The sequence below is a fragment of the Dermacoccus sp. PAMC28757 genome (assembly GCF_014302635.1).
Taxonomy (GTDB): Bacteria; Actinomycetota; Actinomycetes; order Actinomycetales; family Dermatophilaceae; genus Dermacoccus; species Dermacoccus abyssi.
Map to the genome: position 1 here is coordinate 2,562,898 of NZ_CP060292.1, position 230,686 is coordinate 2,793,583.

General features: G+C 68.3%; 198 protein-coding genes, 7 tRNA genes, 2 pseudogenes and 3 riboswitches (2 of these 210 running past the window's edge). Of the genes and pseudogenes, 53 read left to right on the plus strand and 154 right to left on the minus strand.

Annotated elements, in window-relative coordinates; genetic code table 11:
- The 10 genes from H7F30_RS12220 to H7F30_RS12265 all read left to right on the plus strand — a co-directional run.
- Positions 1 to 914, plus strand: the 3' portion of a protein-coding gene (locus H7F30_RS12220) for a phage portal protein (protein WP_187035414.1). It extends 418 nt beyond the left edge of the window; only the last 914 of its 1,332 coding nucleotides appear in the window; the start codon falls outside the window, past its left edge; the stop codon is at positions 912 to 914.
- Positions 911 to 1,447, plus strand: coding sequence for a hypothetical protein (locus H7F30_RS12225; protein WP_187035417.1), 537 nt, complete (start codon positions 911 to 913; stop codon positions 1,445 to 1,447). The genes H7F30_RS12220 and H7F30_RS12225 overlap by 4 nt, the downstream gene beginning before the upstream one ends.
- Positions 1,444 to 1,944, plus strand: coding sequence for a hypothetical protein (locus H7F30_RS12230; protein ID WP_222617805.1), 501 nt, complete (start codon positions 1,444 to 1,446; stop codon positions 1,942 to 1,944). The genes H7F30_RS12225 and H7F30_RS12230 overlap by 4 nt, the downstream gene beginning before the upstream one ends.
- 11 nt (positions 1,945 to 1,955) lie before the next feature.
- Positions 1,956 to 2,144, plus strand: a complete 189-nt coding sequence (locus H7F30_RS12235) for a hypothetical protein (RefSeq protein WP_115296109.1) — start codon at positions 1,956 to 1,958, stop codon at positions 2,142 to 2,144.
- A gap of 121 nt (positions 2,145 to 2,265) precedes the next feature.
- Positions 2,266 to 3,138, plus strand: a complete 873-nt coding sequence (locus tag H7F30_RS12240; RefSeq protein ID WP_187035419.1) for a phage major capsid protein — start codon at positions 2,266 to 2,268, stop codon at positions 3,136 to 3,138.
- On the plus strand, positions 3,138 to 3,443 hold the full coding sequence (locus tag H7F30_RS12245) for a hypothetical protein (protein WP_187035421.1): 306 nt from the start codon (positions 3,138 to 3,140) through the stop codon (positions 3,441 to 3,443). Before H7F30_RS12240 ends, H7F30_RS12245 begins: the two co-directional genes overlap by 1 nt.
- Positions 3,440 to 3,763 (plus strand): hypothetical protein, encoded by a 324-nt coding sequence (locus H7F30_RS12250; RefSeq protein ID WP_129663050.1) that lies wholly within the window; start codon positions 3,440 to 3,442, stop codon positions 3,761 to 3,763. Before H7F30_RS12245 ends, H7F30_RS12250 begins: the two co-directional genes overlap by 4 nt.
- Before the next feature lie 515 nt (positions 3,764 to 4,278).
- The gene (locus H7F30_RS12255) at positions 4,279 to 5,127 is read left to right on the plus strand and encodes an alpha/beta fold hydrolase (protein WP_187035423.1); all 849 of its coding nucleotides are present in this window, start codon (positions 4,279 to 4,281) and stop codon (positions 5,125 to 5,127) included.
- 44 nt (positions 5,128 to 5,171) lie between these two features.
- The gene (locus H7F30_RS12260) at positions 5,172 to 5,645 is read left to right on the plus strand and encodes an SRPBCC family protein (protein ID WP_187035425.1); all 474 of its coding nucleotides are present in this window, start codon (positions 5,172 to 5,174) and stop codon (positions 5,643 to 5,645) included.
- A complete protein-coding gene (locus H7F30_RS12265) occupies positions 5,642 to 6,445 on the plus strand; it encodes an alpha/beta hydrolase (RefSeq protein WP_187035427.1) in 804 nt (267 codons plus the stop codon). Before H7F30_RS12260 ends, H7F30_RS12265 begins: the two co-directional genes overlap by 4 nt.
- Before the next feature lie 9 nt (positions 6,446 to 6,454).
- On the opposite strand, the gene H7F30_RS12270 is transcribed toward H7F30_RS12265, so the two are convergent.
- The 21 genes from H7F30_RS12270 to mraZ form a co-directional block, all read right to left on the minus strand.
- A complete protein-coding gene (locus H7F30_RS12270; protein ID WP_187035429.1) occupies positions 6,455 to 8,581 on the minus strand; it encodes a S9 family peptidase in 2,127 nt (708 codons plus the stop codon).
- Between the two features lie 23 nt (positions 8,582 to 8,604).
- Entirely contained in the window at positions 8,605 to 12,153 is a 3,549-nt protein-coding gene (gene dnaE, locus H7F30_RS12275; protein WP_047311448.1) for a DNA polymerase III subunit alpha, read from the minus strand.
- 127 nt (positions 12,154 to 12,280) lie between these two features.
- Positions 12,281 to 13,210: an RluA family pseudouridine synthase gene (locus H7F30_RS12280; RefSeq protein ID WP_187035432.1), complete on the minus strand. Its 930-nt coding sequence runs from the start codon at positions 13,208 to 13,210 to the stop codon at positions 12,281 to 12,283.
- Positions 13,207 to 13,806, minus strand: coding sequence for a signal peptidase II (lspA, locus tag H7F30_RS12285; protein WP_222617806.1), 600 nt, complete (start codon positions 13,804 to 13,806; stop codon positions 13,207 to 13,209). Before lspA ends, H7F30_RS12280 begins: the two co-directional genes overlap by 4 nt.
- Positions 13,779 to 14,201 (minus strand): TraR/DksA family transcriptional regulator, encoded by a 423-nt coding sequence (locus H7F30_RS12290; protein ID WP_047311446.1) that lies wholly within the window; start codon positions 14,199 to 14,201, stop codon positions 13,779 to 13,781. The genes lspA and H7F30_RS12290 overlap by 28 nt, the downstream gene beginning before the upstream one ends.
- A 239-nt stretch (positions 14,202 to 14,440) precedes the next feature.
- Positions 14,441 to 15,565, minus strand: coding sequence for a DivIVA domain-containing protein (locus H7F30_RS12295; protein WP_187035436.1), 1,125 nt, complete (start codon positions 15,563 to 15,565; stop codon positions 14,441 to 14,443).
- A 94-nt stretch (positions 15,566 to 15,659) separates the two neighbouring features.
- Positions 15,660 to 15,938, minus strand: a complete 279-nt coding sequence (locus H7F30_RS12300) for a YggT family protein (protein ID WP_118913123.1) — start codon at positions 15,936 to 15,938, stop codon at positions 15,660 to 15,662.
- Positions 15,939 to 16,041: 103 nt separating this feature from the next.
- Positions 16,042 to 16,545 carry a cell division protein SepF gene (locus H7F30_RS12305; protein WP_047311443.1) on the minus strand — a complete coding sequence of 168 codons (504 nt, stop codon included), beginning with the start codon at positions 16,543 to 16,545 and terminating at the stop codon, positions 16,042 to 16,044.
- A gap of 72 nt (positions 16,546 to 16,617) precedes the next feature.
- Positions 16,618 to 17,343: a YggS family pyridoxal phosphate-dependent enzyme gene (locus H7F30_RS12310; protein ID WP_187035438.1), complete on the minus strand. Its 726-nt coding sequence runs from the start codon at positions 17,341 to 17,343 to the stop codon at positions 16,618 to 16,620.
- Positions 17,340 to 18,080 carry a peptidoglycan editing factor PgeF gene (gene pgeF / locus H7F30_RS12315; protein WP_187035440.1) on the minus strand — a complete coding sequence of 247 codons (741 nt, stop codon included), beginning with the start codon at positions 18,078 to 18,080 and terminating at the stop codon, positions 17,340 to 17,342. The genes H7F30_RS12310 and pgeF overlap by 4 nt, the downstream gene beginning before the upstream one ends.
- Before the next feature lie 15 nt (positions 18,081 to 18,095).
- Positions 18,096 to 19,427 carry a cell division protein FtsZ gene (gene ftsZ, locus H7F30_RS12320; RefSeq protein WP_187035442.1) on the minus strand — a complete coding sequence of 444 codons (1,332 nt, stop codon included), beginning with the start codon at positions 19,425 to 19,427 and terminating at the stop codon, positions 18,096 to 18,098.
- 232 nt (positions 19,428 to 19,659) lie between these two features.
- Complete coding sequence (murC, locus tag H7F30_RS12325; protein WP_255464826.1) at positions 19,660 to 21,102, minus strand: UDP-N-acetylmuramate--L-alanine ligase; 1,443 nt, start codon at positions 21,100 to 21,102, stop codon at positions 19,660 to 19,662.
- Complete coding sequence (gene murG / locus H7F30_RS12330; RefSeq protein WP_187035444.1) at positions 21,099 to 22,202, minus strand: undecaprenyldiphospho-muramoylpentapeptide beta-N-acetylglucosaminyltransferase; 1,104 nt, start codon at positions 22,200 to 22,202, stop codon at positions 21,099 to 21,101. The genes murC and murG overlap by 4 nt, the downstream gene beginning before the upstream one ends.
- Complete coding sequence (gene ftsW / locus H7F30_RS12335; protein WP_187035446.1) at positions 22,199 to 23,464, minus strand: putative lipid II flippase FtsW; 1,266 nt, start codon at positions 23,462 to 23,464, stop codon at positions 22,199 to 22,201. Before ftsW ends, murG begins: the two co-directional genes overlap by 4 nt.
- The gene (murD, locus tag H7F30_RS12340) at positions 23,461 to 24,966 is read right to left on the minus strand and encodes a UDP-N-acetylmuramoyl-L-alanine--D-glutamate ligase (RefSeq protein WP_370562557.1); all 1,506 of its coding nucleotides are present in this window, start codon (positions 24,964 to 24,966) and stop codon (positions 23,461 to 23,463) included. The genes ftsW and murD overlap by 4 nt, the downstream gene beginning before the upstream one ends.
- Complete coding sequence (gene mraY / locus H7F30_RS12345) at positions 24,963 to 26,051, minus strand: phospho-N-acetylmuramoyl-pentapeptide-transferase (protein ID WP_187035450.1); 1,089 nt, start codon at positions 26,049 to 26,051, stop codon at positions 24,963 to 24,965. The genes murD and mraY overlap by 4 nt, the downstream gene beginning before the upstream one ends.
- A complete protein-coding gene (gene murF, locus H7F30_RS12350) occupies positions 26,048 to 27,460 on the minus strand; it encodes a UDP-N-acetylmuramoyl-tripeptide--D-alanyl-D-alanine ligase (RefSeq protein WP_187035452.1) in 1,413 nt (470 codons plus the stop codon). The genes mraY and murF overlap by 4 nt, the downstream gene beginning before the upstream one ends.
- Entirely contained in the window at positions 27,457 to 29,268 is a 1,812-nt protein-coding gene (locus H7F30_RS12355) for a penicillin-binding protein 2 (RefSeq protein ID WP_255465019.1), read from the minus strand. Before H7F30_RS12355 ends, murF begins: the two co-directional genes overlap by 4 nt.
- A gap of 82 nt (positions 29,269 to 29,350) precedes the next feature.
- A complete protein-coding gene (locus tag H7F30_RS12360; protein WP_052946946.1) occupies positions 29,351 to 30,055 on the minus strand; it encodes a hypothetical protein in 705 nt (234 codons plus the stop codon).
- The gene (gene rsmH / locus H7F30_RS12365) at positions 30,052 to 31,023 is read right to left on the minus strand and encodes a 16S rRNA (cytosine(1402)-N(4))-methyltransferase RsmH (protein WP_255464828.1); all 972 of its coding nucleotides are present in this window, start codon (positions 31,021 to 31,023) and stop codon (positions 30,052 to 30,054) included. The genes H7F30_RS12360 and rsmH overlap by 4 nt, the downstream gene beginning before the upstream one ends.
- Before the next feature lie 152 nt (positions 31,024 to 31,175).
- Complete coding sequence (gene mraZ / locus H7F30_RS12370) at positions 31,176 to 31,607, minus strand: division/cell wall cluster transcriptional repressor MraZ (protein ID WP_118913114.1); 432 nt, start codon at positions 31,605 to 31,607, stop codon at positions 31,176 to 31,178.
- A gap of 417 nt (positions 31,608 to 32,024) precedes the next feature.
- Between mraZ and H7F30_RS12375 the strand changes: the two genes are divergently transcribed.
- From H7F30_RS12375 to H7F30_RS12385, 3 genes are read left to right on the plus strand one after another with little or no spacing between them, the layout of a single operon-like run.
- Positions 32,025 to 33,026 (plus strand): MoxR family ATPase, encoded by a 1,002-nt coding sequence (locus tag H7F30_RS12375; RefSeq protein WP_187035456.1) that lies wholly within the window; start codon positions 32,025 to 32,027, stop codon positions 33,024 to 33,026.
- A gap of 41 nt (positions 33,027 to 33,067) precedes the next feature.
- Complete coding sequence (locus H7F30_RS12380; RefSeq protein ID WP_187035458.1) at positions 33,068 to 34,147, plus strand: DUF58 domain-containing protein; 1,080 nt, start codon at positions 33,068 to 33,070, stop codon at positions 34,145 to 34,147.
- Positions 34,144 to 36,384: a DUF3488 and transglutaminase-like domain-containing protein gene (locus H7F30_RS12385; protein WP_187035460.1), complete on the plus strand. Its 2,241-nt coding sequence runs from the start codon at positions 34,144 to 34,146 to the stop codon at positions 36,382 to 36,384. The genes H7F30_RS12380 and H7F30_RS12385 overlap by 4 nt, the downstream gene beginning before the upstream one ends.
- Before the next feature lie 200 nt (positions 36,385 to 36,584).
- Here H7F30_RS12385 and H7F30_RS12390 read toward each other — a convergent pair whose 3' ends face one another.
- From H7F30_RS12390 to H7F30_RS12470, 17 genes are all read right to left on the minus strand, one after another.
- Positions 36,585 to 38,252: an RNA polymerase sigma factor gene (locus H7F30_RS12390; protein WP_187038047.1), complete on the minus strand. Its 1,668-nt coding sequence runs from the start codon at positions 38,250 to 38,252 to the stop codon at positions 36,585 to 36,587.
- 258 nt (positions 38,253 to 38,510) lie between these two features.
- A complete protein-coding gene (locus H7F30_RS12395) occupies positions 38,511 to 38,867 on the minus strand; it encodes a universal stress protein (RefSeq protein WP_047311427.1) in 357 nt (118 codons plus the stop codon).
- Between the two features lie 65 nt (positions 38,868 to 38,932).
- The gene (locus tag H7F30_RS12400; RefSeq protein WP_052946945.1) at positions 38,933 to 40,111 is read right to left on the minus strand and encodes a homoserine O-acetyltransferase; all 1,179 of its coding nucleotides are present in this window, start codon (positions 40,109 to 40,111) and stop codon (positions 38,933 to 38,935) included.
- Positions 40,112 to 40,147: 36 nt separating this feature from the next.
- Positions 40,148 to 40,257, minus strand: a riboswitch (SAM riboswitch).
- Positions 40,258 to 40,370: 113 nt separating this feature from the next.
- The gene (locus H7F30_RS12405; protein ID WP_129663007.1) at positions 40,371 to 41,357 is read right to left on the minus strand and encodes a DUF4192 family protein; all 987 of its coding nucleotides are present in this window, start codon (positions 41,355 to 41,357) and stop codon (positions 40,371 to 40,373) included.
- 71 nt (positions 41,358 to 41,428) lie between these two features.
- Positions 41,429 to 41,812 (minus strand): YkvA family protein, encoded by a 384-nt coding sequence (locus H7F30_RS12410; protein ID WP_047311425.1) that lies wholly within the window; start codon positions 41,810 to 41,812, stop codon positions 41,429 to 41,431.
- A gap of 102 nt (positions 41,813 to 41,914) precedes the next feature.
- Positions 41,915 to 42,607 (minus strand): EcsC family protein, encoded by a 693-nt coding sequence (locus H7F30_RS12415; RefSeq protein WP_129663006.1) that lies wholly within the window; start codon positions 42,605 to 42,607, stop codon positions 41,915 to 41,917.
- 59 nt (positions 42,608 to 42,666) lie between these two features.
- Positions 42,667 to 43,668, minus strand: a complete 1,002-nt coding sequence (locus H7F30_RS12420; protein ID WP_129663004.1) for a PAC2 family protein — start codon at positions 43,666 to 43,668, stop codon at positions 42,667 to 42,669.
- 95 nt (positions 43,669 to 43,763) lie between these two features.
- Positions 43,764 to 44,201, minus strand: coding sequence for an HIT family protein (locus H7F30_RS12425; RefSeq protein ID WP_187035462.1), 438 nt, complete (start codon positions 44,199 to 44,201; stop codon positions 43,764 to 43,766).
- 19 nt (positions 44,202 to 44,220) lie between these two features.
- Entirely contained in the window at positions 44,221 to 48,063 is a 3,843-nt protein-coding gene (gene hrpA, locus H7F30_RS12430; RefSeq protein WP_255464829.1) for an ATP-dependent RNA helicase HrpA, read from the minus strand.
- Positions 48,064 to 48,150: 87 nt separating this feature from the next.
- Positions 48,151 to 49,335, minus strand: a complete 1,185-nt coding sequence (locus H7F30_RS12435; RefSeq protein ID WP_187035466.1) for a DUF4185 domain-containing protein — start codon at positions 49,333 to 49,335, stop codon at positions 48,151 to 48,153.
- A 32-nt stretch (positions 49,336 to 49,367) separates the two neighbouring features.
- A complete protein-coding gene (locus H7F30_RS12440) occupies positions 49,368 to 50,621 on the minus strand; it encodes a DUF445 domain-containing protein (protein ID WP_255464830.1) in 1,254 nt (417 codons plus the stop codon).
- A 23-nt stretch (positions 50,622 to 50,644) separates the two neighbouring features.
- Positions 50,645 to 51,955, minus strand: a complete 1,311-nt coding sequence (locus H7F30_RS12445; RefSeq protein ID WP_222617807.1) for an McrC family protein — start codon at positions 51,953 to 51,955, stop codon at positions 50,645 to 50,647.
- 8 nt (positions 51,956 to 51,963) lie between these two features.
- Positions 51,964 to 54,801: an McrB family protein gene (locus tag H7F30_RS12450; RefSeq protein WP_222617808.1), complete on the minus strand. Its 2,838-nt coding sequence runs from the start codon at positions 54,799 to 54,801 to the stop codon at positions 51,964 to 51,966.
- Positions 54,802 to 54,997: 196 nt separating this feature from the next.
- The gene (gene serA / locus H7F30_RS12455; protein ID WP_129662992.1) at positions 54,998 to 56,194 is read right to left on the minus strand and encodes a phosphoglycerate dehydrogenase; all 1,197 of its coding nucleotides are present in this window, start codon (positions 56,192 to 56,194) and stop codon (positions 54,998 to 55,000) included.
- A gap of 170 nt (positions 56,195 to 56,364) precedes the next feature.
- Positions 56,365 to 59,286 (minus strand): vitamin B12-dependent ribonucleotide reductase, encoded by a 2,922-nt coding sequence (locus tag H7F30_RS12460; RefSeq protein ID WP_129662990.1) that lies wholly within the window; start codon positions 59,284 to 59,286, stop codon positions 56,365 to 56,367.
- Positions 59,287 to 59,359: 73 nt separating this feature from the next.
- The gene (nrdR, locus tag H7F30_RS12465; RefSeq protein ID WP_047311683.1) at positions 59,360 to 59,821 is read right to left on the minus strand and encodes a transcriptional regulator NrdR; all 462 of its coding nucleotides are present in this window, start codon (positions 59,819 to 59,821) and stop codon (positions 59,360 to 59,362) included.
- Positions 59,822 to 60,068: 247 nt separating this feature from the next.
- On the minus strand, positions 60,069 to 60,482 hold the full coding sequence (locus H7F30_RS12470) for a LysM peptidoglycan-binding domain-containing protein (RefSeq protein ID WP_187035470.1): 414 nt from the start codon (positions 60,480 to 60,482) through the stop codon (positions 60,069 to 60,071).
- Positions 60,483 to 60,748: 266 nt separating this feature from the next.
- On the opposite strand from H7F30_RS12470, the gene lexA reads away from it, so the two are divergent.
- Complete coding sequence (gene lexA, locus H7F30_RS12475; protein WP_047311416.1) at positions 60,749 to 61,468, plus strand: transcriptional repressor LexA; 720 nt, start codon at positions 60,749 to 60,751, stop codon at positions 61,466 to 61,468.
- 13 nt (positions 61,469 to 61,481) lie between these two features.
- Here lexA and H7F30_RS12480 read toward each other — a convergent pair whose 3' ends face one another.
- Positions 61,482 to 62,321 (minus strand): Sir2 family NAD-dependent protein deacetylase, encoded by an 840-nt coding sequence (locus H7F30_RS12480; RefSeq protein ID WP_187035472.1) that lies wholly within the window; start codon positions 62,319 to 62,321, stop codon positions 61,482 to 61,484.
- 67 nt (positions 62,322 to 62,388) lie between these two features.
- Here H7F30_RS12480 and H7F30_RS12485 point away from each other — a divergent pair, with 67 nt between their 5' ends.
- Complete coding sequence (locus tag H7F30_RS12485; RefSeq protein ID WP_129662984.1) at positions 62,389 to 63,306, plus strand: LysR family transcriptional regulator; 918 nt, start codon at positions 62,389 to 62,391, stop codon at positions 63,304 to 63,306.
- Positions 63,307 to 63,355: 49 nt separating this feature from the next.
- Here H7F30_RS12485 and H7F30_RS12490 read toward each other — a convergent pair whose 3' ends face one another.
- From H7F30_RS12490 to hflX, 9 genes are all read right to left on the minus strand, one after another.
- On the minus strand, positions 63,356 to 65,734 hold the full coding sequence (locus H7F30_RS12490; RefSeq protein ID WP_187035474.1) for a ComEC/Rec2 family competence protein: 2,379 nt from the start codon (positions 65,732 to 65,734) through the stop codon (positions 63,356 to 63,358).
- Positions 65,731 to 66,597, minus strand: coding sequence for a ComEA family DNA-binding protein (locus H7F30_RS12495; RefSeq protein ID WP_255464832.1), 867 nt, complete (start codon positions 66,595 to 66,597; stop codon positions 65,731 to 65,733). The genes H7F30_RS12490 and H7F30_RS12495 overlap by 4 nt, the downstream gene beginning before the upstream one ends.
- A gap of 156 nt (positions 66,598 to 66,753) precedes the next feature.
- Positions 66,754 to 67,680: a DegV family protein gene (locus H7F30_RS12500; protein ID WP_187035476.1), complete on the minus strand. Its 927-nt coding sequence runs from the start codon at positions 67,678 to 67,680 to the stop codon at positions 66,754 to 66,756.
- A 29-nt stretch (positions 67,681 to 67,709) separates the two neighbouring features.
- On the minus strand, positions 67,710 to 70,574 hold the full coding sequence (gene leuS, locus H7F30_RS12505) for a leucine--tRNA ligase (RefSeq protein WP_187035478.1): 2,865 nt from the start codon (positions 70,572 to 70,574) through the stop codon (positions 67,710 to 67,712).
- Positions 70,575 to 70,803: 229 nt separating this feature from the next.
- On the minus strand, positions 70,804 to 71,064 hold the full coding sequence (gene rpsT / locus H7F30_RS12510; RefSeq protein WP_047311410.1) for a 30S ribosomal protein S20: 261 nt from the start codon (positions 71,062 to 71,064) through the stop codon (positions 70,804 to 70,806).
- A 204-nt stretch (positions 71,065 to 71,268) separates the two neighbouring features.
- Positions 71,269 to 72,249: a DNA polymerase III subunit delta gene (holA, locus tag H7F30_RS12515; protein WP_187035480.1), complete on the minus strand. Its 981-nt coding sequence runs from the start codon at positions 72,247 to 72,249 to the stop codon at positions 71,269 to 71,271.
- 115 nt (positions 72,250 to 72,364) lie between these two features.
- Positions 72,365 to 74,740 carry an ATP-dependent DNA helicase gene (locus tag H7F30_RS12520; RefSeq protein WP_187035481.1) on the minus strand — a complete coding sequence of 792 codons (2,376 nt, stop codon included), beginning with the start codon at positions 74,738 to 74,740 and terminating at the stop codon, positions 72,365 to 72,367.
- 119 nt (positions 74,741 to 74,859) lie between these two features.
- A complete protein-coding gene (locus H7F30_RS12525) occupies positions 74,860 to 77,592 on the minus strand; it encodes a glucosidase (protein WP_187035483.1) in 2,733 nt (910 codons plus the stop codon).
- Between the two features lie 52 nt (positions 77,593 to 77,644).
- Positions 77,645 to 79,129, minus strand: a complete 1,485-nt coding sequence (gene hflX, locus H7F30_RS12530) for a GTPase HflX (RefSeq protein WP_129662970.1) — start codon at positions 79,127 to 79,129, stop codon at positions 77,645 to 77,647.
- A 175-nt stretch (positions 79,130 to 79,304) separates the two neighbouring features.
- On the opposite strand from hflX, the gene H7F30_RS12535 reads away from it, so the two are divergent.
- Positions 79,305 to 79,979 carry a class I SAM-dependent methyltransferase gene (locus H7F30_RS12535; protein WP_129662968.1) on the plus strand — a complete coding sequence of 225 codons (675 nt, stop codon included), beginning with the start codon at positions 79,305 to 79,307 and terminating at the stop codon, positions 79,977 to 79,979.
- 101 nt (positions 79,980 to 80,080) lie between these two features.
- Here H7F30_RS12535 and dapF read toward each other — a convergent pair whose 3' ends face one another.
- From dapF to H7F30_RS12550, 3 genes are read right to left on the minus strand one after another with little or no spacing between them, the layout of a single operon-like run.
- On the minus strand, positions 80,081 to 80,944 hold the full coding sequence (gene dapF / locus H7F30_RS12540) for a diaminopimelate epimerase (RefSeq protein ID WP_129662966.1): 864 nt from the start codon (positions 80,942 to 80,944) through the stop codon (positions 80,081 to 80,083).
- 12 nt (positions 80,945 to 80,956) lie between these two features.
- Positions 80,957 to 81,937 carry a tRNA (adenosine(37)-N6)-dimethylallyltransferase MiaA gene (gene miaA / locus H7F30_RS12545; protein ID WP_240730087.1) on the minus strand — a complete coding sequence of 327 codons (981 nt, stop codon included), beginning with the start codon at positions 81,935 to 81,937 and terminating at the stop codon, positions 80,957 to 80,959.
- A gap of 55 nt (positions 81,938 to 81,992) precedes the next feature.
- Entirely contained in the window at positions 81,993 to 83,252 is a 1,260-nt protein-coding gene (locus H7F30_RS12550; protein ID WP_129662964.1) for an MFS transporter, read from the minus strand.
- A gap of 64 nt (positions 83,253 to 83,316) precedes the next feature.
- On the opposite strand from H7F30_RS12550, the gene H7F30_RS12555 reads away from it, so the two are divergent.
- The gene (locus H7F30_RS12555) at positions 83,317 to 84,225 is read left to right on the plus strand and encodes a LysR family transcriptional regulator (protein ID WP_165357832.1); all 909 of its coding nucleotides are present in this window, start codon (positions 83,317 to 83,319) and stop codon (positions 84,223 to 84,225) included.
- Between the two features lie 29 nt (positions 84,226 to 84,254).
- On the opposite strand, the gene miaB is transcribed toward H7F30_RS12555, so the two are convergent.
- From miaB to H7F30_RS12575, 4 genes are all read right to left on the minus strand, one after another.
- Positions 84,255 to 85,787 (minus strand): tRNA (N6-isopentenyl adenosine(37)-C2)-methylthiotransferase MiaB, encoded by a 1,533-nt coding sequence (miaB, locus tag H7F30_RS12560; protein WP_129662960.1) that lies wholly within the window; start codon positions 85,785 to 85,787, stop codon positions 84,255 to 84,257.
- Between the two features lie 12 nt (positions 85,788 to 85,799).
- Complete coding sequence (locus H7F30_RS12565) at positions 85,800 to 86,621, minus strand: regulatory protein RecX (RefSeq protein WP_129662958.1); 822 nt, start codon at positions 86,619 to 86,621, stop codon at positions 85,800 to 85,802.
- Positions 86,622 to 86,673: 52 nt separating this feature from the next.
- Positions 86,674 to 87,726 carry a recombinase RecA gene (gene recA / locus H7F30_RS12570; RefSeq protein ID WP_370448511.1) on the minus strand — a complete coding sequence of 351 codons (1,053 nt, stop codon included), beginning with the start codon at positions 87,724 to 87,726 and terminating at the stop codon, positions 86,674 to 86,676.
- A 284-nt stretch (positions 87,727 to 88,010) separates the two neighbouring features.
- A complete protein-coding gene (locus H7F30_RS12575) occupies positions 88,011 to 88,268 on the minus strand; it encodes a DUF3046 domain-containing protein (RefSeq protein ID WP_319803854.1) in 258 nt (85 codons plus the stop codon).
- Positions 88,269 to 88,355: 87 nt separating this feature from the next.
- Between H7F30_RS12575 and H7F30_RS12580 the strand changes: the two genes are divergently transcribed.
- From H7F30_RS12580 to H7F30_RS12590, 3 genes are all read left to right on the plus strand, one after another.
- Complete coding sequence (locus tag H7F30_RS12580; protein ID WP_129662952.1) at positions 88,356 to 89,246, plus strand: SDR family NAD(P)-dependent oxidoreductase; 891 nt, start codon at positions 88,356 to 88,358, stop codon at positions 89,244 to 89,246.
- Positions 89,243 to 89,794, plus strand: coding sequence for a carboxymuconolactone decarboxylase family protein (locus H7F30_RS12585; RefSeq protein ID WP_129663232.1), 552 nt, complete (start codon positions 89,243 to 89,245; stop codon positions 89,792 to 89,794). The genes H7F30_RS12580 and H7F30_RS12585 overlap by 4 nt, the downstream gene beginning before the upstream one ends.
- A gap of 82 nt (positions 89,795 to 89,876) precedes the next feature.
- Complete coding sequence (locus H7F30_RS12590) at positions 89,877 to 94,826, plus strand: DEAD/DEAH box helicase (RefSeq protein ID WP_129662950.1); 4,950 nt, start codon at positions 89,877 to 89,879, stop codon at positions 94,824 to 94,826.
- A 76-nt stretch (positions 94,827 to 94,902) separates the two neighbouring features.
- Here the strand turns inward: H7F30_RS12590 and H7F30_RS12595 are convergent, their stop codons facing one another.
- The 4 genes from H7F30_RS12595 to rimO all read right to left on the minus strand — a co-directional run bounded on the left by H7F30_RS12595 (position 94,903) and on the right by rimO (position 97,906).
- A complete protein-coding gene (locus H7F30_RS12595) occupies positions 94,903 to 95,196 on the minus strand; it encodes a helix-turn-helix domain-containing protein (protein WP_047311399.1) in 294 nt (97 codons plus the stop codon).
- A gap of 90 nt (positions 95,197 to 95,286) precedes the next feature.
- The gene (locus H7F30_RS12600; RefSeq protein WP_129662948.1) at positions 95,287 to 95,814 is read right to left on the minus strand and encodes a CinA family protein; all 528 of its coding nucleotides are present in this window, start codon (positions 95,812 to 95,814) and stop codon (positions 95,287 to 95,289) included.
- Positions 95,811 to 96,434, minus strand: coding sequence for a CDP-diacylglycerol--glycerol-3-phosphate 3-phosphatidyltransferase (gene pgsA, locus H7F30_RS12605; RefSeq protein ID WP_129662946.1), 624 nt, complete (start codon positions 96,432 to 96,434; stop codon positions 95,811 to 95,813). Before pgsA ends, H7F30_RS12600 begins: the two co-directional genes overlap by 4 nt.
- Positions 96,435 to 96,439: 5 nt before the next feature.
- A complete protein-coding gene (gene rimO / locus H7F30_RS12610) occupies positions 96,440 to 97,906 on the minus strand; it encodes a 30S ribosomal protein S12 methylthiotransferase RimO (RefSeq protein ID WP_129662944.1) in 1,467 nt (488 codons plus the stop codon).
- 69 nt (positions 97,907 to 97,975) lie between these two features.
- Here rimO and H7F30_RS12615 point away from each other — a divergent pair, with 69 nt between their 5' ends.
- A complete protein-coding gene (locus H7F30_RS12615; protein WP_187035485.1) occupies positions 97,976 to 99,580 on the plus strand; it encodes a MauE/DoxX family redox-associated membrane protein in 1,605 nt (534 codons plus the stop codon).
- A gap of 117 nt (positions 99,581 to 99,697) precedes the next feature.
- Here the strand turns inward: H7F30_RS12615 and H7F30_RS12620 are convergent, their stop codons facing one another.
- On the minus strand, positions 99,698 to 102,442 hold the full coding sequence (locus H7F30_RS12620) for a DNA translocase FtsK (protein WP_187038052.1): 2,745 nt from the start codon (positions 102,440 to 102,442) through the stop codon (positions 99,698 to 99,700).
- Between the two features lie 389 nt (positions 102,443 to 102,831).
- Positions 102,832 to 102,944: riboswitch (SAM riboswitch) on the plus strand.
- A 45-nt stretch (positions 102,945 to 102,989) separates the two neighbouring features.
- Between H7F30_RS12620 and H7F30_RS12625 the strand changes: the two genes are divergently transcribed.
- A complete protein-coding gene (locus H7F30_RS12625) occupies positions 102,990 to 104,378 on the plus strand; it encodes an aminotransferase class V-fold PLP-dependent enzyme (protein ID WP_187035487.1) in 1,389 nt (462 codons plus the stop codon).
- Between the two features lie 405 nt (positions 104,379 to 104,783).
- On the opposite strand, the gene H7F30_RS12630 is transcribed toward H7F30_RS12625, so the two are convergent.
- Positions 104,784 to 106,466: a ribonuclease J gene (locus tag H7F30_RS12630; protein WP_187035488.1), complete on the minus strand. Its 1,683-nt coding sequence runs from the start codon at positions 106,464 to 106,466 to the stop codon at positions 104,784 to 104,786.
- Entirely contained in the window at positions 106,463 to 107,350 is an 888-nt protein-coding gene (gene dapA, locus H7F30_RS12635; RefSeq protein ID WP_187035490.1) for a 4-hydroxy-tetrahydrodipicolinate synthase, read from the minus strand. Before dapA ends, H7F30_RS12630 begins: the two co-directional genes overlap by 4 nt.
- Before the next feature lie 110 nt (positions 107,351 to 107,460).
- On the opposite strand from dapA, the gene H7F30_RS12640 reads away from it, so the two are divergent.
- The 4 genes from H7F30_RS12640 to H7F30_RS12655 are packed head-to-tail and all read left to right on the plus strand — an operon-like array spanning position 107,461 to position 109,952.
- Positions 107,461 to 108,255: a thymidylate synthase gene (locus H7F30_RS12640; protein ID WP_118913073.1), complete on the plus strand. Its 795-nt coding sequence runs from the start codon at positions 107,461 to 107,463 to the stop codon at positions 108,253 to 108,255.
- 55 nt (positions 108,256 to 108,310) lie between these two features.
- Positions 108,311 to 108,793: a dihydrofolate reductase gene (locus H7F30_RS12645; RefSeq protein WP_047311386.1), complete on the plus strand. Its 483-nt coding sequence runs from the start codon at positions 108,311 to 108,313 to the stop codon at positions 108,791 to 108,793.
- Complete coding sequence (locus H7F30_RS12650) at positions 108,790 to 109,650, plus strand: AzlC family ABC transporter permease (RefSeq protein WP_187035492.1); 861 nt, start codon at positions 108,790 to 108,792, stop codon at positions 109,648 to 109,650. The genes H7F30_RS12645 and H7F30_RS12650 overlap by 4 nt, the downstream gene beginning before the upstream one ends.
- Positions 109,647 to 109,952, plus strand: a complete 306-nt coding sequence (locus H7F30_RS12655; protein WP_187035494.1) for an AzlD domain-containing protein — start codon at positions 109,647 to 109,649, stop codon at positions 109,950 to 109,952. The genes H7F30_RS12650 and H7F30_RS12655 overlap by 4 nt, the downstream gene beginning before the upstream one ends.
- 128 nt (positions 109,953 to 110,080) lie before the next feature.
- On the opposite strand, the gene H7F30_RS12660 is transcribed toward H7F30_RS12655, so the two are convergent.
- Together H7F30_RS12660 and H7F30_RS12665 are read right to left on the minus strand one after the other, a co-directional pair.
- The gene (locus H7F30_RS12660) at positions 110,081 to 111,244 is read right to left on the minus strand and encodes an acyl-CoA desaturase (protein ID WP_187035496.1); all 1,164 of its coding nucleotides are present in this window, start codon (positions 111,242 to 111,244) and stop codon (positions 110,081 to 110,083) included.
- Between the two features lie 88 nt (positions 111,245 to 111,332).
- Positions 111,333 to 112,499, minus strand: a complete 1,167-nt coding sequence (locus H7F30_RS12665; RefSeq protein ID WP_187035498.1) for a ferredoxin reductase — start codon at positions 112,497 to 112,499, stop codon at positions 111,333 to 111,335.
- 85 nt (positions 112,500 to 112,584) lie between these two features.
- Between H7F30_RS12665 and H7F30_RS12670 the strand changes: the two genes are divergently transcribed.
- The 3 genes from H7F30_RS12670 to H7F30_RS12680 all read left to right on the plus strand — a co-directional run bounded on the left by H7F30_RS12670 (position 112,585) and on the right by H7F30_RS12680 (position 115,273).
- A complete protein-coding gene (locus tag H7F30_RS12670) occupies positions 112,585 to 113,751 on the plus strand; it encodes a CdaR family transcriptional regulator (protein WP_187035500.1) in 1,167 nt (388 codons plus the stop codon).
- Positions 113,748 to 114,485 (plus strand): hemolysin III family protein, encoded by a 738-nt coding sequence (locus tag H7F30_RS12675; RefSeq protein ID WP_231579548.1) that lies wholly within the window; start codon positions 113,748 to 113,750, stop codon positions 114,483 to 114,485. Before H7F30_RS12670 ends, H7F30_RS12675 begins: the two co-directional genes overlap by 4 nt.
- 392 nt (positions 114,486 to 114,877) lie before the next feature.
- On the plus strand, positions 114,878 to 115,273 hold the full coding sequence (locus H7F30_RS12680) for a hypothetical protein (RefSeq protein WP_187035501.1): 396 nt from the start codon (positions 114,878 to 114,880) through the stop codon (positions 115,271 to 115,273).
- A gap of 50 nt (positions 115,274 to 115,323) precedes the next feature.
- On the opposite strand, the gene H7F30_RS12685 is transcribed toward H7F30_RS12680, so the two are convergent.
- The 18 genes from H7F30_RS12685 to H7F30_RS12770 all read right to left on the minus strand — a co-directional run bounded on the left by H7F30_RS12685 (position 115,324) and on the right by H7F30_RS12770 (position 135,527).
- Positions 115,324 to 115,968, minus strand: a complete 645-nt coding sequence (locus tag H7F30_RS12685; RefSeq protein WP_047311381.1) for a DedA family protein — start codon at positions 115,966 to 115,968, stop codon at positions 115,324 to 115,326.
- A gap of 116 nt (positions 115,969 to 116,084) precedes the next feature.
- On the minus strand, positions 116,085 to 116,552 hold the full coding sequence (locus H7F30_RS12690; protein WP_187035503.1) for an SRPBCC family protein: 468 nt from the start codon (positions 116,550 to 116,552) through the stop codon (positions 116,085 to 116,087).
- 43 nt (positions 116,553 to 116,595) lie between these two features.
- On the minus strand, positions 116,596 to 117,342 hold the full coding sequence (gene dapB, locus H7F30_RS12695) for a 4-hydroxy-tetrahydrodipicolinate reductase (protein WP_187035504.1): 747 nt from the start codon (positions 117,340 to 117,342) through the stop codon (positions 116,596 to 116,598).
- 9 nt (positions 117,343 to 117,351) lie between these two features.
- Positions 117,352 to 119,133, minus strand: coding sequence for an alkaline phosphatase D family protein (locus tag H7F30_RS12700; protein ID WP_255464845.1), 1,782 nt, complete (start codon positions 119,131 to 119,133; stop codon positions 117,352 to 117,354).
- Positions 119,133 to 120,239, minus strand: coding sequence for a YihY/virulence factor BrkB family protein (locus H7F30_RS12705; protein WP_187035506.1), 1,107 nt, complete (start codon positions 120,237 to 120,239; stop codon positions 119,133 to 119,135). Before H7F30_RS12705 ends, H7F30_RS12700 begins: the two co-directional genes overlap by 1 nt.
- A 134-nt stretch (positions 120,240 to 120,373) precedes the next feature.
- Entirely contained in the window at positions 120,374 to 122,824 is a 2,451-nt protein-coding gene (locus H7F30_RS12710; RefSeq protein ID WP_187035508.1) for a polyribonucleotide nucleotidyltransferase, read from the minus strand.
- Positions 122,825 to 122,992: 168 nt separating this feature from the next.
- Entirely contained in the window at positions 122,993 to 123,262 is a 270-nt protein-coding gene (rpsO, locus tag H7F30_RS12715) for a 30S ribosomal protein S15 (protein WP_047311375.1), read from the minus strand.
- Positions 123,263 to 123,378: 116 nt separating this feature from the next.
- The gene (locus H7F30_RS12720; RefSeq protein ID WP_187035510.1) at positions 123,379 to 124,272 is read right to left on the minus strand and encodes an ECF transporter S component; all 894 of its coding nucleotides are present in this window, start codon (positions 124,270 to 124,272) and stop codon (positions 123,379 to 123,381) included.
- Entirely contained in the window at positions 124,269 to 125,981 is a 1,713-nt protein-coding gene (locus H7F30_RS12725) for an ABC transporter ATP-binding protein (protein WP_255464846.1), read from the minus strand. The genes H7F30_RS12720 and H7F30_RS12725 overlap by 4 nt, the downstream gene beginning before the upstream one ends.
- Positions 125,978 to 127,165: an energy-coupling factor transporter transmembrane component T gene (locus tag H7F30_RS12730; RefSeq protein WP_187035512.1), complete on the minus strand. Its 1,188-nt coding sequence runs from the start codon at positions 127,163 to 127,165 to the stop codon at positions 125,978 to 125,980. Before H7F30_RS12730 ends, H7F30_RS12725 begins: the two co-directional genes overlap by 4 nt.
- Complete coding sequence (locus H7F30_RS12735; protein WP_187035514.1) at positions 127,162 to 127,494, minus strand: hypothetical protein; 333 nt, start codon at positions 127,492 to 127,494, stop codon at positions 127,162 to 127,164. Before H7F30_RS12735 ends, H7F30_RS12730 begins: the two co-directional genes overlap by 4 nt.
- Positions 127,451 to 128,266, minus strand: coding sequence for a hypothetical protein (locus H7F30_RS12740; protein WP_187035516.1), 816 nt, complete (start codon positions 128,264 to 128,266; stop codon positions 127,451 to 127,453). The genes H7F30_RS12735 and H7F30_RS12740 overlap by 44 nt, the downstream gene beginning before the upstream one ends.
- Positions 128,244 to 129,644, minus strand: a complete 1,401-nt coding sequence (locus tag H7F30_RS12745; protein ID WP_187035518.1) for a prenyltransferase/squalene oxidase repeat-containing protein — start codon at positions 129,642 to 129,644, stop codon at positions 128,244 to 128,246. Before H7F30_RS12745 ends, H7F30_RS12740 begins: the two co-directional genes overlap by 23 nt.
- Positions 129,645 to 129,743: 99 nt before the next feature.
- Positions 129,744 to 129,885: riboswitch (cobalamin riboswitch) on the minus strand.
- A gap of 19 nt (positions 129,886 to 129,904) precedes the next feature.
- Entirely contained in the window at positions 129,905 to 131,860 is a 1,956-nt protein-coding gene (locus H7F30_RS12750) for a penicillin-binding transpeptidase domain-containing protein (RefSeq protein WP_187035520.1), read from the minus strand.
- A 122-nt stretch (positions 131,861 to 131,982) separates the two neighbouring features.
- Complete coding sequence (locus H7F30_RS12755) at positions 131,983 to 132,552, minus strand: hypothetical protein (RefSeq protein ID WP_187035521.1); 570 nt, start codon at positions 132,550 to 132,552, stop codon at positions 131,983 to 131,985.
- Entirely contained in the window at positions 132,552 to 133,394 is an 843-nt protein-coding gene (gene mreC / locus H7F30_RS12760; protein ID WP_187035523.1) for a rod shape-determining protein MreC, read from the minus strand. The genes H7F30_RS12755 and mreC overlap by 1 nt, the downstream gene beginning before the upstream one ends.
- Complete coding sequence (locus H7F30_RS12765) at positions 133,391 to 134,416, minus strand: rod shape-determining protein (protein WP_118913053.1); 1,026 nt, start codon at positions 134,414 to 134,416, stop codon at positions 133,391 to 133,393. Before H7F30_RS12765 ends, mreC begins: the two co-directional genes overlap by 4 nt.
- Positions 134,417 to 134,492: 76 nt before the next feature.
- Positions 134,493 to 135,527 carry a putative sugar O-methyltransferase gene (locus H7F30_RS12770; protein WP_187035525.1) on the minus strand — a complete coding sequence of 345 codons (1,035 nt, stop codon included), beginning with the start codon at positions 135,525 to 135,527 and terminating at the stop codon, positions 134,493 to 134,495.
- A gap of 305 nt (positions 135,528 to 135,832) precedes the next feature.
- Here H7F30_RS12770 and H7F30_RS12775 point away from each other — a divergent pair, with 305 nt between their 5' ends.
- Entirely contained in the window at positions 135,833 to 136,351 is a 519-nt protein-coding gene (locus H7F30_RS12775) for a DUF2087 domain-containing protein (RefSeq protein WP_187035526.1), read from the plus strand.
- A 66-nt stretch (positions 136,352 to 136,417) separates the two neighbouring features.
- On the opposite strand, the gene ndk is transcribed toward H7F30_RS12775, so the two are convergent.
- Genes ndk through ileS form a run of 5 tightly spaced genes read right to left on the minus strand, consistent with a single transcriptional unit; the run spans position 136,418 to position 142,944 of the window.
- Positions 136,418 to 136,846, minus strand: coding sequence for a nucleoside-diphosphate kinase (ndk, locus tag H7F30_RS12780; protein ID WP_118913050.1), 429 nt, complete (start codon positions 136,844 to 136,846; stop codon positions 136,418 to 136,420).
- A 47-nt stretch (positions 136,847 to 136,893) separates the two neighbouring features.
- Entirely contained in the window at positions 136,894 to 137,760 is an 867-nt protein-coding gene (locus H7F30_RS12785) for an undecaprenyl-diphosphate phosphatase (protein WP_187035528.1), read from the minus strand.
- Positions 137,757 to 138,167 carry a DUF4233 domain-containing protein gene (locus H7F30_RS12790; protein WP_187035531.1) on the minus strand — a complete coding sequence of 137 codons (411 nt, stop codon included), beginning with the start codon at positions 138,165 to 138,167 and terminating at the stop codon, positions 137,757 to 137,759. Before H7F30_RS12790 ends, H7F30_RS12785 begins: the two co-directional genes overlap by 4 nt.
- The gene (locus H7F30_RS12795) at positions 138,164 to 139,567 is read right to left on the minus strand and encodes a folylpolyglutamate synthase/dihydrofolate synthase family protein (protein ID WP_047311369.1); all 1,404 of its coding nucleotides are present in this window, start codon (positions 139,565 to 139,567) and stop codon (positions 138,164 to 138,166) included. The genes H7F30_RS12790 and H7F30_RS12795 overlap by 4 nt, the downstream gene beginning before the upstream one ends.
- Positions 139,564 to 142,944 carry an isoleucine--tRNA ligase gene (ileS, locus tag H7F30_RS12800; RefSeq protein WP_187035533.1) on the minus strand — a complete coding sequence of 1,127 codons (3,381 nt, stop codon included), beginning with the start codon at positions 142,942 to 142,944 and terminating at the stop codon, positions 139,564 to 139,566. Before ileS ends, H7F30_RS12795 begins: the two co-directional genes overlap by 4 nt.
- A gap of 329 nt (positions 142,945 to 143,273) precedes the next feature.
- On the opposite strand from ileS, the gene H7F30_RS12805 reads away from it, so the two are divergent.
- Positions 143,274 to 144,551 carry an alpha-hydroxy acid oxidase gene (locus tag H7F30_RS12805; RefSeq protein WP_187035535.1) on the plus strand — a complete coding sequence of 426 codons (1,278 nt, stop codon included), beginning with the start codon at positions 143,274 to 143,276 and terminating at the stop codon, positions 144,549 to 144,551.
- A gap of 711 nt (positions 144,552 to 145,262) precedes the next feature.
- Positions 145,263 to 145,973 carry an SDR family oxidoreductase gene (locus H7F30_RS12810; protein ID WP_187035537.1) on the plus strand — a complete coding sequence of 237 codons (711 nt, stop codon included), beginning with the start codon at positions 145,263 to 145,265 and terminating at the stop codon, positions 145,971 to 145,973.
- Positions 145,974 to 145,992: 19 nt separating this feature from the next.
- Here the strand turns inward: H7F30_RS12810 and H7F30_RS12815 are convergent, their stop codons facing one another.
- From H7F30_RS12815 to H7F30_RS14970, 3 genes and pseudogenes are all read right to left on the minus strand, one after another.
- On the minus strand, positions 145,993 to 146,409 hold the full coding sequence (locus tag H7F30_RS12815) for a hypothetical protein (protein WP_187035539.1): 417 nt from the start codon (positions 146,407 to 146,409) through the stop codon (positions 145,993 to 145,995).
- Between the two features lie 3 nt (positions 146,410 to 146,412).
- Positions 146,413 to 146,547 carry a hypothetical protein gene (locus tag H7F30_RS14965; RefSeq protein ID WP_255464848.1) on the minus strand — a complete coding sequence of 45 codons (135 nt, stop codon included), beginning with the start codon at positions 146,545 to 146,547 and terminating at the stop codon, positions 146,413 to 146,415.
- Between the two features lie 58 nt (positions 146,548 to 146,605).
- A pseudogene (locus tag H7F30_RS14970) lies at positions 146,606 to 146,812 on the minus strand (ATP-binding protein); the annotation flags it as partial.
- 136 nt (positions 146,813 to 146,948) lie between these two features.
- On the opposite strand from H7F30_RS14970, the pseudogene H7F30_RS12820 reads away from it, so the two are divergent.
- Positions 146,949 to 147,173, plus strand: a pseudogene (locus H7F30_RS12820) (ethanolamine utilization protein); the annotation flags it as partial.
- A gap of 165 nt (positions 147,174 to 147,338) precedes the next feature.
- Here the strand turns inward: H7F30_RS12820 and H7F30_RS12825 are convergent.
- The 3 genes from H7F30_RS12825 to H7F30_RS12835 form a co-directional block, all read right to left on the minus strand.
- Positions 147,339 to 148,469 (minus strand): FAD-binding oxidoreductase, encoded by a 1,131-nt coding sequence (locus H7F30_RS12825; protein ID WP_187035543.1) that lies wholly within the window; start codon positions 148,467 to 148,469, stop codon positions 147,339 to 147,341.
- 451 nt (positions 148,470 to 148,920) lie between these two features.
- A complete protein-coding gene (locus tag H7F30_RS12830) occupies positions 148,921 to 149,187 on the minus strand; it encodes a DUF2500 family protein (protein ID WP_187035545.1) in 267 nt (88 codons plus the stop codon).
- A 159-nt stretch (positions 149,188 to 149,346) separates the two neighbouring features.
- A complete protein-coding gene (locus H7F30_RS12835; protein WP_187035547.1) occupies positions 149,347 to 149,934 on the minus strand; it encodes a T6SS immunity protein Tdi1 domain-containing protein in 588 nt (195 codons plus the stop codon).
- Positions 149,935 to 150,098: 164 nt separating this feature from the next.
- Here H7F30_RS12835 and valS point away from each other — a divergent pair, with 164 nt between their 5' ends.
- A complete protein-coding gene (valS, locus tag H7F30_RS12840; protein WP_187035550.1) occupies positions 150,099 to 152,780 on the plus strand; it encodes a valine--tRNA ligase in 2,682 nt (893 codons plus the stop codon).
- A gap of 90 nt (positions 152,781 to 152,870) precedes the next feature.
- Here valS and clpX read toward each other — a convergent pair whose 3' ends face one another.
- From clpX to H7F30_RS12870, 6 genes are all read right to left on the minus strand, one after another.
- Entirely contained in the window at positions 152,871 to 154,109 is a 1,239-nt protein-coding gene (gene clpX / locus H7F30_RS12845; RefSeq protein WP_129662879.1) for an ATP-dependent Clp protease ATP-binding subunit ClpX, read from the minus strand.
- 233 nt (positions 154,110 to 154,342) lie between these two features.
- Positions 154,343 to 155,005 carry an ATP-dependent Clp protease proteolytic subunit gene (locus H7F30_RS12850; protein WP_118914032.1) on the minus strand — a complete coding sequence of 221 codons (663 nt, stop codon included), beginning with the start codon at positions 155,003 to 155,005 and terminating at the stop codon, positions 154,343 to 154,345.
- Between the two features lie 32 nt (positions 155,006 to 155,037).
- Positions 155,038 to 155,625, minus strand: coding sequence for an ATP-dependent Clp protease proteolytic subunit (locus tag H7F30_RS12855; protein ID WP_129663224.1), 588 nt, complete (start codon positions 155,623 to 155,625; stop codon positions 155,038 to 155,040).
- A gap of 284 nt (positions 155,626 to 155,909) precedes the next feature.
- Positions 155,910 to 157,433 carry a trigger factor gene (gene tig / locus H7F30_RS12860; protein WP_187035552.1) on the minus strand — a complete coding sequence of 508 codons (1,524 nt, stop codon included), beginning with the start codon at positions 157,431 to 157,433 and terminating at the stop codon, positions 155,910 to 155,912.
- 128 nt (positions 157,434 to 157,561) lie between these two features.
- Positions 157,562 to 157,635 (minus strand) — tRNA-Pro (locus H7F30_RS12865).
- A gap of 114 nt (positions 157,636 to 157,749) precedes the next feature.
- Positions 157,750 to 157,823 (minus strand) — tRNA-Gly (locus H7F30_RS12870).
- 186 nt (positions 157,824 to 158,009) lie between these two features.
- On the opposite strand from H7F30_RS12870, the gene H7F30_RS12875 reads away from it, so the two are divergent.
- Positions 158,010 to 158,201: an antitoxin gene (locus H7F30_RS12875; RefSeq protein ID WP_047311360.1), complete on the plus strand. Its 192-nt coding sequence runs from the start codon at positions 158,010 to 158,012 to the stop codon at positions 158,199 to 158,201.
- 124 nt (positions 158,202 to 158,325) lie between these two features.
- Here the strand turns inward: H7F30_RS12875 and H7F30_RS12880 are convergent, their stop codons facing one another.
- Together H7F30_RS12880 and H7F30_RS12885 are read right to left on the minus strand one after the other, a co-directional pair.
- Positions 158,326 to 159,456: a PP2C family protein-serine/threonine phosphatase gene (locus H7F30_RS12880; RefSeq protein ID WP_187035554.1), complete on the minus strand. Its 1,131-nt coding sequence runs from the start codon at positions 159,454 to 159,456 to the stop codon at positions 158,326 to 158,328.
- 108 nt (positions 159,457 to 159,564) lie between these two features.
- Positions 159,565 to 160,029: a ribose-5-phosphate isomerase gene (locus tag H7F30_RS12885; protein ID WP_047311655.1), complete on the minus strand. Its 465-nt coding sequence runs from the start codon at positions 160,027 to 160,029 to the stop codon at positions 159,565 to 159,567.
- Positions 160,030 to 160,244: 215 nt separating this feature from the next.
- Between H7F30_RS12885 and pepN the strand changes: the two genes are divergently transcribed.
- Positions 160,245 to 162,815, plus strand: coding sequence for an aminopeptidase N (gene pepN, locus H7F30_RS12890; protein ID WP_187035557.1), 2,571 nt, complete (start codon positions 160,245 to 160,247; stop codon positions 162,813 to 162,815).
- Positions 162,816 to 162,890: 75 nt separating this feature from the next.
- Here the strand turns inward: pepN and malQ are convergent, their stop codons facing one another.
- Positions 162,891 to 165,074, minus strand: coding sequence for a 4-alpha-glucanotransferase (malQ, locus tag H7F30_RS12895; RefSeq protein WP_187035559.1), 2,184 nt, complete (start codon positions 165,072 to 165,074; stop codon positions 162,891 to 162,893).
- A 64-nt stretch (positions 165,075 to 165,138) separates the two neighbouring features.
- Between malQ and H7F30_RS12900 the strand changes: the two genes are divergently transcribed.
- From H7F30_RS12900 to H7F30_RS12910, 3 genes are all read left to right on the plus strand, one after another.
- Complete coding sequence (locus tag H7F30_RS12900) at positions 165,139 to 166,092, plus strand: mechanosensitive ion channel family protein (protein ID WP_187035561.1); 954 nt, start codon at positions 165,139 to 165,141, stop codon at positions 166,090 to 166,092.
- Positions 166,093 to 166,118: 26 nt separating this feature from the next.
- On the plus strand, positions 166,119 to 166,523 hold the full coding sequence (locus H7F30_RS12905; protein WP_118914045.1) for a globin: 405 nt from the start codon (positions 166,119 to 166,121) through the stop codon (positions 166,521 to 166,523).
- 68 nt (positions 166,524 to 166,591) lie between these two features.
- Positions 166,592 to 168,325, plus strand: a complete 1,734-nt coding sequence (locus H7F30_RS12910) for a glycoside hydrolase family 13 protein (RefSeq protein WP_187035563.1) — start codon at positions 166,592 to 166,594, stop codon at positions 168,323 to 168,325.
- Between the two features lie 100 nt (positions 168,326 to 168,425).
- On the opposite strand, the gene H7F30_RS12915 is transcribed toward H7F30_RS12910, so the two are convergent.
- Genes H7F30_RS12915 through H7F30_RS12925 form a run of 3 tightly spaced genes read right to left on the minus strand, consistent with a single transcriptional unit; the run spans position 168,426 to position 170,613 of the window.
- Positions 168,426 to 169,472, minus strand: coding sequence for a Gfo/Idh/MocA family protein (locus H7F30_RS12915; RefSeq protein ID WP_129662862.1), 1,047 nt, complete (start codon positions 169,470 to 169,472; stop codon positions 168,426 to 168,428).
- Positions 169,473 to 169,492: 20 nt separating this feature from the next.
- Complete coding sequence (locus H7F30_RS12920; RefSeq protein WP_129662860.1) at positions 169,493 to 170,146, minus strand: hypothetical protein; 654 nt, start codon at positions 170,144 to 170,146, stop codon at positions 169,493 to 169,495.
- On the minus strand, positions 170,143 to 170,613 hold the full coding sequence (locus H7F30_RS12925; RefSeq protein WP_187035565.1) for a thioesterase family protein: 471 nt from the start codon (positions 170,611 to 170,613) through the stop codon (positions 170,143 to 170,145). Before H7F30_RS12925 ends, H7F30_RS12920 begins: the two co-directional genes overlap by 4 nt.
- 91 nt (positions 170,614 to 170,704) lie before the next feature.
- On the opposite strand from H7F30_RS12925, the gene H7F30_RS12930 reads away from it, so the two are divergent.
- Together H7F30_RS12930 and H7F30_RS12935 are read left to right on the plus strand one after the other, a co-directional pair.
- Complete coding sequence (locus H7F30_RS12930; RefSeq protein ID WP_370562596.1) at positions 170,705 to 171,679, plus strand: acyl-CoA thioesterase; 975 nt, start codon at positions 170,705 to 170,707, stop codon at positions 171,677 to 171,679.
- A 76-nt stretch (positions 171,680 to 171,755) separates the two neighbouring features.
- Positions 171,756 to 172,355, plus strand: a complete 600-nt coding sequence (locus tag H7F30_RS12935; protein WP_187035567.1) for a GNAT family N-acetyltransferase — start codon at positions 171,756 to 171,758, stop codon at positions 172,353 to 172,355.
- A gap of 1 nt (position 172,356) precedes the next feature.
- Here the strand turns inward: H7F30_RS12935 and H7F30_RS12940 are convergent, their stop codons facing one another.
- From H7F30_RS12940 to efeU, 8 genes are all read right to left on the minus strand, one after another.
- Positions 172,357 to 173,079 (minus strand): siderophore-interacting protein, encoded by a 723-nt coding sequence (locus tag H7F30_RS12940; protein ID WP_187035568.1) that lies wholly within the window; start codon positions 173,077 to 173,079, stop codon positions 172,357 to 172,359.
- A gap of 376 nt (positions 173,080 to 173,455) precedes the next feature.
- Positions 173,456 to 175,138 carry an energy-dependent translational throttle protein EttA gene (ettA, locus tag H7F30_RS12945; protein WP_187035570.1) on the minus strand — a complete coding sequence of 561 codons (1,683 nt, stop codon included), beginning with the start codon at positions 175,136 to 175,138 and terminating at the stop codon, positions 173,456 to 173,458.
- Between the two features lie 122 nt (positions 175,139 to 175,260).
- Positions 175,261 to 175,833: a single-stranded DNA-binding protein gene (ssb, locus tag H7F30_RS12950; RefSeq protein WP_187035572.1), complete on the minus strand. Its 573-nt coding sequence runs from the start codon at positions 175,831 to 175,833 to the stop codon at positions 175,261 to 175,263.
- Positions 175,834 to 175,996: 163 nt separating this feature from the next.
- Complete coding sequence (locus H7F30_RS12955) at positions 175,997 to 177,670, minus strand: GTPase family protein (RefSeq protein ID WP_187035574.1); 1,674 nt, start codon at positions 177,668 to 177,670, stop codon at positions 175,997 to 175,999.
- Positions 177,667 to 179,382 carry a dynamin family protein gene (locus tag H7F30_RS12960; RefSeq protein ID WP_255464853.1) on the minus strand — a complete coding sequence of 572 codons (1,716 nt, stop codon included), beginning with the start codon at positions 179,380 to 179,382 and terminating at the stop codon, positions 177,667 to 177,669. The genes H7F30_RS12955 and H7F30_RS12960 overlap by 4 nt, the downstream gene beginning before the upstream one ends.
- A 46-nt stretch (positions 179,383 to 179,428) precedes the next feature.
- Entirely contained in the window at positions 179,429 to 180,691 is a 1,263-nt protein-coding gene (gene efeB, locus H7F30_RS12965; RefSeq protein ID WP_187035576.1) for an iron uptake transporter deferrochelatase/peroxidase subunit, read from the minus strand.
- 79 nt (positions 180,692 to 180,770) lie between these two features.
- A complete protein-coding gene (gene efeO, locus H7F30_RS12970; RefSeq protein ID WP_187035578.1) occupies positions 180,771 to 181,958 on the minus strand; it encodes an iron uptake system protein EfeO in 1,188 nt (395 codons plus the stop codon).
- On the minus strand, positions 181,955 to 182,824 hold the full coding sequence (gene efeU, locus H7F30_RS12975; RefSeq protein ID WP_187035580.1) for an iron uptake transporter permease EfeU: 870 nt from the start codon (positions 182,822 to 182,824) through the stop codon (positions 181,955 to 181,957). The genes efeO and efeU overlap by 4 nt, the downstream gene beginning before the upstream one ends.
- Before the next feature lie 609 nt (positions 182,825 to 183,433).
- Here efeU and H7F30_RS12980 point away from each other — a divergent pair.
- Together H7F30_RS12980 and H7F30_RS12985 are read left to right on the plus strand one after the other, a co-directional pair.
- Positions 183,434 to 183,682: a hypothetical protein gene (locus H7F30_RS12980; RefSeq protein ID WP_187035582.1), complete on the plus strand. Its 249-nt coding sequence runs from the start codon at positions 183,434 to 183,436 to the stop codon at positions 183,680 to 183,682.
- Positions 183,679 to 183,873 carry a hypothetical protein gene (locus tag H7F30_RS12985; protein WP_187035584.1) on the plus strand — a complete coding sequence of 65 codons (195 nt, stop codon included), beginning with the start codon at positions 183,679 to 183,681 and terminating at the stop codon, positions 183,871 to 183,873. The genes H7F30_RS12980 and H7F30_RS12985 overlap by 4 nt, the downstream gene beginning before the upstream one ends.
- A 451-nt stretch (positions 183,874 to 184,324) precedes the next feature.
- On the opposite strand, the gene H7F30_RS12990 is transcribed toward H7F30_RS12985, so the two are convergent.
- The 5 genes from H7F30_RS12990 to H7F30_RS13010 form a co-directional block, all read right to left on the minus strand.
- The gene (locus H7F30_RS12990; RefSeq protein WP_187035585.1) at positions 184,325 to 184,861 is read right to left on the minus strand and encodes a hypothetical protein; all 537 of its coding nucleotides are present in this window, start codon (positions 184,859 to 184,861) and stop codon (positions 184,325 to 184,327) included.
- A 2-nt stretch (positions 184,862 to 184,863) separates the two neighbouring features.
- Entirely contained in the window at positions 184,864 to 185,469 is a 606-nt protein-coding gene (locus H7F30_RS12995) for a hypothetical protein (RefSeq protein ID WP_187035587.1), read from the minus strand.
- A gap of 561 nt (positions 185,470 to 186,030) precedes the next feature.
- The gene (locus tag H7F30_RS13000) at positions 186,031 to 186,525 is read right to left on the minus strand and encodes a hypothetical protein (protein WP_187035589.1); all 495 of its coding nucleotides are present in this window, start codon (positions 186,523 to 186,525) and stop codon (positions 186,031 to 186,033) included.
- 360 nt (positions 186,526 to 186,885) lie between these two features.
- The gene (locus H7F30_RS13005) at positions 186,886 to 187,200 is read right to left on the minus strand and encodes a hypothetical protein (RefSeq protein WP_187035592.1); all 315 of its coding nucleotides are present in this window, start codon (positions 187,198 to 187,200) and stop codon (positions 186,886 to 186,888) included.
- Positions 187,197 to 187,412, minus strand: coding sequence for an AlpA family transcriptional regulator (locus H7F30_RS13010; RefSeq protein ID WP_187035594.1), 216 nt, complete (start codon positions 187,410 to 187,412; stop codon positions 187,197 to 187,199). Before H7F30_RS13010 ends, H7F30_RS13005 begins: the two co-directional genes overlap by 4 nt.
- A gap of 189 nt (positions 187,413 to 187,601) precedes the next feature.
- On the opposite strand from H7F30_RS13010, the gene H7F30_RS13015 reads away from it, so the two are divergent.
- A complete protein-coding gene (locus H7F30_RS13015) occupies positions 187,602 to 188,834 on the plus strand; it encodes a site-specific integrase (RefSeq protein WP_187035603.1) in 1,233 nt (410 codons plus the stop codon).
- A 71-nt stretch (positions 188,835 to 188,905) separates the two neighbouring features.
- Here the strand turns inward: H7F30_RS13015 and H7F30_RS13020 are convergent.
- The 4 genes from H7F30_RS13020 to H7F30_RS13035 all read right to left on the minus strand — a co-directional run bounded on the left by H7F30_RS13020 (position 188,906) and on the right by H7F30_RS13035 (position 191,531).
- Positions 188,906 to 188,979: transfer RNA gene (locus H7F30_RS13020), tRNA-Arg, on the minus strand.
- 79 nt (positions 188,980 to 189,058) lie between these two features.
- Positions 189,059 to 189,134: transfer RNA gene (locus H7F30_RS13025), tRNA-His, on the minus strand.
- A gap of 90 nt (positions 189,135 to 189,224) precedes the next feature.
- Positions 189,225 to 189,854 (minus strand): oligoribonuclease, encoded by a 630-nt coding sequence (orn, locus tag H7F30_RS13030; RefSeq protein ID WP_047311346.1) that lies wholly within the window; start codon positions 189,852 to 189,854, stop codon positions 189,225 to 189,227.
- Between the two features lie 81 nt (positions 189,855 to 189,935).
- Positions 189,936 to 191,531, minus strand: coding sequence for a YihY/virulence factor BrkB family protein (locus H7F30_RS13035; protein WP_187035605.1), 1,596 nt, complete (start codon positions 191,529 to 191,531; stop codon positions 189,936 to 189,938).
- A 211-nt stretch (positions 191,532 to 191,742) separates the two neighbouring features.
- Between H7F30_RS13035 and H7F30_RS13040 the strand changes: the two genes are divergently transcribed.
- Positions 191,743 to 191,815 (plus strand) — tRNA-Lys (locus tag H7F30_RS13040).
- A 180-nt stretch (positions 191,816 to 191,995) separates the two neighbouring features.
- A tRNA-Lys gene (locus H7F30_RS13045) sits at positions 191,996 to 192,068 on the plus strand.
- A 123-nt stretch (positions 192,069 to 192,191) separates the two neighbouring features.
- Here H7F30_RS13045 and H7F30_RS13050 read toward each other — a convergent pair.
- The gene (locus H7F30_RS13050) at positions 192,192 to 192,452 is read right to left on the minus strand and encodes a DUF3618 domain-containing protein (protein WP_047311345.1); all 261 of its coding nucleotides are present in this window, start codon (positions 192,450 to 192,452) and stop codon (positions 192,192 to 192,194) included.
- An 87-nt stretch (positions 192,453 to 192,539) separates the two neighbouring features.
- Here H7F30_RS13050 and bcp point away from each other — a divergent pair, with 87 nt between their 5' ends.
- The 4 genes from bcp to H7F30_RS13070 all read left to right on the plus strand — a co-directional run bounded on the left by bcp (position 192,540) and on the right by H7F30_RS13070 (position 195,315).
- Positions 192,540 to 193,010 carry a thioredoxin-dependent thiol peroxidase gene (gene bcp, locus H7F30_RS13055; protein ID WP_129662835.1) on the plus strand — a complete coding sequence of 157 codons (471 nt, stop codon included), beginning with the start codon at positions 192,540 to 192,542 and terminating at the stop codon, positions 193,008 to 193,010.
- 65 nt (positions 193,011 to 193,075) lie between these two features.
- Positions 193,076 to 193,157: transfer RNA gene (locus H7F30_RS13060), tRNA-Leu, on the plus strand.
- A 176-nt stretch (positions 193,158 to 193,333) separates the two neighbouring features.
- Positions 193,334 to 194,275 carry a hypothetical protein gene (locus tag H7F30_RS13065; RefSeq protein WP_187035607.1) on the plus strand — a complete coding sequence of 314 codons (942 nt, stop codon included), beginning with the start codon at positions 193,334 to 193,336 and terminating at the stop codon, positions 194,273 to 194,275.
- Between the two features lie 134 nt (positions 194,276 to 194,409).
- Positions 194,410 to 195,315 (plus strand): hypothetical protein, encoded by a 906-nt coding sequence (locus H7F30_RS13070; RefSeq protein ID WP_187035609.1) that lies wholly within the window; start codon positions 194,410 to 194,412, stop codon positions 195,313 to 195,315.
- A gap of 6 nt (positions 195,316 to 195,321) precedes the next feature.
- Here the strand turns inward: H7F30_RS13070 and rdgB are convergent, their stop codons facing one another.
- The 7 genes from rdgB to H7F30_RS13105 form a co-directional block, all read right to left on the minus strand.
- Positions 195,322 to 195,930 carry an RdgB/HAM1 family non-canonical purine NTP pyrophosphatase gene (gene rdgB, locus H7F30_RS13075; protein ID WP_187035611.1) on the minus strand — a complete coding sequence of 203 codons (609 nt, stop codon included), beginning with the start codon at positions 195,928 to 195,930 and terminating at the stop codon, positions 195,322 to 195,324.
- Positions 195,927 to 196,688, minus strand: a complete 762-nt coding sequence (rph, locus tag H7F30_RS13080) for a ribonuclease PH (protein WP_047311340.1) — start codon at positions 196,686 to 196,688, stop codon at positions 195,927 to 195,929. The genes rdgB and rph overlap by 4 nt, the downstream gene beginning before the upstream one ends.
- A gap of 58 nt (positions 196,689 to 196,746) precedes the next feature.
- Positions 196,747 to 197,778, minus strand: a complete 1,032-nt coding sequence (locus H7F30_RS13085; protein WP_187035613.1) for a S66 peptidase family protein — start codon at positions 197,776 to 197,778, stop codon at positions 196,747 to 196,749.
- A 53-nt stretch (positions 197,779 to 197,831) separates the two neighbouring features.
- The gene (locus tag H7F30_RS13090; protein ID WP_187035615.1) at positions 197,832 to 198,194 is read right to left on the minus strand and encodes a gamma-glutamylcyclotransferase; all 363 of its coding nucleotides are present in this window, start codon (positions 198,192 to 198,194) and stop codon (positions 197,832 to 197,834) included.
- Entirely contained in the window at positions 198,191 to 198,964 is a 774-nt protein-coding gene (locus H7F30_RS13095) for an MBL fold metallo-hydrolase (protein ID WP_187035617.1), read from the minus strand. The genes H7F30_RS13090 and H7F30_RS13095 overlap by 4 nt, the downstream gene beginning before the upstream one ends.
- A complete protein-coding gene (gene murI, locus H7F30_RS13100) occupies positions 198,961 to 199,758 on the minus strand; it encodes a glutamate racemase (protein WP_047311336.1) in 798 nt (265 codons plus the stop codon). The genes H7F30_RS13095 and murI overlap by 4 nt, the downstream gene beginning before the upstream one ends.
- 127 nt (positions 199,759 to 199,885) lie before the next feature.
- Positions 199,886 to 200,674, minus strand: coding sequence for a fumarylacetoacetate hydrolase family protein (locus H7F30_RS13105; RefSeq protein ID WP_047311335.1), 789 nt, complete (start codon positions 200,672 to 200,674; stop codon positions 199,886 to 199,888).
- 126 nt (positions 200,675 to 200,800) lie between these two features.
- Here H7F30_RS13105 and H7F30_RS13110 point away from each other — a divergent pair, with 126 nt between their 5' ends.
- Complete coding sequence (locus tag H7F30_RS13110; protein ID WP_187035619.1) at positions 200,801 to 201,691, plus strand: 3-methyladenine DNA glycosylase; 891 nt, start codon at positions 200,801 to 200,803, stop codon at positions 201,689 to 201,691.
- An 11-nt stretch (positions 201,692 to 201,702) separates the two neighbouring features.
- Here H7F30_RS13110 and H7F30_RS13115 read toward each other — a convergent pair whose 3' ends face one another.
- The 3 genes from H7F30_RS13115 to H7F30_RS13125 form a co-directional block, all read right to left on the minus strand.
- Positions 201,703 to 202,548, minus strand: a complete 846-nt coding sequence (locus H7F30_RS13115; protein WP_129662815.1) for an HAD family hydrolase — start codon at positions 202,546 to 202,548, stop codon at positions 201,703 to 201,705.
- A 5-nt stretch (positions 202,549 to 202,553) separates the two neighbouring features.
- Complete coding sequence (locus H7F30_RS13120; RefSeq protein WP_187035621.1) at positions 202,554 to 203,648, minus strand: branched-chain amino acid aminotransferase; 1,095 nt, start codon at positions 203,646 to 203,648, stop codon at positions 202,554 to 202,556.
- Positions 203,649 to 203,798: 150 nt separating this feature from the next.
- On the minus strand, positions 203,799 to 204,833 hold the full coding sequence (locus tag H7F30_RS13125) for a 3-isopropylmalate dehydrogenase (RefSeq protein WP_187035623.1): 1,035 nt from the start codon (positions 204,831 to 204,833) through the stop codon (positions 203,799 to 203,801).
- 158 nt (positions 204,834 to 204,991) lie between these two features.
- Here H7F30_RS13125 and H7F30_RS13130 point away from each other — a divergent pair, with 158 nt between their 5' ends.
- Complete coding sequence (locus H7F30_RS13130) at positions 204,992 to 206,947, plus strand: acyltransferase family protein (protein ID WP_187035625.1); 1,956 nt, start codon at positions 204,992 to 204,994, stop codon at positions 206,945 to 206,947.
- Positions 206,948 to 207,031: 84 nt separating this feature from the next.
- Here H7F30_RS13130 and ilvD read toward each other — a convergent pair whose 3' ends face one another.
- The 21 genes from ilvD to H7F30_RS13235 form a co-directional block, all read right to left on the minus strand.
- Positions 207,032 to 208,870 carry a dihydroxy-acid dehydratase gene (gene ilvD / locus H7F30_RS13135; RefSeq protein ID WP_187035627.1) on the minus strand — a complete coding sequence of 613 codons (1,839 nt, stop codon included), beginning with the start codon at positions 208,868 to 208,870 and terminating at the stop codon, positions 207,032 to 207,034.
- Positions 208,871 to 209,118: 248 nt separating this feature from the next.
- Positions 209,119 to 210,153, minus strand: a complete 1,035-nt coding sequence (gene ilvC / locus H7F30_RS13140) for a ketol-acid reductoisomerase (protein WP_047311330.1) — start codon at positions 210,151 to 210,153, stop codon at positions 209,119 to 209,121.
- Between the two features lie 104 nt (positions 210,154 to 210,257).
- Positions 210,258 to 210,770: an acetolactate synthase small subunit gene (ilvN, locus tag H7F30_RS13145; protein ID WP_047311329.1), complete on the minus strand. Its 513-nt coding sequence runs from the start codon at positions 210,768 to 210,770 to the stop codon at positions 210,258 to 210,260.
- The gene (locus H7F30_RS13150; protein ID WP_047311328.1) at positions 210,767 to 212,620 is read right to left on the minus strand and encodes an acetolactate synthase large subunit; all 1,854 of its coding nucleotides are present in this window, start codon (positions 212,618 to 212,620) and stop codon (positions 210,767 to 210,769) included. The genes ilvN and H7F30_RS13150 overlap by 4 nt, the downstream gene beginning before the upstream one ends.
- 239 nt (positions 212,621 to 212,859) lie before the next feature.
- The gene (locus H7F30_RS13155) at positions 212,860 to 213,387 is read right to left on the minus strand and encodes a histidine phosphatase family protein (RefSeq protein ID WP_187035629.1); all 528 of its coding nucleotides are present in this window, start codon (positions 213,385 to 213,387) and stop codon (positions 212,860 to 212,862) included.
- 81 nt (positions 213,388 to 213,468) lie between these two features.
- A complete protein-coding gene (locus H7F30_RS13160) occupies positions 213,469 to 214,203 on the minus strand; it encodes a class F sortase (protein ID WP_187035631.1) in 735 nt (244 codons plus the stop codon).
- A 97-nt stretch (positions 214,204 to 214,300) separates the two neighbouring features.
- The gene (locus H7F30_RS13165; protein ID WP_187035632.1) at positions 214,301 to 214,972 is read right to left on the minus strand and encodes a hypothetical protein; all 672 of its coding nucleotides are present in this window, start codon (positions 214,970 to 214,972) and stop codon (positions 214,301 to 214,303) included.
- 154 nt (positions 214,973 to 215,126) lie between these two features.
- Positions 215,127 to 215,732: a class F sortase gene (locus H7F30_RS13170; protein WP_129662797.1), complete on the minus strand. Its 606-nt coding sequence runs from the start codon at positions 215,730 to 215,732 to the stop codon at positions 215,127 to 215,129.
- Between the two features lie 2 nt (positions 215,733 to 215,734).
- On the minus strand, positions 215,735 to 217,246 hold the full coding sequence (gatB, locus tag H7F30_RS13175; protein ID WP_187035634.1) for an Asp-tRNA(Asn)/Glu-tRNA(Gln) amidotransferase subunit GatB: 1,512 nt from the start codon (positions 217,244 to 217,246) through the stop codon (positions 215,735 to 215,737).
- Positions 217,246 to 218,754, minus strand: a complete 1,509-nt coding sequence (gatA, locus tag H7F30_RS13180) for an Asp-tRNA(Asn)/Glu-tRNA(Gln) amidotransferase subunit GatA (protein WP_187035636.1) — start codon at positions 218,752 to 218,754, stop codon at positions 217,246 to 217,248. Before gatA ends, gatB begins: the two co-directional genes overlap by 1 nt.
- Positions 218,755 to 218,776: 22 nt before the next feature.
- Positions 218,777 to 219,073 carry an Asp-tRNA(Asn)/Glu-tRNA(Gln) amidotransferase subunit GatC gene (gene gatC / locus H7F30_RS13185; RefSeq protein ID WP_047311323.1) on the minus strand — a complete coding sequence of 99 codons (297 nt, stop codon included), beginning with the start codon at positions 219,071 to 219,073 and terminating at the stop codon, positions 218,777 to 218,779.
- Between the two features lie 102 nt (positions 219,074 to 219,175).
- On the minus strand, positions 219,176 to 219,412 hold the full coding sequence (locus H7F30_RS13190; protein ID WP_047311322.1) for a glutaredoxin domain-containing protein: 237 nt from the start codon (positions 219,410 to 219,412) through the stop codon (positions 219,176 to 219,178).
- Positions 219,409 to 221,628, minus strand: a complete 2,220-nt coding sequence (ligA, locus tag H7F30_RS13195; protein WP_187035638.1) for an NAD-dependent DNA ligase LigA — start codon at positions 221,626 to 221,628, stop codon at positions 219,409 to 219,411. Before ligA ends, H7F30_RS13190 begins: the two co-directional genes overlap by 4 nt.
- Before the next feature lie 54 nt (positions 221,629 to 221,682).
- Complete coding sequence (locus H7F30_RS13200; protein ID WP_187038062.1) at positions 221,683 to 222,732, minus strand: methionine synthase; 1,050 nt, start codon at positions 222,730 to 222,732, stop codon at positions 221,683 to 221,685.
- Positions 222,733 to 222,734: 2 nt separating this feature from the next.
- Positions 222,735 to 223,817, minus strand: coding sequence for a tRNA 2-thiouridine(34) synthase MnmA (mnmA, locus tag H7F30_RS13205; protein WP_047311319.1), 1,083 nt, complete (start codon positions 223,815 to 223,817; stop codon positions 222,735 to 222,737).
- On the minus strand, positions 223,817 to 224,959 hold the full coding sequence (locus H7F30_RS13210) for a cysteine desulfurase family protein (protein WP_370563199.1): 1,143 nt from the start codon (positions 224,957 to 224,959) through the stop codon (positions 223,817 to 223,819). Before H7F30_RS13210 ends, mnmA begins: the two co-directional genes overlap by 1 nt.
- 167 nt (positions 224,960 to 225,126) lie before the next feature.
- Positions 225,127 to 226,083 (minus strand): electron transfer flavoprotein subunit alpha/FixB family protein, encoded by a 957-nt coding sequence (locus H7F30_RS13215; protein WP_187035642.1) that lies wholly within the window; start codon positions 226,081 to 226,083, stop codon positions 225,127 to 225,129.
- Positions 226,084 to 226,116: 33 nt separating this feature from the next.
- Complete coding sequence (locus tag H7F30_RS13220; protein WP_118914117.1) at positions 226,117 to 226,896, minus strand: electron transfer flavoprotein subunit beta/FixA family protein; 780 nt, start codon at positions 226,894 to 226,896, stop codon at positions 226,117 to 226,119.
- A 113-nt stretch (positions 226,897 to 227,009) separates the two neighbouring features.
- The gene (locus tag H7F30_RS13225) at positions 227,010 to 227,537 is read right to left on the minus strand and encodes a hypothetical protein (protein ID WP_187035644.1); all 528 of its coding nucleotides are present in this window, start codon (positions 227,535 to 227,537) and stop codon (positions 227,010 to 227,012) included.
- Between the two features lie 5 nt (positions 227,538 to 227,542).
- Positions 227,543 to 228,331: an enoyl-CoA hydratase/isomerase family protein gene (locus H7F30_RS13230; protein ID WP_187035646.1), complete on the minus strand. Its 789-nt coding sequence runs from the start codon at positions 228,329 to 228,331 to the stop codon at positions 227,543 to 227,545.
- A 4-nt stretch (positions 228,332 to 228,335) separates the two neighbouring features.
- Positions 228,336 to 228,863 carry a hypothetical protein gene (locus tag H7F30_RS13235; protein WP_047311314.1) on the minus strand — a complete coding sequence of 176 codons (528 nt, stop codon included), beginning with the start codon at positions 228,861 to 228,863 and terminating at the stop codon, positions 228,336 to 228,338.
- Positions 228,864 to 228,896: 33 nt separating this feature from the next.
- Between H7F30_RS13235 and glgX the strand changes: the two genes are divergently transcribed.
- Positions 228,897 to 230,686 carry the 5' portion of a glycogen debranching protein GlgX gene (gene glgX, locus H7F30_RS13240; protein WP_187035647.1) on the plus strand. The gene runs 337 nt beyond the window's last position, so 1,790 of the gene's 2,127 nt are visible here — the first part of the coding sequence; the start codon lies at positions 228,897 to 228,899; the stop codon falls past the right edge of the window.

Consider the following 230,686-nt stretch of genomic DNA (forward strand, 5'->3'; position numbering starts at 1 on the left):
CGTCGCGTGAAGTGACGGCTGCACTCAAGCGGTGGATCGACGGCAGCACGGCGCGGGCGGTCCTGTATGAGCGGGACGCGATCACGGTGCTCGAGCATCCCGGCACGATGGTTGACGCGGCTGCGATGCCTTCGACGGGCTGGACGGTGACGGAGAGGATCCCGAACCCGCTCGGCGTCGTCCCGGTCGTCCCGGTCGTGAACCGTGGGCGTCTGCTCGACGTTGACGGCGTGTCGGAGATGGCGGACATCCTTGACCTGACCGACGCGCTGAACAAGATCAACCTTGACATGCTCGTCACGTCGGAGTTCTACGCTCGCCCGCGCCGTTGGGCGACCGGCCTCGAGGTTGTCGAGGACGAGGACGGTAACCCGGTGAAGCCGTTTTCCGCCGCTCTCGATGACGTGTGGCAGTCGGAGGCAGCAGACACGAAGTTCGGGCAGTTCGACGCGGCTCGTCTCGACGGGTACGCCGACGCGGCCGCGCTCATCACGCAGCAGATCGGCGCTCTCACGGGCCTGCCGCCGCACTACTTGGGCCTGCACGGCGATCAGCCTGCGTCGGCGGATGCGATCCGTTCGGCTGAGGCGTCCCTCGTTGCTCGCGCGTACGCGCTGCACCGCACGTTCGGTACGGCGTGGGCGGCGGTCGCTCGTCTCATGCTCGCCGTCCGTGACGGCGTGGACCCTCGCACGCTGGACGTCGAACCGATGTGGGCGAACCCGGAGACCCGCACGCCCGCGCAGGCAGCGGACGCGGCCGCGAAGCTCGTCGGCGTCGGCGTGCCGCTGTCGGTCGTCCTGGCAGACACGCTCGGTTTCTCGCCCGAGCAGGTCGAGCGCGTTCGCTCCGCCCGTCGTGGTGACGCTCTCGACGCGGCAGCGGTCGATCTCGGGAAGCTGGCCGCGTCGTGACGTACCGCGAGCAGATTCGGGCGCTGGGCGACCAGGCCGCTGAGCAGGTCACGGCGATCTTCATGTCGTGGCAGGAGGAGCTGATCTCCACCGAGGAAGCCGTCGACCTGTTGGCCGCGTTCATCGCGGGCGCGAACTCGAGGGCGGTCGCCCTGGCCGACCTGGCTCTCGCTGCGACGCTCATGCAGCAGATGGGCGTGCCGGTGGCGACGTTGGGGCTCGTCCCTGACGCGGGGGATGCCGACCGGCTGCACAAGGCGGCACGAACGATCCTCGCCGTCCCTGACGTCACCCTCGAGCGCGTGCAGCGCCTCGCCAGGGCTGAACCGCTCGACGCCGCGTCGACGGCGTTCAGTGAGGGAGTCAAGAGGTCGCCGCACGTCACTGGGTGGGTGCGTTCGGTGTCCGGCTCCGGGTGCGAACTGTGCACATGGTGGGCGCGTGACGGGCAGGTGTGGCCCGCCGATCATCCGATGCCGACACACAAGGGCTGCACGTGCAGCCAAGTACCAGTTGAGAAGGAGACAGCATGACCGAGGAACTGACCATCGAGAACGACACCAACGAGCGGGACGTCCACAATGTGGACACTGCGGGTGACGAGGAGGGTACGCAGAATGCGCGTACCCTCAAGGGTGTCACTACTACCGACACCCTTGAGGACGAGCGCGGCGACGTCGACGGATCGGATGATCCCTCCGGCGATGAGACGTTCCCCCGCGAGTACGTCGAGAAGCTGCGCAAGGAGAACGCCGACGCTCGCGTGAAGGCGAAGCGCGCCGACGACCTGGCCGCACGGCTGCACACGGCCCTGGTGGCTGCCACGGGCCGTCTCGCGGACCCGTCCGACCTCGAGTTCGACGATGCCCACCTTGACGACGCCGACGCGCTGAACGCGGCCGTCGACGAACTTCTCGCCCGCAAGCCGCACCTTGCGTCACGTCGCCCGGTTGGCTCAATCGGGCAGGGTGCGACGGCTCCCGCCGATAGCGTCAGCCTGGCCGGGATCCTCCGGCACAACGCACAGTGAGAGGAACGGGCATGTCAAGTTACGAGAACATCTACGAGATTCTGAACGGCGGCGCCAGCAAGGGGTACATCGGCTTCGAACTCGACAAGCTCACGGTTGATCAGCGGATCGCCGCAGCCAACGTCGTGGCACTGGCCGCGATTGCTGAGGAGCTGGACAAGATCGCAGAACACGGTATCGGACAGTCCGAGCGCCGGTAGTTGAGAACGGTTCTCATATTGTGAGATAGTGAGGGGGACGGGCCTGGCGCTCGTCCCCTTCACTATTGGGCCTGGCGTCCAGCGTGATCGAAACCCGATTCTCACGTACAGGAGCCCCATCATGGCTGAATCCACCACCAACGCACCCGAGCTCACCCGCGAGCAGGTGCAGACCGTCCTCGTCAAGCCCCTCGAGGCCGCGTCTATCTTCCTCGCTGCCGGCCCGCGTATCTTCGACTCGGCCTCGCCCGTTCGCATCCCGAAGCTCGGTGGCCCCGTCTCGCCCGACTGGATCGGGGAGAACGAGCAGATCACCGAGAAGGACGTCGACTTCGACGAGGTGCAGCTGCTCCCCTCGACCATGAAGTCGGTCAAGGTCATCACGCGCTACTCGAACGAGCTGGCCCGTCAGTCCGTCGTCTCCCTCGACGCGACGCTGCGCGACCGCCTCGTCACCGACGTCGCCTCGAAGCTGGACACGCAGTTCCTCTCCGCCTCCGGTGACGGCGTGACGACCCCCAAGGGTCTGTTCGCTTACAGCGGCGTGCAGAACGTCGCCGTCGGCGGGAAGATCACCCTCGACGCGCTGCTCGACGCCTGGGGCAAGGCACTGAGCGCGAACGTCAACATGGCCGCGCTCAAGTGGGTAATGACGCCCCGCGAGTTCGTCACCCTTCGCAAGCTCAAGGACGGCGACGGCCGCTACATGCTGACGCCGGACCCGACGCAAGACGGCGTGTTCCGTCTGTTCGGTGCCCCGGTCGTCGTCTCCGGTCGCGTGCCGGACACGGGCGGTTCGTCGTCCACGGGCCGCGCTGCGCTCGTCGACTTCTCCCAGATCGCGGTTGCCCGCGACGTTGCGCCGTCCGTGAAGATCCTCACCGAGCGCTACGCCGACTACGACCAGCAGGCGATCCGCGTTGTCGCCCGCTACGACGCGGCACCGCTGAACCCGCAGGCCATCGTCACGCTCACGGGCATCACCCCGGCCTGATGGTCACCGGCCAGGACGTAGCCGACTTCCTCGGCCAGGGCGACGACGAACAGTTCGTCGCCCTGGCGGGGCAGTCCGTCACGATCATTACCGCGATGGCGCGCGCCTACACGCGGGGAAACGGCTTCGGCAACGGGATGCCCGAGGATGACCTCGCGGCCGTCATCACCACGGCGACCGCTCGTCTCGTCGCTAACCCGGAGCAGTTGCGCGTCACCATCGGCGGCGTGCAAACGGACGGCTTCCAGGGTTGGACGCTGGCCGAACTGTTCGTCCTCAACCGCTACCGGCGGCGCATCCGATGATCTTTCACACGAAGGTCAGCGCCACGCTCGAGGGTGGCTTCATCGAGGACGAGTACCACAACGAGATCCCGGTTCCGGGCGAGACGATCACGTTCCGGGCCGAGTTGCGCCCCCTCACGGGAGACGAGAAAGACTCGGCCGAGCGTGACCTCATCGTCACCCGGTTCCGACTGTTCTACCCGCGCACGATCACGCTCACGGCCCTATGCACGGTGAACGTGAACGGGCAGGAGTACAAGATTGTCGGTCAGCCCGAGCCGCACAGTATCGGTGGCCGCGTCCATCATTACGAGGTGCTGCTCGAGCGCATCACCGGCTAGCTCTGGCGTGTCCACGACTGGACAAGCTGACCAGTCGAGCACCCCCAGCGTGGGGAGATTCCCCACGCTGGCGCGGGCATCAGCCATCGAGTCGATGACCTAAGTACTACTTAGGGCGTCACGCGCACCAATTCCGGGGACTCAGGCGGGGACTCAGAATCTCCGCAAACCCCCTTCCCTCACCGACCGCACCCAACGGTAAAAGCCCGGAAAGCCGGGGAACTCAGCCGCAACCGTACAGTGCAAACCGCTAAGTAAAGTCCGAGATGTACTACGACATCTGATTCCGCGTAGTGGAGGTTGAGGGCCAGGAGAGCCCGGCGAGCGCCAGCGAGCCGGACACTCCTGGCCCTCGGCCGTAACGGTGCGGGATCAGATGTCGTCAAAAGACATCGCCATCCGCCCCGAAGATCCCTTGGGAAGCCCCCATTCTGTAGACGTTCGGCGTCACATACGCCGCGCAACGTCTACAGAACCCGCCCAAGACGGCTCGGAGCCGTGCCACTCTGGGCTCCATGTCTTCTTCTCGGGTGACGAGTTTCCGTAACCACGCTCTGACGTTCGACGTCGTCGACGAGGGGCCGCTGGACGGCGAGATCGTCGTGCTGCTTCACGGATTTCCCGAGCGGGCGTCGTCGTGGCGAGGAGTGACGGCGCGCCTCAACGAGGCCGGCTATCGGACGATTGCTCCCGATCAGCGGGGCTACTCCCCCGGCGCTCGCCCGCGGCGGCGTCGTGACTACGCGATGCCGCGGCTCGCACAGGATGTCGTGGCGCTCATCGACACGCTCGGCGCACCCGTCCACCTCGTCGGTCACGACTGGGGCTCCGCGGTGGCCTGGACGGTGACCGCGCACCATCCCGACAGGATCCGCACCCTCACGGCGATCTCCGTCCCCCACCCCGAAGCGTTCCTGCGCGCCATGCGCGGGCGTCAGCTCGCGCGCTCCTGGTACATGGGAGCCTTCCAGCTCCCGAAGGTCCCCGAGCTCCTCGCACGTCGGGCGGGAGGCGTCATGGACCGGGCGATGCGCGCGTGTGGCATGACGCCCGACGAGGTTGCCCGCTTCCGCACCGAGATCGTCGACGACGGCGCGTTGCCCGGCGGTCTCGGGTGGTACCGCGGATTGCCTTCCTCCAGTCAGAGCTGCCCAGCGGTCCGGGTTCCCACGACGATGGTGTGGAGCACCGGCGACGACTTCATCGACGAGGCGGGCGTTCGAGCCTGCGGCAACCACGTCGAGGCACCGTACGAGCTCGTCGTCCTCGAAGGGGCGAATCACTGGCTCCCGAGCCAGTGCCCGGCAGCGGTTGCCGACGTCATCTTGCGCCGAGCCGAAGGAACTCCTACTAGCCCGCGGTAACCGATCCGAGGCGAGCGTTCTTGGCGTCGCGCTACGGTGGCCTCATGGCTGAGAATCTTGAATCCGATGTGATCATCGATGCTCCTGTGGAGCGTGTCTGGGAGGTCGTCAGCGACCTACGCCGGATGCCGCAGTGGTCGCCCCAGTGCCGCAAGGTCATCGCGCGCGGACCGATTCGTCAGGGTACCTTCATGCTCAACGTCAACCGTGACGGCAAGCTGTGGTGGCCCACTCGGTCCAAGGTCACCGACTTCAGCCACCAGCAGCGTGTCGCCTTCCGCGTGCTCGACAACAACACGGAGTGGAGCTTCACGCTCGTTCCCGATGGTGAGCGCACCCGCCTCGTCGAGCGACGTGACGTTCCCACTCGCGGCACCACCCAGATCTCGCGCGTCCTCATCGACAAGGTGCTCGGCGGCGAAGCCGACTTCGAGGCCAACCTCGTCGCCGGAATGAACGCCACGCTCAAGCGCATCAAGGCGAGTGTCGAAACGTCGAAGGCCGGTCCGAGCGCATGAACGACGGTGCGCGCCTGTACGACATCGGCGAACTGCGTCGCCGAGCGCGGGCGCGTGCCGCCCAACGGGTGGGGCAAGCCTTCGACGGGCAGATCGCGGACGACTCGGTCGCCGGCGTCCGGGTTCGTCGCTACCTGCCCAGTACCATCCACGCCTCCGCGACGACGTTCTTCTTCCTCCACGGCGGCTACGGCCTCTTCGGGGACGTCGAGCTTCAGGACGGGTACTGCCGCCTGCTAGCGATGCGGTTGGCCCACGGGGTCATCGCCATCGATTACCCCCTCGCCCCCGAGAACACGTTTGCTCACGCCATCGCGGCCGTGCAGGCGGTACTGAGGGAAGAGAACACCGGTGTGAGCGTTCTGGCGGGCGATTCGGCCGGTGGCGCACTCGCTGTCGCCACAGCGCGGGCCGGTGAGGAATGGCCCGAGTGCGTCGACGGTCTGCTGCTCACCAACCCCAACCTCGACCTCACGCTCGGCTCGCTCGCTCCGAACGCGCCGGCCGGACCCGACGCCGGCCTCATGAGCCACGCGTTCGCCCAATGGCTGGGCGACGAACACGCAGGGCTTCGCCTCGACCAGGACGCTCGTCGGTTGCCACGCACCCTCGTCGCGGTCGGCACGGATGACAGCCTCGCTCCCGAAGCGAGAACCCTGCACGCCGCCTGCACGCGAGCCCGCGTGCCGTCCCGGCTCCTCGAGTTCGAGGCCGTGGGTCACGGTCTCGTGAGCGAAAGGCACCTCGTCGAGCGCATCGCGGACGAAGCCCGCGTGTTCTTCCGCCTTCCGGCGAGCTGACGCCCCGCGTCAGCCGCCGTACACGATCTGCGTCGCGCCGAGGCGATCGAGCAGGTAGGCCGTTTCGAACGCGGCTTCCTTCCACGACTCGTACCGGCCGCTCACACCGCCGTGGCCGGCCACCATCTCCGTCTTGAGCAGGATCGGACGCTCGCTCTGGTTACTCGTCACGGTGCGACGTAGCTGCTGCACCCACTTGGCCGGTTCGACGAAGAACACGCGCGTGTCGTTGAGGCTCGTCGTGGCGAGCACGGCCGGGTAGCGCTCGGCACGCACGTTCTCGTACGGCGCGTACGACTTCATGTACGCGTACACCTCGGCGTCGGCGAGCGGGTTGCCCCACTCCTCCCACTCCCCCTGCGTCAACGGCATCGACGGATCGAGCGTCGTCGTCAGGGCATCGACGAACGGCACCTGCGTGACGACCGCGCAGAACAGCTCCGGCGCCTCGTTGATCACCGCGCCGATGAGCAGACCACCGGCGGAACCCCCCTCTGCAGCGAGGCGATCCGGCGAAGCCCAACCCGTGTCGACGAGGTGACGCCCACACGCGACGAAGTCATCGAACGTGTTCTTCTTGTGCTCCAACCGGCCGTCGAGGTACCAGGAACGGCCCATCTCACCACCGCCACGCACGTGGGCGATGGCGAAGACGACACCACGCTGCAGGAGGCTGAGACGTAGCACCGAGAAGTACGGATCGATCGACGACTCGTAGGAGCCGTAGCCGTAGAGGAGCACAGGGTTGGTGCCGTCGGCCTCGACGTCCTTGTGCGCCACGAGCGAGATCGGCACCTGTGCCCCGTCCGGGGCCGTGGCCCACAGACGGTGCTGCTGATAGTCGGACGGCTCGTGGCCACCGAGCACCTCACGGCGCTTGAGCAGCGTGACCTCGTCGGTCGTCGTGTCCCAGTCGTAGACCGAGCGCGGCTCGACGAACGACTCGGTGGCCACCATGAGCGTCGTCGCCTCGTAGGTGGGGTTGGCGCCGACGCCCACGGACATCAGCTCGCCGGAGAACGGCAGGTCACGTAGGACGCCGAAACCGTCGCCCTGCTTGGGCAGCAGCTTGACCGTGGCGAGGCCACCGGAACGCAGCCCGACGAGCACGAAGTCGCGGAACGCGGAGACGCCCATGAGGCGCTCGCCCTCTCTTCCTTCGAGGAGCAGCTGCCAGTGCTCGATTCCCGGCGTCGCGAGGGGCGCCCAGGAGACGTCGTAGTCGACGCGGTCGCGATTGTGCACGATGTAGAGGCGCTGACCGTCGATCTCGATGTCGTAGTCGAGCCCCGGAGTGCGCGGCTGAACGACGCGCAGACCTGCCTCGACGTCCTGCAGGTCGAGCAGGTGGAATTCCGCGGTGTCCTTCGAACCGAGCGACAGGACGAGCCACCGGTCGTCGTGCGTTCCCCCGATGCCGAGCCAGTACGAGGCGTCCTCCTCGGTGAACAGGAGCGTGTCCGCGCTCGGGTCCTCACCGACGACGTGGTGCCACACCTGGAAGGGCCGCCACGCCTCGTCGACGCGCGTGTAGTAATACGACTCACCGTCGGCCGCCCAGACGAGGCCGTAGCCGACCCCGGTGACGCTCTCCTCGAGAACCTCACCCGTGGAGATCGTGCGCACGCTGATCTTGTAGCGCTCGTCGCCCTCGAAGTCCATGAGCGCCGCGAGACGGTTCTGGTCGGGGCTGAGAGCCAGGCCACCGACCGAGTAGAAGTCCTTGCCCTCCGCTTCGACGTTGCCGTCGAGGAGCACCTGCTCACCCGGAAGCGACGCCTCGGGCGTCGGCACAGGACGGCTGTCGCCTTCGCGGTACGGTGCTCGGCAACTGATGCCGTACTGCTGGCCCTCCACCGTGCGGGCGTAGTACCACCAGTCCTTGTCACGCACCGGGATCGACAGATCCGTCTCCTTGGTACGCCCCTTGATCTCGGCGAAGATCCGGTCGCGCAACTCCTGCTGCGGCGCGAGGACGGCGTCGGTGTAGCCGTTCTCCGCGTTGAGGTGCGCGATGACCTCGGGGTCGGACTTGTCGCGCAACCACTCGTAGTCGTCGACGAAGACGTCGCCGTGGTGGATGCGCTCGTGCGGCACCCGCTTCGCCTGGGGTGCGCTGGGGCCGTTCGTCGTCATGTTTCCTTCTCTTCGTCGTCGGCTCAGCCGAGGCAGGCGGGGCCCAGCAGCGCCTTGAGGTCGCCGAACAGGGCCGGGGTGGCGTTGACGCGCAGACTGTCATCGAGCTTGACCGTGAGCGTGCGACCGGGCCGGGTGAGGCGCAGGTGCACCTCCGTGATGCCGGGGTGCTCGCCGAGTACCTCCTTGAGCCGCTCGGCGAGGCCCTGCGTGGCGCGGGCATAGGGCAAGTGGAGGGTCACCGGGCCGCGTGGGCCGTCCGTGAGCTCCGGCAGCGTGAGTTCCATCGCGTTGAGCGCGACCGACTCGTCACGACGGTTGACGCGGCCCTTGACGGCGCACACGACGTCCTGACTGAGCATCGTGGAGACCGTGGCATAGGTCGAGGGGAAGAACAGGCACTCGATGGCTCCGTCCATGTCCTCGACCGTGGCGATGGCCCACAGGTCGCCCTTCTTCGTGCGCTTGACCTGCAGACCCGTGATGAGACCGGCAATCGTCACCATGGCCCCGTCGGGCAGCGAGTCCTCACCGAGGAGCTTTGCGACGGACGTGTCCGAGAACTGCGACAGCGCAGCCTCGATGCCGAACAACGGGTGGTCGGAGACGTACAGGCCGAGCATCTCGCGCTCGAAGGCGAGCTTCGTCTGCTTGTCCCACTCGATCGGTGGGATCTGCGGCAGGGCCGCGAACTCGATGCCCGGCGCGTCGTCACCGAAGCCGGCGAACAGCGAATCCTGGCCGTGTTCCTCCTTGCGCTTCTCCTCGATGAGGGCGTCGACGTACGACTCGTGAATCTGCACGAGGCCCTGACGCGGGTGGCCGAGGTCGTCGAAGGCGCCGGCCTTGACGAGCGACTCGACGGTGCGCTTGTTGAGGACCGTCGCCGGGCACTTGCGCAAGAAGTCCTCGAAGGAGGTGAAGCGTCCCTTTTCCTCACGCGTCGCGACGATGGCGGAGACGACGTTCGAACCGACGTTGCGGATCGCCTCGAGACCGAAGCGGATGTCCTCGCCCACAGCGGCGAAGTTACCGATCGACTCGTTGACGTCGGGCGGCAGCACCTTGATGCCCATGTGTCGGCACTCGTTGAGGTACAGCGCCGACTTGTCCTTGTCGTCGCGCACGCTCGTCAGGAGCGCGGCCATGTACTCGGCCGGGTAGTTGGCCTTGAGGTAGCCGGTCCAGTACGACACGAGCCCGTAGGCGGCCGTGTGCGCCTTGTTGAACGCGTAGTCGGAGAACGGCAGGAGGATACTCCACAGCGTCTGCACCGACTCCACGGAGAAGCCGTTGTCGAGCATGCCCTTCTCGAAGTTGACGTACTCGGCGTCGAGCACTTCCTTCTTCTTCTTACCCATGGCTCGACGCAGCAGGTCGGCGTTGCCGAGGGTGTAACCGGCCAGCTTCTGGGCGATCTCCATGACCTGCTCCTGATAGATGATCAGGCCGTAGGTCATGTTGAGGATCGGCTCGAGGGCGTCCGTCAGCTCGGGGTGGATGTAGTCGATCGGCTGGCGCCCGTTCTTGCGCAGCGCGAAGTTGGTGTGGGCATTGGCGCCCATCGGGCCCGGACGATAGAGCGCGAGAGCAGCGGAGATGTCTTCGAAGTTGTCCGGCTGCATGAGACGCAGCAGCTGGCGCATGCCGCCGCCGTCGAGCTGGAAGACACCGAGCGTGTCACCCCGCGCCAACAGGTCGTACGTGCGCGCGTCCGTCATGTCCTTGCTCAGCGCGTCGAGGTCGACCTCCTCGTCGCGGTTGGCCTGGATGTTCTTCAGGGCGTCGTCGAGGATCGTGAGGTTTCGCAGACCGAGGAAGTCCATCTTGACCAGGCCGAGCGTCTCGCAGCTCGGGTAGTCGAACTGCGTGATGACGGCCCCGTCCTGGAGGCGCCGCATGATCGGGATGACGTCCATGAGCGGCTCGCTCGACATGATGACGCCGGCCGCGTGCACGCCCCACTGACGCTTCAGCCCTTCGAGGCCGACACCGGCGTCGAAGATGTTCTTGAACATCGGGTCGGACTCGATGAGCGCGCGGAACTCGCCGCCCTCGGCGTAGCGGGCGTGCTCGGTGTCGTACATCTTCGCGAGCGGCACGCCCTTACCCATGACGTCGGCGGGCATCGCCTTCGTCATCTGCTCACCGACGGTGAACGGGAAGTCCATGACGCGCGAGGCGTCCTTGACGGCCTGCTTCGCCTTGATCGTGCCGTACGTGACGATGTACGAGACGCGGTCGTCTCCGTACTTGTCGACGACGTAACGGATCACCTCGGAGCGCCGGCGCTCGTCGAAGTCGACGTCGAAGTCGGGCATCGACTTTCGCTCGGGGTTGAGGAAGCGCTCGAAGATCAGACCGTGCGGGATCGGGTCGAGGTCGGTGATGCCCATGGCGTAGGCGCACATCGAACCTGCACCCGAACCACGCCCCGGCCCCACGCGGATGCCGTTGTCCTTGGCCCAGTTGATGAAGTCGGCGACGACGAGGAAGTAGCCCGGGTAGCCCTTGCCGACGATGACGTCCTGCTCGTAGCGAGCCTGCTTGATCGCGTAGTCCGGCACCCCTTCGGGGAAGCGCCGCTTGAGGCCGCTCTCGACCTCCTTGATGAACCACGACGTCTCGTCCTCCCCCTCGGGGCACGGGAAGCGCGGCATGTAGCGGCCTTCGCCCTCGGTGAAGGAGACTTCGCACTGCTCGGCGATGAGCAGCGTGTTGTCGCACGCGTCCGGGTGGTCGCGGAAGAGGTGACGCATCTCGTCGGCCGACTTGAGGTAGAACTCGTGCGAGCCGAACTTGAAGCGGTTGGGGTCGGTCAGACGCGAACCGGAGTTGATGCACAGCAGCGCATCGTGGTGAACCGCGTCCTCCTTGTTCGTGTAGTGCAGGTCGTTCGTCGCGAGCAGCGGTAGGCCCAGGTCCTTCGCCAGCTTGAGCAGGTCGCTGCGCACCCGACGTTCGATGTCGACGTCGAGGTCGTGCTCCATGAGCTCGCAGTAGAAGTTGCCCTCGCCGAAGATGTCACGGAACTCGGCGGCCGCCTCGACGGCCTTGTCGTACTGCCCGAGGCGCAGGCGGGTCTGGATCTCGCCCGAGGGGCAGCCCGTCGTGCCGATGAGACCCTTGCCGTACTGCTGCAGCAACTCACGGTCGAGGCGCGGGTACTTCGAGTAGACCTGATCGAGTGAGGCCTGCGAACCCATGCGGAACAGATTGTGCATGCCGTCGTTGTTCTTCGCCAGCAACGTCATGTGCGTGTAGAGACCACGGTTCGAGACGTCGTCGGCCTCCTGGCCGCGCTCGCCCCAGGTCGTACGCGTGCGGTCGGTGCGGTGCGTGCCCGGCGTGAGGTAGGCCTCGAGCCCGATGATGGGCTTCACGTCGTACTTGCGCGACTTCGACCAGAACTCGTAGGCACCGAAGAGGTACCCGTGGTCGGTGGTGGCGATCGCCGGCATGCCGAATTCCTGGGCACGGGCGAACATGTCATCGATACGGGCTGCACCGTCGAGCATCGAGTACTCGGTGTGGTTGTGCAGGTGGACGAAGCTGCGCGACTGACTGGACATCGGGGACGAGTCTACGACCGGCCACCGACAACCGCCTGTGCGCTGAGCGCCGCGTTCGCTCACGGCGGATCGACCACGAGCGCACGACCCTCGTGGCGACCCCCGCGAACACGGGCAAGTGCGTTGTTCAGGTCCTGATGAGGTCGAGCGCGCGCGCCAGATCCTCGGGGTACGGCGAGGTGAACGTCACGTGCTCACCGCTGCCTGGGTGCTCGAAACCGAGCTCGACGGCGTGCAGCCACTGGCGGTCCAGACGCAGGGTCTTGGCGAGCTTGGGGTCGCTGCCGTACAGCGGGTCGCCGACGCACGGGTGGTGCATCGCGGAGAAGTGCACGCGAATCTGGTGCGTGCGCCCCGTCTCGAGGTGCACCTCGAGCAGCGACGCCGAGCGGAAGGCCTCGAGAAGCTCGTAGTGGGTGACCGAAGCTCGGCCGGAGTTCATCACGGCAAACTTGTAGTCGTGGCCGGGGTGACGCCCGATCGGCGCGCTGATCGTGCCCTCGATCGGGTCCGGGAGCCCCTGAACGAGGGTGTGGTAGGTCTTGTCGACCGTGCGGTCGCGGAACGCCTGCTTGAGCAGCGTGTAGGCGCGCCCACTCTTGGCCACGACCATGAGGCCGCTCGTGCCCACGTCGAGGCGCTGGACGATGCCCTGACGCTCGGGCGCACCGGACGTCGAGATGCGGTAACCGGCGGCGGCGAGACCGCCCACGACGTCGGGGCCGTCCCAACCGACGCTCGGGTGGGCTGCGACGCCCGCAGGCTTGTCGACGACGACGATCTCAGAGTCGTCGTGGACGATGCGCATACCGGGGATCGCCTCGACGCGGGGCTTGGCCTCGCGAGGGCCGGTGCGCTCGGGCATCGTCACCTCGAGCCAGGAGCCGGCGCTCACACGCTCGGACTTGGCGACGACCTTGCCGTCGACGCTCACGGCGCCCTCGGCAGCCAGCTCCGCCGCCCGAGTCCGCGAGAACCCGAGCAGCCGGGCGATGGCCGCATCGACGCGTTCACCCTCGAGACCCTCGGGGACCGGAAGTGCCTTGACCTCGCTCATGCTGCGTCCTCGTTCCCGTCGTTCTCGGTTTCGCCCTCTCGGTCACGGTCACGGATGCCGTCCAGGCCGACGCCGCGGAACGTCAGCACGACGACGAGGGCCGCAGCCGTGCAGATCGCGATGTCGGCCACGTTGAAGATCGGCCAGTTCGGCAGCTGGAGGAAGTCGACGACGTACCCCTTGCCCCCGCCCGGCGGACGGAAGAAGCGGTCGGTGAGGTTGCCCACCGCTCCCCCGACGATGAGACCGAATGCGAGAGCCCAGCCCGTGCTGCGCAGCTTGCGCGCCGTGACGAGCACCGCGATGACGACGGCTACCGCGATCGCGGTGATGAAGATCGTCGAGTTCGTGCCGAGGCTGAAGGCAGCCCCCGGGTTGTGCGTGAGCTGGAATCGCAGGAACGACCCGATCACTTCACGCGGGCGCCCGTCGGCCAAGGCATCGAGCGCCCACGCCTTCGTCGCCTGGTCGATGCCGTAGGCCGTGGCTGCCGCCAGGCCGAGGACGGCGAGGTGCCTCGTGGACGCCCGGCGGGGCGTTCGAGGGTGGTCGGGTGTGGTCGCGGAACTCAGCGACGCTCCTGCTTCTGCTTGCATGACAGGCATAGGGTCGCACGCGGGAAGGCTTGAAGTCGAAGTTTGCCGATCGCACCGCCGCACGATTCGCACACGCCGTAGGTGCCGTCGTCGATGCGGGCCAGGGCCTTCTCGTTCTGTTCGAGCACCTCGGCGGACTTGCGGGCCAGCGAGATTTCGTGCTCGCGCTCGAAGTTCGCGTTACCCACGTCGGCCTCGTCATCGCCGGCGCCGTCACCCGGGTTGCGCAGCAGCCCCTCGAGGTCGCTGGCCAGGCTCTCGAGTTCGGCTCGCACGCGCGCGACCTCAGCCTCGAGTTCCTCGCGCACCTCGGCCAGCTCAGCGTCGGTCCAGGGCTCTTCCTCGGCCTTCACGGCCAGATCCTGCGCCGAAGCCGCAGCGTCCTTGGTTGCCATCGTCTTCTCTTCCCCTTGGTGGTGGCTCGCCCGGCGCACGATGCTCCGAGCGAGCCTGATTAAGGTCAGAGGATAGGGCACAAGTTGAGGCTTCGTGCGTGATCCGCCGACGAATTCGCCTAACCGACAAGTAATCCACCCCGGCGTGGGGAACTGGCCGTCACGCCCGTCGCTACCCGGGTTCCGGACATGAGGAGGGGCCCCGACACCGGGTGGTGTCGGGGCCCCTCGTCACGAGATCACTGACGCTTGTCGGCGGGCGACTGCGTTTCCTTCTCGTCGAGCTTGCGAAGCTGCTCGCTGAGGTAACCCTTGAGGTTCGAACGGTAGTCCGTCTCGAAGCCCTTGAGACGATCGATCTCGCCGGTGAGCGACGTGCGGCGGGTCTCGAGGTCGGCCAGGATGCCCTTACGGCGCTCCTCGGCCTCCGACACGAGGCTCGTCGACTTCTCGGTACCGGTCCGCACCAGGTCGTCGTGCTGCTTCTGGCCCTTGCTCACGAGGTCGTCGTGCTGCTTCTGGCCCTTGCTGACCAGGTCGTCGTGCTGCTTCTGGCCGGTCGTGACGAGCTCGTCGTGGCGCTTCTTGGCCGAGCTGAGGAGCTCTTCGCTCTTCGAGTTGGCCTCCCCGACGACCTTCTCGTGGTGGGCCTTCGCCTCGCTCAGCAGGCGGTCGCGCTCGTTCTCGCCGTCCTTGACGTGCTGGTCGTGCAGACGCTGGGCGAGGGCGAGGACGCCCGCGGCGTCGCCGGCACCCGCGTTTGCGCCGTTGTCGCTCGGGGCCGCCAAGGCGGCCGCGTCGCTCTGCTGCTGGTTCTTCGTCGAGCGCAGTTCGTTCTCGAGTTCACTGACCCGCTTGCGCGCCGCCTCGAGCTCGGACTGAGCCGTGGCCGCCTCACGACGAGCGGTCTCCGCAGCTTCCTTCGCCGCATCGCGCTCGCTCGTCAGGTCGCCGACCTGCTTGTTCAAGGCGTCCGAACCGGACCCGTCGTTCTTGACGGGCTGCTGCGACGTGGACGACGTCTCACGGGCCTTGGCGAGTTCGGCCTTCAGACGCTCGATCTCGGCCTTGTCCGCGTCGGACGAGCCCTGCCCCCCGGCAACCGGCGTGAGCGCCGGGACGGCTGCAGCACCGCGCGTAGCGGTCTGCCCGGCCATCGTGGCGTCGGATTCGGACCCGCCCTGCCCGCGACGGCAGTCGTCGAGCTTGTCGCTCAGGGTGTCGTTCTCAGCGTTCAGTCGGCGCAACTCGACGACGATCTCGTCGAGAAAGTCGTCGACCTGAATCTCGTCGTAACCGCTGCGCCCGAAGCCCTTGGGTTTCGAGAACTCCTTCTTCACGACGTCTTCTGGCGTCAGCGCCATGTGTTCACCTCAGTAACGCTCGAGCCACGGACACGCCCTGTGGCTACGGATCATGCCCGGCACGGAAGCCGGGCAATCGACAATACTCCTACGCTCACCTTAGGAGATTCGCGGCCACTTGCACAGCCAGGGCCAGGATGATGAAGGCCAGATCGAGGGCGATGCCTCCCAAACGCAGGGGCGGAACCACCTTCCGGATGGCCTTCAGGGGCGGGTCCGTCAGCGTGTAGACGAACTCCGCGACGACGAGAACCGGTCCCTTCGGGCGCCATTCGCGCGCGAAGAGCTGGATCCAGTCGAAGACCAGTCGTGCGATGAGCACGACGAAATACAGATCGAGCAACGTGGCCACGGAGTGGCGAACAACGTCCATGTTTCCTCCGCATGGTCATCGGGTGGATTGGGTCAACGTACGAGCAGGGCCGCGCCTTCCCGGTTCGGGAAGACGCGGCCCCACCGACGTCGGACGCCGGGTGTCAGCTCTGGTTGAACAGGCCTCGCGTCGCCTTGGCGACCTCGGGGCCGGAGGTCGAGACCTCGACGTTCTCCGGGGACAGGAGGAAGACCTTGCTCGTGACGCGCTCGATCGAGCCGTGAAGGCCGAAGACGAGGCCGGCGGCGAAGTCGACGAGTCGCTTGGCGTCCGTGTCGTCCATGTCCGAGAGGTTCATGATGACCGGAACGTTGTCGCGGAAGGCCTCGCCGATCTCCTTCGCCTCGTTGTAGGTGCGAGGGTGGATCGTCGTGATGCGGCTCATGCTCGAGGCCTCCATGTCCGGGATGTCGTGGTGGGCCACCTCGGGCCGCAGCGGCGTGACCTCGGCGGGAGTGCGACGCTCGTACGCCTCGTACGTCTCCGGGTCACGCTCGTCGTAGGCGGCGTCGTACTCGTCGCCATAGGCGTCGACGTTCCGGGCTACATGAGGGTCGGTGTCGGACAGGCCGAGGTATTCCATCGTCTTGCGCAGTGCGCCACTCATAACTTCTTGCTCCTTGGTCCGCCCTGGCCCCTGCGGAAGGGCACCACGTGCTCGTCGGTGTCGCGTTCGAAGTTACCTGGCAGCAGGGCGTGAACCGAGTATTGCGCTACCGACACGCAGGTGTGTCGCGCCGATTTTCACCGCGGCCTCCAGATCGCCCGACATCCCCGCCGACAACACGCGCGCCGCGGGGTGGTCTGCGAGGAAGCTCTCGCGCACGGCGGCAAGCCGCTCGAAAGCGCGCTCAGGCTCCTCGCCGCGCGGAGCAACGGCCATGAGGCCGCTCAACGTCAACCCTGACGCCTGAGCCACCTCGTCGGCCAGGGCAGCGAGCTCAGCGGGCGCCACGCCCCCACGTCCTTGCGAGTGCTCCTCGAGATCAACCTGGAGGAGAACCTCGAGCGGCGTGTCGCGCTCCCCACCCGCAGCGTCGAGCAGCGGGACGAGCTTGGGCCGGTCGAGAGACTGCACGACGTCGACGAGCGAGGCGACGCGCTTGGCCTTCTTGCTCTGCAACTGGCCGATGAAGTGCCGGGTCGGAGCCTTGAGAAGATCGGGGCGCTCTTCACGCAGCGAGTCGACCTTCTCGTGCAGTTCCTGCTCGCGGCTCTCCCCGACGTCGGTGACGCCCAACTCGGCGAGCGCGACGAGATCCGAGACCGGGAAGAACTTCGTCACCACGACAAGGGTCGGCTCTTCGTCGCGCCCCGCATCCCGGGTGGCCGACGTGATGCGCTCACGCACCTGCTCGAGCCGGGTGGCGAGTTCCGCCCGACGCTCGTCGTCGACCTCGATCACGCCGCCTCCGATCCTTCTCGGCGGACGATGACACCGGCGAAGCGGCCCGTCCGACCGTCACGGCGGTAGGAGAAGAGCCGCTCGTCCTCGACGGTGCACCCGGCGATCCACTCGAACGGCACGTCGAGCTCGGCGAGTTGTGACGCCACACCGGAGGCGACGTCGATGGCCGGGGTGCCCCAACGCGTGATCGCAGCGCTCGTGGGGTACTGCGTCCGAGCACCGTCGTACATCTCCTGCGGCACCTCGTAGCAGCGTCCGCACACGGACGGGCCGAGCGTGGCGCGCACCGATGTGGCCCCCAGGTCACGCATGGCAGCAACAGCCGCGGGCACGACGCCCGCGAGCATGCCGGGGCGCCCGGCATGAGCAACGCCGAGCACACCTGCCTCGGCATCTTCGAGGAGAACCGGGACGCAGTCCGCCACCATGACCGCGAGCGCGAGATCCGACGAGTTGGTGACCATGGCATCGACGTCGTGGACCTGCCCGAGCGAATCGGGTGTCACCTCGACGACATCGCGTCCGTGGACCTGGTTCATCCAGGCGATGGGAACGCCCCCGAGTTCCGCGGACAGGAGGTCACGGTTCGCGCGAACGTGCGCTTCATCGTCACCGACGTGAAGGCCGAGGTTCAACGCCGAGAACGGCGCCTCGCTGACACCCGAGAGGGAGTCGGTGAAGCACCGTTCCAGGTTGCCTTGCGGCAGGTCACGCCGGTCGTGCCAGTAGAACATCGACCGGGGCCCTTCTCACTTGAGGAAGTCGGGGACGTCCAGGTCGTCACGGTCCTCGAAGGTGACCTCCTTGGGAGGACGCGCGACCTGCTGCTGACCCTGCGTCTGGGTGCCCGCTGCGGAGCTGCCCTGACGCTGCTCGGAGCCGGACTGACGCGAGTCGTCCTGACCGGCCTCCTGGCCGTGCTGCTGACGCGTCGGCGGAGCCGACACGCGCGTCGGGCCCGACGTCGTACCCGGCACCGTGGCCGGCTGGATCGTCTGGGGGGCCGCCGGCTGCTGCGTCTGCTGAGCCGGGGCCGCGGACGGCGCCTGCGTCATCGACGACTGCTGCTGGCGCTGAGCGCCGCCACCGGCGTTGCCACCGGAGCGCTGCGACTCGTCCGAGCGCTTCTGCGGAGCGCCGCCGTCGAAGCCCGCCGCGATGACGGTGACGCGGACCTCGTCGCCGAGGGCGTCGTCGATGACGGCACCGAAGATGATGTTGGCCTCCGGGTGGGCGGCCTCCTGCACGAGGCGCGCGGCCTCGTTGATCTCGAACAGACCGAGGTCGGAGCCCCCCTGGACCGACAGGAGCACACCGTGCGCACCGTCGATGCTCGCCTCGAGCAGCGGGCTGGAGATCGCGAGCTCCGCGGCCTGAACCGCACGGTCCTCGCCGCGAGCCGAGCCGATGCCCATGAGGGCAGAACCGGCGCCCTGCATGACGGACTTGACGTCGGCGAAGTCGAGGTTGATCAGACCCGGCGTCGTGATGAGGTCGGTGATGCCCTGAACACCCGAGAGGAGGACCTGGTCGGCCGAACGGAACGCGTCGAGCATCGACACGGCGCGGTCGGAGATCGACAGGAGGCGATCGTTCGGGATGACGATGAGGGTGTCGACCTCTTCGCGCAGCGCGTTGATGCCGAGCTCGGCCTGGTTGGCGCGGCGACGGCCCTCGAACGTGAACGGACGCGTGACGACACCGATGGTCAGCGCACCGAGGCCCTTGGCGATCTTCGCGACGACGGGGGCGCCACCGGTACCGGTACCGCCACCCTCACCCGCAGTGACGAAGACCATGTCGGCGCCCTTGAGGACCTCTTCGATCTCCTCGGCGTGGTCCTCGGCGGCCTTGCGGCCGACCTCCGGGTCGGCGCCGGCGCCCAGACCGCGCGTGAGCTCGCGGCCCACGTCGAGCTTCACGTCTGCGTCACTCATGAGCAGCGCCTGGGCGTCGGTGTTGATCGCGATGAACTCGACTCCCTTGAGCCCGACTTCGATCATCCGGTTGATGGCGTTGACGCCACCGCCGCCGATACCGACGACCTTGATGACGGCCAGGTAGTTCTGGGGAGTTGCCACGGGGAGGGGCCTTTCGAACGCGGGTGCGGGTATGCGAACTCGATGCTACGCGAACCGTCGACCACTTGGCGAACACTTCAACATCCCGTTGAACGTTACCCGCGAATTACCGGTTCGCCCGCGCAGGCCAACGCGATCCGCCGCCGAGGTCCCCTCCCCCGGACAACCGCGACGAAGACACCCTCTTTCCCCGTCACTACGGGAAAAGAGGGTGTCATCATCAAGTTGAGGGTTAGCGCCGCTCGAGGCCCTCGAGGATGCGTGGGCCCAAGTGCGTGATGTCACCGGCGCCGACGGTCACGACGAGGTCGCCCGAGCGAACTTCCTCCAGAAGCACGGCGAGCGCATCGTCGGCCGTCGGCGTGAACGTCGCGACGCCCGACGTCATCGCATCGGTGATGAGGCGACCCGAGACACCCTCGACCGGCTGCTCACGAGCCCCGTACACGTCGAGGACGAGAGCACGGTCGGCACCGTCGAGCGCCTCCGCGAGACCGAGAGCGGCGTTCCGCGTCCGCGAGTACAGGTGCGGTTGGAACACGACGAAGAGCCGGCCCGACTCCTTGAGGGCGTCAGCGGTGCGCACGAGCGCTTCGAGCTTGCCGGGATTGTGGGCGTAGTCGTCGACGACCCGCACGCCCGCGGCCTCGCCGCGGGGCTCGAAGCGGCGCGACGTTCCGCGGAAGGCACTGAGCGAGTGCGCCGCGCGCTCGGCATCAATGCCCAGCCCCTCGACGAGGGCCGTGAGGACGCCGGTGGCGTTGAGGACGTTGTGTGCGCCGGGCACCTCGAGAGCAAGATCGACCTCCCGCCCGCCGGGAAGTGCCACACGAGCACCCCAGGCGAATCCGGCACCGTGTTCACTCACGATGCGCACATCCGCGTCGTCGCTGCGCCCGTACGTGAGCACGCGCGCTCCCGCCTCGCGACGCTCGTCCGCCAGCGCGCGGCTGCCGTCGTCGTCGGCGCAGGCCACGAGAAGACCGTCGGTCGCGATGGTTGCCGCGAAGATCTCGTACGCCTTCGCGAGGTTCGCGGACGTGCCGTAGAAGTCGAGGTGATCGTCCTTGATGTTCGTCACGATCGCGACGTCCGGGTGATAGACGACGAAGGAACCATCGCTCTCGTCGGCCTCGACGACGAACACGTCGCCCTCCCCCGGTGCCGCGTTGACCCCGAGGCCGGCGACGTTGGCGCCGATTGCGAACGACGGTTTCTCCCCCAGCGCGGCGAGCGCTGCGGTGGCCATGCCACTCGTCGTCGTCTTGCCGTTCGCGCCGGCGACGGCGAGACCGCGGCGGCCCTGCATGAGCATGGCCAGACCCTGCGAACGGTGGAGGACGCGCAGCCCGCGGCGGCGCACCTCGACGAGTTCGGGGTTCAATTCGTTGATCGCGCTCGAGACGACGACCACGGCGCCGTCCGGCACCTCGGCGACGTTCGCTGCCGCGTACCCGACAGCGATACGAGCACCCTGGGCACGCAGGTCGTCGAGCACCGGGAGCTCCACGTTGTCGGATCCGCTGAGCTGCACACCATCAGCCAGGAAGAGCCTCGCAACGCCGGACATACCTGAGCCGCCCACGGCGATCATGTGCACGTGCGGGACGTCGGCGAGGTTGGGCAGGGACTCGGAGAAGTCGAACCTCTCGTTCACACCGTTGCCCATGCTCATGCCCCCTTCGACGTCGAGGCGGCGTCCTCAACGACGTCGACGAGCTTGCCCGCGGCATCGGCGTGGCCCTGACCGGCGGCTGCGCGGCGCATTGCCGCGAGGCGCTCCTCGTCACGCACGAGCGGCACGAGGTTCTCGTCGATCCAGGCCGGCGTGAAGTCGTCGTTGTCGACGACGATGCCGCCGCCGGCCGCCACGACGTCGCGGCTGTTCAGCTTCTGCTCTCCGTTGCCGATGGGAAGCGGCACGTAGACGGCGGGCAGGCCGACCGTCGTCAGTTCGCTCACCATGCCGGCGCCGCTGCGCGTCACGACGAGATCGGCGACGCTGTAGGCGAGATCCATGCGGTCGACGTACTCGACGACGACGTAACGGGCACCGCCCGTCTGTTCGGGGACCTCGAAGCCCTTGCTCCGTCCGGTGACGTGGAGGATCTGGATGCCGGCGCCGGTGAGCTGCTCGACACGAGCGCGGAAGGCCTCGTTGAGGCTCACTGCACCGAGCGAGCCACCGGTGACGAGCACGGTCGGGCGGCCCGGCTCGAGGCCGAAGTGCTCGAGACCCTCCCCACGCAACATGGCCGGCTTGATCTCGGTGATCTCTCGGCGCAGCGGCATACCGACGATCTCGGCGTCCTTCATCGGCGTCGAGGGGAAGGTCACCGCGACGTGCTCGGCCCAGCGCGCGCCGAGCTTGTTCGCCAGACCCGGGCGGGCGTTCTGCTCGTGGATGACGAAGGGCACGCCAGCCTTGCGAGCCGCGAGGTACATCGGCGTCGAGACGTACCCGCCGAACCCGACGATCACCTGGGGGCGGTGCGTCTCGACGAGACGATCGGCCTCGCGCAGTGCGCCACGGAAGGCGGCCGGGAAGCGAAGGGCTGCGCCGTTCGGGCGGCGCGGGAAGGCCACCTTCGGCACGAACGCGAGCGCGAATCCACGTTCGGGCACGAGGCGTTCCTCGAGCCCACCCGGCGAGCCGACAGCCGTGACGACCGCATCGGGGTGACGGCGGGTGATCTCCTCCGCGGTGGCCAACAGCGGAGAGACGTGACCGGCGGTGCCACCACCGGCGAGCAGAACGCGATCGAGGGTGGTCATGAGCGACCCTTTCGGTTGGGCAGGACCGCCATCGTGCGGCGGACGAGACGGGGCTTGGCGCGCAGGGCTTCGGCAGCCCGTGGTTCGCGGCGTGCGAACGACAGAAGGATCCCGATGCCCACGAGCGTCATGACGAGAGCGGAACCACCGGCGCTGACGAGGGGCAACGGCACACCGACGATCGGCAGGAGGCCGAGAACGGAGCCGATGTTGACGACGGCCTGGAAGCAGATCCACATCATGATGCCTGCGGTGGCGACGCGCACGAACATGTCGGTGGACTGCGCGATGAGGCGGTAGCAGGCGTACGCGAAGACGAGGTACAGCGCGAGGACGGCGAGCGTGCCCGGGAGGCCCAGTTCCTCGCCGATGATCGCGAAGATAAAGTCGTTGTGCGCCTCCGGCAGCCAGCCCCACTTCTCGCGCGAGGCGCCGGGGCCGAGGCCCCACAGACCACCGTCGGCCAGAGCCCAGGAGCCGTGGATCTTCTGGTAGCAAGCAGCGACATCGATGTCACTGGGAGCGTCACAGCCACCGAGCCACGCACCGATGCGCGAGGTGCGGTTGCCGCTCGTCATGACCGCGACGGGAAGGAGCACCGCAATACCCAGGCCCAGCCAGGCGAACCAGGATCCCTTGGCACCCGCGGCCCACAGCATCCCCAGATAGATGACGGCGAAGACCATCGTCGTGCCGAGGTCGCGCCCGGCCATGACGAGACCGCCGAGCAGACCTGCGAACCAGAACGTCGGCAACACCGACTTCTTGAAGTCGTACAGCTGAGCCCGACGGTTGCCGAGGATGACGGCGACGACGAGGATCATGGCGATCTTGCCGATCTCCGACGGTTGGAGTCGCAGCCCACCGACCTGAAGCCAGTTCCGGTTGCCCAGGACCTCGACTCCGACGCCGGGAATCATCACGGCGGCCTGCATCGCTGCGGCGAGCAGGAAGAAGATGCCGGCGACCTTCTTGAGGAACGGTGTCGGCAGCCGACTGAACACCGCCGCAGCCACGAGGCCGATGACGGCGAACATCAACTGGTTGGTGAACTGCGAGAAAACCGATCCACCGCGCATGTACGACTGGACGCTCGAGGCGGACAGCACCATGACGAGGCCCAGCACGACGAGCACCGACGTGGAGCCGAGCAGCAGGTAGTACGTCGCGAGAGGCGACTCGAGCCAGCCCAGTCGCCGTCGCAGTCGCTCACCCCACACGTCCTGTGAGGTCTCCTCACGCCAGGGTGTGCGGGTCGTCATGCGTCAGCGCCACCCAGAGATTCGACGATGCGGGTGAACGCGTCACCGCGCGCACCGTAGGAGGCGTACATGTCCAACGAAGCTGCAGCCGGGGCGAGCAGGACGGTGTCCCCCGACTGTGCCATGCCTCGCGCGTGTTCGAGCGCCTGCGTCATCGCGGCCTCGGGTTCGCTCTCCTCGACGATCGCCACGGGAACGTCGGGGGCGTGCTCGGCAAGAGCACGCGCGATGGCGTCCCGGTCACGTCCCATGAGCACAGCCCCGCGAAGACGCGTCGCGTTGTCGCGGACCAGTTCGCTCACATCGGCGCCCTTGAGCAGGCCGCCGGCGATCCAGACGACAGGTTCGTACGCCGTCAGCGACGCGGCCGCGGCCGGCGGGTTGGTGGCCTTGGAGTCGTTGACGTACCGCACGCCGTCGAGCGTCGCGACGAGCGCCATACGGTGCGGCTGCGGCGAGTAGTCCATGAGCCCCTTGCGCACGGCGGCGGGTGAGACGCCGTAACTACGGGCGAGCGCTGCTGCGGCCAGTGCGTCGGCGACGTAGTGCGGCGCCGCCGCGTTCGGGCCGAGATCACGCAGGACGGCCAGTTCCGCCGCGCTCGTGCGGCGTTCCTCGACGAAGGCGCGGTCGGCGAGCACGTCCTCGACGATTCCGACCATCGACGGAGCCGGTGTGCCGAGAGTGAAGCCGATGGCACGACAGCCCTCGACGACCTCGGCCTCCTCGAGGAGCGCCTCCGTCGTCGGGTCGTCGACGTTGTAGACGCAGGCAGCCTGGGTGCGCTCGAAAACGCGTCCCTTCTGTCGGCGGTACTCCTCGAACGAGCCGTGCCAGTCGACGTGGTCGGGCGCGACGTTGAGCAGGCACGACGCGAACGGCGAGACGCTGCGCGACCAGTGCAACTGGAACGTCGACAGTTCGACGGCGATGACGTCGAACGGCTGCGGATCGAGGATGGCCTCCATGATCGGCATGCCGACGTTGCCCGCGGCCACAGCGCGCAGACCTTGGGCCTGCAGGATCGACTCCAGCATCGTGACGGCGGTCGTCTTGCCGTTCGTCCCCGTGATGGTGATCCACGGGGCCGCGCCCTCACGCGGGCGCATGCGCCACGCGAGCTCGACCTCCCCCCAGACGGGGATGCCGCGATCCGCGGCGTCCGTCATGAGCGGATCGGTGGGAGGGACGCCGGGCGAGGTGACGACGAGCTGCGTGCCCTGGGGCACACTCGTCATGTGCTCCGCACCGAACGCGATCTCGGCGCCGAGCACCTCGAGGATCTGGGCCCGTTCGGCCATGACGTCGGTCTTGTCGCGAGAGACGACGCGCACGTTCGCCCCTCGTTCGAGCAGCGCATCGGCGGCGGCGAAGCCACTGACGCCGAGTCCGACGACAAGGACCGAGAGGCCGGACCAGTCGGCGTCACGATGCGTCAGATCACGCTCGCCCCCGAACGGTTCGTAACTCGGGTCGAGCGGCCACAGCTCGTTGTCGGTCACTGGTTGACGTTCCATTCCGCGTAGAAGATTCCGAGGCCGAAGGCCACGCACAGGCCGGCGATGATCCAGAAGCGGATGACGACGGTGATCTCGTTCCAGCCCACCATCTCGAAGTGGTGGTGCAACGGCGCCATCCGGAAGATGCGTTTGCGGCGCAACTTGAACGACCCGACCTGAAGGATGACCGAGAGGGTCTCGAGGACGAACAGACCCGCCAGGATGACGACGAGAAACTCGGTGCGCGTCGTGATGGCCAGGCCGGCGAGTGCGCCACCGAGGGCGAGCGAGCCGGTGTCACCCATGAAGATCTTGGCCGGTGTCGCGTTCCACCACAGGAAGCCGAAACAGGCACCCATGAGGGCTGCGGCGACGACGGCGAGGTCGTGGGGATCGCGCACGTCGTAACACTTGGCCGCGTTGGAGGCGAGGCCGTTCTGGCAGTTCTGGTTGAACTGCCAGATCGCGATGAGCACGTACGCGCCGAACACCATGACGCTGGCGCCGGTGGCCAGACCGTCCAGCCCGTCCGTGAGGTTGACGCCGTTCGACGTCCCTGCGATGAGCAGGTTCGCCCAGATGACGAACAGAATGAGACTGACGACCGTGCCGCCGAGGGCGAGCGAGACGTTCGAGTCGCGTGCGAAGGAGATGTTGTAGCTGGCGGGGGTGAGGCCGGCGTCGTCGCGGAACTGAAGGGCCAACACCGCGAAGATGACCGCCACGAGCGTCTGGCCGAGCAGCTTCTGCACGGACGTCAGACCCAGAGATCGCTGCTTGGTGATCTTGATCGCGTCGTCTGCAAAACCGACGAGCCCGAGGCCCGTCATGAGGAACAGCACGAGCATGCCGCTGGCCGTCACGGGCGTCATGGTGACGAGGTGGGCCATTCCGTAGGCGAGAAGGCTCGCGGCGATGATGACCGCTCCACCCATCGTCGGCGTTCCACGCTTCGTGTGGTGCGTCGTGGGGCCGTCGTCACGAATGAACTGGCCGTACCCCTTGCGCACCAGGAACTTGATGAACATGGGGGTGCCGAAAAGCCCGACGACGAGCGACACGATGGCCGCGATGAGGACGCCCTTCATGCGGTCACCTCCGTTGCGGGAAACGCGGACGTTCCGGCTTCCTCGACCAACCTATCGCCCAGCAGACGCAAACCCGAGTCACGACTCGACTTCAGCAGCAGGATGCGGCCCGCGCTCAGATCGCGCACGAGTGCGTCGTGCGCCGCGTCCGCGTTCTCGACCTCGTGGACGCGCTCGGCCGCCATTCCGGCCTCACATGCCCCGACGGCGATGGGCGCGGCACCCGCGCCGACGACGTAGACCTCGTCGATCCCGAGGGCCGCGATCTCACGACCCACACCGGCGTGTTCATCGAAGGAGCTCTCCCCCAGCTCACGCATCTCACCGAGCACGGCGATGCTGTGACGCTCGCGTCCCATGTGGGCCAGCGAGCGCATCGCGGCACGCATCGAGTCGGGGTTGGCGTTGTAGGCGTCGTTGACGAGCGTGATGTCGCCCGGCAGTTCGTGAACCTCCATGCGCCAGCGAGAGGTCGCTCCGGCGGCGGCCAGCGCCTCCACCACGGTGTCGAGATCGAGCCCCAGGCTGACAGCCGCTGCAATGACGCTGAGCGAGTTGCCGACCTGGTGCTCACCGAACACGGCGAGGCGCACACGCGCCGTACCGGCCGGGCACGTGAGGTCGTAGGAGGCGCGACCTGAGGTGTCGACCTCGACGTTCGTCGCGCGGTAGTCGGCGTCCTCTCCGAGACCGACGAGGACCACCGTGGCCTTCGTCCGTGACGCCATGGCGCGCACGCGCTCGTCGTCGACGTTGAGCACGGCGAAACCGTCCTCGGGCAGGGCTTCGACGAGTTCACCCTTGGTCTGCGCAATCGCGTCGACGGAGCCGAACTCGCCCATGTGCGCCTTGCCGACGTTGAGGACGATGCCCACCTTCGGCGGGGCGATCTTCGTCAGGTACTCGATGTGACCGACGCCGGAGGCACCCATCTCCGCCACGAGGTAACGGCTGTTCGAACCGAGCCGGCACACCGTGAGGGGAACACCGACCTCCGAGTTGAGCGAGCCGTGGGGTGCCACCGTCGGGCCGAACCGGGCAAGGACGGCCCCGAGGAGATCCTTGGTCGAGGTCTTGCCGGACGACCCCGTGATGCCCACGATCTCGAGGTCGGCAATCGCATCCACGACGCCGCGTGCCAGTTTGGCGAAGGCAAGCTCCGAGTTCTCGACGACGACGGTCGGCAGGATGTCGACAGCACGCTCACCGAGCACACCGACGGCACCGGCGTCCCGTGCGGCCGGGGCGTAATCGTGCCCGTCCGCGTGCTCACCGACGCGAGCGACGTACAGGCTGCCCGGCACGCACTCGCGGGAGTCCGTGACGACGGATGCGCTCACCGTGGCGTCGGCACCGACGAGGTGACCTCCGGTGATGCGTGCGATCTCGTCGAGCGAAAATTCGATCACTTGGACGTCGACTCCTCTGAGCGGTATTTGATCGGGAACGGAAGCTTGTCGCTCTTGTTCGGCGGTATTTTACGTTGGCGCAGCGCCTCGGCCATCACCTTGGAAAACACGGGGGCCGCTAGGTCACCACCGAACGTTCCCGCCTGCGGACGCTGCAGCGTCACCGACACGATGAGCTGCGGATCCTTGGCCGGCGCCATACCGATGAAACCTGCGGTCACACCGTCGTAGCCACCCTTCACCGAGTCGTAGCGCTCGGCCGTCGACGTCTTGCCGGCGACGTCGTAGCCCGGGACGGCCGCCTTCGGCGCGCTGCCGTCCTTCGTCACGACACCCTGCATCATGCCGACGAGTTCCTTCGAGGTCTTCGCGCTGAAAACGCGCGTCGCCTTCCGATCGTCCGTGTAGGGCTGCATCGCACCGTCGCCGCCTTGGACCTCGGAGACGAGCTTGAGCGGCTCACGCACTCCACCGTTGGCGATCGCCTGGAACAGCCCGACCTGCTGCACAGCGCTGCTCGCGAGCCCCTGACCGAACATGATCGTGTACCAGGTGTCGCCCTTCCAGGTCGAGACCTTCGGCACGATGCCCGTGGACTCGCCGGGGAAACCGATCCCGGTGGCCTCCCCGAGCCCGAACTTCTTCATGTAGGTGTACAGCTTTTCCTTGGGCAGCTTCTCCCCCGCGAGGATCGTGCCGATGTTCGAGGACTGCGCGATGACACCGGCAAGCGTCAGGTACTCGGTGGGGTGTGGGTGCGAGTCGTGGAAAGGACGTCCCGCGCGTTTCAGGCTCGGCGGCACCTCGACATGCGACTTCGGTGTCATGATGCCTTCTTCGAGGACGGCGCCGGCAGTCACCATCTTCTGCGTGGAGCCGGGCTCGAAGGTGTCCGTGAAGGCACGGTTCTGCAGGTTCTCGGACGTGGCCGTCGACATATCGTTGTTGTCGAAGCTCGGATAGCTCGCCGCCACGAGAATGTTGCCCGCCTTGTCCGCGACGACGATCTCGCCCGAGACCGCCTTCGACGACTTCACCTGTCCGGCGAGTTCGTTCTGCGCGAACCACTGCAGGTCGCTGTCGATCGTCAGCTTGGCACCACGGCCCGCAACCGGCTTGCGGTCGAGGTTCTCACCCGTCGCGATCTCGGAGCCGTTGCGTGCGCGCTCGACCTGGTACAGGCCGGCCTTGCCCTGCAAGGTCGTGTTGAGCATCTGCTCGATACCGCCACTGGGCACGTCCTGTGCGTTGACCGAACCGAGCAACGGAGCGAGGGCCGTGCCTTGCGGGTACTCGCGCTTCTGCACCTGCTCGGACGTGATTCCGGGCAGGTCGAGCGCCCGGATCTGGCTCCACTGAGCGGGGCTGATGTCCTTGGCGAGGTAGACGAACCGACTGCCGCGGGCATCGGCGCGCTCGAACGTGGCCCGGATCTCGGCTGCGTCTCCCCCGAGGATGCGAGCCAATTCCTGGGAGACGCCCTCGATGCCCTTGGGCTTGCCGTTGGTCGAGCGCTCCCGGAACGACTTCGCGGCCACCGGGTCACCGGCGACGTCGCGACGCTCCACGCTGCGTGCGAGCACCGTCCCGGCAGAATCCGTGATCTCACCACGGGCTGCGGGGACCTTCGATGTCGTCAGACGGTTGTTGGTGGCCTTCTGCGCGATCTCGTCCGCCTGGATCCACTGAACCTTGACGAGCTGCCAGGTGAACAACGACAGGATGATGGCGAAGACGGCCAGCATCGTGCGGGTACGACGACGGGGGTGACCGACGGCGCGCAGACGCGCCTCGGCCGGTCGCGACATACGCACTGGACGCGCCTTCGAGGGCGCCGGCCTGCGACGTTGTTCCACGGATTCCCCTCGTCGCGGACGAAAGCTCTTGCTCTTACTTCCCGGTCGTGCTCGTGGCGTCGGACTTCGCGTCGCTGCCCTTCGCCTTGGCGTCCTTGGACTTGGCCTGCTTGGCCTTCGCATCCGCTTCAGCCTTCGCCTTGGCGGCGTCGGCCTTGGCCTTCGCGTCCGCCGCGGCCTTCGCCTTGGCCACCGGATCCGTGATGTGCAGTCCGATGGTGCCGCTGTCGAGCACGTCGGCCGCCGCCTTGCTCGCGGGGGTCGTCGACAGCGTGTTCACACTAAGACGCTGACCTGCCTGGTTCGAAGTCGCCACGCCGACCTGCTTGCCCGTGGTGCGGTTCACGTAGCGCACCTGCTCGGCCCGGACCATGCCGTACTCCTCGGCCTTCACCGCAAGGTGCTCGGGTGCCGAGACCGCGGAGATCTCGCTGTCGAGACCCTGCTGACGGTCGTCGAGCGTCGCGACATCACTGCGCAGCTTGTTGAGCGTGAAGGACTGCTCCGCGCGCATCGTGTTGAGCAGGAGCAACGACAGCGCCGAAACGAACGCGAAGACGAAGACGAGCGCCATGAAACCCGAGACCGGACGCTTGCCAGCGACGGTCTCCGTCCGGGCACGCACCGGACGAACGGCCGCCGCGCGAGACGCGGGCGCCGGGCGCCTCGTCGTGCGTGCCGGTCGGGAACCCGCGCGCGTGGAACGGGGTGCGCGGGAGGGGGCGGCCAGTTGGCTCATGACTGGCTTCCTTTCGGTCGGGTACGACGGATGGCACGGAGTTTCACCGAGGCGGAACGCGAGTTGTGCTCCAGTTCGGTTGCTGAGGGAGTCGAGGCGCCACGCAGGAGCAGCTCGAACTCGGGAAGGTGCTCGGGCAGCTCCACCGGAAGCCCTGCCGGTGCGGTGGAACGGCACGCCCGAGCGAAGGCCTGCTTGGTGATGCGGTCTTCGAGGGAGTGAAACGACAGGACGGCGAGTCGACCGTCGACGGCGAGGGTGTCGAACGCGGTGTCGACCGTGTTCTCCCAGCCACGCAGTTCGTCGTTGACCTCGATGCGCAAAGCCTGGAAGGTGCGCTTGGCGGGGTGACCGCTCTGACGCTGCGAGGCAGAGGGAATGACGGAGCGGAGCATCTCGACGAGCCGCGCGGAGGTGGTCCACGCCTGCTTCTCGCGTTCCTTGACGACGGCGTGGGCGATCTTGCGCGCATAGCGTTCCTCGCCGTAGACGCGCAGGATGCGCTCGAGCTCGTCCTGCGAGTAGGTGTTGAGGATATCGGCCGCCGTCTGCCCCGCGCTCGACTGGTCCATCCTCATGTCGAGGGGCGCGTCAGCGCGGTAGGAGAAGCCTCGCTCGAGTTCGTCGAGCTGGAAACTGGAGACGCCGAGGTCGAAGAGCATCGCGTCGGCCGGCCCGTCGAGGACGTCTGCGAGCTCCGTGTTGACGGCGTGAACGCCGCAGAAGCGCTCACCGAAGCGAGCCAGACGCTCGCCGGCGAGTTCAAGGGCCTGCGCGTCACGGTCGATTCCGACGACGCTTGCCTCGGGGAAGCGTTCGAGGACGGCTTCGGCGTGGCCGCCCATCCCGAGCGTGCCGTCGACGTACAGAGCTCCCGGACGCTCGAGGGCCGGGGCGAGAACGTCGAGAATCTCGGCGAGCATGACGGGAACGTGACGATCGGCGGCGGGCGCGAACTCGTCTCGCATGTTCACTCCCTCAGTGCTCGGGTCGTCGGACGTCGGTCCTCGTGCGTGGTGGTCGGGCCGCTGCGACTCTGCGTCCAGGGCCCCCGCCGCTGCGCTCCGGCACCGGGGAAGGTGTGCCGGAAAGCAGCGGCCGGAGACCTGGACGCAGAGGGCTACAGCAGCCCCGGAACGACCTCTTCCGCCTGGTCGGCGAACGGCTGTTCCGCGCCGGCGAGGTAGTCGTTCCACGCCTGCGTGTCCCAGATCTCGATGCGGTTACCCGCACCGATCACCGTGCATTCCTTCGACAGACCTGCGTAGTCACGAAGCAGCTGCGGGATCGTCACGCGTCCTTGCTTGTCGGGGATCTCGTCGGAGGCCCCCGAGAGCAGGACGCGCTGGTAATCACGCACCGCACGCGAGGTGACAGGCGTCGTGTTCATCGCCGTGGCGATGCGCTCGAACTCGGCCATCGGAAAGACGTAGAGGCAGCGTTCCTGTCCTCGAGTCATGACCAGCCCGCCGGCGAGACGTTCGCGGAACTTCGCCGGAAGGAACATGCGGCCCTTGTCGTCGAGTCGAGGCGAATGGGTACCCAGAAACACGGCTGGGCACCTCCCGTCACCGACACGTCGATCCGATGTCCCCCACTCTACTCCACTTCACCCCACAAAGTCTCCCCCCTTGCGCGGAATCGACCGGCGAGTTGGTGAAGCGCCCCAGTGATTGCAAGGAAGTTCACGGGTGGAGTGCGGTGGAGGAGAATCGTGCGCCAGACCCGGCAGAAGCTTGCCCCACGACGCTCCAAGGCGAATGGACCGCACGGACTTCCGCGGAATTCCGCGATTTTCCACCAAGGACGAAGCGCGCTCCACAGCGGACTCACGCCTCGTGGGGCGAAGTGGGGAGCGCGGTGGAGGACGGGGTGGAGCAGGGTGGAGTGGCGTGGAAGGCTCACCTTCGACCATCCCCACGTGCCTGTGCAGGACAGGGGGCCGCCGTATTTGGCAAGATCGGTTTGTATGGACACCTCGTCACGCGATCACGGCTACCCCGCCCCCGCTTCCCGCCGCCGCTCGGGCGTCGACGTCATCGCGACGGCTGACGCTGTGCGACGCAACGTCGAGCAGGTCATCGAGGGCAAGCCGGACGTCGTCCGGGTGGCCACGACGGTGCTCTTCGCCGGCGGGCACCTGCTCGTCGAGGACGTGCCCGGCGTCGGCAAGACGGTGCTGGCCAAAGCCCTGGCCCGTTCTGTCGACGCATCCTTGCGCCGCATCCAGTTCACGCCCGACCTGCTTCCGAGCGACATCACCGGCGTGACGATCTACGACCAGACGAGCGGCGAGTTCCGTTTCCGTCCCGGCGCCGTCTTCGCCAACGTGGTCATCGGCGACGAGATCAACCGCGCGTCCCCCAAGACGCAGGCTGCGCTGCTCGAGGCCATGGAAGAACACCAAGTGACGATCGACGGCACGACGCGTGCGCTGCCCGACCCGTTCATGGTCGTCGCCACGCAGAACCCCGTCGAGATGGACGGAACCTTCCCGCTGCCCGAGGCGCAGCGAGACCGGTTCATGGCGCAGGTGAGCATGGGCTACCCCTCGCCCCGAGCCGAGTTCGACATGCTCGAGCACCACGGTGTCACCGATCCCCTCAGCGTTCTGCGTCCGGTGACGAGCGCCGCCGAGATCGCCGCCTGCGTGGGTGCGATCTCCCGCCTTCACACGAGTGACGCACTGCGGCAGTACGTCGTCGACGTCGTCTCCGCCACGCGCGAGCACCCGAGCGTCCGCCTCGGCGCCAGCCCGCGTGCGTCCCTGCAGCTGCTGCGCGCCGCGCGCGCCCACGCCGCACTCGCCGGCCGCGACCACGTCATCCCCGAGGACGTCACCGCGATGGCACCGGCCGTGCTCGGCCACCGCGTGCTTCTGCGCCGCGGCCGCAACGACCTCAGCGCAGGCGAGGTCGTCGCCGACGTCATCGCCGGCGTGCGCGTGCCGACACAGCGCGCCTCCCGGTGAAGTCGCTGCCGCGCCCCACCCGCCGAGGTTTGCTCGTCCTCGTGGCGGGGGCACTCCTCGTCGTCGTGGGGGCGGCCTCAGGCTTCACCGATGTGGTGCGTGCAGGCATCTTCGTCCTGGTGCTGGCGCTGCTGGCCTTCCTCATCGCCGTCGCCGCTCGGACCGGTCGGGTCGACGTGACCCGTCACGGCCCCCCGGAGCGCCTCAGCGTCGGTGACGAGGGGCAGATCACGCTCGGCGTGAAGGCCCGGCGTGCGGGATGGATCGAGACGACGCTCGAGGAGCCACACACGTTCACCCGCCACGGCGTGGCGAGGTGGCCCCTTTCGCAGGTTCAAGGGGGTCGGGCGGCCTACGACGTCACCGCACGTCACCGTGGCTCCTTCACGAGTGGACCGGCGCGACTCGTCGCGTCCGATCCCTTCGGCCTCTTCGAGACGTCGCACGAGCAGGGCCGTGCCTCGACCTGGCTCGTGCGCGCCCACACGGTGAGTCTCGAGACGCCGCAAACCGTCGCTCAGGGTGACGGCGACGACACCGTCATCTCCGCTCACGCGACCCACGCCGGGCGACCCGGCGCCAGCATCCGCGAGTACGTCCAGGGCGACGACCTGCGCACCGTGCACTGGCCCGCCACGGCGCACCGGGGCGAGCTCATGGTGCGTCAGTTCGACCCGCCGGCCCAGCCCCGCATCCATGTGGTCGTGCTCGGCAACGTGCCGCGACCCGGTACCAACGAGTCGTGGGAGTGGCTGATCAGCGCAGCGGCCTCGGCATGCACCGAGCTCGAGAACCACAACCTCGCAACCCTTGCGACCGTCGGCGAGCGCGAGTACGACAACCATGACGACATCCTCGACGCCCTGGCTCGCGCCGGTGATAGTCTGCCCGACCGTTTGACCATCGAGGAGAGCCCCACCTTGCTCTTCCTGCACACGAGCGCCGATCACTTCCCCCCGGCCCCACACCACTCCCCGGCGTTCGCCTGGGTGGGCGGCGCGAGCGCGGAGCACGGCGCGAACGAACTGACGCGGTTGGGTTGGGACGCCGTCGCCATCTCCCCCTACGACTCCATCGCCGAGTCCCTGTACCCCGCGATGTCCGGAGGTGATCTTCGATGAAGAGTCGTCAACTCCTCTCCGACGTCGCCCTCCTGCTCCTGGCGCTGGCCGCGAGTTGGCCGCTGGTGGAACTGACGAGCAGCTCTGCCCTCGTGGGGCCCGCACTCGCCGTCGTCGCTCTCGTGTGGTTCGTCGGCGCTCTGTGCCGCTTCACACACCGCACACCGGCTTTCATCGTGACGGCACAGCTCGTCGCACTCGCCGTCGCCACCCTGGGAGTCTTCGTCGCCAAGGGAGGGTCGCTCACTGCGGCGTCCGTGAAGGCAGCGGCCGCCTCTGCCCAGGAAGCGGCGAACACCTCCGTCGCTCCGTTGCCGGCGATGCTCGGCGTCCTCGTCATGCTGGCTCTCGCCGCGGGTCTCGTCACGCTCGTCGTCGACTACGTGGGCGGCACCGCACGTATGCCCATGCTCACGGTCCTTCCGGTGGCGGCGCCCTTCATCCTGGCCACCACCGCACTCGGTGACACCCTTCGCGCGCGCTACTTCGTCGCGGCGGCGATCGCCTGGGCCCTCGTCGTCCTGGCAGCGTCCTCCGCCGAAGGCTCGAGCTTGCGCACCGGCCTCATGCGCTCCCTGCCGGTGTTCGCCGCCATGACGGCGGTCGCCGTACTCACGGCTCTCGTCCTGGCCCCCTCAGTGCCACAGCGAGCCACCCCCGCGCTCGCCGAGGGCGGAGCACAGGGCGTCAACAACTCGGTCGACTTCTCCGAGACGCTCGACCTCAGCAAGAGCCTGAACTCTCGCAATGCCGCGCCCGTGCTCACCTACACGACCCAGGCAACCACTCCTGCGCCGTTGCGTGCCACGACGAGCTCTTCCTACGCTGACGGCGTCTGGCGCGCCGAGTCGTCGGGCCCGTTCACCGATGCCCGCCCCAACACCGAGTTGCCGAACCCCGGCGCCGAGGATTCGATGCCGGCGCGCACGGAACGCATGTCCGTGACCCTCAACGGCATGCGACCGCCGTTCGTCGCGGCGCCCGCTCAGCTGCGTGCGGCCAACTTCGGTTCCGCGAACCCGACCTTCCGTGTCGGCACGAACAACGGTGTGCCGTTCCTGTCGCAGCCCGCGCCGGCCTACTCGGTGCTCTACCGCGAGTACACGGCGGCCGCACGACCCACGAGCAACGAGCGCGCGGGAGTCGGTGGCAGTGTCACGGCGAAGGATCTCGACACCGCAACGCTCCCGGAGGCGGCGAAGCAGCGCATCACTCGGCTCAATCAGGCCTCCGGGGCCGCCGACGCGGGAACACCGTTCGAGCAGGCCGTCGCGCTGCAGCGCTATCTGCGTACCGACCCGTCGTTCACGTACTCGCTCAGGTTGGCCCCGACCCGTTCGGAGAACGGTCGCGAGCTCGATCCGCTGTCGAACTTCCTGGAGACGCGACGGGGCTACTGCACTCAGTTCGCGACGGCCATGGTCATGGGAGCGCGGCAGATGGGGCTGCCCGCGCGTGTGGCCATCGGCTTCCTGCCCGGCACGGAGCGCAGCGGCACGTACGAGGTGCGAGCTGCGGACGCCCACGCCTGGGCGGAGGTCTACTTCCCCGGTATGGGGTGGACGCGCTTCGACCCGACGCCCGGCCTGCGTTCGGGTGCGCCGCCGCCCTACGCGCCGGACACCCCCACCGGCGACTCGTCGGCGTCCTCGTCCTCGAGTGCGCCCACGAGCTCGACGAGCACGTCCTCGTCCACCTCGAGCGTGCGCCCGTCGAGCGAGACGAGCACCTCGTCGAGCACGACCCAGCCGGCCGAGCCCGACTCGGACTCCTTCCCTTGGGCCCGCCTGCTCGCGGTGCTGGGGGGTCTTGCCCTGGTCGCGCTGCTCGCGTCGGTCCTGCCCCTGGCGGGTCGACGTAAGCGGCAGGAGGTCACCCGTACGGCATCGACGGATCGCGAACGTGACGAGGGAGCGTGGCACGCCATGCTCTGGTCGCTGCGCGATCTCGGTTACACGACGCCGGAGGGCTTGTCGCCACGAGCCACCGCAGAGGCGTTCACCCGGGACAACCCGGAGTCGGGCACCACGGTGCGTGAGGCCCTCGAGCGAGCGTGTTCAGGTATGGAAGCCTCGCGCTACGCGCCGACGACGGGCCGGTCCCAGGCGTCAGCGTGTGACCGGGTGGTCCGGGCTGCACGGGACGAAGCATCGTGGGGTGCGCGGGTGAAGGCCCTCCTCGTCCCTGCCTCGGGTCGCGCCTACCTCACGGCACTCGGCCGCCGGAACCGCACCTGACGCCACACGAGATGACCCCGGCTCTCCCCTGACGGGTGGAGCCGGGTTCGTCCGTTTTCGCGCCGATCCTCCGTCCGACGCCACGCGGGCGAACGCTGGTGCTGGGTTTGGCCGAAGATGCGACCGATATCCCTGCCACCTTCAGCCAAACCCACCATCCTTCGGCGTGAAGGGTTCCGACGACGTGCACACGCCGCTACTCAGTCGAGGTAGTCGCGCAGAACCTGCGAGCGCGACGGGTGACGCAGCTTGCTCATCGTCTTGCTCTCGATCTGACGGATACGCTCGCGCGTCACGCCGTAGACCTTGCCGATCTCGTCGAGCGTCTTCGGCTGACCGTCGGTGAGACCGAAGCGCATCGAGACGACGCCCGCTTCGCGCTCGCTCAGCGTGTCGAGCACCGAGTGCAGCTGCTCCTGCAGCAGCGTGAAGCTCACGGCGTCGGCCGGGACGACGGCCTCGGAGTCCTCGATGAGGTCACCGAACTCGCTGTCGCCGTCCTCGCCGAGCGGGGTGTGCAGGGAGATCGGCTCGCGACCGTACTTCTGGACCTCCACGACCTTCTCGGGGGTCATGTCGAGTTCCTTGGCCAGCTCGTCCGGGGTGGGCTCGCGGCCCAGGTCCTGGAGCATCTGGCGCTGGACGCGGGCCAGCTTGTTGATGACCTCGACCATGTGCACCGGGATGCGGATGGTGCGCGCCTGGTCGGCCATGGCGCGGGTGATGGCCTGACGAATCCACCACGTCGCGTAGGTCGAGAACTTGTAGCCCTTGGTGTAGTCGAACTTCTCGACCGCACGGATGAGGCCCAGGTTGCCTTCCTGGATGAGGTCGAGGAAGAGCATTCCGCGACCGGTGTAGCGCTTGGCGAGCGACACGACGAGACGCAGGTTGGCCTCGAGGAGGTGGTTCTTGGCGTTCTTGCCGTCCGAGGCGATCCACCACAGCTCACGCTTGAGCTTCATGTCGATCTTGTCGCCGGAGTCGAGCTTCTGCTCCGCGAACAGGCCGGCCTCGATGCGCTTGGCGAGCTCGACCTCCTGCTCGGCGTTGAGCAGCGCGACCTTACCGATCTGCTTGAGGTAGTCCTTGACCGGGTCTGCCGTGGCGCCTGCCGTGACGACCTGCTGAGCAGGAGCGTCGTCCTCGTCGCCCTGACGCAGGACGAAGCCGCCCTTCTCGTCCTCCGGCTCGGAGGTGTCGCCGGCCTTGCTGTCGGAGGCCTGCTCGGGCGTCTCGACATCGTCACCGGTTTCGGCCGCGATGTCGACCGGCTCGACCTCGTCGACCTCGGGCTCGTCGGCGGCCTTAGTCGCCTTCTTTGCAGCAGCCTTCTTCGCCGTTGCGGTCTTAGCCGTCGCGGTCTTGGCCGTGGCCGTCTTGGCGGCAGCCTTCTTAGCCGTGGTCTTCTTCGCGGCAGCCTTCTTGGCCGTCGTCTTCTTGGCGGGAGCCTCGTTGGCGGTCTCGTCCGCCTCGCTCGACTCCTCGACAGCCGCAACCTTCGCGGTCGCGGTCTTCGCCGTCGCCTTCTTGGCGGTGGTCTTCTTGGCCGCAGTGGTCTTGGCCGCAGCGGACTTCGCGGTGGCCTTCTTGGCCGTCGTCTTCTTCGCGGCCGTCTTACGACGTCCGGCTGTGGTGGCCGCGGCCTGCTCGGCGTGGGCCTGGTCGAGGACGACCTCGATGTTCTCGGCGGCCAGCGCCTTCAACACGGACTTCTGCTTGGCGGACGACACCTGTGCCTCTTCGATCGCGTCCTTCAATGCGACGCTGTCCACCGAGCCCGTCTCACGACCCGATTCGAACAGAGCTGCCAGAGCCGGGTGGTCGACATCCGCGGGAAGTGCGGGGGGCTGCGTGGTCTTCGACACTGTCGTCACCAACTACCTTCCGAAAGTAATGCGTCGCCGTCGTCGGCCGCAGGGCAGCGACGATCGAAGCGACACCGGAACGAGGAGTGCGATCACGAAACCCCGCGCTTGGCGCTCCGGGTGGTGACCGCTTCTTCACCCATTATAAAACTCGACGGACGAAACCGCAGAATCACGGGGTTCAACGAGCTTCGATTGACGTTCATTCCCTGCCCCGGATCGGCCGCCATCTCAGCAACTGAAGGCCGTTCGGGAGCCTCAGGGCTTGACGGCGAGCACGGGGCACGGGGCGTCGAGCAACAAGCGCTGAGCACTCGTGCCCAGGATCAACTTGCCGACAGGGGTGCGCCTGCGCAGCCCGATGACGAGCAGGGCGGGCTGCACTCGGGAAATCTCCTCGAGGATGGATTCCACGGCGTCGGCGCCGTCCTGCACATCGACGACCTGTGCGCCGGTGTACTCCTCGGCCGCCTTGCGGGCCGCGGTGCGAGCCTCGTCCGAGGGCACCGTGCACACCACGATGAGCGGGCGACCCAGATCCTTCGACTGGCGAGCTGCCTCGGCGAGGGCGGCTTCGCCCTCGGGGCCGGGCGCGAAACTGACGATGACGGACATGGCGACCTCACTCGCGAAATTCGGAATCTGCCGTCACGCTACCCGAGGCCCCTGCGGTGGGCCACTCATGCGACGCCGCGCACGAGCCGCGGTGTTCCGCGCAACGGTCGCTGGACGAGTTCATGCACGAGCGACGCGATCTGGTCGGCCTCGATGAGGAATCCGTCGTGGCCGTAGGGCGAGTGGATCATGCGCAGTCGTCCGCGACCGTAGGCGCGCACCATCCGCGTCGATGCGCTCACGGGAAAGAGTCGATCGGAGTCGACTGCGGCCACGAGGAGTTCTCCTTCGTACGCCTCCAGCACCGCGTCGAGCCCGCCGCGTCCTCGCCCGATGTCGTGGGTCGCCATGGCCTGCGTCAGGCGCACGTAGGCCAGCGGGTCGAAGCGTCGCGCGAGTTTGGCCCCGTGGTGGTCGAGGTAGCCCTCGACGCTGAAGCGACCGCCCTCGAGCGGGTCCTCACCTGGCTGGGGCTCGGCGCCGAACCGTGCCTCGAACTCGCTTGCGCTGCGATACGAGGCGTGAGCGATCTGGCGGGCCAAGGCGAGGCCGTTCGTGGGAAACGTGCCGTGACGCAGGTAGTCGCCGTCGCGGAATTCCGGGTCGGACGTGATGGCGACGACCTGGGTGTGACCCCAGGCAATCTGGTCCGCGGTCGCGCAGCCACTGCTCGCCACGACCAATGCCCGCTCGACGCGGTCCGGGAACCCCGCGACCCACTCGGCCGTGCGCATCCCCCCGAAGGAGCCTCCGATGACGGCGTGCAGACGTCGCACACCGAGCGCTTCGAGGCACGCCGCCTCGGCGCGGACCTGGTCTCGGACGGTCACCTGCGGGAAACGTCCGCCCCAGGGCTCGCCGTCCGGAGCGAGCGAGATGGGGCCGGTACTGCCACGGCATCCACCGAGAACGTTGATGGCGACGACGAAGTACTCGTCGGTGTCGAGTGCTGCGCCGGGGCCGATGATTCCTGGCCACCAACCCGGGGTGGGCTGCCCGTCGCCAGTATCGCCGACGACGTGCGAATCACCCGTGAGCGCGTGCTCGACGAGGACGACGTTCGACGCGTCGTCGTTCAACTCGCCCCAGCACTCGTAGGTCATGACGACGTCCGGCAGCGTGCGGCCACTTTCGAGAACGACGTCTCCCAGAGCGACGGCTCGTGCCTGCGCGTTGAACCCACTCGGCGCCTGCACAGGACGCGTAGCGGCCGGTGCGACGTGCGCTGAATGAGAGCTCGCCATGTGTCCTCCTCGAAGGACTCGCCGAAGCGACTGGCGAGTCCGCGCTTGCCGCAGCGTTCACGGCCCTGTCGTCACCCGGGGCACCCCACCGCGGTGGAGGGTTGCCGCTCAGTCAGCCGGGGCTTGTGTGACTGAGACTCTTGACGCTTTGAGACTAGGGCGAGTGCAGCGAATGCGCCAGGAAGGCCCCTGCTGATGTCCACGATGTGAAGCGCCGGCCCGGTGGCTGCCCGCACTCTCTCGCCTCGTCGCCGCGACGTCAGCGACGGCGCCGCGCCGCACGATTCGGCCTCGCCGGCCGCAGGAAGTCCTCGTACGCCATGCCGGAGGAGGTCATCCTCACGACGAGGTCGACGAGAGGTAGGCGCGCGCCCCGTTCCTGGGCCTCGGCGGCGGCGAGCACAGCGCTGGGCCGCTCCCCTTCCCGCCAGCGCGCGAGTGCCACGAGACACAGCCAATGGGCTCGCGCCGGCTCGGGCACGGCGACGAGGATCTCCAACAGGCGCTGCGAACTCACCGGCTCGGACCAGCACTGCCGCGTGGTACGGGCTCCCGCGGCCAGTTCGGGCACGACGCTCCACACCATCTCGTCGCGCAGGAGTGGATCGGGCATGGCGTCGACGACGAGCGCCAGAGCCTCACGCTCGCGAGTGCTGTGGGGGTGCCCGGAGCCTGAGGCCACCTCACGCCAGGCCGCGCGCACCCGGCCGGTCTCGCCCGGTAGCCCGACGAGCAGGTCGGCGACGGCCCGTTGGGCCAGTGGCGAAACCGCGTGGAGGGCGGCCACGGCTTCGTCACGCGATGACGCCGGTTCGAGGCGTCCCTCGAGGGCCGATGCGAGGGAGGGCACATCGGCGGCAGTCGGCACTGGGGCCAGTGCACCGTCACAACAGCCTTTGGTGCACGTCGTTGCCCACCAGACGTCAGGGGCCACGACGAGGGCGTGCTCCACCTCGACGGCCGGTGCGAGAGCCCGCGTGACCAGGTCGAGATCGACGCCGGGACTGCACTGGTAGGCCGTGACGACGACGCCACTCGTGCCGAGACGATTCGACGCCTCGACGACGCGATCGCGCACGTGGTGAACGTGCTCCGGGGTGACGACGGCTTCGTCGAAGCGGGCAGCCCCCGAAACTCGCCCGCCGTCCATGAACGTGACGACGAGGGACGCCGTCGGAGCGAAGCCGAACTCGTACGGCATGAGGGCGAGCAGCGGGCCCATGCCCGAGAGATGAAGTGTGGTCATGGCTTCACGAAGCCATGACCACACTTCTCACGACCAGTGCGAGGCGCTGGCGCCTGTGGACAAGGGCGTCCTCAGCGCACGCGCTCCCCCGCCAGCGTCACACCTGTGCGCTTCTCCCAGTCGAGGAAGTCGTCGGTGACGTGCACGAGCGAGCTCGCCAGCCACGTGAGGACGGCGGCGTCGTCCGCAAGACCCACGACTCCCAGGAGCGCCTCGGGCAGCAGATCGACCGGCGAGGCGACGTAGGCCGCAGCAGCCGTGAGCAGCGCGAGCTGCGCGGTGCTCACGCCCCGGTACGAACCGGAGCGCACAGCGCGAGCCAGGCGCGGAAGTGCGCTGAGGCGGGTCGTGAGCGAGGGACCTCCGGCGGCGGACGCCGCCGTCACTGCAGCAGCGAGGGATTTCAGGCCGGCGAGTCGGGTGACGCGGCGACCGAGCGAGGTGGGACGTGCCATCGAAGTGCCTCCGGTTGACGAGCGTTCAGGTGAACAAAGCGACAACGCCGACGCCACGCGGTGCATTCCGCGGGCGCGGGCGTCGTCACGATCGGCGGAGCGTCAGGCCGTGGGCGGCACGGCCGCGATGAAGTCCTTGCGCGCCGCGTCGGCGATCTTGCGCAGGAGCATGACGTCGAGCCCCGCACCGATGAAGCCACCCGCAACCGGGATGACGCGCGGGATGCGCGAGAGGAACTTGCGCCCGACCTGCGTGCCCAGGCGGAACGCGACGGACTTGTTGACGACCGCGAGCGCCGCCGGGGGCAGACGACGGGTCGCAACATTCGTCGCGACACCGCCGCTGAACGCACCCATGCCCTTGAGAACCTGCGTGGCATCGGCGCCAATGAGGTCGAGCAGGATGGCCGAACGGACCGACTCGTCGCGCAGGTTGTGGCCGTACAGGTGCGCGATGGAGGCCACCATGCGCGTGGCAACGGTGTAGAAGCCGACGATGTTGGCGGGCAGGGCCACGGGCATCGTGATGAAGCCACCGAGGTTGGTGACGAACCCGTTCGCACCCGCGAGCTTCGTGTGTGAACGCACGATGGCGTCGACCGCGGCTTCGCGTGAACCGTTCTTCTTCAACGCCTCGTCGGCCACCTTCGCCGCGGAGTCGAAGGTGGCGACGCCGTCGATGCCGGTGGAGATGAGGTGCTGGGCCAGGGAGTTGGCGGCGCGATCGAAGGTGCCGTTCGAGCCCTGAGCCGGCTCAATTTGCTTGTCGTCTTTGTCTTTACCGAATCCGAACATGGGCTGATCCTTGCAGCGCACCGATGACTGGGCAACCGGTACCGCGAACGCGGGCCTCGTCAGTCGGCCTGGGGGCGATTCGGCGAACCGTCGGAGTCGTCCGAGTCGTCGGCGTGGTGGGCGGCGCCACGCTCGCCGCCGGGCGTGTCCTCGTTCTCGTCTCTGCCCGAACGCAGGAACTGCTCGAGTTCCTCGCCGATCTCGTCGGCGCTGGGCAGTTCGTTCATCTCGGCCGCGAGCAACGACCGGCGCCGGCGGCCCTCGGTGAACGTGTCGTACTGCTGCTCGAGGCCGGAGACCACCTCGGTGACCTCGTCGTTCTCCCCGACCTGCTTGGCGATGTCGGCCCGGTGCAACCCGGCGATGGCGGCCAGCTCCTGCGCCGGAATCGCGAGACCGGTGAGCCCGGTGACGCACTCGAGAGCCGCGATGGCGGCGTCGCCGTACTCGACCTGCACGAGGTAGTGCGGCACGTGGACGGCGAATCCGGCCGTGTCGATGCCGGCCTCGGCGAGACGAATGTGGAGCAGCCCCTCGGCGCTGGCCGGGATCTGGACGTTGCCGAACAGCGGCTCGTTCTCGGTGAGGTAGCGCTGGTTCGAGGCGTAGCGCGTGAAGCCGATGGGACGCGTGTGCGGCACCGCCATCGGGATGCCGTGCGCGCTCACCATGAGACTGACGCCGAACATCGAGGCGAGCATGCGCGTGGCCTCGGCGACGCGCTCCCACTGGTAGTCGGGCTCAGGGCCGGTGAGCAGGAGGAACGGCGTGCCCTCGGCGTCGATGACGCGGTAGAGCACGAGCGACGGGTCGTCGTACTCGCTGAAGCGGTCGCGGTCGAACGTCATGACCGGACGACGGCCGCGGTAGTCGAGCAGCTGGTCGAGGTCGAACGACGCGACGACCGTGTGCTCGAGGGTGCCGAGGATGTGCTGGGACATGAGCTTCTGAGCGAAGCCCGCATCGATGAAGCCGCCGAGGGCGACGACCATCGTGCTCGCACGCAGGTCGTGCGAGGTCGTGTCCGTCTCCAGACGAAACAGCTGAGCCGGGTCGAGCACTGGCCTCTCCTTCGATTCGATGTGCCTGGTGCAACGTCCCCGTCACACGGAAGATTCCCGCATCGCTGCGGGCGAACAACCGACTCGCGGGACGCTCAGTTCGCGGCCGCGTCCACGACGTGCTCGCCGTGACCGGCGCTGCGCAGGCTCTCGCGCAGCTTCTGCGCGTTGGCTGCGAGGATCTGCTGGTCCTGGCCGTGAACGACGTCGTGCGGGTCGAAGTCCGCAGGCGACTGCGTCGGCCACACGTGCAGGTGCAGGTGGGCCACCTCGTAGCCCTCCGCGAGCAGGCCGATGCGCTTGGCCGACCAGGCCTCCTGCTGCGCCTGCCCGATCGTCTGCGCCACGTCCATCAGGTGCGAGAGCACCTGCGGGTCCGCGGCCGTCCACTCCTCGATCTCCTCGCGGGGCACGACGACGGTGTGCCCGTCGGTGATCGGGTCGATCACGAGAAAGGCCACGCACGTCTCGTCCTGCCAGACGAAGTGACCGGGGATGTTGCCGTCGATGATCTGCGTGAAGATGCTCGCCATATCTCCAACCTAGAGGAGATCAGAGCGCTTCGGCAGCGTCCATCGCCTTGTAGATGCGCTGGGGCGAGACAGGATGAGCCGTGCCGAGACGCTGCGCGAACAGGCTCACGGCGAGTTCCTCGATCATCCAGCGGATGTCGACGACGTCGGCGTCGGTGCGGCGTTCGGGGCGCAGCGCCGCGAGCATGTCCTCGTACTCGGCGCGCACGGTGGCGAGCTGATCGGCTCGGTCGGCGTCCCGCGCGGTGTCGGTGACGCCCTTCGTCACACGCTCGAGCAGCGCGCGGACGTAGACGTCGAGGCGCGGCAAGCGAGCCATGCCGGTCTGCGCGACGAAACCCGGATGGATGAGCGCGACGAGGTGGGCTGCGACGTCGTCGTGCAACGCCTTGGCAGCCGGCGACGTGAGTTTGCCCAGCGCGAGCTCCACCTCGTGCGCGTGCTCGAGCACCGGGGCGAGCTTCTCCGACGCCTCGAGAACGAGCGGTGCCACCTGCTGACGGACCGTGCGCAGCGCCTCCTCGAACTGTTCGGGCGTGCGCACCTCGTGGTTCGGCATCCCCGCGACGACGGAGTCGACCGCCGCGGCGAGCACGTCGTCCATGAGGGCCGTCATCGAACCGTGCGGGTTGTTGCCCAGGGCCAGCTTCTGGCGGTTCGACATCAGACCGAGGATCCGTTTCCACGGCACCTGGGTGTTGAGCAGCAGAAGTCGACGCGTGCCGAGGCGGCTCGCCTGCGTCGCTTCGGAGCGCGTTCCGAGCACCTCGACGGCCACGCTCTCGCCGTGATCGACGAGGGCCGGGTAGCCGGTGATGCGCTGGCGCCCCGTGGTCTTCGTGAAGGTGGACGGCAGGTCGTCGAGGGTCCAGGCGGTGAGGCCTTTCTTCTCGAGGTCGCCGGCGGCCTTGGACATCGACTGACGCAGACGCCCCGCGAGCGCGTCCTGAAGCTCGGCGAGGTGCTTGCCCTCACGCAGTCGTTTGCCCCGAGCGTCCTCCACCCTGAAGGTGACCTTGAGGTGATCGGGCAGGCGGTCGGTGTCCCAACTCCCCTCGGGCACACGGACTTTGGCGAGGTCGAACAGGGCGTCGGCGAGCTCGTCGGTGAACGGACGCTCGCCCGCCGCGCCACCCGCGTCCATGAGTGCGAGCGCCCGGCGCGCATGATCCGGCGCGGGCACGAAGTTGCGGCGCACGTTCTTCGGCAGCGACTTCACAAGGGCGGTGGCGAGTTCCTCACGCATACCGGGCACGAGCCAGTCGAAGCCCTCGTCACTGACCTGGTTGAGCACCGGCAGTGGGATGTGAACGGTCAACCCGTCGGCGTCCGCGCCCGGCTCGAACTGGTACGTCAACCTCAGCTTGAGCTTCCCCTGGCGCCACGACTTCGGGTAGGCCGTCTCGTCCACGGCCTCCGCGTCGTCGGCGACGAGGAAGTCCTCGGTGAAGGTGAGGAGCTCGGGCTCGGTGCGCCGCTTCTCCTTCCACCACCTGTCGAAGTGCGCACCCGAGACGATGGATGCGGGCAGGCGCTCGTCGTAGAAGTCGAAGAGCGTGTCGTCGTCGACGACGAGATCGCGGCGGCGAGCGCGCGCTTCGAGGTCGGCCATGCGGGCCATGAGGCGGGCGTTGTCCTTGAGGAACGCGTGCTGCGCATCCCAGTCACCCTCGACGAGAGCGTGACGGATGAACAGGTCCCGGGCCGTCTCGGGTTCGAGCGGTCCGAGCGCCACCCGGCGCCCGACGACGAGCGGGACGCCGTAGAGCGTGACGCGTTCGAGCGCGACGGCGGACGCCCGCTTGCGCTCCCAGTGCGGCTCCGCGTGCGAACGCTTGACGAGATGCGCGCCGGCTTTCTCGACCCACAGCGGGTCGACGACGGCGTTGGTGCGCGCCCACATCCGGGTGGTCTCCACGAGTTCGCCCGCCATGACCCAGTCGGGCTGGCGGCGGAAGAGCGTCGATCCGGGCTGGATGGCGAAGCGCGCGTTGCGGGCACCGAGGTACTCACGCTTCTCCCGATCACGCACACCAACGTGACTGAGCAGTCCCGTGAGCAGCGCTTCGTGGATGGCGTTCTCGCTCGCGGCGTTGTCACTCATGAACAGCTTCGCCTGCTTGCAGGCCGCCTTGAGCTGCGCGTGCAGGTCCTGCCACTCCCGAAGGCGCAGATAGTGCAGGTACTCGCGCTTGGCGAGGCGGCGGAAGGCGCTCGAGGAGAGCTCCCGCTGCTGCTCACGCACGTAGTTCCACAGGTTGAGGTAGCCGAGGAAGTCGCTCGATTCGTGCTTGAACCGGGCGTGCTGCTGGTCGGCCTGGGCCTGCGCGTCGGCCGGTCGCTCCCGCGGATCCTGGATCGACATGGCAGCAACGATGATGAGCACCTCGCGCAGCGACCCGTTGGCCGCGGCGGCGACGAGCATCCGCCCCATGCGCGGATCGACGGGCAGGCGCGCGAGGGTGCGGCCCGTCGGTGTGAGCTTCTTGCGCTGCCCGCTCGCCTTCGTGTCGAGCGCGTGCAGCTCCTCGAGGAGCGCCAGGCCGTCCTTGATCTGACGGGCGTCGGGCGCATCGACGAAGGGGAAGCGCGCGATGTCGCCAAGGCCGAGCGACGTCATCTGCAGGATGACGCTCGCGAGGTTGGTGCGCAGGATCTCCGGGTCGGTGAACTCCGGACGCGACTCGAAGTCCTCCTCCGAGTAGAGGCGGATGCAGATGCCGTCGGCCACACGTCCGCAGCGTCCGGCGCGCTGCCGGGCCGACGCCTGCGAGATCGGCTCGATGGGCAACCGCTGGACCTTCGTGCGTTGGCTGTAGCGCGAGATGCGAGCCGTGCCGGTGTCGATGACGTAGCGGATGCCCGGCACCGTCAGGGATGTCTCGGCGACGTTCGTCGCGAGGACGATGCGTCGGCCGTTGTGCGGCGCGAACACCTTGTGCTGCTCGGCCGCGGAGAGTCGGGCGTAGAGCGGAACGATCTCGACGTCGTGCCGGGCGCGACCCCAGTCGGCGCCGCGCAAGGCGTCGGCTGCGTCGCGGATCTCGCGTTCACCGGAGCAGAAGACGAGGATGTCCTGGCTCGAACCGTCGCCACTGCCGGAACGCCAGAGCTCCTGGGCGGCCTCGACGATGCCGGTGACCTGGTCGATGTCCTCGACCCTGGGCTCGTCCTTGGGTGACGACGGCGCAATCTCGCGCACGAGCGGGCGGTAGCGCATCTCCACCGGATACGTCCGCCCGGAGACCTCGATGATGGGCGCCGGGCCCTTGTCGCTCGCGAAGTGCTCCGCGAAGCGCTCCGGGTCGATCGTCGCCGACGTGATGATGACCTTGAGGTCGGGCCGGCGCGGAAGCAGCTGCTTGAGGTAGCCCAGGATGAAGTCGATGTTGAGGCTGCGCTCGTGCGCCTCGTCGATGATGAGGGTGTCGTACTGACGCAGGTCGCGGTCGCGCTGCATCTGCGACAGGAGGATGCCGTCGGTCATGACGCGCACACGCGTCTTCTTCGACGACTCGTCGACGAAGCGCACCTGGTACCCGACGACGTCACCGAGCTCGACCGCGAGTTCCTCGGCGAGACGTTCCGCCACCGAACGGGCAGCGATGCGTCGTGGCTGCGTGTGCCCGATGGCGCCGCCGAGGCCGCGGCCGAGTTCCAGGCAGAACTTCGGCAACTGGGTTGTCTTGCCCGATCCGGTCTCACCCGCGACGACGACGACCTGGTGGTCTCGGATCGCCTCGATGATCTCCTCACGAGCCTCGGCGACGGGCAGGTGCGCCGGGTAGTTGAGGACGAACGGGGCGCTCTCCTGCGTGTCAGGTGCGGGAGCCTCGGTTACGGCGGACGGGGACGGATTCACTGAACTGGTCACAGTCCTTCCAGTCTCTCACGGCTCGGCAAGGCGATTTCGGTGGTCAACCCTGCGGGAGAACCGTCAGAGCACCGCTCAGTGCGCCGGTACCTCGAGGAACTTGGGGCGTCCCTTGCGCGGGTCGGCCAGGAGGTCGGCGAACGACTCGGTGTTGCGCGAGAGCGTGACGAGGAGGTCTCCACTCGGCGTCGCGAGTTCCGGATGCGCGAGCGGCTGGTAGGCGACGACGCCGTCACCTTGGGAGTACGGCTCGGCCACGGCCCGTTCGCCCCGCCAGGGCCCCGACGGGGTGGGCGCGCTCCACACCCCGATGTTCTGCCCGAACTCACCGCCCTGCTTCGACACGAGCACGAAGCGCTCGCCTCGGCGCACGACGGAGAAGGTCTGTGAGACACCCTCATGCGCGAGAAGGAACGGACGGGCAGCCCCCGCGTCGGTGACGAACGTGCGGCCGTTCCAGAACTGCCACTCCGGACCGTCGGACAGCTGCGCGAGTCGGGTTCGCGCCACGTACGCACCCTTTCCGGTGCTGCCCTTTGGCTGCTGGCTGCCGTAGACGTAGACCCAGCCCTCGTCGCCGACGAGCGCCGAACCCCAGTTGATCTGCTCGGCATCGTCGTTGTCGGGCGTCACGTCGAAACGGGTGACGGGCTGCGGCGCGCCGCCACGCTCGACGGCGTAGACGGCCATCGTCATGCCGCGGTAGGAGAAGTCGAAGAGGCCCTCCTTTCCCGGTTCGATCCGGGAGCACCCGACGAGGACGATGTCGGCACCGCGCATCGGCACCGTCATGGCGCTGTTGGGCCAGCACACACGGCGTCCCTCGAATCCGCCGATGACCGGGCCGTTTCCCGGAGCGCGCACCTCGTCGAAGCACCGCCCCGTCCCGACGAGCATGCTGTTGGCGACCACACGTGGGTTCGTGCCCTTCGCCCGTGTGGTGTCGCCGAAGATCCAGAGCACCCGTCCATCGCTGAGCGGGGTCGTCACTCCGACGTCGCCGCTGCGCCAGGTCGCGAGCGCCAACGAGGCCATGTCGCTTTCCCGCTCGGCGGCCGACGCCCGCGTGACTGCACGGTTCTCGGCGCTGCACTCGCTGCGCACGAGAGCGTTCGGTGCGGCCGCGAGCGCCTTGTCGGCCCTGTCGAGAAAGGGTCGCGACCCGATGCGATCGGTGGAATCGGGGACGCTGAGCGTACAGCCACCGAAGGCGAGCGTGAGGCCGGTGGCACCCACGAGTGCGACACGGCGACGTCGCACTCGTGTTGGCCTGCTCCGGCGCGGCGTCATCGTCAGGGAAGCAGCTGCGAGACGGCGTGGATGAAGAGGCCGACGAGGCCACCGACGACGGTGCCGTTGATGCGGATGAACTGCAGGTCGCGCCCGACGAACGTCTCGATGCGATCCGACGCGTCCTGGGCGTCCCAGCGCTCGACCGTCGAGGAGATGAGGGTCGTGATCTCGTGGCCGTAACTCGTGACGAAGCTGGCCGCGCCCGACTCGAGGCGTCGCTCCACGGTGGCGCGCAATGCCTCGTCGTGCTGGAGCCGGTCGCCGAGGGCGCGCAGGTGTTCGACCATCCGCTCGCGCAGGGCACCCTGCTCGTCGAGGAGCGCGTCAGTGAGCATGCGGCGTACCGACCCCCACAGGGCGATCGCCGAGTCGGCGACGCTCGGGTGGTCGAGGAAACGCTCCTTGATGTTCTCCGCCTGCTCCTGCGTGCGCTCGTCGTGCTGCAGGTCGTGGGCGGCGCGGGCGAGGAAGGCGTCGATGGCCTTGCGCATGTTGTGGTTCGGGGTGTCGCGCACCTCGGCGAGCCACTTGACGATCTCGAGGTGGATGCGATCGACGACGGCGTCGTCGAGCCACTGCGGTGACCACCAGGGGGCCTTGGCGCCGACGATGCGGGAGACGGCTTCCTTGTTCTCGCTCACCCACACGTGCATCTCGGTGACGCACACGTCGACGAAACCGTGGTGGGTGCCGTCCGCGACGATGCCCTCGAGTAGGTGGCCGGCCAGTTCACCGATGGGTTCGCGGCGCAGACGCGGCAGGAGGACGGTGTCGAGGAAGTGACGCACCTCGTCGTCGTCGAGGGTCTCGACGGCGCGGCACAGGGCCGGGGCTGCGTCGGCGACGACGCGCTCGGCGTTGCCGGGACGCTCGATCCACTCCCCGAGCCGGCGCGGGATCTCGGCCTGGCCGATACGTTCGGTGACGAGCTCGGGCGTGAGGAAGTTCGAGCCGACGAACTCCTCGAGGCTCTTGCCGAGCTGGTCCTTGCGCGTTGGGATGATGGCGGTGTGCGGCACCTTGAGGCCGAGCGGGTGGCGGAACAACGCCGTCACGGCGAACCAGTCGGCGACGGCACCCACCATCGCGGCCTCGGAGGCGGCGTTGACATAGCCCCACACGCCGTCTCGGCCGTGCGTCAGGACGAAGACGAGCGCCGCGAACGACAGCAGGCCCGTGGCCACGAAGCGCATGCGGCGCAGGGCGGCTCGGCGCTGTTCGTCGGATTCGGGAAGGGCGAGGCTCGTCGACACCCCGACAGAATAGCGAGCGTGCGTCAGGCGGCGAGACGCCTCACGGTATCGGCAAGGGAATCGAGCTGTTGCTGGATCTCGGGCCAGGTCTGTTCGAGGTCGATGTGGCGCGCGTGGACGTCGGTTCCGGTGCCGGGCATCCGGATGCGTGAGGCCGGACGGCGCGCCGCGTGGGCGTAGACGACGAGGGCGTTCGCGAGACCGAGGGACGAGGCCTGGACAACGACGGGGAAGAACGTGGCGGCGTCGTTCGCGATGGCCGTCATCGCCGAAGCGGCCGCTCCGCGGGATCGGGTGCCGGTCGTGGCGCCGAACGATGGCGGCATTGCGCTGCGCTTCAGGGCGCGGGCCGTCACGTCGGAGGTGACGGCGTCCGGCGTGCCGAGGTGGTAGCAGGTGCCCAACACGAGCACCGGACCGCGCGGGCCACTGACGAGAACGTCGGCGTTGGCCTGCACCCCACTCGACTCCCCCGGGTCGAGCTGTTCGGTCTGTTCGACACGCAGCCCGGGCCACAGACGCGAGCGCAGCTCACCGGCCACGAAGCGCAGGAAGACGTACTCGACGTCGAGCAGGAACGCGTGCGCCTGCTGTACGCCCTCCTCGTGCCGGATGGCGAAACCGTCGAGCGCGAGACGCGCGAGGTCGAGCGCCTGTTCGAAGTGCTCGTTGAGTCGCGTGATGACGATGTCGGTTGCGCGCTCGGCGGCGGACGGCGAGCCGACGCCCTCGAAGCGGGCGAGCAGTTCAACGGCTCGACGCCGAGTGGACGGCGACAAGCCGTGACCCGTGAGGATGACGCGCACCGCGGCGGCGAGGACGCGGTTCTCCTCGATGTCGGCCGTGAAGTCGTCGTAGCGGCACTCGGGCTGCGCAGCGGTCCACGGACGTCGGGCGATCTCCTCGACGAGCAGGCGCCCACGGATCGTGGCGAGTGGTTCCTGACGCGACTGGTAACCGTGCAGAAGGCCGCGACGGGTGGCCGCTTCGATGGCCCGCAGGACCGCGAGCGCTGACCCGTCGAGCAGTTCGTCACTCGCGAAACCGCTCGTGCCCTGCCCCCAGGCGACCTCGTCGCCGAGGCCGGCCAGCATCGCGAAGAGCGAGTGCATCGGCGCGGCCGGAGTAATACGGATCTGCAGGCCCGGCACGCTGATCGATCCGACCCATGACGTCGTCTCGAGGACGACGGTCTGCGGGTCGGCGGTGGCGAGCACCTTGACCTTGTCGTCGGCGACGGCGAAGAGGGCGCTGCGTCCTTCGGCGCTCAGGCGGACCGGTGCGGAGCGGGCATGCTCACCGACGACGACCGTCTGCACCTGTTCGCCGGCCACCGCCTCGGTCATCCGCCGTCGCGCGCCGTGGCGCTGTCGGAAGCGGCCTCCGCACGAGCGGCTTCGCCGTGGCGCGCCTCGACGGCGTCCCACGAGAACGTGGCGAGCACATCCTCGCGGCCGTAGAGCTGGTCCTCGATGAACGGGTAGATGCCGTACTGCCACACACGGCGCAGCTTCTCGTCGTCGAGATCGGTCGACATGAAATGGCTGTGACCGATCTGCAGGTGCGGGCCGCGCAGGATTTGACGCAGTTCGTCGTTCACGCGGTCGACGAGACCGGCCACCCACACGGGGCCGTCGTTCTTGGCGAGCCAGCGCGCGAGCAGTCCCTCCATCGGACCCTCGTGCGGCATGAACGGCAGGAAGTGGAAGCGACGACGCAGCGCCGCGTCGACGAGCGCGATGGACCGGTCGGCCGTGTTCATCGTGCCGATGAAGTACAGGTTCGTCGGCAGCTGGAAGCCTTCGTCGGGGCGGTAGCTCGTCATGACCGAGTGGGAGCGGTACTCGAGCAGGAAGAGCAGTTCACCGAAGACGCGCGGCAGGTTGGCGCGGTTGATCTCGTCGATGATCATGACGTGCGGCGTCGTCGGGTCGGCCTCGGCCGCCTCGGCGAGCAGCGCCAGCGGGCCCTTGCGCAGTTCGTAGACCATCGCGCCGCCGGCGTCGAGGCGCGGGCGATAGCCCTCGAAGAAGTCCTCGTAGGAGGTCGAGGGGTGGAACTGGACGATGGCGCGCTTGGCGGGGTCCGGCTGGAGCGCGGCGGCGAAGCGCTGAGCCATGAACGTCTTGCCGGTACCGGGCGGGCCGTAGAAGATGACCTGCTTCTTGTCCTTGAGCAGGCCGTCGATCTCGCGGACGAACTCCTCGTCGACGAGCAGGTCGTCGGCGGCCTCGGCGAGCAGGTCGCGCTCGGGGTCGATGCTCGACTCACCGGTGCGCAGCAGCCAGTGGGCGAACTGGGCCTGACCCCACGGATCGGCGGGCAGGAGGGGCTCGAGCTTGGCACGCAGGCGATCGCCCGCGAGGACGTGCAGGCGTCCGCGCGAGAGCTCACGGCGGCGCGGCAGCGACACGTCGAGGGCCTGCGCCATGGCCACCTTGCCATCGCGTCCGGCCATCGCGTAGACGGGCAGGTAGCGGTGCGGGTGCGCGATGGCGAGAAGCTTCATGACGACGGACTCGTCGAGTGCCACGTCGTCGGAGTTCGTGGGCGCGAGGGCCGCGTCGATGCGGTCGGCGTCGTCGCCTTCGCCCCACAGCAGGTGCGTCAGGGTGCGCGAGAGGTTCTCCAGGCCCTGCGCATCGAGCGCGGCGAGGCGGGCGTCGAGGACCGAGTGCGTGCCGGTGGGGCCGTATGCTCCCCCGGCGACGATGCGCCGGAACGTCGCGAGGTCGAACGCCGCGAGCGCCTCGGGCTCCAACGACGCGGCGAACTCACGGCGTCGTTCGATGTGCCACTGGTCGCGCTCGGCCGGGTACGGACGCTCGGCGAGGAACGTGCGCAGGGCGACGGCGAGTTCCTCGTCGACGCCGGCGCCGCGTGTGTCGGCGCCACGCATGATGTCGACGAGCGGCATGAGACGGCGAACCGTCTCCTCGATCTCGTCGCCGAAGTCGATGCGTCCCACTCCTTCGGGATGCGGGAACCAGCGCCCCACGAAGACGTCGCCGCCCTCGTAGGTGTCGCCCGTCGGACGCAGACGGTCCGACGACGAGGTGGGCGCCACATGAATGAACTCGAGGCCTTCGGGTAGGGCACCGTCGAGGCGCGTGCCGAGCGCTTCGTGACGCGCGGAGCTCGAGGCGCCCTCCCACCCGGAGACCAGACCGACGGCGATGCCGGAGCGCGTGAGCCAGACCCGGATGCCGGGTGCGCCACCGCTGCTCGCAGGCAGCAGCCACGTCGTGTGCGAGTCACAGCGGTACGCGGCGCGTGCCGTCGTGTCGGTACGAGTCTGCAGGCTCGTCTCCGCGAGGTCGACGCCGGTGACACGCTCGAGCGCCTTGTGCAGGGTGCGCGCGACGAGAGCGGCGTGACCACGCAGCTGCAGCGCAAGGGAGGCAGCGCGTGCCTCGTCCTCGGCGGCGGCGTAGCCGACACCGGGGGTGTACGTGGCGTGCAGGCGAGCGGCTTCCTCCGTGAGGGCGGGCAGTGCCTCGCCGAAGCCGACGAACGAGGGGTCGTCACCGAGGTGGCTGACGACACGCTGGGCGATGTGCGACTGCCCGGGCGCGAAGGCACGTGCGAGGTCGACGAACGCGACGTAGCGCTCCGCGTGGGTGAGATGACGCCCCATCCATCCCAGGGTCTGGAACGTGTCCGATCCACCCGGCCACAGGATCGGCCAGTCGGCCTCCGTGTCCGTGGCCCACATGAGCGACAGCACCGACGGAATGCGTGAAAGGTCCGGGCCTGCTCCCCCCACGGTCTCCTCGACGAGACGGATCGCGGCCGTGGCTTCGTCGTAGGACGTGGGCGTGTGCAGCGCCCAGGCAAGTGCCGCCTCGAGTTCACTGCGTCGGCCCTCACAATGGGCAACGACGCGCGGCAGCCAGTGCCGTGCCAGCGACACGGCAGCCGAGTACGGGCCGGGACGAGCGGCCCACTCCTCCAGACGGGACGTGAAGAGGTCGACGTTCGGCGAGCGCATCATGTCGGCGATGAACTCACGCGCCTCGCCGCACCGCACGGGAGCGAGGGCGTCGAGCTGGTGCCAGGACCCGACGAACACCGGATCCGCTTCGGCCCGAGCTCGCATGAGGTCGAACGTGCTCGCCCACCGGGCGAGGTCGAGCCGACGCTGAGCGGCTTCCGCTGCGTCAGGCTGCGGCGCGTGCACGTCCATCGGCTACCTGTCGTCCGTTCGTCGTGAAGGCTTCGTACGCGGCCTCGAGGTGAGGTCTCGTCACCGAGGCAGCGGAATCCATCCTACGTCGCAGCACGACATGGAACGCCCGTCCGACTCCTCCGGTCCTCGGGCGTTCCCCGGGCGCTTCGCCGCACGGCGGAAGGCCCGGGGCGCCTCGTCAGGCTCCTCAGTTGACGACGCGCAGACGGATCGTCTCCGGCATCGACCGCAGCTGGTCGAGCAGCGCCTCGGGCAGCTGGGAAACGACGTCGGTGACGACGTAGCCGCTCTCGGCCGAGGTGTCGAGCATCTGGCCCTCGATGTTGACGCCGTGCTCGGCGAGGATGCCGTTCATCCGGGCCAGGACGCCGGGGAGGTTCTGGTGGAAGTGGATGAGGCGGTGCTGGCCGGGACGCTCGGGCAGGTTGAGCGAGGGCAGGTTGACGTTGAGCGTCGTCGAACCGCGCTGGATGTAGTCGCGCAGCTTCGCGGCGACGAAGCGACCGATGTCCTCCTGCGCCTCCTCGGTCGAGCCGCCGATGTGCGGGGTGAGGACGACGTTCGCGAGGCCCTGCAAGGGCGAGTTGAACGGTTCGCCCTTCGACTTGGGCTCCTCGGGGAAGACGTCAACGGCCGCACCGGCGATGTGACCGGACTCGAGGTGCGTCTTGAGCGCGTCGTAGTCGACGACGAAGCCGCGCGAGAGGTTGAGGAACAGCGCCCGCGGACGCATGGCTGCGAACTGCTCGGCGCCGAAGAAGCCGGCGTTGCCGGAGCGACCGTCGACGTGGAGCGTGACGACCTCGGCGACCGACAGCAGCTCCTCGAGGGAGCTGCACCGCGTGGCGTTTCCGAGCGCGAGCTTGTCGTCGGTGTCGTAGAAGTAGACCTTGAAACCGAGCATCTCGGCGACGACGGACAGCTGGGAACCGATGTTGCCGTACCCGACGATGCCGAGGCGGCGACCGCGCACCTCGTGGCTGCCCTTGGCGTCCTTGAACCAGACTCCGTCGTGCAGCGCGCGGTCCTTCTCGGTGAGACGGCGGGCCATGATGATGATTTCGGCGATGGCGAGCTCGACGACCGAGCGCGTGTTGGAGAACGGCGCGTTGAACACGACGACGCCCTTCTGCGCTGCCACGGCGAGGTCGATCTGGTTCGTGCCGATGCAGAAGGCTCCGATGGCCTCGAGGCTCGGCGCGTTCTCGAGGACGCGGGCCGTCACCTCGGTCTTGGAGCGGATGCCGAGCAGCTGAACCCCCTCGAGCGCCTCGATGAGCTCGTCCTCGTCGAGAGCCCCGACGCGGGTCTCGACCTCGAAACCGGCATCACGGAGCAAGGACTCTCCGAGGGGGTGGACGTTCTCGAGCAGCAGTGCCTTCACAGGGAGAGTTCCTTTCCGGTGTGGCGGTTGCGCCCGCCAATGAGATCGCGGGCTGCTCACATCATGAGACAGCACCGGGCGCCGCGGACGCCGACGCATCTCACGAAATAAGACGAGCGCGGGGCGCCGCCCCGAAGGACGACGCCCCGCACTCGATCAGGGCTGAGCGATCAGCTGCAGCCGGAGGTGCTTCCGCAGCCCTCGCAGACGTAGCAGGAGCCGGCGGGACGCATCTTCGTGCCGCAGGTCATGCACATCGGGGCGTCGGCTGCCTTGCCCTGGAACTTCTCGATGAGCTCGGCCGAACTGTGGATCTCGGAGCCGACCTCACGGGCGGAGGCCGCACCGGAACCGGACTTCACCTCGTCGGCGTGCTCCTCCGTGGAGGTGGCAGCTGCCGGACGCTCACCGCGTGCCGCCGCCGGGGCGACGGACTGCGAGTTGGACTCGGCGTCGAACGGCTCGTCGTCGCTCTCGGTCGGCGTGTAGGAGCCGGTCTCGAGCTGGCGAGCGCGTTCCTCGGCTGTGTGGATGCCCATGAAAGAACGCGTGTCGAAGTCGAGGTAGTCGAGCGCCAGGCGGCGGAAGACGTAGTCCATGATCGACTGCGCCATACGCACGTCCGGGTCGTCCGTCATACCGGCCGGCTCGAAGCGCAGGTTCGTGAACTTCTCGACGAACGTCTCGAGCGGCACGCCGTACTGCAGGCCGATCGACACGGCGATGGAGAACGCGTCCATGACACCGGCGAGCGTCGAACCCTGCTTACCGAACTTGAGGAAAAGCTCACCGAGATCGCCGTTCTCGTACGTGCCGGCGGTGAGGTAACCCTCCGCGCCACCCACGGCGAACGACGTCGTCTGCGACGAGCGACGCTTCGGCAGGCGCTTGCGCACGGGGCGGTACTCGACGATCTTCTCGACCGGCGTCTCGGCGACGGTCTCCGTGGCCGTCGCGGGCTCGGAGCTCTTCTCGTTCTTGCCCGACGAGAGCGGCTGGCCGACCTTGCAGTTGTCACGGTAGACGGCGATGGCCTTGAGACCGAGCTTCCAACCCTCGAGGTGCACCTCGGCGATGTCCTCGACCGAGGCCGACTCCGGCAGGTTGACCGTCTTGGAGATAGCACCCGACAGGAACGGCTGGCAGGCGGCCATCATGCGGACGTGGCCCATCGGGGAGATGGCGCGCGCACCCATGGCGCAGTCGAAGACCTCGTAGTGCTCCGGCTTGAGGCCGGGAGCGTCGATGACGTGGCCCTTGTCGGCGATGTGCTCGACGATCGCCTCGATCTGCTCTTCCTGGTAGCCGAGCTTCTTCAGCGCGCGCGGAATCGTCTGGTTGACGATCTGCATCGAACCGCCGCCGACGAGCTTCTTGAACTTCACGAGCGAGAAGTCCGGCTCGATACCGGTGGTGTCGCAGTCCATCATGAAGCCGATGGTGCCGGTGGGCGCGAGGACGGAGGCCTGCGCGTTGCGGAAGCCGCCCTTCTCACCGTTCTCGACGACGTCGGCCCAGGCCTTCGTCGCGAGCGCGTGGATGTCGCTGGCCATGGCGCCCATGTCCTTGTGCGAGGCGAGCTCGTCGTTCGCGGCACGGTGCTTGCGCATGACGCGGTTGTGAGCGTCGGCGTTGCGGGCGTAACCGGCGTACGGTCCGACGACGGAAGCCATCTCGGCGGAGCGCTTGTAGGCGGCACCCGTGAGCAGCGACGTGATGGAACCGGCCAGCGCACGGCCGCCGTCCGAGTCGTAGCCGTGGCCGGTGGCCATGAGGAGCGCACCGAGGTTGGCGTAACCGATGCCGAGTTGGCGGTAGTCGACCGTCGTCTTGCCGATGGACTCCGTCGGGAAGTCGGCGAAGCAGATGGAGATGTCCATCGCCGTGATGACGAGCTCGACGACCTTCTGGAAGGTGACGGCGTCGAACGTGTCGTCGTCCTTGAGGAACTTCAGGAGGTTGAGCGAGGCCAGGTTGCAGCTGGAGTTGTCGAGCGACATGTACTCCGAGCACGGGTTGGACGCCGTGATGCGGCCCGTCTCCGGGTTCGTGTGCCACGCGTTGATCGTGTCGTCGTACTGCACACCCGGGTCGGCGCACTCCCACGCGGCCTTGTTGATCTTGTCGAACAGCTCGCGGGCGTCGACCGACTCGATGACCTCACCCGTGTCACGGGCACGCAGGCCGAAGGTTGTGCCGTCCACGACGGCCTTCATGAACTCGTCGCTGACACGAACGGAGTTGTTCGCGTTCTGGTACTGCACGGAGACGATGTCGCGGCCACCGAGGTCCATGTCGAAACCGGCGTCACGCAGCGCACGGATCTTGTCCTCCTCGCGCGCCTTCGTCTCGATGAACTCCTCGATGTCCGGGTGGTCGACGTCGAGGACGACCATCTTGGCCGCACGACGCGTGGCGCCGCCGGACTTGATGGTGCCTGCCGAGGCGTCGGCGCCGCGCATGAACGAGACCGGGCCGGAGGCGGTGCCACCGGAGGACAGCAGCTCCTTCGAGGAACGGATACGCGAGAGGTTGAGGCCGGCACCGGAGCCGCCCTTGAAGATGAAGCCCTCTTCCTTGTACCAGTTGAGGATCGAGTCCATCGAGTCGTCGACGGACAGGATGAAGCACGCGCTGACCTGCTGCGGGCTCGCCGTACCCACGTTGAACCACACCGGCGAGTTGAACGAGAAGACCTGGTGCAGCAAGGCGTACGTGAGCTCGTGCTCGAAGATCTCGGCGTCGGCGTCGGACGCGAAGTAGCCGTTGTCCTTGCCGGCCTTCGTGTACGTGAGCACGACGCGGTCGATGAGCTGCTTGAGCGACTTCTCGCGAGCGTCCGACCCCAGCGCGCCACGGAAGTACTTCGTCGTGACGATGGTGGAGGCGTTGAGCGACCAGAAGTCGGGGAACTCGACACCACGCTGCTCGAAGATCGTCTCGCCGGTCTTCCAGTTCTGCTGGACGACGTCACGCAGCTCCCAGGTCACCGCGTCGTAGGGGTGGACGCCCGGGGTGGTGAAGATCCGCTCGATCGTGACGCCGTTGTTCCGGCGACCCGACTTGGCTCGAGCCTTCGTGGTCTCGGTCATGACCGCATGCCTCCTGGCACTTCTCGTGGGTTTGGTGTGGTGTGTCGTGAAGTAGGGGGTGAGTCTGTGGAGCTCAGCCGGCGTCGCGCAGAGCGTGCCTGCGCAGGTCGGCGACGGCGTCCTCGAAGTCAGTCAGTGACTCGAAGGCCTGGTAGACGGACGCGAACCGCAGGTACGCGACGTGGTCAAGTTCGCGCAGCGGGCCGAGGATCTCGATGCCGACATCGTGGGCGTCGATCTCCGCAGCCCCCTTGGAGCGGATCGACTCCTCCACCTGCTGAGCGAGGACGGCGAGCTGATCGTCGGAAACCGGGCGGCCCTGGCAGGCCTTGCGCACGCCCGACATGACCTTGTCGCGAGAGAAGGGTTCGCTCACACCGGAGCGCTTGACGACCGTGAGGCTCGCGGTCTCGACGGTGGAGAAACGCTTGCCGCAGTCGGGGCACTGGCGGCGACGCTTGATGCAGGTGCCGTCCTCGGTCGAACGGGAGTCGACCACACGGGAGTCGGCGTTGCGGCAGAAGGGACAGTGCACGTGCCACGCCTCTCGATCGCAGGATTCCACCGCCTCGTGACGGTATGAACCCCAACACCGGCATCGCGGGAACTCTTCCGCAAACAACCACATGTTGGGGGCATTAGGGCGCCTGTGCCCTACATCTAGGAATCCTAGGTTGCGTTGGCGACCGCTCGCAACCGTGTCGGCAAACCCGGCGCACCAACCCCAGCAATGACGCGGAAAAGATGTGCGGCTCGCCCCAGCGACACGCCGAGGGGGCCGCTCAGCCTGCCGGAACGAGAATTCGCTGGCCGGCCTGAACGTGCATCGAGCTCATGTTGTTGGCCTCCTGGATGGCCACCACACCACGGTCGTTACGCAAGGACGGCAGCTCACGAGCGGCGATCTGAGAAAGGGTCTCCCCGTCCTTCACCGTGACCGACGTCGCGCCACCGGCAGGGTTAGCTTCGGCCACGGCCTTGGCCGCAAGGAGGCCACCGCCGACGAGAATCAGAAGCGCCAGAAGGGCAGCGAAGCGACGGCGAGCGAGAACGGCACGACGCGTCAACGGGGCGCGCCGCGCGCTACGACCACCCTCGAGGGAATCGACGACCGCAGGCCCCGACGGAACGAGGTGCAGGTGACGACGGGGGCTCGGCGCGACCGCCGGGACGTCCAGACTGGGCACAGCACTCATGTTCATTCCTCCTGACTCGGCGCGGATGCATCGAACATCCGTGCGATAGAACAACTGTACGACACAAACGTTCGAAAGCAAGGCCGTCGGCGGCGTGTTTCTCGTACATGTTTGCGAAAACTGTGTACGGTGGTGCCTACGTTGATCCCGAACGCTCACACCGAATCAGCGGCCACCGACAACCCCGGAATTCCGGGGAGAATCAGGGCTCCGCACCGAGGTCCGCGTCCGCGAGATCACTGTTTTCGTCGATGTGAGGAGACGCCATGGGTGAGGTCCACTCCATGAACAACCGCGCGAAGGGCAAACTGACCCCGCGCCAGCAGAAAGTGCTCACCGTCATCCGGCGCTCGGTCGACGAGCGCGGTTACCCGCCGAGTCTGCGCGAGATCGGTGAGGCCGTCGGGCTGACGAGCCCGAGCTCCGTCGCACACCAGCTCGCCACGCTCGAGCGCAAGGGTTACCTGCGTCGCGACCCCAACCGCCCTCGCGCCATGGAGGTCGTCTCCCCCGACGACGGCGCCGACACCCGCGGTTACCGCGGAGGCACCTCGGTGCGTGCAGCGTCCGAGAGCACGTACGACGAGACCGACTCGGGCAACGAGCGTCCGCAGGCCTCCTTCGTCCCCGTCGTCGGACGCATCGCCGCCGGCGGGCCGATCCTGGCCGAGCAGGCCGTCGAGGACGTGTTCCCCCTCCCCCGTCAGATCGTCGGTGACGGCGAACTGTTCCTGCTCAAGGTTGTCGGCGACTCGATGATCGAAGCCGCCATCTGCGACGGCGACTGGGTCGTCGTGCGCCAGCAGCCGGAGGCGTCCAACGGTGAGATCGTGGCTGCGCTGCTCGACGGCGAGGCCACCGTGAAGACGTTCAAGCGCACGAACGGCAAGACGTGGCTCCTGCCCGCGAACGAGAACTACGAGCCGATCGACGGCGACGAAGCCAGCATCATGGGCAAGGTCACGGCGGTGCTGCGCAGCGTCTGACTCTCGCCCACCCTCACGTCGTCGCGTTCGCCTCGGTCTGCACCTGCAGGCCGAGGCGTTCGCATGTCGCGGTGAGGGTGGCACCAAGCGGTTCGTGCAGCACGAGATCGGCGCGCTCCGAACCGCGCATGCTTCCCAGACCGACCAGGGCCACGGGCTTGCCCGCCTTGAGCCCGGCCGAGACGAACCGGAAGCCCGACATCACCTTGAGCGAACTTCCGAGAACGAGAACCGCCCGTGACAGTTCGAGCTGCGCGTAGCAGTGCTCAACCGTCGCGGTGGGCACGCTCTCGCCGAACATCACGACGTCGGGCTTAACGACGAGCGAACCACAGTGCGGACAGGCCACGAGGACGAACGCATCCTCTGCACTCCGGGCAACCTCGGCGTCTCCGTCGGCCAACAGGGCCACGTCGCGCGGGAGGTTCGGGTTGGCGTCGCGGATGCGCCCCTGGAACTCGGCTCGATTCGAGCGGCTGCCGCACTCGACGCACTGCACCGAGGAGAGCGAACCGTGCAGTTCGAGGGCGTCCGCTCCGGAGGCCGCATGAAGACCGTCGACGTTCTGCGTCACGAGGTGTTGCACGAGACCTGCGCGCTGCAAGGCTGCAACAGCGTGGTGGCCGCCGTTGGGCCGAGCCGCGGCGAAACGTTCCCACCCGACGGCGCTGCGAACCCAGTAGCGTCGGCGCGCGTCGTCCCCGCTGAGGAACTGCTGGAACGTCATGGGAACCGTTCGGCGGGTGCCGTCAGGCTTGCGGTAGTCGGGAATGCCCGACTCGGTCGAGAGACCCGCCCCGGTGAGCACGAACAGGTCGCCCTGCGCGACGAACTCCGCCAACTCTGCAGTCACAGGTGGCCCCTCATTCGACAATCGATAGAAACTACAACATCCGATAACGCCGGGTTATTCTCTACGGATGATCGACGCCGCCGGCCTTCGGGTCATGAAAGCCATTGCCCAGGAGGGTAGCTTCACCGCTGCCGCTGCTTCCCTGGGCTACTCCCAGCCTGCCGTGTCCCAGATGGTGCGCCGCTTGGAGGACAAGACGGGCACGGCTCTCGTCGAGCGCCTCGGACGTTCGGTGCGTCTGACCGAGGCGGGCCACGTGCTCGCCCGCACAGCCACTCCGGTGCTCGCCGCTCTCGAGGCGGCGGAGGGCGAAGTGGCCTCGATCGCCGGCCTGAGGGCGGGACGAGTGCGCCTCATGGCCTTCCCCTCGGCCTCGTCGACCGTCGTCCCACGAGCGCTGTCGCTCGTCAAGCAGCGCTACCCCGACGTTCAGGTCACCTTCGCGGAAGCGGAGCCGCCGGAGTCACTCGCGGCGCTTCGGGCGGGAGATTGCGATGTTGCAGTCGCGTTCTCCTACGACGGCGACGAGATCGCGGCACACGCGGAGGATCTCGAGGGGCTCACCACGCTCGACCTGCTCGAGGACGAGGTGCGCCTCGCCGTACCGGCCGATCACCCGTTCGCCGGAAGGGGCTCCGTGTCGATGGAGGAGCTCGAGTCCGCGTCGTGGATCGCCGGATGCCCGCGCTGCCGGGGCCACCTGCTCTCGCTCGCCACCTCGGCGGGTTACACCCCTGACGTCGCGTTCGAGACCGAGGACTACGTCACCGTGCTCGGACTCGTGGCCGAGGGGTTGGGCGTGGCCCTCATCCCGGAGCTCATCCTGCGTTCGACCCAGCACCCCCGCGTGGCCACCATCGCCATCGAGCCGGCGAGCCGTCGTTCGGTTCAGGCTGTCACCACGCCCGACCTCCAGCGTGTGCCGGCGGTCAAGGCCACCCTCGACGCGCTGCGGGAAGCAACCGACGCTCTGCCGAACCTGTAGCCGGTTCCCTCCGGCTCGCGAGTGGAATCTCCTGCGACTCTCACCGGTGTCATCTCTGCGGTTCGACCGTGAGCGATCTACCGACGGGTACGACGTCGAGGTCTCCTGAAAGGTCCGTTCGGTAGACGGCTGTTCCGCTCTGGGCGAGTAACGACAGGAGCGATTCCTTCGGGTGTCCGTAATCGTTGCCCTCCCCCACCCCGATGAGGCCGACCCGCGCCGAAGCCGCCCGATAGAGCCCGGCACTCTGGTTCGCGCTGCCGTGGTGAGCGACCTTGACGAGGTCGTAGGGACGCGACGCTGCTCGGCGCGTCACCTCCCCGATGCACGCGGCCTGCGCCTCCCGTTCGACGTCGCCGAGCATGAGCGCATGCACGCTCGGCGTCGCCACATCGAGCACGAGGGAAGCATTGTTGACCGGCGAACCCGCCGCCAACGCTCGGCGCGGCCAGAGGACGTCGAGCACGGCGTCACCGACACGGACCTGCTGACCCGGTGCGAGGCGTTGCGCAACCTTCCCGTAACGGCGCAACACCTGCCTCGTCTGGGCATCGGCATCCCTCTCCCCTCGGCCACCACGAGGGCTCGAGCTGTGGCTCGTCAGCCACGTCACGAAGACCTCGACCGACGGCTGCCGCTCGAGTACGGCCCCCAGACCATCGACGTGGTCGGCATGCAGGTGCGTGAGCACGACGGCGTCCACACGCGTCACGCCGTGACGATCGAGGCACCCGGTGACGTCCCCTTCCTCGGGTCCGGTGTCGACGAGGATCGCCGCCTGCTCACCGGTGCGTACCAAGGCGGCATCTCCCTGCCCGACGTCGCACTGGGCATACAGCCACCCCGGATCTGCGCGTCCCTCTCCGGGGATCGGAAGCCACAGGGCCGCGGGGACGAGCGCCACCAACGTGACGAATGCCCACCCTCGAAGGCCGAGCCACGGGACGATTCGCCACCCGAACAGGAGCGCCGCGAGGAGGACGACGGCCAGCACGATGCCGGGCGCCCCGCTCGGCCACGGCAACGAGCCCCCTGGCACGGACGCGGCGACGTGGGCAATCGTGGAAATGACCCAGGCGGGAAGACCCGCCGCCCACACGAGCAGATCGGCCAGAGCCGGGACGAGTGGTGCCACGAGCAGAACGACCATCCCCGCGAGCGTGGCCGGTGCGACGAAGGGCTCCGCGAGAACGTTCGCTGGCAGGGAAACGAGCGACACGGCACCACTCAGCGCCACGAGGATGGGCAAGCACAGCGCCTGGGCGGCGACGGGAATGAGACACAGTTCGATCGCGTGGGTCAGCTTCGACGACGGCGTTTGCGGCAACCGTTCCGTCAGGGCGTTCGCCCATCGCTTCGCGAAGAGCACGAGGCCGAGCGTGGCGAGCGCCGAGAGCGCGAACCCCGCACTCACGGCGAGCCACGGATCCCACATGAGGAGCAGCGTGATGGCCGCCCCGAGCGCCGGGCAGGCAGCTTTCGGTCTGCCCCACGACGTGCCGAGCAAGCCGACGATGCCCATCGCTCCGGCACGGACAACGCTCGGATCCGGATGGCACACGAGCACGTAGAGGAGGACGACAAGAAGAGCCACCACTGTGCGGGCGCGCCGACGCAGACCACACCAGGACAGACACCACGACGCCGCGACGAGCACGATGGTGACGTTCGACCCGCTCACCGCGTTGAGGTGCGACATGCCCGTGACGCTCATGTCGTCGTTCAACTCGGCCGGGATCGCGGCGACGTCACCGACGACGAGAGCCGGCACGAGGCCGCGCGGGTCGTCCGGGAGGTTTCGAGCCGCGTGCGACAGACCCCGGCGCAAGACTTCGAGTTGTGCGATGACCGGTGGCGACCCGTCAAGGACACGAGGTCCACCGCGCGCCACGAGCAGCGCCTGGGCAGACCCGAGCCGTTCCGAGGGCGCGAGTCTGCCCTTCACATCGAGCCGAGCTCTCCACGGCACGGTCCGCCACCGTCCGTCACCGATCAGGACAACCGGCGTCGCCACGTCGACCCGCGTTCCACGGGCCTGGACTCGGTGCACGGTGAGGGGAACGAGATACCGCGTCTCCGCAGCGCCCGGCCCCTTAGGTTCAAGGGCGCGGGGTTGCCCCGTGACGACGGCCTCGAACGTTCCGCTGGCTCGTTCGGCCGCCAACTCGGCGAGCGGCCCCTGACGTTGGTGAGCGAGTTGTCCTCCGGCCGCCGTGGCGATCAGCGCCGTGACGACCGCACAGAAGGCAACGCCCACGACGAGCGCGCGCCGAACCCGCGACAGGAACAGTGCTCCCCCCAGCGCTGCGGCGGCGAGCGCCACCACGACGACCTCGGTGGCCGAGGCTCGTAGTGCGAGCAACACGGCGAGCACGCCCCAGCCACAACATGCCGCGCCGAGCAGCCGGAGGTCGTGCTCGCTCCTCACACCGTGACCTTGGAGCGCAGCCGCTCCAGGGCCTTGTCACCGATGCCGCTGACCTCACCCAACTCCTCGACGCTCGAGAATCGGCCGTGTTCCGTGCGCCAGTCGAGGATTCTCTGCGCGAGGACCGGTCCCACTCCGGGCAGGGTGTCGAGCGCGGCCGCGTCGGCCGTGTTGAGATTAACGAGGGCGGACGCCCCTGCAGAGGCCCCCGGGGTTCCCGGTGTGATGGCCGCTGCACCCGCTGACGGTTGACCACCCGCCGGAGCCGCGGGCGGGCTGGGAACCGGCGGGGACTCCCCCGGCCTCGGCACGATGACCTGCTCTCCGTCGGCGAGTGGCCGCGCGAGATTGATGCCGGAAGCATCGGCTCCCTTCAGCCCACCGGCTGCCCTGACGGCGTCCTCGACCCTGGCGCCCGGTGTGACCGTGACGACGCCGGGAGTGCGCACCGCCCCGACGACGTGGATGTTGAGCGCCGACGGCGACGCCGCCGCGGCGGGGGTGGCCGCTGTCGAGGCAGCGTTCGTGGGCGCCGCGGCAGCGCCCGATGGGGTGCTCGACACTGTGGCACGACCCGCGACCTGCAGCGGTTTGGCTGAAGAGCCTGTTGCGGCGCTCGATGTGTCCGGCGTGAGCATGACACGCACCCCGAAGACGAGAGCAGCGAGCAGTGCACACAGTGCAACCACGACAACGGCCGTGCGTGACGGCGCCCAGCGAGCCTCGTCGAGCGGAGCAGGAGGGCGGATGAGCCGTCGGGGCGTGCGCTCCGGCTCAGGGGTCCACGCGGGTTCGCGACGTGCCCGTTCGATCTCCGCGAGCACTTCGTCGAGCCGGTCGTCGCTGTCGTGTCGAGTCGTCATGGCGTGACGCTACGAAGGCCTCCGGAGTGAACACCATCCTGCGCCGCTTGAGCCTGTGGAAGCGCCTGCTGCGACAGTTCGGGGTCATGCGCAGGCATCACGCCTGTGGATGAAAGCTCGGACACGGCGCACCGGGCCCACGACGGAATCAGACCGTCACGCGGCGTCGGTTTCCCCGTTCGGGTCGGCCCCCGACGAATCCTCCGGCATCCGGGCCACGGCCACGCCGATCGCTCCGCTGCCGATGTGCGCCGTGACGGCGGCGGCCAGCGGTGCCTGCACGATGGGTTCTGCCCAGGTCACCGGCTCTGCTCCGTCAGTGTCCTTCTCCGCCGTTTCCGTGAGGAGCCCCGTGAGTCGCTTGGCAAGGTCCTGTCGCGTCACGGAGTGCACGGCGCAGACGACCGGGCCCGGTCCGAGGGCCCGCGCCTCCGCGAGCGCCCACCGCCCCAGGCGTTCGATGGCCTTGCCCGTCGTTCGCACGCGTGCCAAGGGCTCGATCACCCCGTCCTCGAGGCGCAGCAGCGGCTTGATCGACAGCGCGGAGCCGAGAAGGGCACCGGCCCGACCGACGCGACCACCGCGGCGCAGCGGTTCCAGCGAGTCGACGTAGAGCGCCGTGCGCGACGTCGTCGCCACGGAACGGATGACCTCTTCGACCGCGGCGAAGCCTTCACCGCGCACGGCCGAACGAGCCCCGGCGAGCGCCGCAAAACCCATCGCCATGCCCATCGTCGTGGAGTCCACGACGGAGACGGGCACAGGCGATTCGGCCGCCGCGAGGCGCGCCGAACTCACCGTGGACGACAGCTGGGCCGCCGCGTGAACGGAGACGATCTCGGTGCAGCCCTGACCCGCGAGGTACTCGTACGCCTCGACCATGCGCGCAGGCGCCGGCCGGGCCGTCGACAGTTCCCGCTCGTTCTCTTCGGCTTGGGCCACCGTCTCCCCGGTGACGCCCTCACCCTCGACGAGCGAGCGCCCGTCGATCGTCACGGTCAGCGGCACGACGGCGAGCGTCCCGCCGAGCGCCGCCACGAGCTCGTCCGGCAGGCACGCCGTCGAGTCCGTGACGACGCCCACGCGAGGGGCGTCCCGTCGTCGCGCAGCCATCAGTTCGCGACGATGTTGACGAGCTTGGGAGCTCGGACGATGACCTTGCGAACCGTCTTGCCCTCGAGGAACGACTGCACGCGCTCGCTCGCCATGGCTGCGGCCTCGAGGTCGGCCTCGCTGATGTCGGCGGCGACGTCGAGACGATCGCGCACCTTGCCGGCCACCTGGACGACGGCCACAACGGTGTCCTGCACGAGGAACGCCGGGTCGGCGACCGGGAACGGCTCGAACGCCAGCGTCGTGTCGTGACCCAGGCGCTTCCACAGCTCCTCACCGATGTGCGGGGCCAGCGGCGCCGTCATGAGCACGAGCGCCTCGGCCGCCTCGCGCGGCACGGCGTCGAGCTTCGTCAGCGTGTTGTTGAGCTCGATGAGTCGAGCGACCGCCGTGTTGAAACGCAGGTTCTCGAAGTCGGCGCTCACCGCGTCGATCGTCTGGTGGAGTGCGCGCTTCGTGGCGTCATCCATCGGCGCATCGGTGACGGTGACCTCGCCGCTGCCCTCGTCGACGACGTTGCGCCACAGACGCTGCAGGAAGCGCTGCGAGCCGACGGCGGCACGGGTCTCCCACGGACGCGACGCGTCGAGGGGGCCCATCGACATCTCGTAGACGCGGAAGGTGTCGGCGCCGAACGCGTCGCACATCTCGTCCGGCGTGACGACGTTCTTGAGCGACTTGCCCATCTTCCCGTACTCACGGGTGACGCGCTCGCCCTGCCACTCGAACACCGTCTCGCCGTCGACCTCGCGCTCGGTGACCTCGGCAGCCGGCACAGGCTGGCCGCGCCCGTCACGGTACGCATAGGCCTGCACCATGCCCTGGTTGTAGAGCTTGCGGAATGGCTCCTCGCTCGAGATGAGGCCGAGGTCGAACAACACCTTGTGCCAGAAACGCGCGTACAGCAGGTGCAGGACGGCGTGCTCGGCGCCGCCGACGTAGAGGTCGACGCCGCCCGGGTCGTTCGCGACGCCCTTGCCGAAGCCGCGGCCCTTGCCGAGCCAGTACTCCTCACAGCCCGTGTCGACGAAGCGCTCGTCGTTTGCGGGGTCTGCGTAACGCAGTTCGTACCAGCACGAACCGGCCCAGTTGGGCATGGTGTTCGTCTCGCGCGTGTACGTCTTGCGACCGTCACCGAGGTCGAGCTCGACGCTCACCCACTCGCTCGCACGCGACAAGGGCGACTCCGGCATGGACTGGGCGTCCTCCGGGTCGTAGGTCTTCGGCGAGTAGTCCGCGACGTCGGGCAGTTCGACCGGCAGCATCGACTCCGGCAGGGCGTGCGCCTCGCCGTTCTCGTCGTAGACCACCGGGAAGGGCTCGCCCCAGTAGCGCTGGCGGCTGAACAGCCAGTCGCGCAGGCGGTAGGTCGTCGTGCCGCTTCCGCGCTCGTTCGCCTCGAGCCACTCGATGATCTTGACCTTGGCGTCCTCGATGCCGAGCCCGTCGAGGCTGAGGCCCGAGGTGGCCGAGTTGATGGCGACGCCCGCGCCGGTGAACGGCTTGTTCTCCGGGTGGCCCTCGGACGGCTGCACGGTGCGGATGACGTCGAGGTCGTACGCGGCCGCGAAGTCCCAGTCGCGCTCGTCCTGCGCGGGCACGGCCATGATGGCGCCGGTGCCGTAGCCCATGAGGACGTAGTCGGCGACGAAGACGGGCATGCGTCGACCCGTCACCGGGTTCGTGGCGAAGGCACCGGTGAAGACACCGGTCTTGCCCTTCTCGCCGGTCTGACGCTCGAGGTCGCTCTTGCGGGAGGCCTCACGACGATAGGTGTCGACGGCCTCGCGCGGGCTGGTCGCGCCCCCGCTCCACGCGTCCTTCGTGCCCTCGGGCCACGTGTCTGGCACGAGCGTGTCGACGAGCGGATGCTCCGGGGCGACCACCATGAACGTCGCGCCGAAGATCGTGTCGGGGCGCGTCGTGAAGACCTCGAGCTGAGCGCCCTCGTGGTTCTCGACGTCGAAGCGGATGCTCGCGCCGTTGCTGCGACCGATCCAGTTGCGCTGCTGCAGCTTGATCGACTCCGGCCAGTCGAGGCGCTCGAGGTCGTCGACGAGGCGGTCGGCGTAGGCGGTGATACGCATCATCCACTGCGGCAGATTGCGCTTGAAGACCGGGAAGTTGCCGCGCTCGGTGCGGCCGTCGGCCGTCACCTCCTCGTTTGCCACGACGGTGCCGAGGCCGGGCGACCAGTTGACCGGAGCGTCCGACTTGTACGCGAGGCGACGGGCGTTGACGGCAGCGGCGCGCTCGGTGGCGTCCAGTTCGGCCCATGCGCGGCCGTCCGGCGTGGCGACGCGACCACTTTCGAGGGCTTCGACGAGCGTGTCGATCGGACGGGCCTTACCCGCGTCCTCGTCGTACCAGGCGTTGAAGATCTGCAGGAAGATCCACTGCGTCCACTTGTAGTAGGACGGCTCGATCGTGGCGAAGGTGCGACGCATGTCGTGCGACAGCCCGAGCTGACGCAGCTGGCGACGCATGTTGACCATGTTGTCCTCGGTCGTCTTGCGCGGGTGCTGGCCGGTCTGGACGGCGTACTGCTCCGCCGGCAGGCCGAACGCGTCGTAACCGAGGGTGTAGAGGACGTTCTTGCCCTGGGTGCGCTGGTAGCGCGCGTAGACGTCGGTGGCGATGTAGCCGAGCGGGTGCCCGACGTGCAGTCCCGCACCGGAGGGGTAGGGGAACATGTCCTGGATCATGACCTTCTCGCGCTCGGCCACGCCCTGCGGGTCGGCCCACGGCCCCGTGGGGTTGGGGGCCTCGAAGGTTCCCTGCTCCTCCCACACGTCCTGCCACTGCTTCTCGATCTGCCCCGCCAGTTCGGCGGTGTAGCGGTGGCCGTGCTCGGTGTCGCTCAAGGAAGTACCTCACTCGCGTCGTACGGCGTCAGCGCGACGCCGGATTGTTCGCCCGTCATTATGTCAGCAGCCGCCGTCGCCGCCCGGGCACCGGGCTCTGGCGACCTTCGATGTTGCCTCGGAAACGCGGCACCTGTGCCGCGGTCCCCGCTCAACATCGAAGGGTCGTCACCGCGGACGGTGACGACCCTTCGTCGTGCTGAGTCCTCGTGAGGACTCATGGAAGAACTCAGAGGTTGTTGAGCTGCTTCGCCATGGCCGACTTCTTGTTGGCGGCCTGGTTCTTGTGGATGACTCCCTTGGAGACAGCCTTGTCCAGCTTCTTCGAAGCGGCAGCAAGGGCCGTGGTAGCGGCGTCCTTGTTACCGGCTTCGACCTCGGCGCGGAACTTGCGGATCCAGGTACGCAGCTCAGCCTTGTAGGACTTGTTGCGCTCCGTACGAACAGCGTTCGTCTTGATCCGCTTCATCTGCGACTTGATGTTTGCCACGAAAACTCACTTCTTCGGTCGAATGATTCTGTCGTGAGGGCGACAGTCGGCCTCTCGGATATGGCGTGGGGACACCTGGCGATGAGAGACCGCTGGTTACTGCTTGCGTGTGCGCACGACCTGAGCCCACACGCACTCGTCCAAACTTACCAGCCGGACCCCGCGGGCACGCAATCGGCCGAAGCGCTCGGCGTCCGACCAGCTTCAGCCTCGCTCGGGCGGCGCGTGACGCTGCTTGCAGATCTCGAGCACGGCGCGCTCGACGGCGTACTGCGGATCGCGCCCGCCGCCCTTGACGGCGAAGTCGGCCGCAGCCACGGTCTGAATCGCGCGGCCGAGCCTGACGCCGTCCCAGCCGCGCGACGCGCCGCGGGCACGATCGATCTGCCACGGGGGCATACCGAGCTGCTTGGCGAGTTCAGCGCTGCGTCCTCCCCCGGCGGTGGCCACCTTGGCAACCTGCCGCAGCTGTGAGGCGAGGACCGCCACGACCGGAACCGGGTCGAGCCCGGAGGCGAACGCGTGACGCAGGAGTCGAAGCGCTTCGGGAGCATTGCCGGCGATGGCGGCGTCGGCAACCCGGAAGCCCGTGGCCTCGACCTTGCCCGAGTGATAGGTGGCGACGACGTTCTCGTCGACCACGCCCGTCGTGTCGTCGACGAGTTGCTTGCACGCCGCAGCCAGCTCCGATGTGTCCTTGCCCGCTGCCTCGAGCAACGCCCGCACGGCCTCGGGGGTGATCTTGCGGCGCGCGATACGGAACTCGTTCGTGATGAAGGCCGACTTGTCGCGGTCCGACTTCATGGCCGGCGCCTCGATGACGTGCGCCTTCGCCTTCTTCATCGCGTCGAGGACACGCTTGGCGCGGTTACCACCCTTGTGGAGGACGACGAGGTGCGCGTCGTCGAGCGGGTGCTTGAGCACGTCGGAGAGTTCGTCGACGAGCGGATCGGTGGCCTCGTCGAGGTCGCGCACGACGACGACGCGGTGCCCGCCGAACAGGCTCGGCGACAGGTCCATCGTCAGCCGGCCCGGCTCGTACTCGAGCGCGTCGAGGCGGATGACCTCCGCGTCGGGGTGGCTCGAACCGAGCGCCTCGAGCACGTGCAAGAGCGCTCGTTGCGCGAGCACGCGCTCGGGGCCGGTGATGAGCACCAGCTGAGGCAGCGCCGACGATTCGTTCATGGCGTCAGCCTCTCACCGGCCACCGACAACCGGGGCGCCGACCGGTGCACCAGCGACGTGGGAAGCACACCTCGCGAGACGAACACCCCGATCGTCATGCTGCTCACAGCGAACGTCACTCCCCCGCCGGGCGGATGCCGAGTTGCGCGCAACGGGCGAGCACCGACTCCGCCGAGAGTTCGAGGTGGTCGGCCAGCTCTTCGGCTGACAGGCCCATGCTGACGCCCTCGCGCAGTTCCTCGTCGGACTCCGCCGTCCACGCCTCGCCGCCGGTGACGGCGGTTCGGGCCGTGTCGTCGACCGGAGGCGGCGTCGGCTTGGTCGGTGCCTTGATGGCGCTGGCCGTCCCCATTCCGCTGACGCCGGCTGCCGCTGCGGCGGCGAGCGCCCGCTCCTTCGCGTCCGCCGAGGAACCTGCCGATAACCCCGACGACGCTGCCGAGGACGCCGACGAAGCGCCCGACGCGCGGACGGAACTCGACGAGGGGCTGGGAACCGACGGCTGCTTCGTCGAGCGCGTACCGGCCGCCGGCGGAGGGGTGACGTCCGGGGCGTTCTCGTCGAGACGAGCGAGCGCCTTGAGGATGAGCGCACGATCGGTGGTCGGCCAGAACGGCGGCAACGAGCGCTGGAGGAAACCGGCGTAGCGGGCCGTCATCATGCGCGAGTCGAGGAACGCGACGACGCCACGGTCGTCGGTGTGCCGGATGAGGCGCCCGGCGCCCTGCGCGAGGCGCAGCGCGGCGTGGGTGGCCGAGACGGCCATGAACCCGTTGCCGCCCATCTTCGCGATGGCCTGCGAGCGAGCCGAGGCGAGGGGGTCGTCCGGTCGCGGGAACGGGATGCGGTCGATGATGACGAGTTGGAGGCTGCTTCCGGGCACATCGACGCCCTGCCACAGCGTCAGCGTGCCGAAGAGGCACGTGCGGGCGTCGGCGGCGAAGGTGCGCACGAGGGTGCCCATCTGGTCCTCGCCCTGGCACAGCACGGGAATCTCGTCGCCGAAGCGCTCCCGCATCGCCTCGGCGGCGGCCTGGGCGGCGCGCATCGAGGAGAAGAGGCCGAGCGTGCGTCCACCGGCCGCGCGCACGAGCGTCTCGATCTCGTCGAGGGCCTGCGGTGAGAGTCCGTCACGCCCGGGCGGAGGAAGGTGCTGGGCGACGTAGGCGATGCCCTGCTTGGGGTAGTCGAACGGCGAGCCGACGTCGAGGCCCTTCCACTGCGGGCCGCCCGCTCCGCGAAGGCCGAGGGTTCCGGCCACGGCGTCGAACGAGCCACCGAGTTCGAGGGTGGCCGACGTCATGACGACCGATCGCTCACCGAAGATCTTGTCCCGCATGAGCATGGCCACGCTCATCGGCGCGACACGCAGCGCGGAGACGCCGGTGCGCTGGTTGTGGGAGACCCACAGGACGTCGAGCTCCCGCTCCTCGAGGATGCGTTCGCACGTCTCGAAGATCTCGTCGATCGCGGCTCGAGCCATCTGGCGAACGCCGTCGTTGTCCTGCGGGTTCTTCGGCTTCAGTTCCGAGGCGATGGAACGTGAGGCGTCGAGAATCGTGCGCAGGGCCGCCTCGAGAACGTCGGAGACTCCGAGCAGCCGCCCTTCCTGGTGTTGCTCGAGTGCCTCGCCCAGCACCTCGGCCCCGCGCTTGAGGTCGTCGGTCTCGGCGAGGCGGCCACAGCGCTTGGCGGCCGCGTTGATCGTTCCGGTCGTCAGTTCGTCGGTGATGGTCGCGGTGACGCGGTCGACGAGCTCGTGGGCCTCGTCGACGACGAGCAGGTCGTGCTCGGGCAGCATCTGGCGCCCCTCGAAGGCGTCGATCGCCATGAAGGAGTGGTTCGTCACGACGACGTCGACCTCCTTCGCGTCGGCGCGCGCCATTTCGACGAAGCAGTCCTCGACGACGGGGCACTTGCTGCCGAGGCACTCGTGGCTCGAGACGGAGACCTGGCGCCACGCCCTCTCGGACACGCCGGGCACGAGTTCGTCGCGGTCGCCGGATTCGGTCTCGTCGGCCCACTCCCGCAGGCGCACGACCTCCCGGCCGGTGCGTCCGGCGTGTTCGTCGACCTGGCCGACGCCCATGAGCGTGCCCTCGTCGTCGTCCGGGTAGCCACCGGTGAGCTTGTGCTGGCACAGGTAGTTACGCCGCCCCTTGACGAGCGCGTACGTGGGCCGGCGCCCGAGCAGCGGTTCGAGCGCGTCGGCGAGGCGCGGCATGTCGCGATCGACGATCTGCGCCTGGAGGGCGAGCGTCGCCGTGGCCACGATGGCCGGCTTGTTCACCTCGAACGCGTGACGGATCGCGGGCACGAGGTAGGCCAGCGACTTTCCCGTACCCGTACCCGCCTGCACGAGCAGGTGCTCGTCGCGCTCGATGGCCTCCTGGACGGCGTTCGCCATCGTCGACTGCCCCGGCCGCGGGACGCCGCCGACGCCGGAGACGGCCGCGGACATGAGTTCGTCGAGCGAGGGCAGTTCGGGCATGCGCCCACCCTATGGCAGCACCGGGACGCCCTCCGAGTCGCGACGCGGGCACGGCTGTGGAAACGCCTGTGCGGGCGTCGTCACTGTGGACGACGCCCGCACAGGCCACCGCATGCGGCTCACTCGCCGGGCAGAACCCCCGGCAGGTGCGGCGCGTGATCGGAGCAAATGTAGTGCGCCACGAGCGCCGTCCACCCCGTCTGGTGCGCGGCGCCGAGGCCGACGCCGGTGTCGCCGTGGAAGTACTCGCTGAACGTGACGTGCTCGTCCCACAGCGGCCCGTTCGGGTACTCACGCTGGTCGCCCGGGCGGCCGTTGGGTCCGAGACGGAAGAGATTGACGAGCCGGTCCTCGAGGTCGGAGACGATCTCGGACAGCTTGACCATCCGCCCCGATCCGGTCGGGTACTCGTACTCGACGTCGCCCTCCGCCGACGCGGCGTACAGACGCAGCGAGTCGACGACGAGGAAGTTGACCGGGAACCACACCGGCCCACGCCAGTTGGAGTTGCCGCCGAACAGGTCGATGTCGGACTCTCCGGGGGTGTAGCGGATCGACATCGAGCGTCCGCCGATCTCCGCCGTGTACTCCTCGCGGTAGGCCGCGGACAGCGAACGGATACCGAACTCGGAGAGGAACTCGTTCTCGTCGAAGAGTCGTTCGAGCAGCAGGCCGCGGCGTCGCTTGGAGATGAGCGTCATCGTCAGCTTCTCGCCGCCGGAGTCGGCCTCGGCCTGCGTGATGGCCTTCATCATGGCCGGCTCGCGCTCCATCATCCACTCGACCTCGCGCACGAAGTCGGGCAGTTCGTGCTGCACCCAACTCGGGGCGATGAGCACGGCCATGAGCGGCAGCAGGCCGACCATCGAGCGAACGCGCAGCTGGATGATCTCGCCGTCCTCGTGCTGGAGGGCGTCGTAGAAGAAGCCGTCCTCCTCGTTCCACAGGCTCGACACCTTCTCCGGCGTCGTGCGGTCCATCGCGTGGGCAAGGTTGATGAAGTACTGCAGGAACGTCGTGGCCGTGTTGTCGTAGGCCCGCTCGTGGCGCGCGAGTTCGAGGGCCATGCGCAGCATCGACAGCGAGAAGAACGCCATCCAGCTCGTCGCGTCGGACTGTTCCAGCTTGTAGCCCGGGGGCACGGCGGTCGAGCGGTCGAACAGCGCGATGTTGTCCATGCCGAGGAAGCCGCCCTCGAAGAGGTAGGAGCCCTCGGCGTCCTTGCGGTTGACCCACCACGAGAAGTTGAGAAGCAGCTTGTTGAAGACCTGGATGAGGAAGGCCTGGTCCTGTCCGCCGTCAATGGCGTAGACCTGCCAGCAGGCCCACGCGTGGACGGGCGGGTTGACGTCCTCGAAGGCCCATTCGTACGCGGGCAGCTGACCATTGGGGTGCTGGGCCCACTCCCGGCACATGAGCACGAGCTGGTGCTTGGCGAACTCGGGGTCGATGTGCGCGAGCGGCACGGTGTGGAACGCCAGATCCCACGCGGCGAACCAGGGGTACTCCCACTCGTCCGGCATCGAGATGACGTCGGCCAGGGCGAGGTGGCGCCAGCCGACGTTGCGTCCGTGTCGGCCCTCGACGCCGGTGACGCGCTCACGCGGCGGCGCCTTGACGGCCGGGTCGCCCTCGAGCCATTCCTCGACGTAGTAGCGGTAGAGCTGCTTGCCCCACAAGAGGCCCGCGAAAGCGCGACGGGCAATGTGACGGTCGTCGTCGCTCACCGTGGCCGGGATGACCGCGGCGTAGAACTCGTCGGCCTCCTCGGCGCGCACCCGACGGACGATGTCGAAGCCCTCACCGAAGGCCGGGTCGCCGGGCACCGGCTCCTGGTGGGCGGTTCCCTTGGGCTGGTGGGCGCTCGAGCGCCCGACGCCGCGCAGACGCAGCCGCACGGTGACGCTCTCACCCGGCGCGATGGCCTCGAAGTGGTACCAGAAGCCGACCTTCGTGCCGTGGTCGAGGCGGATGCCGTCGCTCTCCCCCGCCACGATGCGCTGGTTGATGCCGTCCTTCGTCAGCTCACGGGGGTTGGTCTGCGCGCCGAACACGGCGATCTCGTTCGTCTCGTTGTCGCAGAAGATGATGCGCGGCTCGCCGTCGGCGTGCAGTTCGTAGTCGCCGAGCCAGCCGTGTTCGGCGCGCACGCAGTTCTCCGTGACGAGGGAGATCGAGGGTTCACGCTCGTCTCGTCCCCACGACCACGTGTTGCGGAACCACGCCTGCGGCACGAGGTCGAGCGGCGCGGCGTCGGGGCCGTGGTTGGTCGCGGTGTACTCGAGGCAGATGTCGGTCGGGTTCGCCTTGGCGTGCGTGACCTCGATGTCGAAGAAGCGGTTCTCGTCGAAGACTCCCGTGTCGATGAGCTCGTACTCGTCGTCGGTTCGCCCGCGCGAGGCGGCCTCGGCGCGCAGGTGGTTGTACGGGAACGCGGCCTGTGGGTAGCGATAGAGCCACGTGCCGTAGGAGTGGGTGGGGGTGGCGTCGGTGGGCCACCAGACCTCCTTGACGTCCTCGCCGTGGTTGCCTTCACCGTTCGTCAGGCCGAACAGACGTTCCTTGAGGCGGTCGTCCTCACCGTTCCACAACGCCAGCGAGACGTTGAAGAACCCGAAGCGGTCGCACAGACCCGCCAGTCCGTCCTCGCCCCAGCGGTAGGCGCGCTGGTGGGCGTGGTCGAACGGCAGGTAAGCCCACGCGTTGCCGTCGGCAGAGTAGTCCTCACGGACCGTGCCCCACTGGCGAGCGGCCATGTACGGCCCCCACAGACGCCACGGGTCGCTGTCCTTCGGTGCCTGGGCCAGACGGCGGTGTTCGGCGGTGGCCGTGGTGCGGGAAGACGAACTCACGAGCGCATCCTATTGAGGCCCGCTAGGGACGGACGAATCCGTGGCGCGAAGCTCAGGCGACGCTGGACGTCAGATACGGCTCCAACTCGCCGGCCAGTTCCTTCGTCACCTTGGCGTGCACGTGGGTGCCTTCGGGGCGGTGCTCGACGCCGAGCACGTCACCGTCGGCGTGCACGCGGCTGAGGAGGTCACCTCGCTCGTACGGCAGCAGGAGTTCGACCCGCACGTCGGGGTGGGGCAGTTCGTCCGCGATGAGTTGCAGCAGTTCGGGCAACCCCTCGCCCGTACGAGCCGACACGGCGATGCAGTGCTTCTCGTGGCGCATCAGGCGGTCGATGACGTCGGGGGCGGCGATGTCGGCCTTGTTGATGACGATGACTTCCTTGACATCGCTCGCGTCGACGTCGGCGAGCACCTCGCGCACCGCGGAGATCTGCGACTCCGGGTCGGGGTGGGAGCCGTCGACGACGTGCAGGAGCAGGTCGGCGTCGGCCACTTCCTCCAGTGTCGAGCGGAAGGCCTCGACGAGTTGGTGCGGCAGGTCGCGCACGAAGCCGACGGTGTCGGCCAGCGTGTAACCGCGCCCGTCCGGCGTCTCGGCGCGGCGGACCGTCGGGTCGAGCGTGGCGAACAGCTGGTTCTGCACGAGCACACCGGCGTTGGTGAGGCGGTTGAGGAGCGAGCTCTTGCCGGCGTTCGTGTAGCCGGCGATGGCGACGCTCGGCACGTTGTTGTTGCGGCGCCCGCTGCGCTTGGTGTCGCGAGTCGTCTTCATCTCCGCGATCTCGCGGCGCAGCTTGGCCATGCGCGTGTTGATGCGACGTCGGTCGAGTTCGATCTTCGTCTCACCGGGACCGCGCGACCCCATGCCCTGGCCACCCGCGGCCTGACCACCGGCCTGACGCGACATCGACTCACCCCAACCGCGAAGACGCGGCAGGAGGTACTGCATCTGAGCCAGCTCGACCTGGGCCTTGCCCTCCTTGCTCTTCGCGTGCTGGGCGAAGATGTCGAGGATGAGCGCGGTGCGGTCGATGACCTTCACCTTGACGACGTCCTCGAGAGCGCGGCGCTGGCTCGGGGCGAGCTCGCCGTTGGCGATGACGGTGTCGGCGCCTTCGGCGACGACGATCTCCTTGAGTGCCTCGGCCTTGCCCTTACCGAGCCAGGTGCCCGGGTCGGGGCGCAGGCGACGCTGGACGACGCCCGCGAGCACCTGGGAGCCGGCCGTCTCCGCGAGAGCGGCGAGCTCACGCAGGGAGTTCTCGGCGTCCTCGCTCGAACCCTCGGACCAGACGCCCGCCAGGACGACGCGCTCGAGGCGCAGTTGGCGGTACTCGACCTCGGAGACGTCCTCGAGCTCCGTCGACAGGCCGTGCACACGGCGCAGAGCGGCGCGCTCTTCGCGCTCGATCTGGTCACCGTCGTAGGAGTCGACGACAAATCCGCGGTCGTCGTAGACGACCGTTGCGTCGTCGCCGTCCGCAAGCGCCTGGGCTCGGCGGGAAAGGAAGTCGGCGGGGTTGCGCTCGTTCAGGGCTGATCCTCACGTTGTGCGTCGCTGCGGTCGAGGTGACGCGCAGAGTTCGATCGTTGCAGGGTTCAACGAGCGAGGCCAGCGATTTACTCCCGCGGTTGCGACTCGCCCGGGCGGAGTTCTCCGCTCCCGCGCCGGTTCTCGAGCCAATGCGGCGGTCGTAGGCTGTGCCGTGATGAGCGATCACTACTTCACTGCGGAGCCGGCGTCACCCGACGAACGGCGCACCCTCACCTTGCGCCTGGCCGGGCGCAGCGTCGCCATGCAGACCGCACCCGGTGTCTTCTGCCCCGACCGTCTCGACTCGGGCACTGCTGTTCTTCTCAACCACGCACCGGCGCCGCCCGAGGCAGGCACTTTCCTGGACATGGGGTGCGGCTGGGGGCCGATCGCGACGACGCTCGCGTTGGAGAGCCCGGATGCGCACGTGTGGGCGGTGGACGTCAACGAACGCGCCCTCGACCTGTGCGCGACGAACGTTGCGGCTCAGGGGTGTTCAAACGTGACGACCGCTCGCCCGTCGCAGGTTCCGGCCGACGTTCGGTTCGATCTCATCTGGTCCAACCCGCCGATCAGGGTGGGCAAGAAGGTGCTGCATTCGATGCTGCTCACTTGGCTACCCCGCCTCGTCGTCGGCGGGCGCGCCTACCTCGTCGTCCAGCGCAACCTCGGCTCGGACTCACTGGCGAAGTGGCTCGTGGAGCAGTTGGGCGACGCCTACGAGGTCACGCGCCTGACATCGGTCAAGGGGTTCCGCATTCTCGAAGTGGTGCGCACGTCCGACGGCGGACCCACGCCCTTGGAGGCTGCGGAGGACACTGGCGCACCGGCGCCAAACGCGGACGTCTAGGCCATTGAGTATCGCTCAGGTTCACGTTCACTGACGACGTTTTTCGTTGGGACACAAACCGTTTCGCCGACCACACGTCGAGCGTTGTCCGACCGGGCGACTCAGCGTTGCGGCAGGTCGACCTCACCGTCGGCGACGAGCTGAGCCGGCCCCGAGAGCGCAACCTCGTCGCCCTTGATGTGCACGCCGAGCGTGCCGCCGAGAACGTCGACCTTCCAGTCGAGCTGGCCCTCAGGCTTGCCGCCCCACCACCACGTCGCGATAGCCGCGGCCGCAGCGCCGGTGCCGCACGAGCGCGTCTCGCCGCTGCCGCGCTCGTGCACGCGCATGCTGATGTGGGCGTGCTCGATCGCATGGACGAACTCGACGTTGCTGCCGTGCTCCGGGTGAGGGTCGACGTGCGGTGCCTCGTGCAGCTCGAGGGAGCCCAGGTGCACCGACGGAGGTAGCGCGACGACGGTGTGCGGGTTGCCGAGTTCGAGGCTGAGCGCGGGCAAGGGGTCGGGCGAACCGTGGACCTGGACGACAGAGTCCATCCCGCGGCGCTCGGCCTCCTCTTCCCGGGCGAGGCGCCACTGGCCGAGCTCGACGGCCCAGCCGTGCGGGACGGACACCATCTCCTTGACGCCGGCGCGCGTCGCGATGGCGAAATGCTCGCTCGCGACGAGTCCGCGCGAGCGCAGGTATTCGGCGAAGACGCGCGTTCCGTTGCCGCACATCTCGGCGAGCGACCCGTCGGCGTTGCGGTAGTCCATGAACCACTCAGCCTCTCCGGCGAGCGCCGCGACCTCGGGCACCGCAGCCGTGCGCACGACGCGGATCATGCCGTCGCCGCCAATGCCGGCGCGGCGGTCACACAGGAAGGCGACGTCGTCGACGCTGAGGTCGAGGGTGCCGTCATGATCGGGCACCAGGACGAAGTCGTTCTGCGTGCCGTGGCCCTTGGTGAATGGAATGCGCGTCACGCGCTCATCGTGTCACACGGCGTCAGACGCAGCCGCGACCCTTCCGTGCCGCGCCGGACTGTAGCCGTCGACTTCCGCCAGGGCGCGGGCGAGGAGATCCGGCGCGTCGTAGGGCAGCCACACCGGCCGCGGATCCGGGCGGAACCACGCGCGCTGACGACGGGCGAACTGGCGCGTCGCGATCGCCGTCGCCTCCTTCGCGGCCTGCTCGTCGAGGAGGCCGTCGAGGTGCTCGAGCGCCTGGGAGTAGCCGATGGCCCGGCTCGCCGTCCGCCCGTTGCGCAGGCCTCGGGCGTCGAGTTCACGCACCTCGTCGAGCAACCCGCGTTCCCACATGAGGTCGACACGTCGCTCGATGCGGGTCACGAGTTCCGTCGGGTCGGCCTGGAGGCCGAGCACGATCGTCGGTTCGAGGAAGGTTTTCGTCGGCGCCGTGGCGCTGAAGGGGCGTCCGGTCAACGCGATCACCTCGAGCGCGCGCACGACCCTGCGCCCGTTGCTCGCAAGGATGTCGGCAGCCGCCGCGGGATCCTGCTCGGCCAACTCCCGGTGAAGGGCGCCGGAGCCCTCGTCCTCGAGGCGCCGCTCGAAGCGGGCGCGCACCTGCGGATCTGTCGGCGGGATCTCCAGGACGTCGAGCGCGGCCCGCAGGTAGAGGCCGGAGCCACCCACGACGATCGGAACGTTGCCACGAGCCAGCACCCCTTGAATGTCGGCCCGAACCTCGCGCTGGAAGCGCGCGATCGTCGCCTCGTCGAGGATGTCGAGGGTGTCGATCTGGTGGTGCGGGATGCCGCGCCGCTCCCCCACAGGCAGCTTGGCCGTACCGATGTCCATACCGCGGTAGAACTGCGACGCATCCGCGTTGACGATCTCGCCGCCGAGTCGCTCGGCAAGGTCGAGCGAGAGATCGCTCTTGCCGGTTGCCGTCGGGCCGACGACGGCGATGACGCGCGGTCGCACGAGTGCTCGATCGGTACCGGGGGTGTTCACGCGCCTATTCTCCCAAAGCTCGGAGCACGCTTGCACCAGCGGCGCACGGCGGTGCTTACGCCGCGGCGGGAGTCGGCGCCTGGTCTGCGCTACGCCACAGGGTGAGGGCGAGACCGAGCGCCGCGAGGACGGTGGCAAGCACGAGGACGAGCGTCCCGCCCCATCCCAGCGTGGCGAAGGGCCACCCGGCCAGCGCACCGATGACGGACGAGCCCGTGTAGTAACCGAACAGATAGAGCGAGCTCGCCTCGGCGCGATGGCGCGTTGCGAGGGCCGTCACCCACCCGCTCGCGCTCGCGTGGGCGGCGAAGAAGCCACCGGTGAACGCCAGCATGCCGACGAGCAGCGTCGCGAGGTTGTCGAACCAGGTGAGGAGCAGGCCGAGTGCCATCGTCAGGGTCGAGACGGCGAGTACCGGCCCGCGACCGTATCGGTCGGCCAAGCGTCCGGCCCAGGCGGACGTGAGCGTGCCCGACAGATAGAGGCAGAACACGAGGCCGACCACGGCCTGCGGCAGAGCGAAGGGCTCGCGCAGGAGGCGGAACCCCAGCACGTTGTAGATCGAGACGAAACCGCCCATGAGAAGGAAGGCGACGGCGACAAGCGCCATGAGGCGCGGGTTGCGCAGGTGGTGGGCCAGGTTGGCGCTCGACGCGCGAAGACCGATCCGCTTGGGTTCGAAGAATCGGCTCGCGGGGGCGAGCTTCACGAAGAGGGCGGTGAACACCAGCGCGACGACGGCAGCCGCTTCGAGTGCCCACCGCCACGTCGTGACGTCGAGCGCGAACGAGGCCACGATGCGTCCGGCCAACCCACCGATCGTCGTGCCTGCGATGTAGCGGCCCATGGCCGTTCCGAGGGACGCGCCGTCCACCTCCTCGGCGAGGTAGGCCATGGCGACGGCGGGCACACCGGCGAGGGTCAGGCCCTGGAGGGCACGGCCGGCGAGGACGACCTCGAGCGAGGTCGCGAGAGGAATGAGCAGGCCGATGATCGCGGAGAGCAACGCCGAGGCGACCATGACGCGGCTGCGTCCGAAGCGTTCCGAGAGGATGCTGGCCGGAACGATGGCGAAGGCGAGCACACCGGTCGTCGCGCTGACGGCGAGGGCTGCCACGGCCGGGGACGCATCGAACTCACGCGCGAGGTCGGGCAGGACGGCCTGCGCCGAGTACATCGACACGAAGGTCGCCATACCGGCCGCGAAGAGCGCCGTCGTGATGCGGGTATAGCCGGCGTCGCCGCGCACATAGCCACGCAGTGCATCGGCGTGCTGTGCCGCCCCGGGCTGCTCGGTCTCCGCTGTCGCTGTCATGTCCCTCACTCTGCGCCGGGCGGCCCACATACGGAAATACGTTCTCAATGCCACACTGATGCACATGACGCATGAGCAGGATCCGGAGGTTCTCTCAGGTCACAACTGGATCGTGACCCTGGCCGAGGTGGAGAACGTCACCGATGCCGCGGCGATGCTCGGGACGACCCAGCCGACCCTCTCCCGGAGGCTTGCGACGCTCGAATCAGCGCTCGGAGCGTCGTTGTTCGATCGACCGGGGCGGCGGCTGCGCCTCAACGACGCCGGACGCATCTACGTCGACGCGGCCCGCCGCGCGGACTTCACGATGGCCGTCGCCCGCGCGCGCATCGCCGAGATGCACGGGGGCGACGACGAACTGCGCCTCGGCTTCCTCCACAGTTTCGGCCCCTGGCTCGTGCCCCACCTGCTGGGCCACGTGCGTCGGAGTCACCCGCACGCACGCTTCCAACTCGTGCAGGACGCCGCCGAGACGATCTGTCGCCTCGTGCGCGAGGGCGACCTCGACGTCGGGATCGTCTCTCCGAAGCCGCGCGTGGAGGAAGGCCTCCAGTGGCGCTCGCTCATCCAGCAGCCCATCGCCCTGGCCGTTCCCGAAGACCACCCGTTGGCCTCACGCGGGGAAGTGACGCTACGCGACGCAGCCGAGGAAACCTTCGTCACCATGCCGGCTCACTACGGCATGCGACGCGTGCTCGACGAGGCCTGCGCCGAGGCCGGATTCCGCCCGCGTCTGGGGACCGAGTGCCAGGAGTTGGGTACGGTGCGCGGGCTCGTCGAAGCGGGGCTGGGCGTAGCCCTGCTCCCCCGCGAACAGCGTCGATCAGGCGCGGACGGTGTGCGCCTCGTGACTCTGTGCGACCCGGCACTCACGCGCGAGATCGGCATCGTGCGCGCCGCCGATCGGGTGCTCCCCGCCGTGGCACGTTCGCTCGCCGACGCGGAAGCGCCCCCACTACCTTTCGGGCAGTAGGGGCGCGTGGCGTGGGATGAGGAGCGGCGTCAGCCGATGCCGCAGGCGGGGGCGCTCGGCGCCGGGGTATCCGGCTTGCCGATCGACGGCATGCCGAGCGCGACGGCGGGCTTGGCCGCGCCGGCCGGCGTTCCCGCTGAGGCCGCGTCCTGCAGAGCCTGCCAGGCGTCGCCGCCGCGAGTGCGACGCACGTCGTACGTGCCCCCGTCGAGACCGGAGTCCGCGACGAGGTGGTGCGGCGCACCGTAGGTGACCTCGACCGTCACCATGTCGCCCGGGCGAGGGCGCTCGGCTCCTTCGGGAACGGCGAAGTGGACGAGACGGTTGTCGCGGGCACGGCCCGACATGCGGTTGGTCTCGGCGTCCTTGCGGCCCTCGGCCGGGGCGACGAGCACCTCGACCGTGCGGCCCTCCTGCTCACGGTTGCCCGCCCAGGAGACGCGCTCCTGGAGCTCGATGAGGCGCTCGAAGCGCTCCTGCACGACTTCCTTGGGGATCTGGCCGTCCATCGTGGCCGCCGGGGTGCCGGGGCGAATGGAGTACTGGAACGTGAACGCGGAGCTGAAGCGCGACTTCTCGACGACGTCGAGCGTGCCCTGGAAGTCCTCCTCCGTCTCGCCGGGGAAGCCGACGATGATGTCGGTGGTGATGGCAGCGTCGGGCATGCGCTCGCGCACCTTGTCGATGATGCCGAGGAACTTCTTGCTGCGGTAGCTGCGACGCATGTCCTTGAGCACCTTGTCACTGCCCGACTGCAGGGGCATGTGCAGGCTCGGCATGACGTTCGGCGTCTCGGCCATGGCCTCAATGACGTCGTCGGTGAAGGCGGCCGGGTGCGGACTCGTGAACCGGACCCGCTCGAGGCCTTCGATCTCACCGCAGGCGCGCAGCAGCTTGCTGAAGGCCTGGCGGTCGCCGAACTCCACGCCGTAGGTGTTGACGTTCTGGCCGAGCAGGGTGATCTCGACGACGCCCTGGTCGACGAGTGCCTTGACCTCGTTGAGGATCTCGCCGGGTCGGCGGTCCTTCTCCTTGCCGCGCAGCGCGGGCACGATGCAGAACGTGCAGGTGTTGTTGCAGCCCACCGAGATGGAGACCCAGCCCGAGTAGGCAGAGTCACGGCGCGTCGGCAGCGTCGAGGGGAAGACCTCGAGGGATTCGAGGATCTCGACCTGCGCCTCGGCGTTGTGGCGCGCGCGCTCGAGCAGCACCGGCAGGGAGCCGACGTTGTGCGTTCCGAAGACGACGTCGACCCAGGGGGCGCGGCTGACGATGTCGGAACGGTCCTTCTGCGCGAGGCAGCCACCGACGGCGATCTGCATGCCCGGCGTCTTGTCCTTGACCGGGCGCAGGTGGCCGAGGTTGCCGTACAGCTTGTTCGAGGCGTTCTCACGCACCGCGCACGTGTTGAACACGACGAGGTCGGGGTTCTCCGGGCGCTCGGTGTCGGGCACCGCAGCGAAGTCGGTGTACCCGGCCTGCTCGAGCAGCCCCGAGATGCGCTCGGAGTCGTGGACATTCATCTGGCACCCGTGGGTGCGCACCTCATACGTCTTAGCCATGGCCCATCGATTCTAGTGCGCCTCGTCGGGTGCGGCCGAACCCTGGATTTCCTTGATGACCGACCACACGAGCGAAGGCGGATATCCCTTGCGGGCGAGGAGCCCGGCGAGACGCCTCGTCTGCGTCTGTTCGTCGAGGCGCGACATCGTTGTCATCTTCTTGCGCGCGAGTTGGAGGGCGACGGCGCGCTCGGCGTCGTCGTCGACCTGTTCGAGGGCGCCCTCGGCCACCTCGGGGGTGATGCCCTTGCGCTTGAGCTCCTGCGCGAGCGCCTTGCGCGCCAGTCCGCGGGAGGCGACCTGTGAACGCACGAGCATGCCCGCGTAGGCCTCGTCGTCGACGAGCTTCACGTCCTCCATGCGGTCGAGCACGGCTTCCGCCACGTCGTCGTCGACCTCCTTCTCGCGCAGTTTGTCCGCGAGCTGCGCTCGACTCTTCGGGGCGGCCGTGAGCTGACGCAGAACGATCTCGCGAGCAAACCCCAGCGGATCCTTCTCGCGCTCGGCCGCCTCCTCCTCGCGGCGCTTCTGCGCCCGCTTCTCCCGGCGCTCGGCCTTCTCGGCCCACGTGAGCTGCTTCTTCTTACGCCCCTTGCCCTTGGCGCCACGGCCCGCCGACCGCGCGCCCTCGCCGAAGGACGAACACGAGGAGCCTCGCCAGCCGGCCGAAGACGACGGTTCGTCATCGCGAGGCTCGAAACCACCCGATGCCGGGCTCGGGCGCGCCTCACCCCAGGTGGTCGATGCGTCGAAGCTCGCCTCGACGACGTCGGAGGGGTCGATGAAGTCGGGCAGCCCCAGAGACTGCCCGACGTCGTCAGGTCGGTGGTTCATGCGCGTGCACGAGTCGGCGCGCGCCGGGTTACCGGTCGCGCGCCGGCGTCGATCAGAAGTCGACCGCAACCTCGGCGTCGATCGGCGCATCCGGATCGAGAACGCCTGCCGTGTCCTCGGCGTCCGGGTCGACGAGGATGCCCAGCTTCCGCTTGATCTTCAGCTCGAGCTCGTCGGTGAGCTGCGGGTTGTCCTTGAGGAAGTTGCGGGCGTTCTCCTTGCCCTGACCGAGCTGGTCTCCTTCGTACGTGTACCAAGCACCGGACTTGCGCACGAAGCCCTGCTCGACACCCATGTCGATGAGACCACCCTCACGGGAGATGCCCTGGCCGTAGAGGATGTCGAACTCGGCCTGCTTGAACGGCGGAGCGACCTTGTTCTTGACGATCTTGGCGCGGGTGCGGTTACCCACGGGCTCCGAACCGTCCTTGAGCGTTTCGATGCGGCGCACGTCGATGCGAACCGAGGCGTAGAACTTGAGCGCCTTACCACCGGTGGTCGTCTCCGGGGAGCCGAACATGACACCGATCTTCTCGCGCAGCTGGTTGATGAAGATCGCCGTCGTGCCGGTGGAGTTGAGCGCACCCGTGATCTTGCGCAGTGCCTGGGACATGAGGCGCGCCTGCAGACCGACGTGGCTGTCGCCCATCTCGCCCTCGATCTCGGCGCGGGGCACGAGTGCGGCGACCGAGTCGATGACGATGATGTCGAGCGAACCGGAGCGGATGAGCATGTCGGCGATCTCGAGCGCCTGCTCACCGGTGTCGGGCTGGCTGACGAGGAGCGAGTCGGTGTCGACGCCCAGCTTGCGGGCGTACTCCGGGTCGAGCGCGTGCTCGGCGTCGATGAAGGCGGCGATGCCGCCGGACTTCTGGGCGTTGGCCACGGCGTGCAGCGCGACGGTCGTCTTACCGGACGATTCCGGGCCGTAGATCTCCACGACACGACCACGCGGAAGACCGCCGATACCGAGCGCGACGTCGAGCGCGATCGAGCTGGTCGGGATGACCTCGATGGGCGGGCGCACGTCCTCACCGAGGCGCATGATCGAGCCCTTGCCGTGAGCCTTCTCGATCTGAGCCATCACGGTGTCGAGCGACTTCATCTTGTCGCCGCCTGGGGAAGTGGTGGGAGCCTGGGACTTGGCCATGGCGTTCTCCTTCGTCGAATCGTGGATGAGCGCGCCTACAGACGATCGAGCCCTCGGTCCACGTGCGGGTGACCTGGTGTCGAATCAGACGCTAGAGGCGAACACCGACAACCCCGCAATGGCAGCCCACGCACGTTGTGGACGGGGGTTCCCCGGCGTCGCATCTGTGGATGACGATACACGAAAGTTAGAACACGCGTTCGATCACGTGCAGCGTGGCGTGGCGGGAGGCGTCCCGGCTACTCGAAGGGGCGCTCGACGATGGGGAGATCCTCACCCAGACGGCGCGACTCCGGCACCTCGAAGGCGTCGCACACGGCCTCCCACACGCGGCGCGCGGGTACCCCCTCGGCGAGCGCCTCGTTCGCGGTGCGCCCGCCGAGGTCGGTGAGCACGTGGCTCGAAGCGACCATCGGGCCGTAGGCATCACCGAACTCGCCGAGCATCAGACGATTGAACTCACTCTCACGCACTCCCCCAGACTCTCCCGCCCGCACTCGGTTCGCCAAACGAGCGCTTTGCCTGACGGCCGACCTCCCCGACTCCGCGGACGCGCCACGTCCCTGCGTGCCAGGGTGGAGAACATGCTGGAACGTACGCCCGCCCATGTCCGCCCCGGAACCCGAGTGCTCGTCACCGGCGCTGCACGTGGCATCGGAGCCGCGCTGGCCACGCAACTCGCCTCCCACGGCGCACGTGTCGCCTTCACCGGTATCGAGCCCGACGCGCTCGAAGCGGCTGCTTCGGCCGCCGACAGCCCTTCGTACGCACTCGATGTCAGCGACCGTGACGCCGTCGACGAGGTCGTCGATCGCGTCGCAGCCGACTTCGGCGGCCTCGACGTCGTCGTCGCGAACGCCGGCATCGCACGGCAACTGCCGATGACGGGCGGCGACCCGAGTGTCATGGAGCGCATGCTCGAGGTCAACACCCTCGGCGCGTACTACACGGCCCGCGCGGCCGCGCGACACGTGGCGCACCTCGGCGGCTACCTCCTCATGACGTCCTCGCTCGCGGCGGCGGTGCACCTACCGTTGCTCGGTGCATACTCGGCGTCGAAGGCGGCCGTCGAGGCGGTCGGCGACACCCTACGCATCGAACTGCGCCCCGACGGAGCCCGCGTCGGCGTCGCCTACTTCGCCGAACTCGACACAGAGATGACCTCCCGCGGGTTCGACACGGGAGCAGCGCACGCCCTGCTCGGGTCCCGGGGCACGTTGAGTGGCCTCGGCTCCCTGCCCCAGGCCGTCGACCGCATCGAACGCGGTATCGCCCGCCGTTCTCGCACCGTCTGCGCCCCGGCGTGGGTGCGCCCTGTCGTCCCGCTGCGTCATTTGGCCCAGCGTGCCGTCGAGTTGCGGGGCTTTCCCAACCTGCGCGAAGCCCTCGAGCTGGCCCGCAGCGAGGACGCCCCGTGGACGACTCCGCAGCCCGACGGCAGGCCGAGCGCACGTCACGGGGAGCACGCACGATGACGGCGCGCATCGCACCCGGCGGCCGTCGCGAGATCGGAGCCGTCGCCTGGCTGGGCTCGCGGATCGCGGGTCGGGTCACAGGAACCGAGCCACCGGCCTTCATCACGACGCTCGGGCGGGGACGGCGGCAGTTCTGGGGGTGGCTCGCGTTCGCCGGTTCACTCATGCCCTTCGGCACGCTGACGCGGCGCGAGAGCGAGTCGGTCATCCTGCGCGTCGCGGCCGTCACTGGGTGCGCCTACGAGAGCGCCCACCACCGTCACCTCGGCGAGCGCGCGGGCTTGAACGCGGCCCAGGTCGACGACGCCAACGACACGGGCGACCTCAGCCCGGCGCTGTGGAGCGAGCGGGAACTCACAGTGCTCGCAGCCGCGGACGAGGTGGCCCGCACGGGTGACCTCACCGACGCGACCTGGCAGCGAGTGCGCGGTCAGCTCAGTGAGCGCGAGGCCATCGAACTCGTCCAGCTCACCAACCACTACGTCATGCTCGCCACGACGCTGCGTGTGCTGCGCGTCGAACCGGATGCGCCCCGACGCACGGCGTGATTGAGAGCCCACCGACGCCGGTGGCGCTTCGGGTAAACACCGCGACGACGGGGTTGTCGGCGGCTCGTGGGAGGCTGCCGTCATGAGCAGTTCCGTCGTCGAGCGCTTCTCCCCTGCCACGCGTGAGTGGTTCACGGGAACGTTCGGCGAGCCCACTCCCGCGCAGGAGGGCGCGTGGGAATCCATCAGTGAAGGTCGGCACACGCTCGTCGTCGCCCCGACCGGTTCGGGCAAAACCCTCAGTGCGTTCCTCTGGGCGCTCGATCGGCTCGCGAGCACGCCACGCCCCGACGACGTCGACCGTCGCTGCCGAGTGCTCTACGTCTCGCCGATGAAGGCCCTCGCCGTCGACGTGGAGCGCAACCTGCGCTCACCGCTCGTCGGCATCAGGCACGCCAGCACGCGCCTCGGCCTCGAGGAGCCGGATCTCGGCGTCGCCGTCCGCTCGGGCGACACGACGCCGGCGGAGCGCCGCGCGTTCGCGTCGCGCTCGGCGGACGTTCTCATCACGACGCCGGAATCGCTGTTCCTCCTCCTCACGAGTAGCGCCCGCGAGCGCCTGCGGGGCGTCGAGTACGTCATCGTCGACGAGATCCACGCCGTCGCCGGCACCAAACGCGGAGCGCACCTCGCCGTGACGCTCGAGCGGCTCGATGCGTTGCTCGACTCTCCGGCGCAGCGCATCGGGTTGTCGGCGACGGTCAGCCCGGTGAGCGAGGTGGAGCGCTTCCTCGCGGGCGGCCGCCCGGTCACGACGGTGCAGCCGCCCAGCACGAAGAACTGGGAGCTCGACGTCGTCGTGCCCGTGGAGGACATGGCCGACCTCGCGACGACGCCCACACCGGACGCCGAGGCCTCGTACGACGATCACGCGCCCGAAGCGACGGCCTCCATCTGGCCTCACGTGGAGGAGCGCATCGTCGACCTCGTGGCCTCGCACACCTCGACACTGGTGTTCGCCAACTCTCGGCGCCTCGCCGAACGCCTCACGGCGAGACTCAACGAGATCTGGAGCGAACGCCTCGAGGCGGCCGAGGCCGAGCGTGCCACGAGCGCAGGGGAATCCGAGGGCCCCGGTGACCCCGCAGACGCGCACGAGCCGGAAGCCGACGCTGATTCCGGGGAGTTCATGCACGGGTACGACGCCCGGGCGAGCAAGCCGGCCGCCCAACTCATCGGTGGGGCCGGCACGAGCCGAGGCGCTCCGGCGGTCCTGGCCCGCGCGCACCACGGCTCCGTGAGCAAGGACGTGCGCGCCGACATCGAGACCGAACTCAAGGCCGGGCGCCTGCCGGCCGTCGTCGCCACGAGTTCGCTGGAACTCGGCATCGACATGGGCGCCATCGACCTCGTCGTCCAGGTGGAGTCGCCGCCGAGCGTGGCGAGCGGCCTGCAGCGCATCGGACGCGCGGGCCACCAGGTGGGTGCGACGAGCCACGGTGTGCTCTTCCCGAAGTACCGTGGCGACCTCCTCTCGGCAGCCGTCGTGGTCGAGCGCATGCGCTCGGGTGAGATCGAGCCTCTCCGGGTGCCGAGCAACCCCCTCGACGTCCTCGCCCAGCAGGTCGTCGCCATGGTGGCGATGGACGACGTCCCCCGCGCCGATCTGCTCGCGCTCATGCAGCGCAGCGCGCCGTTCGCCTCGCTCACCTCCGGGGTGCTCGACTCCGTCCTCGACATGCTGTCCGGCCTCTACCCGAGCGACTCGTTCCGCGAGCTGCGCGCACGCATCGTGTGGGATCGCACCGACGACGTCCTGCGCTCACGCCCGGGCGCCCAACGTCTCGCGGTCACGTCCGGCGGCACGATTCCCGACCGTGGGCTGTACGGAGTCTTCCTCGCGGGCGGTGACGGCCCCGGCCGTCGCGTCGGTGAGCTCGACGAGGAGATGGTCTACGAGAGCCGCGTCGGCGACGTCTTCACGCTCGGCACGAGCACGTGGCGCATCGAGGACATCACGCGCGACCAGGTGCTCGTGACGCCGGCTCCGGGTCAGGCGGCGCGCCTGCCGTTCTGGAAGGGCGACTCCCTCGGTCGTCCGCTTGAACTGGGACGAGCCATCGGTGCGTTCGCCCGCGAACTCGGCGACCTCGACGACGCCGCAGCCACCGCCCGGGCTCGCGCCGTCGGTCTCGACGACCTCGCCTCCCGCAACCTCGTCACGTACCTGCGCGAGCAGCAGGAGTCGACCGGACGCCTTCCCAGCGACCGCACCATCGTCGTCGAACGCTTCCGCGACGAGATGGGCGACTGGCGGGTCGTCGTCCACTCCCCGTTCGGCGCAGCCATCCACGCGCCGTGGGCCCTCGTCGTGGGCGCGCGGATGCGCGAACGCTTCGGCGCCGACGTCCAGGCCATGCACACCGATGACGGTCTCGTCTTCCGGCTGCTCGACACCGAGGGCGACGACGACACCCTCACGGCGGCCTTGCTCGAAGCGATCGTGCTCGACCCCGACGAGATCACCGCCCGCGTCACCGACGAGGTGGGCGGCACCGCGCTGTTCGCCTCCCGCTTCCGGGAGTGCGCCGCCCGGGCGCTTCTGCTCCCGCGTCAGAACCCGGGACGCCGCCAGGCGCTGTGGCAGCAACGCCAGCGGGCCGCCCAGCTCCTCGAGGTGGCGAGCGACTATCCGAGCTTTCCCATCGTGCTCGAGGCCGTGCGCGAGGTCCTCCAGGACGTCTACGACGTGCCGGGCCTCGTCGAGCTCATGCGCTCGGTGGAGCGCCGCGCCATCCAGGTGGTGCACACCGAGACGACGTCACCCAGTCCGTACGCCAAGGCCATGCTGTTCAGCTACGTGGCCCAGTTCCTCTACGAGGGCGACTCGCCGCTCGCCGAACGCCGCGCCGCCGCGCTGTCCCTCGACCCGGAGTTGCTCGCCGACCTGCTCGGCTCGGCCGGTGGCCTGTCGATCGCGGAACTGCTCGACCCCGACGTCGTCCGTCGCCACGAACGCCGACTGCAACTGCTCGATCCGAGCCGCGGGATGCGTCACGCGGAAGACCTCGCGGACGCATTGCGCACCCTCGGCCCGTTGACGCTCGACGAGATCGTTGCGCGCTCGGGGCGTCACGACTCCGCTGACGATGATTCCGGGAGCCGGGATCCCGGGGAACCTGATGCCTCACCGGACAGCGATGCCGCCCCGAATCTGAGTTCCGACGAGTGCCGTGCCTGGTGGAACGCCCTCGTCGGTGAGCGCCGCGCCATCGAGGTTCGGTGGGGCTCTCGGACGAGGCTCGCAGCCGTCGAGGACGCAGCTCGCTTGCGCGACGCACTCGGAGTCGCCCTGCCGCCCGGCGTCCCACAGGCCTTCCTCGAGCCCGGCGACACGCCCCTCGACGATCTGCTCACGCGGTACGCCGCGTGCCACGCACCGTTCACGGCGCAGCAGGCGGCCGAGGCCTTCGCCCTCGGGGTGTCCGTCGTCGCAAACGCCCTCACGCGCCTCACACGAGCCGGACGCCTCACGCACGGCGCCCTGCTGCCCGACGCGCTGGGCGGCGGCGACGTCTCCGGCGAATACTGCGACAACGCCGTCCTGCGTTCCCTGCGTCGGCTGTCCCTCGCGGCTCTTCGCGCCGAGATCGAACCGGTGTCCGCCGCGCAGTACGCCCGGTTCCTGCCCCGCTGGCAGCAGGTTGGCGACACGTTGCGCGGTGCCGACGGCGTGCTGGCCGCGCTCGAACCCCTGCTCGGTGTGCCCATGCCGGCGTCCGCGATCGAGAGCCTCGTCCTGCCCGCACGAGTTCGCGGCTACCGGCCCGCCGACCTCGACGAACTGCTCGCCTCTGGTGAACTGCTCTGGCAGGGCCACGGCAGTATCTCGGCCGACGACGGATGGATCAGTTTCCACACGCCCGACTCGGCACCGTTGACGCTTCGGTCGGGCGCCGGCGACGCACCGGCCGGCGATTCAGTCGATGCTCACGCTCCTGCGTCGCGCGCCCACGACGAGACCACCGATCACACCGAAGCGCACACCACCGACACTGACACCACCACGAGCCACGAGACCGCTGTCGCTGCGCAGCGCGTCACGTCGCGCTCGGTGCGCGACGTCCTCGCCCGCGGCGGAAGTCACCTGTTCCGTGACATCGCGGGAGCTCTCGGATCACACGATGACACCGCCGTCGCGACAGCCCTCTGGCAACTCGTGTGGGAGGGCGCCGCGAGCGGTGACACCTTCGCGCCGGTTCGGGCCCTGCTCAGCGGCGGCACCAGTGCCCACAAGCCGCGGGTTCCGAGTAACCGCGGTTCTCGGTACGCGCGCCTGCGTGGCCCGTCGCTCTCCACCCGCTCGCGACCGAGCGCCGCCGGTCTCGCGACGGGTCGTGGACCGGCGCACGGCGCGGGCCGGTGGCGGCTCCTGCCGGAGGCCCACGACGACCTCACCGAGCGCACGTTCATGGCTGCTGAACTCCTGCTCGTCCGACACGGGGTCGTCACGCGCGGCGCCGTCGTGGACGAAGAAATACCCGGCGGGTTCTCCGCCGTCTACCGGGTGCTCGCCGGCGCCGAGGAGCGTGGCCTCGTGCGCCGCGGTTACTTCGTCGAGGGCCTCGGGGCGTCCCAGTTCGGTGCCGCCGTCGCCGTCGACTCGCTGCGTGCCACGCGAGCGCCCGAGCCCGATCCGTGGGGTCGACGCGAACCGGAGATCCTCGTGCTCGCTGCCTGCGATCCCGCCAACCCGTTCGGCGCGGCCCTGCCGTGGCCGGCCGCCCAGGATGCTCACGCCGGGCATCGTCCTGGCCGTAAGGCGGGTGCCCTCGTCGTCATCGCCGACGGCGAGCTCGTCACCTATCTCGAACGTGGCGGTCGAACCGCCCTCACGTGGCCGGCTGACGACGCCGCCTGGGCACCCGTAGCCCACGCCCTCGCCGACCTCGTGACGCGTGGTGCGCTCTCGTCGCTCACCGTGCGCACGGTCAACGGCCTCACCGCCCTCGGCAACGAGGCTCCCCTCGTCGCGGCGCTGCTGGAGGCGGGCTTCCATTCCTCACCCCAGGGCATCCGCAAACGCCGCTGACGTTCCGCGGTCCGAGCATGACGAAGGCCCGCCACCCGCTCGAAGCGGGTGACGGGCCTCGTCCTGGCGTGATGCGTCAGGCGGCGCGGGCCACCGCGTCACGCTGCGGGTGCAGCACGACGGGGGCGCTGGCCTTCTCCGCGGCCTGAACGCTCGCGGCGACGAGCGACAGCGTCTCGGACATGGGCAGCTCGAGAGCCTCGCAAACCGCAGCGAGCAGCTCCGAGGAGGCTTCCTTCTCGCCGCGCTCGATCTCGCTGAGGTATCCGAGCGAGATGCGGGCCGTCTTCGAAACCTCGCGCAGGGTGCGCCCCTGTGCGCGGCGCTGCTGGCGCAGCACGTCACCGAGCTGTTCGCGAAGCAAGATCATGCTTTCCTCCTGGCGACGGCGCATCGGTGCGCGCGATTGGCGATGTCAGGTTCCAACATAGCGCTGAGGGGTGACAACCCCAACGGGTGTTCACCGCGTGTGGTCGAGCGCCATCTGCCAGGCCGCCCAGGCGGCTGCCCGACGGATCTCGGCGCGATCCCCCACGAACTGAAACCTGTCGACATGGCAACGCCCTCGCTCACCCGAAGATTCCCCGGAGAACGCGACGGCGACGTAACAGGTTCCGACGTCCTGGCCGTCCTGGATGGCGGGTCCTGCGACGCCAGTGGTGGCCACGGCGAGGTCTGCCGCGAAGAGGCGTACGGCACCGTGAGCCATCTCGAGAGCGACGTCGGCGTCGACAGCACCGCGCTCACGCAGCAGGTCCGCATCGACGCCGAGCACCGCGGCCTTGGTGGGCGTCGCGTAGGTCGCGGCTCCCCCGCGCAGCACGGCGCTGGCGCCGGGAACGTCGGCGATACCCGCGCTCACGAGGCCGGCGGTGAGGGACTCGGCCGTGGCGATCGTCAGGCCACGGTCACGCAGCTGCTCGACGAGACGCGTCGCGAGATCGGCCGAGTCGTTCTCGGTCACGGCGCGTCGGTCCTGCTCGCTCATGACTGCGTCGAGCGCGCCCGCGCCGTCCGGGCGCTCTCACGTCGCAGCTTGGCGGCGCGGAAGAAGTAGTCGATGCCTGTCGCGACGGTGACGACGATGGCGGCCGCCATGACGACCCATGCCCCGATGTGGCCCCAGTCCGGAAGCGGCAGGACGAAGAGCCCGGCGGCGAGCGCCTGCAGGGCTGTCTTCAGCTTGCCGCCGTGACTCGCGGGCATCACGCCGTGACGGATGACGACGAAGCGCAGCGCGGTGATGGCGAGCTCGCGGGCGAGCACGACGATCGTGGCCCACCACGGCAGCACGTCGATGATCGACAGCCCGATGAAGGCCATGCCCATGAGCGCCTTGTCGGCGATCGGGTCCATGAGCTTGCCGAACTCGGTCTCGAGGCCGCGGGATCGGGCGATCTGGCCGTCGATGCGGTCGGTGATCGAGGCGACGACGAACAGGACGAACGCGATGATGCGGTAGGTGGTGTTCTCACCGCCGTCGGCGAGCAGGAACCAGGCGAAGAACGGTACGAGGGCGATACGGCCCATCGTGAGAACGTTCGCGAGGTTCCAGGTGCTGACGGGCTTGCGCGCCGCGGTGGGCGTCTCGGTCTCGTGATCGCTCATCCGCTTCACCGCACCTCGGCGACGAGGTCGATGCCTTCGGTGGCGACGACCTCGACGCTCACCATGTCGCCGGTGGCGAGGGGGCGCTCGTCGCTCGTCTCGACGTAGGTGACGCCGTCGACGTCGGGGCCCTGCTGTCCGGCGCGGCCGACGAAGCGCAGTTCGCCGTCCTCGTCCTCCGCCTCGACGAGGACGTCGAGGCGTTCTCCGACGCGCTCCTCGGCTCGCTGGAGGTTGAGTTCCTCGGTGAGCGTACGGAAGTGCTCGAGGCGGGCTTCGATCTCGTCCGTGGGTAGCTTGTCCGCGTAGCTCTCGGCCTCGGTGCCGTCCTCATCGGAGTAACCGAAGACACCGACGACGTCGAGACGCGCGGCGACGAGGAACTGCTCGAGTTCCTCGAGATCCTTCTCGGTCTCGCCGGGGAAGCCGACGATGACGTTCGAGCGGATGCCGGCGTTCGGCGTGCGGCGGCGCACGTCGTCGAGGAGCGTGAGGAACGACTCGCGGTCACCGAAGCGGCGCATCGTGCGCAGGAGCGGCCCGGAGGCGTGCTGGAAGGAGATGTCGTAGTACGGCGCGACGCCGGGCGTGTTCGCCATGACGTCGAGCAGGTCGGGTCGGATTTCCGCAGGCTGCAGGTACGACACACGCACACGCTCGATGCCGTCGATGGCGGTGAGTTCGGGAAGCATGGTGTCGAGCAGACGCAGGTCGCCGAGGTCCTTGCCGTACGACGTCGAGTTCTCCGAGACGAGGAAGACCTCCTTGACGTCGTGCTCCGCGAGCCAACGCGCTTCGGCGAGAACGTCGGAGGGACGGCGGGACAGGAACGCGCCGCGGAAGGCCGGGATGGCGCAGAACGCGCACCGTCGGTCGCAACCGCTCGCGATTTTGAGCGGGGCCCACGGGCGACCGTCGAGGCGGGCGCGGATGACGCGCGGCGTACTGACGGGCGAGGCGACTTCCACGTCGGAGGGCTCGAGCGTCGGAGCGTCGCCGTGGCCAGGCAGCGCGAGGCCGGAGGCTCCCTCCTGACGCTTGGCCGGCGAGATCGGCAGTAACTTACGACGGTCCCCTGGCGTGTGGGCCTCCGGCTTGTGGCCGTTGAGCACGGCAGTGAGGTGGGAGCTCATGTCGGAGTAGGAGTCGAAGCCGAGCACGGCGTCCGCCTCGGGAAGCTGCTCCGCGAGCTGGTTGCCGTAACGCTCGGCGAGGCAGCCGACGGCGACGACGGCCTGCGTGCGGCCCGAATCCTTGAGGTCGTTCGCCTCGAGGAGAGCGTCGATGGAGTCCTTCTTCGCCTGCTCGACGAAGCCACACGTGTTCACGACGGCGACGTCGGCCTGAGCGGCGTCGTCGACGAGGGTCCAGCCCTCGGCCGAGAGGCGACCGGCCAGTTCCTCGGAGTCGACCTCGTTCCGTGCGCACCCGAGGGTGACGACGGCGACGCTTCGTGAGGGGGCGGAAGTCATGGCACCGAGTGTAGTGGCGCACCGTCACCGCGCCCGACGACGCGCGGGGTGCCACCTATGCTGAGCGCTGTGTATGACGCGCCACTGACCACTGCTCCGTTGCTCCTGTCGCTCGTACTCGCAGCCTCGGGGGTGGCCAAGCTCGTGGACCGCGAGACGGTCGGTGAAGCGTTTGTCAGCCTGCGTCTTCCCGGCGTGCTGACTCGGCTGAAGGCACCCACGCTGCTGCCGTTCGCGGAACTAATGCTCGCGTTGGCACTTCTCGTGACGTCAGGAGCGCTCGCCGTCGTCGTCGCCCTCGTCGCGCTCGCGGTGTTCGTCGCGTACCTCGTCGTCATCGTGCGAGCTCTGGGCTTCGACGAGCCGGTGACCTGCTCGTGCTTCGGCAAGCTGGGTCTCGGGACGGTCGACCGTTTCACCGCCGTGCGCAACGCGGTGCTCGTCGCCCTGGCGCTCGTCACGCTCTACGACGCGACACGCGGGCGCAGCGTCGTGTCGCGGTTCGCCGACTTCGACGGCGAGGCCTGGGCCTGGCTCCTCGCCGTGCTCGTCGGCATCATGCTCACGTGGCTCATCGCGGGGCACCGCGGCGGGCAGGAAGCATTTGCGCCCAGCGACGCGGGCGACGACTATGTGCGTCAACCCGTCCCCTACGCCGTGCTGCGCACCCGCGAGGACGCCGGCGTCACCCTGCGCGAGATGGCCTACAGCAACCCTGTCCTCCTGCTCCTCGTCTCGCCGCACTGCGGTTCGTGCCTCCCCGTGATCGAGCGGGCCCGTACGTGGCAGCACAAGCACGAGAACCTGCGCACCGTCATCGTGCTGAGCGGCGATCCGGACGAACCCACCGGACTGCAGGACGAAGGCGACTTCGACGTGATGTTCGACCCGTCCTTCGAGATCGGCCGCCTGTTCGCAGGCGGCAACCCGACCGCCGTCCTGCTGGGCGCCGACGGAATGCTCGCCGGCGGTCCGGTGAGCGGCAAGGGCAACGTCCTGGGGCTCCTCGACGAGATCAGCGAAGAACTGTCGGCCGTCGAACAGCCTGCGGCCGATGACGACGCGGCCGCTGAGGACGCTCCCGACGCGTCTGTGACGCAGACGTCCCTCGAGACGCCGCCAGCCCGCGCGACACCGGCTCCCGTGGTCCAGTCATCCCCCGCTCCCGCCGTCGACGACGCTGCCGACCTCCCGGTGACCGACACCGATGTGGCCGAGACCCAAGACGTCGTCGAAGACGACGAGTACGTCACGCGCCCGACGCCCTACGCGCTGTTCACCGACGGCACCGGCACGAAGGTCTCGCTCATGGACATCGGCCGGGCCGGGCCGACCGTGTTGCTCTACGTCAGCACCGGATGCGGGTCGTGCAAGGAGGTACTGAACTCCGTCGCCACGTGGCAGGCCTCGCTGCGCGGCGTTCCCATCTTCTGCATCGTCGGCCACGAGGCCGAGGTCGAGCGGCTGGCGCCGTACGGCATCGAACCGAACCGCGCGCTCATCGACGAGCCGCGCGCCGTCGCGACGATGATGCGCCTCGGCACGCCATCGCTGTTCGCCATCGGTCCCGACGAGCACCTCCTCGCCGGCCCGGTGAGCGGCCAGGTCGACATCACGGCAACGATGGAGGCGATCATCGGCGAGGTCAGGGCGGTGCGCCCCGAGGACGCCTGACGACCAAGCTGACGGCACGCCCGTCTGAGGCGAGACGGGCCACGCCCCGCGAAGCAGACAGAACGACGGCGCCGCACCTCTCGGGTGCGGCGCCGTCGTCGTTGCCTCTGTTCTCCGTCAGCGGCCGTTCTGCGTCAGTTCCCAGGCGTCCTCGGAGCCGTCGCCGCCGTCGTGACCGTCGTAGTACTGCTCGCCCGGTTCGTCGAGATCGCCCTGCGCCTGGGCGACGAGGTCGACCGGACCGCCGTCGGCGCCGCTGGCCACGGCATCGTCCGGAACGTCCTCGCCCTTGAGCAGCGCGAGCGTCATGGGGAGGTCGTCGGGCTTGACGAGGACGTCGCGCGCCTTCGACCCCTCGGACGGGCCGACGATGGCTCGCGACTCGAGCAGGTCCATGAGGCGACCGGCCTTGGCGAAGCCGACGCGCAGCTTGCGCTGCAGCATCGAGGTCGAACCGAACTGCGTCGTGATGACGAGCTCGGCCGCCTGCAGCAACACGTCGAGGTCGTCACCGATGTCCTCGTCGATCTCCTTCTTGGGCGCCGTCTGCTGAACGTCCTCGCGGTAGTTGGGCGCGAGCTGAGCCTTGACGTGCGCGACGACGCCGTGGATCTCCGACTCGTTGACCCACGCGCCCTGCACACGCATCGGCTTGCTCGCGCCCATCGGCAGGAAGAGCGCGTCACCCTGACCGAGGAGCTTCTCGGCGCCGGGCTGGTCGAGCACGACGCGGCTGTCGGCGAGCGACGACGTCGCGAACGCCAGACGCGACGGCACGTTGGCCTTGATGATGCCGGTGACGACGTCGACCGACGGGCGCTGCGTCGCGAGGATGAGGTGGATACCGGCGGCACGCGCGAGCTGCGTGATGCGCTGGATCGAGGCCTCGACGTCACGCGGCGCGACGAGCATGAGGTCCGCCAACTCGTCGACGACGACGAGGAGGTACGGGTACGGCGCGAGCTTGCGCTTGCTGTCCGGCGGGAGGGTCACCTTGCCCGCACGCACGGCCTTGTTGAACTCGTCGATGTGCTTGTAGCCGAACGCGGCGAGGTCGTCGTAGCGCGCGTCCATCTCGCGCACGACCCACTCGAGAGCCTCGGCGGCCTTCTTCGGGTTCGTGATGATCGGCGTGATGAGGTGCGGGATGCCCTCGTACGCCGTCAGCTCGACGCGCTTGGGGTCGACGAGCACCATGCGCACCTCTTCGGGCGTGGCCCGCATGAGGAGTGAGGTGATCATCGAGTTGACGAAGCTCGACTTACCGGCACCGGTGGCACCGGCGACGAGCATGTGTGGCATCTTCGCGAGGTTGGCCACGACGTAGCCACCCTCGACGTCCTTACCGACACCCATGACCATCGGGTGGTGATTGTTGCGGGCCGCCTGGCTGCGCAGCACGTCACCGAGGCTGACAAGTTCCTTGTCGGCGTTCGGGATCTCGATACCGATGGCCTTCTTGCCCGGGATGGGCGACAGGATGCGCACGTCGGCGCTGGCCACGGCGTAGGCGATGTTCTTGCTCAGACCCGTGACGCGGTCGACCTTGACGCCGGGGCCGAGCTCGACCTCGTAACGCGTGACCGTCGGGCCGCGGGTGAAACCGGAGACGACGGCGTCGATGCCGAACTGGTCGAGCACCTCGGTGAGCGCGTCGACGACGCGGTCGTTCGCGGCCGAACGCTCCTTGGGCGGCGTGCCCTCCTCGAGGAGGGTCGACTCGGGCAGCGTGTACGTGATGTCGCCGGCGAGGGCGAGCTGCTCGACGCGCTGTGGGAGCTGCTCCGTCGGCTGAGCCTCGACCTGACGTTGAGGCACCTCGGCGGCCGGGCGCTGCGCCGTCTCCTGGCGGGCTGCGGCGGCCTTGGGCGATTCGCCCGGACGCTGCTTGGAGCCACCGGCCGTCTCGACGGTGGCGGTGTCGGCCTCGTCCGTGGTGGCCGGGCGTGACGTGGTCGCACGCGAGCCGCGGGCCCGAGCCAGGGCTGCCGCGCCGGCCGACGTGGCGCGCTCGCCCTCGTCGGCGGAGCCGTCCGCCGGGTCGCCGCCTTCGATCGTGTCGATGTCGTAGATCTGCTGCTCGCCGCGCTGACGACCGAGGGTCTTGCGCGAGCCACGCCCGCGACCGTGCGGACCGCGGCCGACGACCTCTGCTGCCTGCTCGTACGGCTCGTCGCCGTGGTGCACGTCGGCGGCGCGGCGGGGTGCTCCGCCGCGCGCACGGTTGCCGATGTCGGCGCCGTGCAGGTCGTCGGCGACGGCGTCGCGCTGGGCGTAGTCGCGCTCCTCGGTCGGAGCGTGACCGCCGAAGATCGTGGCCTCAACCTCACTCAGACGCTGAGGGATGCGGTTGACCGGCGTGCGCGTCAGCACGAGGAAACCGAAGAACGACACGAGGCCGAGGATGACGCCGGCGCCCCAGAGCGTCAGGCCTGCGGCCAGCGGGCCGCCGGAGATGACGCCGAGCACTCCGCCGGCGTCACGCACGGCGTCGACGTCACCCGCGGCCGGGCGTCCGCCGACGAGGTGAGCGATACCGGTGGAGCCGAGGGCGAGGATGCCGAGTCCGATCGACATGCGGTGGGTGGGCTGGTGGCCGCGCGGGTGGCGGAACATGTGCAAACCCATGCCGATGAACACGACAGGCAGGACGTAGGCGATGACGCCGAACGTTCCCGCGGCGACGGCGTGGACGATGTCACCGAACATGCCGGGTAGGTTCCACCACTCGCGCGCCGCGACAACGATGCCGAGGGCGAGGAGGAAGAAGCCGATGCCGTCGCGACGGTGCTCCGGCTCGAGTTCGGCGGCGCTGGCGCCGACACGACGCACGGCGCCTCCGGCGACGTGGGAAACCCCCATCCAGGCGCCACGAGCGGCACGGCTGGAGGCCGACGGGCCCTGCTGAGCCGAGCTCGAACCGCGCCCCTTGCCGGGCGCGCTCTTGGAGGGCGCCTGCTTGCGGGGCGCGTTCTTCGCCGGGGTGGTGCGGGCGCGCGAGGAGGTGGTGCTCCGACTGTTCGGGGCACTCTTCTTCGCTACGAGAACGCTGTCGTTCGGGGGTGTTTTCCGTGTCGCCACCCGGCCAGATTACGGGAGAAGGCGCGCAGTTCTTCGGCCCCACGCCGGGGACCTCGCGACGATCTGGCGGCCCCGAGGGGCGGCGTGAACAGCGAGTCGCATCTCACCATCCGGGCGACCTCGGGCACATTCGTGGACGGTTCGAGGAGTCGCGTGTCACGGTGTTGCCCGGTCACGAGTTCCAGCGCACAGCCCCGGCTTGCTGGACGGCAACCCTCCACCGCGGTGGGGTGCTCCGGGTGACGACCTGGCTGCGTGCGACCGCACGCAGCAAGTGCGGGTTCGCGACGCTTCTCGTCGGGCGGACCCCTGACGAAGGAGTCTCCTCATGAGTTCTGTCCTTTCGACGCTCGCTGCGACCCGTCAGCCGAAGTCGTTGTCCGCTTCCCTCTCTGCTGTTCGGGCGAACGCCCGGGCCACCCCTGCAACCGTCTCGGACGGCGTCGGTGTGCCGACCTTGCACCACACGGTTGTCGAGTTCGCGAACCTCGATCACGGTGCCACTGCTCCGGCCCTCGTGGGCGTTGCCGAGGCTGCGGAGCGCATCCTGCGCACCTACGGCTCGGTTCATCGCGGGGCGGGGTACGCCTCGCGCCTGACGACCGGCTGGTTCGAGGAGGCGCGTTCGGAGGTGGCGCACTTCGTCGGTCTCGGCGAGGACAGCCACGTCGTCTTCACGCGCAACACCACGGATGCGCTGGCTCTGCTCGCCCACGTCCTGCCCGACAACGCTCAGGTCTTCGTCTTCGAATCCGTGCACCACGCGGCGCTCCTCCCCTGGCCCGCCGAGCGCACGACGCGACTGTCGGTGCCGTCCTCCCCCGAGGCTGCGATCGCCACCGTCGACGCCGCGCTCTCCCGCTTCCGCGCGACGTCGGATGCTCCCGCGCTCGTCGTCATCACGGGTGCGTGCAACGTGACCGGGGAGATCTGGCCGATCGGTGAACTGGCCGCCGTCGCGCGCTCCCACGGGGCACGGTCGGTCGTCGATGCGGCGCAGCTGGCTCCGCACCGCGTCATCGACGTCGCCGCGTGGGGTGTCGACTACGTCGCGTTCTCGGGCCACAAGATGTATGCGCCGTACGGAGCCGGCGTTCTCGCGGGTCGCGCCGACTGGCTGGATGCGGCCGATCCGTACCTTCCGGCCGGCGGTGCGAGCAAGCGGGTGACAACGGACGACGTCGAGTGGTCCGAAGGCCCGGCACGGCACGAGGGCGGCACGCCGAACGCCGTCGGCGCGATAGCTCTCGCGGCGGCCGCGGCGAAGCTGCGCGCTCACCGTCACGCGATCGAGAACCACGAGCACCGCGTTCACGGCATCATCCGCGACGGCTTGAGCGCGCTGCCAGGTGTGGAGATTCTTCACGTGCTCGGCTCCGACGAGGAGCCTGTCGACGGTGTCGGCGTCACGACGTTCACGGTCGACGGGTACGATCCGACGCTCGTGGCTCAGGTGCTCGCGGACGAGCACGGCATTGCGGTGCGCGACGGCCGCTTCTGTGCGCATCTGCTGTGTGACGAGCGGCTCGGCAAGGGCGCGACGGCGGTGCGCGCCTCCATCGGCCTCGCGACGACGGTGGAGCATGCGCACCGTCTCGTCGCAGCGGTGCGTGCGCTCGTGGAGCGCGGCCCGGCGTTCGAGTACGTGCACACGCCGGGCATCGGCTGGGCACCGGTGGGTGACGAGCGGGATCTGAGCGAGCCCCGCCCCTGGTGACGGACAGCTCGGGCCGCCGGTTCTGGGGACCGGCGGCCCGAGTCATTCGCAACGGCATTGCCTAGGGGACGCCCGGAAGGTCATGGGGAAAGGCACCAACGCGTCCGGCAGACAGGACCCACTGTCCGACTTCTACGTGACCACCACGAGGGCACCCGGGCTCGGAGTCAGAAATCTCGGCGGCCACGGGCCGGTGACAGCCATACGAAAGCCGCCCACCCCGAGAAGTGGACGGCCGTGTGTCGCACCGAGACAGGCCCGCCAGGGCCTGGCCGGAAGACGCGCCGAACAATGCAGCGGTGTGGTTTCACGCGCAGGGAAGGCCGAGCTTGCGAGGCCCATCCCTGCGCGTGAAACCACACCGCGACCGATTGTTCTGAACGCTCCGCCGGGGCGAAGCGCCGGCTACGCGTTCAGGACAATCGGAATGATCATCGGCCGGCGGCGCAGCTTGCCGCCGACGAAGCCGCCGACGGTGCGGCGGATGACCTGCTGGAGCTGGTGGGTGTCGGTGATGCCCTTGCCGCGGGCGTCGGCGAGCGCCTGTTCGATCTTGGGGCGGATGCGTTCGAACACCTCGTCGCCTTCGGCGAATCCGCGGGTGCGGATGTCGGGGCCGGCGACGATCTCTCCGGTGGAGGCGTTGCGCACGACGGTGATGGTGATGAAGCCTTCGTCGCGAAGGACGCGGCGGTCCTTGAGCATGTCTTCGTCGGTGGTGCCGACGAGGGAGCCGTCGACGTAGACGTAACCGACGGGCACGGCGCCGGTGATGGCGGCCTTGCCGTCGACGAGGTCGACGACGACGCCGTTCTCGGCGAGGAGCACCTGCTCGGCGGGCACTCCGGTGGCTGCGGCGAGCTTGCCGTTGGCCACGAGGTGGCGCCATTCGCCGTGGATCGGCATGACGTTCTTCGGCTTGACGATGTTGTAGCAGTAGAGCAACTCGCCGGCGGAGGCGTGACCGGAGACGTGCACCATGGCGTTGCCCTTGTGCACGACGTTGGCGCCGAGGCGCATGAGGCCGTTGATGAGGCCGTAGACGGCGTTCTCGTTGCCGGGGATGAGCGAGCTGGCCATGAGGATGGTGTCGCCGGGGCCGACGTCGATGCGGTGGTCGCGGTTGGCCATGCGGGCGAGGGCGGCCATGGGCTCACCCTGGGAGCCGGTGCAGATGAGAACGACCTTGTCGTCCTCGAGCTGGTCGAGCTTCTTGACGTCGACGAGCACGTTGTCGGGCACCTTGAGGTAGCCGAGGTCGGCGGCGATCGTCATGTTGCGCACCATGGAGCGGCCGACCATGGCGACCTTGCGGCCGTACAGTTCGGCGGCGTCGAGCACCTGCTGGACGCGGTGCACGTGCGAGGAGAAGCAGGCCACGATGATGCGGCGCTCGGCGCGCTCGAAGACGCGCTCGATGGCGGGCGCGATGTCCTTCTCCGGCGTGGTGAAGCCGGGCACCTCGGCGTTCGTCGAGTCCGTGAGGAACAGGTCGACGCCCTCCTCACCGAGGCGGGCGAAGGCGCGCAGGTCGGTGATGCGCCCGTCGAGCGGCAGCTGGTCCATCTTGAAGTCGCCGGTGCCGAGGATCGTTCCGCCGCCGGTGCGCACGAAGACGGCCAGGGCGTCGGGGATGGAGTGGTTGACGGCGACGAACTCGCAGTCGAACGGGCCGATCTGCTCGCGCTGACCTTCCTTGACCGCCATCGTGTACGGGCGGATGCGGTGCTCCTTGAGCTTCGCCTCGATGAGCGCGAGGGTCAGCGTCGAGCCGATGAGCGGGATGTCGCTCTTCATGCGCAGCAGGTACGGCACGGCGCCGATGTGGTCCTCGTGGCCGTGCGTGAGCACGATGGCCTCGATGTCGTCGAGGCGATCCTTGATGTACTCGAAGTCCGGGAGGATGAGGTCGACGCCGGGGTGGTCCTCGGGGAAGAGCACGCCGCAGTCGATGATGAGCAGTCGACCCTCGTACTCGACGACGGTCATGTTGCGCCCGACCTCGCCGAGGCCTCCGAGGGCGACGACGCGGACGCCGTTCTTGGCCAGGGCGGGCGGTGCGCTCAGTTCGAGTGCGGTGTCGTTCACGAAAGTCCCGATTCGCTCAGGCCTTCGCGCAGGCGCGCACGCATGTCGTCCGTGGCGGGCAGCAGCGGAAGGCGGATGAAGTCACTGTCGATGACACCCTTGTCGGCCATGGCGGCCTTGGCCATGATGGCGCCCTGCGAGGTGTTCATCAGGGCGTCGATGGCCGGGATGAGCCGGGTGTGCAGCTCACGGGCGCGGGTCATGTCGCCGGCGTCCACGGCGTCGATCATGGCGCGGAACTCGTTACCGGCGACGTGTCCGACGACGGAGACGAGACCGACGGCGCCGAGGCTGAGCCAGATGAGGTTGGAGACGTCGTCACCGGAGTACCAGAGCAGGTCGGTCTCGTTCATGAGCTTGGTCGCCTCGAAGAAGTCGCCCTTGGCGTCCTTCACGGCGAGCATCTGGTCGATCTTGGCCAGTTCACGGATCGTGTCGCTCGCGAGCGGCGTGGCGGTGCGGCTCGGAATGTCGTACGCCATCGCGGGCAGATCGGTGGCACCGACAACGGCCTTGAAGTGTTCGACGATGCCGGCCTGCGTCGGCTTGCTGTAGTACGGAGTCACGACGAGCACGGCGTCGGCGCCGACGGCCGCGAGCGCCTTGGCCGCGCGCACCGAGTGTGCGGTGTCGTTCGTTCCGACGCCTGCGGTGACGGCGCAGCGGTCGCCGACGGCGTCGACGACGGCGCGGACGGTCTCGACGTTCTCCTCGTCCGTGGTCGTCGCGGACTCACCGGTGGTGCCGTTGACGACGAGGCCGTCGTGTCCGTTGTCGACGAGGTGGTTCGCGAGGCGAGCCACACCCTCGTAGTCGATGGAGCCGTCAGGTTTCATCGGTGTGACCATGGCCGTGACCATGCGTCCGAAAGGTGTCGTCGTCATGCGCCCCAGGCTAATGCACGGCCTCCGGCTGTGGCCCGAAGCCTCGCGCGAGGCAGTCCGGCACTCGACACGGGCACGGCTGTGTGGGGGCAGCGCCGTACAGTGGCCGGGTGCAGCAGTATCTCGACCTCCTCACGCGCATCCTCGACGAAGGCGCCGTCAAGGGCGATCGCACCGGTACCGGCACCCGCAGCGTGTTCGGCCACCAGATGCGCTTCGATCTGTCGCAGGGCTTTCCCGTCACCACGACGAAGAAGCTTCACCTGCGTTCGGTCTTCGGTGAACTCCTGTGGTTCCTGCGCGGTGACACCAACGTCGGCTGGCTGCACGAACGCGGCATCTCGATCTGGGACGAGTGGGCCGACGAGTTCGGCGACCTCGGCCCGATCTACGGCCACCAGTGGCGCAGCTGGCCCACCCCGGACGGCCGGCAGGTCGACCAGTTGGCGCAGGTCGTCGAGGCGATCAGGACGAACCCGAACAGCCGTCGCCACATCGTCTCCGCGTGGAACGTCGCCGACGTCGACGACATGGCCCTGCCGCCGTGCCACACGATGTTCCAGTTCTACGTCGCCGACGGGAAGCTCTCGTGCGGCCTCTACCAGCGCAGCGCCGACGTGTTCCTCGGGGTGCCGTTCAACATCGCGAGCTACGCGCTGCTCACGCACATGGTGGCGCAGGTGACCGACCTCGAGGTCGGCGACTTCGTCCACACCCTCGGCGACGCGCACCTGTACTCCAACCACCTCGAGCAGGCGCAGCTGCAACTGACGCGCACGCCGAAGCCGCTGCCGCGCCTCGTGCTCAACCCCGAGATTCGCGACATCGACGGCTTCGACCTCGACGACATCCGCCTCGAGGGCTACGAGGCCGACCCCACGATCAAGGCACCGATCGCGGTCTGACCGCACCGTAACACCCCTCGCCGGCTCGCGACCCGGCGCGTTCGAAGGAACCGACATGAGCCACCTGACATCCATCGCCGCCGTCGCGCGCAACGGCGTCATCGGCGCCGACGGAGACATGGTCTGGAACATTCCGGAGGACTTCAAACACTTCAAGCGCACGACGATGGGGCACCCGATGATCATGGGGCGCACCACGTTCGAGGGCATGGGTGCGTTGCCCGGCCGCCGCTCGATCGTCGTCACGCGCAACCCGGAGTACGCACCGAACCTCACCAAGGGCGACGACGTCGTCGTCGTGCACTCGCTCGACGAGGCGCTCGAGGAGGTCGCCGGCGAGGACGCCTTCGTCGTCGGTGGCGCACAGATCTACGAGGCCGCGATGGACGAGGTGACACACCTGCTCATCAGCGAGATCCCCCTCGAGCCCGAGGGCGATGCCCACTTCCCCACCATCGACCCGAAGCACTGGCGCGAGAGCGACCGCGACCCGCGCGATGGCTTCACCGTCGTCACGTACGAACGGCGCGAAGCATGACGCCCGACGAGCGGCGCGACGAGGTCGAGCCGGCCGTGGGTCACGGGGAACACGGCCACCGACAACACGGCAATGGACAACACGGCGGTGGGCAACACGACGTGGACGGCCGACACGACGGCCCCGTGGACGCGCTCCACGAGGACGAGGGTGCGGTCAAGAAGGACTCGATCTCACTGGCCGTCGCCACCGGCGTCTACGGCATCAGCTTCGGGGCTCTCGCCATCGCGGCGGGCCTCAACACGTGGCAGGCGATGGCGCTGTCGCTCCTGCTCTTCTCGGGCGGTTCGCAGTTCGCCGTCGTCGGAGTTCTCAGTGCCGGCGGCACGGGCGCATCCGCCGTCGCGACCTCGACGCTCCTCGGTGTGCGCAACTCCATCTACGGCCTGCAGCTGAACGCGATCCTGCGCCCCCGCGGTCTCAAGCGTGTCGTCGCTGCGCAATTGACGATCGACGAATCCGCCGCCATGGCCGTCGGTCGCCCGACGGCGAAGCTGTCGGGCATCGGTTTCTGGTGGACCGGCTTCGGCGTGTACCTGCTCTGGAACTTCATGACGTTCGTCGGCACCATCGCGGGCAACGCCATGGGCGATCCGAAGAAGTACGGCCTCGACGCCGCAGCGGTCGGTGCGTTCCTCGCCCTGCTGTGGCCGCGCCTCGGCACGCTCCAGGGCAAGCTGACGGCCGGGCTCGCGGCCGTCATCGCCCTCGGCCTCTCCCCCGTCACCCAGGCCGGCCTGCCGGTGCTCGCCACCGTCGTCGCGGCCATCGCGGTCGGCCTGTGGTGGTCGACACGCACGGACGAGGTGCCGACGCTGCCGAGTGACGACGCCACCGAGGAAGGGGCGGGCGCATGAGCACCTGGACCACCGTTCTGCTCGCGAGCGGCCTGTCGTTCGTCCTCAAGTTCATCGGCTACCTCGTGCCGCCGAAGTACCTCGAAGGCAAGAAGACGTCGAACGTCGTCGCCCTGTTCCCCGTCGCGTTGCTGACGGGACTCGTGTGCGTTCAGGCGTTCGTCGGTGACCACGGCAAGCTGGTGCTCGACGCTCGCGCCGCCGCCGCGCTCGCCGCGGTCGTCGCGCTCCTGTTGCGCGCGCCGTTCATCGTCGTCGTCCTCGTGGCCGCCGCGACGGCCGCGCTCATCCGCTTGATCTGACCCGTCGACCGGCCCGGTCACGAACGGGCCCGGCGACGGAACGACACAACGAACGAACCCGGCCTCCCCCCAAGGAGGGAAGGCCGGGTTCTTTCGTCGGCGTCACCGCTGACGGGAGTCGACAGGCGTCAGGCCGCCTTCGGCTGCACCTGGCGCTGCACGAGGTCGGTGACGTTCTGCGGCTTGCGCTCGAGCTTCGCGGCGAAGTCGTTGGGCAGCGACAGACGGATGATCGTCCACCACGCCGAGGCGACCTGGCGCGGCAGCGAGCCCGTGACGTACGACAGGCCGTAGCGCTCGCAGATGTCCTGCACGTCCTTGCTGATCTCCTCGTAGCGGTTGCTCGGCAGATCCGGGAACAGATGGTGCTCGATCTGGTAGCTCAGGTTGCCCGTGGCCACGTGCATCGCCTTCGAGCCCGAGATGTTCGCCGAGCCGAGCATCTGACGCAGGTACCAGTCGCCGCGGCTCTCGCCGACGATCGACTTCTTCGTGAAGGTCTCGACGCCGCTCGGGAAGTGACCGCACATGATGACGGAGTGCGTCCACAGGTTGCGCGTGAGGTTGGCGATGAAGTTGGCCTTGATCGTCTGCTTGCCCGAACCGGTGAGCGCCGCGAGGAGCGGGTGGGCGACGTAGTCCTTCGTGAACTGCTCGCGGATCTTGTGCAGCACCTTGCGGCTGTCACGCTGGAAGACGGCCTTGTCCTTGCGGCCCTTGAGGTACTTGCCGAGCTCGAGGTCGTACGCGGCGATGCCGTACTCGAAGAAGCACGCGTTGATGAAGTTCCACGCCGGCTGGCCGAGGTAGAACGGCACCCACTTCTGGTCCTCGTCGACACGCATGATGCCGTAGCCGAGGTCGTTGTCGCGGCCGATGACGTTCGTGTACGTGTGGTGCAGTTCGTTGTGCGAGTGCTTCCACAGATCCGACGGCGACGCGTTGTCCCACTCCCACGTCGAGGAGTGGATCCTCGGGTCGCGCATCCAGTCCCACTGGCCGTGCATGACGTTGTGGCCGATCTCCATGTTCTCGAGGATCTTCGCGGCGGCCAGGCCGACCGTGCCGACGACGAACGCCGGCTTCTTCTTGGAGAACAGCAGCAGGGCGCGCGAGCCCATCTCGAGGTAGCGCTGGCCCTTGATCACGCCGCGGATGTACGCGGCGTCCTTCGCGCCCCGGCTCTCGACGATGCGGGCGCGCACGGCATCCAGCTCCTCGCCGAGGCGCTCGATGTCGCTGCGCGTGAGGTGTGCGACCGGGTTGACGTCCTTCTTCTGCATCGCGGTCATCGTGCGTCCTTTCGTCGGGGTGACGTGTGAGTCGTGAGGGTTCGGTGGGCGCCGGGGCGGTTGTCGCTCGCGTGGTGGGGTGTGGGGTTCATCGCCCGATCTCGCAAGCCCCGGCGACGCTGGAGATGCAGGTCTGCACCATGACGCCGTCGCCTTCGCTTCCCGAGGTGATCTCGCCGGTGCGCAGATCGCGCACGTTTCCCGAGCGCAGGGGCAGCACGCAGCCGTAACAGATGCCCATGCGGCAGCCGGAGGGCACGAGGGCCCCGGCGGCCTCGGCGGCGTCGAGGATGGCGGTGTCTCCGGCGACGTCGAGTTCGAGCGTGTTCGAACCGTCGTGGAGGGTGAGCGCGCCGCCCTCGCCGGGCTCGGCCAGTTCGACGGTGAACTCCTCGGTGTGCAGGTGATCGGCGACGCCGTTGAGGTCGGCGTACTCCCGCAACGCGCGCAGCATGCCCGCAGGTCCGCACGCGTAGGTGGTGCGATCGCGCCAGTCCGGCACGAGGTCGTCGAGCTCACGCGGCTCGAGTCGCCCCTCGGCCTGGGTGTGACGCTCGACGAGGCGAATGCGGCCCGTCGCGTCGAGCGAGCGCAGTTCGTCGGCGAAGATGACGTCCTCGGGGTGGGCCGCCGAGTGCAGGACGACGATGTCGTGCGCGCTCTCGGCGTGCTCGGCGTCGGCGGCGAACGCCTCCTCGGCGTCGATGCGGTGACGCAGCATGCCCATGACGGGCGTGATGCCGGAGCCGCCGGTGACGAAGAGAACTGGCTCGGCGCCGCCGTTCCAGGTGAAGGCGCCGTCGGCCTGCTCCATCTGGACGATCTGACCGGGACGCAGGCTCTCCTGCAGGTGCGCGCTCACGACCCCGCCGGTGAGGGCCTTCACCGTGATGGAGATGTTCCCGTCGCCGCGCGGGCCGGAGGTGACGGAGTAGGCGCGCCACAGGCGCACGCCGTCGATGTCGACGCCGATACGGATGTACTGGCCCGGGCGGTGCCCGAGCCAACCGCGGCCGGGCTGGAGCGTCACGGTGCTGGCGTCGGCCGTCTCGGGCGTGACGTCGACGACGCGGGCGCGCAGATACCGGCGCGAGCGAAGCGGGTCGACGAGGTCGACGTAGTCCTCGGGCACGAGAGGCGTCGTGAGGGCGCGCACCGCACGCCAGGCGAGGCGGGTTGCCGAGCCCGCCGGAGAGGTTCGTGCCACGCTCGGCAGCGAGGTCGTCCGAGTGGGCGAAAGCGAGGTTACGGCCATATCGACAGTTTATTTAGCCCTATCGGCGTAATTCTTGGCTCGGGCCCGACGTGTTTCTCGAGGTATTTGTTCGTAGAGTGTGAACATGCCGATTCTCACCGACCGCACCCTGGCCGAGCTTCGGGCGTCCCTGCCCGAGACGGCGAGCGCCTGCGTCGAGGCGATCGTCGAGGAGGTTCCCGGTTACGACCGCGCCTTCGATCCTGCGTTACGCAGCAACATCGAGCGCGCCGTCGAACAGGCCCTCTCGGGGTTCGTCGCCACCCAGATCGAGGGCGACCGCGCGACCTCCCGTGCCACCCTCGACGGCGCCTACCGGCTGGGACAGGGAGAGGCAGCGAGCGGTCGCTCCACGGACGCTCTGCTCGCCGCCTACCGCGTCGGTGCTCGTGTCGCATGGGCTCAGTTCGCCGGCAGCGCCGTGGCCGCCGAGGAGCCGGCGGCGAACGTCGCGGCCCTCGCCGAGAAGACCTTCGCCTTCATCGACGAGTTGTCCGCCCAGAGCCTCGCCGGTCACACGGCGGCCCTCACCGCCCGCACCCGTGAACTGGCCCGTCGCCGGGATCAGCTGACGGCGGCCCTCGTCGCGGGCGAGGCCCGCCCGGCCCTCGAGCACCTCGCCGAATCGGCCCGGTGGAAGGCGCCCGAAACGCTCACCGCCCTCGTCGTCGACGGCGAACCGCGCACGGCGCTCGCCACGGCCCTCGGCGAGCGCGCCCTGTGGTCTCCCGTTGCCGACGGTCCCACCGTCGTGCTCGTCCCCGGCGTGCGAAGCAACGCTCGGAACGGCCTTCTCCAGCGCTGCGTCGGTACGCCCGCCGCTCTGGGGCCGACCGTGGCGTGGACCGACGCCGGCGAGTCAGTCCGTCAGGCACTGCGCGCGCTGCGTTTCGCGAGCGCCGACGACGGCGCCGACTGCGACGAGCTGTTGCCCGAACTCGCTCTGGACTCAGCGCCTCTCGTTGCCACCCGACTTCGCGAACGTGCTGTGGCTCCCCTCGAGGACCTCTCCCCCGCCAAACGGGAGGTGCTCGCCGAGACGCTGCTCGCCTGGCTCCTGCACCAGGGCCGTCGTGACGAGGTCGCCGGCCGCCTGCATGTCCACCCGCAGACGGTGCGCTACCGCATGAACACGGTGCGCGAACTGTACGGCGACGCCCTCACCGACCCGCGGCGCGTGCTCGAACTGACGCTCGGTCTCCTCGTCGAGGCACGCACCGAACCCACCTCTGACGCGAAGGACGAACGATGACCACCGAACGTCGGCGCACGCCGCTCGGCGACTCGCTGCGCCAGCATGCCGGTGAGATGCCTCCCGTCTCGCACGAAGGCGTCGACGCGGACGTCGTGCGCGTGGCCAAGCCGCTGCTGCGCGGGTGGTTCCACCTCGTCCTCGCGCCGATCTGCCTCGTGGGGTGTCTCGCGCTCGCGATCCTCGCGCCGACGACGGCCGGGCGCGTAGGCGCCCTCGTCCTCGGAGCGACGGGAACACAGCTGTTCGCCACGTCGGCGCTCTACCACCGCAGGTACTGGAGCCCGCGCGCCGACGCGGTCCTGCGTCGCATCGACCACTCGAACATCTACCTCATCATCGCGGGCACGTACACGCCGTTCGCTCTCGTCCTGTTGCGCGGCAACCAGAGGTTGTCGCTCCTGCTCATCGTGTGGATCGGTGCCGTTGCCGGCGTCCTGTTCCGAACGTTCTGGGTCGGCGCGCCGCGCTGGCTCTACACCCCGATCTACGTCGCCCTCGGCTGGGTCGCCGTCTTCTACGCCGCCCCGCTGCACGCCGCGGGCGGCACCGCCGTCATGACGCTCATCGCCGTGGGAGGCATCCTCTACACCATCGGCGCCGTCGTCTACGGGTTCAAGAAGCCCGACCCGTGGCCCACGGTGTTCGGCTTCCACGAGATCTTCCACGCGTGCACGGTGGCCGCGTTCGTCGTCCACTTCGTCGCGGCGTGCCTCGTCGTGTTGCGGGCCTGACGAGGCCGGAGTCAGATCGGTTTGTCGTGGCACGAATGTCAACCATGTCGTCGTTCTGCTCGTTAGCGTGACGACTCTCACTCCCAGGCTCACCCCGGAGGTCCACTCATGCCGATCGAACGTACATCTGACCTCGCGCCTCATGCTCAACTCGAGCTGGGCTGGCGCCTCGCGGCTGCCTGCTCAGCCGCTGCGTTCGGACCGGACGAGCCAACGCGCGCCGAACGGCACGGGTGGTTCTACGACGATGGGGGCGGCACCTCGGCCCGCATGATCCTCGTCGACGGTGGTCGAGCCGTGCTTCTCGGGTGGGATCGCGACTTCACGCGCACGACCGACGAGGGCATTGACGTCCTCGAGACGGCCCCGGTTGGGTGCGTCGCGCCGCGAGCGTGGCCGCTTTCCCGCAGCCCGGGGTCGGATTCGTTGCCTGGTTCGAGGGCGGCCGGTGGCGCGCGCACGAGCACGCTGCCGAGCACGGCATGGCGGGTTGGGCGGGGAACACCGCGTTCGGCACGACGCAGGGACGCCGTGAACTCATCGATGACTTCCTCGACAGTGCCGCAATGGACCATCTTGAGGATGACGACCCCCGTGAGGAAGCGCGGGCGGACGACGCGACGATTGCCCGCGTCCTCGATGAGGGTTACCTCCCCAGCCGCGAGGCGCTGCTCGCCATGATGGTGTTCGAGGAATGCGACCTCGACGCGGCGGCCGCGGCGATTCGCGCGTTCGGCGATGTCACGCCCGTGTCACTCGACGAGGAGGCGCCCACCTCACAGGACTGAGCGTCTCGCCACCTCGGTGGTGACCGGGCCGCCATCAGCGGCACCTCGCGTCACCCCCATGCCCCGGCCGACGAGGGCTCCTTCTCGTCCTGCGACCTCTCCGAGCGCTTTTCGGCGTGGTGGCGGCGCCATTCGAGCAGCCCGGCCAGAACGATCGCGATGCCCATGCCGGTGGCGATGCCCGCGATCGGGTTGTCCTCGAACGCGTGCCCGCCGATGTAGCCGATGACGGTGCCGTGCACGGCCCACACGAGCGTCGCGAGAAGGTCGTACGGCGTGAACGAGCGCAGGGGGTAACCGGTCGCGCCGAGCGAGAGCGTCGCGACGCAGCGGCCACCGGGGATGAAGCGCACGACGAGCAGCGCCCACGAACCGCGTTGGTGGAGCACGCCCCTCACGCGTTCGACGGTGCGTCGGCGTTTCGGCTTCTTCTCGAGCCACGACGTGCCGAGCAGGTGCCCGAGCCCGTAGGACAGGTGATCACCGAGGCACGCACCGAGTGCGGAGACGAGAACGACGAGGACGACGTTGGGCCCGTGCGGATCCGACGCGGCGTACACCCCGGCAAGGATGAGTGGCGCCTCGCTGGGGAAGACCGGAACGAGCGCGTCAACGGCGCACAGACCGAACAGTGCCGCATACACCCACCACGAGGTCATGAGGTGCTCAAGCGGCCCCAGGATCGCGTCGGTCATTGCCCGAACGTAGGAGGTCGACATGACGGGCACCTGACCCGCGGGTGAACGGTGGCACCTCACCCGGCGACGGCCCGCCGCGGGCCACGCCTCAAGGTGGACAGGGCCAGCGAGTCCTAGCGCGCGGAGCCCGCCTCGACGATGTCCTTGATCCGCGCGAGCGTCGCGCCGATGCCCTCGCGCGCGGCAAGGCGACGTTTCTCGGCTTGGGCCCGGGCGTCGTCACCGAAACGTTCGGCGAACGTGCGCTCGCTCTGTTCGGTGAACGTCGTCGAGTGCGTGAGGCGCGTGCCATCACCCTCGCGCTCCATGCGGTAGCTCCAGCGCACCTCGGCGGGCACGACGTCCCAGGCGAACTCGACGCCGGGCTCGGCCACCGCGACCTGCGAGGTCGTCGTCCACTCGCGCTCGGGCGTTTCGTTGTGGCCGGTGAAGCGTGCGCCGACGCCGCGGGCGTCGTTCTCCCATTCGACACGGCGGCACTGCTCGCTCCACTCACCGGTGCGTGTGACGTCGCTGATGACGGCGTACACCGCCTCGGGCGTGGCGTCGATGCGGATGTCATCGGAGAGTTCGTACGTCATGGGACGAGCCTAGGGTGCCGGTGCGGGTTCCAGGCAGGTCGGGTCAGAGGCCGAGGAAGTTCTCCAGGCCCACGGTGAGGCCGGGCGTCGTCACCACGTTGCGAACGCCGGTGAGCACGCCGGGCATGAAGCTGACGCGCTCGAAGCTGTCGTGACGGATCGTGAGGGCCTCACCCTCCGCGCCGAACTGCACCTCCTGGTGCGCGACGCGCCCCCGCATGCGGATGGCGTGCACCGGGATGCCGTCGACTCGGGCTCCGCGCGCGCCGTCCGGGTCGTGTTCCGTGGCGTCCGGAACGTCGCCGAGACCGGCCTCGCGGCGGCCCTCGGCGATGGCGCGCGCTGTGTGCGCGGCCGTGCCGGAGGGCGCGTCGACCTTGTTCGGGTGGTGGATCTCGACGACCTCGACCGACTCGTAGAAGGCCGCCGCCTCGCGCGCGAACTTCATCATGAGCAGGGCCCCGATGGAGAAGTTCGGCGCGATGAGCACACCGACGCCGTCGGCTGCGTCGACCTGCGAGCGCAGCGTCGCGAGCTTCTCCTCGGTCCACCCCGTCGTACCAACGACAGCCGAAACGCCCCGAGAGACACAGTGGGCGAGGTTGCCGGGCGACGCGTCGGGCACGGTCAACTCGATCGCGACGTCGGCGCCCCCCAGATCACCGAGGTCGTCACCGACGTCGAACCGGCCGACGAGTTCCATGTCCGGGGCCGCCTCGACCGCCTTGGCGGCCTCGCTGCCCATGCGCCCACCGGCGCCGATCACTGCAACCTTGATCGTCTCGCTCATGGCCCGAGCCTAGCGACGCAGGTTCTTGACCCGCTCGACGATCCGCATGGCGAGTGGCTGCCACGCGTGCAGGCGCCCGCGATCGCCCTTGCGCTCGACGTTGTCGCCATCGCCGTCGGAGTCGAGGCGGATGTCGGAGACGACGCGTAGGCGCGGGTGCTCGAGGTCGCCGTCGACGATCTCACCCGCCTCCCAACGGAAGTCGAGGCCCTTCTCGGTGACCTCCACCGTGGCGAGGTTGTTGTCGAACCACGGCCCGTGCGTCGTACGCCAGGTGAAGTGCGGCGTGCGCACGGCCTTCGTCCGCTCGACGACCTCACGCAGCGGCCACGCGAGTCCGCGACCGATGATCGACTGCCCCGCGCGCACGTGCCGCGGCAGCGGGTTTCGGATCGGCGAACACACGGCCTGGAAGATGCGCGACTTCGTGCCGTCGGCGTCCTGGACCTCGGAGAGGAACGAGTTGTGGATGTCGCCCGAAAGGAACGTCACCGTGCGCGGGGCCACGCCGCGCTCACCGCGCGCAACCTCGAGCACCATGTCGGAGACCTTGAAGAACGTGTCACTGAACGCGGCCCAGTGCTCGAGGTCGATCGTCTGGCGCATCTTCTCGCCGAGGCTCGCCATCGTCTTGCCCCACGCGCCGTCGCACGCGGCCTCGTCGAGCGCCTCGAGCATGTGGATGCCCTCGGGCATGAAGAACGGCAGCGACGTACCGATGAACAGGTGCTCCACGTCCCCGCGCAGTTCACCGTCGAGCCAGTCGAGCTCCTCGGCGTCCAGCATCGCGCGGTGGCCGGGGCGCAGATCGCGCGCGGCGCGCGAGTCGAGGACGATGAGCTTGCTCTCGCCGAGATCGCGCGTGTACGAGAAGCGGTACGACTGGGCGTCCCGGTCGACCTTCTCCGCGAAGGCCTCGATCATGTCGGTGATGTCGAGCTCGTCGCTGCCGGTGTGCGCGGTGATCTTCTGCCAGACCTCGTCCTCGGCGAGCGCCTCGGGCGAGAGGTTGCCGCAGTGCTGGTAGACCCAGTACGACGAGAGCGCGCCGACGATGCGACCGTGCCACCAGGAGGTCTTGTTCATCTCCTCGTGCCACGCGAGCGAGGTGTTCCAGTCGTCGCGCACGTCGTGGTCGTCGAAGATCATCGCGCTCGGCATCGTCGAGAGCATCCAGCGCACCGCCGGCTCGCTGTAGGCGAGGCGGTAGAGGTGGGCGTACTCGACGTAGTCCTTGAGTTCCTCGCCGGGCTCGCTGTCGAGGCCGCGCTTCTCCTCGATGAACTCCTGCATGGCCTCCGACGTGATGTCGGCGTACACCTGGTCACCGAGCAGGACGACGAGGTCGGGCCACCGCTCGTCCCTGGGGTGACGCGCCATTTCGTGCGCGTAGGCGCGCAGCGAGTCGATGCCGTTGGTGCGGTTGTGCTTGGCGTCGTGCGGCACGCTCGTGCGGCAGCTGCCGAAGGCCATCTTCGTCGGACGATCGGCCTTGAGCATCTTGACGACCGGCGCGGGGAACGGCGAATCGGGCTGCGGCCACGCGTGTTCGCCGTTCACCTCGACCGTGTACTCGTATACCTGGCCGGGCTCGAGGCCGTCGAGCAGGACGAGGGCGTAGTGATGCCCGTGCGCCGCGAACGTGCGTGCGCTCCACGACTTCTCGCTGATGCGCACCGTGAGCTCGCCCGCGTCACGCGTCTGCGCCCAGAGCGTCGCCTCGCGCTCCCCCGCATAGCGCACCATGGGGCCGAGCTGGATCGGCTCGTTCGTCCTGAGGTCGTTCGTCATCATTCGCTTCCGTCGACACTGCGGTTGTCTTCCACTTCGGCCGTGAGTCCCCACATCCCGGACGGCCGCGTCGGATGCCCACGCTTCAACCATTGCTCGTGGGCGTCCACTGCATCGTGCCACCGCAGGTCGAGGTCCGAGGGCTGATCGGCAACACCGTCGTTGTTCTTGTCGAAGACGACGTCGATCGCTTGGTAGTTCTTGAAGCGCTGCATCGTGGACTGCAGGGTGTACGCCTGCTGGTCGGCCAGGGTGAGGTCGACGTCGTCCGTGAACTGCGTCATGAGCGAGCGTGGGTACAGGCGGCGGTGGAGCACGACGTTGACCTCGCACCCCACGACGAACGCGACCGCCATGATGTAACAGGCGACGAGAATCGTCAGGATGCTGCCGTACGTGCCGTAGATGTCGCTCGAACGCGCGCCGAAGATCTTGGTGAAGGTACTGCCCGCCGCCATGAACAGCTGCCAGACGACCGTCACGAGCAGCGCGCCAGGAGCCAGACGACCCCACCCCTGCCCGCGAGCCGTCGTCATCTTCATGAGGAGCAGGAAGATGACGGTGCCGAACACGAGGTTGAGCGCCAGCACGAGCCAACCGGGCGCGTGCCACGTCTGAGGCAGCCACCCCAGGGACACGAGAGCGACGCCGAGGAAGAGCAGCACGGCAGCGCTGCGCACGCGCATGAGGATGGGGTTGGGGCGCGAGTTGCGCGGCACCGACCAACACGTGTTGCTCGTGTGCTGAAGCGCCTGAGCCACCCCGAGGCCACCGTAGAGGGCCACGATCGAACCGAGCACGATGCCGGAGACGCTGCCGCGCAACGCGCTCGGCGCGGCGTTGCTCAGCGTGTTGCCGAGCACGGGAATCTGGCCGAGCACCGAGTCGAGGATCTGCTTGTGCAGCCGCTCGTTGCCGTGAATGAAGAAGCCGAGTGCCGATTGCAGCAGCAGGATGAGCGGGAAGACCGAGAGGAAGCCGTAATAGGTGATGAGCGCCGCGAGATACGCGCCCTGGTCGTCGATGAACTTGTACACGACACCGATCGGGTACCCGAGCACGGGGTGACGGCGCTGAAACGCGTCCGCCCGGTCGACTGCTCTCACCCGCCCATCCTCCCACGAAGCCCGAATCCCGCCGGAACGTCGTGGCCGTGAAAGGGAACGTCTTCCACGCATGCGGAAAGCTCCGCCCCCGACGAACGTCGGGAGCGGAGCCTTCATGCTCGAACCGGTGTGGCTCAGGCGTCCTCGGAGGTCGCCTTCGCCTCGTTGCCGTCGGAGCCTGCGTCGACGAGCTGGTCGGCGGCGGCGTTGCCCTCGCCCTGCTCGGCGCCACGGCCACGACCGCGACCGCCACGGCGACGCTGACGCGGCTTCTTGTCACCGGACTCGTCCTCGGAACCCGAGTGCGGGTCCATGTGACCGGCGGAGTCGGCGACCTCGGCAGCAGCCGCGGCCGTCGCGGCGTCCGTGTTCTCCGGCGTGTTCGCGGACTCGGCCTTGGCCTCCTCGACGACGGCGAGCGAAAGCTTGCCGCGCGGGTCGACCTCCTTGAGCTCCACCTGGACCTTCTGGCCGATCTTCAGCACGTCCTCGACAGCGTCGATGCGCTTGCCGCCGACGAGCTTGCGCACCTCGGAGATGTGCAGCAGGCCGTCCTTGCCCGGAAGCAGCGAGACGAACGCACCGAAGGTCGTCGTCTTGACGACGGTGCCGAGGAAGCGCTCGCCGACCTCGGGCATCTGCGGGTTGGCGATCGCGTTGACCGCGGCGCGCGCAGCCTCGGCGCTCGGGCCGTCCGTGGCACCGATGTAGACCGTGCCGTCGTCCTCGATGGACAGGTCGGCGCCCGTGTCCTCCTGAATCTGGTTGATCATCTTGCCCTTCGGGCCGATGACCTCACCGATCTTGTCGACCGGGATCTTCACCGCGAGAACGCGCGGGGCGAACGGCGACATCTCGTCGGGAGCGTCGATCGCCTCGTTCATCACGTCGAGGATGTGCAGGCGAGCGTCGCGCGCCTGCGTCAGTGCACCGGCAAGAACCTGGGCCGGGATGCCGTCGAGCTTCGTGTCGAGCTGGATGGCCGTGACGAACTCACGGGTACCGGCAACCTTGAAGTCCATGTCGCCGAATGCGTCCTCGGCACCGAGGATGTCGGTGAGGGCCGCGTACTGCGTCTGACCGTCGATCTCGGCGGAGACGAGACCCATCGCGATACCGGCGACCGGGGCGCGCAGCGGCACACCGGCGTTGAGCAGCGACAGGGTCGAGGCGCAGACCGAACCCATGGACGTCGAACCGTTGGAGCCGAGAGCCTCGGAGACCTGACGGATGGCGTAGGGGAACTCCTCGCGCGTCGGCAGCACCGGCATGAGCGCACGCTCGGCCAGAGCACCGTGACCGATCTCGCGGCGCTTCGGCGAACCGACGCGGCCCGTCTCACCCGTGGAGAACGGCGGGAAGTTGTAGTGGTGCATGTAGCGCTTGCGCGTCACCGGCGACAGGGAGTCGATCTGCTGCTCCATGCGCAGCATGTTGAGCGTCGTGACACCCATGATCTGGGTCTCGCCGCGCTCGAAGATCGCGGAACCGTGAACGCGCGGCAGCACCTCGACCTCGGCCGAGAGCGCACGGATGTCCGCCAGGCCACGGCCGTCGATGCGGACCTTCTCGCGCAGGATGCGCTCGCGCACGAGCTGCTTCTGCAGCGAACGGAACGCAGCGGAAACCTCGGACTCGCGGCCCTCGAACTCGCGGCCTTCGCCGGCGAGCTCGGCCTTGAGCGCGTCCTTGATCTCGTCGAGCTTGTCCTCGCGCTCGGCCTTGCCTGCGATCGTCATCGCAGCGGACGTCTGGTCCTTGGCCGACTTCTCGACCGCACCGTAGACATCGTCCTGGTAATCGAGGAACACCGGGAAGTCCTGGACCTCCTTGGCGGCCTGCTGCGCGAGCTCGACCTGCGCCTCACAGAGCACGCGGATGAACTTCTTCGCGGCCTCGAGGCCCTCGGCGACGACCTCTTCGGTCGGGGCCTGGGTGCCTTCGGCCACCAGGTTCCACGTCGACTCGGTGGACTCGGCCTCGACCATCATGATGGCGACGTCGTCACCGACGAGACGGCCGGCGACGACCATGTCGAACGCCGAGCGCTCGATGTCGGAGAAGTTCGGGAAGGCGACCCACTGGCCGTCGATGAGGGAGACGCGCACGCCACCGATCGGGCCGGTGAACGGCAGACCGGAGATCTGCGTGGAGGCCGACGCGCCGTTGATGGCGAGAACGTCGTACTGCACGTCCGGGTTCTGCGCGAGCACCGTGATGACGACCTGGACCTCGTTGCGCAGGCCCTTCTTGAAGGCCGGGCGCAGCGGGCGGTCGATGAGGCGGCAGGTGAGGATCGCGTCCGTGGAGGGACGACCCTCACGACGGAAGAACGAGCCGGGGATCTTGCCGGCCGCGTAGCTGCGCTCCTCGACGTCCACCGTGAGGGGGAAGAAGTCGAAGTGCTCCTTGGGCTGCTTGCTGGCGGTGGTGGTGCTCAGCAGGCCGGTGTCGTCGTCCAGGTAGGCGAGGACTGCGCCGTTGGCCTGCTTCGCGAGACGTCCCGTCTCGAAGCGAACCGTGCGGGTGCCGAACGAGCCATTGTCGATGACGGCTTCGGCGAACTGGATCTCGGGACCCTCCATTTGGGCCCTCCTTCTTGTTTCATCTACGTCTCGGATGCGCACATCGTCGTTGTGTGCGACCCGTTTCTTGCTGCCGAGCGGCCTGTCCGGGCCCCTCGAAACACCGAAAGGCGGCCACTCGTAGACGAGTGACCGCCGTCCGGCGTCAAATCATGGTGATCAATGCGATCAACGGCGCAGGCCGAGGCGCTTGATCAGCGAGCGGTAACGCTCGATGTCGACCGACTCGAGGTAGCGAAGCATGCGCTTGCGCTGACCGACGAGCAGGAGCAGACCACGACGCGTGTGGTGGTCGTGCGGGTGCTGACGAGCGTGCTCCGTCAGGCCCTTGATGCGCTCCGTGAGGAGGGCAACCTGCACCTCGGGCGAGCCCGTGTCGCCTTCGGACGTGCCGTACTCGGCGATGATCTTCTTCTTCGTCTCAGCATTCAGGGCCATGCCCAACTCCTTCAACACATCGTTGCGCGGTGCTCCCAGGCCTGTTCACTGGGGCGCTCTTGGTCCGCGGCCGATCGACGGCAGAGTTCAGATTATCAGCGGGGCCGGGTGCCGACCTAATCAGCGCGGGAGCCCTCGGCGAAGCGCGGCGTCGCGTCGAACGCGGCACGACGCGAGGCACGGCGCAGCGCAACCATGATCGGTCGACCCGCGACGAGGATGAGGGCGACGTTCGTGATGACGCGCCCGAGGTCCCAACCCAGCGACGTGGCCAGAGTGTAGGCGACGAAGCGTGCGAGGTTGTCGCCCAGCGGCGCGCCGGGCACCGGCATGATGGCCGGGTCGTCGCCGGTGGCGAACGGCCAGAAGGACATGTTGAGCACGAACCCGTAGGCGAGCGACGCGAAGGCGCCGTAGACGCACAGCAGGAGCAGTTCGAGCGGCCACCTGAGCCCGCGCCGCCACGGCAGAAGGCCGGCGCCCATGGCGACCCAGGCCGCTCCGAGCATCTGGTACGGCAACCACGGGCCGATGCCCGCAGTGAGCACGGCGGAGGCGAACATGCTCGTCGCGCCGAGCGCGAAGCCGAAGCCTGCTCCGAAGACGCGGCCGCCGAGGACGAGAAGGAAGAACATCACCTCGATACCGCCGGTCCCCGCACCGAGGGGGCGCAGGACGGCATCCACGGCGGACAGGACGCCGAGCATCGCGACGGCCTTCGCGTCCATCCCGCCGTCCGCGATCTCGGCCAGGACCACGACGAGCATGAGCGGCAGGAGGATGGCGAAGAGCATCGGGGCGTCACGGCTGTGGCCGGCGACGGCCGAGTGCTCCTCGACGAGGAGGGGCCACAGGTTCGCGAGCGACCCGATCAGGCTGACGACGAGGATCGTGGCGGCGCTACGCGGCTTCAGACGGACGGCGCTCGTTGCCTTCGAGCGGGTGGCGCGTTTCACCGGTCGGGCGGTGCCCGCGCGCTCTTCCGGGTTCACAGAAGCCTGCGGACTCATGACGGCACTCCGAGCACCGTCAGCGCATCGCTCAACGTGAGAGCGGGAACGGGCGCGAGCACCTTCGCCATCTGTGGGGCCAGGGCGGGCGACGCTGTGAGCACGTCGCGTGCACTGCCGGTGGCGATGAACTCTCCCCCGGCCATCTGGATGACCTCGTCGGCCACTGCAGCGGCAAACTCGACGTCGTGCGTCGCCACGAGAACGGCCTGCCCTTCGTCGGCGCGCGTGCGCAGGATCGCCCGCAGGGCCTCTTTGCCGGCGTAGTCGAGACCGCGGGTCGGTTCGTCGAGCACGAGCACCTGAGGTTCGGCCACGAGCTGGACGGCGAGGACGAGCGCGAGGCGCTGCCCTTCGGACAGGTCGCGGGGATGCATGGCCGGGTCGATGCCCGGGGCCAGGTTCGCGAGGTACGCCTGGGCAGCACCGGGCTCGCGGCCGGCGTCGGAATCGGCCTGCGCGAGTTCCTCCCCCACCGTGTCGAGGTAGAGGAGGTCCCCGGCGGTCTGCGGCACCATGCCGACGAGACCGCGGCGCTGCGCGGGGTTCAGTTTCGCGGGGTCGAGCGATTCGCCTCGTGCGGAGACCACGCCGACGCTGCCGCCGTCACGCCGGCCACTTCCCTGAAGCGCCCACATGAGCGTCGACTTGCCGCAGCCGTTGCGGCCCATGAGCGCCGTCACCGTGCCGGCGCAAAGGTCGAGGTCCACACCCGCGACGACGTCGAGGCCGGACAGGCGAACGCGTACGCCCCGCGCCTCGAGCACCGGCGCAGTCGAGGGCACGTCTGTCCCGCGGATGGGCGGTGCCTCGACCGTGAAGGGCGCACTCGCGGCGCGCTCCACGAGCACCCGCCGCGCGTCGCGGATCGTCAGCGGCAGCGGCGACCAACCGGCGGCACGACCGAGTTCGACGACCGGCGGTGCGACGTCGGATGCCCCGAGCACCTCGCCGGGAGCGCCGGAGGTGACGACGCCGTTCGCCCCGACGTGCACGACCTGGTCGGCGAACGGGAGCACGCGCTCGATGCGGTGTTCCGCGACGACGACGGTCGAACCGACATCCTGGACAAGGCGCGTGAGTACGGCGAGAACGTCCTCGGCGGCCGTGGGGTCGAGCGCCGAGGTCGGTTCGTCGAGGACGAGGATCTGCGGGTGCATGACGAGCACACTTCCGATGGCGACGCGCTGCTGCTGGCCGCCCGAAAGGTCGCGCAACGGAGCCTCGCGCAGCTCGGCGATACCGAGCAGATCGAGCGTCTCCTCGACCCGCCGACGCATGACCTCCGGCGCTATGCCGAGCTGTTCCATGCCGTAGGCGAGTTCTTCCTCGACGGTGTCGGTGACGAAGCCGGCGAGGGGGTCCTGCCCGACGTACCCGACGACGGAGGCGAGTTCGCTGGGCTTGTTCTCGGAGATGTCGAGCCCGCCGATGACGACCCTGCCCTGCAGGAGTCCGCCCGTGAACTGCGGGACGAGCCCGGTGAGCAGCCCGAGGAGCGTCGACTTGCCCGAGCCGGTGCGGCCGATGACGGCGACGAGCTCACCGCGTTCGATGCGCAGGTCGACGTCGCGCAGCGCGGGGTGTTCGGCCCCGTCGTACGTCAGCGTCGCGGCGTCCATGACGACGGCGGGTTCTCTGGTCCAGACGGTGGCAGCGTCACGCCCTCCCACGTCCCCCGCGGGAGTTGTGTCGTGTGTTTCGGTCATGAGGTGGCTCCTCGCAGGGCCCGGGCGTCGCGTCCGGGCGCTGCGTCGTCGAGGGTGCGTTCGGGCGCGCTCGTACGCCGCGGGCGTTCCGGTTCGGGTGTGAAGAACGCCGGCAGGAGCGCGGGCACGAGCGCGAGCGGGAGCCACAGGGGTACCACGGGCATGGCGAGGGGAGAAACCGAGAGGTTGCGCGCGTCGGGCTGGTCCGCGAGAACCGCACGAACGGCCACAAGCGTCACGATGCCGCAGGCAACGACGGCCCACTCGAGCAGGCCCCACGGGTCGCGCCGGTAGCGGGTGCGACGCATCGAACGTCCCGCGAATGCCACCCCGACCACGCTCGCCACGATGCCGACGACGAGCACGGGCGCCGTCGTCCACCAGGGAACGTCGCTCACGACTCCCTCGGCTCCGGAGCCCTGCATCGTGCCGTAGACGCCGACGCACGTGAGCAGCGCACCGCCGAGCATGAGCACGCCGATGAAGAAGCGCGTCACGAAGGGCCGCTCGGCCCGACGGCCATAACCGCGTGCCTCCATCGAGGCCGCGAGGGAGATGGAGCGGTCAAGCGTGTCGTGCAGCACGGGAAGGGCCACCTGCTTGACGCGCGTGGCGCGGCGGGCGTCGCCACGCAGCACGCGCGCCTTGCGCACCCGCTGGACGCTCTCGACGAGCTGGGGTGCCACGGACAACGCAATGACGGTGGCCGTCCCGATGTCACGGACGGCCGGCGGGGTGGCCGCGAGCAGGCGCTTGGGGTTGGCGAGGGCGTTGGCTGCGCCGAAGCAGAACAGCATCGTGGCCAGGCGCAGGCCCTCGAGGAAGGCACCGACGAGGCCGCCAAGACCGACCGGGCCGAGAAGAGTGATGCCGCGAGCCCACTCGGGAAGCTCCACGTGCGGCAGCGGAAGGACGATCGTGTCGCTCGTTTTCATGCCCACGAGGACATGCAGAACGACGCGGCTCACGACGACGAAGGCTCCGAGCGCCGCGTAGAGGCGCAGGCTACGGGCCCACGGCGCATAGGGGCGCCGAGCGACGACCGTGAGCACCACGACGGCGAGCACGAGGGCCAACAGGACGGGATTCGTCGTCGTGGCGATGGCAACGGCCATCGCCGTCGCCCACATCCACCACGCACCGGGGTGGACGACGCGACGGCGATGGCCGGAGGCCGAGGTCATCCGCGACGACGTGCCGCGTATCCGCCTCCCACGGCTGCGACGCCGAGCACACCGACACCGGCGATGATGCCGGGAAGGTTGTTGCTGCCTGAGCTCTTCTTCTCCGGCACGGCGAGACCGGGCACACTGCCCGACGTCGAGATGCTCGGGTGAGCAGTGTTCTTCGGCTGGGGCACCTTCGTACCGGTCATCTTGGTGGCGACGGGCGTACCGCCCTTCTTCTTCACACCGACCTTGTACTTCTTGGCATCGCTCGAGTTCGCATCGAGCGTCGTCGACGAGCCGTCACTGAAGGTGATGACCTTGAGTGGCTTCCCGTCCTTGGTCACGAGGGCCGTTGCCTTGACCGTGGGAGTCGACGTGGCACCCTGGCCCGGCTTCGACCCCGAGGTGGTCGGCTGGGGGCTGCTCGTCGAACCCGCCGTCGACGACGGCTTGCTCGGCGTCGGCTTCGGCGCAGCCGTCGTGGAGCCGGCCTTCGTCGAGAACGGCTTGGACGGGCTTCGAACTCGACGGCTTCGGCTGCGACGTGGTCGGCTTCGTGCTGCTCGGCTTGGGCGAGCTGGGCCTCGGAGTCGATGTCGTGGGCTTCGTCGTGCTCGGCTTCGGCGACGTGATCGCAGCAGTCACGGGCACGGACGGCGCGGTGCCGCTGCCGAAGCGGAATCCGACGACTCCGCCCGGGGTGGCGGGCAGCGAGGCGACACCGAGGTTCGAGTAGTTCCACGAGCCGCCGCGCTTGGCGCTGAAGACCGCCCAGTAGGCGTTCGTCGGAGGCATCCGGCACGGCGAACTCGACGGGTACCCGTTGACGCCGCAGAGCACGCCGTCGTGGTACTGCGTGGAACCGGTCGTCGAGAACCCGGCGGCCCGCAGCGCCTGGAGCGCCGTGCCCGGACTACCCGGCGCGCAGCCGGTGGCCGAGCCGCTCGGGAACTGGACGACGACGGTCACGCCGCTCGTCGCACTCGTGCACGCACCCGCAGCGGACGCGGGCGCTGCGGCACCCGTCGTCACGGCACCGAGGCCCGCGAGGGCCGAGGCGCCGACGAGAACCGGTGCGCCGAGGCGCGCGAGATCAGCGGCGACGCGCGTACGCAACGGCACCTCCCGCGGTGACGAGGATGACGGCGCCGAAGGCGAAGCCGAACGGCACGGTGTTGTCGGAAACCTTGTCGGTGTTCACGATCGGGCCGGTGGCGGGCGTCGTCGACGTCGGCTGCGGCACCGTGGACGTGGACGGCGCGCTCGGGCTCGTCGTCGAGGTCGGGGCTGCGGTGGCGTCCGTGCTCGTGGCGCTCGTGGTGCTCGTGGGAGCCGGCGTGGCGGAGGTGGACGTCGAGTTGCTCGACGAGGTGGACGTCGGCTTCGGCGCGCTCGTCGTGGACGTCGAGGTGCTGGGCGACGACGTGGGCTCGGAGGAGCACGAGATGGCGGGAGTCGCGGTGGCGCCACCCTTCGTCAACGAGACGAGGGGCGCCCTCGTGAACGCGTAGAGCCCCTGGGACGTGGCGCGGGTCTCGTTGCCGGCGAGCTTGCCGGAGGCACCGGCGCTCTTCATCGCCGCGAACGTGGTGCGGTCGTAGGCGATGGCGCCACGCACAGCGGCAGGGAACGAGCAGCCGTACTGCAGCGAGGCGACGAACGACTGCGCCTTAACAGCGCGCGCGTCCTGACCGCCGAGGGTGAACGCCACCGCCGCGAGGCCCGTCGAGTTGGCGTTGGGGGTGGTCGTGCCCGTTCCGCCGACGACGCCACCGTCGGCGTTCTGCTTCGTTGCGAGGAAGTTCACGGCCTTCGTCACGTCGGCGCCGTGACCGCCGGCGGCGGCGAGCGCCTGCACGGCGAACGACGTGGCGTCGGGGTCGGAGACGCACGCCGAACCGTCGTCGGCCAAGCGGAATCCGCCGTCATTGCAGCGCAGCGAGAGGAGGTAGTTCGTGGCCTTCGCGTCAGCGGGCGCGCCGGCCTTCTGCAGCGCGATGACGGCGAGGGACTGGGTGACGGCGTTCGAGTAGTCGCCGTAGGCCGAGACGTCGGAGAAGCGGCCGCTCGGCTTCTCGAGGCCCTGCAGCTTCGAGACGAGGTCGACGCCGCCGAACGCGCGCGGGTTCTGCCCCTGTGCCTTCGCGACGATGAGGGACTTCGCCACAGCTCCGGCGTACACGTCGGTGCCCGGGGCGGCGTAGTCACTCACGCCTTTGGCGAAGGCCGTTGCGGCGGCGGTGGCTTCGGTGTCCGCCACGCCGGCCGACGTAAGGGCCAGGATGCCGTCCGCGGAAAGGCCCGCGTCGAGGTAGGTCTGACCCGCGTAGGTGGAGCTGAGCTGGTGCCCGCCCGCCGCGAACTGCCCGGCAAGGAAGGACGCCGCGGCGTCGCTTCCCGTCGCGGGAGCGGCAGTGGCGGGCGCCGAGGCTGCGGCAGCGAGAGCGACGAGGGCGGCGCTGGTGACTCCGGCGCGACGCAGGTGGGTCGTCATGATGACCTTCCGGGCAGGTGCGTGGCCGGTGGGCGACACCCTGCTCGAACGACGAGCCGGGCCCCTCCCGCTGACCTCGACGGGTGTGATGAGGCAGATGTGATCAGACACAGCCGAGACGAGGCATTCCGGCTCATCAGCGAACTGATCTACGGCTGCGGGTCAGCGCCGGAATTCGACCGGCTTCCCCTCGTTCTCGGCTCTCCGGCACGAGCCGAAGATCGCATCCAGGCTATCACCAGCCGCCGTGCGCCCTCGTCTCAGCGAGAGCGCCTGACGAGCGCGTCCCAGACCGAGCGCGCGATGGGTGCGGCGGTCCGTCCACCCTCGCCTCCTTCGTCGACCCGAACGACGACGACGTAGCGCTTGCCGTCCTCGTCCGCCCCGCCGAACGAGGCGAACCACGCGGTGGCGTGCTTGCCGTAGACCTCGGCCGTCCCTGTCTTGCCGTAGACGGCGTGCGCGTCGAGGTCGAAGCCTCGGAAGGCCTCGGAGGCCGTCCCCGTCGAGACCGCCCGTTTGAGCCCCTCGAGTTCACGGGCGTACATCCGGGCATCGAGGCTGAGGGTACGGGCCTCGGGCGACGGGAGCGCCGTGCGAGCGCTGCCGTCCGAACGCGCGGTTGCCACGGCGACGCGGGGCGTCGGCACACGACCGTTCGTCGCGAGCGCGGCGAAGGACGTGGCCACCTGCATCGGCGTCGCGGCGACGTCACCCTGGCCGATCGCGAAGTTCACCGCGTCACCGGCGCGTACGACGTAGCCACTCGTGCAGTTCTCCTTGGCCACCTGCGTGAGATACGAAGCACGGTCCTTGTCGGTGATCTCCGGGTAGCCGCTCTTCGCCCGCCTGCAGGACGCCGCCTTCGTCGCCTCCCACTCACGGCGCTTCGTCGCGCGGTCGGGAAGGGAGCCGCTCGCCTCCGCGGGCAGGTCAACCCCGGTTCGCGCGCCGTATCCGAACTCGCGGGCCACGCTGGTGTACGGGTCGGGAGCGTCGGTGGACGCCTTCACTCCCCCGGCCTTGACCCAGGCGTCGTACGCCCACCGGTAGAAAACGGTGTCGCAGGAGACCTCGAGCGCCTTCGGGATGTCGATCGTGCCGTGCGCCTGCGACTCGAAGTTGCTGTAGGAGCGGTTGCCGATCATGACCGACGACGGGCAGGAGTACGAGCCGTTCGGGTCCACGCCGGTCTGGGCCGCGGCGAAGAGGGAGAACACCTTGAACGTCGACGCGGGTGGGCCGGCCACGGACGTGGCTCGGTTGGTCAGCGGGTCGCCGGCCCTCGTGTCGAGCAGCGAGTCGTACTCGGCCTGCGTCACGCCGCCGTTCCACACGGACGGGTCGTAGGTGGGCTGGTTCGTCATGGCGACGACGTTGCCGCTGTCCGCCTCGAGGACAACGACGCTTCCCGAACCGGCCTTTTGCCCGCGCTTCCGGGCTGCGGCGATGCCGTCGGCGAGGGCCTTCGCCGCGGCGTCCTGCACGTCAGGGCGGATCGAGGTGACGACGTCCTGGCCCGCCACCGGCGGCACGTCCGCCACCTGACGTTGCGCCGTGCCGTCGGGGCCGATGGCGGTGGAGCGCTTGCCGTCGCGTCCGCGCAGGACGGCGTCGTACTGCTTCTCGACACCCGTGCGGCCGAGCAACGTCGGCACACCCGACCCCGAGCTCGAGACGCCGGTGTCGTCGGCTGTCGCTGCCGTGAGGTAACCGGCCACCTGGGCGAGGGAGTCGCCGCGGGAGCCGTAGGTTCGGGTCGCTGTCGGTCGCACCGCGATGCCGGGGTAGGCCTCGGGGCGCTCGAGCAGCGCGTTCGCAGCCGACGCCTCGACGTCGGAGGCGATCGGCACCGCCTCGAAGGGATGCCCGGCGAAGCAGACCGGCGACGGCGCGGCGCCCTTCGTCCCGCACGCCTTCGTCCGCGCCAAGAGGCTCCGCGGATCCCGGCCGATGGCCGAGGCGACGCGCGCGATGACCTTCGGCGCGTCGTCACGCGCGAGGGCCTGCGGCGAGATCGTCAGCGTCGTCGTCGAACCGTTCCCGACGAGAACGGTGCCGTCGGCAGCGAGGATCCGCCCGCGTTGGGCAGGCACGACGACGTCGCGCGTGTTGATGTCCGCTGCGGCCCGCGCGTTCTTCGCGCCGTCGACGATCTGCAGTTGAACGAGGCGACCCACCATGATCGTCGCGACGAGAGCGACGACAAGAGCCATGACAAGCAACCGCGCACGTCCCGACGCCCCTCGCGCACCACGCGAACCTGCCCCACGGAAGCTCGGCACGAGCAACGGTCCGAACGGACGGCGTTCCCTCGGCACGCCTCGGCGCAGCCGGGTCATGCGCGTCCTCGTTCCTGCTCGCGCAACGTCCACCGCACCCAGGTCGGAGCGAGGGCTGCGGTGAGAACGGCCGTCGTGGCCGTCGAGCCGAGCAGCGAGTACGGATCGACCTGAACCGAGCCGGACGCCACCACTCGCAGGGCGAGAACGACGAGGGAGGCAGTGAGGGCTCCGAGGCCGCCCACCATGGCCGGTACCCACGCGGCGCTGTTCCACGACCTCGCGGCCCTGGTGACGACGAGCGCCGCCGCAACCGCGGGAGCGAGCGCGAGGCCCGGCGCCGACGACGCGGGCGGCGCGAGGTCGAGCAGGAGTGCCCCTGCGATCGCCCAGGCGACGGCGGACCACGCACCGCCGGTCACGCCTGCGGTGACGAGCAGGGGCACGAGCATCCACGGCGCCCAGGTGGGCACGAGGGGCAACACGGTGACGGCGAGCAGGAGGGTCAGAACGAGCCAGGCAAAGCGGCTCCACGTGACGGCGGAGGGCCGAGCCACGATCGTCGTGGGCTCGCGCAGGGGCGTGCGACCGGGAGCACCGGGGGTTTCAGCAGCCACGCGCGCCATCAGTGGTTCTCCTGCGGCACGAGAACACCCACGACCTCAAGCGCACCGGGGTCGACGAAGGGACGCACGGCGGCGTTGCGCTCCGCCTGACCGTGGTCGGCCTCGACGCGGCTCACCTTCCCGAGCGGAATACCGGCGGGGTACGGGAACCCGTTCGGGCTGCCTGCCGTGACGACGGTGTCGCCGATGCGTACCGAACCTCCGTCGGCCACGACGAGGCTGACCTCGCTGCCGCTTCGCTTGGCCACACCCGCCGGCGCGCTCCCGCTGAGTCGGGCCAGGGAACGGGTGCGCTCGACGCGCGCCCCCACTACGGACGAGTGGTCGGCGAGCAGCGTGACCGTGGAGGAGTCGGCCCGGAGTGCGGTGATGCGCCCCACGAGGCCGCGATCGCCCACGACGGCCTGCGAGAGTGAGATGCCGTCGCGCGAGCCGATGTCGAGTTCGACCTTCCGCTCGCTACCCGTTGAAGGTGCCGGCGTGAAGGCGACGGCATGACCGACGACAACATCGTGCTTGCCGCCCCCGAATCGTTCGGAGAGCGTTGCCGATTCCTCGACCGCTGCGAGTCGCTCCTCGGCCGATCGAGCGCGTTCGCTCACGGCCAGGTTCTCCTTCGTCAGGCGCTTCACCTCCGCGTCGCGCCCGGTGAGGGACGAGACGAGAGACGTCACGCCACGTGACAGGAGCGAACTGACGCCGTCGCGCACCGGCGGAACGAGGTTGACGACGAGCGCGATGACGAGGAGGACGGCGACACCGATGCGCCTGCGTCGGGCGCGCGACCGGGTACCGCGTCCCGGCGCAGCCGCCGCCGCGGACGCACCCGAATCTCGCCTCAACGCTCCACCTGCGACAGCAGCGACCGCGTCGCTGCTGGATCCTCGACGCACGTGCCCGCGCCCGTGACGACCGCGGTCAGTGGATCCTCGGCCAACCGGACGGGAACGCCCAACTCGTGGCTCATGCGCACGTCCAGGCCGCGCAGCATCGCTCCCCCGCCGGTGAGGACGATGCCGCCGTCGAGGACGTCGCCGGCCAGTTCGGGAGGGCAGGAGTCGAGGGTGGAGCGCACCGTCTCGCAGATCGTGAGCAGGTGCGGTTCGAGGGCTCGGCGGATCTCCCCGCTCGTCAGCGTGACCGCGCGCGGAAGGCCCGTGATGAGGTCGCGACCGCGCACCTCGTGGGTGAGTTCGTGACTCATGGGGAAAGCCGAGCCGATGGCCGTCTTGATCGTCTCCGCGCTGCGCTCGCCGAGCAGGAGCGCGTACTCGTTCTTGACGTGGTTCGCTATGGCCTCGTCGAGGTCGTGGCCCCCGATGCGCACGGAGTGGGCACGCACGACGCCGCCGAGGCTCGTGACCGCGACATCGCTCGTGCCGCCGCCGATGTCGACGACCATCGCGCCGGCCGTCCCGTGAACGTTCAGGCCGGCACCGAGGGCAGCTGCGACCGCCTCTTCGATGACGTCGACCCGCCGCGCCCCGGCGCGCATCGCCGCGTCCTCGAGCGCGCGACGTTCGACGCCCGTCACCTCGGAAGGAACACAGACGACGATGCGCGGGCGGATGAGGCGCGACGGTCGGGAGCGGGCAATGAAGTAGCGCAACATCCGCTCGGCGGCGTCGGCGTCACTGATGACGCCCGCGGCGAGCGGACGCACGATGCGCACCTTCGCCGGAGCTCGCCCGAGCATCTCCTTGGCATCGGACCCTGCGGCGAGGAGCTGGCCCGTGGCAGCGTCGAGCGCGACCACGCTCGGTTCGTCGACGACGATGCCCTCCCCCGCTTCGTAGACGAGGGTGTTCGCGGTGCCGAGGTCGATCGCGAGGTCGCGGGACGGGTTTCTCAGGCGCTCGAACACGCCGCTGAGTATTTCAAACTCGGCTGGACGTTCGCGGCACGTCCACGCGGGCGACACCTCGACGCGGCAGCGGTGTTCACCCGCGCCGCTTCATGACGAGCAGTTCCCCGGCGCTGCGCACATACGGGTCGTTGTAGCGACCGGCCACCTCGAACCCGTGACGGGCGAACATCGTGGCGATGCGCTCGGAGGTCACCGGATCCAGGGCCCCGTGCTCGCCCGGCGCGGCGGCACGCTGTTTGCCCTCGCGCGAGTTGAGCGAGACGGCATAGCGAATACCCTTGCCGCAGACGAGATCGACGTAGTTCTCGACGACGTCGGGCTCCATCTCCTGGAACGAGAAGGAGTTGACGAAGACCTCGAAATCCTCCTCGAGGTCCGGCAGACGGTAGTTCGGAACGACGCCGCTGTTCGGCACGGTGAGCGGGACGGCATCCGGCCGGTCGAGGTACGTCGTCACACGATCACCGAACAGTTCGGTGAGGTACCAGGACGCAACGGTCAGGAGGGGCGGGATGTCGGCGTCGACGTACCGCACGTTCTCGTCGCGGCTCATCAGGATCTCGCCGAGGGCGCCGAAGCCGCCGCCGATCTCGAGAAAGCTCGACGGCGGTGCGTCGACGTGCTGCGACAGCGCGGCGAGAACGAGAAGGTAGTTGTTGTAGGCGCGTCCGACGGTGACCGCCGAATCGTCCTTCGTCACGGGGAACGCCTGCGGCGGACGGCCCACGCGACTCTCACCGTGCGAGCGCAGATCGAACGGCCACCGCTCGGTGTTCCACCACGCGCTCGCGACGTCGTGATCGCGCCACGCGTCGCGACTGCCGCTGAGTGCGGCCCGAAAGTATCCCGGGTTGACGCCCTCCCGGCTCGTTCGTGCCACGTCGAGGAGCTCTTCGCTCAACGCCGGGGAATAGCCGTCTCCGTAGAGCGGATAGAACCAGAACGACGCGGTTGGCCAGCGCTTGAATTCCTCGAGGCCCCGCTCCTGCAGGTCGTGGAGAAGCTCACGCAGGCCGGGCCCCCAGAAGTTCGTCGGGCGGAACTGCTCGTTCACGCCCTCGATCTCACGCAAGGTTCGCTCGGTCAGGTCGTTCCACGATGCGCTCACGATGCCTCCTCGAGGTGAACTCGGGCGCCCGCGTTCAGGGTCTCACGTCTGCCGTTCGTCTTCTCGAAAACCACTCGCGCCGTTCGCCCTGCCACGGGCAGAATGAGGGTCGGCGCAGGCTCGCGCCCAGCGCACCGCGTGACCCCAGCTCACGCGGACGGCGTGAAGGGAAGCAGATTCTCGAGCCGAGCAACGCCTTCACCGCACATGCACACGTTCGGCTGCGGTTCATGCTGGGGATGACGCAGACCGTGAGGTGTGACAGGACACGTGACCAGGATTTCAAGCGACTCGTGCGAGCTCGGATGCGCGAGACGGGTGAGAACTACACCCTCGCACGAAGCCACTTCGAGAACGCTTCGCGCAACTCCGCCAGGAACGACGCTCCACACGACGAAGCGAGCGCCGACACATCCGCAGACGTCCGATCGTCCACCGCCGGCGCAACGGCCCATGAGCGCGCGTCGGCACAGCAGCGCCGCACGATTCGCCCGTTCTTCGACGCCGAGGGGCGCCGCTTGCTCTCCATCCCGACCAAACGAAGCACCCGCATGGCCGTGCTTCTCGATCTCGTGAGGCATTTCGAGCCAAATCGCGAGGACACCGAAGCCGAGGTGGGCGCTGTGCTCGCACCGGTCCATGAGGACGTCGCGTACCTGCGCCGCGAACTCGTCAACGTCGGCTACCTGACGCGCTCGGCCGGCATCTACCGGCTGGCCGAGCGAGCGCCGGAGCGTGACGTGCGCTGGGCCCACGAGTTTCCCGAGTGGGAGCGGCTGTGGCTCCCGGCGTACCTGGCCGGAGCCGGGGTCAACCCCGGGTGACCCATCAAAAGCAAACGCAGCGGCGCGCCCACCGGGGCGCGCCGCTCCTTCACGTCACGTGGTCGATCAGAGGTTGGGGAACCAGATGCCGATCTCGCGCTCGGCCGACTCCGTGGAGTCGGAGCCGTGGACGATGTTCTGCTGCACCTTGAGGCCCCAGTCGCGGCCGAGGTCGCCGCGGATCGAACCGGGGGCGGCCTCCGTCGGGTTGGTGGCGCCGGCGAGCGAACGGAAGCCCTTGATGCAGTCGTTGCCCTCGATGACGGCGACGACGACGGGGCCGGAGCTCATGAACTCCACGAGCGGCTCGTAGAACGGCTTGCCCTCGTGCTCGGCGTAGTGCTCGGCGAGCTGCTCACGCGTGGCCTCGGTGACCTGCAGCGCGGCGAGGGTGTAACCCTTCGCCTCGATGCGGCGCAGGACCTCGCCGGTGAGGCCGCGACGGTAGCCGTCGGGCTTGACGATGACGAGCGAACGCTCGGTCTGTGCGGTCATGACGGGTTCCTCCAGAGGAAGTTTTCGAATGCTTGCTTCGGATGATGTCAGGCGTGCACGGCGGCGTCGACGACGCCGGTGGCGAGCAGCACGTAGATGACGAGCGCGAGCCCGATGCGGTAGAGGACGAACGGGCGGAAGTTGTGGGTCGAGATGTACTTCATCAGCCACGAGATGACGGCGTAGCCGACACCGAAGGCGATGACGGTGGCGAGACCGATCATGCCCCAACTGCCCGAGTCGGCGTCCTTACCGGCCGAGGCGACCTCGACGACCTGCAACGCGCCCGAGGCGAGCACGGCCGGGATGGCAAGGAGGAATGCGTAGCGCGTTGCCGCCGGACGCGAGTAGCCCATGAACAGACCACCGGCGATCGTGCCGCCCGAACGCGAGACACCCGGGATGAGCGCGAGCGCCTGGAAGAGACCGAACTTGAGGCCGTCGGCCCACGACAGGTGCTCGAGGTCCTTCTCCGTCTGCTTGTTCTCGAGGCGCTTGTCGGACTGGATGTCGGCCACCATGATGACGAGCGCGAAGACGAGCAGCATCGTCGCGGTGATCCACAGGTTGCGCAGCGTGCCCTCGATCGCATCCTTGAACAGGATGCCGAGCAGGGCGATCGGGATGGTGCCGATGATGACGAGCCAACCCATGCGAGCGTCCGGGTCGTTCTTCTCGACCTTGCCGGTCAGCGACCCGAACCACTGCTTGACGATGTGGACGATGTCCTTCCAGAAGTACACGAGGACGGCTGCCTCGGTGCCCAGCTGGTTGATCGCCGTGAAGGCCGCGCCACCACCGTCGTTGCCGAAGAAGACGCGCCCGACGAGGAGCTGGTGCGCCGATGACGAGATCGGCAGGAACTCGGTGAGCCCCTGCACCACGCCGAGGACGATCGCCTCGAGCCAGTTCATGTATTACTCCCAACGAAGTTGCGCGTCAGTTCGTCCATCTTGTCGCCCTGCACGAGCGCGGTGATCCACAGCGCGAGGAAGAGCAACCCGGCGATGAGCATCAGTGGTGCGATGAACGCGGTGAGCAACGTAGCCACCTGAAGCACCCACCCTAGGGGGATGCCGATCGACTTCCGCATCGACGCGGAGGCGTACAGACAAAGCACAGCCAGACCGAGGCCACCCCAGAGGTAGAGGCTCTGGTTGCCGCCGCCGTCGAGGTGCTCGGCGTTCTCCAGACCCCACGCCGTGAGGGCGAAGAAGAACAGGATGAACGCCTGGCAGCCGATCGTCGCGCCGGCGAGCTGTCGCGTCTTGCGCTCACCGATGCCGGTGAAACGCAGGCGCCGGATCCACTCGGTGATCACGAGTTCGTCACCCCCAGGAGCATGCGCACCTCGGCGGCCGTGATGACCGACCCGGTGGCGAGCACACCACCGCCGACGCCCTCTTCGTCGGCCAGCTGTGCGGCGTGGTCGAGCGCGTCCGGCAGGTTCTCGATGACGGTGACACGGTCGTCGCCGTACAGCTCGGCCGCCAGCGTGCCCAGCTCCCGCGGCGCCATCGAGCGCGGCGAGGTGTTGCGCGTGACGACGACGTGGTCGAGCGTCGGCTCGAGGGCCGTGAGGATGGCCTCGGCGTCCTTGTCCGCGAGCACGGCGACGAGACCCACGAGGCGGTTGAACTGGAACGAGTCGGCGAGCGCCTCACGCAACGCGGCCGCACCGGCCGGGTTGTGCGCGGCGTCCACGACGACCGTGGGTGAACGGCGCACGATCTCGAGACGACCGGGCGACGTCACGCCTTCGAGCGCTGCGCGCAGGACGTCGTCGTCGATCTTCTGCTCGCCGCCGCCGAGGAAGGCCTCGACAGCCGCGATCGCGAGCCCGGTGTTGTGTGCCTGGTGCTCCCCGAAGAGTGGCAGGAACAGGTCGGCGTACTCGGCGGCGAGGCCACGCACGGAGATCATCTGTCCGCCGACGGCGGGTTCGCGGGCCGTCACGCCGAAGGCGTCGTCCTCGCGCAGCATCGTGGCGTCGACCTCGAGGCAGTACTCGCGCACGATCTCGTCGACCTCGGGGGCCTGTTCCGCGACGACGGCGATGCCGCCGGGCTTGATGATGCCCTTCTTCTCCCCCGCGATGTCCTCGAGGGTGTCGCCGAGCAGGCGCGTGTGGTCGATGGCCACGGGTGCGATGACGGAGACGACGCCGTCAGCCACGTTCGTGGCGTCCCACACGCCGCCGAGGCCGACCTCGACGACGGCGACGTCGACGGGCGCGTCCGCGAACACGGCGTAGGCGAGGACGACGAGGACCTCGAAGTAGGTCATCGTCGGCTCGTCGGCGGCGAGGCATTCGGCGTCGACCATCGCGATGAACGGCTCCACGTCCTCCCAGACCGCGACGAAGCGCTCCGGGTCGACCGGCTCCCCGTTGAGCGCGATGCGCTCACGGAAGTCGTGCAGGTGCGGCGAGGTGAACCGGCCTGTCTTGAGGCCGTGCTCGCGCAGCACCCGCTCGACGATGCGCGTCGTCGTCGTCTTCCCGTTCGTGCCCGTGAGGTGGATCATCGGGAACGTCTTCTGCGGGTCGCCGAGCAGTTCCATCGCCCGGCGCACGCGCTCGAGCGACGGCTCCGGGTTGTTCTCCGGGGTGCGCGCGAGGATCGAGTCCTCGATCTCGCGCACCCGCAGGCGCAGCGCGGCCTGGTGCTCGGCCTCGCGGGCCTCGGCGTCAGGAGCGCCGCTTCGCTTCGTGGGCGTCACTTGCCCTCCACCTTCTTCACGACGATGCGAACCTTCTGCTTGTCGCCGACCTCGGCCTCGGTACCGACGCCCTCGGGCAGCTGGTGCGCGGCACCGGCCGAACCGAACTGGACGGCGAGCGTCTCGCGCATGATGAGGTCCTGGTGGGCGACGGTGGCGCCCCAGACCTCGTCGTCACCGGTCACGGTGAGCGAGATGCGGTCCGAGATGTCGAGCCCGGCGTCGCGTCGGGCCTGCTGGACAGCGCGCACGACGTCACGGGCGAGGCCTTCAGCGGCGAGTTCGGGCGTCACGGCGGTGTCGAGGACGACGAAACCGCCGCTCGGCAGCATCGCTGCCGCCGTGTTGGCGCCGGCCTTGTCGGCGTCGACAGCCATGTCGAGCGTGTACTCGCCCTCGACGAGTTCGAGCCCGCCGGCGGTGACGACGCCGTTCGCGTCGACCGACCAGTCACCCGACTTGCTGCCCTTGATGGCCTGCTGGACGTTCTTGCCCAGGCGCGGGCCGGCAGCGCGAGCGTTGACCGACAGGCGCTGGCTCACACCGAAGCGGTCGGCGTCGGCGCTGGCCGAGTCGGCCAGGACGAGGTGACGCACGTTGACCTCGTCGGAGACGAGGCTCGCGAACTCCTCGAGCTGGTGCGGGTTCTCACCGACCACCGTGACGCTCGCGAGCGGCAGACGCACACGCAGGCGCTCCGCCTTGCGCAGGCCGAGCGTCACCGAGCAGACCTCACGGGCGCGGTCCATCGCGGCGACGAGTTCGTCGTTCGCCGGAAGGTCGTCGACGACCGGCCAGTCGGTGAGGTGCACCGAGCGGCCACCGGTGAGGCCGCGCCAGATCTGCTCGGTCTCGAACGGCAGCAGCGGAGCGGCGACGCGCGTGACGACCTCGAGGGCCGTGTAGAGCGTGTCGAAGGCCTCGGCCGACAGGGACTCGTGCGACTCACCGGTCTGCGCCGAGGCGCCCGTGCCCCAGAAGCGCTCGCGGCTGCGGCGGATGTACCAGTTCGTCAGGACGTCGAGGAAGCCGCGCACGCTCTCGCAGGCACCGGCGATGTCGTAGGCGTCCAGCTGCGCCTGCATCGTCTCGACGAGGTCACGCAGCTTGGCGAGCAGGTACCGGTCGAGAACGTCGGTCGAGCTCGTCGTCCACTTGGCCTCGTATCCCTCGCCGCCGTTGGCCGCGTTGGCGTACAGCGCGAAGAACGACCAGGCGTTCCACAGCGGCATCATGACCTGACGCACGCCGTCGCGGATGCCCTGCTCGGTGACAGAGAGGTTGCCGCCGCGCAGGATCGGGCTCGACATGAGGAACCAGCGCATCGCGTCGGCGCCGTCACGGTCGAACACCTCGGACACGTCCGGGTAGTTGCGCAGCGACTTGCTCATCTTCTGCCCGTCGCTGCCGAGCACGATGCCGTGGCAGATGACGGAGGAGAACGCGGGCTTGTCGAACAGCGCCGTCGCGAGGATGTGGAGCGTGTAGAACCAGCCGCGCGTCTGACCGATGTACTCGACGATGAAGTCGGCCGGGAAGTGGTTCTCGAACCAGGCCTCGTTCTCCATCGGGTAGTGCACCTGCGCGTAGCTCATCGAGCCGGAGTCGAACCAGACGTCGAGCACGTCGCTGACACGGCGCATCGTGGACTGGCCGCTCGGGTCGTCCGGGTTGGGGCGCGTGAGTTCGTCGATGAACGGACGGTGCAGGTCGGGTTCGCCGGCGGCGTTCACCGGCAGCATGCCGAAGTCGCGCTCGAGGTCGGCGAAGGAGCCGTACACATCGACGCGCGGGTAGGCGGGGTTGTCCGACTTCCACACCGGAACGGGGCTGCCCCAGAAGCGGTTACGGGTGATCGACCAGTCGCGTGCGTTCTCCAGCCACTTGCCGAACTGGCCGTGCTTGACGTTGCCGGGCACCCAGGTGATCTCGTCGTTGTGCGCGAGCATGCGCTCCTTGATCTTCGTCACCTCGACGAACCAGGAGCTCACCGCCATGTAGATGAGCGGCTGACGGCAGCGCCAGCAGTGCGGGTAGGAGTGGTCGTAGCTCTCGCGGCGCACGAGAAGCGTGCCGTCGCTGACGTGGCCCTTCTCCCCCGCACCCTTCGTCGCCGCCTTGAGGTGGTCGATGATGTGCGGGCTCGCGTCGAAGACCTGCATGCCTTCGTAGTCGCTCACCGGGTAGGTGAAGCGGCCGTCGGGGCCCACGGGAACGACCGGTGGGATGCCCGCGGCGTCCGTGGCGGCCTTGTCCTCCTCACCGAAGGCGGGGGCCATGTGGACGAGGCCCGTACCGTCGTCGGTCGTGACGTAGTCGGCCGAGAGGATGCTCCATGCCGCGCTGCCCGCGAGCTTCTCCTCGTCCGCGAAGTAGGTGAAGGGTGCGGTGTAGCGGCGTCCGACGAGGTCGCGGCCCTTCAACCGCTCGACGACTTTCCCGGCGAGCGCGTCGGCCTCGAGCTTCTCGCCGAACAGGTCCTTGGCGTAGGCGGCGAGACGCGCTTCGGCGATGACGTACCGCTCACTCGAGCCGGTGGGGGCGTCCGCCTCGACGACGACGTAGTCGATGTCGGGACCGACGGAAACGGCCAGGTTGCTCGGAAGCGTCCAGGGCGTCGTCGTCCAGATGAGGGCCTTCTCGCCCGTCTCCAGGGTGAAGCCGACCGTCACGGCCGGATCCTGACGGTTCTGGTAGACGTCCTCGTCCATGCGCAGCTCGTGGTTGGACAGCGGCGTCTCGTCGTTCCAGCAGTACGGCAGCACGCGCAGGCCCTCGTAGATGAGGCCCTTCTCATACAGGGACTTGAACGCCCAGATGACCGACTCCATGTAGCCGGCGTTGTACGTGCGGTAGCCGCGCTCGAAGTCGACCCAGCGGCCCATGCGCCCGACGTAGTCGACCCACTCGTCGGCGTACTTCATGACGCTCGCCTTGGCGGCGTCGTTGAACGCCTCGATGCCCATCTCGACGATCTCGTCCTTGGTCTTCAGACCGAGTTGACGCATCGCCTCGAGTTCGGCGGGCAGGCCGTGGGTGTCCCACCCGAAGACACGGTCGACCTTCTTGCCGCGCATCGTCATGTAGCGCGGCACGAGGTCCTTGACGTAGCTCGTGAGGAGGTGGCCGTAGTGCGGCAGACCGTTGGCGAAGGGCGGGCCGTCGTAGAAGACGAACTCGTTCTCCCCGTTCTCACCGGCGTCACGCTGTGCGATCGAGGCGCGGAAGGTGTCGTCGGCCGCCCAGTAGTCGAGGACGGCGCGTTCGATGTCGGGGAACGCGGGCGAGGAGGGCACGCCCTTGATCCCGAACGCCTCACCGGCGTGCTGATCTGCGGCAGTGGCATTCTGGGTGAGGTCGACCTTTGGGTAGGTCATGGCGGCATCCTTTGCGCGGTCAGGTCGGGTGCAAGGACGACGGCACCGACATGTGTCGGAACCTCGCGGTACCACCTTGCTTGCCATCTCGAACCCGCGTGCGCAGGGAGCGATCTGACCGCTTCATGCCAGCTGTGACGGGCCACTCCCGCCCGGTTCTACTGAGTGTCTCCATGTGGTGGCACTGTTCTTCCGGGGACTTGCCGCTGATGACGGCTCGAACGTCGTTACGACCATGGTAGCGAGCGGCGACGGTGTGAGGAAAACGCGCCCCGGAGGATCAGGGGCGAGGCCCGATGTCTGTTCGGCCGCGGTCGTAGTGTTGAGCGATGACGTCCTCGCACCACTCCCGCCCCATCCCCGCCGCGCTGGAACGCCGCATGCCGGATGTTCGTGAACTGGCATCGCTCCTGCGGTTCGCCAAACCGTCGACCGATCGCGTCGGGCGTCGGCTGGAGAAAGCCACGAGCGTCTGGGAACTGCGCGAGATCGCGAAGCGACGCACACCGAAGGCTCCGTTCGACTACGTCGACGGCGCCGCCGAGGCGGAGATCTCACTACGGCGCTCGCGGCTGAGCTACCGGAACGTGGAATTCGTGCCCCACGTCCTGCACGACGTCTCGGATGCCGACACCTCGACCGAGATCTTCGGGCGACGTGTCGCGATGCCGCTCGGCATCGCCCCCACCGGCTTCACCCGGATGATGCACAGCGAGGGTGAATACGCCGGTTCCGCAGCCGCCGCCGACGCCGACATCCCCTTCTGCCTCTCGACGATGGGCACCGCCTCGATCGAGGACGTCGCGACCCATGCGCCGGACGGTGACAACTGGTTCCAGCTCTACCTGTGGAACGACCGCGAGGCTTCGGCAGCACTCGTCGAGCGGGCTTGGCAGGCAGGCTTTCGCACGCTCGTCGTCACGGTGGACACAGCCATCGCGGGCGCACGCCTGCGCGACACGCGCAACGGCTTCTCCATCCCGCCGCAGCTGACCGCCCGGACGGTCCTCGACGCAGCGGCGCACCCGCACTGGTGGTTCGATTTCCTCACCCACGAGCCGCTGTCATTCGCGTCGCTCTCCCGTAGTTCGGGCACCGTGGCCGATCTCGTCAACCGCATGTTCGACCCGTCACTCGACCACGACGACATCGCGTGGCTCGCCCAGCTGTGGCCGGGGCGCCTCGTCGTCAAGGGCGTGCAGAGCGTGCCTGACGCGGCCCGCATCGCCGAGGGCGGTGTCGACGGGATCATCCTGTCCAACCACGGGGGCCGTCAGCTCGACCGCGCACCGATCCCGTTGCACCTGTTGCCCGAGGTGCGTGCCGAACTCGGCGATGCCTTCTCGATCGGCATCGACACGGGGATCATGGACGGTGCCGACGTCGTCGCCGCCGTCGCGCTGGGCGCCGACTACGCGCTCGTGGGGCGCGCCTACATGTATGGCCTCATGGCCGGTGGTCAGCGCGGCGTCACACGCATGCTCGACCTCATGCATACCGCGATGCGACGCACGATGCGTCTGGTCGGCGTCAACGCGATCGACGACCTGACGCCAAAGCATGTCAACCTCATGACGCCTCAACCGGCTCGCGGCCACTGGGTCTGACGCTCCGCGACCCCGGCGATCCGGTCGACGTTCCGCGTCGCATGACATGCGCAATGTTGATGGATTGCCCCACGCAAACGGGCCTCCTGGTCCTCGCGGCGCACTGGAGGACCACGAGGAGCGCGTCAGACGCGCAGGTATCCGGTGGACTTGGCGCCGAGGCTGTTCGAGAGCGTGAACTTCACGCGGTCGTTCTCGTAGAGACGGGAAGAGTTCTTCTTGAATTGCGAACACGCTTGTTTGCCTACCTTGGCGTTCAGCGTCAGGGAGTGCAGCCCCGGCCACCCTTGGAGAACGCCACGCTGAGTCGCGCGGCGACGATGAACCTCGCCCGATGCAGAAGGTGTCAGTCGCGGCGTAGTAGGCGTAGTACAGCGTGGTTCCGGCATTCCAGGTCTTGCCGATCGACGGTCCCGCTGACGCGGACGATGCAACGCCGGTGCCCTTGACGGCAATCCCTCCGGCCAACAGAGTTGCTGAAACTGCGCGCTTGATGTTCAATCACGTCCCCTCCTGCGTGGTTGTGACACGGCTCGGGAGCAGGTGTCCCTGCGCAGGTTCCGGACAGGGAGGCGCCCACCGTTGCGCACGGCCGCGCCGCGATGCGGTGCGCTCGGTGGCTCGCCCGGAGCGCGCATGACGCCCCGGCCGCGCGAGGTCGTGAACCGGGCGGGGACGCGGTCTGTCTGGGGACGCCGATAGCGTGGGGTCATGAGCGAACGTCCCGTCATCCTTGTCACCGGTGGAACGCGCGGCATCGGCCGAGCGATCTGTGAGGATCTGGCCTCCGACCACGAGTTGATCGTCGGCGGAACCGACCCCGCTGCGGTCGCTGCGGCCTGTGAGCGCTACGCATCGGCCCGCCCGTTCGCGGCCGACCTCACGGACGCCGACGCCGTCGAGCGGGCCGTTGACGAGCTCGGCCTCGAGCGGCTCGACGGTCTCGTGCATTCCGCTGGCCTACTCGGCAGCGGCGCCTTCCGCGACCTCTCGCGTGACGACTGGCGTCGCACCTTCGAGGTCAACGTGTTCGCCGTCGCGGATCTGACTCGGCTCGTCCTGCCCGCTCTCGAGGAGGCGTCCGGAACGGTCGTCGTCATCAACTCGGGTTCGGGGCTCACGGCCAACGGGCCCGGCGGCGTCTACTCGGCGTCCAAGTTCGCGGCTCGCGCACTCACCGACGCGATGCGCGAGGAGCTTCGACCGGCGGGGATCCGTGTCTCCTCCGTTCACCCGGGCCGCGTGGCCACGGACATGCAGATCGAACTCAACGACTTCGAGGGGCGCGAGTACGACGCGGAGAACTACCTGCGCCCGGAGTCGGTGGCCGGCGCCGTCCGCGCTGCGTTGACGGCCTCGCCGGACGCCAACCTCGACATGGTCTCGGTCCGCCCCGGCCCCGCAGCCACGAACCGCGCCTGAGCGCACGATGTTGTGTTGTTTAGGCGCCGTATGAGGCGCACAAACAACACAACATCCTCGCAATGTGGCGTGCTTCGACTCCGTGACCTGACGTCGTCAGCCGATCTCCCGTAGCGAGCGGGTCGGGGTCTACCCACCCCCAGCCGCCCTGATCGTCGCGGACACGAACCGGCGGCGCGGCCTCACCCGTCCGACACGCCAGATCGTGGGCCGTAAGGTACGCGTCGCGCGCTTCGAGAATGCGCGAGACCAGGTCCGGGACGAGGCGGTTGGGAATGATGCCCTGCTCACCGACGCCGGTGCTCGTACTCGTGTTTCCGTCGGCCCAGGCGAACATGACGCCGTGTCGGCCCGCGCTGATCGCAACGATCTCCTCGATCGGGACGGCGCGAGCGAACACCGGCTTACGGAGAACAACGGCGTCCTCGAAGAGCATGAGCTATGTCCATGCCTTGCCGGTGAACGGCAACCCACCGAAGATGAGGGCCCATCCGGCAAGCTCCGCCTCGCCGAAGGGGCTCACGACGATGATGCCCGCGACCACGATGAGGGAACCGAGCAGAGGCATCGTCACGACTTGCCTGTGAGCAGCTTCGCTTTGTGTTGTCGTTTTCGCCGCGATCGGTGTCGGGTTAGGTGGTGGCGATGACGAGGGTGCTGCGGGCGGCTTCGACGACGTCGATGGTGATGACGTCGAGCTCGTTGATCTTCAGGACGCGTTGGATCTGAGTAAGGAGGCGCTCAAGGAGCCGGAGGTTGCCACGGGTGATGCGTTCGACGGCGGCGACGGCTTGCGCGTCGGTGAAGTCGTCGGGGTCGAGTGTCTTGCCGAGCTTGCGTCAAAGAGGTTCGAGGACGAGGGAAAAGCTCCAGGAAGTCTGGGGCACGTCGCGGAACCGTTCCTAGGGTCGCACCGACTACTGAAGTGTGGGTGGTCGTTGTTCGACCGCCGCTGCGAGGGACCCTAGCCAGGACGAACCGCTGCTCGATGCGGGCAACACGGTCGTCGCCGCGGAGCTGGACATGCGCGTTGTCGCGGTGGCCGATCGCGTGATCGATCTTGGACCCGGCGCGGGCGACGCCGGCGGGGCCGTGGTTGCAGCTGATACGCCCGCCTACGTCGCGGACAAGGGCGTCGGTGCTTCCGCGGGCTACCTTGCCGCCGCACTGCAGGCAGCCACCAACGTGACCCCAATGTGACGAGTGTGTCGCTGTGCGATCTGAACATCGCACAGCGACACACTCGACGAGGTCGTAGTCTCACGCGGGAAGCTTAGAGGCCAGGACGTCCAACTTCTCGATCGTGGGTTCGCTGAACAGTTTGCCGGCCAGGATCTCGGGTCACCCGGGATTGGGAGACACGCCCTAGCTCTGGGCCTCGCCGAGGCGCGCTTCGGGCGTGAGCTCGGCGCGAAGACCGCCGCCGGTCGCAGCCTGGGCAAGAGCGCGACCCAGCGCAGGTGCCTGCTTGAACAGATTGTGACCGGCCACAAAAAGGACAGGGCCTGCCTCCCACACGGCCACGCCGTCCTCGCTCCATGGGAGGTCGGTCACCCAGCAGTGAAGGAAGTCGCGCGGCTCTGGGTGGAGACCGGGCAGCGCCCGTGTCACGTATTCGCGTGCGCGTTCGTCCAGCGATCGAATCGCCGCCGGGTCGATGAACGTTCCGTCGTCGCGGACGCCGACGGTGTCGCTGAGTCCGACCGAATAGCTGCTGTTGCCCGGTAGCGGCGTCGCGTAGACGCCGACTTCGCCGAAGACGCCGCTGCTGTCCTGCAGGCACGCGACTCGTGCCGGGGCGGCGGCTTTCACGTCGAAGGTCAGCCTGACGTGTGCGGCAAGGCGAACCGGCAGCGACAGGCCGACGCTGCGTGCCAGGCGGGCGGTTTCGCGGCCGGCGCACACGACCACCTTGGAGTAGACAGCCCGGTCGGTGACGCTGCGCACCTCGACCGTCCCGTCGGCGCGGGGATCGATGGAGATGACCTCACCGGTGGTGACCGCATCTGCGAGGGCACCCGTGAGTGCCGTGATCGCGGCTCGGGTGCGGATCGCGCCGCCCGACTCGTCGAGCACCGCTGGCCCCGAGTACCCAGCGAGCAGCGGCATCCGCTGGGCGACCTCGGCCGCGTCGACCTCGTGCGCTTCCACGCCGCCGACCTGGTCGAGCACCCGCAGCCGCGCCAGGGCGCTGTCTCCGATCGCCAGGACACCGTCCGATGAGACCAGCTCGACGTCGAAGTGTTCGGCCCACTCATCCCATATGCCGCGGCTTTCGCGCGCGAAAGCGACGAGTCGCGGGTCGTCGTGGGCATGCCGGAAGATCCGCGACTCGCCTGCGGACTGACCCGTCCCGGGCAGACCAGCCTCGTACAAGCGGACCGGCACGCCCTGCTCCCGCAGCGCGTACGCCGTCGACAGACCGACGATCCCGCCCCCGATCACCGCTACCTCGGGTGAACGCGTCGTGGCAACGCCGTCGTCAGTTCCTGTCATCACGGTTCCCCGATCTGTTGGTGATTAGCGATAGGCCGCAAGAGAAGGGGTCGCTGCCACGACGTCAGCGGGCTGCGTGAGCCCGAAGTCCGTGCGCAGCGACCCCTCCTTTCTGGGCCCAGTATTCCCGGTCTGTGGTGTCAGGCGGGGAGTTTGGAGCCCAGGACGTCCAATTTCTCAATCGTAGGCTCGCTGAACAGTTTGCCGGTCAGCTCGCCGCCCACACGACCTGGTGCCCCCTCCCGTGCCCCTCGGGTCGCGCTGGTCTTGGCGTCGGTGACGCCCCGCAGACAGACGACACGACGCTAAGGCAAAAGGACGCCACCGAGCGAAGCTGCTCACAGACTTGCCAGACGGGTGGGCGCCACGTCGCCAGCAGGGTGGAACTCACGCGAGGCGTCCGAAACCTCACCTCAAACTCCCGCCCTGGCAGCGTTCACGTGCGTGACGATCAATAGTCCGACGACTCCGTCGGGTACGGCAAGGCCTGCGTGCTGGGGTCGAATCCCTTGAAGCGTGTTCCCTGGATGGTGAGCTGGCCCTCGTCACCCTCGACCAGCTGACCGTCGTAGCGGCCGTTGACCGGCAACTCATGTCGCTCGTTGGTATGGCTGAGCTGGAACGTGACGTAGTACCACGGCGACTTGCTCGAGGAGGACGGAGCACCACCACTGGCCGGGTAACTCGAGGTACTCGTCTCCTGACGTTTCTCGGCCACCCTCGCGGCGCACGGGCGCACGACCAGTCCGCGCGCTGGTCGAACCCTGAAGTCACACCCTGAACATTTCCTGTGGGGTGAATCACGCTCTCAACATTCGTGCGCTGATGACGAAGGACGAGGCCGCCTCGACCTCGTCCTTCGTCCTCAGTGCTTGCCTCAGCGCTGACGCTGCTCGCGCACCATCCGGTGGGTCAGGAGGGCGTGCTGGACGCCGTCGCCCTTCGTCAGCGACTCGGGGCTGACGGAGCCGCCCAGGGGAAGCATCGGCGTGAAGTAGTAGAGCTCGCCGTCGCCCAGCGGGCCGAGCTTCGAGCGCGCACCCTGGTGCGGGCCGCGCAGGTCGGAAAGGTGCGAGCTCTGCGAGAGCAGGTGCTCGGTGAAGAACTCCTCGACAGAACCGGCGACCACCATGTTCGTGAGGAAGTGCGGGTCGAGGCACTCGACCTGGCCCGACGGAGCCACGTGGTACACGTGCCCGAAGCTCGTCACGGCGAACGGAATGCTCGACACGTCGGCGCCGAACCACTCGACGAGCACCGGCATCCACCGGCTCGGGTCGACGAGCAACAGTTCCTGCTGGCCGTACCAGCCGAGGCCGTGGCGGCGGTGCAGCTCGACGAGCGACGAGGGCAGTTTGCCCTGCGCGTACTCGAGGAAGCCCTCCCCGACCGGCGTCACCTGGGTGGGGGCGTACCGCGAGACGAACGGCTCCAGCGCGAAGGACCCACGCGAGTCAAAGTTCATCGGACTTACTCCTTCTCGGGTTCACGCACCGACTCGCAGCCACTGCGCGAACGCCTCATCGTCGCGCGCCCGTGCTGTCGCGGGGCACGCCCATTCCTTCTAAGACTAGGCGGACGGCGCGGGCGTTGTCGCATCGAGGTGAAAGGGCATGAAAACATGGCCCCATGACTGCTGACTCCACGCCCCCCGCTCGTCCCATGCCGGACAAGCCCACCGTCGACGGACTCGAAGACACGTGGGGCGCGGTATGGAAGCAGAACGGCACGTACACCTTCGACCGCGAGCGCGCCCTCGACCTGCCGCGCGAGCAGGTTTTCGCCATCGACACGCCGCCGCCGACGGCGTCCGGTTCACTGCACGTGGGTCACGTGTTCAGCTACACCCACACCGACTGCATGGCGCGCTACCAGCGCATGCAGGGCCGCGAGGTCTTCTACCCGATCGGCTGGGACGACAACGGCCTGCCCACCGAGCGTCGCGTGCAGAACTACTACGGCGTGCGCGGTGACGCGACCAAGGCGTACATCCCGAACTACACGCCGCCGCTCGAGGGCGCCGAGGGCAAGAGCGTCAAGGCCGCCGACCAGCAGCCCATCGGGCGTCAGAACTTCATCGAACTGTGTGACGTGCTCACGGTCAAGGACGAGGAAACCTTCGAGGCCCTCTTCCGTCGCCTGGGCATCAGCGTCGACTGGAACGTCTCCTACCGCACGATCGACGAGCGCTCCCGCGCCGTCGCGCAGCAGGCCTTCCTGCGCAACCTTTCGCGCGGCGAGGCCTACCAGCAAGAGGCTCCCGGTCTGTGGGACGTGACGTTCCAGACGGCCGTCGCCCAGGCCGAGCTCGAGGCGCGCGACTACCCGGGGGCCTACCACCGCGTCGCGTTCCACAGCGACGCCGCAGACGACGGCCGCGTCTACATCGAGACGACGCGCCCCGAGTTGCTGCCCGCCGTCGTCGCGCTCATCGCGCACCCGGACGACGAGCGCTACCAGCCGCTGTTCGGCACCACGGTCACGAGCCCGCTGTTCGGGGTCGAGATCCCCGTGCTCTCGCACCCGATGGCGGAGATGGACAAGGGCGCCGGCATCGCGATGTGCTGTACCTTCGGTGACCTCACCGACGTGCAGTGGTGGCGCGAACTGCAGCTGCCGACCCGCTCGATCATCACGCGCAGCGGCCGCATCACCGCAGAGACCCCGGAGTGGATCGCGGGGGGCCCCGGCGAGCAGCTCTTCGCCGAGGAACTCGCGACGAAGACGACGTTCACGGCACGCGAGAACGTCGTCAAGGCGCTCATTGCCTCCGGCGACCTCGACGGTGAGCCGAAGAAAACCCAGCGCAAGGCCAACTTCTTCGAGAAGGGCGACAAGCCCCTCGAGATCGTCACGAGCCGCCAGTGGTACATCAAGAACGGTGGCCGCGACGCCGACCTGCGCGCTGCCCTCGTGGAACGCGGCAATGAGATGACCTGGCACCCGGGCTTCATGCAGAGCCGCTACACGAACTGGATCGAGGGCCTGCACGGCGACTGGCTCATCTCGCGCCAGCGCTTCTTCGGCGTGCCGTTCCCGATCTGGTACCCGGTCGACGCGCAGGGCGAGACCGACTACGACAACCCGATCGTGCCCGACGAGGCCGACCTGCCGATCGACCCGCAGGGTCAGGCGCCGAAGGGCTACGACGAGTCCCAGCGCGGTCAGGCGGGCGGCTTCGTCGCCGACCCGGACGTCATGGACACGTGGGCGACGTCGTCGCTTTCGCCGCAGATCGCCACCGGCTGGCCGATCGCCGACGGCAGCGCCCACGGCAGCGACGCCGAGCTGTTCGCCAAGATCTTCCCGATGGACATGCGCCCGCAGGGCCACGACATCATCCGTACCTGGCTGTTCGCGACGGCGGTGCGCGCGCACCACGAGAACGGCTCGGTGCCGTGGACGAACACGGCCATCTCCGGCTGGATCCTCGACCCGGACCGCAAGAAGATGTCGAAGTCGAAGGGCAACGCGCAGACGCCCGAGGACGTCGTCAAGGAGTTCGGCGCCGACGCCGTGCGCTACTGGGCCGCCTCCGGGCGCCTCGGCACCGACGCCGCGTACGACACGGGTCAGATGAAGGTCGGCCGTCGCCTCGCGATGAAGATCCTCAACGCCTCGAAGTTCGCGTACATGACGCCGGAGCCGAGCGCCGCCGACGGTGACCTGCTCGCGCTCGTGACGCAGCCGCTCGACACGTCGATGCTGGCCACGCTGCACGACGTCGTCGAACGCGCCACGAAGGGCTTCGAGGCCTGGGATTACACCCGCTCCCTCGAGCTGACCGAGACGTTCTTCTGGACGTTCTGTGACGACTACATCGAGCTCGTCAAGGAGCGCGCCAACAACCGTGACGGCACGTTCAGCGACGCCGAGGCCGCTTCGGCCCAGGCTGCGGTCCGCATCGCTCTCGACGTGCTGCTGCGCCTCTTCGCGCCGGTGTTGCCGTACGCCACGGAGGAAGTGTGGTCGTGGACGCACGCGGACTCGATCCACCGCGCGCCGTGGCCGTCGGTCACAGGCTCGACGCTCCCGGCCGACGCCGACGCGAAGGTTCTCACGGTGGTCTCGCAGGCTCTCGCGGGTGTGCGCCGCGCCAAGTCGGACGCGAAGCTCGGCATGCGTGCCGAGGTCACGTCGATGACGCTCGCGGGCCCGGCTGTCGCTCTCGCAGCCGCCGAGAAGGGTGAGGCCGATCTGCGCGCTGCAGGTCGCATCACCGGTATGACGACGGCGGTCGAGGAGACCGAGGGCGCAACGCTTGTCGTGCGCGACGCAGAGCTCACGCCTCCCCCGCCGAAGCAGAAGTGACGCAGTGACACGACGAAGCGGCCCTGACCTTTGAAAGGTCAGGGCCGCTTCGTTCGTTCTCGCCCTTAGCCGTGGCGGCGAGAGCGTGAATCAGGCGGCGCGGCGACGCACGATCGTCGGGTCGACGCGGTCGAGCACGACCTCGCGGGTGACGACGACCTTGTCGATGTCGTCCTCGCTTGGCACGTCAAACATCACCGGCAGGAGCACCTCTTCGAGGATGGCGCGCAGACCGCGAGCGCCGGTGCCGCGGCTCATCGCCTGCTCGGCGACGGCGTCCAGGGCATCGGGCGTGAACTCGAGCTTCACACCGTCGATCTCGAACATGCGCTTGTACTGCTTGACGAGCGCGTTCTTCGGCTCGGTGAGGATGCTCACCATGCCCTCACGGTCGAGCGGCTCGACGGTCGTGATGACGGGCAGACGACCGATGAACTCGGGGATGAGGCCGAACTTCATGAGGTCCTCGGGCTGCACCTCGGCCATCGAGGCATCGCCACCGGCGGGCGTGTGCAGCTGCGAGCCGAAGCCGAGGCCCTTCTTGCCGTTGCGGTCCTCGATGATCTTCTCGAGGCCCGCGAACGCACCACCGACGATGAACAGCACGTTCGTCGTGTCGATCTGGATGAACTCCTGGTGCGGGTGCTTGCGCCCACCCTGGGGCGGCACCGAGGCGGCCGTGCCCTCGAGGATCTTGAGCAGCGCCTGCTGCACGCCCTCACCGGAGACGTCGCGCGTGATCGACGGGTTCTCGCTCTTGCGGGCCACCTTGTCGATCTCGTCGATGTAGATGATGCCGGTCTCGGCCTTCTTCGTGTCGAAATCGGAGGCCTGCAGTAGCTTGAGCAGGATGTTCTCGACGTCCTCACCGACGTAGCCGGCCTCCGTCAGCGCCGTGGCGTCCGCGATGGCGAACGGGACGTTGAGCATCTTGGCCATCGTCTGGGCGAGGTAGGTCTTGCCACAGCCGGTGGGGCCGATGAGCAGGATGTTGGACTTGGCGATCTCCACCGGGTCCTTCGACGTCGAGTCGGACGCCTGGACGCGCTTGTAGTGGTTGTAGACCGCGACGGCGAGGGCACGCTTGGCGGCGTCCTGGCCGATGACGTACTCGCGCAGGAAGTCGAAGATCTCCCGCGGCTTCGGCAGCTTCTCGAGGCCGAGATCGACCGAGTCGGTCAGCTCTTCCTCGATGATCTCGTTGCACAGGTCGATGCACTCGTCACAGATGTAGACGCCGGGGCCGGCAATCAGCTTCTTGACCGTCTTCTGGCTCTTGCCACAGAACGAACACTTGAGCAGATCGCTGCTCTCGCCCACTCGTGCCACCGGTCGTTCCCTTCGTCGTCCTACCTAGACAACACGGGGATCGCCCCCGTGAAGTGCACCGTACGACGGTAGTTCACCGCGCACGTCTCCCCCATCATTGAACCGCGCGTGGCGGCTCGACGCGAGCCTGTTCGCCACCGGCGGAAAGCCCGCGTCACCTACGCGAACGCGCCGGCACCCCCGAAGGGCACCGGCGCGTTCGTGTCGTCACGTCGCGTTCACAACGCGAGGCATCACTGCTCGAGCGAGGCCTTGCGGCTCTGCAGCACCTCGTCGACGAGACCGTACTCCTTGGCCATCTCGGCCGTGAGGATCTTGTCGCGGTCGATGTCGGCTCGCACCTGCTCGACGCTGCGACCGGAGTGCTTCGCCAGCGTCTCCTCCAGCCAGTCACGCATACGCATGATCTCGTTGGCCTGGATCTCGACGTCGGAGGCCTGGCCACCCGAGCCCTCCATGGCCGGCTGGTGGATGAGAACGCGAGCGTTCGGCAGCGCGAAACGCTTGCCCGGCGCACCGGCACCCAGCAGCACAGCGGCGGCCGAAGCGGCCTGGCCGAGCACGAACGTCTGCACGTCCGGGCGGATGTACTGCATCGTGTCGTAGATCGCCGTGAGGGCCGTGAACGAGCCACCGGGCGAGTTGATGTACATGAGGATGTCGCGGTCCGGATCCTGCGATTCCAGGACGATGAGCTGCGCAATGATGTCGTCGGCCGACGCGTCGTCGACCTGGACGCCGAGGAAGATGATGCGGTCCTCGAACAGCTTCGTGTACGGGTCGAGGCGCTTCGTGCCGTAGGAGGTGCGCTCCTCGAACTGCGGCAGGATGTAGCGGCTCGTGGGCATCGGCGCCGTCACGCCGCCGTGAGCGCCCGTCGGGTTCGTGTAGTTCATTGAATTACTCCGTCAGTAGTCGCGGGCGGCGATCAGTTGGACGACTTCGTCGCGTCCGAGGAACGCTCGAAGACGTGGTCGACGAAGCCGTACTCCTTGGCCTCGTTCGCCGTGAACCAGCGGTCGCGGTCCGAGTCGGACTCGATCTTCTCGACCGGCTGACCCGTGTGCTCTGCGATGAGCTCGGCCATCTGCTTCTTGATGTGCAGCAGCTGCTCGGCCTGAGTTTTGACGTCGGACGCCGTTCCCTGAATGCCACCGAGGGGCTGGTGCATCATGATGCGCGCGTGCGGCGTCGCGTAGCGCTTGCCCTGAGCGCCGGCGGACAGCAGGAACTGGCCCATCGAGGCAGCGAGGCCCATGGCCACGGTGCACACGTCGTTCGGCACCCACTGCATCGTGTCGAAGATGGCCATACCAGCGGTCACCGAACCACCCGGGGAGTTGATGTAGAGCCAGATGTCCTTCTCCGGGTCCTCGGCAGCGAGCAGGAGAAGCTGCGCGCAGATCGCGTTCGCGTTGTCGTCGCGCACGTCCGATCCGAGGAAGATGATGCGCTCCTTGAGGAGGCGGTTGTAGATCTGGTCGTCGAGACCGGCAGCCATCTGCTGGCTCGCCATGACCACGTCCGAGGACTTGGCTGTCGTCAAGGGATCACTCCATCCGAATCTGCCACCCGGCACGCGGATGACACCATGCTTGAACTCTTCATTGACCCTAACGCGCGGGCCCGCGACTTTCGTCCCCGTCCCGGCCGGTGTTCGCCCTGAGCGCAAGCGCGGGCGCTGACCGACTCCCGCGAGGCACACGCAAAACTGCGGCCCGATGACGAGAGCGCGGCTCCGCTCGCACCGGGTGTGCGTGCGGAGCCGCGCTCCTGCTGGCGTTCAGGCCTGCGGCGACATCACTTGTCGTCGGCAGCCTTCTTCGTCGCGGTCTTCTTGGCCGTGCTCTTCTTGGCAGCTGCCTTCTTGGCCGGCTTCTCGTCGCCGTCCTTGGCAGCGGCCTTCTTGGCCGTGCTCTTCTTCGCGGCAGCCTTCTTGGCCGGCTTCTCGTCGCCGCCCTTGGCAGCGGCCTTCTTGGCCGTGCTCTTCTTCGCAGCTGCCTTCTTGGCCGGCTTCTCCTCGGCGGGCTTCTCGTCCGCGTCGGCCTCGTCGTCACCGGTGTCGACGGCCTCGTTGAGGTCGACGACGTTGCCCGCGGTGTCCTTGACCTTGGCGGACTCGAGGACCGTGGCGAGCGCCTTGCGGCGAGCGACCTCACCCATGATGGCCGGCACCTGGCCCTGGGCGTCGAGCGCCTGGGCGAAGGTGTTCGGGTCCATGCCGTACTGCTGCGCCGACATGATGAGGTACTCGATGAGCTCCTCCTGGCCGACCTGGATCTCCTGGGACTCGACGATCTCGTCGAGCAGGAGCTGCGTGGCGACCTGCTTGCGGGTGCTCTCGGTGACCTCAGCGCGGTGCTCGTCGTCGTCGAGGCGGTTCTCGCCCTCGAGGTGGTTGTGCACCTCTTCGTTCACGACGCCGTCCGGGACGGGGATGTCAATGGCCTCCAGAAGCGCGTCGAGCACCTTGTCACGGGCCTGAACGCCCTGCTCGAAGCGCTTCGTGCGCTCGACCTCGGAGCGCAGGTCGGCCTTCAGCTCGTCGAGCGTGTCGAAGGACGAGGCGAGCTGGGCGAACTCGTCGTCGAGCTCGGGGAGCTCGCGCTCCTTGACCGACTCGATCTTGACGGTGCACTCGGCGTCCTGGCCCTCGTGCTCGCCACCGGCCAGCGGCGACGTGAAGGTGGTCTCCTCGCCGGCCTTGAGGCCGGTGAGCGCCTTGTCGAGGCCTTCGAGCATCGTGCCCGAGCCGATCTCGTAGGAGACGCCGGAGACGGAGTCGATCTCGTTGCCGTCGATCGTGGCGGACAGGTCGATGGAGACGAAGTCGCCCTTCTTGGCCTTGCGCTCGACGCCCTTGAGCGTGCCGAAGCGCTCACGCAGCTCGGTGATGCGCTCGTCGAGGTCGGCGTCGCTGACCTCGATCGGGTCGACCTCGACCTCGAGGGTGTCGAAGGCGGGGAGCTTGATCTCGGGGCGGACGTCGACCTCAGCGGTGAACGTCAGGCCCTGGCCCTCTTCGAGCGGGAAGTCGGTGATGTCGACCTCGGGCTGGCCGAGCGGCTTGACGTCGTTCTCGACGATCGCGTTGGTGTACAGCTCGGGGAGCGCCTCGTTGACGGCCTCCTGCACGACGGCTGCACGGCCGAAGCGCTGCTCGATGAGCTTCGCGGGAACCTTGCCCTTGCGGAAGCCGGGGATCTGAACCTGCTCGCCGATCGTCTTGTACGCCTTGTCCAGGCTCGGCTTGAGCTCCTCGGCAGTCACGTCGACGGTCAGCTTGACCCGCGTCGGGTTGAGGGTCTCGACAGCGCTCTTCACAGCGTGTACTCCAGTAGTCGATGGGATGGGTCACGAGCCGCGACCGGCGAGGCGGGACGCCTGCTGCGTCCTGGCGCCTCATTGCACGTCGCGGCTCGCCGTACATGAACTTCTGTCCATGCTAACGGTCGGGGTAACAGGATTCGAACCTGCGGCCTTCCGCTCCCAAAGCGGACGCGCTACCAAGCTGCGCCATACCCCGCTCACAACCTCGTGTGAACACCGCATTCTCGCACAAGCCGCGGCCTCACCGGCTCTGGCACCTGCCAAGAACGACGAACGGCGGCCCTCGTGGTGAGGGCCGCCGTTGGCGGTGTGGAGCGGGCGACGAGAATCGAACTCGCGTAATCAGTTTGGAAGACTGAGGCTCTACCATTGAGCTACGCCCGCATGTTCGGCCCACATGCTAGCGCACTCGATGCGCGCCTCGCGCACCGCAGCTGCCCGCGCCGCGTCAGGTCGCAGTTTGCGCCACATGGTGAACGCGAACTCTCGACTCCGATCTGAATTTGTGTTGGGGTGGAACCAAGTCCGGGAACCCCCGGCACAGTGTTCCGACTACACAGGAGGATCAGCATGGGAATCTTCGACAGCGCCAAGGACAAGGCCAGCGATTTCGCCGAGCAGAACCCCGACAAGCTCGACCAGGGCGTCGAGAAGGCGGGTGACTTCGCCGACGACCGTACGGGCGGCGAGCACGCTGACAAGATCGACAAGGGTCAGGACTTCGCCAACGAGAAGCTCGACGGCCTCGGCGGCGGTCAGTGATCTCGGGCTGACGCCTGAAACTTCAAAAGGGCCCCTCGGACAACGCGTCCGAGGGGCCCTTTTGCTGTGCGCCGGGGCGAGCGCGCCGGACCACGCCCCCTTGCGGCGAACGTTCCTGCGTGGCTCAGAGCATCGGACGTCGGTAGCGGCGGTTGCCGTCGCGCCAGATGACGACGACGGAGCGGTCGTCGTCGCCGCCCAGGGCGGCGGAGGTCGTGCAGATGCGATGAGCGCCGCCCGTGAGACCCTCGCTGATTGCCGACTGCGTCATGGCGAGCAGGCGCTGCGTCCCGGCGGTGATGTCGCCGCCGGGACCCTCGACGACGCCATCGCTGTAGAGCACGACGACATCACCCGGCGCGAGGATCCCTGCCGCACGGGAGAAGTCGTCCCGTCCCTGCTCGAAGAGGCCGAGGAGCAACCCCTCGGCACCGGTGACCATCTCCCAGCGGCGCGAGTCCGCGTGGTAGTGCGCCGCACTGGGGTGGCCCGCGGTCCCGATGCTGTACGAGCCGGTCCGCAGGTCGAGGGCGATGTGGATGGCGGAGGCAAAACCGTCACGCCAGCCCTGACGAATGAGGTAGCGGTTGGCCGCCGGCAGGAAGCCGGCCGGGTCCGTTTCCCCGAGCAACCCGCTCAGTGCACCCGAGAGGAGCAGCGCGCGCATCCCTGCGGAGTGGCCACTGCCGGAGACATCGGTGAGAGCCACGTCGAGCTGATCGCCGTGTCGGGCGCAGACGACGAAGTCGCCGCTGAACGCGCCACCCTTCGCGGGCAGGACGCAGTGCTCCATACGCACGTCGTCGGGAAGTTCGGGGGCGAGTGCCTGACGGTCGAGCCGCTCGCGAAGGTCCTTGAGCATGCCGGAACCCACGCTGAGTGGCACACCGAGTGCCTGCACGTTGCGCGTCACGAAGAACACGAGGCCGACGACGGCGAGGACGACGCACGCCACCGACCACTCGACGGTGCGATCACCCCAGGCGTACGCGACGACCACGAGGTAGCCCGCCACGACGACGGCGATGGCCCGAGCCAGGGTGCGCCCCGACAGGAGGAACCCGGCGCACACGATGAGCGGCACGAAAACCGATTGGGAAACCGTGCCGGGGAAGCTGATACCGGCCAGTGTCGCGACGAGGGTGAGGAACGTGATGACCGCCGCGAGCAGGCGCGAGGAGTTGCGCCGGGGCGTCACGATGCTGCGCACCGACCGCTGGGGGCGCACCCGCTCGCTCGTGACGTCAAGAACCACAGATGCCACTCTATCCGGGGTGACAAACGTCTCACGAGGCGCCTGTGGACAAAGCGCAAGCGCCGGGCCCGCACGGCATGCGGGGCCCGGCGCTCGGGTGTCAGTGACTCACAGCGGCGGCAGCGTGCCGTCCGTCTCGTAGGCCTCGACCATGGCGATGCGGCGCGCGTGACGCTCGACGCCGGTGAACTGCGTCGTGATGAAGGTGCGGGCAATCTCCTTCGCCTGCTCGATCGTGACGAAGCGGCCACCGATCGAGGCGATCTGCGCACCGTTGTGCTCGCGCGCCAAGGAGGCGAACTCCGGCGTCAGACACAAGGCCGCACGAATGCCCTCGACCTTGTTCGCCGCCATCTGCTCGCCGTTGCCCGAACCGCCCAGGACGAAGCCGAGCGAGTCGGCGTCGTCACGCACGGCCTCGGCCGCGCGCAGCACGAACACCGGGTAGTCGTCCTCCGCGTCGTACTCGGTGGGCCCGTGGTTGACGACGTCGTGCCCCTCAGCGGTGAGGAAGTCGACGAGGGCCTGCTGGGTTTCAAAGGCGGCGTGGTCGCCACCGACGTGGATGCGCATGTCTCTCTCTCGGTCGAGCGGGTCGTGGAGCTGGTCGAGCACGTTCGAGCGCGGCACGCCTCGGCCCGCGGGCCGTACCGCGAAGAACGCTCGTGCAAACCATCCTGCCACCTTCACCCCCGTGCAAGGATGGTCGACGGCGACCACTCGGGCGCGAGCGCGCCTAAGCGAACTGCGTCGCCTCCCCTCATCGCCTTCAGGAAGGAACCGACGCCGTGACCGGCTCGAACCTCACACGCGAGGAAGCCCTGGAGCGCAGCGCCAACATCGCTGTCGACTCCTACGACATCACGCTCGACATCACGACGGGAGCCGAGACGTTCACGACGTCGTCGACGGTCCGTTTCAGCGCCACGCCGGGCAGTGAGACCTGGCTCGACTTCCTCGGCGAGAGCGTGGACCGCGTGGTGGTCGGCGGTGAGGACATCGCCGTCGAGTGGGACGGCGCCCGCGTGCGCGTGCCGAACCTCGCGGCCGAGAACGAGGTTCGCGTCGATGCAGTCGGCCGGTACATGAACACGGGTGAGGGCCTCCACCGCTTCGTCGACCCGGCTGACAACGAGGTCTACCTCTACTCCCAGTTCGAGGTACCCGACGCGCGACGCATGTACCCCGTGTTCGAACAGCCGGACCTCAAGGCGAGCTTCACCTTCACCGTCACCGCCCCGGCCCGCTGGCAGGTGCTCTCCAACGAGCCGACGCCCGAGCCGCAGCCGGCGGAGACGACCTACACCGGCCCCAACGGTGAGACCGAGCCGGCGGCCACGTGGCGCTTCGGGGCGACGCCGCGCATCTCCTGCTACATCACGGCCCTCGTGGCCGGCCCGTACGAGAAGTACACCGACGAAGTGACGTCCCGCGCGGGCACCGTGCCGCTCGGCGTCTACTGCCGCAAGTCGCTCGCGCCCCACATGGACGCCGACGAGATCTTCGACATCACCAAGCGCGGCTTCGCGTTCTTCGAGAACGAGTTCGACCAGCCTTACCCGTTCACCAAGTACGACCAGATCTTCACGCCCGAGTACAACATGGGCGCCATGGAGAACGCGGGCTGCGTCACCTTCACGGAGATGTACGTCTTCCGCGCCAAGGTGAGCGAGGCCATCATCGAGCGCCGCGCCCTCACCGTGCTGCACGAGCTCGCCCACATGTGGTTCGGCAACCTCGTCACGATGAAGTGGTGGAACGACCTGTGGCTCAACGAGTCGTTCGCCGAGTGGGCCTCGACGACGGCGCAGGCCGAAGCCACCCGTTGGGAGAGCGCCTGGACGACGTTCGGCACCTCGGAGAAGGCGTGGGCGTACCGCCAGGACCAGCTCAGCTCCACACACCCGATCGTCGCCCCGATCCGTGACCTCGCCGACGTCGAGGTGAACTTCGACGGCATCACGTACGCCAAGGGCGCCTCGGTGCTCAAGCAACTCGTCGCCTACGTCGGGCGCGAGTCGTTCACCGCCGGCCTGCGCGCGTACTTCGCGAAGTACGCGTGGCAGAACACGACGTTGCCCCAGCTGCTCGGCGAGCTGGAGTCGACGAGTGGCCGCGACTTGTCGTCCTGGTCGAAGCAGTGGCTCGAGACGGCCGGCGTCAACACGCTGCGCCCGGTCGTCGAGGTCGACGGCTCCGGTGTCATGACGCGCGTGCTCATCGAACAAAGCGCGACGAACGAACTGCCGACGCTGCGCCCCCACCGTCTCGCCGTGGGGTGCTACCGCCTCGAGGGCGACACCCTCGTGCGTACGCAGCGGGTGGAGCTCGACGTCACGGGTGAGAGCACCGAGGTCACCGAGCTCGTCGGGGTGGAGCAGCCGGATCTGCTCCTCGTCAACGACGACGACCTCGCCTACGCCAAGATCCGTCTCGACGAGCGCAGCCTCGCCACCGCCATTGCTCACCCGCGCGCCTTCACCAGCTCGCTGCCGCGTGCGCTCGTGCTCGGTGCGGCCTGGGACATGACGCGCGATGCGCAGATGCCGGCGGGCGACTTCGTCCGCATGGCGCTTGCGACCCTGCCGGGCGAGGACGACTCGACGCTGCTGCGCACCCTGCTCGGCCAGATGTCCACCGCCGCACTCACGTACTCGGCGCCCGCCAAGCGCGAGAAGCTCGTCGCCGACGTGACGGGCGGGCTGCGCTCCCTGGCCGAGGAAGCCGAAGCCGGCAGCGACGCCCAGCTGCAGCTCGTGCAGACGTTCGCATCCTTCGCCCAGAGCGAGGAAGATGTTGCGTTCGTTCGTGCGCTGCTCTCGGGTGAGCGCACCCTCGATGGTCTCACCGTCGACACCGAGATGCGCTGGACGCTGCTCACGTCGCTCGCCGCTGCAGGTGCCGCCGACGCCGCGGAGATCGACGCCGAACTGGCCCGCGACAACACGGCCACGGGTGCCGAACGCGCGGCACGAGCTCGCGCGTCGCTGCCGACGTCCGAGGCGAAGGCGGCCGCATGGTCGTCCGTCGTCGACTCCGACGAGCTGGCCAACCAGACGATCGCCGAGACGGCGGCGGGATTCGGACACGTTCACGACGTGAGCCTGCTCGAGCCGTATGTCGAGAAGTACTTCGCGATGGCCGAGGACTACTGGGCAGGGCGCACCCACCACATCGCGGAGCTGGGCATCTCGTCGCTGTTCCCGATGGCGCTGGCCGGACCGCAGCTGCTCGACGCCGCGCAGCAGTGGCTCTCGTCGCACAGCGACTCCCCCGCGGGTCTCGTGCGCACGGTCGCCGAGAACCGTGACGCCGTCGCCCGAGCCGTCACGGCGCAGGAGTTCGACGCTCGCGCCTGATCCGGACTGATTACCGGAAGGAGGCCCCCGACACGATTCGTGTCGGGGGCCCTTTCGTCGAGCCGTGCTCGAGGCTCAGCTGCGCGCCCGCACCACCCGGATGACTCGCTTGGCACGACGCGAGGTCATGAGATCGTCCAAGCTCACCCCCGACTCGTCAGGGCCCGCGACGGGGCGACGCCACAGGGCATGCACGTGGGTGACGCCGTGCTCGCCCACGATGCGCTGATCGCCCACGAGATCGGCGACGCGGACCGTGAGCAGCAGGCTCGGGGCCGATGCCAGATAACGGTGCAGGGCCCCCACCTGGTCTTCCACACTCGCGCGCGGCGTCATGAGACCGCGCGCCGCGAGGGCCTCGACGAGAGCCTTGCGACGCTTCCCGGCGCGCTCCTCGTAGGCAGCGTGGTCGTCGCGCAGACCGTATCGACGCGCCTCCTCGAGGTGAGATCCCGTGAGCAGTGCTGCGCTCGGGGGCGCGTCCTTGGCGCCGAGCGAGGTCATGGCGAGCTCGGGCAGCTTCTTCGGGTCTCGCGAGCCGCTCCCCTCGGTGTCGTCGAGGAGCACGGCCGAGGAAACGACACCGCGCTCGGCGAGGTAGTCGCGGATCCACGGCTCGGTTTCGTCCTCGTCACCGGCCACGACGAGCGCGCCCGCCCGATGCGCCTCGAGCAGCAGAATGCCGATGAGTGCTTCGTGGTCGAACTGAACGTAGGTACCCGCGTCCGCAGCGTTCTCGGCCGCCGACGGCTGCGGTATCCACCACTGGCGGAACAGGGTGCCGATGCGCTCCACCCGCAGTGCGCCACTGCGAGCGAGGGTGCGACGCACGACGTCACGCCACTGTGCGTAGCCGTTCTCGGCGAGGGCCGAGGGCTTCATCGCAGCAAGGCCGAGATCGACGACCGTGCCGTCCGCGGCGCGCGCTCCGAGACGCATGTCGGCGGCGAACGCCTCCGGCCAGGCCCACTCCTCGAAGCCACCGTCGATGATGCCAGGAGCGATGTCGTGCATGACACCGATGCGCATGCCGGCCGCTTTCACCTCACGCTGCGCATCAGCGAACTGTGCGCCGGCGACCCACTGCAGCCACGCCTCGAACTCGACGTCGTCGGCGTGCTCCTCGCGGAAGGCGGCTACCTCGGGGCTGCGCGGATTCTGCAGTTCCTCGGGCCATGTGCTCGCCGGAAGACCGTGTTTCAGCGCAATGACGCACCACGTCGCGTAGTCGAACAGCCAACCCGCCTCGGACTCGACGAAGTGCCCGAAGTCGCGACGACGGCGGTGGGAACGCTCGACGTTGAAGATCATCCGCAACGCGGCTCGCTTCGACTCCCAGACCGCGTCGCGGTCGACCTCGTCCGTGAGATTGAGACGGCGGGCGTCGTCGCCGTGCCACTCGACGAGTTGGTGCTCCGCGGCCGAGAGATAACCGATCTCGGGCACCTCCTCGACGCGGATCGCGAGGGGGTCGAGCGCCGTACGGCTCGCGGGGCGATACGGGTTGGGGTCGATCGTGGGCACGGGATCGGCCGCGTTCACCGGGCCGACGTTGACGTAGTCCGCACCGCTTCGGGCGGCCCATGTGCCGAGTTCGGCGAGGTCTGCTGCATCGCCGATGCCCCACGAGCGCTCGGACCGCACGGCGTAGAGCTGGCCGGCCACTCCCCAGCCGCGCTTGGCGGCCAGATCGGGCGGCAGGGTCATCGTCGCGGGCGTGACGACGACCGGACGGACGTGACGACGGCCCCCTGCGCTCACCTGAAGTTCGTGGTAGCCCAGAGGAAGATCGCCGGGCAGGTCGAGGTCGACGACCTGAGGAGATGTGCTGTCGCTCTCGCCGGCCGCTTCGCTCTCGTCCTCCCCACCTTCGCTCTTGTCCTCGTCCTCGCCTTCGGACTCGCTGCCGGTGTCCGATGGAGCGTCGAGTTCATCGCCACGCTCGAGGGGGACGATGCTGCCGTCCTCGAGCACGATGCGCGCCTCGAACTCAGCGGTCGCGGGCACGGTGAGCGTGACACTCGGGGTCCAGGACTCGCGCAGGACGAGCGCGTCAGGAAGGCCCACCACGGAAGGCGTGCCTCCATCATGGCGATCGGCACTCGGCGCCGCGTCTTCGCTGCATTCGACGCCCAGCGAGGTGAGCACCGCCTCGACGACCTCGGGCGCGACCGCTCGGGCGCGTCCCGAGCCGTCCCGGACATGGGTGGCAACGCCGTGGGCGTTCGCGAGTTCGTTGAGGGAAGGAGTGCCGGGCATAGGGCAATTCTGGCAGACGCTCCTGGCCGTTCCAGCCGTTCGGCGGGATGGTTGGATGGCAGGCATGGCTGCACCGTCCTTCGTCCCCCACGCCGCCTCCCTGCCCGAGGGATGGGAGTGGCTGGTCGGCACTCCGCTGCAGATCGTCGTGGTCGTCCTGGGAGCCCTGGCCGTGCGCTGGATCCTGCACCGGGCCATCACCCGCGCGGTCCACGCGATGGAGACGCGAAGCACCACGCCGGAGGTCGTCGGCGAGGAGGGCGCTCTCTCCCCCGCGAGGGCCCGTCTGCGGGCCGCCGCTGGCCTCGACGACGAACGCCGCCGTCAGCGCGCGGCAACGATGGGCTCGCTCCTGCGGTCGGTGACGACGGTCGTCGTCCTCGCCGTCGCCACCCTCACGGTCGCCGCGCAGCTCGGCATCCAGCTCGGCCCGCTCATGGCGAGCGCCGGCGTGGCAGGTGTCGCCGTCGGTTTCGGTGCGCAGTCGCTCGTCAAGGACTATCTGTCGGGCATCTTCATGATCTTCGAGGACCAGTACGGCGTCGGCGATGTCATCGACACCGGAGAAGCCGTCGGCACCGTCGAGGAGGTGACGCTGCGCATCACTCGGCTGCGCGACGCCAACGGCGTCGTCTGGTACGTGCGCAACGGCGAGATCATCCGCGTCGCGAACCGCTCCCAGGGGTGGTCGACATCGCTCGTCGACGTCCCGGTGTCGTACGACGCGGACATTCGCAAGGTCACCTCGGTGCTCGACGAGGTCGTCGACGCGCTGTGGCAGGACGAGACGTGGGGCGCCAAGCTCATCGAGCGCCCCGACGTCGCGGGTGTCGAATCGGTCGGAGGAGGCGCGATGACCTTCCGCGTGATCGCCAAGACGGCACCGAACGAGAACTTCGGTGTGACGCGCGAACTGCGACGCCGCGCCGTCATCGCCCTGGAGAGCGCCGGAGTGAAAGCACCACCGGTCGTTCCGGGCTACGGCAACGTCAACCCGAACCTGCCGCCCGTGAAGTAGTCGGCCCCGGGTGCAAGACTGGTGACATGACTGAGGCAACCCTGTACGAGAGGTTCGGCGGCCACGAGACGTTCCACCGCCTCGTCGAGGTGTTCTACGACGGCGTGGCCTCGGACGAGAAGCTGCGCGCGCTCTACCCCGAGGAGGATCTCGAACCGGCGAAGCGCCGTTTCGAGATGTTCCTCGAGCAGTACTGGGGCGGCCCGACGACGTACTCCGAGGAGCGCGGGCACCCGCGCCTGCGGATGCGTCACATGCCGTTCGCCGTCACACCGGAGCAGCGTGACCGCTGGCTCACCCACATCATGGCTGCCTGCGACGCCGTCGATCTCGAGCCGGAACTCGATGCGCTCCTGCGCGACTACCTCGTGCGTGCTGCGTACAGCCTCGTCAACACCCCCGGCCCTGAACCGGAGAACCCGATCCGCTGAGTCTGGCCCTGCCGCCCAACGGTGAAACGCGTTTCGCGTGGGCAGACCTCGGTTGGCACACTGGGTCGGTGAGCCAAACGACCACCTGGAACAGCCAGTCCGCACCCGCCCACGATGAGACGCCAGAGGCCGAGTGGTGGCGCTCGTCGACGATCTACCAGGTCTACCCGCGCTCGTGGGTCGACTCGAACGGTGACGGCGTCGGCGACCTGCCGGGCATCACCTCGAAGCTGCCCTACCTGCGCGACCTCGGTGTCGACGCCCTGTGGATCTCCCCCTTCTACCGCTCGCCCATGGCGGACGCCGGCTACGACGTCGCCGACTACCGCGACATCGACCCGCTCTTCGGATCGCTCAGCGACGCCGACGACCTCATCGCACGCGCCCACGAACTCGACCTGCGCGTCATCGTCGACCTCGTGCCCAACCACTCCTCCGACGAGCACGAGTGGTTCAAGGCCGCCCTCGCGGCCGGCCCCGGTTCGCCGGAGCGTGAGCGCTACATGTTCCGCGACGGCAAGGGCGAGAACGGCGAGGAGGCGCCGAACGACTGGAAGGCCATCTTCGGCGGCAACGCCTGGACGCGCGTCACGGACGCAGACGGCAACCCGGAGCAGTGGTACCTGCACCTGTTCGACCCCAAGCAGCCCGACTTCAACTGGAACAACGAGGCCGTGCGAGCCGAGTTCCTCTCCATCCTGAGGTTCTGGCTGGATCGCGGTGTCGACGGCTTCCGCGTCGACGTGGCCCACAGCCTCGTCAAGGCCGAGGGTCTGCCCGATCACTCGGCGCACGCCAAGATGGCCGGCCTCTCCGACGCCAGCCACGACAACGGCGGCCCCATGTGGGACCAGGACGGCGTCCACGAGATCTACCGCGCGTGGCGTGAGGTGCTCGACTCCTACAACCCCGTCGACGCCGACGGCTACGACTCGGCCGGCGACCGGGCGATGTGCGCGGAGGCCTGGGTCAACCCGCCGGAGCGTCTCGCGCGCTACGTACGCCCGGACGAGTTCCACCAAGCCTTCAACTTCGCGTTCCTCGAGACCCCGTGGCGCGCCGCCGACATGCGCGAGAGCATCACGTCCTCGTACGCCTCGAACGACGCCGTCGGGGCACCGACGACGTGGGTGCTGAGCAACCACGACGTCGTGCGTCACGCCACGCGTTTGGCACTGCCGATCGGTGAACCGCGCCCCAACGGCATTCGTGCCGAGGACCCGCAGCCGGACGCCGCGCTCGGCCTGCGTCGCGCCAAGGCCGCCACGGCTCTGGAACTGGCCCTGCCCGGCGGCGCCTACCTCTACCAGGGTGAGGAGCTCGGCCTGCCCGAGCACACGACGATGGCCGACGAAGCCCGTCAGGACCCGACGTGGGAGCGTTCGGGTCACACCGAAGCCGGCCGCGACGGCTGCCGCGTCCCGATGCCCTGGGTCAAGGACGCTCCGTCATTCGGTTTCGGCTCCGCAGACGCCCCCTGGCTGCCGCAGCCCGACGTCTACGGCGAGTTGGCCGTGGACCAGCAGGACGGCGTCGCGGGCTCGACCCTCGAGTTCTACCGCCGCATGTTGCGCGAGCGCCGCGCCCGCCGTCTCGGCGAAGGCGCACTGACGTGGGTCGACGGCCCGAAGGACACCGTCGCTCTCGTCAACTCGCGTGAGGGTCACGAGGATCTGTGGTGCGTGACGAACTTCGGTGCGGACACGACGCTGCCCGATGGTGCTGTCGTGGTCGTGCGCAGCGACGAGCGTGACGACCTCACGCTGCCGACCGACGTCACGGTGTGGTTCACCCGCACCTGACCGACCCATCCCTCACGAGCGTTGCCCCGGCCGAGACCGTTCTCCACCGGGGCAACGCTCACTCAGTTCCGTCCAGAGGCGAAGCGACGAGTCCGTGAGGTCACTCGCCGGGGTAGACGACGCCCAGCTGACGACGCACCTCGTCCATGAGGTCCATGACACGCAGCGTTTCGGCGTGGGTCATGAGCGGCGACTCGCGATCCCCCGCCGCGATGAGGCGCGCCGCCTCGGCGGCCTCGTAGTGGAGGGCGTGGATCGTGTCGGCGGAGCGGTACTCGTCGAGCAGCTGCCCATCGTTCGCGAGAAGCCGCACTCGCGTCGGGAAGTAGAACCAGCCGTCGATCTCGAGGCGTCCCTTCGTGCCGGCGACGACGGCCGTGTTCGGTGTCTGGGTGGCCATCGTCGTCGCAGCCTGGGCGACGACGCCGTCGGCAGCCGTGAGCACGATGACCTCGGACTCGTCGACGCCTTCATCGGTGAGCGTTCCCCGGGCGCTCACCGTGGTGAACTCGGGTACGAGCATCGCGGCGAACGACAGGGGGTAGATCCCGAGGTCGAGCAGCGCCCCTCCGGCGAGAGCAGGATCGCTCAGCCGCTGCGGGCCGTCGGGGTGGAGAGCCTGGCCATGGTCGGCGGCGATCCACTTGAGGTCGCCGATGAGTCCGGTGTCCACCGCACGACGAACGACGTCGTAGTGGGGCAGGAAGCGTGACCACATTGCCTCCATGCAGAAGACCCCCGCTTCGCGCGCCGCATCAAACACCTCACGCGCTTCGGTCGCGTTGCGCGTGAAGGCTTTCTCGACGAGCACGTGCTTGCCGGCGCGGATGGCCGCCAGTGCGTGATCGCGGTGCTCGCTGTGAGGGGAAGCGACGTACACGACGTCGACCGAGGAGTCCGCGACCAACGCGTCGTACGAGCCGTACGCAGTTGCTCCCGGAGCGAGTTCGTCGACGAAGGTCTGAGCTCGCTCCACGCTGCGCGATCCCACGGCCACGATGCGCTGCTGCGTCTCGGCTCCGATGGCGGAGGCGAATGTCCGCGCGATGCCGCCGGGTGCGATGACGCCCCACGCGAGGCCGGGAGCCTCCTGAGGGTCGGGCGTGGACGGAGCTGGAAGGCGGCGGTCGTCGGATGTACGCGTCATGCGACGACCCTATCGAGGCGTCAGCGCACGAGCACGTGGCCGACGGACGTCGACACCCGGTGCCAGCGCGCGGTGCCGAACACGTGGGCCTCCGAACCGATGGCGAAGCCGAGTGCGTAGATGCCGAGCGCCGCGCCCGCCGGAAGCCCGTCGGCACCGCCCAGATCTCCCGCGATGGGCCGGTTCCAGACCTTCTCGCGCAGCTGCTCGACGGCGGGCGCTCCCGCCCCCTGCGGCGTGCCCTCGGCCACCTCGGCGATACCGTCACGGGCGACCTGGACGAGATCCGCGAGCGGCAACCGAGCGAGTGGCGCCCACCCGGCGCGCGGCGGCGTCACCGCGGCCCACGTCGTGCGCACGGTGGTCGGAGGTACGTCGAGGACGCGGGGGTCCGCGTTGTGCCGACGCGCCAGCCGGTCACTGATCGCGCGAAGCGGCACCACGGTGTCGAGGGGGCGGGCGACCGGCTGCGCCAACCGCAACACGCGCAGCCCGACGACGGTTCCTTCGCCCATGAGCCCGCGTCCCTTGCGCACACCCACCCAGGTGGCGAGGGTCGTGCCGTCTGCCTGGAGGCGGATGGCGCCGTCGTCCTCGAGAGTGCGGGCGCGTGAGACGAAAGTGGCGAGGTCACCCGCCGTCTCACCATCGGCCAGGTGCAGCACCTCCGTCATGATGACGAGCGCTTCGCGCTGCCGTGGCGGAACGTCACCGCCGGGCCGAGGAAGCTGGACAGGCTCTCACGGTCGATCGGATCGAGCCGACGCGGGCGCTCGGCCTCGAAGTCGTAGCCGACGAGGGTCGTCTCCGCGAGGGCGTACGTCGTCGAGCCGGCACCTGCGTCGCGCACCTCGTAGCCGATGTCGTACGACGCGCCGGTCAGCCGGGTCACCCACATGGCGACCTCGATCGGTTCGATGCGGAACACGAGAGGCGCGCGGTACTCGATCTCGTGGCGCGCCACGATGATTCCCTCACCGACGACCGATCGAGCACGCCCGAACCATTCGGCGAAGGCGAGGATGCGGGCGTCCTCGAGGAGCCGCAGGAACTGCACGTTGTTGACGTGCCCGTAGGCATCCATGTCGGACCAGCGCAAGGGCACGGGGACGACGGAGCAGCGGTCGGGAGCGAAACTCATACCTGCATTGTGGCGCGTCGGGTGACGAACCGTGCAGCCGCCGTCCACCAAACGTTCACTAACGCTCGTTTCCGGTGGGTAACCTCTGCGGGTGAGCGAAAACAAGGATGAAACGCAGGAATCGGTCGACCCCATGGCTTCGCTGCTGCACGTACTCGACCTGCAGCCGGTCGGAAATGCAACCGTGAGCGCCACGTTCAGCGCCCAGACGAGCCTCGCCGACCTCGGTCAGAGCCGCGCCGACGTCTTCGTCGGTGAGTCCCAGCCGCAGCCACACGGCCGGATCTTCGGAGGGCAGGTTCTCGCCCAGTGCGTCATCGCAGCAGGACGCACGGTGACACCCGGAGACGGGAAGCCGCCCCGCTTCATCCACTCCCTCCACGGCTACTTCCTGCGCCCCGGCGACTCGATGCAGCCCGTACACTTCGCCGTGGAGCGGCTGCGCGACGGCGGTTCGTTCTCCGCGCGCCGCGTCCACGCCATCCAGAACGGCGCGCCGATCATGAGCGTCATCATGAGCTTCCAGGAGGAGGCCCAGGGCATCGATCACCAGGTCCCCATGCCCGATGTCACCGACCCGCTGGAGCTTCCGACGACGGCTGATGTCGTCGGCGACATCGACCACCCGATCGCGCAGCACTGGGCCCATGGGCGCGCCGTCGACGTCCGTCACGTCGAAGGTGCGCTCTACCTGCAGCCCGCCACGGAGCGCACGCCGCAGCAGCACCTGTGGATGCGCACGCTCAGCGCCATCCCGGACGACCCGCTGCTCGGAGCCGCCGTGCTCGCGTATGCCTCCGACTACACGATGCTCGAGTCGGCGATGCGAGCGAACGGCGTCGCCTGGGTGACGCCGGGCTTCCGGGCCGCGAGCCTCGACCACGCGATGTGGTTCCACCGCCCGGTGCGCCTCGACGACTGGATCCTCTATGCCCAGGATTCCCCCTCCGCCCAGGGCGGACGCGGCCTCGGTACCGGGCGCATGTTCACGCGTGACGGCACGCTCATCGCGACGGTCGCGCAGGAGGGCATGATGCGCATCAAGGATCTGTCGGTCCTGAACTGACCTTCTGGACGCGCTCGTCGCACCCACACGGTGGACCGCGCGTGACTTTCACCGAGGAACGGTGTGAGGTGGGGCCATGACGGACATCGATCGCGACATCACCCTCTCCGGCTCCCTGGTGCGCCTCGAGCCCCTCTCCCACGATCACCACGACGGGCTCGTCGAGGCGACAAACGACGGGCAGATGTGGACCCGGTGGTACGCGTCCGTGCCGCGCCCGGACGCCGTCGGGCAGATGATCGACGACCGTCTGCGCCTCAAGGACGAGGGTTCGATGGTGCCGTTCGCTGCGGTGCGCACGTCCGACGGCGTCGTGCTGGGCAGTACGACGTTCTACGACATCCGCCCCGAGGTGCCGCGCGTGTCGATCGGCTACACGTGGAATCGCGTGTCGGCGCACGGCAGCGGAACGAACGTCGAGAGCAAGCTGCTGCTCATGACCTACGCCTTCGAGACGGCCGGGTGTGCGGCCGTCCGGTACGAGACGAGTTGGTCGAACCAGCAGTCACGCGCCGCCATCGAGCGACTCGGCGCACATCTCGACGGTGTCCTTCGCGCCGATCGCCTCGAGAGCAACGGCGCGCTGCGCGACACCGTCGTCTACTCGATCCTCTCCCACGAGTGGCCGAGCGCAAAGGCCAACCTGGAGTTGCGCCTCGCCCGCCACTGCGGTTGAGTCAGCCCGCGGCGCTCCAGTAGGCCTGGGCGTGGATCCGTTCCTTACCGACACCGTGATCCTTGCGCAGGGCTCGCACGACGGCTCGCGTGGCCGAGGCCTCAGTCGTGACCCAGAAGCGCGTCGTGGCTTCGCCCGCGAAGTCGTGCGTGCGAGTGAGCAGCGCCTCGTCGCCCATGGCGAACCACTCGACGTCTGTAGCGGCCGCTAGGCCGAGTGGAATGTCGCGGTCGTCGTCGTACTCGCTGTGCAGGAGCACCGTTGCCGGAGCCTCGGACCAGTGATCCAGCAATGACCGAATCGCAGGTACGCACGCCGTACCGCCGATGAGGACCGTTCGCTCCCAGGACGTTCCGGGCGCCGGCTTAGCGGACGGCCAGGGGCACTTGGAGCCGAGCAAGGACGCGCGAATGCGGGTGCCGGCGGTGACGTTCTGCGACCAACGAGCGGCCACGCCGTCGTGGAGCGCGAATTCGAGGGTGGCGCGGCCGCTCGCCTCGTCGGCGTCGACGAGGGTGAAGGCACGCTGGTGGTCCTTGCCGTCGTCGTCGAACCACAGGCGAAGCCACATCGACGGGTGCACCCCGTGGCTGCGCAGGAAGTCGCCGCAGTCGACGTGCACGCGGTGGTAGTGAGGCGTGAGGGATTCGCTTCCGAGCACGACCAGCTCGGTGTTCTTGGCGCCGAAGGCGTTGACGACGAGGCGCTCGAACGAGGGTGACATGGTTCCCTTTCGCACCGGGTAGGACGCAGTCACCCTAACTTAGGTAACCCTCACACAGCCGTCTGCAGGGTCACTGACCCAATTTCGGCGGCTCCCCCTCGCCTGAACCTGTGAGGCCACCAGCCCAACACCCTCGGAGCCGCCCCGACAACACAAGCGGAACCACGCTGGAAGCGGACTCGGAGCGCACGAAAGCCCACGGTGTGACCCGAGCTTGCGAGGGTCACACCGTGGGCTTTCGTGAAGCGACGCCCGACGCGCTGTCGCACCGAGCGAACTGAGCGAGCTTGCGAGGTCAGTTCGCCGGAAGACGGCGCAAGGGAGAGGCTGCCTGTCGCACCGAGGAACTCAACCCGGAAGACGGGCCAATGATCGGCTAATCGCGCGTGAGGCGGCGGTGCGTCACGCGGTGGGGGCGTGCGGCTTCGGCACCGAGGCGCTCGATCTTGTTCTTCTCGTAGTCGTCGAAGTTGCCTTCGAACCAGTACCACGCCGAGGGGTTCTCGTCGGTGCCTTCGTAGGCGAGGATGTGCGTCGCGACGCGGTCGAGGAACCAGCGATCGTGGCTGATGACCACGGCGCAGCCCGGGAAGTTGAGCAGCGCGTTCTCGAGGGAGCCGAGGGTTTCGACGTCGAGGTCGTTGGTCGGCTCGTCGAGAAGGAGCAGGTTGCCGCCCTGCTTGAGGGTGAGCGCGAGGTTGAGGCGGTTGCGCTCACCACCGGAGAGGACACCGGCCTTCTTCTGCTGGTCCGGCCCCTTGAAGCCGAACTGCGAAACATACGCACGGGCCGGGATCTCGACCTGACCGACCTGGATGTGGTCGTTTCCTTCGGAGACGACCTCGAACAGGGTGGCTTCGGAGTCGATGCCGCCGCGGTTCTGGTCGACGTAGCTGATCGAGACCGTGTCACCGATCTTGACGGTGCCCCCGTCGGGCTCTTCGAGGCCGACGATGGTCTTGAAGAGCGTGGTCTTGCCGACACCGTTCGGGCCGATGACGCCGACGATGCCGTTACGCGGAAGCGTGAACGACAGACCGTCGATGAGGACGCGGTCGCCGAAGCCCTTCTTGAGGTCGGTGACCTCGATGACCTGGGCGCCGAGGCGCGGGCCCGGCGGGATCTGGATTTCCTCGAAGTCGAGCTTGCGCGTGCGCTCGGCCTCGGCAGCCATCTCCTCGTAGCGGGCGAGGCGGGCCTTGCTCTTCGTCTGGCGAGCCTTGGCGTTGGAGCGGACCCACTCGAGCTCGTCCTTCAGGCGCTTCGCGAGCTTCTGATCCTTCTTGCCCTGGACCGTGAGGCGCTCCTGCTTCTTCTCCAGGTAGGTGGAGTAGTTGCCCTCGTAGGGGTAGAGGCGGCCGCGGTCGACCTCGCAGATCCAGCCGGCGATGTTGTCGAGGAAGTACCGGTCGTGGGTCACGGCGAGCACAGCGCCGGCGTAGGAGGCGAGGTGCTGCTCGAGCCAGAGCACGGACTCCGCGTCGAGGTGGTTGGTGGGCTCGTCGAGCAGGAGAAGGTCGGGCTTCTGCAGCAGGAGCTTGCACAGGGCGACGCGGCGCTTCTCGCCACCGGAGAGCACCCTGACGTCTGCGTCACCGGGCGGGCACCGCAGGGCGTCCATGGCCTGCTCGAGCTGGCTGTCGAGATCCCACGCGTCAGCCGCGTCGATCTTCTCTTGGAGCTTGCCCATCTCCTCCATGAGGGCGTCGAAGTCGGCGTCCGGTTCGGCCATCTCGGCGGAGATCTCGTTGTAGCGGTCGAGATCCTGCTTGATCTGCCCGAGACCCTCTTCGACGTTGCCGCGCACGGTCTTGTCCTCGTTGAGCGGCGGCTCCTGGAGCAGGATGCCCACCGAGTAGCCGGGCGACAGGCGTGCTTCGCCGTTGCTCGGCTGGTCGAGGCCGGCCATGATCTTGAGGATGGTCGACTTGCCGGCGCCGTTCGGGCCGACGACGCCGATCTTCGCGCCCGGGTAGAACGACATCGAGACGTCGTCGAGGATCACCTTGTCGCCAACGGCCTTGCGTGCCTTGGTCATGGTGTAGATGAACTCTGCCATGGCTCAGAGGCTATCGGTTTCGCGCGGCACGGCGCGACTCGTCACTGCGCACCCGCCCTGTTCCGACGCCGGAGACCGGGCTCACGGGTCCGGGCTCCTGACACGCACGCCGTCGCGTTCGCTCACGAGGCGAGCCGCTCTCCCTGTTCTGTTGCGGCGTCGCCGGTGTCCGCCTGGCCGTTCATGTCGGCCGCACCGACCTCCTTGCCCTCGGTCACCGCGTCCTGCCGCGCATCGCTGTCGCCCTCATCCGGCGCGAGGTCACCCTCCAGCTCACGCATGGCGAGGGTGACGGCGTCGTCGGCCAGACGGTCATTGCTCGGGATGACCGGCCGGACGCTCTTGGTGAACGTGCTCTGACCGAACTTCAACGACGGCCCGATGTCGTGGGCGTCGATCTGTGCGCTCGTGCGCAGTTCGCCGTCACGCGCTTCGTACTGCGTGAGCCGCAAACGCCCGGTGACCATGACGTGCTGGCCCTTGGTGAGCGAGTGGTAGGCGTTGCCCGCGAGCGCCCGAAAGGCCGTGACGCTGAAGAACTGCGCTTCGCCGTCGCTCCACGAATCGTCCTCGGCGTTCCAGCGGCGCGGGTTGACCGCGATGCGGAAACTGACGAAGGGATCACCGGCCCGCGTTTCCCGCAGGACGGGGTCGCTCACCACGGTGCCGCTGACATCGACCTTCACTTCGTTCATGACTCTCTCCTCCTCGTGTGCACCGAACCGGGTTCGGCGACGGGCACTCACCCACGCCGACGACGCTAGGAACGTCGCCCGTCACCTGACCAGGGCAGAGCCTTCGAGGGTGTGGAAAGGCCTCCCCGGAACGTGTCCGGGGAGGCCTTTCCACAGGTGAGAATTACTCCGAGGCTTGTGCAAGCGCCTTCGCCGTGTCGTCGTGACGCGTCACGACTGCGGCGACCGGCGCCACAATGCGCTCCTGGGCAACCTCCGTGATGGCCGCGTACAGGCGCTCACGAGCGTCGTCGCGAGCACGCGCCGCACCGGCGCGGGCAAGGGATCGCGCCAACAGGGCGAGCAGGAAGCCGAGCAACAGCCCGACCACGAGCATGACGAGCGGAATCGGCAACCAGTCGCCACCGAGCGTCGGCACTCCGACGTGGATCTGCATCATGCTGAAGCCGAAGAGCACGAGCAGCCACACGGCCCCCGCGAGCGCCACCGCGGCGAAGATCCACTGGAGTACGGCGGCAACGCCCCACCACGCGGGGAAACGTCCGCGCAACGGAGTACGCATCACGGCCTGGTCGAGCGCGTCAGCCATCGAGCCGTCCCGCGGCGTGGCGGCGGCGCGCACCTCGTCGGCCCACGGAGCAGGCATCCCGTCGGAGGCCCGCTCGCCGAGGCGCCTCGTCGCGAGATCGACGGCTGCGCGGGCAGCGGGGCTCGCCGGCGGCAGCGACGACTTTCCGAGAGCGATGCGGCGGTCCGCACGGCTGAGGTTCGCTTCGGCCTGGGTATCGAGACCCAGACGGGAGAGCGGCTTGGCCTTGAGGTTCTGCGTCCAGCGCGTGAACGGCCAACCGGTGCGGCGGGCCGCTTCGACCCGGTAGTCGCGTTCCACAGCGTCGAGCGCCACGTTGACACCGGCGGAGTCTGCGAGCGCCGAGACGAGTTCGTCGTTCGATCCGGTGACCCGCTGGGGACGAACGGCTCCGACGTGCGCGTTGAGGCGCTGTGCCTGGTGCCGCAGATCGCCGGCCAGACGTCGGTCGGAGGCGTTCTTCGACTGCACGAGGTCGGCGAGGGCGTCGATGAGCAACTCGCCGCCACCCGTGGCGATCGTCGAGGTCGGCAGAACGACAGCATCGGTCAGCCCGTCCTCCTCGAGCAGACGCGTGAGGTCGGCGAGGCAGCTCTGCGCGGCCTCGGGCGTGAGCCGGTCGACCTGGTTGAGGACGACGACGGACGTCGCCTTCGCGACGGCCAGCTGGCGCACGTACTGCTCGTGCAGGACGGCGTCGGCGTACTTCTGCGGGTCGGTGACCCACACGAACAGGTCACACATCTCGAGCACGCGGTCGGCCTCGGCACGGTGCTCGCGCACGCGGGAATCGAAGTCGGGAAGGTCGAGGAGCACGAGGCCGTCGAGCTCGGCGTAGCGCGGCATGCTCGGGTGCACCTGGTGACGTGCGGAGATGTCGAGCCAGTCGAGCAGTTCTCCCGGCACGCTCTCGCCCCAGATGGCGGCGGAGGCGCGCGAGGTCGTCGGACGTCGCGCACCGATGCGGGAGACGGGCTCCCCGACGAGGAGGTTGAACAAGCTCGACTTGCCGGAGCCCGTAGCGCCGGCCAGGGCGACGACGGTGTGGTCGCCCCCGAGGCGCGAACGTTCGGCGACGCGCGCCAGGAGCTTGCGAGCCACTGCGACGTCGTCGGCGGGCAGAGCCGCCCCGCCGAGCGTCAGCGCGCGCTGGAGAGCGCCGGCGCGGCCGTCGACCTCCTCGCGCGACACCGGGGCCACGACGGGGCGCTCCTCGCGCTTACCGCGGGCGAACGGGTTCCAACTCATCGTGCGTCCTTCACGGCCGCGAGGGCCTTCTCGATGCGCTCGGGGGCGCCTGGAGCGAGCGCGACCTCTGCGAGGGCTGCGTCGTAGCGCTGCTCCTCACGCTCGAACAGCTCGGTGATGCGCTCAAGCAGCATGCCGCGGGCCCGGTTCGCCAGGGTACGAACGGCCTGGTCGCCGAAAATCGCTTCGAGGAGGCGCTGCGCGAGAACGGCCGAGCCTCCCGCGATGCCGACCTCCGCACCGCTCAGACCGTACGTCGAGGCGAACGTGATGAGCATGAGCATGACGGCGATGCCGTTAACGCCGAAGGCGAGGAAGCGCGCTGTCGTGCGCTTGTCGCCTGCCTCTTCCCGCACGAGGTCGAGCACATCGCCCTGCCAGTCGCGGACGAGACGTTCGACCGTGGACGTGAGCTCGGGGCTCGCGGCGTTCAGTTCGGGGTGGCGGGCCATGATCGGCTTGCCCGCAGGGTCGAGTCGCCAGGCGCGGCCCGCGTCGAGGGCAGCCGATTCTCCGTGCGACGTGACGAGCTGTGCGACACCGGACTGGAGGGCCTCCCCCAGATCACGAGCCGGAGCAGCGGTCTCGGTGCGGGCGCGGAAGAAGCCGGTGACACGATCGCGGAGCTTGCTCACGCCGGACTCGAACTGCTTGAGCAGCTCGCCGGTACCGACGAGTTCCTGCCAGCGCGCGAGCACCTCGCCGCGCAGCAGGGTGCCGTCCTTGAGGCCTTCCTCGACCGCGCGCAGCTGCTCGGAGTACGCCTCGGACGCGGCGCCGGCCAACGTCGTCGCCGCCTCGTGCTGCGCGCGTCCGGCGGCGACAGCACCGCGGGCGCGCCCGTCGAGGGAGTCGAGTGCCCCGTCGAGCGTTCGACGGATGACGACCTGACGCGACAGGGCGTCGTTGGCCAGCGAGTGCAGCCAGCTGGAGATACGCTCGACCTCGATGTGCGGCAGCATGCCGTTCTCTTCGAGCGGCGATTCTGCGACGGCGAACACCGGCGACTGGCCGAGGCCCTGCGCCGCGAGCATGCGCGCGAGGTCGGCGCGCACCTCCTCCATCGCGTCACGAGGCACGCGGTCGAGCACGACGGCCACGGACGTCCCGCGGTCGATGGCCTGCTCGAGCATCTCCCACGGCACGGCGTCGGCGTAGCGGACAGCGGTCGTGACGAAGAGCCACAGATCAGCCGCGGAAAGCAGCTGGCGCGCAAGGTCGCGGTTGGCGGAGACGACCGAGTCGATGTCAGGGGCGTCGAGCAGCGCGAGACCGCGGGGCACGGAGGCGGACGCGACGAGGCGCAGCGACGACGGATCGTCACCCTGCGTCGCAGCGCCGGTGATGCGCGAGAGACCCGGCAGGACGCGCTCGCCGGTGAACCATTGAGCGTCCGAGGGGTGGTGGATGAGCACCGAGGCTCGCGTCGTCGGGCGCAGGACGCCGGAGCGTGTCACCTGCTCACGCACGATGGAGTTGACCAGCGTCGACTTGCCTGCGCCCGTCGAGCCACCGATGACGGCGAGCAGCGGGGCGTCGAGGGACTCGAGGCGCGGCAGGACGTAGTCGTCGAGCTGCGACACGAGCTCCCCCTGCTCGCGGCGCTGCTTGGCGACGTCAGCCGTCTCGAAAGGGAGGGCGTTGGCGGCGACAGCGGCACGCAACTCGCCCACGGCGCGGTGCAGGCGCGCACCGTCGAAAACTTCGTTCACCCGTACAGTCTCGTATGCCGTTGGCGCGCACTCAACTCGGAACGCGTCAGGATGTGAAGAGTTGCTGACCCACGAAGCCGCCCTTGGGCACTCCCGGCGGCACGGCGAACAAGCCGGAACCTGTGTGCTTGAGGTACTCCATGAGCGCATCCTCACGCGACATCCGCATCTGCATGGGGATGTACTGGCGTGACGGCCGCCGCACGTATGCGAGGAAGAAGAGCCCCGCGTCGAGTCGTCCCAAGGCATCGTTTCCGTCGGTGAAGTTGTAACCGCGTCGCAGCATCTGCGCGCCGCCGTTGTTCTTCGGGTGGGCGAGGAAGACGTGCGAGTTCTTCGCGATGAGCGGCTCGCCCCCGCGTCCCTTCACATCGAACTTCGGCTCGTCGAACTCCTTGCCACCGGAAAGCGGCGCACCTTCGGGGCGGTCACGCCCGATGATGGCTTCCTGCTCGCGCAGGCTCGATCGGTCCCAGGTCTCGAGGTGCATCGTGATGCGACGTGCCACGAGGTAGGAGCCGCCTGCCATCCAGTCGGCCTTCGGGTCGTCACCGCGGCCCACCCACACGTGGTCGTCGACGACGTCACGGCTCTCGGCCTTGATGTTGGCCGTACCGTCCTTGAAGCCGAAGAGGTTGCGCGGCGTGGCCTGGCTCGTCGAGGTCGAGCTGGTACGCCCGAAACCGAGCTGCGCCCACCGGATGGCGGCCAGTCCGAAGGCGATGCGAGACAGGTTGCGGATGGCGTGCACGGCCACCTGGGGGTCGTCGGCACAGGCTTGAACGGCGATGTCGCCGCCACTGCGGCGCGGGTCGAGCTTGTCGGCCGGGAAGTGCGGCAGTTCGCGCAGTTCCTTGGGCTGCTTGTCCGCGAGCCCGAACCGGTCCTTGCCCTTCGCGTCGCGGAACAGCGTCGGACCGAAGCCGAAGGTGATCGTCAGGCCGGACGGCGGAAGGTCTTCGGCCTCACCCGTGTCGGCGGGTGGCGCGTCGTAGGCGGTGGCCTCGTCGGAGGCCGTCTCGCCGCGCATCATGCGTGCGGCGGCGAGGCTCCACGCCCGCAGGAGCGACTCGAGTTCGTCGCGCGTCGTGGCAGTGACGTCGAACGTCGCGAAGTAGAGCCTGTCCTGCGCAGGCGTGACGATGCCCGACTGGTGTTCCCCGAAGAAGTCGTAGGTGCGCTCCCCCGGCGACGGCTTTTCATCGGCTGCAGCGTGAGAGGCACCCCAACCCCCCGCGAAACCGGCAGCACCGAGTGCCGCTCCACCACCGGCGAAGCCGAGCATCCCGCGGCGCGAGACGTTCGCCATGCTCACTCTCCTCCTTCGCGCGCGGCTTCCCGCGCAGTTGCCTTCGCCCCCACGCCGAGCGCGGGGGCGAAGGCACACCTCACAACGTGACGGCTGCGGTCAGCTTCGACAGCGGCTCACTCAGGGCGTTCACTGCATTCGACAGTTCCTTGACCTCGGCGTCACTCAGTTTGTCGTACGTCTTGAAGACGACGTCGTCACCCGAGCCCGAGACCTTCTGCTTGTCGAGCAGCTTCTGCAGCGCGGCGAACTTCGTCGCGATGCTCGAATCGAGCGACGCGTCCTTCTTCTTGAGCAGCGGACGCAGGTTCTCCCAGGCGATGCGGGCGCCGTCGACGTTGCCCTGGAAGTCCCACAGGTCGGTGTGCGACCAGGCTTCTTCCTCGCCGGTGACCTTGCCGGTGGCAACCTCGTCCATGAGCGCCTTCGCGCCGTTGCCGATCTTGTCGGCGGAGAACGTCGTCGTCTTCGTGCGCTTCTCGAGGGTCTTGGTGTCCTTGAGCAGCTGGTCGGCGATCTTCGTGCGATCGGCCTTCGACATGGCCGTGTAGCCGGTCTTCGGCGGCCACAGGTCCTTCTCGATACGGTGCCAGCCGGTCCACTCCTGGCCCTTCTCGAGGTCGGCCTCGCGCAGGTCCATCTTCGGGTCGAGGTCGCCGAAGGATTCGGCCACGGGCTCGATGCGTTCCCAGTGCAGACGCGCCTTGGCGTAGAGGGCGCGGGCTTCGTCGTCCTTACCGGCCTTGTACAGGTTGACGAACTTCGTCGTCTGCGTCGTGAGCGAGCTGGCCTGGTCCTTGACGTACGACTGGTACTGCTTGTCAGCGGTCTCGACGAGCTGCTTGTCGGCTCCGCTGGGCGCGAGGTCCTTGCCGGAGTCGGTGACCTTGAACTTGGCGGCGATGCCCTTGCCGACCATGCCCGGCTTGCACGCCGTGTAGTAGTCGCCCGGCGCCGCCTTGACGACGAGTTCACGCGTGAGACCCGGAGCGATGTTCTCGACCTCGCCGACGATACGTAGCTTGTCCTCACCGAGGAGGTAGAACTCGGTGACCTTGTCGCCCTCGTTCTTCACGCTGAAGACGACGTTGCCCGACGGCGCCTCGGACTTGGAGACCTTGCACTCGGAGGCGGTCGAGGAGACGGTCAGCTTGCCGTCGCCGGACTTCGAGTCGGACGAGGACGAGTTGCTCGTGCAGCCTGCGAGTGCGAGGCCGGCGACGGCGAGCAGGGCGCCGCTGCGAGCGAGGGTGGGTCGGGTGGTCATGCCGTCACTTTCTGGGGAGTGGGCGAAGCCGGCGTCGCGGCCTTGGGATTGTGGGAGGCACGCACGCGCTTGACGAAGATCGTCATGACGACGGCGACGTAACTGACCCACACGATGAGCTCCAGCCACGTCGTGGCCGGCGAGAAGTTGAGGGTGCCCTTGAGGAGCGTGCCGAGCCACGAGGTGGGCTCGATGGTGTCGCTCACGTCGAAGGCGAGGTTGTGCAGACCGGGCAGGATGCGCGCTTCCTGCAGGTCGTGGACGCCGTAGGCGAGAACACCCGCGGCGACGAGAATGAGGAAGCCACCCGTCCACGTGAAGAACTTGGACAGGTTGAGCTTGAGCGCGCCCTTGTAGAACGCGAAGGCGAGGACGACGGCCGTCGTGATACCGAGCGCGGCACCCACGAGCGGCGCGGTGGACGACGACGAGCCAGAGCTGGCAGCCTGCGTCGCGGCCCAGAGGAAGAGCGCGGTCTCGAGCCCTTCGCGGCCGACGGCGAGCATCGCGACGACGACCAGGGAGGCACGCGAAGCCTCGGCCGCACGATCGACGTGGCTCTTGAGGTCACCGGAGAGGGTGCGCGCCGAACGCGCCATCCAGAAGATCATCCAGGTGACGAAGCCGACGGCGACGATCGACAGGCCACCACCGATGGCCTCCTGCGCCTCGAACGTCAGGCCGTTGGGGCCGTACGTGAGGAGTGCGCCGAAAGCGAGGGAAACGCCCACAGCCGCGCCCACACCGAGCCAGATCCTCGGCAGGAGGTGTCGTCGATCCGACTTCACGAGATACGCGACGAGGATGACGACGACGAGCGACGCCTCCAGGCCTTCGCGAAGACCGACGAGATAGTTGCCGAACACGAGCACCCCCAGAGCGGGTTAGGTATACCTGAGCGAGGTAAACCTAACCTATCCCCGTGAATTTTCCGCCGCCAGCCCCTCAGTTCAGGATCAAAGTCACGTTCGCGCGACGGCTCCTGACCATGCATCTGTTTGCTCGCGCGGACCACTCGCTTCGCTCGGGTGCACCCGAGTAAACCGCACCCCCGACAGGAACCGTCGCAGGCTCCTCCCGAATCCTGGCCAGCCATCTGTTGGTGCGGCGCGGACCGCTCGCTTCGCTCGGGCCCACGCCGCACCAACGAGTACCCCCGACAGGATTCGAACCTGCGACCTAGAGAGTATGTGGGGCGATGTGTTCGCCCTTTCCTCTCGATTCGCAACTAGCCCGCCATTCTGGTCTTTTCGACTACATTCGAGGTGTGTCGCATTGCCGTTCGATACCGTCGAAAGTTGGCAAGCCGTGGGCAATTTTGGCAAGCAGATTGGCAAGCAGGACCCCGCTCGAGACACCCTCACCCGCTAGGAGACAGAGACCATGACAACCACCATTCGCACCGCTCAGCACGTCGCCCACCTCGACCCGCTCACAGGTGTCGGCATCCTTGTCCTGCCCCCACCTCTCAGACCGTGGCCCTCGGCCTCGAGGTGCTGACAGAGGCGGACTACACCGCGATGCTTGAGCGCCTCGACGTGCTCGGTTGGCACCTGCTCGCGGATGACGACGGCCTGCCGTGGGTGTGTATGGGTAGCGCTCCGGATGGCCGCATGGGTGTGGGCCTGCACTGCCTCGACCCGATTGCCTCGCACACCGACCTCGAGGTGCTGCTCGAGGCTGAGGGCACCCTGCTCACTGAGGCAGGACTGAGGGCAGCATGAGAGGCGCCTACGGCCTCGAGGTGCCTGCTACCGACCTCAGGGGGATGGACGACGGTGAGGCCCTCATGGTGGTTCGCGAGCGCCTCGAGCGGGTGCTGAGCACCTGTGGTGCCGTGCCGGACTGGGAGAGCCTGGCGCTCGAGAGGAGCGGCACAGGTCGCACGTCGGCACGGGTACGGCCTCGAGCCTGACCTCGCACGCACTGAACGCACTGGACCCCAGCACCTTGGCCCTATCGCCTGTGCTGGGGTCCTCGTCTGTCTGCGAACGGCTGAGCCTTGAGTGTGTTCGTGCTGCTCGCTGCGTTCCCTCCTCGAGCGGCTGAGCGTTTGGCCGTGAGTCCTGCTCGACTCGCCCTCTCGATCGCTTGCTCTCGCTCGACCTGCTCGCCCTCGCCTTGCATCTGCTCGCCCTTGGCCGCTCGCTCGCCCTTGCCCTTGTATCTGCCTCGACCGGCTCGAGCCTCACTACCCCATAGAACGCTCTGTGCGGCGATCTGACGGACGTAGGTAATCGTCTGGCACTCTTGTGAGGGCACTGTGCTGAACGGCCCTCAGATCGCCGTACAGTGAGATGGGCTGGACGGCGAACACCCCGCCACGCTAGAAGGCATGACGGGGTGCTGCTCAGGGTGTGAGGCGCTCAGTAAGAGGTCTGTGCGTAGGTCGGACCGACTCGAGTCCGCATGGCTGCTCGACGATGCTCGACACCCTGCTCGATCGGCGCCTGGCGTGCCTGACGCTCACCGAGGCGGATGGCGAACTCGAGGCGATGCAGGTTGGAGCGTCGGCCATCGGGCAGTTCGACCTCACCGCTGAGCGTCGCAAGACCTGCCGTCTCCCCGATATCGGCTCGCGAGGACAGACGGTGGACGGAGGCGACACCCTCGAGGCGGACATGCCGCCATGCGTCGTCGTAGTTCGCAGGCACCTCGAGCGGTTCACCGGCGTCGTAGTACGTCGCCACGTCGAGCGCGACGAGAACGCGGCTCTCGCTGTAGGGATCGAACGTTGCCCCAGCGATACGGACGAGCGCCGTGCCACTGGCCGGCGGCGTGAGCCGGTAGCCCTGCTCGACCTCGACCGAGACACCCTCCGGGAGCACCTGGGGGAAGGCGTCCTCGACGAACGTTCGAGCGAGGTCGAGAGGTTCGACGGTGGCGGTCTGTGTGGTGGTCATGCTCAGGCTCCTTCGGTGGTCAGGTCTGCGAGCGAGGTCGCCACCTGCTTGGTGATATAGGTCGGGATGTCGAAGACACCGACCTCGGTCCCCTCGACGTAGAGGCGGGCAGGACTACCGACCTTGGCGCGCTCAGCCGTCGCGGGTGCGAAGGGGTCCGCACTGCCGTGCTCGAGTCCTGCGTCGAGGAGCGAGGCGATGGCCCGGACGCGCCCTGCGTTGTACGCCTCACAGATGGCTCGCACCTGGGAGACGGCGCCGGCGAGGTTGCTCAGGGCACCCGGGAGCTCGTCGAGGCCCCAGCGCGTAGCCGCCTCTGAGCCGACCTCGGCTGAGACCTGGGCCGCGACTGCCGTTGCGTATCCCTGCTTGGCCGTGGCGAGGTCTCGCTCGACTCCCGGCAGGGACGCCTCGAGGTAGGCGAGGGTGTTCTGAGCCGAGGTGAACTGAGACTGGTTCACCCCGGATGCATCCTCGAGGAGCGAGTCACTGAGTACTCGCGCCTTGGCGAGTTTCGCTGCGTGGTCGTCGTGCGCGGTCTGAGCCGCGTCGAGTCGCTCCCTGGCGTTCGCCGTTGCCTCGGCTGCGCCGAGTGTTTCCGTGCTCATGCTTGGTGATCTCCTTTGATCGTTCGATGGACGGCAGGTCGGAGAACCTGCCGAATGGACTTGCAGTTGGTGTTAGCGCCTACCTACTGGGCGGACGCCGAAGCGGAACCGGCACTTGCCCCGCCACTCAGGCGAGGGCAGACCGCCGCCGAGCGGATGCCGCTCAGTGAGAAAGGCGATGGCGACGGCGGTGCGAGCGAGGACAAGGGCAACGGCTGGAGCACGTCTCCCTCTGCCGTCGTCGCTCGCCCACCAAGGCGGGCGATCGGCTCGAGGAGCACGTCTCGGTGTCCTCGCACTGGCGACGTGATGCGCGCGCCGACGCCTTGGCCGGGAGGCTTGGCGAGACGGGGGCGCCTGACGTGACTTGCTTGCTTGGAACAGCGAGACGTGACGCGGAATCGTGTCGGCCCTCCCGGAGGGGCCGACCGACGTGCCGCCGGACGTGACCTACTGGATTAGTAAGACGCCTCAGACGCGGGAGCGCTCGGCCCTTGGAGGGGCCGGCGGATCGCCGCCGCTGCTGCGTGACTAGCGCAGACGCTTATCTCTGTACATAAGTCACGCGGCACTCTCAGCGGTGCCGTTCTCGCCATCGCGCGGGGCGGCCTCAGGCGTCAACAACTCGCCTGCGAGAAGCCGAAACGTGGTGGTTGCCGACCTGCCCTTGCCGCTGCTCTCGACGCTGAGCCAGTCTGCGTTCACGAGCGCCTCGACGCCGCGCTGTGTGTAGGCGATGTGGCGACCTGCTGCGTCTGCGATGCCGACTGCCTCTGCCAGCGAGCGCCATGGCACAGTGACCTCGGAGCCCTCGCCACACAGGCGAGCGATCTGCACGGCCACACGCTGACCCGACTGGGGCACGAACCACACCACGTCCTCGAGCCATGCCCGTGCCTGCCCCGTTGCCCCTGTCGACTCCTCGGCACACACCGCGGCGTCGAACACGTTGCGATCGAGAGACACAAGGCGCTCGCGATGGCGCTGCACGCACTCGCGCCACCACTTTTCGTCGACGACGCTCATGCCGCCAACGTCCTTGCTCTGACTCGGCACGCCTGGGAGCAGATGCGCTCTGCACTCGGGGGCAGGACGCGTCCGCCGCAGATGACACAGGCGTATCCGGGAGTACCGGGGCGAGCCGAGTGCCACGGCGAACCGTTCACCCACTCATTGAGCCGATGGCGAGGACAGTACGGAGAACCTCCGAGCGCCCTGCTCTCGTCACACTCCGGAAGGACGCAGGCACCCAACGTCAAAGACACCCCTCAGGCCGCGTGTACGGGCCGCTGACACCCGTGCGAGCACCTCGACGTGTTCGTGTGCCCCTGCTCTCTGACAACCGCAGTGAAACGGCCTGTGCGCGTCCGAGGTCTAAGGTCCGCCATCCGTTCACCTCGCAGACGCTCGGCCCCGTCACTGCGAGCGCCATCTGTCGAGTGCCTGCATTGCGTGAGGCGGCACCTCGAGTTGGCGCACGGACCCTGCTCGGCTGTGGTTCTCGACCGTGAGCACCCAGCCATCACGGCGCAGGTCCCTCAGCGCGTCAACACCGCCGCGATACGTCAGGCCCGCACCGCTCGCGAGCGCCGTTGTCGTCATGCACGGAACGCCGCCACGCTCGTCGCAAATCGCCGCGAGGTGCTCGGTCATGGCCTTGCGGTGCCGACCGCTCCCCATGCCACCGACTCGGCGGAGCGCCTCGAGCCACAGGCTGCCTGCCTCAGTCACGCCGCATCCTTTGCGGCCTTGAGGGAGGCCTGCTCGTGAGCGACGACCTCGGCAAGTGGATAGAGGACCTGCCCGCCTGCGAGCCTCACGGATGGCACAGGCGATCGTCCCTCGCTCGCGAGGGTGGCGAGGCGGGAGGGCGACATTCGCCACCGCGCGGCCAGCTCCTTGCGAGTGAGGTAATCGGGTAGTTCGGTCTGGGTGTTCTGCACGATGTCTCCTCGACGGTTGGTGGAATACGAGGCGCTATGTCCCGGCATCGGACCGGGCTGCATGGCTACCTCACTCGTTACCTTGTCGCTAGGGAACGGTTCACTCACGTTCGGTGCCATCCGTTCTCGTTCCAACCTGCTACGCTTGCCAGCATTGGACATGGTGAGCGAGAGAGGTTGGTGCCGAACATGGGGCGCGAGCGGATGGAACCGGGGCAGGTTGGCGAGGTGCAGACAGGCCGCGTCAGGTACGACGACGCGACGCGCTCGTACAAGACGGCGACCTCGGCACGCGAGGCCGACGCATGGCGCGCTCGAGTGCGCGTGCGTCTGTGGAACGGCAAGTCTGCCGACCTGCGAGCCGTCGCCTCGACGCAACGCAAGGCTGAGGCGTCGGTGCGCGAGAAGGTGCGCGCGGCTCTCTCGACGGGCGAGGCGCGCATCTCCTCCTCGACTCCGATCGTCAAGGCCTGTGAGATGTGGCTCGAGGACCGCGCTGCACAACTCTCGCCCCAGACGCTCAAGGACTACCGCGGCGCACTCTCTCGCGTGATCGCAGCACCCGACTCCCCCGTGCTCGCACTGACCGTCGGGCAGGCGAACGATGCACAGGTGCTAAGGCGCCTGCTCTGGCGAGCGACCGAGGAGCGAGGGCGAGGCGCTGCGAAGCACGCACGCGCCGTGATCGGTGGCACCTTGAAGCAGGCCGCAGCGGATGGCGTTGTCGCTGCGAGCGCCGTGCCGATGGTCGGCGCCCTGCCCAAGGCAGAACCTCGAGGACGCACCGAACGCGACACCCGTCGCGCGTTCACTGAGACCGAACTCGCTGACCTGCTCGCCCTTGCAGATGCGCGCGTCGTCGCCCTCGGACTCCCCCTAGCCGAGGATGCTGAGAAGCCGAAGGGGCGACCGCCCACGGTGGCGAAGCGTCAAGCCGTGGCCGATCTCGTCCACCTCCTCGCACACACTGGCATGAGGATCGGTGAGGCCCGTGCTCTGCGCTGGGCCGACCTCGACCTAACCACTCGCACGCTGCGTGTCGAAGGGACCAAGACGGATGCTGCTCGACGCACGATCGCCCTGTCACCCGGACTCGCAGCACGTCTGACTGAGCGAGCGCAGCGCGAGGGAATGCGCGGCCTTGTGTTCCCTGCTCCGACCGCTGGGGACCCTGAGAAGCCCTGGGAGCAGAAGCAGGTTGCCACTGCCCTGCGTGATCTCCTCGACGACGCGGGCCACGACTGGGCCACGCCGCACACGTTCCGTCGCACGCTCATCACGACGCTCTCAGCCATGAACGTGCCGCTGCGTCAGGTCTCCGATTGGGTCGGGCACAAGGACAGCGCCATCACGGCGAGCGCCTACCTGGGCCGCTCGTTCGACTCGGACAAGACGGGCATCGCCGACCTCATCGCAGATTGAAAGTTGTGCAGTAAGTTGGCAAGCGGGCCACATTCCTGCCACACAAGGCGGCAAGATTCCGCGGAATACCGCACCCCCGACAGGATTCGAACCTGCGACCTAGAGATTAGAAGGCTCTTGCTCTATCCAACTGAGCTACGGGGGCTCACGCAGCACCCGCGCCTCACGAGGCGAAGGCCCTGCGAAAACACAAAACCCCCTGAAATGTCAGGGGGTTTCGCGTCTGGGGTGAGTAACGGGACTTGAACCCGCGACATCCTGGACCACAACCAGGTGCTCTACCTGCTGAGCTATACCCACCATGTGCGCGACCGGGGAACCCCAGGTCAGGCAGCGCGGACGAATATACCCGACGGCGCCGCCGAACCCCTAATCGCGCGCGGCCGAAGGTCAGCCCTCGACCTGGTACTTCTTCGCGATGACCTGGGCCTCGTTGGACGACGGCCCGGGCTGCTCGACGAAGACCGCTTCACGGTAGTAGCGCAACTCCGCGATCGACTCACGGATGTCGGCGAGAGCGCGGTGACCGCCGTTCTTGGCGGGGGCGTTGAAGTACGCCCGCGGGTACCAGCGGCGCGAGAGCTCCTTGATGGAGGAGACATCGATCGTGCGGTAGTGCAGGTGGCCGGCCAGCTGGGGCATGTCGCGCTCCAGGAAGCCACGGTCGGTGCTCACCGTGTTGCCGCCGAGCGGCGCCTTTCCAGCGTCTGGAGCGTGAGTCATGACGTACTCCAGGACGAGGGCTTGGGCTTCCTCCATACTCACCCCGTGCTCGAGTTCCTCGAGCAGACCGGACTTGGTGTGCATCTCCCGCACGAAGTCGCCCATCTGCTCCAGAGCCTCCGGCTCGGGGCGAATGACGACGTCAACGCCGTCACCGAGTTGGTTGAGTTCGAAGTCGGTGACGAGCGCGGCGACCTCGATGAGGGCGTCGTTCTCGAGGTCGAGGCCCGTCATCTCGCAGTCGATCCAGACGATGCGGTCGGTGTGGGCGCGGTCGGAGTCAGTCACGCCCCACATCCTAAGCGAGCCTTCAGGCTGGCCAAATGCGTGCACCCCACCCCGTGGCGGGGTGGGGTGCACGCATTTCGAGTCGGGAGATCAGCCCCGCTTGCCCTCGAACCACCGACGACGGCGGTCTTCACGCTCGGCGCTCACGGCACGGAACTCACGCGTGTTCGAGTGGTCGTAGCGAGCACGGTTGCTCTCGACCTCAGCCCACTTCTCCTCCAGCGGACGCTCCGCCTCCGCCTTCTTGGCCTCCTTGAGGCGCTCGGCCTCGACCTTCTTCTGCTCGGCCTTGACCTTCGCCTCCTGCGCGGCGAGACGCTCCCGCACGGCGCGCTTGTGCTGGCCCTCGGCGAGCGCACGGCGACGGCGCTGCTCACGGTCGGCGGCCACCTCGGCACGTTCGCGATCGGCCTGCGCCGCGGCGTCGCGGCTCGGCTTGGCGTCGGCTCGACGCTGAGCCTTGGTGACGGTGGCGTCGTCGCTGAGGTCCGGCGCCTCGTCCTTCGTCGCGGCAGCGATCTTGGGCGCGCCCTCGAGCGTGCGGGTCGACGGCGTGACCGGCTGCTTCTCCGGGGAGCTGTTCTGCGCAGCGGTGGTGCGCTCGTTCGAACGCTCTGCCGGCACGACCGGCATCATGTTCTCGACCGCTTCATCCGGGACGCCCGAGTCGACGCGCAGTTGGTGCGCCGCCTCCACGAGGTCGTCGTACTTCTCGGCCTTCTTGTCGATGCCACTCTCGTCGCGCACGGGCAGAAGGACGAGTTCCTCGGCCGGGTAGCCCGTCTTGAGCTGACGGGTACGCAACGTCTCGGCGTCGAACTCGGCGCCGAACAGCATCGCGAGGTTCGTGATCCACAGCCACAGCAACACCATGATCGCCGTGGCGAGCTGGCCGTACTTGCCGTAGTTGCCCATGTTGGACACGTACCAGGCGAACGCCGCGGAGCCGATGACCCACACGAAGAACGCCAGCACGGCGCCAGGGTTGAAGATGCCCTGCTTGAAGGGGCGTCGCACGTTCGGCGTGGCCCAGAACATGAGGCCGATGATGAACATGACGATGAGGACGACGAAGGGCCACTTCGCGATGTCCCAGACCATGACGGCGGTGTCGCCGAGTCCGATCAGCGACCCCACTTCCTTCGCCACCGGGCCGGTCATGACGAGCGCCATCGCGGCGATGACGAGCAGGATGACCTGGATGATCGTCACGAGGTACAGCCACGGGCGCAGCTTGAAGACGGGACGACCTTCCGCGACGTCGTAGATGCGGTTCTGCATGCGGGCGAAGGCCCCTACGTATCCGGAGGCCGACCAGAGCGAGAGCAGGATGCCGAAGAAGAACGCGAAGCCGGCGCCACCACTCGTCTGCAGGCCGTCGATGAAGTTGCGGATGCCGCCGAGTTCGCTCTCGTCCATGCCGGCGATGGCGGCAATCGACGTGACGACGCTGTTCGTCGTCTCCTTGCCGTCGCCGAACAGCCCGAGCAGCGAGACGCCGGCGATCATCGCGGGCACCATGGCCTGGATGGAGTAGTAGGTGAGCGCGGCGGCGAGGTCGGTGCACTGATCCTGCGAGAACTTCGCCAGGGTGCGCTTGAAGGCCACCTTGTAGTCGGGCTTGGCGTCGAGCACGGGCGGTTCGCCGTACGGACGCTCGACCCCGGTGTCAGGTAGGTCGGTCATGTCGTTCGTCTCCGAGATCTCGATGATCGAAAAGGTTCTCGCCAGAATCTATCGTCCCGACGCCACCTGTGCAGTGCGCCCGTAGAGGTGAAGACCCCCGATGACCCGCGGCGCCCACCCCTCGGGAGGTGGGGTCGAACCGGCCCACGCCCCCTCTGCGGCAACCGATTTGGCCACCAGACGGCCCTGAGGTAGGGTTTCTCCTCGTTGCGCGCCAATAGCTCAATTGGCAGAGCAGCTGACTCTTAATCAGCGGGTTCGGGGTTCGAGTCCCTGTTGGCGCACCGAAGGAAGGCCCACCGGCAACGGTGGGCCTTTCGCTTTGCCCGGCGAACCTCCACGTCGAATCGCCCGCCGGGAGGGCACGGCGTGCGTCGAGACCCGGCGTCAGCACGCCGTGGATCGCCGCCATTGCGGGGATTTCACGTTTCATCGTGCGTTCAGGTAATGTTTCACCTCGTTGCGCGCCAATAGCTCAATTGGCAGAGCAGCTGACTCTTAATCAGCGGGTTCGGGGTTCGAGTCCCTGTTGGCGCACCGAAGAAAGGCCCACCGGCAACGGTGGGCCTTTCGCTTTGCCCTCAGGCGGCCCCTGAGCGCGCATGACGAAGGCCCGGTCTTCCCACGTGGGAAGACCGGGCCTTCGTCATGCGATACGAATCAGGAACGCAGACGCTTCGCGAGGCCGACGAGAAGCATGAACGCGCCGACGCCACCGAGACCCATCGCGACGCGGTCCTGACGCAGGTCGCCGTCGGCGGTGCGCGTAGCGTCCGTCAGAGCGAGACGAGCGCTCTCCGTCTGACGCTTCGCGATCTCCTTGGGCTGGGCGCGGAAGGCCAGCTCGTCGATCGTGCCGGCGAGACGCGAACGCGACGCGGCCAGCTCGGCCTCGATCTGCTTGGCGGTCTTGGGTGCCATGGTGTGGATCTCCTTGCCACGTGCGGAAAACTAGGCTCTTGACCCACAGGTTAACGCACCGCGGCATCTTCACCGGAAGGACTTCCCATGACCCGCCTCGAGACCGGCACCCCTGCACCGTCGTTCACGCTCACGAGTGACAAGGGTGCAACCGTCAGCCTCGGCGACTTCTCCGGTCGCAAGCTCATCATCTTCTTCTACCCGGCCGCCATGACGCCGGGGTGCACGAAGGAAGCCTGCGACTTCCGTGACTCTCTCGAGCCGCTGCGCGCTGCTGGCTACGACATCGTCGGGATCAGCCCCGACTCCCCCGCCAAGCTGGCCCAGTTCGTGACGAAGGAATCGCTCACGTACCCGCTGCTCTCCGACGAGTCGAAGGAGACACTCGAGGCGTACGGCGCCTACGGCGAGAAGAAGCTGTACGGCAAGACCGTCGTCGGCGTCATCCGCTCGACGTTCGTCGTCGACGAGGAGGGCAACATCGAGGTGGCTCGGTACAACGTCAAAGCAACGGGTCACGTCGCCTCGTTGAAGAAGGCTCTCGGCCTCTCCGAGTGAGATGACCAACGAGCGGTGGCGGCCCCGGCGACGGTCACCACCGCTCGCGTACACTCGTGCGCGCTGCGCCTGTGGCGGAATTGGCAGACGCGCCAGATTTAGGTTCTGGTGTCTTAGGACGTGGGAGTTCAAGTCTCCCCAGGCGCACTCTCCCCAGCCCGTGCGAGGGCAACGTTGCCGCGCCCACACGTGGCTCGGCAGAATCGAGATCGCACCGAGACCGAACATCCATGGAACCTCCGCGATGTCGGCCCTAAGGTGAATCACCGGCCCGTGCTCGAGTCCGGCACGCGCGGGCGTCACCCGCAGTCGAGGGAGACGACGTGCGCCGTTCGCTCACCGCCTTCGCCACCACGTTCGCCTGTGTGGTCCTCGTGACCGGGTGCTCGGACGCCCAGGTCTTCAGTGCCTCGTCGACGAGCCGCATGGTCAAGCCGACCGCTACCGAAGACGTCTCCGTCGACGGCATGGATCCCACCGGCGAAGAGCCGAGTGTGGAGGACACCGACCACTCGATCGAGTGGACCGACATCCCTGGCGAAATCTGGGTGCGCGAGGCCGACTACTCCGGAGGGGAGTACTCCTTGACCGCCCTGTCGATGCCGGGCACTGAATTCGCCATCGCCGACACCTGGTCCGACGACGGCAATACCGTGGTGTCGTATCCGTGCGCGGTGCAACGTCGAGTTCCCCTCTTGGCGAAGGTGCCCGGTGCAATTGCAGGGGTGAACACCCGATACAGCGTCACCTGTCACACCGGCGCCGCACTTCGAGCCCCCTCCCTCGCAGGGTCGTGGACGCGGAGCGAAACGTCGGGCGGCGGCAGCGAAGCAGTGTTCACGCTGGGTGGCCCCTCCGCGCAAGGGCGACCCCCGACCACGGAAACCGCAGAAGCCATCACCGACGTGACGATGCCGCCCACCGTCGTCTCCACCTCGCGGACCGCGAAGGCACTCGTCGTTCGTGCCTGGGCTCCTGCCGGTGCAACCCTGAGCGTCGACCCGGCGCAGCCCGAGGCGAGCGCGCCTCAGGAGGGAACGTGCACGTCGAAACGCCTCGGACCTTCCAGAAAGCGCGCCGGGGCTCAGGAGAACCTCTACGAGATCGAGTGCTCCGCCGGGTACACACGCCTCGACCTCACCCTGACGGCGATGAGAACCAGGGCCAAGGTCGGTGAGCCTCCGAGCTACGAAGCCGCCCAGGTATCGCTGCCACCCGCCAAGGAAGGGAAGTCGACCGCTTCCTCGACGGCGTCGACGCGATAGGCCGGTCGTCGCGGGTGGACGGGCGCCGTCCCTGACAGGACCTTCCGAACGTGCCTACGCTGAGCGCATCGAGGCACCACGGTCACGCTCGAACCGTCGGCCCCTCGGGTGACACTTCGGCAGACGGGGCGCGTATGACGTGGTCAGGGCACACGAAGCGCACGTTCCCGCGCACGGGAGTCTTCCTCGCCGCACTTGTCGGGCTCGTCGGCCCCGTGCCCCTTGTGGGCTGCACCTCTGCACCGAGCTTCCCCCGTTCGTCATCCAGCACCACTCGCATGGTCGTCCCGAGCGAGGTACCGCGGTTGGACGAGGGCTTCCTCGAGCGCCCCGTCGCCGAACCGCGGACTCGCGCCGATCGTCGCACCGAGTTGTGGGTGCGGAGCGTGCACCTCACGTCACGCGGTCGTGCCCACACGGTCACCGTCGCATCCGCTGCGAACGGATCGTTCTCCCTCACGGACGGGCGGCCGACGACAGCGACCACTCCCTTCGACCCGCCGGGGCGACCATCCTGCCGGATCATGAGCGAACGTCCTCTCGCGGCTCCTGTCCGGGGTGCCGCCTCGACGACCGACACCCTCTACGTCCTGCACTGTGCCGGTGGCGCGATGAACCTGCCCATCCTCACCGGAACGTGGAGCGGTGGAGGCTCCACGCATCAGACTCAGGCGGTCGTCGGAATCGGTGGCCCTGAGGCACAGGGACAGCCCACGCCCGCAGCAGGACCCGATTCGACCACCCGCCCGACGATCGAAGTTGTCACGGCCACGCACCAAGGCAACCGCGCCACACTCGTCGTGCGAGCCACGGAGGGATCGGTGCTCACACTCTCGAGCTACGCGACGCGCTGCACGACGCGCCTTTCTGGCCCGGCTCAGAAGGCTCCGGGGTCCGACATCCGCACCCTGCAGTACCGAATGGACTGCATGAAGGTGACCGGACTGGCCAACGCCCAGGTGATGGCCACACGGACCACCGGCGTACCCGGCGCCGAGCCCCGTGTCGACGCCGCCTTCGCGCCCGTTCCGAACCGGTGACGGCCGTCAGCCCAGCGCTGCCACTGCCGGAAGGATGGAACGGAACGCCACGCCGCGGTGACTGATGGCCGCCTTCTCCTCGGGGCTGTGCTCGGCCATGGTCCGCCCGCTGGGCAATTCGAAGATCGGGTCGTACCCGAAACCGCCCTCACCGCGACGATCACGCGTGAGGCGTCCCTCGACGGCGCCGTCGGCCACCTGCGTCGCCTGACCGGGCACCGCGAGCGCAACGACGCAGTGGAAGCGCGCGGTCAGCCTCTCGAGGGGCACGTCGCCGGTCTGTGCGAGCAGGAGCTCCAGGTTCGCTTCGTCGTCGCCGTGGCGTCCGGCCCAGCGCGCCGAGAACACCCCGGGTGAGCCGCCGAGCACATCGACGGAGAGCCCGGAGTCATCGGCGAGCGCCGGCAGCCCCGTGGCTCGACTGACGTCGTCGGCCTTGAGACGAGCGTTCTCCTCGAAGGTGACGCCGCTCTCCACGGTGTCCACGAGATTCGGAAACTCACTCACGCCGACGACGTCGATGGCCAGGCGGGCGTCGTCGAGCAGGTGCTGGAACTCGGCGATCTTGCCGACGTTGCGCGTCGCGAGAACGATGCGCGTGCGCTCCCCCGTCACTGGATGCGCTCCCGCGCGTCGGCCTCGAGGGCTTCGCTCTGCTTCTGTGTGAGCGTCGTGATGCCACCCGCCGCGAGGTCGAGGAGCGCGTTCAGCTCGTCACGGCTGAACGGTGCGCCCTCGGCAGTTCCCTGCACCTCGACGATGCCGCCCGAACCCGTCATGACGACGTTCATGTCCGTCTCGGCCGTCGAGTCCTCTGGGTAGTCGAGGTCGAGGACGGGGCGCCCTTCGACGATGCCGACGCTGATGGCCGCGACCGAGTCGGTGAGCGGCTTCGCGGAGCTCTTGATGAGACCGCGCTCCTGCGCGTCGCGAATGGCGTCCGCGAGCGCCACGTAAGCACCCGTGATCGACGCGGTACGGGTACCGCCGTCCGCCTGGAGCACGTCGCAGTCGATGACGATGGTGTTCTCGCCCAGGGCCTTCGTGTCGATGACGGCGCGCAGGCTTCTGCCGATGAGGCGCGAGATCTCGTGAGTGCGCCCGCCGACCTTGCCCTTGCGGGCCTCACGGTCGCTGCGCGTGTTCGTCGAGCGCGGCAGCATCTCGTACTCACTCGTCACCCAGCCGGTGCCCTGGCCCTTGAGCCAGCGCGGCACGCCCTCGGTGAACGAGGCGGCGCACAGCACGCGCGTGCGACCGAACTCGACGAGGCAGCTGCCTTCGGCGTGGTCGAGCCAGTTGCGGGTGATGCGCACCTCGCGCAGCTGGTCGGGGGTACGTCCGTCGTGGCGGGGTGAGCTGGCGTCAGTCATGGGCACCACCCTATCGAGAGGACGCGAAGCTGCCGACGCCCTCGACGAGCGGACGGGGTCAGACGAAGCTCTGCCGGATCTCGTGACGCGGGCCGTCCATCGTCACGCGGGCGAGTGCTCCGTTGACGAGGACGTTTCCGGGCGGCACGTGGCCGAAGTCGACGTCACGCACGACGGGAACGTCCAGCTGTCCCAGGGAGTCCTCCACGGCGTCGTCCTGGGTGAAGTCGCCACTCGTCTTCGCTCCCGTTCGGCCGAGCAGCACGGCACGAGCGCCGTCGAACCAGCCCGCCAGCCGCAGGCCGTGCAGCATGCGTGCCGCGTCGAGAGCGGGGGCCTCGCAGTTCTCGAGGTAGACGATCGTGCCTTCCGGGCACCGCTCGGCGAACCGTGGCACGTCGCCGAACGGCGAGCCGGCCAGGTGACACACGACGTCGAGGCACCCGCCGATGAGCCTTCCCGTGACGTCGAGGCTTCCGCCGTCATAGCGCCAGCTCGCGCGTTCGCTCAGGTCGACGCGGGTGACGGCGGGCAGCCTCGACCAGTCGTCCCAACCACCGCGACGGCGCACACCCGGGTCCTGCTGCACGAACTCCTCGCCGCGCTCGCGTGCGACGACATCGAGCCAGTGCGCCGTTCCGCGCGGCAGGTCGTACGGCGTGTCCATGAGGTTCTGGCCGTGGAGGGTCGCCACGCCCGAACGGAGCGTCAGCGGCAGAAGCAGCGTCGAGATGTCGCTCCACCCGACCACCCAGGTGGGGTCGGCTGCGAGCGCGTCGGCGTCGAGCAGATCGACGATGTCGATGGCTGTCTCCCCACCCCACGGTGGCACGACGGCGCGCACCGACGGATCGCGCACGAAGGCGTTGAACTCGTCCGCGCGATCCTGCGCGGACGCACTCACGACGCTCTCGCCGCGCAGACACTCCCCTTCGACGACACGGTAGCCACGGTCACGAAGCCACCCGATGACGAAGTCGAGGCGCCCCTCGTGTTCGGGGCGCACGGGCGCGGACGATGCCGTCACCGCGATCGTGTCGCCGGGACGCAGGGGCCGCGGATAGGTGATGCCGGAAGGGGAACCGTTCATGCTTTCACCCTGTCAGAGGGGGCGGGCGCGGTCACCCCGACTTTCCGGTCGACTCAGAGGCCGGACAACTCGTAAACGTACGCCTCGACAACGCGCTCCTCGGCGCGTACCTCGACGACGACGCGGCGATACCCCGGCCCCTCGAAGTGATCGAGGCGCGGCCAGTGGCGCGGCAGCTCGGCCGACTCGAACAGGACACAGTTGACGTCGTCGGCGTCGTCGAGCGTCAGCCCCGGGTATCCGAACGCTGCGCCCCGGCCTGAGTCGACGCGCGTGCCGCGAACAACGGCGGGCGTCCATGTGCCGGGGATATCCGCCATGACGTGCTCGTTCGACTCGCCGGGCGCGAGCGTCCCGTAGACGACGAGGCGGTGTTCGACGTCGAGTTCCTCTGGCGTCGCGGACGAACTCGTCATGCGCGCAGCTCGTAGCGCTGGCCCGCGCGAGCGACCTCGACCTCGCCCGCCCAGACGGTCTTGGCGTCGCGCACACAGTCCTCCACGGGCGTCCAGGCCGGAATGTGCGTGAGCACGAGTCGCTTCGCTCCGGCGTCCTGGGCGGCCTTCGCAGCGCGTGACCCGGTGAGGTGGACGTCCTTGAGGTCGTCGTCGCGTCCGTCGACGAAGGCGGAGTCCGTGAGCACGAGGTCGGCGTCGCGCTCGAGGTCGACGAGGGCGTCACACGCGTCGGTGTCGCCGGTGTAGGCGAGCACGGCTCCGTCGGCTTCGACGCGCAGGCCGTAGGCCTCGACGGGGTGGTTGACGAGGAACGGGGTGATGTTCAGCGGTCCGACCGAGAACGTGGCGCGGTCGGCGAGATCGACGAACTTGTACGCGCCCGAGAGGTCCTCGTACTTGTCCACCATGTAGGCGCGCGTGATGCGCTCCTCGGCGCCGGGCGGTGCGAACACGGGCAGACGCGAGTCGAAACGGCCGTGCGGGTCGTAGTTGCGCACGACGAAGTAACTACACAGGTCGAGGCAGTGATCGGGGTGCAGATGGGAGATGACGACGGCATCGATGTCATCGACCTCGCGGTAGTTCTGCAAGGCGCCCAGCGAACCGTTGCCGAAGTCGAGCAACACCGACCAGGTACGGCCCTCGCTCTCGGCCTCGACGAGGTAGCAGGACGCGGGGGAATCGGGGCCCGGGAACGAACCCGAGCAGCCGACGACGGTCAGCTTCACAGCACCGCCCCGTGCGTCACGGCGCTCACCTCGGGGCCGAGGAAGCGTCGGGCGAGATTTTCGAAGACCTGCGGATCGCCCGTCGTCGTCCACTGGTGCTGCGGCGGAGTGTCGTCCTCACGCAACTGACCGATGTCGGCCAGCACGCGGTAGACGTCCTTCGCCGTCTCCTCGGCGGAGGAGACGAGCGTGACCGTCGAGCCCATAACGTAGCTGATGACACCGGTGAGCAGCGGGTAGTGGGTGCAACCGAGGATGAGGGTGTCGACGCCCTGGTCGACGAGACCGTCGAGGTACTTGTGCGCGACGGTGAGGAGTTCGGGCCCGGACGTCGTGCCGGCCTCGACGAACTCGACGAAGCGCGGGCAGGGAACGCTGGCAACGTTGACCTGCGGTGCCGCGGCGAAACTGTCGACGTAGGCCGCGCTCTGGTGAGTGGCCTGTGTCGAGATGACGCCGACGCGGTTGTTGCGCGTCGCAGCGGCGGCGCGGCGGGTGGCGGGGCGGATCACCTCCACCACGGGAACGTCGTAGCGTTCGCGGGCGTCGTGCAGGACGGCGGCGCTCGCCGAATTACACGCGATGACGAGGGCCTTGACGCCCTGCTCGACGAGCGAGTCGAGGCACTCGAGCGCGTACTGGCGAACCTCGGCGATGGGACGCGGACCGTAGGGCGCCCGGGCGGTGTCACCCAGGTAGATGATCTTCTCGTGCGGCAGCTGGTCGAGCACGGCGCGGGCCACCGTGAGGCCGCCGTAGCCGGAGTCGAAGATGCCGATCGGTGCGTCATTCACGCCTTTCAGCGTAAGTCCAGAACGAGCGCCCAGCGAAAACCCAGGCATGTGACAACACTCATGTTCGCCGCCATAGCGCCGGACTTTCCTCCGTCACAGGCGGATTCGCGCCCGGCCAGCGGTTTCGTCAGGCTTCTTCCGACTCCTCGAGCGCGACGTAGGTGTTGGCCAGGACCCCGATCTCCGGCACCTCGACCTCGACGCGCTGACCGGCCTTGACCGGACCGACACCCTCCGGCGTTCCGGTGAGGATGACGTCACCGGGCAGGAGGGTGAACGCGCGGCTCGCGTGCGAGATGAGTTCGGCGACGCCGAAGATCATGTCGGAGGTGGGGCCGTCCTGCACGACCTCGCCGTCGAGGCGGGTGGTGACTCGGCTGTCGGCCGGGTCGAGGTCGGTCTCGATCCACGGGCCGAGCGGGCAGAAGGTATCGAAGCCCTTGGCCCGTGACCACTGACCGTCGCTCTTCTGCAGGTCGCGCGCGGTGACGTCATTGCTGATCGTGTAGCCGAAAACGACCTTCTTCGCCTCCTCGGGCGAGACGTCCTTGCACATCCGGCCGATGACGACGGCAAGTTCGCCCTCGTAGTCGACGCGCTCGCTGATCTCCGGCATGACGACGGGGTCACCCGGGCCGATGACGGCGGTGTTCGGGATGAGGAACATGAGGGGTTCGGCGGGCACCTCGTTGCCCATTTCCTTGGCGTGGTCGGCGTAGTTGCGGCCGATGCCGATGATCTTGCTGCGCGGGATGACCGGTGCGAGCAGGCGAACGTCCTCGACCTGGTGCACAGTGCCGGTCAGCTCGATCTTCGTGTAGAGCGGATCTCCGGTGATCTCGGCGATCTTCTCGCCGGCCCCGTCGACCAGACCGAACATCGGGTCGTCGCCCGTGGTGAACCTCGCGATACGCATGCAGTCATCCTATCGACGCGGCGCCGGTTGCCCACGTCCGCCGTAGTCGCGCAACGGCGGCGTCCCTACGATGGTCCGGTGCAGGACTCAGCCACCACCCGCCCCACGCAAGTGGACTCCCAGGACGTGAGAGCCGTTCTTACCCCGGACGAATGGAGCGCCTCCGAAGCGGCCCACCTCGCGCGCGTCGAACCGCACATCGCCCCGCACCTGGGACGCCGCAAGGAGAACCGCAAACACCCGGTCGAGGACTTCCTCTTCGTCTACTACTCGCACTCCCCAGGCAAGCTGCGCCGCTGGCATCCCGGCGCCGGCGTTGCGCTCCTCGTCGACGACGCAGGACGCACCCCGATCACGGACGACAAGTACACCCGTCGTGTCGACCTGGCGAACGGCCCCGCCGAGATTCTCGACGTCGGTGCTTTCTCGCAGGCGCGCGACCGCACCATCGCGTTCGTCCGCTCACTGTTGACGGCCACCCTCGACCGCCCTGCGCACCTCGGCTGCTTCGGCATGCACGAGTGGGCGATGGTCTACAAGCTGCAGCCCGGCGAGCAGCGTCACGAACAGCTCCCCCTGCGTCTGAGCCAGGCCGCGACCGACGCTGTCGTCGACGCCGCCGACATCCGCTGCACCCATTTCGACGCCTACCGCTTCTTCACGCCGGACGCCGTGGACCTCAACCGCGAGCGCCCCACCCGCGAACGTCAGGTCGACTTCGAACAGCCCGCCTGTCTGCACGCCGGCATGGACGTCTACAAGTGGGCGCACAAGCTGTGGCCGCTCGTGCCGAGCGAACTCGTCGTCGATGCCTTCGAGTTGGCCAAGGAGATCCGCGCCCTCGACATGGAGGCGAGCCCGTACGACGTGCGCGACCTCGGCTATGGTGTCGTGCCGATCGAAACCCCTCGCGGTCGAGCCGAATACGTGCGTCGCCAGAGGGAGTTCGCCGACAGGTCACAAGCTCTGCGGCGTCGCATGCGCGAAGCCCTTCCCAGCGGCCGCGCCCAAGCCTGATCTCGCGTCACTCAGAGAAGGCGGCGGGCGAGGTACTCGGCCACGCCGTCCTCGTCGTTCGCAGCGCACCTGTCGTCGGCGGCCGCGAGCACGTCCTCGTGCGCGTTGGCCACGGCCACGCCGCGGCCCGCCCAGTCGAGCATCGGTAGGTCGTTGGGCATGTCGCCGAACGCCCAGACCGTCTCACGACCGATGCCGCGCTCGAGGCACCACGCCTCCAACCGGACGGCCTTCGTCACCCCGGGCGCCGAGATTTCTGCAAGCCCGCCCGCACCGGAGTAGGCCAGCACGCCACGCTCCCCCAGACACTGCGTGACGTCGACGACGAACGCGTCGTCGCTCCAGGCCTCGTCGCGAATGAGGATCTTGCCGACGACGAGGTCGTCGGGCAGTTCCGCGAGCTCGCAGTCGGTGACGTCACCAACGCCTGTGTCATGGCCGGGCTCACCGACGTGCTGATCGGGATAGGCGCGCGTGCGATACATGCCCCGGTCGGTCTCCACGGCAGCACCCGCGTTCGGGAACTCCCGCAACAGATCACCGACGAGGCCGCGCGCCACGCCCGGTTCGAAGCCGTGCGACTCGAGCACGACGCGATCGGCGACGTCGTAGACGAAGGCGCCGTTGCCACAGATCGCGACGCTGTGCGCGTCACGCGTACCGCCGACGATGTCGCTCAGGTGATGGAGCCATCGCGGCGGGCGCGCGGTGACGACGACCGTCTCCACGCCCGCACCCGCGAGCGCCGACCACACCTCGCCGGTGCGCGCGCTGACGGAGCCGTCGCTGCGCAGCAACGTTCCGTCGAGATCGCTCGCGACGAGATGCGGTCGCTCGTCGTCGTGTGAACTTGCCATGCCGATCAGGCCAGGCGCGTCATCCAGCCGCGCTTGTCCTCGACCTTGCCCTTCTGGATGGCGAGCAACGCCTCACGGATCTTCGTGGCCATCGGGCCGGCTTCGCCCTCGGGGCCGGACGTCACCTCACCGTCGGCCCACACGAGGCGACCGACCGGCGTGACGACGGCCGCGGTGCCGCAGGCGAAGATCTCGGTGATCGTGCCGTCGTTGCAGCCGTCGATCCACTCGTCGATCTTGATGCGACGCTCGACCGGCTTGAGGCCGAGGTCGGTGGCGAGTTCGAGGATGGAGCCACGCGTGACGCCCTCGAGGATGGTGCCCGTGAGCGCCGGCGTGATGAGTTCGCCGTCCTTCGTCACGAGGAAGAGGTTCATGCCGCCGAGCTCTTCGATGTAGGTGCCCTCGACCGAGTCGAGGAAGACGCTCTGGTCGCAGCCGCGCTCGTTCGCCTCGATCTGCGCCGCGAGGGAGCTGGCGTAGTTGCCACCGCACTTGGCAGCACCGGTGCCGCCGACGCCGGCGCGCGCGTAGTCACGCGAGAGCCACAGCGACACGGGCTTCACGCCGCCCTTGAAGTACGCACCGGCCGGCGAAGCGATGATCGAGTAGGTCACCTCCTTGCTCGGACGAACCCCGAGGAAGGCCTCGGACGCGAACATGAACGGACGCAGGTAGAGGCTCGCTTCGCCGTCCTCGAACGCGGGCACCCACGACTCGTCAGCCGCGACGATGGCCTTGAGCGACTCGACGAAGTCGGCCTCGTCGATCTTCGGCAGCGCGAGACGGTCGGCGCTGCGGTTGAAACGCTGAGCGTTCTTCTCGGGGCGGAAGGTCCAGACCGAACCGTCCTCGTGGCGATAGGCCTTCATACCCTCGAAGATCTCCTGCGCGTAGTGCAGAACGGCCGCGGCCGGGTCGATCTGGAAGGGGCCGTACTCCTTGACCTTCCCATCCCCCCAGCCCGACTCCTCACGCCACGTCGCGACGACCATGTGGTCGGTGAAGGACTGCCCGAAACCCGGGTTGCCCAGGATCTCGGCCCGCTCCGCGTCAGCGCGCGGGCTCGGGTTGGGCGTCATCGAAAAGGTCAGAGCCATGGTTCCTCCAGAGAAAGTGGTCCGGGTCACTGCGGATCAGGATATCGCCGCACGGGAGGTGTGCGGACAACGGGCAACGCGTGCAACGGCGGGCGGGGCGCCTCGTCCGAGGTGCCCCGCCCGCCGCCGTCCGCGGGATGGTGATGTCGCTCAGAGCCGCCCGGCGATCGCGTCGCCGATTTCGGTGGTCGAGCGCGGCTGCGCGCCGCGGGCTGCCAGGTCGGCGACGACGGCCTCCTCGATGCGTCGGGCCTCGTCCTCCCGGCCGAGGTGAGCCAGGAGCAACGACGTGGACAGGATGGTGGCCGTCGGGTCGGCTTTGCCCTGACCCGCGATGTCGGGGGCCGAGCCGTGCACGGGCTCGAACATGCTCGGCGCCGCGCCCTCGGGATTGATGTTTCCCGAGGCCGCAAGGCCGATGCCGCCGGTGACCGCGGCCGCCAGGTCCGTGACGATGTCGCCGAACAGGTTGTCCGTGACGATGACGTCGAAGCGCGACGGGTCGGTGACCATGTAGATCATCGCCGCGTCGATGTGCGCGTAGTCGTGCGTGACGTCGGGGTACTCGCGCCCGACCTCCTCGACCGTACGGCGCCACAGGTGGCCCGCGTAGGAGAGCACGTTGTGCTTGTGCAGGAGCGTGACCTTCTTGCGCTCACGCTTGTTCGCGCGCTCGAACGCGTCACGAACAGTGCGCTCGATGCCGAATCGGCTGTTGACGCTCACCTCCGTCGCCATCTCGTGCGGGGTGCCCACACGCAGGGCGCCGCCGTTGCCGGTGTACGGACCCTCGGTGCCTTCGCGCACGACGACGAAGTCGATTCCCTTGGCTGTGACGCTCTCGGCGAGCGGCGTCGTCACGCCCGGCAACAACTTGGACGGACGCAGGTTGATGTAGTGGTCGAGTTCGAAGCGGATGCGCAGCAACAGCTCGCGCTCGAGGAGGCCGCTGGGGGCGCTCGGGTCGCCGATGGCGCCGAGGAGGATGACGTCGTGGCCGCGCAGCTCCTCGAGGACGGAATCCGGGAGCGTTTCACCGGTGGCGTTCCACCGACGGGCTCCGAGGTCGTACTCGGTTCGCTCGACGTCACCGTTCGTCACGGCGTCGAGCACCTTCAGCCCTTCGGCCACCACCTCGGGGCCGATTCCGTCACCTGCAATGACTGCCAGATCGATCGCGCTCATACGAGCAGAGTAGCGAACGTCTTGCAGTGTGAAACACAAATCTCGCAATATGAGCAGACAGGGCGGGAGTGGCGCCTCGCGAAACGACGAACGGCCCCGCCGAGCCCGCCTGCGCACCTATGCTGACGTAGCTCTTCCCCTTACTTCGAGGTAACCGCGTGACCCAGCCGACCACCACCGGGCAACAGCACCACGAGGTGCCCGCTCTGGCGCGCAGCAAGCGACGTCCCGCGCTGGACGGTATCCGCGCGCTGTCCGTCGTGGCCGTGATGATCTATCACGCCAACCCGGAGTGGATTCCGGGCGGCTACCTCTTGGTCAACGTCTTCTTCGTGCTCTCCGGCTACCTCATCACCGGGCTGCTGCTCAAGGAGGCGTCGCGCTGGGGCTCGATCGACCTCGTGAGCTTCTACAAGAACCGCGCACGACGCCTCCTTCCGGCGCTGTTCGTCGTCGTGGCCGTCGTGACGCTCATCGGGGCGCGAATCCTCACCGAGAGCGCCAAGGCGAACCTGCGCGGCGACGGTCTCGCGACCCTCTTCTACGTCGCCAACTGGCGCTTCATTCTCGAGGGCGAGTCCTACTTCGCGAGCACCGGCGACCCCAGCCCGTTCCGCCACATGTGGACGCTGGCCATCGAGGAGCAGTTCTACCTCGTCTTCCCGATCCTCCTTCTCGGACTCATGACGATGGCGCACGGGCGCAGGCGGCGCATCGCGCAGGGGCTCGTCGTCCTCATCGTGCTGTCGGCCATCGTCCAAGCCTGGATCTACACCTCGCAGATCAAGCCGATGCCGACGCCCGACCCGTCGCGCATCTACTACGGCACCGACACCCGCGCGAACGAGTTGCTGCTCGGCGCAGCGCTCGCCGTGGCCATGACGTACTGGCGCAAGCGCACCTTGCGCGCGAACGCCGAGAAGCTGACGTGGATAGGCATCGCCTCGTTCGGCGGCATGCTGGCCTTCTTCTTCGGCCCCAACGAGACGTCCGCCTGGGTCTTCCTCGGCGGCAGCGTGCTCTTCTCGATCCTCATCTGCCTCATCATCGTGGCCATCGAGGTCTGGCCCGGGTCGGTCTTCGCCGAGTTCCTCAGCTGGAAGCCCATCGTCTGGATCGGTGAGCTGTCGTACGGCATCTACCTGTGGCACTGGCCGATCTTCGTCTTCCTCAACGAGGAGCGAACGGGCTGGAACGAGCTCGTCCTGCTCGTCGTCCGCCTGGCGCTGACCGTCGGGCTCGCGACGATCTCCTACTACTTCATCGAGCAGCCGATCCGCACGCAGAAGCTGCAGAAGCGCCTCGGCCGCACGAAGTCGATCGCGGCGTGGAGCCTCGCGCTGCCGGTGACGGTCGCCGTCGTCGTCCTCGCCACACTGGGCATCAAGCCGGTGACCGACGCCAAGTCGGGTTCGCAGCTCGACACGACGACGGGTTCGGGCGACAAGAAGATCGCGGTCGTCGGTGACTCGGTCGGCTACGGCCTCGCCTTCCAGTTCCCCGCCGGTTCCTACCCGGGTGTCTCCGTCACGGGTAGCGCGAAGATCGGCTGCGGTACCGCCGAGCAGTGGCTCGTCGTCAACGGCGTGCGTCAATCGCAGGACAACCCCGAGTGCCGCGACGTGTTCTCCGGGTGGGAGAACGCCGTGAAGAGTTCGAACGCGAAGGTCGTCGTCTGGTCGATGGGCGGCTGGGACGTCTACGACCACTACGTCGACGGCAAGGTGCTCAAGGAGCAGTCGCCCGAGTACGCGCGCTACTACCGTTCGCGCCTCGAGAAGGGCCTCGCGGCGTTCGGCCCGAAGACGCAGGTCTTCATCCCGAAGGTCGCCTGCTACGACCAGCCGAAGTTCGAGGTCGAAGGCCAGGACCTGGCCCTCGACCGCAACGACCCGGCGCGCGCCAAGGCCCTCAACGCCATCATCGACGACTTCGCGAAGGCGCACTCCGATCGCGTCCACGCCGTCGACCCGTCGTCGTGGCTGTGCAAGGACGGCAAGCCGATCGAGAAGATCGACGGCAAGGTCGTGCGCGAGGACGGCGTCCACTACACCTCGGACGGCGCGAAGAAGTTCTGGGCGTGGCTCATGCCGCAGCTCAAGAGCCATCTGTGACGCTGACGCCCACACACGCCGCTGCCCGCCCCGACCGATCAAAGGTTGAGGCGGGCAGCAGCTTACGGAGGGCGCTCCGGGGTGTCAGTCGACGACTCGTGCGGCGCCCTTGTCAGCGCTCTGCGCGAAGCGCGCGAAGATCTTGAGCGCAGCCGAGACGGGGCGGTGACGGCTCACCGGCTCCCAGCCCTTTTCGTCCTGCTCTGCCCGACGGCGCACGAGTTCCTCGTCGTCGACGAGCAGGTTGACGCGGCGGTTCGGGATGTCGAACTCGATGACGTCACCCGTACGCACGAGACCGATCGCGCCGCCCGCGGCCGCCTCGGGCGACACGTGGCCCACGGAAAGGCCCGACGAACCGCCGGAGAAGCGACCGTCGGTGATGAGCGCACACTTCGGGCCGAGGCCGACGCCCTTGAGGTAGCTCGTCGGGTACAGCATTTCCTGCATGCCCGGGCCGCCCTTGGGGCCCTCGTAGCGGACGACGACGACGTCACCGGCGTCGATCTCGCCCTTGAGGATCATCTCGACGGCCTCCTCCTGACTCTCGGCCACCTTGGCCGGGCCGGAGAAGTTCCACTGGTGCTCGGGCACGCCCGCGGTCTTGACGATGCAACCGTCGGGCGCGAGGTTGCCGGTGAGCACCGCGAGGCCGCCCTCGCTCGTGTACGCGTGCTCGACGGAGTGGATGCAGCCGTTCTCGCTGTCCTCGTCGAGCGACTTCCACCGGTTCGTCGAGCTGAACGCCTCCGTGGTGCGCACGCCACCGGGCGCCGCGAGGAAGAGCTCACGTGCCACCTCGGTGGCCTTGCCACCGCGGATGTCCCAGTCGGCGAGCCACTGCTCGAGCGACGGGCTGTGCACCGCGCGCACGTCACGGTTGAGCATGCCGCCGCGGTCGAGCTCACCGAGGATGGCGGCGATACCGCCGGCCCGGTGCACGTCCTCCATGTAGAACTGCGCGCTGTTCGGCGCCACCTTGACGAGGCACGGCGTCTCACGCGACAGGGCGTCGATGTCGTGCTGATCGAAGTCGACACCGGCCTCGTGGGCCGCGGCGAGCAGGTGCAGGATCGTGTTCGTCGAGCCACCCATCGCGATGTCGAGGCGCATGGCGTTCTCGAAGGCCGGCTTGCCGGCGATGGCGCGCGGCAACACCGAGTCGTCGTCGCCCTCGTAGTACGTCTTGCACAGCTCGACGACGAGCTTGCCCGCGTTGAGGAACAGGTCGCGGCGAGCCGACGCCGTCGCGAGCGTCGAACCGTTGCCGGGCAGCGAAAGGCCGAGCGCCTCCGTGAGGCAGTTCATCGAGTTGGCCGTGAACATGCCCGAGCACGAACCACACGTGGGGCACGCGCTCTGCTCGATCTTGGTGATCTCCTCGTCGGAGACGTTGTCGTCGACCGACTTGATCATGGCGTCGATGAGGTCGAGGCGTGACTCGGCCTCGCCGTCCTTGATGACGGCCTTGCCGGCCTCCATCGGCCCACCGGAGACGAACACCGTCGGGATGTTGAGGCGCAATGCGGCCAGCAGCATGCCTGGCGTGATCTTGTCGCAGTTGCTGATGCACACGAGCGCGTCGGCCTGATGGGCGTTGACCATGTACTCGACCGAGTCGGCGATGATCTCGCGGCTCGGCAGCGAGTAGAGCATGCCGTGGTGACCCATGGCGATGCCGTCGTCGACCGCAATCGTGTTGAACTCGCGGCCGACACCGCCGGCCTCGGCGATCGCGCCGGCGACGAGCTGACCCATGTCCTTGAGGTGGACGTGGCCGGGCACGAACTGGGTGAAGCTGTTCGCGACGGCGACGATCGGCTTGCCGAAGTCGCCCTCCCCCATTCCGGTGGCGCGCCAGAGCGCGCGAGCGCCGGCCATGTTGCGTCCGTGGGTTGTTGTGCGTGAGCGAAGTTCGGGCATGTCCCTATTCTCCCAGTCTTCGTCGTGTCGCCGAAGCGGCGTTCGTCAGATGAAAGCGACGTGCCCGGCTCCCCCAAGGAGAGCCGGGCATCGAACGTGAAGTCTGTGTACCAGCGTGACCCCAGAATCACGCTCCTACACCAACATCGGGTGGATCCTCAGCGGCACTGTTGTCTCGGCCGCTTCGTCAACGCTTACTTCGGCAGGATCCTCACTACGTTGCGGCCCTACCTGCGTGCGCTTGATCCTCAGCGGCCGGCAGAGCCCTCGACGTAGTCACTGTCCGTGTCCGCATCCTTGAGCCAGCTCATGAGGCCGCGCAGTTCCTTGCCCGTCTTCTCGATCGGGTGCGAGGCACCCTTCTCGCGCAGACGCTTGAACTCCGGCGCACCCGCGTCCTGATCCTCGATGAAACGCTTGGCGAACGCACCGCTCTGGATGTCGGCGAGAACGCCCTTCATGTTCTCCTTGACACGCTCGTCGATGACGCGCGGGCCCGAGACGTAGTCACCGAACTCGGCCGTGTCGGAGACCGACCAGCGCTGCTTGGCGATACCGCCCTCGACCATGAGGTCGACGATGAGCTTGAGCTCGTGGAGGCACTCGAAGTAGGCGACCTCCGGCTGGTAGCCGGCCTCGGTCAGCGTCTCGAAGCCGTACATGACGAGCTGCGACGCGCCACCGCAGAGGACGGCCTGCTCACCGAACAGGTCGGTCTCGGTCTCCTCGGTGAACGTCGTCTTGATGCCGCCCGCGCGCAGACCACCGATGGCCTTGGCGTAGGAGGCTGCAAGGTCCCAGGCGTTGCCCGAGGCGTCCTGCTCGACGGCGACGATGACCGGCACTCCACGGCCGTCGACGTACTCGCGACGCACGAGGTGACCCGGGCCCTTCGGGGCGACCATGACGACGTCCGCGTCCGACTCGGGCGTGATGTAGCCGAAGCGGATGTTGAAGCCGTGACCGAACAGCAGGGTCGTGCCCGGCTTGAGGTTCGGCTTGATGTCGTTGGAGTAGACGGTGCGCTGCACCTGGTCCGGCGTGAGGATGACGACGACGTCGGCCTCGGCGACGGCCTCGGCGACCGAGAGAACCTTGAGGCCCTCGTTCTCCGCCTTCTCCTTGGACTTGCTGCCCTCGGCGAGGCCGACGCGCACGTCGACACCGGAGTCGCGCAGGTTGAGCGCGTGGGCGTGACCCTGCGAGCCGTAGCCGATGACGGCCACCTTCTTGCCCTGGATCACCGAAAGGTCGGCGTTGTCGTCGTAGAACATTTCAGCCACGGGATCGCTCCTATTCATCGTGGTCGTCACCTCGCGGGGTGACGTCTGTTGGTTCGATTCTGCCCGCACGCGCCATCGGCCCGGGCAGTGGGTTGAGGGAAGGCTCAGGCCTTCTTCTTGTCACGGGCGGCGATCGCCTTGGGCCCACGGCCCAGGGCGACGACACCCGACTGCACGAGTTCACGAATGCCGAACGGCTCCAGCGTCGCGAGCAATGCCTCGAGCTTCTCGAGCGTGCCGGTGGCTTCGATGACGACCGATTCGTTCGTCACGTCGATGATGTTCGCGCGGAACATCGTCACGAGGTCGATGATCTGCGAACGGGTGGCCGCATCGGCGCGCACCTTGAACAGCACGAGCTGACGTTCCACCGCAGAGCTGCGGTCGAGTTCGACGACCTTGAGCACCTCGACGAGCTTGTTGAGCTGCTTGGTCACCTGCTCGAGCACCTCGTCGTCGACGTCGACGACGACCGTCATGCGCGAGATCTCCTCGGACTCCGTCTCACCGACGGCGAGCGAGTAGATGTTGAAGCCGCGTCGGGAGATGAGGCCGGAGATGCGGGCGAGCACACCGGGCCGGTTCTCCACGAGCACGGACAGTGTGTGGCGGCTCATGCCTGCTCCTCCTCGTTGGGAATCTGCTCGTCGTCGGCGTCGTCGTCGTCGCGGTCCCACACCGGCGTGATGTCCCGCGCCATGGTGATGAGGTCGTTGCTCACGCCGGCGGGCACCATCGGCCACACCATGGCGTCACGCTCGACGACGAAGTCGATGACGACGGGGCGGTCGTTGATCTCGAGCGCCTTCTTGATCGTGTCGTCGACATCGTCCGGGTGCTCGCAGCGCAGCCCCACGCAGCCGTAGGCGTCGGCGAGCTTGACGAAGTCGGGCACCCGGCTGCCGCCGTGACTCGTGTGCAGGTCGGTGTTCGAGTAGCGCTCGTTGTAGAAGAGCGTCTGCCACTGACGCACCATGCCGAGGCTCGAGTTGTTGATGATCGCGACCTTGATCGGGATGTTGTTGATGACGCAGGTGGCGAGCTCCTGGTTCGTCATCTGGAAGCAGCCGTCGCCGTCGATGGCCCACACGGTGCGCTCCGGCTCGGCAGCCTTGGCGCCCATGGCCGCCGGCACCGAGTAACCCATCGTGCCGAGGCCACCGGAGTTGAGCCAGCTGTTGGGACGCTCGTACTGCACGAACTGCGCGGCCCACATCTGGTGCTGACCGACGCCGGCCACGTAAACACCCTCGGGACCGGTCAGGGCCGACAGGCGTTCGATGACGTACTGGGGCGCGAGGAGCGACTCGTCCTCCGGCGGCGTGTAACCGAGGGGGAACTTGTCCTTCCACTCCGCCGTCGTCGCGTGCCAGGCGTCGTAGCTGCCCAGCTCGACGTTCTCGAGCGCCTTCGCCAGGTCGACGACGACCTCCTTGGCGTCCCCCACGATCGGTACGTCGGCAACACGGTTCTTGCCGATCTCCGCAGGGTCGACATCCGCGTGGATGACCTTGGCGAACGGGGCGAAGCTGTCGAGTGCGCCGGTGACGCGGTCGTCGAAGCGGGCACCGATCGTGATGAGCAGGTCCGCGCGCTGCAGCGCCGTCACGGCCGGCACGCTGCCGTGCATTCCAGGCATACCGAGGTGCAGCTCATGGCTGTCCGGGAAGGCGCCGCGCGCCATGAGCGTCGTCACGACGGGGATCTGCGTCTGCTCGACGAGGGCGCGCAGTTCCTCGTGGGCACCGGCACGGATGACACCGCCGCCGATGTAGAACACGGGACGCTCGGCCTCGCGGATGAGCTCGGCCGCAGCCTTGATCTGCTTCGCGTGCGGCTTCGTCACCGGGCGGTAGCCCGGCAGATCGATCGCCGGAGGCCAGGAGAACGTCGTCTTCGCCGTCAGTGCGTCCTTCGTGATGTCGACGAGCACGGGGCCCGGTCGGCCGGTGGAGGCGATGTGGAACGCCTCGGCGATGGCGCGCGGGATGTCATCGGCGCAGGTGACGAGGTAGTTGTGCTTCGTGATCGGCATCGTGATGCCGCGGATGTCCGCTTCCTGGAAGGCGTCCGTACCGATGGTCTTGGAGTTGACCTGTCCGGTGATGGCGACGATCGGCACCGAGTCCATGTAGGCATCGGCCAGCGGAGTGACCAGGTTCGTGGCGCCCGGCCCAGAGGTCGCCATGCACACGCCCACCTTGCCGGTGGCCGCGGCGTACCCCTGGGCGGCGTGGCCGGCGCCCTGCTCGTGGCGAACGAGGACGTGACGAACCTTGACGGAGTCGAGCAGCGGGTCGTACGCGGGAAGGATGGCCCCGCCCGGCAAGCCGAAGACCGTCTCGACACCCTGCGCCTCGAGCGCGAGGACGAGTGACTGAGCACCGGTCACGCTGGGCTTCTGGGGCTCTCGCCGCGCCAGATCACCCGGCGAAGGCGTGCGATCGGTCGTTGCCGCGTCGCTCATCTGTTGTCACCACTTTCGGCTGTTGGTAGCTGCACCGGTCTCGAACATCAAAAAATCCCTCAGCTCTGTGGGAGCGATGAGGGATCAGCGTGCGTCGTGAGTCGTGTTCGACTGCTCAGGACGCACGCTGCGTGAGTACGAGAATCTGTGCCATGCGGAACATTTTGTCGAGGTGAGCAGAGCGAGTCAAAGATGTGAGACACCGATCTCACTGAGTGAGATCGGTGTCTCACATCTGGTCACAGGCCACCGGCTCGCACATCGAGGAGATCGCCTGCGCCCCGCGCGACGTCCCCCCAGCCGCCCTCGAACGCGACAACGGCAGCCGACGCCGGGACGAACCCACGCGTCAACGTTTCGAGATCACCGGCGTCACCAGCACCGGCCACCAGCTCGTACGCCAGCGCGGGGATCCCGGGTGCATGGCCGACGATGACCGCAGTCTGCGCCTCGGGGGCCGTCGCGTCGAGATCGCGCACGAGGCTCAGAAGCGAATCGACATCCGCCTCGTAGATCGCCGGCTCCATGGTGATGAGGACGCCATGTCCGGTGGCTTCCTGGATGGCGGCCCAAGTTTGACGGGTTCGCGCGGCCGGCGAACAGAGAACGGCTTCGCCGAGCAGGTCGTTCTCGCGTAGCCACTCCCCTGCTCGGGCAGCCTCGTCGAGGCCGTGGGCCGTGAGCTCTCGGGATTCGTCACCTTCCCGGCCGTCGGGTTCGGCGGTGGCGTGACGCAGGAGGACGAGTCGGCGCACATTCTCGGACATGCGCCCATCATCGCCCCTTCTACTGCCCGAGTGGAAACCGGAACCCTAACGCGACACCGCCGATGTCGGCCGACGCGTCGATCAGACGGGCTTCGCCCATACGACGTAGTTGTTCGACCGGTGTTGCGCGTTGACCCACTGGCTGTCGGCGTCGCAGGTCACGAGGGCCACCACGGGAGTCGAGCTCCCACCCCACACGCGCATGTCGTTCTGCAGAGCCGTCTTGCCGACGCTCGCCTTGTTCGTGACGACGAAATCCTTGTGGGTGCCGTCGGCGTAGCTGATCGTCACCTTGCCGCCCACGGGGGTGCGGTGCAGGGAGTAGAAGATGTCCGGACCGTTGAGCGTCACGTGCCCGGCGAGCACGGCGATGCCCGGCATGCCCGGCTTGACGCGCCCGTATCCCGTGAACTGTTGGATGACGCCCCCGGGCGGATTGAGCACACCGTTGTTGAGGCCTCCCGGTGTGATCGCGTTGTTGAGGCCGATGCTCGGAATGGAGATGCGAACGGCCGCGGCTCGCGGCACACCGACAGACTTTCCGGTCGGCGTCTGCGTGCCGGAAGCCTTCGGCGCAGCGGCCGAGGTGGAAGCAGCCTTCTTCGATGCGGGACTCGAGGCGGAACGCGATCCGGACGACGATGACGATGACGTTTTCGCAGACGGCCCGCTCGTCGTCGACGAACTGGACGCACTGGACGAGGTCGACGCCGCCACGGGCTCGGACGACGAGTCGTCACTGCCGCCACAGCCGGAAAGGCCGACAGCGCAGACCAGGGCGAGCGAGGCGAGGAACTTCCCCCGAGAGTTCTTCATGGCGATCATCCTACGGGTGAGCGGGACGCGTGATGCCCCACCGGAGCGAACTCCGGTGGGGCATCACGAGCGTCCGGTTCGGGACGGTGTCAGCGGGTCACTTACGGCCGCGGCGAACGGCGATCGTGCCGCCGGCGGCGACGATCGCGAACGCACCGAGACCCGCGGCCAGAGCGGCCGTGTTGTCCGACTGCGGTGCGACGCGGTCGGTCTCGACCTTCGGGCCGGCCGTCGAGGTCGGGGCCGACGAGGTCGGCATCGGCGACGTGGTCGTCGAGGTCGGCGACGTGGTCGTCGTCGTGCTCGTCGGGGACGGCGACGTCGACGTCGGAACGGGCTCAGCCGTCGGCGTACCGGCCGAAGCCCAGTTCATGACGGGCTGCGTCGTCGGCAGACCGGCGCAGGACGTGGGGACCTTGCCCGAGACGTTGAACGACGAGCCCGTGGTCGAGCCGGCGGCGTGGACCGTGATCGAGCGACCCGGAACGCGCGTCAGCGACTTGATCGAGCCACCCGAGGTGTAGGGGCTGACGTTCGTGCGCTCGAGCGGGCGGTAGCCCGACGCGGTGAACGTGACCTTGGCCTCGGTCTTGTTCAGCGTGCGGTAGCTGAACGAGAAGTTGGGGGTGCCGTTGTCGCACCAGTACTGCATGTTCGTGTACTGGAAGTTGCCGCTGATGCTCGTCCGGAACGCCGCCTGCGACGGGGCTGCGGTCGTGGCGACCATGGCGCCGACTCCGACCAGAGCAAGGCCTGCGAACTTCTTCATCGTGTCGTCCCTCTCGTGTGATTTTCCCGATCGGCGGAACGCCCTGGTCGGGGCTTCACACCCACACGACCGAGACTCCCTCCCCGCCTCACATCGAGGCTAGAGCACATTCAGGGATCACACAGCAATACCCGGGGGTAATTTTAAGGAACGGTCAGTTAACAGGTTTCGTCCACACGACGAAGTTGTTGACGTGGTGCACTCCGACGAGTTCGGAGGCCGAATCGCAGGTGATGAGGGCGAGCACCGGCGTCTTCGAGGAGCCCCACACACTCTGGTCGTGGCGCAGTTCCTCCTTGTCGACCGACTTGACTCGGGTGACCTGGAACTTCTGCGACGACGTGTCGGCAAAGCGGACGGTGAGGCGCTGCCCCACTTTGACCTCGGGCAGTTTGGCGAAGACGTCGGGGCCGTTGAACGTCACGTGCCCCGCGATGACCGAGATGCCGACCTGCCCTGGGCTGACCGTGGCGTTGTACCACTGCGTCACACCCGGGGGCGGCGAGATCTCGCCGCTCTTGGTCAGGCCCATACCCGTGACCTTGCGGTCGAAGCCGATGGACGGGATCGCGAGCGACACGGGCACGCTGCCGCCCCCCTTGGGTGCAGTCGCCGTCGGAGCAGGTGTCGTTGTCGGCGCCTGTGCCGTTTCGACGTCGCTCGCTTCATCGTCGAAGTCACGTTTGCGTGAACAACCGGCCACGCCGAGCAGACCGACCCCGGCCAACGTCAGCGCGCTGCGGCGGCCCACCTCGTTCATCGTCAGGCCTGGCCCAGCTGTTCGAGGATGATGGAACGCGCCTTGGCCGCGTCGGCCTGGCCCTTCATCTCCTTCATCACCTGACCGATGAGCGCACCAGCGGCCTGAACCTTGCCGTCGCGGACCTTCTGTGCGACGTCCGGGTTGGCCTCGATGACCTTCGTCACTGCGGCCTCCAGCGCACCGTCGTCCTGCACGAGTTCGAGACCGCGGGCGTCCGCAACCTCGGTCGGAGTACCTTCGCCGGCGAGGACGCCCTCGAGCGTCTGACGCGCCATCGAGTCGTTGAGACGACCGGACTTCACGAGCCCGTCGAGCTCAGCGATCGTCTTCGGCGTGACGTGACGCTGGGCAGCGAACTCGACAAAGGGTTCACCGGCCTTGTTGGCCAGGCGGGCGATCTCGCCCGTCCACCACTTGCGCGCGCCCGCGGCACTCGCACCCGCCGCGATGGTCTCCTCGATCGTCTCGACCGCGCCCGCGTTGTAGACGTCGCGCATCTCGAGGTCGGAGAAGCCCCACTCGCCCTGTAGACGCTTGCGGCGCTCGGCGGGCGGCTCGGGCAGTGTGGCGCGCAGCTGCTCGACGAGCTCACGGCTCGGAGCGACCGGCACGAGATCGGGCTCCGGGAAGTAGCGGTAGTCGTCGGCGTCCGACTTCGGGCGACCGGACGTCGTGACGCCGGTGTCCTCGTGCCAGTGACGCGTCTCCTGCAGGATCGATCCGCCCTCGTTGAGGACGGCCGCGTGGCGCGTGATCTCGTAGCGCACCGCTCGCTCGACCGAGCGCAGCGAGTTGACGTTCTTGGTCTCCGTGCGGGTACCGAACTTCTCGGCGCCCTTCGGCATGAGCGAGACGTTCGCGTCGCAACGCATCGAGCCCTGCTCCATGCGGGCGTCGGACACGTCGAGCGCACGCATCAGTTCGCGCAGCGCACCGACGTAGGCCTTCGCGATCTCGGGCGCGCGCTCCCCCGCACCCACGAGCGGCTTGGTGACGATCTCGATGAGCGGGATGCCGGCACGGTTGTAGTCGAGCAGCGAGTGATCGGCGCCGTGGATGCGACCCGTGGCACCGCCGACGTGCAGCGACTTACCCGTGTCCTCCTCCATGTGCGCACGCTCGATCTCGACACGCCACGGCGTACCGTCCTCGAGTTCGACGTCGAGGTAACCCTCGAAGGCGATGGGCTCGTCGTACTGCGAGGTCTGGAAGTTCTTCGGCATGTCCGGGTAGAAGTAGTTCTTCCGGGCGAAGCGGCACCACTCGGCGATCTCGCAGTTGAGCGCGAGGCCGATGCGGATGGCGGACTCCACGCCCTTCGCGTTGACCACCGGCAGTGCGCCGGGCAGGCCCAGGCAGACCGGGCAGGTCTGAGTGTTCGGCTCGGCGCCGAACTCGGTGGCACAGCCGCAGAACATCTTCGTCTCGGTGTTCAGCTCGACGTGCACCTCGAGACCCATGACGGGGTCGTACGTGGCAATCGCCTCGTCGTAGTCGACAACGGCATCCATCAGTTGTTCTCCTTCAGTGCCGGTGCCTGCGCGAGGAGTGGTGCGCCCCACTTCTCTTCGAGTGCGCGCTCGAGCGCGGCACCGACGCCGTACATGCGCTCGTCCTTCGTTGCCGGGGCGAGAATCTGGAAGCCGACCGGAAGGCCGTCGTCCGAGAGGCCCGCAGGCAGCGACATACCGGGCAGACCGGCGAGGTTTGCCGGGATGGTGGCGACGTCGTTGAGGTACATCGCCATCGGGTCCTCGAGCTTCTCGCCCAGCTTGAACGCGGTGGTGGGGCTCGTGGGGCTGACGAGCACGTCGGCCGACTCGAAGGCACGGGCGAAGTCGCGCGCGATGAGCGTGCGCACCTTCTGCGCCTGCCCGTAGTACGCGTCGTAGTAGCCGCTCGAGAGGGCGTAGGTGCCCAGGATGATGCGGCGCTTGACCTCGTTGCCGAAGCCCGCCTCACGCGAAGCGGCCATGACCTGCTCGGCCGAGGGTGCGTCGACCCCCTCAGGCGCGACGCGCAGGCCATAGCGCATGGCGTCGAACTTGGCCAGGTTCGAACTGACTTCCGACGGCATGACGAGGTAGTAGGCAGCGAGCGCCTGCTCGAAGCTCGGGCAGGAGACGGTGACGACCTCGGCGCCGGCGTCGGTGAGCGCGGCGACGGCCTCGTCGAAGCGGGCCTTGACGCCAGGCTGGTACCCCTCGCCGTCGAGCTGGGAGATGATGCCGATCTTCATGCCCTTGACGTCACCGCGACGGGCCGCGTCGACGACCGGCGGCACCGGAGCATCGATCGAGGTGGAGTCCATGGGGTCGTGACCGGCCATGACCTCGTGGAAGAGCGCTGTGTCGAGGACGGAGCGCGTGCACGGGCCCGCCTGGTCGAGCGAGCTCGCCATCGCGATGAGGCCGTAGCGGCTGATGCCGCCGTACGTCGGCTTCGAGCCGACGGTGCCCGTCACCGAAGCGGGCTGACGGATCGAACCACCGGTGTCGGTACCGACGGCCAGCGGCGCCTCGAAGGCGGCGACAGCCGCGGCGGAGCCACCGCCGGAACCACCCGGGATGCGCTCGAGATCCCACGGGTTGTGCGTGGGGCCGTAGGCGCTGTGCTCGGTGGAACTGCCCATCGCGAACTCGTCCATGTTCGTCTTTCCGAGCAGCGGCATACCCGCTGCACGAAGGCGCGTGACGAGGGTGGCGTCGTACGGGGGCACCCAGCCCTCGAGGATCTTCGAACCGGCCGTCGTGGGCTGGCCCTTCGTCGTGACGACGTCCTTGACGGCCACCGGCACGCCGGCAAGTGCGTGCACCGGCTTGCCCGCGCTGCGGTCTTCGTCGACCTGCTTCGCCGCGGCGAGCGCCTCGGAGGTGTTGACGTGGAGGAAGGCGTGCACGTCACCGTCGACGGCAGCGATGCGGTCGAGGTGGGCCTGCGTCAGCTCCACGGCGCTGACGGAACCGTCGGCGAGCCGGGCCGCCATGTCGGCGGCGCTGAGGCGGATGATGTCGCTCAAAATCGAACCTTTGCTCGTCGTGTCAGTCTTCGCTGAGGATGCGCGGCACCAAGAAGCGCTGCTGCTCGCTCGCGGGGGCGCCCGACAGCGCCTCGTCCGCGGTGAGCGACGGGCGTACCTCGTCCGGTCGCGTCACGTTCGTCAGGGGCAACGGGTGCGACATGGGCGGGATGTCGTCGGCCGCGGCCTCGTTGACACTGGCCACGAAGCCGACGATGGAGTCGAGCTGCCCGGCGAAGGTGTCGAGTTCCTCGTCCGACAGGTGGATGCGCGCCAGGCCTGCGACGTGCGCGACCTCGTCACGGGAGAGAGAAGACATGAGCCTCATTCTAGGTGGTTGTCGTGCGTGGAATCGGCCCGGTGCCGCCGGGCGTTCGGCTCGTGAAGCCAGGCGCCGACGGCGGGCCGAGCCGGGCGGTCGTCAGCCCTTGAGAGCACGCGCCACGAGCGCGGGGTCGGGGTTGGTGTGGGGGCGGCCGTCGATGACGACGGTGGGCACGACCTCGTTGCCGTCGTTGACCATGGCGACGAACTCGCGGGCCTCGTCGTCCTCCCAGATGTTGCGCCAGGTGGCCTTGTTCCTGCTCGCGCCGAGGGCGTTCTCCAGGCGCATGCAGAACACGCAGCCGGGGCGCCAGTAGATCGTCACGTCACTCATGCGTCGTCCTTCTCGTAGGTCGTGTTGTCGTTGTCGGCGATGGGCTGCGCGGTGGCGGCGTCCGCATCGTCATCGGTGTCGTCGACGCCATCACCCAGAGCTGCGGGACCGCCCTCGAGCAGAATCTTGAACTGCTCCTCGTCGAGGATGCGCAGGCCCAACTCCTCCGCCTTCGTCGCCTTGGAGCCGGCGTTGGCTCCGAGAACGACGTAGTCGGTCTTCTTGCTCACGCTTCCGGAGGCCTTGCCGCCGCGCGCGATGATGGCCTCCTTGACGCCGTCACGCGTGAAGTCGTCGAGGGAACCGGTGGCGACGATGGTGAGACCGTCGAGCGTCTTCGTGATCGACGCGTCGGTCTCGTCCTCCATGCGCACGCCGCTCGTCGCCCACGACGCGACGATGTTCTCGTGCCAGTCGACGCCGAACCATTCCTTCACGGAGCGGGCGATGACGGAGCCCACGCCGTCGGTAGCTGCGAGCGCCTCCTCGTCGGCCCCACGGATGGCGTCGATCGAGCCGAACTGCGTAGCCAGTGCGCGGGCGGCCGTCGGGCCGACGTGCCGGATCGACAGGGCGACGATGACCCGCCAGAGCGGCTGGCCCTTCGCCTTCTCGAGGTTGTCGAGGAGCTTGAGCCCCGTGGCGGAGACGACGCGCCCGTCGCGCACCTTCTCCTCGGGGTCGTTCTTCTTCGCGGCCCGCGTGTAGATGCCTACCCGCGCAATGTCGTCGTAGGTGAGGTCGAAGAGGGTGGACTCGTCGGTGAGCACGCCCGACTCGAGCAGCGCGATGGAGCCCTCCCACCCGAGCGCCTCGATGTCGAACGCACCGCGACCGGCGAGGGAGAAGAGCCGCTCGCGCAACTGCGACGGGCAGGTGCGCGCGTTCGGACAGCGGATGTCCTTGTTGCCCTCACGCTCGTAGGCGAGCTCCGTGCCGCACGACGGGCAGTGCGTGGGCATGACGAATTCACGCTCGTCACCGGTACGCGCTTCGACGACCGGCCCGACGATTTCGGGGATGACGTCCCCTGCCTTGCGCAGGACGACCGTGTCGCCGATGAGAACCCCCTTGCGCTTCACCTCGAACGCGTTGTGGAGGGTGGCCATCTCGACGGTCGAGCCCGCCACGGTGACCGGCTCCATGACGCCGAACGGCGTGACGCGACCGGTGCGCCCGACGTTGACGGCGATGTCGAGGAGTTTCGTGTTGACCTCCTCGGGCGGGTACTTGTACGCGATGGCCCAGCGCGGCGCACGCGAGGTGTTGCCCAGCTGACGCTGCACGGCGACCTCGTCGACCTTGACGACGACTCCGTCGATCTCGTGCTCGACGGAGTGACGCTGCTCGCCACCGTAAGCCGCGACGAACTCCTGCACCTGCTCCATCGTGTCGAGCACCTTGGCGTAGGGCGACGTCGGCAGACCCCATGCGGCGAGCAGTTCGTAGGCCTCGCTCTGACGTGTGATGTCGAAACCGGTGCGTGCGCCGATGCCGTGCACGAGCATCCGCAACGGCCGTCGTGCCGTCTTCGCCGGGTCCTTCTGCCGCAGGGATCCGGCAGCCGCGTTTCGCGGGTTCGCGAACGGCGACTTCCCCTCCTCGACGAGGCCCTCGTTGAGCTTTTCGAATGCCGCGACGGGGAAGAACACCTCACCGCGGATCTCGACGAGCGCCGGCACGTCGTCACCCGTGAGTTCGTGCGGGATGCCGTCGATCGTGCGGACGTTGAGCGTGACGTCCTCACCGGTGCGTCCGTCACCGCGGGTCACGCCGCGCACGAGTTTGCCGTTCTCGTAGAGCAGGTTGATGGCGAGGCCGTCGATCTTGAGTTCACACAGGTAGTGGTAGGTGGTGTTCGCCTCTCGGGCGACGCGCTCACCCCACTCGGCCAGTTCCTCGGGGCTGAACGCGTTGTCGAGCGAGAGCATCCGTTCGACGTGGTCGACGGGGGTGAACTCCGTGGAGTAGGTGCCCCCGACACGCTGGGTCGGGCTCTGCGGTGAACGCAGTTCGGGGTGTTCGTCCTCGATCTGCTGCAGCTCACGAAGGAGCGCGTCGTAGGCGCCGTCGCTGACGGTCGGAGCGTCCTTGACGTAGTACGCGAACTGGTGGGCGTCGATCTGCTCGGTCAGCTCGGCTGCGCGCCGACGCACCTCGTCGGGCACCTCACTGCGCAGGGCGTCGGGAGCCTGTTTCGTCGTCTTCTCGCTCACGGGTCAATCCTGCCTCATGTCACCGACAGGGGCCGGAACGGCGGGGCGTGATGCTCAGTCGGACGTGTCGGCGAGCATCTGGACCGCCTCGACGGCCAGGCGCTGCACCGTGACGGCCTGCTTCGGCGCCAAGCCGGCGAGGCCGCACGCAGGGGTGACGACGATGCGGTCGTACTCGCCCGCGCCGAAGCCAATGCGGCGCCACATCCGCTCGAAGGCCTCGACATGGGCGCGCGGGTGGCGCTCGGCCGCCGACGTCGGAACGAGCCCGGCCCAGAGCGTCAGACCGGAGTCGATCGCCTCGCCCAGCGGCTCGAAGGCCGCCTCCGTGAGCAACGACGTGTCGAGGGACACTCCGTCGACGCCGAGGCGGTGCAGCAGCGACACCGGTACGTCCGGCGCGCACGAGTGCACGACCACCTGAGCGCCCGCTGCTTTCACCGTGTCAACGACGTGGCCGAGAACATCACGCGCTTCACCTTCGTCGATGCGTCGAAGGCGCCCCACGCCCGAAAGGGTCTTGAGCCCGCCGGACAGCACGGCCGGAAGGGACGGTTCGTCGAGTTGGACGATCGGCGACGCACCGGGCACGAGTGTTCGAACGTGCTCGAGGTGAGCAGCGAGTCCCGCCGCCAGAGACTGCCCGAGATCGCGGGTCGCCCCGTGGTCGCTGAGAACGCGGTCACCGCGCGGCAGCCACAGCGAAGCGGCGAGCGTCCAAGGTCCGACCACCTGAGTCTTGAGCGGTCCGGTGTAACCGTCGTAGGCCTCGGCCACCTCGTCGAGGTCTTCGCCCAGGTATCCCCCGGCGCGGCGCAGGTCGCGGCTGCGCGACGATCCGGGAGGCGTCAGTCGCCACCCGCTCGGCTGGAGGTCGGCGGACATCTCGACGAGCAGATCGGCGCCGCGCCCGATCATGTCCGCGCCGGGCCCACGGGTGGACTGCTCGGGCACGTACGGGATGCCGGTGCCGTCGGGAACGTCGCCGACGAGAAGATCACGCACTGCGCGTACCGCGTCGCGTGCACCCATCTCGGGCAACGAACCGACACCGCTCGCGCGAGGCCCCACCGTCTCGCGCGCGCTGCCCTGCGTCGCCCTCATCGTCATCGAGGTGCCCGGGAGGTCGCCGTGATCGTGGCCGACCCGACGACGCGCGTGCCCTCGTAGAGCACGACCGACTGTCCTGGAGCCACACCACGGGTGCGCTCGTCGAGACGGACGGTGACGCGCTCCCCGTCAGCGCTGACCCACGCGGGAAACTCCTCGCCGTGGGCGCGCAGCTGCGCTCCGAGACGCACCTCACCGCTGGGCGGCGGGCCCGGCCAGCGCGCGTGCTCGGCCTCGATGACGTCGACGCCGAGCAGGTCGGCCGTGCCGACCACGACCGTGTTCGTCTTCGGCTGGACATCGACGACGTACCGCTTGGCGTGGTCCTCACGCGGCACCTTGAGGCCGAGGCCACGACGCTGACCGACGGTGAAGCCGTAGGCACCGTCGTGCCGGCCGACCACCTCGCCGTCGCTGTCGACGATGTCGCCGGGCTGCTTGCCGAGACGCTTCGCGAGGTAACCCTGCGTGTCGCCGTCGGCGATGAAGCAGATGTCGTGGCTGTCCGGCTTGTTGGCAACGTAGAAGCCCTTGGAGGCGGCCTCCTCGCGGATCTGCGGCTTCGTCGTGTCACCGAGCGGGAAGAACGAGTGCGCGAGCTGATCGGCGTCGAGCACACCCAGCACGTACGACTGGTCCTTCGCCATGTCGACGGCGCGGTGCAGTTCGCGACCGTTCGGACCCTCGACGATCTGCGCGTAGTGGCCCGTCGCGACGGCGTCGAAGCCAAGAGCCAAAGCCTTGTCGAGCAGGGCGGCGAACTTGATCTTCTCGTTGCAGCGCAGGCACGGGTTGGGGGTGCGGCCCGCCTCGTACTCGGCGACGAAGTCCTCGACGACGTCGGCCTTGAACCGCTCGGCCATGTCCCACACGTAGAACGGGATGCCGAGCTTGTCGGCGACGCGGCGCGCGTCACCGGCGTCCTCGATCGTGCAGCAGCCGCGCGCACTCTCACGGAGCGTCGCGGCGGACTGGGAGAGAGCGAGGTGCACGCCGACGACCTCGTGTCCGGCCTCGAGCATGCGCGAGGCGGCGACGGCCGAGTCGACTCCCCCGCTCATTGCAGCGACGACGCGCATCACGACACCTTCCGGGTTGCTTCCTGGGCACGGCGGGCGCGCTCGGCGACCGCCGGCAGCTCCCGCAGGAAGGCGTCAACGTCGTCATCGGTCGATGTATGCCCGAGCGTGAGTCGCAGCGCCCCGCGAGCCTGCTCCTCGGGGATACCCATGGCCAGCAGGACGTGGCTCGGGCGCGGCACGCCGGCCTGGCAGGCCGAACCGGTGGAGCACTCGACGCCCGCCGCGTCGAGGAGGTAGAGCATCGAGTCGCCGTCGCAGCCGGGCACGCGCAAGTGGGCGTTGCCCGGCAGACGACGCTCCACGTCGCCCGCCTCGTAGAAGCCGCTCACCGAGACGCCGAGGTCGAGTGCGAGCGCACCCTCGACGAGTCGATCACGCAGCTTCGCGAGGCGCGCGGCCTCACCCTCACGCGTGGCGCAGGACTTCTCGACGGCCTCAGCGAGGCCGAGGATGCCTGCGACGTCCAGGGTGCCGCTGCGCACCTGACGCTCCTGCCCGCCGCCGTGCGTCAACGGATCGAGCCGTGCGTCGCGCGCCAGGAGTAGCGCGCCGACGCCCTGGGGACCGCCGACCTTGTGACCGCTCAGGGCGAGCATCGTGGCACCGGAGGCGCCGAAGTCGACGCCGAGGTGACCCACGGCCTGCACCGCGTCGGTGTGGAACGGGATGCCGAACTTCGCACAGACGGCGCCGATCTCGGCGATGGGCTGCACCGTGCCGACCTCGTTGTTCGCCCACATGACGCTGACGAGGGCGACCGTGCCCGCTCCCCCGTCGGCTTCGAGCGCCGTGCGGACGGCATGCGCTGTGACGACCCCGTCAGCGTCGGGCTCCACCCACGTGACGCGGGCGTCCTCGGTCGCGACGAGTGCCTCGACAGCGTCGAGCACGGCATGGTGTTCGATGCCGCTCACAATGAGTCGGTCACGGGCGGCGTCGATGCGGCGCGTGGCGCGGTAGGTGCCCTTGATCGCGAGGTTGTCGCCCTCGGTGCCACCGGAGGTGAAGATCACCTCGGACGGACGAGCTCCGAGGGCAGCTGCGATGCGCTCCCGCGATTCCTCGACGACGCTGCGGGCGTTGCGGCCACTCGTGTGCAGGCTCGAGGCGTTGCCCACGACGGCCATCTGCTTCGCCATCGCTTCGATGACCTCGGCGTAGATCGGCGAGGTGGCGGCATGGTCGAGGTAGACGCGGTTCGGCACCGTACAAGTTTAGGCCTCGGCGCAAATGGGCCCAATCACGCGAGAGCGCCCGGATCCCTTTCGAGGGGGACCGGGCGCTCTCGGTGAGAACGATCAGACGATCAGTTCTTGGCTTCCTTGACCGCGTCCGTGGCCTGCGGGAGCACGTTGAACAGGTCGCCGACGACGCCGAAGTCGACGAGCTCGAAGATCGGCGCCTCCTCGTCCTTGTTGATGGCGACGATCGTCTTCGACGTCTGCATACCGGCGCGGTGCTGGATGGCACCGGAGATACCCGCCGCGACGTACAGCTGCGGCGAGACCTGCTTACCGGTCTGACCGACCTGGTTCGTGTGCGGGTACCAGCCGGCGTCGACGGCGGCGCGGGAGGCACCGACGGCAGCACCGAGAACGTCGGCGAGCGCCTCGACCGGCGAGAAGTCACCGTTCGTACCGCGACCACCGGAGACGACGATCGGAGCCTCGGTGAGCTCGGGGCGACCCGACTTCTCCTTCTCCTTGCGCTCGGTGATCTTGGCGCCCTTGGCGGCGTCGGAGACCGAGACGTCGACCGTGACCGGCGCGGCCTGGGCCTGCGAGGCCTGCGGCGGCGTCGAGTTTGGCTTCACCGTGATGATCGACAGGCCCGTCGTGGCCTGCGACTTCAGGGTCCAGGAACCGGCGAAGACCGACTGCGTCGTGACCGGGGCGTCACCGTCGCCGGCCTCGACGTTCGCGGCATCCGTCGTCAGACCGGAGTTGGTCTTGACGGCGAGGCGCGCGGCGGCCTCGTTGTTCGTGCCCGAGGAGGGCAGGAGGATCGCGGACGGCGAGGCCTGCTCGACGACGGCGGCGAGCGCCTCGGCGAGCGGAGCCGGGTGACCGTCGAGGTCACCGTTGTCGACGACGTAGACCTTCTCGGCGCCGAACTGGGCCAGACGCGGACGAGCGGCGTCGACGTTCGAGCCGACGAAGACGGCGGACGGCGTGCCGATGCGACGAGCGAGCGTCAGCAGTTCGGCGGTCACCTTGCGGACCTGGCCATCGACGTGGTCGACCAGGACGAGAACTTCAGCCATGGTGTGTTTCTCCTAAGTCAGTGGGGTCGATGATCAGATGAGCTTCTGACCGGCGAGGAACTCGACGAGCTTCTTGCCGCCGTCGCCCTCGTCGGTGATGACCTCGCCCTGCTCACGCGGCGGGCGCTTGGTCGTGTCGAGCACCTTCGTCGAGGCGTTGTCGAGACCGACCTGGCCGGCGTCGACACCGAGGTCGCCGAGGCTCATCTCCTCGACCGGCTTCTTCTTCGCGGCCATGATGCCCTTGAAGGACGGGTAGCGCGGCTCGTTGATCTGGTCGGTGACCGAGACGACGGCCGGGATCGAGGCGACGAGCGTCTCGGAGGCGACGTCCGAGTCACGGCGACCGGTGACGTTGCCGTCGGCGACCTCGAGGGTGGAGACCTGCGTGACCTGCGGCAGGCCGAGGCGCTCGGCGACCATGGCCGGAACAACGCTCATGCCACCGTCGGTGGAGGCCAGACCGAACAGGACGATGTCGGGCTGACCGACCTTCTTGATGGCCTCGGCGAGGATGAGTGACGTCGCGAGGGCGTCGGAGCCGGCGATGGCGTCGTCGCTGACGTGGACGGCCTTGTCGGCGCCCATCTGCAGAGCCTTCTTCACGGCGTCCACGGCATCGGCCGGGCCGACGGTGAGCGCGGTGACCTCGCCGCCCTCGGCCTCCGTGATCTTCAGCGCAGCTTCGACCGCGTACTCGTCGAGCTCCGAGAGGAGACCGTCGACGTTCTCGCGGTCGGTGGTGTTGTCATCGGAGAACCCGCGCTCGCCCTGAGCGTCGGGAACGTGCTTGACACAGACGACGATGTTCATGCGTCTACCGTCCTTTTCGTAGGAGCTTGGTCCGTCTCGCGACACGTTACCCATCAGTAACGTGATCGTCGAGTCCTGGGTTGAGGTGATTTTGGTGACTGAGACCTGTGGCCTCAGCCGTGCGTCAGCTTCACGACGAGCATGCCGACGAGGGTGAGCGCGACGATGATCCACGGCAGGAGCCGGTTGAGCAGAGTCGAGCCCGCGTCGGCCCGGCCCTGTGTGAAGTCAGCGTGACGCCCGAGAACGGTGTCACCGACCGCCGCGGCAACCGCGATGATGAGGCCGAGAACGAACCAGATCGTGGGGTTCGCGCCCCAGACCTTCGTCGCGTCGGTCACCATGCCGGTCCAGCCGAGCAGAGCGAAGAACATGCCGACGAGGCCGGCGATCGCCAGCAGCAGCGCTCGGGTGCGGGAAAGGCCCGCCTCGCGTGCCGTCATGGGCTCGGACACAGGGATTTCCTTTCCGTAGGCGACCGGGTCTCCGAAGAGCTCCTTCGCCGTGGCGTTCTCACGGATGCAGGCCTCGTCCACCTCGCCGAGCGCGGCGTCGCAGGCCTGCGGGGAGGCGCCGCGAGCGCGCAGGGCCTCGAGAAAAGGCTCCTGCCACTCACGCTCGACCTTCCATTGCTTGATCATCGCCGTCAGCGACCCTCGAAGCGGGCCTTGCCCGGCCCGTGCTCGACGAACGACGCCATACCGATTTCGCGGTCCTTCGTGGCGAAGAGACCGGCGAAGAGCTGCGACTCCGTGGCCAGGCCTGTGGCGAGGTCGACGTCGGCGCTGCGGTTGATCAGTTCCTTCGCGAAGCGCAGCGCGATCCGCGGCATCTTCGCGTAGGTACGAGCACGCTCGAGGGCCGCCTCGTACGCCGTGCCGGCGTCGACGAGCTCGTCCACGAGGCCGATCTCGAGGGCCTCGTCTGCCTTGACGAAGCGGCCGCTGAAGACGAGGTCCTTCGCCTTGGACTGCCCGACGAGCCGGACGAGGCGCTGCGTACCGCCGGCACCCGGGATGAGGCCGAGGAGGATCTCGGGCTGGCCGAGCGTGGCCTCCTTGGAGGCAACGCGGAAGTCGCACGTCATGGCCAGTTCGCAGCCGCCGCCGAGGGCGTACCCCTCGATGGCGGCGATCGTCGGGATCGGCAGTTCCGCCAGGGCGCGGTAGGCGTCCTGGATGAGGTGCGCGCGCTCGACCATGTCGACGTAGTCGAACGCCTGCATCTCCTTAATGTCGGCGCCGGCTGCGAAGACCTTGTCGCCGCCGGTGATGATCGCGGCGCGCACGCTCTCGTCGGCACCGATGTCGGCCGCGGCGCGCCCCAGGCTCTCCTGGACGTCAGCATCGATCGGGTTCATCTTCGGTCGGTCGAGGCGGATCGTGGCGATGCCGTCCTCGATCGTGACCTTGATCCACTGGCCGTACTCGCTCATGCGATCAGGCCTCCGGCGTGGGCTGCTCGCCGTCCGTCTGCGCGAACGCGGGCACGCCACCCTCGGCCGCGTGCGGGCCGTCGGAGTTGACGCTCTGGTGCCACAGCTGGGTGGCCTGCAGGATCATCTGCGTCGTCGAGGGAAGAACCATCTGCAGGTCGAGGTCCGGCGTGACGAGGTGCTCACCGGAGACAACGACCATGTCGCGGGCGATGCCGACCTTGACGATGTTGAGGCTGAGCGTGACGTCGTTGGCCGCGTTGAGGCGCTTGGCGAGGTCGGACGTGATGTCGTCCGTGATCTGCCACTGGCCGAAGAGGCGGACGAGGTCGATCTCGCCCTCCATGACGCGCACGAAGAGGTTTTGGTCCTCGACCGTGTACATGACGTCGCCGTCGGAGTCGATCTGCGGGTTGAAGCCGAAGCCGTTCAGCACACCGACGACCTTGTCGGTGAGGGATGCGGACGCGCCGTCACCACCGGCTGCGGGGGTGGGCTGGCCGAAGTTCGGAAGCGCTGTGGGATCAGTCATACGGCAAACCTACCCACTCTTATCCTTGTTCGCATGACTGCCCCGCCACGAGTCTTCGCTCGTCCCCCCAAGCCCGGCGTCACACTCGAGCGCGGCGGCGTCACATTTTGCGTCTACGCAGGCCACGCCGAGCGGGTCTGGCTGTGTCTCTTCGACGGCGAGAACGAGACGCGTCACGCGATGAGCGACGTCGGCGGAGGCCAGTGGGCGACCTTCCGCGACGACGCGGGCTTGGGCACCCGCTACGGCTACCGCGTTCGCGGTCGCTGGGCCCCCGATCAGGGCTATCGCCACAACGAGGCCAAGCTGTTGCTCGACCCCTATGCGCAGGCGGTCGACGGTGAGGTCACGTGGCGCCCCGAGGTCTTCGGCCACGTCGTGGACGACGAATTCCACGGCGATGACGCCGTGCGCGACGAACGGGATTCGGCGCCCTACGTGCCGCGCTCGGTCGTCGTCGACGAGACCTATGACTGGGGTGACGACGCGTCCGGCCCACGCGTGCCGATGGCCGACACGGTCTTCTACGAAACACACGTGGCCGGGTTCTCACGCCTGAACCCCGCGGTGCCCGAGCACCTGCGTGGCACCTACGCCGGTTTGGCTCACCCCGCCTCGGTCGCACACCTGCGCTCGCTCGGCGTCACGTCCGTGGAGTTGTTGCCCGTGCACGCGTTCACGGACGAACCGCACCTCGTGAAGCTCGGCCTGACGAACTACTGGGGCTACAACACGCTGGGCTTTCTCGCCCCGCACGCGGCGTACGCGTCAGCAACCGATCCCCAGGCCGTGACTCGCGAGTTCAAGGACATGGTCAAGGCCCTACACGCCGCGGGTCTCGAGGTGATCCTCGACGTCGTCTACAACCACACCGCCGAGCAGGGCGGGCACGAGGGCGCCACGTTCTCACTGCGCGGCCTCGACAACCGTGCGTACTACCGCCTCGACGAGCACGGGCGCGACATCGACGTCACCGGCTGCGGCAACAGCGTCGACGTCCGACACCCGGCCGCGATGCGGCTCGTGCTCGACTCGCTGCGCCACTGGGTGACGACCTACCACGTCGACGGCTTTCGCTTCGACCTCGCCGTGACGCTCGGCCGCGGGCCCGGTGACGACTTCGATCCGAACGCCGCACTGCTCGTGGCGATGCGCACCGACCCCGTCCTTTCACAGGTCAAACTCGTCGCGGAGCCCTGGGACATCGGCCCGAACGGTTGGCGGACCGGCCAGTTCCCCCCCGGCTTCAGCGAGTGGAACGACCGGTTCCGCAACACGGTGCGTGACTTCTGGCTCGGGGACGTGGCGCGCGCCGGCGCCGGGCAACCCGGCCACGGCATCGCCGATCTCGCGACGCGCCTCGCCGGATCACGCGACCTGTTCGCCGGCCCGCTACGCCGCCCGCAGGCCGGGATCAACTACGTCACGGCACACGACGGCTTCCCGATGGCCGACCTCACGGCGTACGACTCGAAGCACAACGAGGCCAACGGCGAGCACAACCACGACGGCACGAGCGACAACCGTTCGTGGAACCACGGCGTCGAGGGCCAGAGCGACGACCCGTCGATACGGGCTGCGCGCCTGCGGACGGTGCGCAACCTGCTCGGCACTCTGTTGCTGTCGGCCGGCGTCCCGATGATGACGGCCGGCGACGAGTTCGCCCGCACCCAGGGCGGTAACAACAATGCGTACTGCCAGGACAACGAAACCAGTTGGCTCTCCTGGGATCACGATGCCGACCAGCGTCAGCTCGTGGCAACGACCTGTCATCTCACAAGCCTGCGCGAACGCTTCTCCGTCCTGCGACACACGACGTTCTT

Excerpts from the sequence above, each read along its gene's own strand:
- H7F30_RS12230 (WP_222617805.1), top strand. The coding sequence starts at position 1,444 with ATGACCGAGGAACTGACCATCGAGAACGACACCAACGAGCGGGACGTC.
- H7F30_RS12235 (WP_115296109.1), top strand. The coding sequence starts at position 1,956 with ATGTCAAGTTACGAGAACATCTACGAGATTCTGAACGGCGGCGCCAGC.
- H7F30_RS12240 (WP_187035419.1), top strand. The coding sequence starts at position 2,266 with ATGGCTGAATCCACCACCAACGCACCCGAGCTCACCCGCGAGCAGGTG.
- H7F30_RS12245 (WP_187035421.1), top strand. The coding sequence starts at position 3,138 with ATGGTCACCGGCCAGGACGTAGCCGACTTCCTCGGCCAGGGCGACGAC.
- H7F30_RS12250 (WP_129663050.1), top strand. The coding sequence starts at position 3,440 with ATGATCTTTCACACGAAGGTCAGCGCCACGCTCGAGGGTGGCTTCATC.
- H7F30_RS12255 (WP_187035423.1), top strand. The coding sequence starts at position 4,279 with ATGTCTTCTTCTCGGGTGACGAGTTTCCGTAACCACGCTCTGACGTTC.
- H7F30_RS12260 (WP_187035425.1), top strand. The coding sequence starts at position 5,172 with ATGGCTGAGAATCTTGAATCCGATGTGATCATCGATGCTCCTGTGGAG.
- H7F30_RS12265 (WP_187035427.1), top strand. The coding sequence starts at position 5,642 with ATGAACGACGGTGCGCGCCTGTACGACATCGGCGAACTGCGTCGCCGA.
- H7F30_RS12270 (WP_187035429.1), bottom strand. The coding sequence starts at position 8,581 with ATGACGACGAACGGCCCCAGCGCACCCCAGGCGAAGCGGGTGCCGCAC.
- dnaE (WP_047311448.1), bottom strand. The coding sequence starts at position 12,153 with ATGTCCAGTCAGTCGCGCAGCTTCGTCCACCTGCACAACCACACCGAG.
- H7F30_RS12280 (WP_187035432.1), bottom strand. The coding sequence starts at position 13,210 with ATGAGCGAGGTCAAGGCACTTCCGGTCCCCGAGGGTCTCGAGGGTGAA.
- lspA (WP_222617806.1), bottom strand. The coding sequence starts at position 13,806 with ATGCAAGCAGAAGCAGGAGCGTCGCTGAGTTCCGCGACCACACCCGAC.
- H7F30_RS12290 (WP_047311446.1), bottom strand. The coding sequence starts at position 14,201 with ATGGCAACCAAGGACGCTGCGGCTTCGGCGCAGGATCTGGCCGTGAAG.
- H7F30_RS12295 (WP_187035436.1), bottom strand. The coding sequence starts at position 15,565 with ATGGCGCTGACGCCAGAAGACGTCGTGAAGAAGGAGTTCTCGAAACCC.
- H7F30_RS12300 (WP_118913123.1), bottom strand. The coding sequence starts at position 15,938 with ATGGACGTTGTTCGCCACTCCGTGGCCACGTTGCTCGATCTGTATTTC.
- H7F30_RS12305 (WP_047311443.1), bottom strand. The coding sequence starts at position 16,545 with ATGAGTGGCGCACTGCGCAAGACGATGGAATACCTCGGCCTGTCCGAC.
- pgeF (WP_187035440.1), bottom strand. The coding sequence starts at position 18,080 with ATGTTCTACTGGCACGACCGGCGTGACCTGCCGCAAGGCAACCTGGAA.
- murC (WP_255464826.1), bottom strand. The coding sequence starts at position 21,102 with ATGAGCATGGGCAACGGTGTGAACGAGAGGTTCGACTTCTCCGAGTCC.
- murG (WP_187035444.1), bottom strand. The coding sequence starts at position 22,202 with ATGACCACCCTCGATCGCGTTCTGCTCGCCGGTGGTGGCACCGCCGGT.
- ftsW (WP_187035446.1), bottom strand. The coding sequence starts at position 23,464 with ATGACGACCCGCACACCCTGGCGTGAGGAGACCTCACAGGACGTGTGG.
- mraY (WP_187035450.1), bottom strand. The coding sequence starts at position 26,051 with ATGAAGGGCGTCCTCATCGCGGCCATCGTGTCGCTCGTCGTCGGGCTT.
- H7F30_RS12355 (WP_255465019.1), bottom strand. The coding sequence starts at position 29,268 with ATGTCGCGACCGGCCGAGGCGCGTCTGCGCGCCGTCGGTCACCCCCGT.
- H7F30_RS12360 (WP_052946946.1), bottom strand. The coding sequence starts at position 30,055 with ATGAGCCAACTGGCCGCCCCCTCCCGCGCACCCCGTTCCACGCGCGCG.
- rsmH (WP_255464828.1), bottom strand. The coding sequence starts at position 31,023 with ATGCGAGACGAGTTCGCGCCCGCCGCCGATCGTCACGTTCCCGTCATG.
- H7F30_RS12375 (WP_187035456.1), top strand. The coding sequence starts at position 32,025 with ATGGACACCTCGTCACGCGATCACGGCTACCCCGCCCCCGCTTCCCGC.
- H7F30_RS12385 (WP_187035460.1), top strand. The coding sequence starts at position 34,144 with ATGAAGAGTCGTCAACTCCTCTCCGACGTCGCCCTCCTGCTCCTGGCG.
- H7F30_RS12395 (WP_047311427.1), bottom strand. The coding sequence starts at position 38,867 with ATGTCCGTCATCGTCAGTTTCGCGCCCGGCCCCGAGGGCGAAGCCGCC.
- H7F30_RS12400 (WP_052946945.1), bottom strand. The coding sequence starts at position 40,111 with ATGGCGAGCTCTCATTCAGCGCACGTCGCACCGGCCGCTACGCGTCCT.
- H7F30_RS12405 (WP_129663007.1), bottom strand. The coding sequence starts at position 41,357 with ATGACCACACTTCATCTCTCGGGCATGGGCCCGCTGCTCGCCCTCATG.
- H7F30_RS12410 (WP_047311425.1), bottom strand. The coding sequence starts at position 41,812 with ATGGCACGTCCCACCTCGCTCGGTCGCCGCGTCACCCGACTCGCCGGC.
- H7F30_RS12415 (WP_129663006.1), bottom strand. The coding sequence starts at position 42,607 with ATGTTCGGATTCGGTAAAGACAAAGACGACAAGCAAATTGAGCCGGCT.
- H7F30_RS12425 (WP_187035462.1), bottom strand. The coding sequence starts at position 44,201 with ATGGCGAGCATCTTCACGCAGATCATCGACGGCAACATCCCCGGTCAC.
- H7F30_RS12460 (WP_129662990.1), bottom strand. The coding sequence starts at position 59,286 with ATGACCGAGACCACGAAGGCTCGAGCCAAGTCGGGTCGCCGGAACAAC.
- H7F30_RS12470 (WP_187035470.1), bottom strand. The coding sequence starts at position 60,482 with ATGAGTGCTGTGCCCAGTCTGGACGTCCCGGCGGTCGCGCCGAGCCCC.
- lexA (WP_047311416.1), top strand. The coding sequence starts at position 60,749 with ATGGGTGAGGTCCACTCCATGAACAACCGCGCGAAGGGCAAACTGACC.
- H7F30_RS12485 (WP_129662984.1), top strand. The coding sequence starts at position 62,389 with ATGATCGACGCCGCCGGCCTTCGGGTCATGAAAGCCATTGCCCAGGAG.
- H7F30_RS12495 (WP_255464832.1), bottom strand. The coding sequence starts at position 66,597 with ATGACGACTCGACACGACAGCGACGACCGGCTCGACGAAGTGCTCGCG.
- holA (WP_187035480.1), bottom strand. The coding sequence starts at position 72,249 with ATGAACGAATCGTCGGCGCTGCCTCAGCTGGTGCTCATCACCGGCCCC.
- H7F30_RS12520 (WP_187035481.1), bottom strand. The coding sequence starts at position 74,740 with ATGCCCGAACTGCCCTCGCTCGACGAACTCATGTCCGCGGCCGTCTCC.
- H7F30_RS12535 (WP_129662968.1), top strand. The coding sequence starts at position 79,305 with ATGAGCGATCACTACTTCACTGCGGAGCCGGCGTCACCCGACGAACGG.
- H7F30_RS12550 (WP_129662964.1), bottom strand. The coding sequence starts at position 83,252 with ATGACAGCGACAGCGGAGACCGAGCAGCCCGGGGCGGCACAGCACGCC.
- H7F30_RS12555 (WP_165357832.1), top strand. The coding sequence starts at position 83,317 with ATGACGCATGAGCAGGATCCGGAGGTTCTCTCAGGTCACAACTGGATC.
- miaB (WP_129662960.1), bottom strand. The coding sequence starts at position 85,787 with ATGGCTAAGACGTATGAGGTGCGCACCCACGGGTGCCAGATGAATGTC.
- H7F30_RS12565 (WP_129662958.1), bottom strand. The coding sequence starts at position 86,621 with ATGAACCACCGACCTGACGACGTCGGGCAGTCTCTGGGGCTGCCCGAC.
- recA (WP_370448511.1), bottom strand. The coding sequence starts at position 87,726 with ATGAAGTCGCTCGACACCGTGATGGCTCAGATCGAGAAGGCTCACGGC.
- H7F30_RS12580 (WP_129662952.1), top strand. The coding sequence starts at position 88,356 with ATGCTGGAACGTACGCCCGCCCATGTCCGCCCCGGAACCCGAGTGCTC.
- H7F30_RS12585 (WP_129663232.1), top strand. The coding sequence starts at position 89,243 with ATGACGGCGCGCATCGCACCCGGCGGCCGTCGCGAGATCGGAGCCGTC.
- H7F30_RS12590 (WP_129662950.1), top strand. The coding sequence starts at position 89,877 with ATGAGCAGTTCCGTCGTCGAGCGCTTCTCCCCTGCCACGCGTGAGTGG.
- H7F30_RS12595 (WP_047311399.1), bottom strand. The coding sequence starts at position 95,196 with ATGATCTTGCTTCGCGAACAGCTCGGTGACGTGCTGCGCCAGCAGCGC.
- H7F30_RS12600 (WP_129662948.1), bottom strand. The coding sequence starts at position 95,814 with ATGAGCGAGCAGGACCGACGCGCCGTGACCGAGAACGACTCGGCCGAT.
- pgsA (WP_129662946.1), bottom strand. The coding sequence starts at position 96,434 with ATGAGCGATCACGAGACCGAGACGCCCACCGCGGCGCGCAAGCCCGTC.
- rimO (WP_129662944.1), bottom strand. The coding sequence starts at position 97,906 with ATGACTTCCGCCCCCTCACGAAGCGTCGCCGTCGTCACCCTCGGGTGC.
- H7F30_RS12620 (WP_187038052.1), bottom strand. The coding sequence starts at position 102,442 with ATGGGGGTTTCCCACGTCGCCGGAGGCGCCGTGCGTCGTGTCGGCGCC.
- H7F30_RS12625 (WP_187035487.1), top strand. The coding sequence starts at position 102,990 with ATGAGTTCTGTCCTTTCGACGCTCGCTGCGACCCGTCAGCCGAAGTCG.
- dapA (WP_187035490.1), bottom strand. The coding sequence starts at position 107,350 with ATGACGACGACACCTTTCGGACGCATGGTCACGGCCATGGTCACACCG.
- H7F30_RS12645 (WP_047311386.1), top strand. The coding sequence starts at position 108,311 with ATGAGCCACCTGACATCCATCGCCGCCGTCGCGCGCAACGGCGTCATC.
- H7F30_RS12650 (WP_187035492.1), top strand. The coding sequence starts at position 108,790 with ATGACGCCCGACGAGCGGCGCGACGAGGTCGAGCCGGCCGTGGGTCAC.
- H7F30_RS12655 (WP_187035494.1), top strand. The coding sequence starts at position 109,647 with ATGAGCACCTGGACCACCGTTCTGCTCGCGAGCGGCCTGTCGTTCGTC.
- H7F30_RS12660 (WP_187035496.1), bottom strand. The coding sequence starts at position 111,244 with ATGACCGCGATGCAGAAGAAGGACGTCAACCCGGTCGCACACCTCACG.
- H7F30_RS12665 (WP_187035498.1), bottom strand. The coding sequence starts at position 112,499 with ATGGCCGTAACCTCGCTTTCGCCCACTCGGACGACCTCGCTGCCGAGC.
- H7F30_RS12670 (WP_187035500.1), top strand. The coding sequence starts at position 112,585 with ATGCCGATTCTCACCGACCGCACCCTGGCCGAGCTTCGGGCGTCCCTG.
- H7F30_RS12675 (WP_231579548.1), top strand. The coding sequence starts at position 113,748 with ATGACCACCGAACGTCGGCGCACGCCGCTCGGCGACTCGCTGCGCCAG.
- H7F30_RS12685 (WP_047311381.1), bottom strand. The coding sequence starts at position 115,968 with ATGACCGACGCGATCCTGGGGCCGCTTGAGCACCTCATGACCTCGTGG.
- H7F30_RS12690 (WP_187035503.1), bottom strand. The coding sequence starts at position 116,552 with ATGACGTACGAACTCTCCGATGACATCCGCATCGACGCCACGCCCGAG.
- dapB (WP_187035504.1), bottom strand. The coding sequence starts at position 117,342 with ATGAGCGAGACGATCAAGGTTGCAGTGATCGGCGCCGGTGGGCGCATG.
- H7F30_RS12700 (WP_255464845.1), bottom strand. The coding sequence starts at position 119,133 with ATGACGAACGACCTCAGGACGAACGAGCCGATCCAGCTCGGCCCCATG.
- H7F30_RS12710 (WP_187035508.1), bottom strand. The coding sequence starts at position 122,824 with ATGGAGGGTCCCGAGATCCAGTTCGCCGAAGCCGTCATCGACAATGGC.
- rpsO (WP_047311375.1), bottom strand. The coding sequence starts at position 123,262 with ATGGCCCTGAATGCTGAGACGAAGAAGAAGATCATCGCCGAGTACGGC.
- H7F30_RS12720 (WP_187035510.1), bottom strand. The coding sequence starts at position 124,272 with ATGAGTCCGCAGGCTTCTGTGAACCCGGAAGAGCGCGCGGGCACCGCC.
- H7F30_RS12725 (WP_255464846.1), bottom strand. The coding sequence starts at position 125,981 with ATGACCGAAACACACGACACAACTCCCGCGGGGGACGTGGGAGGGCGT.
- H7F30_RS12730 (WP_187035512.1), bottom strand. The coding sequence starts at position 127,165 with ATGACCTCGGCCTCCGGCCATCGCCGTCGCGTCGTCCACCCCGGTGCG.
- H7F30_RS12745 (WP_187035518.1), bottom strand. The coding sequence starts at position 129,644 with ATGACGACCCACCTGCGTCGCGCCGGAGTCACCAGCGCCGCCCTCGTC.
- H7F30_RS12750 (WP_187035520.1), bottom strand. The coding sequence starts at position 131,860 with ATGGCTCTTGTCGTCGCTCTCGTCGCGACGATCATGGTGGGTCGCCTC.
- H7F30_RS12755 (WP_187035521.1), bottom strand. The coding sequence starts at position 132,552 with ATGGCGCGCGTGGCTGCTGAAACCCCCGGTGCTCCCGGTCGCACGCCC.
- H7F30_RS12775 (WP_187035526.1), top strand. The coding sequence starts at position 135,833 with ATGCGCGAGACGGGTGAGAACTACACCCTCGCACGAAGCCACTTCGAG.
- ndk (WP_118913050.1), bottom strand. The coding sequence starts at position 136,846 with ATGACCGCACAGACCGAGCGTTCGCTCGTCATCGTCAAGCCCGACGGC.
- H7F30_RS12785 (WP_187035528.1), bottom strand. The coding sequence starts at position 137,760 with ATGAACTGGCTCGAGGCGATCGTCCTCGGCGTGGTGCAGGGGCTCACC.
- ileS (WP_187035533.1), bottom strand. The coding sequence starts at position 142,944 with ATGACCTACCCAAAGGTCGACCTCACCCAGAATGCCACTGCCGCAGAT.
- H7F30_RS12805 (WP_187035535.1), top strand. The coding sequence starts at position 143,274 with ATGACGTCCTCGCACCACTCCCGCCCCATCCCCGCCGCGCTGGAACGC.
- H7F30_RS12810 (WP_187035537.1), top strand. The coding sequence starts at position 145,263 with ATGAGCGAACGTCCCGTCATCCTTGTCACCGGTGGAACGCGCGGCATC.
- H7F30_RS12815 (WP_187035539.1), bottom strand. The coding sequence starts at position 146,409 with ATGCTCTTCGAGGACGCCGTTGTTCTCCGTAAGCCGGTGTTCGCTCGC.
- H7F30_RS12825 (WP_187035543.1), bottom strand. The coding sequence starts at position 148,469 with ATGACAGGAACTGACGACGGCGTTGCCACGACGCGTTCACCCGAGGTA.
- H7F30_RS12835 (WP_187035547.1), bottom strand. The coding sequence starts at position 149,934 with ATGAACTTTGACTCGCGTGGGTCCTTCGCGCTGGAGCCGTTCGTCTCG.
- valS (WP_187035550.1), top strand. The coding sequence starts at position 150,099 with ATGACTGCTGACTCCACGCCCCCCGCTCGTCCCATGCCGGACAAGCCC.
- H7F30_RS12850 (WP_118914032.1), bottom strand. The coding sequence starts at position 155,005 with ATGAACTACACGAACCCGACGGGCGCTCACGGCGGCGTGACGGCGCCG.
- H7F30_RS12855 (WP_129663224.1), bottom strand. The coding sequence starts at position 155,625 with ATGGCGAGCCAGCAGATGGCTGCCGGTCTCGACGACCAGATCTACAAC.
- H7F30_RS12875 (WP_047311360.1), top strand. The coding sequence starts at position 158,010 with ATGGGAATCTTCGACAGCGCCAAGGACAAGGCCAGCGATTTCGCCGAG.
- H7F30_RS12885 (WP_047311655.1), bottom strand. The coding sequence starts at position 160,029 with ATGCGCATCCACGTCGGTGGCGACCACGCCGCCTTTGAAACCCAGCAG.
- malQ (WP_187035559.1), bottom strand. The coding sequence starts at position 165,074 with ATGCCCGGCACTCCTTCCCTCAACGAACTCGCGAACGCCCACGGCGTT.
- H7F30_RS12900 (WP_187035561.1), top strand. The coding sequence starts at position 165,139 with ATGGCTGCACCGTCCTTCGTCCCCCACGCCGCCTCCCTGCCCGAGGGA.
- H7F30_RS12905 (WP_118914045.1), top strand. The coding sequence starts at position 166,119 with ATGACTGAGGCAACCCTGTACGAGAGGTTCGGCGGCCACGAGACGTTC.
- H7F30_RS12915 (WP_129662862.1), bottom strand. The coding sequence starts at position 169,472 with ATGACGCGTACATCCGACGACCGCCGCCTTCCAGCTCCGTCCACGCCC.
- H7F30_RS12920 (WP_129662860.1), bottom strand. The coding sequence starts at position 170,146 with ATGACGGAGGTGCTGCACCTGGCCGATGGTGAGACGGCGGGTGACCTC.
- H7F30_RS12925 (WP_187035565.1), bottom strand. The coding sequence starts at position 170,613 with ATGAGTTTCGCTCCCGACCGCTGCTCCGTCGTCCCCGTGCCCTTGCGC.
- H7F30_RS12935 (WP_187035567.1), top strand. The coding sequence starts at position 171,756 with ATGACGGACATCGATCGCGACATCACCCTCTCCGGCTCCCTGGTGCGC.
- H7F30_RS12940 (WP_187035568.1), bottom strand. The coding sequence starts at position 173,079 with ATGTCACCCTCGTTCGAGCGCCTCGTCGTCAACGCCTTCGGCGCCAAG.
- ettA (WP_187035570.1), bottom strand. The coding sequence starts at position 175,138 with ATGGCAGAGTTCATCTACACCATGACCAAGGCACGCAAGGCCGTTGGC.
- ssb (WP_187035572.1), bottom strand. The coding sequence starts at position 175,833 with ATGAACGAAGTGAAGGTCGATGTCAGCGGCACCGTGGTGAGCGACCCC.
- H7F30_RS12955 (WP_187035574.1), bottom strand. The coding sequence starts at position 177,670 with ATGAGTTGGAACCCGTTCGCCCGCGGTAAGCGCGAGGAGCGCCCCGTC.
- efeB (WP_187035576.1), bottom strand. The coding sequence starts at position 180,691 with ATGGCGAACGTCTCGCGCCGCGGGATGCTCGGCTTCGCCGGTGGTGGA.
- efeO (WP_187035578.1), bottom strand. The coding sequence starts at position 181,958 with ATGACCACCCGACCCACCCTCGCTCGCAGCGGCGCCCTGCTCGCCGTC.
- H7F30_RS12985 (WP_187035584.1), top strand. The coding sequence starts at position 183,679 with ATGAGAGGCGCCTACGGCCTCGAGGTGCCTGCTACCGACCTCAGGGGG.
- H7F30_RS12990 (WP_187035585.1), bottom strand. The coding sequence starts at position 184,861 with ATGACCACCACACAGACCGCCACCGTCGAACCTCTCGACCTCGCTCGA.
- H7F30_RS12995 (WP_187035587.1), bottom strand. The coding sequence starts at position 185,469 with ATGAGCACGGAAACACTCGGCGCAGCCGAGGCAACGGCGAACGCCAGG.
- H7F30_RS13015 (WP_187035603.1), top strand. The coding sequence starts at position 187,602 with ATGGGGCGCGAGCGGATGGAACCGGGGCAGGTTGGCGAGGTGCAGACA.
- orn (WP_047311346.1), bottom strand. The coding sequence starts at position 189,854 with ATGTGGGGCGTGACTGACTCCGACCGCGCCCACACCGACCGCATCGTC.
- H7F30_RS13035 (WP_187035605.1), bottom strand. The coding sequence starts at position 191,531 with ATGACCGACCTACCTGACACCGGGGTCGAGCGTCCGTACGGCGAACCG.
- H7F30_RS13050 (WP_047311345.1), bottom strand. The coding sequence starts at position 192,452 with ATGGCACCCAAGACCGCCAAGCAGATCGAGGCCGAGCTGGCCGCGTCG.
- bcp (WP_129662835.1), top strand. The coding sequence starts at position 192,540 with ATGACCCGCCTCGAGACCGGCACCCCTGCACCGTCGTTCACGCTCACG.
- H7F30_RS13070 (WP_187035609.1), top strand. The coding sequence starts at position 194,410 with ATGACGTGGTCAGGGCACACGAAGCGCACGTTCCCGCGCACGGGAGTC.
- rph (WP_047311340.1), bottom strand. The coding sequence starts at position 196,688 with ATGACTGACGCCAGCTCACCCCGCCACGACGGACGTACCCCCGACCAG.
- H7F30_RS13085 (WP_187035613.1), bottom strand. The coding sequence starts at position 197,778 with ATGAACGGTTCCCCTTCCGGCATCACCTATCCGCGGCCCCTGCGTCCC.
- H7F30_RS13090 (WP_187035615.1), bottom strand. The coding sequence starts at position 198,194 with ATGACGAGTTCGTCCGCGACGCCAGAGGAACTCGACGTCGAACACCGC.
- H7F30_RS13105 (WP_047311335.1), bottom strand. The coding sequence starts at position 200,674 with ATGCGTATCGCGAGGTTCACCACGGGCGACGACCCGATGTTCGGTCTG.
- H7F30_RS13115 (WP_129662815.1), bottom strand. The coding sequence starts at position 202,548 with ATGGCAAGTTCACACGACGACGAGCGACCGCATCTCGTCGCGAGCGAT.
- H7F30_RS13120 (WP_187035621.1), bottom strand. The coding sequence starts at position 203,648 with ATGGCTCTGACCTTTTCGATGACGCCCAACCCGAGCCCGCGCGCTGAC.
- H7F30_RS13125 (WP_187035623.1), bottom strand. The coding sequence starts at position 204,833 with ATGAGCGCGATCGATCTGGCAGTCATTGCAGGTGACGGAATCGGCCCC.
- ilvD (WP_187035627.1), bottom strand. The coding sequence starts at position 208,870 with ATGCCCGAACTTCGCTCACGCACAACAACCCACGGACGCAACATGGCC.
- ilvN (WP_047311329.1), bottom strand. The coding sequence starts at position 210,770 with ATGAGCCGCCACACACTGTCCGTGCTCGTGGAGAACCGGCCCGGTGTG.
- H7F30_RS13150 (WP_047311328.1), bottom strand. The coding sequence starts at position 212,620 with ATGAGCGACGCGGCAACGACCGATCGCACGCCTTCGCCGGGTGATCTG.
- H7F30_RS13155 (WP_187035629.1), bottom strand. The coding sequence starts at position 213,387 with ATGTCCGAGAATGTGCGCCGACTCGTCCTCCTGCGTCACGCCACCGCC.
- H7F30_RS13160 (WP_187035631.1), bottom strand. The coding sequence starts at position 214,203 with ATGAAGAACTCTCGGGGGAAGTTCCTCGCCTCGCTCGCCCTGGTCTGC.
- H7F30_RS13165 (WP_187035632.1), bottom strand. The coding sequence starts at position 214,972 with ATGAAGAAGTTCGCAGGCCTTGCTCTGGTCGGAGTCGGCGCCATGGTC.
- H7F30_RS13170 (WP_129662797.1), bottom strand. The coding sequence starts at position 215,732 with ATGAACGAGGTGGGCCGCCGCAGCGCGCTGACGTTGGCCGGGGTCGGT.
- gatB (WP_187035634.1), bottom strand. The coding sequence starts at position 217,246 with ATGGATGCCGTTGTCGACTACGACGAGGCGATTGCCACGTACGACCCC.
- gatC (WP_047311323.1), bottom strand. The coding sequence starts at position 219,073 with ATGTCTTCTCTCTCCCGTGACGAGGTCGCGCACGTCGCAGGCCTGGCG.
- H7F30_RS13190 (WP_047311322.1), bottom strand. The coding sequence starts at position 219,412 with ATGAGTGACGTGACGATCTACTGGCGCCCCGGCTGCGTGTTCTGCATG.
- H7F30_RS13200 (WP_187038062.1), bottom strand. The coding sequence starts at position 222,732 with ATGAGGGCGACGCAGGGCAGCGCGCGCGAGACGGTGGGGCCTCGCGCG.
- mnmA (WP_047311319.1), bottom strand. The coding sequence starts at position 223,817 with ATGCGCGTCGTCGCTGCAATGAGCGGGGGAGTCGACTCGGCCGTCGCC.
- H7F30_RS13210 (WP_370563199.1), bottom strand. The coding sequence starts at position 224,959 with ATGGCGAAGCAGATGGCCGTCGTGGGCAACGCCTCGAGCCTGCACACG.
- H7F30_RS13215 (WP_187035642.1), bottom strand. The coding sequence starts at position 226,083 with ATGGCTGAAGTTCTCGTCCTGGTCGACCACGTCGATGGCCAGGTCCGC.
- H7F30_RS13220 (WP_118914117.1), bottom strand. The coding sequence starts at position 226,896 with ATGAACATCGTCGTCTGTGTCAAGCACGTTCCCGACGCTCAGGGCGAG.
- H7F30_RS13225 (WP_187035644.1), bottom strand. The coding sequence starts at position 227,537 with ATGATCAAGCAATGGAAGGTCGAGCGTGAGTGGCAGGAGCCTTTTCTC.
- H7F30_RS13230 (WP_187035646.1), bottom strand. The coding sequence starts at position 228,331 with ATGAGCGAGTACGGCCAGTGGATCAAGGTCACGATCGAGGACGGCATC.
- H7F30_RS13235 (WP_047311314.1), bottom strand. The coding sequence starts at position 228,863 with ATGACTGATCCCACAGCGCTTCCGAACTTCGGCCAGCCCACCCCCGCA.